A 226,806-nucleotide genomic window follows, 5' to 3' on the forward strand; every position below is an offset into this window, starting at 1 on the left:
GACCAGCCCGACCTTCTCCAGCCGGTCGACGACCCCGGTGACCGCGCCGGTCGACAGGCCCGTCAGCTCGGCGATCCGGCCGGCGGTGAGCGGGCCGCCGGCCTGGATGACCAGGTCGAACGTCTTGTGGTCGGTGCCCGACAGGCCCATCCGCTCGGCGATCCTGGCGTGCCGCAGGACGGTGAACGTGCTGCCCGCGCGACCCAGTTCCGCGAACCGGAAGAGCTCCTCTTCCGTGACCGGGTAAGTCTTTTCCGTCACAAGCCCTCGTTAGTTCGGCCGCTGAACCACTCACTGCGCAAAGTATCCTAGAGAAGAGGCCGGTTCGCCCCTTCCGGAGCTACCCTGTGCGTAATGACGGCAGTGGATCTCGGGTTTCCTCGCGTCCCCGGCACACGAGGGTCATCTCGCGTGCCCAGGCCCGCGAACCCGCACCTCATCGACACCTTCGGCCGGGTGGCCACCGATCTGCGGGTTTCCCTGACGGACCGGTGCAACCTGCGCTGCACCTACTGCATGCCCGCCGAGGGCCTCGACTGGATGCCCGGCGAGCAAGTGCTGACCGACGACGAGCTGGTCCGGCTGATGCGGATCGCCGTCGAGCAGCTCGGGATCACCGACATCCGGCTCACCGGCGGGGAACCGCTGCTGCGGCCGGGCCTCGAGGACCTCGTCGGGCGGATCACGGCGTTGTCGCCGCGGCCGCGGTTGTCCATGACCACCAACGGGATCGGGCTCGCCAAGCGCGCCGCGGGTCTCGCGGCGGCGGGGCTGGACCGGATCAACGTGTCGCTCGACACGATCGACCCCGAGCTGTTCAAGACGATCACCCGGCGCGACCGGCTGTCCCACGTGCTCGCGGGCCTCGCGGCGGCGCGGGACGCCGGGATGGCGCCGGTGAAGGTCAACGCCGTGCTGATCCGCGGGCTCAACGAGACCGAAGCCGTGCCGCTGCTGAAGTTCTGCCTCGCCGAGGGCTACCACCTGCGGTTCATCGAGCAGATGCCGCTGGACGCCCAGCACGGCTGGAACCGCGGCGAGATGATCACCGCGGCGGAGATCCTCTCGATGTTGCAGGGTTCGTTCGAGCTGACGCCGTTCCCGGTGGCGCGAGGCGGCGCGCCGGCCGAGCGCTGGCTGGTCGACGGCGGCCCCGGCGACGTCGGCGTGATCGCGTCCGTGACGAGGCCGTTCTGCGCGGCCTGCGAGCGCACGCGCCTGACGGCCGACGGCGCGGTGCGCTCCTGCCTGTTCAGCAACGACGAGACGGATCTGCGATCCCTCGTGCGCGCGGGCGCGCGCGATGAGGAGGTGGCGGACGCCTGGCGGGCGACGATGTGGGGCAAGCTCGCCGGCCACGAGATCAACGACGCCGGGTTCGCACAGCCGATCCGGCCGATGAGCGCGATCGGCGGTTGAGATGGGTCCCGTGACCATCGTGGTGCGGTACTTCGCGGCGGCTCGTGCCGCCGCGGGGTTGGAAGAGGAGAAGGTGCACCTGCCCGACGGGGCGACGGTGGCCGACGCGGTGGCCGAGCTGCGCCGCCGCCACCCGGAGGGCCTGCCGCGGATCCTGGACGCGGTCAGCTACCTGCTGGACGGCATCGCGGTCCGCGACCAGGGCAGGCTCCTGACGGACGGCGCGGAGCTGGACGTCCTCCCACCCTTCGCCGGCGGCTGACCCCTCCCGCCGCGGACGACTCGCGCACCCAGACGGCCAACACGCGTATCCGGATGGCCGACACACGTATCCAGATGGCCGACACACGTACCTGAGCGGACGACACGCTGCCGAGGTCGAGCCTTGCCGTGTCGTCCGCCCGAGTACGCGTGTCGTCCTCCTGGGTACGCGTGCCGTCCAAGCTGGGGCGGGTGCCGCTTGGCGCGAGGGGTGGGGGTTCGTTCTTGCTGTATCTCCGCGACCGCTCGGGTACGGGGGCCGACCGCTCGGCGACGCGGGTTTCGGGCCCTCGGCGTGGCGCGTCACCAGTTCCGGGTGTTCGCGAGAAGCTGATCCCGGGCGGCCACCACCCGTCCGGTGACCCGTTTCACCTGGTCCGGCGCTCTGCACCGGTGCCGGCGAGCGAGGTCGTCGGTCGGCGCGGCTCCGAGCGTGGCCGCAAACCCCTCGAACAGGTGGGACTGCTGTTACTCCCGGGGCATCTGAGGCAGGATTGTCAAGTCTGGCGCCGCCCCCGCGGTGGTCATAAGATGCGCGGTCCAATCGCGATCCGGACGTCACGAATGGTCCATTCGCTACGCGAAACACGTGATGCAAGCCTCACGATCCGTGTTTTATCTCGGCCAGGAAACGGGCAGATAACGGCCGTCTGACCTGCGCAAATACGTCTATCGGTCGGGGTTGCGTGTCGTTACTGTGACGTAGGTCACGCCCCGAATAATTTCCGATCACGGCCATCGTTACGTACCGTCGCTTTTCGGTTGGCCCCGACCGACCGCGCAAGACCGGGAATCCGTAGCGCCTAGCCCTGTCCGACGGATCCCCGGACCCATACCCCGAGCGAAAGCATTTCCGGACAGGGACGAGGGGACGACGATGACGCGGCGTGCGTCGGACTCGTCTGCCGGCCTGAGACGGCCGGCGCAGGACCCCGATCCTGACCCTCACCACCGAGTCGTAGGCGCTGGGAAACCGAGATGCATTCAAATGTCTTACCGAGGCAAGCACCGCAAGATGTCCGCTGCCACCCGCACCGTCGCTCGCGTCGCCATCGCGGGCATCGCGGTCGGCGCGCCCCTCGCCATCGCCGCGACCCCCGCGTCGGCGACCAACTGGGACGCCATCGCGCAGTGTGAGAGCAGCGGCAACTGGAACACCAACACCGGCAACGGCTACTACGGCGGCCTGCAGTTCACGCAGAGCACGTGGAAGGCCTACGGCGGTTCCGGCAGCGCGGCGAACGCTTCCCGCGAGGAGCAGATCGCCGTGGCCGAGCGCGTCCTGCAGGGTCAGGGCATCGGCGCGTGGCCGGTCTGTGGCAAGAAGGGCGGCAGTGGTTCGTCGGCCCCGAAGGCCACCCACAAGACCACCACGAAGCAGTCGACCCCGAAGAAGACCACCACCGCCCCGAAGAAGGCGGCGGCTCCGGTGGCCCCGGCGGCGACCGGCGTGAGCAGCTCCAACCCGGCCGGTGACTACACCGTCGTGGCGGGCGACACGCTGTCCAAGATCGCCAAGCAGTTCAACGTCCAGGGCGGCTACCAGAAGCTGCAGGAGCTGAACGCGAAGTACATCCCGAACGCGGACCTGATCCTCGTCGGCCAGAAGATCGCCACCAAGTGACGATCACGCAGTGATGCGCGAGTCCGGCCTCGAGCCGTGACCTGAAAGGGCTCCCACCGCCGATCCCCCGGGCGGTGGGAGCCCTTCACGCGTTCCACGGCGAGGTGCGGCAGGTCGCGGCGCCGGGCACCCGCGGGCCGAGCTGGTGGCGCTGCGGGCCCGCTGGGCCGCGTCCAGCGCCGCCGAGCCGCACCGCGCCCCGCCAGCTGCGCCTCAGAGCCGCGGGGCACCCTGCCCGATCTCCGTCAGGGCGAGTTGACCCACTCGTCCGTGCCGTCGGTGAAGTGCTGGTGCTTCCACACCGGCAGGCGCGCCTTGACCTCGTCCACCAGCTCCGAGCACGCCGAGAACGCCTGGCCGCGGTGCTCCGCCGCCACCGCGCACGCCAGGGCCACGTCGCCGATCGTCAGCGCGCCCAAGCGGTGGCTCACCGCCACCGCCCGGACGCCCGTCCAGCGGGCCGACAGGTCCGCCACCACCTCCGCGATCACCTGGCCCGCGCTCGGGTGGCCCTCGTAGGTCAGGTCACGGACGCCCTTGCCGCCGTCGTGGTCGCGGACCACGCCCGAGAACGTCACCACCGCGCCCGCCGCGTCGTCCTCGACCAGGCGGGCGTGCTCCTCCACCGACAGCGGCTCCTCGGTCACCGCCGCCCGCGCGACCCGGACCGCCGGGGCCGGGCTGGCCGCACGCGGGTGGTCGCCGCCCGCCAGCTGGTCCACCGCGTGCTCCAGGATGCCCTCCAGGACGCCCAGACCGTCCCTGACGCCGCCGCTGGAGCCCGGGAGGTTCACCACCAGGGTCCGCCCCGCCACGCCCGCCACACCGCGCGACAGCACCGCCGTCGGCACCTTCGGCAGCCCCGCCGCGCGGATCGCGTCCGCCACGCCCGGCAGCTCGTGGTCGAGCACCGCGCGGGTCACGTCCGGGGTGCGGTCGGTCGGCGAGATGCCGGTGCCGCCCGTCGTCAGCACCACCGCGACGCCGTCGGCCAGCGCGGCACGCAGCGCCACGCCCACCGGGTCGCCGTCCTCGACGACGACCGGGGACGGCACGTCGTAGCCGCGGTCCGCCAGCCAGGCCGTGATCACCGGGCCGGTCTTGTCCTCGTAAACGCCCTTCGCGGCGCGGTTGGACGCCACGATCACACGCGCGGTGCGCTTCACGGCCGCTCCCACGTTCCGGTCTTGCCGCCGTCCTTGCGGAGCAGGCGGACCTCGTCCAGGGTCGCCGCCGGGTCGACGGCCTTGATCATGTCGTGCAGCGTCAGCCCGGCGACCGCCACCGCGGTCAGCGCCTCCATCTCGACGCCGGTGACGTCGGTCGTCTTCGCCGTCGCGCGGATGCCGACCTCGGCCTCGCCGAGGGTGAACTCGACCTTGACGCCGGACAGCGCGATCTGGTGACACAGCGGGATCAGCTCGGGCACCCGCTTGGCGCCCATGATCCCGGCGATCCGCGCGGTGGCGAGGGCATCGCCCTTCGGGAGGCCGTCGGTGGCCAGCAGCCGCAGCACCTCGGCGGTGGTCCGCACGGTGCCGGCGGCGAGCGCGGTGCGCGCGGAGGCGGTCTTCCCGGAGACGTCGACCATCCGGGCGGCGCCGGTTTCGTCGACGTGGCTGAGTTCACTCACCAGCCGAGGCTACTTCCGGCGCCCGGCCGGGCCGAGGCGGGCCGGGCGCCGAACCGCGACGGCAGCCCCGCCGAGGGCTCTCCCAGCGCGCCACCGGCAGCAGGCGCCCCTGCGTTCGAGGTACATCTGCCGCGCGGCCTCCGCGAGAAGCTCCTGGCGTCGTTCAGGACGGGCCGCCGGCTCAGCGCTCGGCGAGCACGGCCTTCCGGACCGCCTCCGCGACCGCCGGTGCCACCGCGCTGTCGAACACGCTCGGCACGATGAACGACGCGTTCAGCTTCCCGTTGTCCACCACGTCCGCGATCGCGTCGGCCGCCGCCAGGAGCATCGAGTCGTCGATGTTGTGGGCGTGGGCGTCCAGCAGCCCGCGGAACACGCCCGGGAACGCCAGGACGTTGTTGATCTGGTTCGGGAAGTCGCTGCGGCCCGTCGCCACCACCGCGGCGTGCTTCTGGGCCTCCAGCGGGTCGATCTCCGGGTCCGGGTTCGCCAGCGCGAACACCACCGCGTCGGACTTCATCGTCGCCACCTGCTCCGCGCCGAACAGGTTGGGGGCCGACACGCCGATGAACACGTCCGCGCCCGCCAGCGCCTCGTGCAGGGTGCCGCTGACCTGCTCCTTGTTCGTGTGCGACGCGATCCACGTCAGGTTGTCGTCGAGGTTGCCTCGTGCCGAGTGGACGATGCCGTCGATGTCGGCCGCCACGATGTCGCCCGGGTTCTTCTGCAGCAGCAGGCGGATGATCGCCGACCCCGCCGCGCCGACGCCGCTGACCACGATCTTGCAGTCCTCGATGTTCTTGCCCACCACGCGCAGGGCGTTGCGCAGCGCCGCGACCACCACGATCGCCGTGCCGTGCTGGTCGTCGTGGAACACCGGGATGTCCAGCTGCTCGCGCAGGCGCTTCTCGATCTCGAAGCAGCGCGGGGCGGCGATGTCCTCGAGGTTGATGCCCGCGTACACCGGGGCCAGCGCCTTCGCGATCATGATGATCTCTTCGGTGTCCTGGGTGTCCAGGCAGACCGGCCACGCGTCGACGTCGGCGAACTTCTTGAACAGCGCCGCCTTGCCCTCCATCACCGGCAGCGCCGCGGCCGGGCCGATGTTGCCGAGGCCGAGCACCGCGGAACCGTCCGTCAGCACCGCGACGGTGTTGCGCTTGATGGTCAGCCGGCGCGCGTCCTCGGGGTTGGCGGCGATCGCCTGGCAGACCCGGGCGACGCCCGGGGTGTACGCGCGGGAGAGGTCGTCACGGTTGCGGAGCGCGACCTTCGGGGTGACCTCGATCTTGCCGCCGAGGTGGATCAGGAACGTCCGGTCGGACACCTTGCGGACCCGGACGCCGGGCAGCGAGTCGAGCGTCTGCGTGATGTCGTTCGCGTGGTTCTCCGACAGCGCGTTGGCGCTGATGTCGACCACGATCGAGTCGGAGTGGGACTCGACGACGTCGAACGCGGTCAGCACGCCGCCGACCCGCCCGACGGCGGTGGTCAGGTCACCGGCCGCGCTGGACGAGGCCGGGGCCTCGACCCGGACGGTGATCGAATATCCGGGACCGGGAACCGGCATGGCACTTACCCCCGCATGGGAAAGGTGGGCTGGGACGGGAGGGAACCTACTCCCGTGACCGCCCTCACGAGGGCCCGATACCGGTACTGACCAGTAACAACCTCAGCGGTTGATCTCGGTCTCCGGGTGCACGTAGGGCACCGTGTCGAGGGGGAAGGTGATGTCGCCGAACGGCGACAGCGCGCCCTGGCGGTCGGACGCGAGCTCGGTCACCGGGTGCTCGCCGTCCTCGCCCGGCCAGGTCGGGTCGACGCCCTTGTGCTTCTTTTCGCCCTTGGCCACAACGTCCTCCACAGCCGCGCTCGGTCGTACGCGAACAGTCTGCCTCAGCCCGCGCAGCCCGGCGCAACCGCCCGGTATCCTGGTCGTCTATGCCCGCGACCTCCTTGGCGGACTGGCTGCGTGCGGAGTCCGACGGCGCACTCGCAGAACTGCTCCGCACGCGGCGCGACCTGTCCACGCCCCCGCCGTCCGACAGCACGGTGCTGGCCACCCGGGCCGGCACGCCGGGCTCGGTCGCGCGCGCCTGCGAGGACCTCGACACCGTCACCCTCGCCGTGCTCGAAGCCTGTTTGCTCGCCGGCGCCGACCGCGACCCGGTGCCGGTCGAAGACGTCGCGAAGCTCGTCGGGGCCGACATCGCCGGGCAGCTGGCCCGGCTGCGCGCGCGGGCGCTGGCCTGGGGCCCGGACGACGCCCTGCGCGTGCCGCCCGCCGCCCGGGAGGCGCTCGGGCCGTTCCCGGCCGGGCTGGGCGCGCCCGCGCCGTCGCTGGACGGCGAGGACCTCGAAGCCCGGCTCGCCGAGCTGCCCGACGACGAGCGCGGCGTGCTGAACGCCCTCGCCGCCGGGCCGCCGATCGGGCGCACCCGCGACGCCGGACGGGACTTCTCCCTCGAGAAGGCCGAGACGCCGGTGCAGAAGCTGCTCGCCCGCGGCCTGCTGCTGCGGCGCGACGACCAGACCGTCGAACTCCCCCGCGAGCTCGGCGTCGCGCTGCGCGGCGGGGTCTTCGCACCCGGCACGCTCACCGAGCCCGAGCTGCCGGTCCACCCGCACCAGCCGTCCACTTTGGACGAAGCGGCGGCCGGCGAGGCGATGGAGTTCCTGCGCCACACCGAAGCCCTGCTGCGCGCGTGGTCGGCCGCTCCGCCGCCGGTGCTCAAGTCGGGCGGGCTCGGCGTGCGTGAGCTCAAGAAGCTCGCCAAGGACCTGGAGATCGACGAAACCCAGGCGGTTCTGCTGGCCGAGCTGGCCGTGGGCGCCGGGCTGGTCGCGGACAGCGAGGCGACCGTGCCCGAGTGGGTGCCGACGACGCTGACCGACTCCTGGCTCGCCTCGCCGACCGCGCAGCGGTGGATGACGCTCGCCCAGGCGTGGCTGGAACTGCCGCGGCTGCCGGGGCTGGCCGGCGGCCGCGACGCCAAGGACAAGCCGATCGCGCCGCTGTCGGAGGAACTGCGCCGCCCGCTGGCGCCGGTTTCGCGGCGGCGGGTCCTCGCGGCGCTGGCCGACCTGCCCGCGGGCGCCGGGGTGAAGAGCGTCGACGAGCTGGTCGCAGTGCTCGCCTGGCGCGCCCCGCGCCGGGGCGGGCGGCTGCGGGACGAGACCGTCCGCTGGACGATGGCCGAGGCGAGCGCGCTCGGCATCGTCGGCCTCGGCGGCGTCACGACGGCGACCCGGGCGCTGCTCGCCGACGACCGGCCCGCCGCCGTCGAGGCGATCCTCGACGCCTTGCCCGCGCCGGTCGGCCACGTGCTGCTGCAGGCCGACCTGACCGTCGTCGCGCCGGGGCCGCTGGAGCCGGAGCTGGCGGCGGAAATCTCGGCCACCGCCGACGTCGAATCGTCGGGGCACGCGACGGTCTACCGGATCACCGAAGCGTCGGTGCGGCGCGCGCTCGACACCGGCCGGACGGCCGACGAGCTGCACGCGCTGTTCAAGGCGAAGTCGGCGACCCCGGTGCCGCAGGGCCTGAGCTACCTGGTCGACGACGTCGCCCGGCGGCACGGGCGGCTGCGCGGCGGCACCGCGGCGTCCTTCCTGCGGTGCGACGACGAGGCGCTGCTGGCCGAGGTGCTGGCCCACCCGGTCGCGGCCGAGCACGCACTGCGGCTGATCGCGCCGACGGTCGTGATCAGCCCGGACCCGCTGCACGAGGTGCTGGCGGGGCTGCGCGGCGCCGGTTTCGCGCCGGCCGCGGAGGGCCCGGACGGCCGGGTGGTCGACATCCGGCCCGGCGGCCGCCGGCTGCCGGCGAAGGCGCGGGCGGCCCGCCGCAGCCCGGGCGAGCAGGCGGTGCTGACCGAAGACCAGGCGGCCCGGATCGTCTCCAACCTGCGGGCGGGCGACGCGGCCACGGCCCGCCGCCGCGGTTCGGCGGTCCGCGCGCCGGTCGGCGGCGGCGCGGACACGTCGGCGACGCTGGAGCTGCTGTCCCGGGCGACGCTGGAACGCCGTGAGGTGTGGATCGGGTTCGTGGATTCGAAGGGGACGGCGAGCCAGCGTGTGGTCCGGCCGGTGCGCGTCGGCGGCGGGGTCCTCGAAGGCGAGAACAACGAGCGCTACTCCCTCCACCGCATTACCTCCGCCGCGCTGGTCGAGGACTGACCGCCGCCGGATCCGGTGAAACCCCGCCGAACCGGGCGGACAGGTGGTAAGCCTGATCCATGAAGTGGGGAACGCGGGTGACCGCACTCGCCGCGGCGATGGTGCTGGCCGGCGCCGGGACGGCGGAGGCGGCCGGGCCGCCGGTCTACTCCAAGTACACCGCCACCGGGTCCACGCACATCGCGAAACCGGGCGCCGACCTGCGCCTCGGACCCGGGCAGTTCGACATGTACACGCTGATCGGGCCCTACACCTTCACCGGGACGTTCACCCTGCCGCCGGCGCAGATCACGCGGTCGGTGCCAGGGGTCGGCCGGGTCAGCGGCACCGTCACGTTCGGCCCCGGCCGCGCCAAGGGCTCGGTCTTCGGCGGCTTCTCCGGCTCGGCGACCTGGCCGGTGGCGATCTCCGGCGTCCGCGTCAACGGCGTCCCGTACGACGTCGGCGACGGGTGCGGCACGGCCGAACCGGTGACGACCGAACTCACGTCGGACGACTTCGCCGAGGGCACCGGCGGCCGCCTCGAATCGACCTACGCGATCGGCGCCTTCGAGAACTGCGGTGCGGCGACGCCGCTGATCAACGCCTTCGTCACGGGCCCCGGCAACACCCTGGCCCTCGACCTCGCGGCGGCTTAGAGGGCGCGCAGGCCGGCCAGGACGCGTTCCATGAACTCGCGCGACGACCGGTCGCCGAGGATCAGCTCGGTCTGGTGGATCAGCACCAGACCGATGTCGGCCATGTCGCCGACCAGCACCTTCACCACGCCCAGCGGCAGCCGCAGGTGCGCGGCGATCTCCGCCACCGACCGGGTGTCCAGGCACAGGTCGCAGATCCGGCGGTGCTCGACCGAGCGGACCCCGCGGTAGCGGCGCCCGTCGTCGGACGTCGAAACCAGCGCCTCCAGCGCCAGGTTGTGGTCGGACCGGGTGCGGCCGCCCGTGCGGGTGTACGGGCGGACCCGCGAGTTCACGACGGGCACCGGGCTCGCGACCCGGGCGCGCTCGTTCCAGGGCGGCTCTTCCCACGGCTCCGGCTGCGGGACCCAGCGGGTCTCCGGGTCCGGCGGGGGCGTCCAGTCGGACGGCGGCGGGGCCCACGCGGGCGGCGGCGCGGCCTGCGACCGCGGGGCGGGCGGCCGGGGCGCCGGGGGCCGGGGTGCCAGTGGCCGGGGTGCGGGGGGCCGAGGCGGGGCGGGCGGGCGCGCACCCCGCGGCGGGGTCCACGCGGGCTCCAGCGGCGGGGGTTCCGGCCGGTAGGTCTCCTCGTCCTGCCACTCCGGCTCGACGGGGTCGTAGCCGTCGTCGGCGTACTCGCGCGAGGACGTGCCCGGGTAACCCGCGGGGCCGGGACCGTTGTCGGCGTACGCACCCGGGTAGCCCCCGGGCTCCGGGGCGTAACCGTTGTCGGCGTACCCCGCCGAACGCCGGCCCGGGTGAGCCGCGGGCTCCGGGCGGGCGTAGTCGTCGCCGGCGAACCCCGGCGAGTGCGGGTGCGGGTGGCCCGGGTCTTCGGGAGCGGCGTGGTCCTCGCCCTCGTCGGCGGACGAGCCCCACTCGCGGGTGTCCTCGTCGGTGTACCCCTGCGCGTCCGGCTTCGGCCGCGACGGCTTGCGCTTGGGCATGATCATCGACAGCGTCGACATGTCGAACTTGCTGGGCGAATCGAAACCCTCGCGCTCGGTGCCGCGGTGCAGTGCGTCCCAGCCGCTGGAGTCAGGATCGTCGAATCCCGAAATCCTCATCTCGTCCTACCCACGCACGCCGCCCTGGAGCTGCGCGCGCAACTCGGGGGTGATCTGCTGGCCGACCCGCTCGACGAGCAGGGTCATCTCGTAGGCGACCGTGCCGATGTCGCACGTTGGCGCGGCCAGCACCGCCAGCGACGAACCGTCCGAAACCGACATCAGGAACAGGTAGCCGCGCTCCATTTCGACCACCGTCTGGTTGACACCGCCCGCTTCGAAGCAGCGCGCGGCCCCCGCCGTCAGGCTGATCAGCCCGGAGGCGACCGCCGACAGCTGCTCGGCACGTTCCTGGGGCAGCCCTTCCGACGGCGCCAGGAGCAGCCCGTCCGCGGACACCAGAACGGCGTGCGCGGCACCGGGCACCCGGCGCACGAAGTCCGTGATGAGCCAGCCGAATGTGCCCTGGCCGGAAGCCGTCACTACTGCTCCTCCTTGCTCGTGCGGCGCCGCGCGCCGCACCCCGGAGCGCCCGGCACGGCCGGTCGGCGACGCCACGGTAAAGCGTATTCGCACCACCGGCGGTGTCGAGCCCGCCACCGGCAGGCCGCTGCGCACCCTACGTGTGCGGGCGGCCGGGTTCCGCGCCGACCCGGCCCGCGGCACGCGTCCGCACGTCACTCCACGGCGTCGCCCGTCATCCGGCCCGGCACACTGTCGGTGCAGGTCAGCACCTGTGAACCGGGCCCGGATGGGTGACACCGACCCGAACGGCAGCAGGCGATTCCGCCCGGATCTTCCATCGGACGGGGGTAGCACTCCCCGAAGTGGGTGAAGCACGCGGAGTTCACTCCAACGGCCGCATCCGGATCGGGGCGTCATGGGCTAACCCGCGCGCAACGCCGTATCGTGCGCGATCGCGTGCTGGACGACCGAGATCAGCACCTGCTTCGCCGACTCGCGCTCGCGCGCGTCGCACGCCATGATCGGGACCGACGGCGCGATGGTGAGCGCGTGCCGGACGTCCTCGATCTGGTGGTGCAGGAGCCGGTCGAAGCAGTTGATGGCCACGACGTAGGGCAGCTTCCGGTTCTCGAAGAAGTCGATCGAGGGGAACGCGTCGGCGAGCCGCCGCGTGTCCACCAGCACGACCGCCCCGATGGCGCCGACCGCGAGGTCGTCCCACATGAACCAGAACCGGTGCTGACCCGGCGTGCCGAAGACGTACAGCACCAGGTCCGAGTCCAGCGAGATGCGCCCGAAGTCCATCGCCACGGTCGTGGTGGTCTTGTTGGGCGTGGCCGAGGTGTCGTCGTGCCCGACGCTCGCCTCGGTCATCATGGCCTCGGTGGTCAGCGGGTCGATCTCGGAGATCGCCCCGACCAGCGTTGTCTTCCCCGAACCGAACCCGCCGGCGACCACGATCTTGGCCGACGAGGTCGGACCCGTCACCTGCGGCGCGTTCGCGTCGGAGTCAAATTCTCCGAAGCCCACTGAGCACCCTTTCCATGAACTCGATACTCGGGCGGTCGCCCACGGTCGGGCTGCTGGAGTGCACCAGCACCAGCCCGAGGCCCGCCACGTCACCAATCAACACCCGCACCACGCCGAGCGGCAGGCGCAGCAGCGCCGCCACCTCGGCTACCGACCTGGTGTCGAGGCACAGGTCGCAGATCGACCGGTGCTCGGGCACCCGGACCCGGTCGAGCATCCGGCCCTGTTCGCTCGTCGAAATCAGCGCCTCGATCGCCAGGTCGAGGGTCGCCTTCGTCCGGCCACGGGTCCGGAAGTACGGCCGGACCAGGCCGGACGTCTCCATCTCCGTCGGCGGCGGCTCGTCGACGTACTCCTGGCTGGCCTGCCGCGGCAGCGCCGCGGCGAACTCACCGGAGTCCGGGCCGGCGCCGAAGTCGCGCTCGGTCGTGTACGCCGCGAAGTCGCGTGCGTCGTACAGCGGCCCGCTCGACCCGCCGAACAGCTCCGCGCCCGGACCGCCGAGCAGGCGGTCGCGGTACTCGGTGCCGCCGGCGATCGGCCGCAGCGGCTCCTGCCCGGCATTGCTGTCGGTCAGCCAGTTCGGCGGCTCCCGCACCGGGTCGCTGTCGGAGGCCTGCACCCGCCGCGCCCGCCACTCCCGGTCGACGCGGTCCCGGAACGACTGCCAGTCCTCGCGGCCGTCGTCCGACTGCTCGGACCACCCACCGGAGAAGTCGTCACCGAGCCGGCCATCACCCCTCAAGCGCCCGTCGTCCACGGCTCTCTCCTCGGTTCCCAGGTCCTCAGCGGCGGACGGCCGCACCCTGCAGCTGCGCCCGCATCTCCGGAGTCAGCTGCTGGCCGACCCGCTCCACCAGCAGGGTCATCTCGTAGACGACCAGGCCGATGTCACTCTCCGGCGACCCCAGGACCGCCAGGCACGAACCGTCGGAAACCGACATGAGGAAGAGGAAACCGTTGGCCATCTCGACCACGGTCTGCGCCACCGTGCCGCCTTCGAACACCTTGGCCGCACCGCGCGCGAGGCTGGTCAGCCCCGACGCCACCGCCGCCAGCTGGTCGGCCCGGTCCTTCGGCAGGCCACGCGAAGCCGCCAGGAGCAGGCCGTCGGCCGACACCACGACCGCGTGGGCCGCGCCGGGCACCCGGTGCACGAAATCCGTGATCAGCCAAGCGAAGCTGCCGGCATTGTTCGCCTTGGCATGCGCCTGGCCGTTCGGCTGCGCGGAGCCACCCGGCTGCATTGCACCCGCCCGTGTCACTTTCACTCCTCACTGCTGTCTGTGGTGTTGCCACGCCCCGGAACCCTGCTGCTTTCCAGCTGTTCTTCGCCCGGGAGTTCCTTCAACGCATGCCGTCCCGAGGTGTAGCCCCGCTGGAAGCTTGCCATCCGGCTCCGCGCCGCGGACGCCGAGCGGGTGATCGCACCCGTTCCGGGCATGCCCGCGGTGTTGTCCGCGAAGCTGTTCTGCGGCGGAGCGTCGACCGAGGGACTGCTGATCGAGCCCGGCACCAGGTAGGCGTTCGGGACGCGCTTGGGCAACCCGGCCGGGGTGATCTCCTCGTTCTTGGACTCCAGCAGCGACTGCGCCGCCTGCCAGCCGTCGTCGGAGGCGCTGTGCCAGCCGTCGTCCGGCGGGAGGAGCGGGTGCCGGGTCGCGGCGGTCGGCTGGAGCTCGTCCCGGGGTGCGTCGGCGACCGGTGCGACCGACGCGGCCGGTACTCGCGGCTCGTCGGAGCCGGTGAGCGGCGGCAGGTTCGGGTCGTCGCCCTCGCCCTGCGGTGCCGCCGGGTCGGCCGCCGAGTCGTCGCCTTCACTGAACCAGCGTGACAGCACCGACTGGTAGATCGGCAACCGCCGGGTGGGTACGTCGTCTTCGAGGGCCGACGAACCGACCTCGGTGACGGGCGCCGGCGGTGGCGGTGGCGGCTCCTCCGGCGGGACGAACTTCGGCTCCCGCTTGGGCAGCACCAGCGGCGCGAACTGCGTGTCACCGGCCCGCGAGCTGGCCCCGTCGCCGTTCGACGACGGCGTCAGCGGCGCCAGGTCCTCGGCGGTCGGCCAGGCCGGCGTCTCCGGCTTCGGCAGCTCCGGCGACAGGAACGGGCCTGCCGCGCGGCCGCCGCTGACCAGGTCGTCCAGGCTGATCGGCTGGTCGAGCGGCACCAGGCCGCCCTGGTTCGGCACCGGCTCGTGCACCGGCGGGGCCGGCGGTGGCGGTGCCGAAGGCGGCGGCGGTGTCTGCGCGAACGTCTGCGTCTGGTCGAAGTCGGAGCGGGCGGCCGGGATCGGGATGCTCGGCAGCGACATCGACGTCTCGGAGCGGTTCGCCGGCGGTGGCGTCTGCCGCTGCATGCCCGGGCGGAGCTGGGTCAGCAGCTCGGCCGGGACGACGACCCTGGCGATCACGCCGCCTTCGATGTCCTCGTTCTCGCGCAGCCGGACCTCGATGCCGTGGCGCTTGGCCAGCCGCGAGACCACGTACAGACCCATTCGCCGGGTCACCGACACGTCCAGGTCCGGCGGGTCGGCCAGGCGGGCGTTGACCTCGGCCAGGCGTTCCTCGCTCATCCCGACACCGTGGTCGGTGACCTGGATGGCGAGCGCCTTGCGGCGGGTCACCACGGCACGGACGATGACCTTCGTCTCCGGCTCGGAGAAGTAGGTCGCGTTGTCGAGCAGCTCGGCGAGGACGTGCACGAGGTCGTGGATCGCCAGGCCCTGGACCGCGACGTCGGGCACGATGCCGACCTCGATCCGGGCGTACTGCTCGATCTCCGACACCGCGGCGCCGATGACGTCGGCGGCGGGCACCGGCTTGGGCACCGACTTGGCCAGGCCGGCGCCGGAGAGCACCAGCAGGGACTCACCGTTGCGCCGCAGCCGGGTCGCGAGGTGGTCCAGCTCGAACAGGCTGGCCAAGTGGTCCGGGTCCTGCTCGTCGGCTTCCAGGCGGTCGATGACGCCGAGCTGGCGTTCCACCAGCCGCTGCGACCGGCGGGACAGGTTCACGAAGATGCCGTTGACGTTCTCGCGCAGGAGGGCCTGCTCGGCGGCCATCTTGACGGCCTGTTCGTGGACGATGTCGAACGACCGCGCGACCTCGCCGATCTCGTCGCGGGAGGTGACGGGCACCGGCTGGACGGCCTTCTTGGAGGCGCCGACCGGGTCCGGGTCGTCGAGGATCGCCTGCACGGTTTCCGGCAGCCGGGTGTAGGCGACGTCCAGCGCGCTCTTCCGCAGCACCCGCAGCGGGCGCAGCATCAGGCGGGCGACCACGAGCATCAGCGCGATCGCGGCGGCCAGCGCGGCGAGCACGCCGGCACCGCCGAGCCAGGCCGAGTTGACCGCCGCCGTGGCGAGGTCGTCGGCGCGGGTCTTCAGCTGGGCCAGCAGGTTCGACTCGACCGCGTGCAGCTTGTCGGCCGACACGGTGCTGTCCTTGCCGAGCGCGGTGGTGTCGATGCTCGGCGGGTCGTTCTGCTGGGCCAGCGAGAACGCGTTGGTCTGGATCCGGCGGCGGTCGTCGACCTCCGGGCCGGAGTAGGTGTCGTTGTAGAGCTGCCGCTGGTCGTCGTCGGCGTTCGCGAGGAACGCGGCGACGGAGGCGTCCGCGCTGGACGCCGACGCGTGCGTCTGGTCCAGGAGGTCGCCGGGGAAGCTGCCGCGGAACGCCGCGATCTGCAGCTGGGCGTCGGCGCGGGTGGTGAACTCCTTGGCCTCGCTGATCGCCTGCGTGCTGGTGCCGAGGCGGAGCACGTCCCGGTCGGTGACCGCGGTGGTCACCTCGCGGCCGAGCTCGATGAGCGAGTCGAGGATGCCCGAGTAGGCCGTCAGCACCGTGATGTCGGGGAGGCCGTTCTGGGCGTTGAACGCGGCCCGCAGCGGGCGCAGGGCGTCGAGGCGCTGGAGACCGCGCGTGTAGCGGTCCTTGGTCGCCTGGTCGTCGTACTTGAGGCTGCCCGCCGCGTTGCGCAGGTCCGATACCTCGCGGTCGACCTTGGCGATCTGCGCGTCGAGGCCGGTCTGCAGCAGCTGGTTGCTCGACGCGATCCGGGCGACCGCGAGGGACCGCTCGTTCTGCAGCTCGTGCACCACCGTGGTGACCTTGACGGCGAACGCGACCTGGTCGGCGGTGCGCTGGAACTCGGCCGCCTGCCGGGCGTCGTCGACCACGCGCAGCGCCCCCAGCGCCAGCGCGGTCAGGGTCGGGATGATCAGGACGGCGGCCAGCTTGGAGCGCAGCCGCCAGTCGCGCATGCCGGAGAAGAACCCGGCCTTCTTGCCCGGACTCTCACCGGTTGACTGCGCAGGGGCCCCTCCCACCCCCGCGGTGTCTTCGTTCGGCACCGCCGCACCACCATCATCGTTCGTGCTCGTGAAGCCCTGGTCGGTCCAGCGCCCGCCAGGGCGCATCGCGTTCTCCTCAGTCACTCGTCTGCACGCTCCCGGCGCTCCGGGGCTGCGGCCGATCGGAAGGAGCCCAGCGCGAGACGCTACCCGTACGGGTGAAAAGATCGTCTTCGACGGGGGTTCCTGAACCCCGTCCGGCCGGACGGAATCGGTTCAGCTCGAGCATCACGGTCGGGTCCCTGGGCTGGTCTTGCATCGTCTGTTGGTCCGGCCTAGCCCACCGGCGCGGCGGCTGTGGCCGGCCGGGCAGTGGCCAGTGCGGGAAGGTTTCTCTCAGGAAAAGCACAGCCTGTGCTGGTACACCGAAGGTGGGTTGGCTCGGCCATCCAGGCACTCTCTCTCACTACATCGGAGGTTGTTACCTCCCCGCAGGTGCAGAGGGTAGCGAACGCCCGGGCAAGATGTAACCCTCCCGACTCGACCCGCTGGATGTTGCACAGCGTTCGCTCAGTCGACACACAGCTGGTCATCGCACATTCAGAACCTGCCCCCTACGCTGGGTGAACCGCTACGGCGAGTGGAGCAGTGGGTCTAGACCAGAGGCCACGAGAGTGACGTGCGCCACTCTATCCGGTAGTGATTCCACCCATTGTGAGCAAGCTGTCACGTTCTCTACAGTGGCCCGCGTGGTTCCGAGAATGAGTCACGCACTCCCACCGGAATCGGTTCCCCAACCGTCACTTTCTTCAAGGAGCAGGCCTTGCTTGGAAACGCCATGAGCAGTGGCCGGGTTCGCACTCGCCGCGCCGCGCTCGGGCTCGCCCTCACCGTCGCAGCCGCCACGGCCCTCACCGGCTGCAGTGCGCTCGGCTCGGACAGCTCGAACGCCTCGTCGAACGGGGGCGGCCTGGAGAAGTCGAAGATCAAGGTCTCCATCATGCCGACCACGGACCTGGCCCCCTTCTGGCTGGCCCAGGACGGCGGCTACTTCAAGGCCGAGGGCCTCGAGGTCGAGCAGATCGTCGCCAAGAGCGGCCAGGAGTCGATGCAGAAGGCGATGAACGGCGAGGCGGACATCGCCCTCTCGACGTACACGCCGTTCTTCGTCGCCAAGAGCAAGGACGCCGCCGACATCCAGCTCGTCGCCGACGGCACGTCGGTGAACGCGAAGAGCAACGCCATCGTCACGGTGCCGACCTCGAACGTGAAGACGGTCAACGACCTGGCCGGCAAGCGGATCGCGATCACCGCCAAGAACACCGCGTCCGACATCCTGACCAAGTCGGTCATGAAGGACCACGGCGTCGACTTCAGCACGGTCCAGTGGACGCTGGTCCCGCTGCCGAACATGGCGGCGGCGCTGAAGGACAACCAGGTCGACGCGGCCTACATGCCGGAGCCGATGCTCTCGCAGGCGGCGAAGACCGTCGGCGCGACGCCGGTCGTCGACATCAACACCGGTGCCAGCCAGGACTTCCCCCTGACCGGCTACGGCTCGACGACCAAGTGGGTGCAGGCGAACCCGAAGACCCTCGCGGCCTTCCAGCGCGCGATGAAGAAGGCGACCGCCGACGCGATCAACGACCGGTCGAAGGTCGAGCCGCTGCTGGTCAAGTACGCGAAGATCGACGAGGACACGGCGAAGCTGCTCACCCTGCCCGGGTACGGCTCCACCCTGGACGCCCGGCGTCTCCAGCGCGTGCCCGACCTGCTGCTGCAGATGGGCGTCATCACCAGCAAGGTCGACGCGGCGCCGATGATCGCCCCGCAGGCGACCAGCTGACGTGAAGAAACTGCTCCGCGGCCTGGCCGGTCTGGTCGGCTTCCTCCTGCTCTGGGAGGTCGTCGTCCAGATCGGCCTGGTCAGTAAGACGTTCACCCCGCCGCCGAGCGTGGTCCTGGTCACCGTCTGGGACCTGCTGGGCGACCCCGAGTTCCTCCGCGACGTCGTCGCCACCATGCTGGCCTGGCTGATCGCCATCGCGATCGCGATCGCCGTCGGTGTCCCCGCCGGGCTGCTGCTGGGCAGCGTCCCGGCGCTGCGCTCGGCCACCTCCGCGATCGTGGAGTTCCTCCGGCCGATCCCGGTCACCGCGTTGATCCCCCTCGTGCTGCTGGTGATCGGCTCCGGACCCGAGGCGAAGATCACTCTCGCCGTGTACGCCTCGCTGTGGCCGATCATGTTCAACACGATCTACGGCATGGGCGAGATCGACCCGGTGCTGATGGAGACCGCCCGCGCGTGCGGGACCAGCCGGTTCCGCATCCTGTCGTCGGTCGCGCTGCCGCAGACCGCGCCGTTCGTCTTCACCGGCGTTCGGCTGTCGGCGACCATCTCCCTGATCGCCGTCGTCAGCGTCGAGTTCCTGGCCGGTTCCGAGGTCGGGCTGGGCAACTTCGTCCTGGTCGCCAGCACCGGTTCGGTCCGGTTCGACCTGGTGCTCGCCGGTACGGTGGTCGCGGGCCTGCTGGGCTACCTGATCAACGAGGGACTCGACCAGCTCGGCAGGCGGTTGTTCCGCTGGAGCACGGTGGACCGGGAGGCGATCGGATGACCGCGGCGACCCTCACGGGCCGGGTCGGCAGGCGGGCCGCGCGCGGCGCCGCCACCGTCGTCCGCAACTGGCTGCTGTTCGCGATCCTGGTGGTCGGCTGGGAGTTCGCCGCCCGGGCCGGCGGCAGCAAGTACTTCCCGCCACCGACCGAGATCGCGCCGGCCGCGGCGAAGCTGTGGTTCAGCGGGCCCGCGTCGCACCTGTTCCTCACCGACGCGGTGTTCGACAACGTGTTCCCCAGCCTCGGCCGGACGCTCGGCGGGTGGGCGCTGGCCGCCGTCGTCGGCATCCTCCTCGGCGTGCTGCTCGGCCGGTCGGACACGGCGATGGACTACGTCGGCCCGCTGTTCGCGTTCTTCCGCTCGATCCCGCCGCCGACGCTGATCCCGGTGTTCGTGGTGCTGTTCGGGCTGAGCGCGGGGATGCAGACCGGGTCGATCATCTTCGGCGCGGTGTGGCCGGTGCTGCTCAACGCCGTCGACGGCGTCCGCTCGGTCGACCAGGTGAAGGTGGAGACGGCCCGCTCGTTCCGCACGCCCAAGCGGTACTGGGTCGGCATGGTGGTGCTGCCGGCGGCGGCGCCGAAGATCTTCGCCGGGATGCGGGTGAGCCTGTCGATCGCGCTGCTGCTGATGGTCGTGTCCGAACTGGTCGGCGCCAACTTCGGCATCGGCCGGTCGCTGCTGAACGCCCAGCAGGACTTCGACTTCCCGGTCATGTGGTCGTGGCTGGTGCTGCTCGGGATCCTCGGCTACGTCTTCAACACGATCTTCCTGGCGGCGGAACGGCGGGTACTGGCCTGGCAGCCCACCCGTCTCGGCCGTGACTGACGCTCCGAAAGGCCTCTCCCCCATGTCAACCATGCTCGAAGTCTCCGGCCTCAGCCACACGTACGGCCGCGGCGCGAAGGCGCACACCGCGGTGCAGGACCTGACGTTCACCGTCGAGGCCGGGCAGCTGGCCAGCATCGTCGGGCCGTCCGGGTGCGGGAAGTCGACGCTGCTGCGCTGCATCGCCGGGCTGACCCCGTCGACCGAGGGCACGGTGAGCCTGCACGGCGACCGCGTCAACGGCGTGCCGGACGACCTCGCCGTCGTGTTCCAGGACTACAGCCGTTCGCTGTTCCCGTGGCTTTCGGTGCAGAAGAACGTCGAGTTCCCGTTGCGGTGGCGGCCGGTTTCGCGTGCGGAACGGCGGTCGCGGGCCGCGGAAGCCCTCGAACAGGTCGGCCTGTCCGGCGTCGGCGGCAAGTACCCGTGGCAGCTGTCCGGCGGCATGCAGCAGCGGGTGTCGATCGCCCGCGCGCTGGCCAGCCGCCCGGCGCTGCTGCTGATGGACGAGCCGTTCGCCTCGGTCGACGCCCAGACGCGGTTCGAGCTGGAGGACCTCACCCGGCGCGTGCAGCGCGAGCAGGGCAGCACGATCCTGGTGGTCACGCACGACATCGACGAGAGCGTCTACCTGTCCGACCGGGTGCTGGTGCTGTCGAAGTCGCCGGCGTCGATCGTGGCGGACCTGCCGGTCGGGCTGCCCGCCGAGCGGGACCAGATCACCACGCGCGAGTCGGCGGAGTTCGTGACGCTGCGCGGCGAAGTGGCCCGGCTGCTGCACGGTGACAGCCCGGAGGAGGCCGCCACGGCCGCGTCCGACGCCGCCGAGTGGGACCTCGCCGAGCGGGCCTCGGACATCACCCCGGACACCGCCGAAACCCGCAGCTAGCCCCCTGCCGCAGCTTGTCGTGAGTGGTAAGGCGAGTTAGAACTCGCCTTACCACTCACGAGCCGTCAGTAGAGGGGACGTGTTGAGGCCACGACGCGGACGTGGACGAGCGTCGGCCGGGGGTCGGCCAGGGCCTTGGTGAGGCCGGGGGCCAGGTCGGCGGGCTCGGTGATCGTCACGCCGTGGCAGCCCATGCTCTCCGCCAGTGCGGCGAAGCCGATGCCGCCCAGTTCCGTGCCCGGCAGCTTTTCGCCGCCGATCGCGTCGCCGAGGATGCGGACCGCCGCGTACTCGGAGTTGTCCAGGATGACGAACGTGACCGGCAGCTCCTGGCGCGCCGCCGTCCAGAGCGCCTGAATGCCGTACATGCTCGAGCCGTCGCCGATGACGCCGACGACCTTGCGGTCCGGCCGGGCGAGCGCGGCGCCGACCACGCCGGGGATGCCGTAGCCGAGCGTGCCGCTGGCCATCGTCAGGAACCCGGTGTCGGTGGCGGTGATCGGCAGGTGGTCGTGCAGGACCCCGCGGTGGCTGGGCGCCTCCTCGACGACGACGGCGTTGTCCGGCAACAGGTCTGCGAGCGTCGAGTAGACGAGCTCGCCGGTCAGCTTGTCGACGCTGGGCTTCGCGGGACGCTTCCGCGGTTCCGGCGCGGGCCGGGTGCTGCGCTCGACGACGTTGAGCAGCGCGCGGACGCCCAGCTTCGGCGTGGCGCGGATGCCGGTGCCTTCGAAGGCGCGGGCGAGGACCTGCTCGTCGTCGCTGACGATGAACAGCGGCGGCAGCGGGGTTTCCCCGCGTCCGCGGTCGACGTGGTAGGTGAAGGCGGGCGCACCGAGCACGAGGACGAGGTCGTGCCGCGCGAGCGCGTCGGCGACGGCACCGCGTTCGGGGTCCAGGAACCCTTGGAACAGCGGGTGGTCTTCGGGGAACGAGCACCGGTAGGACATCGGCGCGACCCAGACGGCGGCGTTGAGCCGTTCGGCGAGCGCAACGGTTTCCACGACGGCCCCGTCCTGGTCGACGGCACCCCCGACGACGATCGCCGGCCGCTCGGCGGCTTCCAGGGCGGCGTTGAGCTCGTCGACGGCCTCGGGATCGGGCGCGAAGCCGCGGATCCGCGGCCGCGAGACGATGGGCCGTTCGGTGGTGGCGGACCAGTCATCGGCCGGCACGGAAACGAAAACCGGCCCGGGCGGCCCCTGCGTCGCCACGTGGTAAGCGCGGGCGAGCGCGGCCGGGACGTCCTCGGCGGACGCGGGCTCGACGGACCACTTCACGTACGGCTTGGGGAATTCGGGCGCCTCCATGGCCCCGAGGAAGGGCTCGTGCGGGATGAGCGACCGGATCTGCTGCCCGGCGACGACGATCATCGGCGTCCGGTTCCGGTAGGCGGTGAAGAGGCTCCCAAGCCCGTGTCCGACGCCGCCGGCGGAGTGCAGGTTGACCAGCACGGCCCGCCGCGTGGCCTGGGCGTAGGCGTCGGCCATCGCGACGACGGCGGATTCCTGCAGGCCCAGTACGTAGTCGAAGTCGTCGGGCCAGTCGGTGAGGAACGGCACCTCGGTGGTGCCGGGGTTGCCGAACACCGTGGTGAGGCCGAGTTCGCGGAGGAGTTCGCGGGTGGCGTCCAGCACCGTGCGTTTGATCATGCCGACAGGCTAACGCTTAGCCTCGCGAAGGAAAGCCCCCCAAGCGGCCGAACCGGACCGGGGCCGTCGCGAACTCGCGACGGCCCCGGTCCGCAGCACTCAGCCGATCAGGCCGGACAGCCCGCTTCCCTTGAACGAACCCCAGCCCGTGACCTGGTCATAGCCCGTCCCGGCGCTGAACCCGGTCGTCCCGTGCAGGGTGTTGTTGCCCGTCGTCACGTCGTGGAAGCCCGTTCCGTACGACGACCCGTTCCCGATCGAGTAGAACTTCGGGTTCAGGTTGCCCAGCGCGCCGCCGTGCACCTGGTTCTGCAGCGTCGCGAAGGCTGCCCACAGCGGGGCCGCGCCCGAGGTGCCGCCGACCGTTCCCCAGCTGCCCGCGCTGTAGATGTAGTAGCCCGACGTCGGCGACGCGTCCGCCGAGACGTCCGGCACCTTGCGGTACGTCGTGCTCTGCGACGACTGCCACGAAGGCGCCGTGAAGACCGTCGAGATCCCGCCGCCCGTCGAGCCGCCGCTGCTGCCGTCGTTCCACGTCGTCTCGCTGCTGTAGCCGTTGGCCGACGTCACCGTCAGCTTCGTGCCGCCCACGCCCGTCACGTTCGGGCTCGACGCCGGGAAGTCCACCCCGCGCGCCGCCGAACCCGTCTGGCGGTAGCAGTCGGTCGTGCCGTCGTCGCCCGCCGCCGCGAAGTAGGAAATGCCCTCCGCCGTGCCGGTCGCGATCGCGCTGCTGACGCTCTTCGCCGCGCTCGAACCTTCGGCCGCTTCGCAAGCGCCCCAAGAGATCGAGACGACGTCGACCGTCGCGTCCGACGCGATCTTCTGGTACATCGCCAGCTCGCCCGCGCTCGAGTTCGGGGCCTCGTAGACGTAGTCGTTGGCCGCCGCCGCCAAGGCGTGGACCACCTCGATGTCGAGCTCGACCTCGATCTGGCCGTCGCCCGGCGAGGAGTCGTAGTTCGCGCCGCTGACGCCGACCGTCGTCACCGAACCCGCCGACAGGCTGTACGTGCTGTCGTACTTGGTGATGTTGGACTTCTGGTAGCCGTCGAACTCCACGAAGCCGACGTTCACGCCGCGGCCGGTCGCCGACAGGCCGCTGGTGCCGTAGGCGGTCTTGAGCACCGGCGGCGTCACGGACTTGACGACGTTCGGCTGGGCGAGCGGCTTCGACGCGTGCGTGCGGACCGCGTGGTCGTCGAGGCCGACGACGTTGCCCACCACGTCCGACACGCTCGCGGGCACGGCCGGCGCGGCGTCGTTGGCGAAGAAGTCCCGGCCGGAGACCTTGTCGTGGTAGGTCCCGATCCGGGTGCGGAACGCCGATTCGAGCCGCGCCGCCGAGCCGGTGAACGTGACCGACTGGCGGTTTCCGGAAACCTCGATCCCGGTGGCGCCCGCTTTCCCGAGGAATGAGACGGCCTTGTCGACATCGGCCTGCGTCGGGCCGAACTCGGCATTGAACTGCGCCGGGGTCAGGAAGTGGTGGTATTGCGGCGAAGCGGGGTTCTGCACGTCGGCGAGGAACTTTTCCAGCGCCTGCTGGTTGTGCAGTTTCAGCGACAGCGCCGCGGTGATCGGCCGGTCGGCCGCGACGTCGCCGGTGCGGTCGCTGTTGACCAGCGGCGCGACGTTGTCGGCCAGCGTGACCAGCGGTTCCGGCGCGGCGGCGGCCGGGACGGCCACGGCGAGGCCGAGCAACGCAGGCAGCGGCACGGCGGCCGCGACGAGCTTGCGCAAGCGCATGGGGGATTTCCTCTCGGCGGTGGGGACCGGCCCTGCGCGGAATGTTCGCCGCAGGGTGCCGAGAAGCATAAGAAGACGTGATCACGCCGAGGAACCTACTTTTGTCTGAGCTTCAGCGGATCCCATTTTCATTTTTCGAACCTTTTACCTTTGCATGATCATTCGATTATCCTCGGCGAATGCCGGAGATCGTCGATGCGGTCCACGATCTCCTGTGCGTCCGCATTGCCGGAAAACCGGCCGGCGGCCGCCGAAAGCGGGTGCAGCCGCTGCCGCACCCGCGGCGACCGCAGCGCGGCGGCCAGCTCGACCGCCTCCTCGCCGACGGTGGCGGCGACGTCGAGGTCACCGTCCAGCGCGTGCACGGTGGCCAGCCAGATCAGCGTCAGCGAGCGGCTGCGCGTCATGCCGCGCGGGTACCCCTCGATCGCCGCCATGAGGGCGGGGATGCCGTCACGGCCGTGGCGGATGTCGACCATCTGGGCCAGTTCCCCGTGCACCGTCCCGATCATCGCCGCCATGTCCGTCGGCCCGAAGAACGCGGCCCACGGCGACGGCTCGCGCCCCGCCGCCTCGGCGAACTCCTCGCGGGCGCGGCGCAGGTAGGTCAGCGCCCCGGTGACGTCGGCCTTCTTGGCGTGCGCCCACGCCTGGTTGGCCGACAGGATCGCCTGGGCGAGCTTGGAGTGCGCCAGCAACGCCGCCTCCCGGCCCCGCGCGAACTCCACCAGCGCCGCGTCGACGGCGCCGTAGTGCAGGTGCAGCCGTCCGACGCGGTACCGGATGTTGGCCTGCAGGTCGTCGTTCCCGGCCTCGACGGCCAGCTCGAGCGCCCGCGCGAACGCCTCCAGCGCGGCGGCCGGGCGGTCCTGGTCGAAGTTCGTCCAGCCGGCCAGGTTGTACAGGTCGGCGACGGCCGTGTAGAGCCGCGCCTGGACCACGGCCTTCGTCACGCCGTCCAGCAGGGCCACGGCGGCGGCCAGCCTCGACTCCACGGCCACCCGGCACGAGCCACCGCCGTAGCGGTAGTCCAGCGCCCGCAGCTCGGCGACGACGTCTTCGAGCCGGCGCACGTCGGCCAGGCCCACCCGCGTGCCCTGCCGTTCGTCCCGTCCTCCACTGCCCGTCATGGCAGCCCTCCGTCCGTAGAGAGCTGCCGATCGGGCAGCCCCGCTCATTCCCCGCCGGGCCAGGCCGGAGCCCGCTCCTTCGAGGGACTGGCACCGGGCAGTACCCCGGTGGCGGTCAGCACCACGCCCGTGGCGGTTTCCGCGATCTTGACGACGGCCAGCAGCCCGGTGAGGGCCAAGGAGCCGCCGAGCCCCAGTTTCGCGAATTCGTCTTCGGAGGTTTCGGTTCCGCGTTGACGCGGTATCGTGCCGGTCACGATTCCACCTTCCGGCTTGCCGCGGAGACGCTCGGACGGCACCCGCGAGGAATCAGCCGCTCCCAGGCGAGAGAAATCCGCCGGATGGCCGAGCTCCTGGCTTCCTGTTGTCCTCGCAACGAGTTCTCGAACTGAATACGCGCGCACACGGCGACACTCCTGCACTGCAGATCGATTGCTGTGGATCGCCCGGATCACGAAATGCGGGACCACCGTAGCCAGCCGGTCACCCCGAAATCAGCCACCAACCAGGTCATTCCCACGAACCGCCTGTGCAGCCGCACGCGCAGTTCCGGCCGTGACTCTGCACCGGACGGATGCAATTTCACCGCGCCGGATGCGCCGTGCCGCGAACGTGGAAAACATCGGCGGAAATCGTTTTACGCCGCCGATGCCACGTCAGATTTGCGAAGTTGTTCAGGATTTGACGAGCTCGACCCAGGTGCGCACGGTGGCGGCGTCGACCGGCGCCTGCCAGCCACCCGGCCGCACCGCGCTCCCCACATGGAACCCGCGCACCCCGCCCGCGCGCAAGAGGTGGACCTGCTGGGCCCGCAAGCCGCCGCCCACCAGCAGTTCCGGCCCGCTCTCGCGCTGCGCGAGCCGCTGCAGCACGGAAAGCCCGCTGGCCACGCCGTTGGGGTGGCCGGCGGCGAGCACGGTGTCGCACCCCAGCGACGCCAGCTGGTCGTACGCGCGGACCGGGTCGCGCGTGCGGTCGATGGCGCGGTGGAACGTCCAGGGCAGGTCGCCGACCTCCTTGATCAGCGCCTCGCAGGCGTCGAGGTCGATCTCGCTGTCGACGTTGAGGAAGCCGAAGACGAACTCCCGCGCACCGGCGTCGATCAGCCGGGCGGTGTCCGCGCGCAGCCCTTCGAGGTCGCCGACGGCGAAGGAACCGTTGTCCCGCAGCATGACCCGCACCGGGAGGTCGGTCGCCGACAGCACGTCACGCAGGGTCTCCACCGACGGCGTCAGTCCGTCCTGCGCCATGTCCGCAACCAGTTCGAGGCGGTCGGCCCCGCCCGCCTGCGCGCCTTCGGCGTCCGCCGCGTCCAGCGCGATCACTTCCAGCAGGGGCGTCTTCGAGCTCATGCCTCAATCCGTTTCACTGGTTCCGGGTGTCGTCTCCCCTCGCATGCCGCCCTCGCCGGAAGCCGCCTTGAAGGCTCGTCATCCGCTCGCGCACCGCTTCCGGGGAAAGAGAGAGTATCGGCCGCTGCGCCGGCACCGCTCCCGGGCTCGCCGCGGAATCCAGCGGCTGCAGGAACGGCCAGGTGTCCTCCGCGCCGTCCTCCTGCTCCAGCTCGGCCGGGGTGGGCCATTCGTACGAAGGCTCGACCGCGGGCGGCGGAGCGACCGGCGTCAGCCGCGGTTCGGTGTCTTCGTCGTCGAAATCGGGCGCGACAGGCGGCGCAGGCGGTGGGGGCGGCGGCCCGGGAGCCGGAACCGGCGGCAGCGGGGCGAGCGCGTGCCGCGGCTGGGGCTCCTCCGGGCGCGGCTGCTCGGCGACCGGGCGCGGCTCCGCCGGTTTCCGCGGTTGCTCGGGCGCGGCGGCGGCGTCGAACCAGCGGGACAGGACGTCGCGGTAGGCGGGCATCCGCTCGGTCGGGGCGTCGAGGTCCAGGTGGGCCTCGGCGTCGACGGTCGGCCACTCCGGCGCGTGGTCGCGAGCGACCACCGGCGCGCGGCGGAGCGGGCCGGCTTCGATCGACGGCGGCGTCAGCTCCTCCGGCTCCGGCTCGGGTTCGGGCTCCGGCGGCGTCAAGGGCGCGAGCGGCGCCAGCAGCTCGGGTTCCGGGGTCACGGGCGGCTCGGCGGGCGGGGGCGGCGCGGGCACCGGCGGCAGCTCGACGATCAGCCGGGCGGGCACCAGCACGGTCGCGACGAGCCCGGATTCCGCGCCCGCGCTGAGGCTGACGTCGATGCGGTGGCGCGTGGCCAGCGTCGCGACGACGAACAGGCCCATCCGGCGCGAGACCTCGACGTCGACATCCGGCGGGTGCGCCAGCCGCTCGTTGGTGCGGTCGATCTCGGCCTGGGGCATGCCGGCGCCGTGGTCGATGATCTCGATCTGCCAGTCGCCGTCGTGGGTTTCGGCGCTGGCCACGGTGACCGTCTCGTCGCCGGAGTAGCGCGTCGCGTTCTCCAGCAGCTCCGATACGACGTGCACGAGGTCGTTGACGGCCTCGCCGCGGACCGCGACCTGCGGCGCCGGGCCGAGTTCGATGCGCTGGTAGTGCTCGACCTCCGACAGCGCCGCGCCGATGATCTCGTCGGCGGCGACCGAGCCGGCGTCCTCTCGCGCCGAATCGTGGCCGGACAGGACCAGCAGGTTTTCGCTGTTGCGCCGCATCCGCGTCGCGAGGTGGTCGAGTTCGAACAACCCGGCGAGGGTGTCCGGGTCCTGCTCGTCGGCCTCCATCCGGTCGAGCACCGAAAGCTGGCGTTCGACCAGGTCCTGGCTGCGCTGCGAGAGGTTGACGAACATCGCGTTGACGTTCTCGCGCAGCATCGCCTGTTCGCCGGCGAGCCGGACGGCCTCGCCGTGCACGGCGTCGAACGCGCGCGCCACCTGGCCGACCTCTTCGCGGGTGAACACCGGCACGGGCGCGACGGCCAGCCGTTTCCGCAGGTTCTCCGGCGCGGGTTCGGGGTCGGTGAGCAGGTTCTGCACGGCCGCCGGCAGCCGGTGCTCGGCGACCTCCAGCGCCGTCCGGCGCAGGATCCGCAAGGGCCGCAACAGGGAGCGCGCGATCACCACCGACAGCACGCCCGCGACGAGCAGGACGCCGAGCACCACACCGCCGTCCCACAGCGCCGCCGTGCGAGCCTGCGCCGCCAGTGCGTCCGTGCGTTCCTGCAACTGGACCAGCAGCGCCTGCTGCACCTGGTGGGCGAGGTTCACCGTGTGGGTCGCCGAGGTGTCCCACTGGTTCGGGTCGAGGCCCGCGAGGTTCTGGCCGTTTTCGGTGCGGGTGAGCGCGGATTCGACCATGTCGTTGCCGATGTCGACGACCAGGCCGATCACCGTGTCGTCGAACATCCGCTGCTGGTCGGGCGTGGCGAAGGTGCGGTAGTCGCTGCGCGCGGCGGCCAGCTCGGCTTCGGCGCCGAGCAGCGCGCGCGTGCGGTCGCGGTTGAGCGTGCCCTCGGCGAGCGCTTCGGCCATCACCGCGCGCTTGACCGACATCTGGTCCTTGATCCGGGCCAGCGCGTTGCCCGCCAGCCGCATCCGCGCCAGCTCCGGGTCGGAGACGTCGGCGGCGGCGGAGTCGCTGATGTCGAGCAGGCCGGAGATCAGCTCGCTGTAGGAGCGCAGCACGGCGTCGGCCGGGAACGCCGAATGCTCCGCGGAAAACCGCAGGCCACCGAGCACGCGCAGCCGGTCGTCGGTCTGCTGCAGGCTTTCCGCGGCTTTCGCGTCGAGCCGCGGCCTGCTCTCGGCCAGCGTCCGCTCGAAGGCGCCGATGGCCTGGTCGACGCGGGTGCGCTGGGCGGTGAGGTCCGCGGTGTCGCCCTGCCGGTTCTGCGCGACGAACCGGACGGTGAGGTCGCGCTCGCGCTGCAGCTCGTGCAACGCTTCGGCAACCGTGCTGTCGACGCGGCCCCGCGTGGCGAACTCGGCGAGCTGCCGGGCGTCTCTCAGATCGGAACTGATCCGCAGGCCGACGAGCGCGATCACGGCCAGTGCCGGGATGAGGAGGACGGCGAAGAGCTTCGTGCCGAGACGCCAGTTCCGCAGCCGCCAGCGGCCACCCGCCGGACGCGGATCCGCCGCGTCGCCGCCCTTGCGGGGACGCTGGTCGCGACGGGTCACCTGGTTTCCTTTTCCGCCGCGAGCGGGAACCCGCGGATCGAACGACACTCGAACCTACTGAACGGTAGCCCGCCCCATGGAGATCCGAAAGCCGCGCTGGCACGATACGGCCCTGCCCGCGATCGTATGGGGCGCGGACCATACGATCCAGCACGAGAACCAGATTCTCGCGGTAGGTGAAGGGTCATGAACAGACGCGGACGGACGATTCCGCTGGTAGCGGCGCTGCTGGCGACCGCGGGCTGCAGCGTGTTCTCTTCCGGCGCCGCCACCGCCCCGGCACCGCCGGAACGGACCACCCTGCGCGTCGGTGTGGGCAACGCCATCGACACGGCCCCGCTGCGGATCGCCGTCGCGGCCGGGAAGTTCGGGTCCGCGGGGCTGACCGTGCGGCTCGTCGAGCTCGGCGCCGACGACGGCCTCGCGAAGCTGACCGCCGGCGACCTCGACGTCACCTTCGCCTCCGACATCGCGATGTTCCGCGCCGCGGCCGGCGGGGCGGCGTTGCAGCTGCAGGGCGAGGCCTACACCTCCGGCCCGAACACGATGGCCCTGGTCACGCTGCCCGACTCGGACTACACCGTGCCGACGGCGAAGCGGGCGCCCAAGATCGCGGTGAACATGCTCGACGACGTCGGCTCGCTCGTCGCGCGGTCGGTGCTGGGCACCGCGGGCGTCGACGAGAACAAGATCAAGTTCCAGGCGGTGCCGTTCGACCGGATGCCGCAGGCGCTGCAGGCCGGCGACGCCGACGCCGCGCTGATGATCGAGCCGTACATCACCCGCGCCGAGAAGGACCTCGGCGCGCACATCCTCGCCGACGGCGCCCGCGGCTCGACGCTCGACTTCCCGCTGTCCGGCTACGCGGCGGCCAAGCCGTTCGCGCAAGCCAACCCCCGGACGCTCGCGGCGTTCCGCACCGCACTCGGCGCGGCCCAGGAGAACGCGACGGACCCGGCGGTCGTGCGCGACGCACTGCCGAAGTTCTCCGACATCGACACGACGACGGCCGCGCTGATCTCGCTCGGCTCGTACCCGGCGTCGCTCAACGGCATCCGGCTGCAGCGCGTCGCCGACCTGATGCACAACTCCGGCCTGCTGGCCAACCGGCTCGACGTCCAGGGCCTGCTCCCCGGCAAAACGGGATATTAGCTACCGCCAAATCTACACCTGGTCTACTTTTGCACTCAGTCTACTTGAGGAGTGCACGATGACCGATGTTCTGATCGCCGGAGCCGGCCCCACGGGGCTGATGCTGGCCGCCGAACTCGCGCTGGCCGGGGTTTCCGTGACCGTGCTCGACCGCCGGACCGGGCCGGGGCTGCCGCGGCCGGTCGGGCTGCAGCCCCGGACCGCCGAACTGCTGGACCTGCGCGGCCTGGGCCCGGCCGAGCAGGTGATCGACGGGCCGAGCGGGCACTTCGCCGGGTTGCCCGTGCCGCTCGACCACGGCGTCTGGCGGACGCGCCACCCGCGCGTGCTCAACCGGACCCAGGACGACGTCGAGGCGGTGCTGGCCGCGCACGCGGTGGAGCAGGGGGCCGTGCTGCGGCGGGGGCACGAGGTGACGTCGGTCGACGTCGACGCGGACAGCGTCACGGTCGACGGGCTCCGGGCGCGCTGGCTGGTGGCCTGCGACGGCGCGCACAGCACCGTGCGGCGGCGGCTCGGCGTGCCGTTCCCCGGCCGCACCGAAACCTACGTCGCCACGCTCGCGCACATCCGGCTCGCCGCCGCGTCCGAGCTGGTCCCGGCCCGCGCCACGCACTTCAGCCAGGTCACCCGGCAGGTCGAGGGCTACTGGTCGATGCTCACGCCGCTCGACGACGGCGGCCACCGGTTCGTCTTCGGGACCACGGCGGACCAGCCGGGGCGCGACGCACCCGTGTCGGACACCGAAGTGACCGAAGCGCTGACGGCGCTGTACGGCGCCGAGACGCGCCTGGGCGAGGTGTACGGCGCTTCGCGGTTCAACGACGCAACGCGGCAGCTGGCGCAGTACCGGCACGGCCGGGTCCTGTTCGCCGGCGACGCCGCGCACATCCACCCGCCGCTCGGCGGGCAGGGGCTCAACCTCGGCGTCCAGGACGCGATGAACCTCGGCTGGAAGCTGGCCGCGACGGTCCGCGGCACCGCGCCGGCCGGGCTGCTGGACACCTACCACGCCGAACGCCACCCGGCTGCCGAACGCGTGCTGCGGCACACGGCGGCGCAGCGCGTGTTCACCGCGCCCGGGCGCAGCGAGAACGTCGAGGCGCTGCGCGAGATCGTCGTCGACCTCATGCGGCTGCCCGACGCGAACCGCTACTTCAGCGGCCTGCTGTCCGGCCTCGGCCTGGCCTACCCCGGCGCGCACCGCGTCCCCGACCTGGACCTGACGACGGCGGCCGGGCCCACGCGGCTCTCGGCGTTGCTGCACGGCGGCCGCGGGCTGCTGCTCGACCTCGGCGACCACGCTACGCCGCCCGGGTTCACCGGCCAGGTCGACGTCGTGCGCGCGGCCACCGCCGACGCCGAGTACCGCGGACGGCTCCTGCTCGTCCGGCCGGACGGGTACGCCGTCGACCCGGCCGAGCTGACCAGGTGGTTCGGCTAGATGTTCTCGCCCGCCTTGATCAGGCAGACCGTGCGCGACGGCGGCCCGGCGTAGCTGAACACCTTGTCGGCGCCCTCGCACTTGTCGTCGCGGCCGAAGCCGGAGAGGACTTCGACGCGCTCCTGCGCCGCCGGGTCGGCGCAGGAGACCTTGCCGATCGCGCTCTCGTCGTCGACGTCGCGCAGGCAGTCGCCGGCCTTGACGTTGAGGGCCAGGCAGAGCGTGTCGCGGGTGCCGGAACCGAGCCGGAACCGCACGTAGTCGCCGGAGGCGCAGGAGATGGCCCCGCGGTACTGGTTCTCGACCTTGTACGTCGCGTTGTTCGCGGTGCAGCCGACGCGGTGGTAGGCGAGCTTGCCGCCGCCTTCGCGGGTCAGGTACAGGCAGTCGCCGTCGGAGGGCGGCCCGCTGCGGACGGCCGTGTAGACACCCAGCGCGCCGAGCGACCCCAGGCCCAGCGCCGCGACGACGCACGCGACCAGCGTGATCCGCACCTTCACCGTGAACCAGTGCGGGATCGGCCGCTGCCCCGGCACCGGCGGCGGCGCCATCGCGTGGTCCGGCGACCGGAACGGGTTGTCGTCGAACGGTGGTGTGGTCAACGTGCCTCCCAGTGATCCCCTCGGCACCTCGGCCACCGGCGGACCCGCGACGGGAGCGGGCCGGAGCGAGGCACGTATAACAGTAGTTGTGACTGATGGCCCGCTGATCGTCCAGTCCGACAAGACCGTGCTCCTGGAGGTCGACCACCCCCAGGCCGATGACGCGCGCATCGCGATCGCGCCGTTCGCCGAGCTGGAACGGGCGCCGGAGCACGTGCACACCTACCGGATCACGCCCCTGGCCTTGTGGAACGCGCGCGCCGCGGGCCACGACGCCGAGCAGGTCGTCGACGCGCTGACGACGTACTCGCGCTTCCCGGTGCCGCAGCCGCTGCTGATCGACGTCGTCGACGTGATGGGCCGGTTCGGGCGGCTGCAGATCGCCAACCACCCGGCGCACGGGCTGGTGATGTCGACCACCGACCGCGCCGTGCTGACCGAGGTCGTCCGCAACAAGAAGATCAGCCCGATGCTCGGCGCCCGGATCGACGAGGACACGGTCATCGTGCACCCGTCGGAGCGCGGGCGGCTGAAGCAGGCGCTGCTGAAGGTCGGCTGGCCGGCCGAGGACCTCGCCGGGTACGTCGACGGCGAGGCGCACCCGATCGCGCTGGACGAGACGGACTGGCAGCTGCGCGACTACCAGCGCCAGGCCGCGGAGGCGTTCTGGGCGGGCGGCTCGGGCGTCGTCGTGCTGCCCTGCGGGGCGGGCAAGACGATGGTCGGCGCGGCGGCGATGGCCAAGGCGGAGGCCACGACGCTGATCCTGGTGACGAACACGGTCGCCGGGCGGCAGTGGAAGCGCGAGCTGATCGCGCGCACGTCGCTGACCGAGGAGGAGATCGGCGAGTACTCCGGGGAGAAGAAGGAGATCCGGCCGGTCACCATCGCCACCTACCAGGTGATCACGCGCAAGACCAAGGGCGAGTACAAGCACCTGGAGCTGTTCGACTCCCGCGACTGGGGCCTGGTCGTGTACGACGAGGTCCACCTGCTGCCGGCACCGGTGTTCCGGATGACGGCGGACCTGCAGTCCCGGCGGCGGCTCGGCCTGACCGCGACGCTGGTCCGCGAGGACGGCCGCGAAGGTGACGTCTTCTCGCTGATCGGGCCGAAGCGCTACGACGTCCCGTGGCGCGACATCGAGGCGCAGGGCTGGATCGCGCCGGCGGAGTGCACCGAGGTCCGCGTCACGCTGACCGACGCGGAGCGGCTCGAGTACGCGACGGCCGAGGCCGACGAGCGGTACAAGCTGGCCGCGACGGCGATGACGAAGACACCGGTGATCAAGTCGATCGTGGAGCGCCACGCGGGCGAGCCGACCCTGGTGATCGGCGCGTACCTCGACCAGCTGGAGATGCTGGGCGACGAGCTCGACGCCCCGGTGATCCAGGGCGCGACCCGCAACAAGGAGCGCGAGGAGCTGTTCGACAAGTTCCGCCGCGGCGAGATCCGGACGCTCGTGGTGTCGAAGGTGGCGAACTTCTCGATCGACCTGCCGGAGGCGTCGGTGGCGATCCAGATCTCGGGCACGTTCGGGTCGCGGCAGGAGGAGGCCCAGCGGCTGGGCAGGTTGCTGCGCCCGAAGGGCGACGGCCGGCAGGCGCACTTCTACTCGATCGTCTCGCGCGACACGGTCGACACGGAGTACGCGGCGCACCGGCAGCGGTTCCTCGCGGAGCAGGGGTACGCGTACCACATCGTCGACGCGGACGACCTGCTCCGCCCGCTCTGAGCCGCTTTCCGGGGGGCTATTCGCTTTCGATGCGGTCCAGCGCGGACTCCGCCCAGTCGTTCAGCGCCTGCATCGAGACGACACCGAACTCGGCGACCAGCCGGCCGAAGGACAGCGGTCCGGCGTCGTCGGCGCCCTCGGCGTCCAAAGTGGACAAGAGGAACAGGCGCAGCACCATCTCGTTCCGGACCACCACCACGTCGGGCGGGTGGAACAGCCAGTGCCGCAGCTCGGCACGGCCGCTGCCGATGATCAGGTAGGTGCGCTTGCCGCGGGCGCCCTCCCCGCTCGGTCAGGCCGTCGGCAGCCAGCCGGTTCAGCTCGGGGGCTGGCGACCCCCGGACCGCGTTGACGGGACCACCCCTTCGGCCCAGCGGATCGTCACAGGAGCAACTTCCGCCACTTTTCTTTCACGCAGCGCTCTGACCTGCGGTTTTATGGATTCACTCGAACGGATGAGCGGCTGGAACGCTGGAAATTGTCAGACCCTCGAACTACTGTTCGACATGCACCAGCCGAACACAAGTTCGAGGGGACGTCCATGACGATCGCACCGCTCCGCCCGGGCACGCCAGCACCGCCGGTCCAGACCCTGCCACCGGGCTCGTGGCACGGCCGGCTGTGGGTGTCCGACCTGCCGCTGACCAGGCCTGAGCGCTACCTGGGCTGCGTGGCCGAGTTCGAGCGATCGGGCCTGTGGCCGGTGCTGATCCCCCACGACCAGCGTTTCGCGGCGAACGGCGAGGACTGGATCGACGACCGGGGCCGCCTGGCCCCGGCGGGCCACCGAGTGCCGACGGCGGACCCGGCGGGAGCCCTGTCCCGCTGGTGGGACGGTTCCTGCTGCGACGGCGCCTGCCTGAGGCCGTTCGGCGCCAGGTTCCCGGGGCTGGCAAAGCGCAGCCCGCGCCGCTCGGACCCACTGGCGGAGGCGGGCAACACGGGTTCGATCCTGGCCAACCGCGCACCCCACCGCCTGGGCCTGGTCCAGACCGAGCGCCCGGCGGACATCCCGGCCCTGCTGGGCTGGACGGGGATGATCAAGTGCACGGACCAGGTGGCGGAGCTGTCAGCGGTGCTGAGGAGCTGGGAGGACCGTTTCGGGGCAACGCTGGTGGTGCTGGGGTTCGACGCGATCGAGCTGTCGGTGGCAGCACCACCGCGGAATCAGGCCCGGGCATTGACGGTGGCGGCGGAGCACCGGGCATTTTGCTTGCCGACGTTCGCGGGGCAGCCGGGGAACCTGCGGGAGTACGCATCGGGTCTGGTCCAGTCACGGCATTGGCGGTTTTCCTGGGCGTGAGGAGGGTGGGGCGCGGGCCGGGCAGGGCGGCCGGGCCCGGTCGCGCGGGTCGCGCCCGGGAGGCGAGGGCGACCGGACCGGCAGCCGCCTACCCACCCAGCACCAAGCGCCAGCCGGGCGAAACCCCAAAGAGCTGGGTGGTCATCCCGTCGCCTGAGGCCGTCAAATCACTTTGAGCCGGGCCCGCAACACACAGCCCAACGCAAGACAGCAACGCAACCTTGCGGGCCCGGCTCAAAGTGATAGGCCTCGATCAGGCGACGGGATGACCACCCAGCGACCCACAACGCAAGCCGAGCAGACACCAAAACCAAGGTCATCCCAGAGCCTGCCCGTCCGGCGAGGACAGCCTTGAAGCCACGGCAGAACCACGGACGACAAGATGAGCAAGCACCACAAAGGCCCCATGAGACGAGCGTCCACCAACCTGGGACCACCGTCCCAACACCCAGTCCACCAGACCCGCGTTTGCCACCGCCCCCGAACGGGAATCACCCCCCGCGGAAAGGCGGTGAGGGCGATCGCCGAGATCCGAATCGGAACTTCCGGATGGCGCTACGCACCCTGGCGCGGTGTCTTCTATCCCCCCAAGCTCGCCCAGCGACGCGAGCTCGAATACCTGTCACACCGGATGAACGCGGTGGAGATCAACGGCTCCTTCTACTCCCTCCAACGCCCCGAGCGGTTCCGCGCCTGGTTCGACGAAACCCCCGCCGACTTCCTCTTCGCCGTCAAAGGCGGCCGCTTCATCACGCACATGAAGCAGCTCCGAGACGTCGAGACCGCGCTCGCCAACTTCTACGCCTCCGGCGTCCTCGCACTCGGCGCAAAGCTCGGCCCCTTCCTCTGGCAACTCCCCCCGCGCCTCGCCTTCGACCCCGATCGGCTCGAGAACTTCTTCGCCCTCCTCCCGCGCACCACCGGCGATGCCGCGCAGCTGGCCACAAAGCACGACGACAAGCTGAAAGGCCCGGCGTACCTCGAAGCCGGCGCGAAACGGCCGCTGCGGCACGCCCTCGAAGTCCGGCACCCCAGCTTCGACCAGCCGGCCGCGAAGCAACTGCTCCGGGAACACGGCATCGCCCTCGTCGTCGCCGATACCGCCGGGAAGTGGCCGTTCGTCGAAGACCAGACAGCCGGCTTCACCTACGTCCGGCTGCACGGCGACGAAGAGCTCTACGTCAGCGGCTACTCCGACCAGGCCCTGCGGACCTGGGCCAGCAAGATCCGGGCGTGGCACGACGGCGGGCGGCGGGATGTGCACGTCTACTTCGACAACGACGTCAAGGTCGAGGCGCCGCGGAACGCCGAATGCCTCGCCGATCTGCTCGGGGTGGCGCCGCCAACCGGACAGTGAGTGGACAGTGAGCGCCGTCGGCTTGGATGAGACTCACGGGCCGGACCGGCTTGCGTGCTGTCGCTGGGGGTCGGCACGTAAGCCGTCCGGGACCCTCACGTGCCCAGGATGACCAGGGCCGCCAGCTTGGCCCGGACGTCGTCCGCGTCCGGGTGGCCCAGCTCCGTCAGCAGGCGCACCGAGCGCAGCCAGCACTCGCGGGCCAGCGCCGCGTCGCCGTGGCGGAGGTGGATCGTGCCCAGCTGGGCCAGCACGTCCGCCGCCTCGTACTGCTCGTCCATCGCGAAGAACATCTCCACCGACTCGCGGATGCACGCGATGCCCTCGTCGAGCCGGCCGAGGCCGACCAGGGCCAGGCCGCGCGTGTGCAGGGTGAACCGCGTGTCCGCCGGCCGCCCGTCCGCGTCCAGGATCGCCAGTGCCTCGTCGGCCAGGCGCAGCGCCTGCTCGTGGTCGCCCATCGACGTGCAGATGTCGCCCAGCGCCCGCAGCACGCTCGCCTCGAAGTGGCCCAGCCCGAGCTCGCGGACGATCGCCAGCGCCTGCATGCCGTGTTCGTACGCCCAGGCGCAGTCCTCGAGGTTGTGCGCCGCCATCGCCAGGTTGTACTGCGCCCGCGCCTCGCCTTCGCGCGCCCCGAGCTCGCGCTGGATCGCCAGCACCTGCTCCAGGTACCGCCGCGACTCGGCGTACTGCCGCGCGACGCCGTTGACGACGCCGAGCCCGCTCAGGATCCCCGCCTCCCCGGGCCGGTGGCCGCTCGCCCGCGCGGCTTCGAGCGCCACCGCGAACACCGACCGCCAGTCGTCGAGCCGCGAGCGCGTCACGAAGTAGCTCTGCAGCAGCCAGGCCAGCTTCCAGCACACGTCGTCGCGACCCCGGCGCCGCGCCAGGTGCACCGCCGCGATGAGGTTGCCGTACTCCTCGCCGAACCAGTCCAGCCCGTCGTGGTACGAATCGAACCCCAGGCCGCCGTCGAGGTCGTCGAGCTCCAGCAGCCGGTAGTAGCGCTCCGGCCGCATCCGCCGTGACGCGTTCAGCGCCGACGCGAGGTACCAGCCGAGCAACCGGTCCAAAGCGGACTCGCGCTCGGCCTCCGGGTCCAGCTGCGAAGCGGCTTCGCCGGCGTACGCGCGGATGAGGTCGTGGAACTGGTAGCGGCCCGGCCGCGGCTGGGCGAGCAGGTGCGCCGCCGCCAGGGTTTCGAGCATCGGGCGGGCCGCCGCGACGTCCAGCCCGGCGACCGCGGCCGCCGCCGGCGCGGTGAAATCGACGCCGGTGGGCAGCCCGAGCAGCCGCAGCAGCCGGGCCGTCGACGGCTGCAGCGCCTGGTAGGAGTAGGAAAACACCGACCGGATGTTGGTGCCCTCGCCGTCGGCGAGGTCGAACGAGCCGAGCAGGTCGACGGCGAGGGAGCCGGCGAACTCGTCGAGCGGCAGGTCGGGGAACTGCGCCGCGCGCACGGCGAGGATCCGGATCGCCAGCGGCAGCCCGCCGCAGTGGCGCACGAACCGCCCGGCCGCCGCGGGGTCGCGCGCGACCCGGTCGAAGCCGATCGTGGACGCCAGCAGCGCAACGGCGTCCTCGTCGCCGAACTCCTCCAGCGCGATCCGGCGCGCGCCGTGCGTCGCGACCAGCGCGCGCAGCTGCCAGCGGCTGGTGACCAGGACCAGGCAGCCCGGCCCGGGCAGCAGCGGGCTCACCTGCTCGGTGCGGTTGGCGTTGTCGAGCAGGACCAGCAGCCGGCGTCCCGCCGTGTGCGTCCGCCAGCTCGCCGCGCGGCCGTCGAGGTCGGCCGGGATCGCCTCGCACGGCACGCCGAGCGCGGTGAGCATGGCCTCCAGCGCCGCCGACGGCTCGACCGGCTCACCGGGCCCGTAGCCGCGCAGGTTGAGGTAGACCTGCCCGCCGGGGAACCGGTCGGCGACCTCGTGCGCGAAGTGCACGGCCAGCGTCGTCTTCCCGATGCCGCCCATGCCTTCCACGGACGCGATCGGCGTCGACGCGTCGGCGTCGACCGCCTCCGGCAGCAGCGCGTGCAACGCCTTGAGATCGCACTCGCGCCCGGAGAAGGCCCGCAGGTCGGCGGGCAGCTGGTGCGGCACCTGCGGGTCGACGCCGAGCCGGTAGCGCCCGGCCGGATCGCCGGCGCCGGTGAGGATCGCCTGGCGGGTGCGCTGCAGCGACGGCCCGGGATCGAGCCCGAGCTCGTCGGCCAGGACGCGCCTGATCCGGCGGTGCACGTCGAGCGCCTCGGCCTGGCGGCCCGACCGGTACAGCGCGATCATCAGCTGCTCGTGCAGCCGCTCCCGCAGCGGGTTCTCCCTGGCCAGCCGGGTGAGCTCGGGGACGACGGTGCCGTACTCGCCGGCTTCGAGCAGCGCGTCCGCCCATTGCTCGCGCACGCGCAGCCGCTCCTCGGTCAGCTGCCCGGCTTCGTCGCGGTGCAGCGCGTCGGACTCGACGTTCAGCAGCGCCGGCCCGCGCCACTGCGCGAGGGCCTCGGCGAAGAGCGCGGCCGCCCGGCGGCTCTCGCCGCGGTCCATCGCCGCCTTGCCGCGGACGGCGAGCGCGCGGAACCGGGTCAGGTCGAGCAGGTCGTCGTCGAGTTCGATCAGGTAGCCGCCGCTCTCGGTGCGGATCGCGACCTGGTCGCCCAGCGCCCGGCGCAGGCGCAGCACGTACGTCTGGAGTGCGCCCTTGGAGCGGCGGCGGTCGTCGTTCCACAGCCAGCGGCCCAGTTCGTCGACCGGCACGACCCGGTTCGCGCGCAGCAGGAGGCCGGCCAGGACGATCAGCGGCCGGCTGCCCCCGAGCGGTACCGGGCGGCCGTCGGCCGTGACCTCGGCCGGACCCAGCACGCGGAAATCGAGGACCACGGAGTCATTCTGGCCGGAAACACGCAGTTCGGCACCCGGTTGCGAAACCCGGGACGGTGGCATGATCGGCCTTGATGAAGGTCTACGCGATCCCCCTGCGCACCCGGTTCCGCGGCATCACCGTCCGTGAGGGCGTGCTGCTGCACGGCCCGGCGGGCTGGGGCGAGTTCTGCCCGTTCGCCGACTACTCCGACGCCGAGAGCGTGCCCTGGCTGCGGGCGGCGGTGGAGGCCACCGAAGCCGGCTGGCCCGCACCGGTTCGCGACCGGGTCGAGGTCAACACGACGGTCCCGGTGGTCGGGGCGGAGCAGGCGTACGAGCTGATCCGCGCGTCCGGCTGCCGGACGGCCAAGGTGAAGGTCGCCGACCCGCGCGTCTCACTGGCCGACGACTGCGCGCGGGTGGAGGCGGTCCGCGCCGCGCTCGGCCCGGACGGCGCCGTCCGCGTCGACGCCAACATGGCCTGGGACGTCGACACGGCGGTGCGGGCGATCACCGACCTCGACAAGGCGGCGGGCGGCTTGGAGTACGCGGAACAGCCGTGCCCGTCGATCGACGAGCTGGCCGCGGTGCGGCGCCGGGTGGGCGTCCGGATCGCCGCCGACGAGTCGATCCGCCGGGCGGAGGACCCGCTGAAGGTGGCGGTCGCCGGCGCGGCGGACATCGCGGTCCTGAAGGTCGCCCCCCTCGGCGGCGTGCGGCGCGCGCTGGAGGTCGCCGAGGCGTGCGGGCTGCCGTGCGTGGTGTCGTCGGCGGTGGAGACGAGCGTGGGCCTGGCGGCCGGGCTGGCGTTGGCCGGGGCGCTGCCGTCGCTGGAATTCGCTTGTGGACTAGGCACGATTTCGTTGCTGCAGGGCGATGTCGCCGCGAACCCGCTGTCCCCTGTGGACGGATACCTGCCGGTGCCGAGGGAGGCCCCGGAACCCACGGACGCGTATCCGGCACCGCCCGAGGTCGCGGCAGCCTGGGAAGCGCGGCTGGCGAGGGTGCGCGGGTTGTCGTGAGTGGTAAGGAGGGTTCTAACCCGCCTAAACACTCACGACCCCGAGGGCGGAATTCAGGGTCGGGGTCGGGGCCGTTCCGGATGTGGTCAGGGTGCCGCCGGCGCCAGTATTGAGCCATGACGAACAGCGTGTACACCCCGGAAACCACCACCAAGAAGCTCCGCCGCAGCAAGACCGACAAGATGCTCACCGGCGTCTGCGGCGGCTGGGCCACCTACCTCGGCATCGACGCCAACGTCCTGCGCATCGGCCTGGTCGCCGCCGTGTTCCTGTCGGTCGGCATCGCCATCCCGATCTACGTCGCCGCCGCCATCCTGACGCCGGAAGAGGACTCCTGAACCGGGGCGGGCGCCGGTTCGCAGGGGGAACCGGGGCCCGCCCGCTGACCGCAGGGCCCGGCAACGGCCGGCTGGCGCGGGTGCCGACGCTCTCGAAGGTCGCGAATGACTCATTCGCGACCTCGGGCGTCCCGAATGAGTCATTCGCGGCACCGGCCCGCGGGCTCCGCGCACGACGGGGGTGCACGAAGAGGGGAACGGCCCGGGCGCCAGGGGACGCCCGGGCCGTTCGGCCGATGCGGCTGGGCCGAACGGCAGAAATGCGCGGCGCGGATCCCGTTCGAGGGGTTAGGGTTCGCGCTCGTGGATCAAGGGAGCAGAACGGCCGCGAAGGTCGTCGTCGGGATCCTCGGCGGGCTGTACCTGATCGCCGGCCTGGGGTTGACCGCCTTCGCCGCGTTCCTCGCGCTCGACGACCCCGGCAGCCGGTCCGCGACCAAGGTCGTGCTCTACGCCGCCGCCGCGTTCGCGATCTGGGTGATGCTGACCGGGATCGGCGCGATCGTCCTGGCGATGGAGGCGGAAGAAGCGAGCACGGCCTGGCTCGGGGGCCTCTTCGTGCTCGCACTCGGCGTTGTCACCGTCGGCGCCTTCGCTGTCTGGTTCTTTACCAAGCCATAGAAAAAGCCCGGCCCGCCGAAGCGGACCGGGCTTCCCCGAAAAGCGCGTGGATCAGAAGTCCATGCCACCCATGCCACCGGACGGGTCGGCGGGAGCGGCCGAAGCCTTCTCCGGCTTGTCCGCCACGACGGCCTCGGTGGTCAGGAACAGCGCCGCGATGGACGCGGCGTTCTGCAGCGCGGAGCGGGTGACCTTCGTCGGGTCCGGCACGCCGGCGGCGAGCAGGTCCTCGTAGACACCCGTGGCGGCGTTGAGGCCGTGACCCTGCGGCAGGCCCTTGACCTTCTCCACCACGACGCCGCCCTCGAGGCCGGCGTTGATCGCGATCTGCTTGAGCGGGGCCTCGACGGCCACCTTGACGATGTTGGCGCCAGTGGCCTCGTCGCCCTCGAGCTTCAGGCCCGCGAACGCGGCCTCGGCGGCCTGGATCAGGGCCACGCCACCACCGGCGACGATGCCCTCTTCCACGGCGGCCTTCGCGTTGCGCACCGCGTCCTCGATGCGGTGCTTGCGCTCCTTGAGCTCGACCTCGGTCGCGGCGCCGGCCTTGATGACGGCCACGCCGCCGGCCAGCTTCGCGAGCCGCTCCTGCAGCTTCTCGCGGTCGTAGTCCGAGTCCGAGTTGTCGATCTCGGCGCGGATCTGGTTGACGCGACCCTGGATCTGGTCGGCGTCGCCCGCACCCTCGACGATGGTCGTCTCGTCCTTGGTGATGACGGCCTTGCGGGCCTTGCCCAGCAGGGACAGGTCCGCGTTCTCCAGCTTGAGGCCGACGTCCTCGGAGATGACCTGGCCACCGGTCAGGATCGCGATGTCCTGCAGGATCGCCTTGCGGCGGTCACCGAAGCCCGGGGCCTTGACGGCGACGGACTTGAAGGTGCCGCGCATCTTGTTGACGATGAGGGTGGCCAGGGCCTCGCCCTCGACGTCCTCGGCGATGATCAGCAGCGGCTTGCCGGACTGGATGACCTTCTCCAGCAGCGGCAGGACGTCCTTGACGGTGGAGATCTTGGAGCCGAAGAGGAGGATGTACGGGTCCTCGAGCTCGGCTTCCTGACGCTCCGGGTCGGTCACGAAGTAACCGGAGATGTAGCCCTTGTCGAAGCGCATGCCCTCGGTGAGCTCGAGCTCGAGACCGAAGGTGTTGCTCTCCTCGACGGTGACGACGCCTTCCTTGCCGACCTTGTCCAGCGCCTCGGCGATCAGTTCGCCGATGGTGCGGTCGGCGGCCGAGATCGAGGCGGTAGCAGCGATCTGCTCCTTGGTCTCGATCTGGACGGCGGCCTTGTGCAGCTGCTCGGTGACGGCCTCGACGGCCGCCTCGATGCCACGCTTGAGGGAGATGGGGTCGGCGCCGGCGGCGACGTTGCGCAGCCCCTCGCGGACGAGGGCCTGGGCGAGCACGGTGGCGGTGGTGGTGCCGTCACCCGCGACGTCGTCGGTCTTCTTGGCGACCTCCTTGACGAGCTCGGCCCCGATCTTCTCCCACGGGTCCTCGAGCTCGATCTCCTTGGCGATGGAGACACCGTCGTTGGTGATGGTCGGCGCGCCCCACTTCTTTTCGAGCACGACGTTCCGGCCCCGCGGGCCGAGGGTCACCTTGACGGCTTCGGCGAGGGTGTTCAAGCCGCGCTCGAGACCGCGGCGGGCGTCCTCGTCGAACGCGATCAGTTTGGCCATTGCGGTGTGGTCCTCCGGTATTGGGCGCCACCGCCGCGCTGCGCTGTTCGATGTCACAGCCTTGCAGCGGCGGCAGCAGGACTCTTCCTCGGCCAGGCTCGGTGCCCGCGACGGACGACTGGACCCGGGTGGGGGTTCAGCCTCACCGTCCCGACCTTTGGCACTCGACGGCGTCGAGTGCCAAGTTCGTGTTTAGCACTCTCGGCGGGAGAGTGCAAGAAGACCTGCTCAGGGCCGCCCGGATTCAGTTACCCGGCTTGATGCTGATCGACGTCGGCGGGGCGTTCAGCGACGACGAAGGCGCGTTGGTCCCCGAGCCGCCCGGGCCGACCGGGATCTCCGGAGCCGTCGACTGCGTTCCGCCGCCACCACCGCTGCCGCCGTCACCGAAGAGGAAGATCGCGCCGACGACCAGGCCGGCCACGACCATCAGGCCGAGCACGATGAAGAGCCACTTCTTGCCACCGCCGCTCTTCGGCTGGTGGAACGCACCGGCACCGCCCGCGGGCATCGGCGGGCGCAGGCGCATCGGGTCCTGGCCGTAGCCCGGCGGGGGCATGCCCGGCTGCTGCGGGTAGCCGTACCCGGGTGGCGGGCCCTGCGGTGGCATTCCCTGCGGCATCCCGGGCGGCGGCCCCTGCTGGGGGTAGCCGTAACCCGGAGGCGGGCCCTGCGGCGGCGGGCCTTGCGGGCCGGGGCCTCCGGGGCCCGGGCCGTAGCCGGGCTGCTGCTGTCCTCCGTACGGGTGCACGGGGGCCCCCTCTCCCTGCGGTGCGCTGTTCTGGTGCGGTCCCTGTTGTACCTGACCAGGACGCTGCGGCGCGGGGATTCCGCCCGAATGGGACCCGGGCGGGCCCGGCGGGGTGTCGGACGTGGCGAGGGGGCCGAGCGCGCGGCGGGCGGCCGCGACCATCTCGACGCAGCTGGGGTAGCGGTCGGCCGGGTTCTTGGCCATGCCGCGGCGGATCACCTCGTCGATCGACGGCGGCAGCGCGACGGCGCGCGAGATCGACGGCGGCTCGCCGTTGAGGTGCCCCTTGATCACCGTCGGGACGTCGCCCTTGAACGGCGGGCTGCCGGTGAGGCAGGCGTAGAGGACGCACGTCAGCGCGTACTGGTCGGTGCGCCCGTCCAGCGGCTCCCCGCGCAGGTGCTCGGGGGCCGCGTACGTGGGCGAGCCGAGGAAGTCGCCGCCGCGCGTCCGGTGCCCGGTCGCGCCGCGGCGCGTCAGGCCGAAGTCGGCGACGTACACGTGTTCGCGCGAAGTCTCCTTCTTCGTCACGAGCACGTTCGCCGGCTTGACGTCCAGGTGGACCAGACCACGGTTGTGCAGCGTGTCGAGCGCGTCCGCGACCTGGTCCAGCATCGTCAACGCGCGCGCGGGCGCGATCGGGCCCGCCGAGATCAGCCCGGCGAGATCGCCGCCGTCGACCATCCGCATGGCGATGTAGAGCATGCCGTCGAGCTCGCCGAAGTCGTACAGCGGCACGACGTTGGCGTGGTCGATCGCGGAGGTGTTGCGCGCCTCGTCGACGAACCGTTCGCGGAACTCGGCGTCGGCCCCGAGGTGGTCACCGATGACCTTCAGGGCCACCTTGCGGCCGAGCCGCACGTCGGTGGCCTTGTAGGTCACGCTCATGCCGCCCTTGCCGAGCACCCCGTCGATGCGGTAGTTGCCCAGCCGGCGACCGGTGAGGTCCCCCGACACGTCGCCTGTCACGCCCGCAGCCTAACGCCCCTGGTTCGGCGCCTGCCGGGGGTTCACCGATCAGCAGCGGAGCTGGTTACGAAACCTTGCGCACATCGGCTGCCTGGCTACGACCATCGCGGCCGGACTGGACTTCGAACTCGACGCGGTCGCCTTCGTCCAGAGTGCGGAATCCTTCGGACTGGATGGCCGAATAGTGGACGAACACGTCCGGGCCCTCCGTGGATTCGATGAACCCGTAGCCCTTTTCCGAGTTGAACCATTTGACGGTGCCGACAGCCACGGCGCCCTCCCTCAGCACAAAGGATCCGCTGGCCCGAGCGGATGCCAGCGGCGGAGTGCCAATCACGCTACCGGAATTATTTCCCGCGGCAATGGGCAATTCGTCCGAAGATCACGAACCCGAAAGGCGTCGGTTCCGCGCGTGCACGAGCACCGTCCCGGGACCCGCGAAGTCGACCGCGAGCCCTTCGCCGGTGCGCAGTGACTGCGGCCCGCCGGGGTCGAGGGCCCGCAGCCGGCACTGCACGGTGTCCGGGTAGGCCAGCAGGTAGTCCGGCCGGACGGTGACCAGCTCGCCCTTGCCGAGCTCGAACGCGTCCACCGGGCCGGGCGCGGCCAGCACGAGCGGCCCGGTTCCGCTGTAGTGCTCCAGGAACCCCGAATCGGCGCCGAAGAGCTGTTGCAGCGGCACCCACCCGGTGTCGTGCCGGACCGACGAAGGCCGCACCAGCACGGCGTCCCGGTGCACCGACCAGCCCGTGGCGCCGCCGAGTTCCAGCGGGTAGACGTCGCCGGGGCGCAACGGCGCGAAGTCGATCCAGCCGCCGTCGGACGGCGCGGTGTAGACGGCCGTCGTGCTCTTGCCCGCGCGGACCCCACCGCGGCCCGCCGGCGTCTCGGTGACGCCGAACCGGCTGGCGAGCAGGGTTTCCGGCGCGGCCCGCACGGACTCGCCCGGGTCCAGCAGGACGCGGGCGACGCCGAAGACCGGGGTGTGCCGGGTCTGGACGCGCATCAGCGTGACGGGACGTGGGAGACGATCCAGTTCACCAGCGCGGACGGGTTGCGCGTCTGCGTCATGATCTGGCCGGGGCCGACGAAGTCGAACACGAGACCTTCGCCGCTCTTCATGGACTGGATGATGCCCTGCGCGACCTTCCGGATCTGGTACTGCACGGTGTCGGCGTATGCGACGACGTGCCCGGTGTCGATGGTCACCATTTCGCCCTGCTGCAGCGTGATGGTCTCGACCGCGCCGTAGCAGGAGACGAGCAGCTGGCCCTGCCCGGTGGCATGCGTCAGGAACCCGCCCTCGCCGCCCATCAGGTTCTTCATGCCACCCCACTTGGTCTCGGTCTGCACGCCGTGCGACGACGCGAGCCAGCAGCCGCGGGTGACGGCCCAGCCGGTGCGGCCGTCGAGGGTGATCACCTGGATGTCGCCGGGCAGGTTGGCGGCGACGTCGACCCAGCCGCCGTTCTGCGGCGCGGTGAAGGTGGAGATGAAGAAGGACTCGCCGGAGAGGAACGCGCGGCCGAGGCCCTTCATGATCCCGCCCTGCGCCTGCGACTGCACCTGCACGCCGTAGCTGGTGGCCATCATGGCGCCGGACTCGACCTGGCACGGCTCGCCGGGCGCCAGCATCAGCCGGGCGACGGCGAACGAGGGCTGTTGACGGATTCCGACCTGCATGCGTGCTCCCCTGTGGCGTGCGCTTGTCGGGGCAGAGTCTTGCACGCCGGGAAAAGCCGGGGAGGATGGTCCGGTGATCTCCGTCGACGACTACCGCGACCGCGTTGCCGCGCTCCTCGGCACCGCCCCCGCGACCGCCATGCCCCTCGCCGCCGCGGCCGGTCTCGTCCTGGCCGAGGACGTGACGGCGACCGTGTCCCTGCCGCCCTTCGACAACTCCGCGATGGACGGTTACGCGGTCCGCGCGACGGACGTCTCGGGGCCCGTGACGCTGCCGGTCGCCGACGACATCCCGGCCGGCCGGGTCGACGTCCGGCCGCTGGAGCCGGGCACCGCGCACCGGATCATGACCGGCGCGCCGCTGCCGCCGGGCGCGGACGCCGTCGTGATGGTCGAGGACACCGACGGCGGCACGTCGCAGGTGACCATCTCGGTGCCCGCCCGCGAAGGCGCGCACATCCGCCGGACCGGCGAGGACGTCGTCGAAGGCAGCGTCGCGCTGCACGCCGGAACCGTGCTGGGCCATTCCCAGCTGGGCCTGGCGGCCGCGGTCGGGCTCGCGGAGGTGCGGGTGCACCGGCCGCTGCGGGTGCTGGTGGCCTCGACCGGCACCGAGCTGATCGACGCACCGGCCCCGCTGCGCCACGGCCAGATCTACGAGTCCAACAGCGTGATGCTGGCGGCGGCGATCCGCGGCCTCGGCTGCGAGGTCGACGTGGTTCGCAGCGTCGTCGACGACGTCGAGGAGTTCCGCAAGGTCATCGAGCCCAAGCTGGCCGGGGCCGACCTGCTGGTGACGTCCGGCGGCGTCAGCGCGGGCGCGTACGAAGTGGTGAAGGACGCGCTGACCGGCCAGGGGGTCGAGTTCGCGAAGATCGCGATGCAGCCGGGCGGCCCGCAGGGCTGCGGGCGCTGGCAGGGCGTGCCGGTGGTGACGCTGCCCGGCAACCCGGTCAGCGTGCTGGTGTCGTTCGAGGCGTTCCTGCGCCCGGCGATCCTGACGGCGCTGGGCCACACCGACGTCTCCCGCAGGCGGGTGCGGGCCCGGCTGAACGAGGAGATGTCCTCGCCGGCCGGGCGCCGCCAGTACCGCCGCGGGGTGTTCACCCCGTCCGACCGCGAGGTGACCGGGCTCGTCGGGCCGCGCGGCGGACCGGGCTCGCACCTGCTCGGCGCGTTCACCCAGGCGAACTGCCTGATCGTGCTGCCGGAGGACGTCACGTCGGTTGCGGTTGGCGACGAGGTGGAAGTCCTGCTGCTCTGACCGGGAAGTCCCGCAGCTTCCGCAGCGGGGCGAGCATCGCCAGCGCGGCGATCAGCACGCCGGCCATCACCCAGAGCGTCTCGCGGACGCCGATCGCCTCGCCCAGCGCGCCACCGAGGACACCGGCCAGCGGGATCGTGCCGTAGTTGACGATCGCCGCGCTGGAGTTGATCCGGCTGAACAGCTCGGGCGGGCAGTACTGCTGCCGGAACGTCGTGGTCAGGATGTTCGAGGCGATCAGCCCGGCGCAGACGCCGAACAGCGCGAGCACGTAGAGCACCAGGCCCCAGCCCGGCCCGCTCAGCGGCCCGAGCAGCCCCATCGGCGCGGCGAACGCCTCGCACACCAGGAACGCGCGAGCGGTGCCGAGGCGGCTGCCGAGCCGTCCGACCAGGGCCGCGCCGAGCACGCCGCCGGTGGCGGCCACCGCCAGGACCAGGCCCACCAGGCCCGGCGGGGCGCCGAGGGTGCGGGAGAGGAAGACGATCTGGATGGCGCCGTACCCGGTCAGCGCGATGTTCGAGACGGCGCCGAACACCATCAGCGTCCGCAGGTAGCGGTCGTGCACCACGAACCGCAGGCCTTCGGCGATCTGGCTGCGCAAGGGCGTGCGCTCGGCCGGGACCACGGTCTCGCGCCGCCGGATCGCCCGCACGCAGCCGACGGAGACGCCGAAGCTGACCGCGTCGGCCAGGATGCCGCTGACCGGCCCGAACGCCTGGGCCAGCAGGCCGGCCAGGCCCGGTCCGGCGACTTCCGCCACGGACTCGCTGCCCTGCAGCTTGGCGTTGGCTTCGAGGAGTTCACCGGCCCCGACCAGGGCCGGCAGGTACGCGCGGTAGGCGAGGGTGAAGAACACCTTCGCGATGCCGCCGAGCAGCGCGGCCGCCAGCAGCAACGGCATGGACAGCGCGCCGAAGGCCGCCGCGAGCGGGACGCCGCCGAACACCAGCATCGACACCGTGTTGCAGGTCAGCATGACCGGCCGCTTCGCGAGCCGGTCCACCCAGGCGCCGGCGGGCAACCCGATCACCAGCCACGGCAGCCAGGCCGCGGCCGTCAGCAGCGCGACTTCGAAGGTGCTCGCCTGCAGCGTGACCACCGCGACCAGCGGCAACGCCGTGCTCGCGACCATGCTGCCGAGCATGCTGGTGGTCTCGCCGGTCCAAAGCAGCCGGAAGTCCCTGTTCCCCCAGAGCCCCTTCACGGCTGGCCCAGCGAAGCCCGCGCGGCGACGAAGACCGGACGGCGCTCGGCGCCGTCGTCGGGCTGGGACCGGTCGCGGTACTCGGCGAGCATCGCGACGATCCGGTCGTTCAGCTCGTCCAGCTCGGCGATGGACAGCCGCGCCCACCCGTCGATGCTGAACAGCGCGCCCCGCCACTCCGGTGGGTAGGTGTCGCGGCTGGCCAGCCACTTGCGCGCCACGGCGTGCTGGTGGTCGAGGGTCAGCACCTCGGCCGCCTCGGCGATCGGGTCGTCGGGGAAGTCCTGCGCGCCCCACTTGATCGCGCTGGACGTGCGCCGCCACCACCGTTCACGGCGGTCGCGCGCGAGTTCGGGCGCCTCTTCGATGAGCTCGCTGGCTGCCAGCACCTTGAGGTGGTGGCTGATGTTGCCGACCGCCTGCCCCGTCTTCTCGGCCAGCAGTGATGCCGTCGCCGGGCCGTCGAGGTGCAGCAGGTCCAGCAGCCGGTGGCGCAGCGGGTGCGCGATGGCCGCGAGGGCCTTCGAGTCGCGGATCTCCCGGACGTTCTTCTCTTCCATGACGCACAAGAGTAGTTGTACAAGAACTCTTGTGCAATAGCTCTTGTACGTCCGCTCGCGTAAGCTTCGGCCATGGGTTTCGTCGCATGGGTGATCTTCGGCGCGATCGTCGGCTGGGCCGCGAACCTGGTCGTCGGCGGGCGGGCGCGGCAGCGGCAGGGTTGCCTGGTCAGCGTGCTCGTCGGCGTCGTCGGCGCGGCCTTGGGCGGCCTGATCTACCGGCTCGCGACCGGCCAGGCGAAGACGTTCGACTTCGACTTCCCCAGCTTCGGCGTGGCCATCCTCGGTGCCGTCGTGCTGCTGGCGATCCTGCGGCTGATCAGCGGGCGCACCCGGCGTCCGAGTGACCGTTGGTAACTTTTGCCGAGGCGAACAGTGATCAAGCGGCCGCCGGCCGCTAGACTGCTCCCTCACGCGCATCTCCCGGTGGCCGGGTGCGTGCGCCGTCGGGGGGCGGATGCACCCGGCCCCGTTTTCCGGCTTCGATGACGACGTCGACCGCGCGCACCGGGTCGACGAGCGGCGGCGCGGGTACCTCGTCGATCTCCTGACGCCATGCGCCCAAGAGCTCGCGAAGCCGGGCTTCGGCAAGATCGTGGCGATGGGTCATCGATCCTCACAAGGTCAGGCGGGCAGCGTCCCGAACGGCGGCAACTACTCAGTGTTATCGCCGAAATCGACTTTGTGTTACGACCGGGCGATCATTCCCACCCGCCGCGGTGACCCCCGCCCGGAGGAGTCCGGCAGGGGCGCTCGGACACGCTCACCTGGGGCAGCGGTAGCGTGGGGGCGCCCGTACGCGGCCGCCGGACCCCGGCGCCCATCCACTCTTCCGACACGAAACCAGGGGACCCGACCATGAGCGGCACCCGGCCGGAGCCCGCCGGCAACCCAGTCGCGCACGCCCTCCAGCTCGCTCGCGAGACGCTGCCGCCGATGCACCCCGCGGGTCGTCCGTTCGTGGCGGGCGGCGTCGCCGCGACGCTGCTGGCCCGCCGGTTCTCCAAGCGCCTCGGCCTCGTCGGGGCACTGGCGACCGTGGCGACGGCCGCGTTCTTCCGCGAGCCGAAGCGCGTCCCGCCGGCGCGTGACGGCGTCGCGCTCGCCTCGGCCGACGGTCTCGTCTCCCTGATCGAGGAAGCCGTGCCGCCCGCCGAGCTCGGCCTGCCGGCCGAGCCGCGGATGCGCGTTTCGGTGTTCCTCTCGGTGTTCGACGTGCACGTCCAGCGCGTGCCGGCGAACGGCGTGATCGAGCGCGTCGCCTACCGGCCGGGCAAGTTCCTCTCCGCCGACCTGGACAAGGCCAGCGACGACAACGAACGCAACTCCGTGCTGATGCGCACCGAAGACGGCCACGAGCTCGTCGTCGTGCAGATCGCCGGGCTGGTCGCGCGCCGCATCCTCTGCGAGATCCGCGAGGGCGACAAGGTCGGCGCCGCCGCGACCTACGGCATCATCCGCTTCGGCTCGCGGGTCGACCTCTACCTCCCGCCGGGCTCGACGGTGCTGGTCAGCAAGGGCCAGCGCACGATCGGCGGCGAGACCGTGATCGCCGAACTCCCTGCCGCGCCTGCGAAAGGCTGATCGATGGTCCGCGTGACCACCCCGGGCGTCCGGCTGCTCCCGAACGCCATCACCGTGCTGGCGCTGTGCGCGGGCCTGTCAGCCGTGCAGTTCGCGCTGACCAGGAACTACGGGATGGCGATCGCCTCGATCGGCATCGCGGCGGTGCTCGACAGCCTGGACGGCCGGATCGCGCGTCTCCTGGACGCGACGTCGAAGATGGGCGCCGAGCTGGACTCGCTGTCCGACGGCATTTCGTTCGGCGTCGCGCCGGCGCTGGTGATCTACGTGTGGCAGACCGGCGCGGACCGGATCGGCTGGGTGGCGTCGCTGATCTTCGCCGTCTGCATGATCCTGCGGCTGGCCCGGTTCAACACGCTGCTCGACGACACCGAACAGCCGCCGTACGCGAGCGAGTTCTTCGTCGGCGTCCCGGCGCCGGCGGGCGGCCTGCTGGCGATGCTGCCGCTGGTGGCCTACCTGCAGTGGGGCGAGGGGTGGTGGTCGTCGCAGTACGTCGTGTGGGCGTGGACGGTCGCCATCGCCGCGCTGCTGATCAGCCGCATCCCGACGCTGTCGCTGAAGACGGTCAAGGCACCGGCCAGGGCGATCGCGCCGCTGCTGATCGGCGTCGCCCTGCTGGCCGCGGCGATCATCCAGTTCCCGCTGGTCGCGCTGGTCGTGGCGATGATCCTGTACCTGGCGCACATCCCGTACTCGATCCACCGGCACCGCTGGCTGGCGGCGCACCCGGAAGCCTGGACGGTCCCGCCGCGCGAGCGGCGAGCGATCCGCCGGGCCCGTTCCCCGCGCCGCCTCGGCCTGCGTCCCCCGCTGCGCCGCCGGGTCGCGGGCGCGGCGATGCGCGCGGTCCGCCTCCCCCGCGAGACGGCCCGCACCCCCCGCGTCACCTCGGAAAACGGCCAGCGCCGCCGCTCCTGGCGCCAGATCGGCCTCCGCCGCAAGTAGTGATGCCCCTCCAATCACGCGAGATGCCCCTCCAATCACGCGAGTTACGCCTCCAGTCACGCGAGTTACGCCTCCAGTCACGCGAGTTACGCCTCTGATCACGCGGTACGGCGATCGCCCGTGACCAGAGGGGCAACACGCGTGATCGGGGAGGCAACACGCGTGATTGGCGGGGCATCAGCCGGGGTCGGCGGGCGGGCCGAGGACGAACTTCGCCTCGCGGAGGCGGGATCGCAGCTCGGTGACGTCGATGTCCTTGCTCTTGCCGCGCATGGCGTCGCCGATGTGGGCGGCGAAGCGGTCTTCCAGGTCCTGGACGAGCTGTCCCGCCTCCAGCGCGCCCATGAGCTCGCCGACGCGGCCGAGCCTGGCCGTCGTGATCATCGCCGCGCGGGCCGCCTTGTTGCGTGACCGCTCGACCCGGATGCGGAACGCGCAGATGCCCTCCAGGTACAGCAGCGCGAGGTCCTTCTCCGGCTCGGTCAGGAAGGGGGCGCGGCGGATCAGGAAGAAGTTGAGCGCCTGGAGGTGCCCGTAGAACTCCTCGGGCCCCAGCTCGGCGATCCGGGCCGCGGTCGCGTGCTCGTTCAGCACCGACCACAGCTCCTTCAACGCCTCGGCACGCTCGAGGCGGTACTGCTCGGCCGCCGTCGCGGCCCGCTGCCGCCGCCACTGCCAGTGCCCCAGCGCCGCCACGAGCAGGGCGACGACCGCCGCGACGATCGCTGACACGACACTGGCCATCGCGCACCCCCACACCCCCGGCGGAACGACCAGTCTATCCGCGCCGCGACCCGGCTAGGGTGAACGTCGTGAGCCACCCGCAGATCACGCTGACCGTCCGGCACACGCCGTCCGCGCTGGACACGCGCCGGGGCGTCGTCCGGCTGCATCCCGAAGTCCTCGACGCGCTCGGCCTGCGGGCCTGGGACGCCGTGCACCTCACCGGGGCCCGGGTCAGCGCCGCGCTCGCCGCGCCCGCCGACGACACCGGGGTGCCCGGGGTGCTGCTCACCGACGACGTCACGATGTCGAACCTGGGCGTCACCGAGGGCTCGGAGGTCGTGGTCGCGCCGGCCGCGGTCGCGGCCGCGAAGACGGTGACCGTCGCCGGGTCGCGGCTGGCCAGCGTCTCGGTCAGCCCGCACATGCTGCGGCTCGCGCTGATCGGCAAGGTGCTCACCGTCGGGGACGCCGTTTCGCTGCTGCCGCAGGACCTCGCGCCGTCGCCGGGATCGGACCCGGCCGGCCTGCGCGGCCAGCTGTCCCGCGCGATCGGCGCCACCTGGACGAACGAGCTGCTGACCGTCACCGCCACCGAGCCCGCCGGCACCGTCGCGGTTGGACCGTCCACAGTGGTCACCTGGCGGGACGGCGCCCGGCCGGGCCCCGCCGAACCCGCCGCGCCCCGGACGGCGACCGCGCTGGTCCGCACCTCCGCCGTCACCGCGGCCGAGGAGTGGATCGACGCCGAGATCGTCGAAGACGAGGTCATCGCCGAAGAGGAACCGGCCGTCCCCCTGGCCGACCTGATCGGCGCCGAGGCCGCCGCGCGCAAGCTCGGCGAGTGGTTCGACCTCGCCTTCCACCGGCCCGAGCTGCTGGCGCGGCTGGGCGCGCCCGCCCACCTCGGCGTCCTGCTGTCCGGCCCCGAGGGCGTCGGCAAGGCGACGCTCGTGCGGTCGGTGGCCCACGACGCCGGCATCAGGGTCGTCCCGCTGGCCGCGCCGAACCTCGCGGTGCTGGACCCGAACGTCGCGGTCGCGCGCCTGCGCGAGGCCATCCGCGCCGCCGAAGGGCCCACGGTCCTGCTCCTCACCGACGTCGACGCGCTGCTGCCCGCGACGAGCCCGCCGCCGGTCGCCACGGTCGTGCTGGAGGAACTGAGGACGGCCCTCAAGCGCGAGCGCTTCGCCGTCGTCGCGACGACGGCCCGCGCGGAGTCCGCCGACCCGCGGCTGCGCGCCGCCGACCTGCTGGACCGCGAGCTCGGCCTGGCCCTCCCGGACGCGAAAACCCGCCGTGAGCTGCTGAACGTCCTGCTCCGCGACGTCCCGCTCGACGCCGGCATCGACTGCGGCGTGCTCGCCGAGCGGACGCCGGGCTTCGTCGCCGCGGACCTGATCGCGCTGCGCCGGGACGCCGCGCTGCGGGCGGCGCTGCGCCAGCGCGACACCGACGAGCCGCGCATCTCGCAGCAGGACCTGCTGGACGCGCTGGCCACCGTCCGGCCGGTCTCTATGTCCACTTCGGACAACCTGGCCACCGGCGGGCTGACCCTGGACGATGTCGGGAACATGGTCGACGTCAAGCAGTCCCTGACCGAAGCCGTGCTGTGGCCGCTGCGGTACCCGGACTCGTTCGCCCGGCTCGGCGTCGAGCCGCCGCGCGGGGTGCTGCTGTACGGGCCGCCCGGCGGCGGCAAGACGTTCCTGGTGCGGGCGCTGGCCGGCACCGGCGCGCTGAACGTCTTCGCGGTCAAGGGTGCCGAGCTGATGGACAAGTGGGTCGGCGAGTCCGAACGCGCGGTGCGCGAGCTGTTCCGCCGGGCCGCGGAGGCCGCGCCCGCGCTGATCTTCCTGGACGAGATCGACGCGCTGGCCCCGCGCCGCGGCCAGTCGTCCGACTCGGGGGTGGCCGATCGGGTGGTCGCGGCGCTGCTCACCGAGCTGGACGGCGTCGAGCCGATGCGCGAGGTCGTCGTGCTGGGTGCGACGAACCGGCCGGAACTGGTCGACCCGGCGCTGCTGCGGCCCGGACGGCTCGAGCGGCGCGTCTACGTGCCGCCGCCGGACGCCGAGGCCCGCGCGGCGATCCTCGCGGCGAGCTCGAAGAACACGCCGCTGGCGTCCGATGTGGATATCGCCGCGGTGGCGTCCACTCTGGACGGTTACTCGGCGGCCGACTGCGCGGCCCTGATCCGCGAAGCGGCGTTGACGGCGATGCGCGAGTCCCTCGAAGCCCGCGAGGTCACCGCGGCGCACCTGGAGACGGCCCGGAAGACGGTCCGGCCGAGCCTCGACCCGGCCCAGCTGGCCGCGCTGGAGGCGTACGCGAAGACCCAGACCGGTGAATGAAAGAGGCGGCCGTCACCCGACGGCCGCCTCTTCCGACGTTCAGCTGCCCTTGTGGCCGCTCTGGTATTCCTTCGTCACGATCACTATCACGCCGGGGCTCGCGCTCTGGATGCCTTCGAAGCGGGGCTCGGCCTTGATGCCGAACTCCTGCGCGAGCTGCTTGGCCGCGGCTTCCTCGTCGGTGCCCGGGCGGTAGAACGCGGTCGTCGTCGGGATGATGCCCTGGGAGTAGTTGCTGACCTCGTTGACGTTCCAGCCGCCACCGCGGAAGTCCTCCGCCGCCCGGTCCGCGAGGCCCTTGATCGTCGAGTTGTTGAACACCCGGACGGTCACCCACTTGTTGGACGCCTGCTGGTCGCCACCCGGCTGACCGGGCTGACCGGGGCCGGCCGACGTCGGCTGTCCCGCCCCCGGTGAGGTCGGCGACGGCGGTGCCGGGCTGGTCGAAGCCGGAGACGACGTCGACGGCGGTGTCGCCGAAGAAGACGTCGACGACGGCGGCGCCGAGGACGAGCCCGGCGGCGTCGTGGTCCCGCTCGGCCCGGCTTCGTTGGAGCCGTCACCCCCGCCCAGCGCGGTGATGCCGCCGATCACGGCGGCGATGACGGCCACCCCGACCAACGCGACGCCCGCGGCCTTCATCGGCCGCGACATGCCCGAAAACACACTCATTTCAGTTCGATCCCCAGTCGCCGGGCGCCTCGCTTGCGCTGGCGGGCGGCACGCGTCTTGCGCAGCCGCTTCACCAGCATCGGGTCGGCTTCGATCGCCTCCGGCTTCTCCAGCAGCTTGTTGAGCAGCTGGTAGTAGCGCGTGGCAGACAGGTCGAAGCGTTCGCGGATGGCGTTCTCCTTCGCCCCGGCGTGCCGCCACCACTGACGCTCGAAGGCGAGGATCTCGACCTCGCGTTCGGTCAGGCCGGGCACGGGCTTCGGCGGCGACGGCTGCGGCTCAGCCATCGACTCCGCGGCGTCCATCCGAGTCCCTCTCAATCGAGCGTCCTGGCGATTCAGACCTAGCTCTTCCGCGGGCGCCATTCAACCACGGAAGCACGCACCGACGTGGGCATCGACGTCGGCGCGTCACGGTCTGATGCAGGTCTACCAGAGGGGTCCGACTAAACTGGCTCGCCGTGACCATCCACCCCATCGTGATCGCCGGCGAACCCGTGCTGCACCAGCCGACTCGGGAGATCACCGAGTTCGACGAGAAGCTGCGCACGCTCGTGGACGACATGTTCGAGACGATGTACGCCGCCGAGGGCGTCGGCCTCGCGGCCAACCAGATCGGCCTCGACCTGCGGGTGTTCGTCTACGACTGCCCGGACGACGAGGGCGTGCGCCACAAGGGCGTCGTCGTCAACCCGAAGCTCGAGACGTCGGAGATCCCGGAGACCATGCCGGACCCGGACGACGACTGGGAGGGCTGCCTCTCGGCGCCCGGTGAGTCGTACCCGACGGGCCGCGCGAAGTGGGCGAAGGTGACCGGCGCCGACCTCGACGGCAACCCGATCGAGGTCGAGGGCACCGGCTACTTCGCGCGCTGCCTGCAGCACGAGACCGACCACCTGGACGGGTACATCTACCTGGACCGCCTGGTCGGCCGCCACGCGCGCGCGGCCAAGAAGATGCTGAAGCACAACAAATGGGGCGTCCCGGGCAACTCGTGGCTCCCGCCACGCACCCCCGAGGACGACGGCGCCGTCATCTGACCCGCGCCCCCGGTCGTGAGTGAGAAACAGTGTTAGAACACTGTTTCTCACTCACGAGGGGTTTAGCAGCCGAGGAAGTGGCAGCGGACGACGCGAGGCGTCTCCAGCACCGAGCCCGCGTTGACGTCCCAGGCGAGCCGGACGTACTGCGCGTGCGTCCAGGCCAGCGGCGTCGCCGACGTGTTCGGCGTGCCGGTCGGGAAGCCGGTCTGACCCGACGGCGGGTTCTCGTCCCACACCTGCTCCGGCATGGTCTCCGCCGAGCTGCTCACCCGGCCGAGGTCACGCAGCCGCCGCGCGGCCGACGCCGGATCGCCGAGCGTCAGCTCGTACTCGCCGCGCTCGCCGGCGAGCAGCGGCCACAACCGGCCGAACGTCGTACGGCTTTCCGCCGGGAACGTGTAGTCCCACGGCGAGCCGTCGGCCTGCTCGCCGTAGCCGTCCTTCGTGTAGCGGTGCCAGAACTGGCCGGTCGGCGTGGTGAACGCGATGTCGGAGTCCGTCACCCGGATGCTGTTGCGGATCACCGGGTCGTCGGCGCGGTAGACGCCGAGCCGGACCAGGTCGAGGAAGCCCGCGTCGGTGACCGCGCGCTGGTCCATCGTCACGCTCGAGTTGCCGAGGTTGTACGTCGTCCCGTTGTTCGCGTTGGCGTCCTTGGTGAGCCGGACGAAGTACGGGTCCTTCGACAGCGGCCCGTTCGTGGTGACCGTCTGCTTCGGCAGGTCGGCCTTCATCTTGTCGGCCGCGGCGAGGTAGCGGGCGGCGTCGGCCGCGGCACCGTTGTGCGAAGCCAGGTCGGCGGCGCAGACGAGCCCGGCGATCACCGAGGCGATGGTCGACGGGGACCAGCCGTCCTGCTCCTCCCAGCGTTCCTGCTGGGTGTACGGCGACGCCTGCCCGTTGGGACCGCGGTAACCCAGGATGAAGTCGGCGGCCTTGCGGACGCCGGGCCACAGGTCGTTCCGGCCGAGCTGCTGGGCGAGCACGATCGGGAACGCGGTCTCGTCGAGCTGGACCGACGTCCAGTACGGCACGCCGTCGACCCGGCTGTTCTGCGGCAGGTGCCCGTCGGGCTGCTGCTGCGTGCCGAACATGTAGCTCACGGCCCGGTTGGCGGCCGCCCGGTCGCCGCCGGCGGCCAGCCCGGTCGCGATCTGGTAGAGGTCACGCGGCCAGACGAGGTGGTAGGTGCCCGACGGCGACCACTCGGGGTCGTTGTTCCCGAACCGCCACGGCATGCTCGGCGACGCGATGAAGGCGCCCGGGTGGTGCTTGTCCTCGCTGGCGGCGAGGGTCAGCATCGACGCCTTGTAGAGGTCACGCTCGGCGTCGGTCTTCAGCGACGACGGCGGCTTGCTGATCCCGCGCAGGTACTGCTGCCAGCCGCGGTTGTACGCGCGCGTGACGTCACGGACACCGCGCCGCTGCGACGCCTGCGCGCTGCCGAGCGCGTCGGCCGCCTTCGCGCCCATGCCGAGGGCGATGGTGACGTGCCGGTTCCGGACGCCGTCGGCGTTCGTCTGCCCGGTCAGCACGACGTTGCCCTTCTCGGCGGTGTCGTACTGCGCCAGCTTGAAGGTCTTCGCGAGCTGCGTGTTGCCGTCGGACGCGCCCGCGTAGCCGACGCTCGTCTTCGTGAACGCGGGGTTCGCGGTGAGGGCGGCGGCGTTGGCCGCGTCCTGCGCGGTGACGGCGTCACCGCGGCGCGCGGCCGAGTCGTCGGAGCCGTCGTTGGTCAGGTCCGGGTCGGCGACCGCGTAGAGCTGGTAGGGCCGCCCGGTCAGGGACTGGAAGTCGACGTCCACCAGCACCGTCGTGGCGGCCGGGTCGGTGACGTAGGTCTTGCGCAGCCGCCAGCGGTGCTGGTCGTCGGTGATCGTCTGTTCGTAGGTCAGGCTGTCGTCGTCGGTGCGCCGCACCTGCTGCGACTTCGCCGAGTAGTCGGTGACGGCGAAGCTGCGGCCGTCCGTGACGACGAAGTCCATCGATCGGACACTGGGCGTGGACAGGTCCGGGTAGTAGACCTCGGACAGCTGCCCGCCCTGGAGGGTGAACCAGACGTTGCTCGACCGGTCGTGGGCCGTGCCGAACCCGGTCTTGTTCGCGGGCAGCCAGCTCGGGTGGGCTCCCGGCGCGCCGGGAGCCTGCCCCGCGGCCAGTGCGGTCGCCGGGATCAGGCCGGTGACCAGCAGTCCGGCGAAGGCGCCGGAAATGAGTTTGCGCATATCAACCCCACAGAAGATCGCTTCTGCACCGTTACAGAAGCGACTTGGGAGTCTGCCGCCGATCCTTCACCGGCGCATGGTCCGATCCGGTGAACCACTGACCGTCACTGGTCCGGTGAACCGGTTCACGGACAGCGAACGTCCCGGGCCGACTTTCCGGCGCAAAATTGTAGTACCTGCAACGCTGTAATCGAGGTACGAATGGACGAGGCGATGGACGCCTACTCGCGCGCGGTCAGCACCGTCGCGAAGACCGTCACCCCGCACGTCGCCGGGGTTCAGCTCGCGCGTGGCAGCGGCTCGGCGGTCGTCTTCGCCGACGACGGGCTCCTGCTCACCAACGCCCACGTCGTCGCCGACCACCGGCGCGGCGTCGCCACCTTCGCCGACGGCAGCGAGGTGTCCTTCGACGTCGTCGGGGCCGACCCGCTGTCCGATCTCGCCGTGCTGCGGGCGCGCGGCGAGACGCCGTCGGCCGCCACGCTCGGGGACGCCGACCGGCTCGTCGTCGGGCAGCTCGTCGTGGCCATCGGGAGCCCGCTCGGCTTCTCCGGCACCGTCACCGCCGGGGTCGTCAGCGCGCTCGGCCGGGCGCTACCGGTGCGCCACGGCCGTGCCGGGCGAGTCATCGAGGACGTCATCCAGACCGACGCCGCGCTCAACCCCGGCAACTCCGGCGGCGCGCTCGCCGACTCCGCCGGGCGGGTCGTCGGCGTCAACACCGCCGTCGCCGGGGTCGGGCTCGGCCTCGCCGTGCCGATCAACGCGACCACGCGGCGGATCATCGACACGCTCGTCGTCGAGGGCCGGGTGCGGCGCGCGTACCTCGGCGTCGTCGGCGTGCCCGCGCCGCTGCCGGACGACGTCGCCGAGCGCACCGGGCAGGCCGCCGGGCTGCGGGTGCACGAAGTCGTGTCCGGCGGCCCGGCCGACCGGGCGGGCCTGCGCGCCGGCGACCTCGTGCTGACCGTCGGGCGCACCCGCGTCTCGGACGCACAGGGCATCCAGCGGCAGCTGTTCGCGGAAGTGATCGGCACCGCACTGCCGATCACCGTGCTGCGCAACGGGGCCATGGTCGACGTCTACGCCACTCCGGCGGAGTTGGTCGGGTGACTTGAGTATCGCGCGCCGGCGTGGCATGGTCGGTGGCACAACACCAACGCGGGAGCTCGCGCCATGGCGGGCTGAGAGGGTGACTTGCGTTTCGCAGGCGTCACCGACCGCATGAACCTGACCGGGTAATGCCGGCGTAGGGAGTGAAAGTCGTTGACGGCTTTGGAAGAGAATGCTGCCCTGAACGTCACGACCGGGCCGATCACCGGCTCGCGCAAGGTGTACCACCAGACCGAATCCGGGCTGCGGGTGCCCGCCCGCCGGATCGATCTGTCCAACGGTGAACACTTCGACGTCTACGACACTTCCGGTCCGTACACGGATCCCGAAGCGACCATCGACGTCCACAATGGACTGCACCGGCTGCGTGCGGGCTGGGCCGACGGGCGCGCGCACAACACGCAGCTCGGCTGGGCCAAGCAGGGCGTCATCACCCGCGAAATGGAGTACATCGCGGCCCGCGAACGGGTCACGTCGGAGTTCGTGCGCGACGAGGTCGCCCGCGGCCGCGCGGTGATCCCGGTCAACCGCAAGCACCCCGAGTCCGAGCCGATGATCATCGGCAAGAACTTCCTGGTGAAGATCAACGCCAACATGGGCAACTCCGCCGTCTGGTCGTCGGTCGAGGAAGAGGTCGACAAGATGGTGTGGGCGACCCGCTGGGGCGCCGACACGATCATGGACCTGTCCACCGGCAAGCGGATCCACGAAACGCGGGAGTGGATCATCCGCAACTCGCCGGTCCCGGTCGGCACCGTGCCGATCTACCAGGCGCTGGAGAAGGTCGACGGGGAGCCGGAAAAGCTGTCGTGGGAGGTGTACCGCGACACGATCGTCGAGCAGTGCGAGCAGGGTGTCGACTACGTCACCGTGCACGCCGGTGTGCTGCTGCGCTACATCCCGCTGACCGCGCGGCGCGTCACCGGCATCGTCAGCCGCGGCGGCTCGATCATGGCCGCGTGGTGCCTGGCGCACCACCAAGAGTCCTTTTTGTACACGCACTTCGAGGAGCTCTGCGAGCTGCTCCGGCAGTACGACGTCACGTTCTCCCTCGGCGACGGCCTGCGCCCCGGGTCCATCGCCGACGCCAACGACCGGGCCCAGTTCGCCGAGCTGGAAACCCTCGGCGAGCTGACGCACATCGCGCGTTCGCACGACGTCCAGGTGATGATCGAGGGCCCCGGGCACGTGCCGATGCACAAGATCAAGGAAAACGTGGAGCTCGAGGAAAAGCTCTGCGGCGAAGCGCCGTTCTACACCCTCGGTCCACTCGCGACGGACATCGCGCCGGCGTACGACCACATCACGTCGGCGATCGGCGCGGCCCAGATCGGCTGGTACGGCACGGCGATGCTGTGTTACGTCACGCCGAAGGAGCACCTCGGCCTGCCCAACCGCGACGACGTCAAGACGGGTGTGATCACGTACAAGATCGCGGCGCACGCGGCGGACCTGGCCAAGGGGCACAAGTACGCGCAGGAATGGGACGACGAGCTGTCCAAGGCGCGCTTCGAGTTCCGCTGGAACGACCAGTTCAACCTCTCGCTGGACCCCGACACCGCGCGGTCGTTCCACGACGAGACGCTGCCCGCCGAGCCGGCCAAGACCGCGCACTTCTGCTCGATGTGCGGCCCGAAGTTCTGCTCGATGCGGATCACGCAGGACGTCCGCAAGTACGCGGAGGAGCACGGGCTGTCCACTGTGGAGGCCATCGAGGCCGGCATGGCGGAGAAGTCGGCCGAGTTCTCCGAGTCCGGCAGCAAGGTCTACCTGCCGGTGGTCCAGCCGTGACACCGAGGACCGCCCTCACCATCGCCGGATCGGACTCCGGCGGTGGTGCGGGCATCCAGGCGGACCTCCGGACGTTCTTCGCGCACGGCGTGCACGGCCTGGTCGCGTTGACGGCGGTCACCGTACAGAACTCCCTCGGTGTGCAGGGCTTCACGGAGATCCCGGCCGACGTCGTCACCGCGCAGATCAAGGCGGTGGCGTCGGACATGGGCGTCGACGCGGCGAAGACCGGGATGCTGGCGACGGCGGAGATCATCCGGGCGGTGGCGAAGACCCTGGACGAGCTCGGGTTCGGGTTCCCGCTGGTGGTCGACCCGGTGGCGGCGTCGATGACGGGACACGCGCTGCTGCGCGAGGACGCCCTGGAGGCGATCCGGACAGAGCTGTTCCCCCGGGCGACGCTGATCACGCCGAACCTGGACGAAGTCCGCCTGCTGACGGGTGTTTCCGTCGTCGACGCGGCTTCCCAACGGGCCGCCGCCGACGCACTCCTGGAGTTCGGCTCGCGCTGGGTGCTCGTCAAGGGCGGACACATGCAGGCCACGGAAGACTGCGTGGACCTGCTGTCGGACGGCCGCGAGTACATCTCCCTCACCGGCCCCCGGTACCTCACGGAGAACACCCACGGCGGCGGCGACACCTTGGCGTCGGCGATCACGGCATCGCTGGCGAAGGGCGCATCGGTACCGGACGCCGTGGCGGCCGGGAAGAAGTTCATCGAGCGCTGCGTGGCCGAGGCTTACCCGCTGGGCGCGGGAGTGGGCCCGGTCTCACCGTTCTGGGTGCTCGGGTCCTCGTGAGTGGTAAGGAGGGTTAGAACCCGCCTTACCACTCACGACCAGCCGCGGCAGACCGGCTAGCGGACTGGTTGGAGTTCGCGGCCGTCGTACTCCTCGCGGGCCGTGCGGATGCGGCCGAAGTTCGCCTGGCTCCACGCGCTCAGCGCGATCAGGTGCGCGCCCACCTCCGCGCCCATCTCCGTCAGCGCGTACTCCACCGTCGGCGGCGTTGTCGGGTACACCGTGCGCGTCACGAAACCGTCGCGCTCCAGCTGGCGGAGGTTCTGGGTCAGCATCTTCTGGCTGATCCCGTCGACCGCGCGGCGCAGCTCGCCGAAGCGGTGCGGGCCGCGGGCCAGCGCGCCCAGCACCAGGGCCGTCCACTTGTTGGCCAGCAGGTCGAGCACGTCCCGGCACGGGCAGCTGCGCAGGTACACGTCCCAGGGTCCGCCCTGGTCACAGGTGGTATCCATCAGGTACCTACTTTACCAACTAGTGCCTTCTGGCGAAAAGTGACGAAGGACCCGAGGATGGAGGCCGCCCCGAACAGAAGGAGAGAAACCGATGCGCATCGTGACCCAGCAGGACCTCGGCGGGCCGGAGGTGCTCCGCGTCACCGAGGCCCCTCGTCCCGAACCCGGGCCGACGGAGGTCCTGGTGCGGGTGAAGGCCGCCGGGATCAACCCGGTCGACTGGAAGGTGCGGCGCGGCGGCGGGTTCCTCGGGAAGCCGCCGTTCACCGTCGGCTGGGACGTCGCCGGCGTCGTCGAACAGGCCGGGTTCGGCGCGACCGGCGTCGAGGAGGGCGACGAAGTCCTCGGCATGCCGTGGTTCCCGCGGCCGGCCAACGCCTACGCCGAGTACGTCACCGCGCCCTCGCGCCACTTCGTGCGCAAGCCCGCCGGACTGTCGTTCGCCGAGGCCGCCGCGCTTCCGCTCGCCGGGCTCACCGCGTGGCAGGGCCTGGTCGACGTCGCGAACGTCCGAAGTGGCCAGCGGGTGTTCGTCGACGCCGCCGCGGGCGGGGTCGGCCACCTCGCCGTGCAGATCGCCAAGGCGCGTGGCGCGCACGTGATCGGCACGGCCAGCGCCGGGAAGCACGAGTTCCTGCGCGAGCTCGGCGTCGACGAGCCGATCGACTACCACGACGAGACCGCCACGGCGTCCGATGTGGACGTCTACTTCGGACTCGTCGGCGAGGACAGCGACCTGCGCTGGCTGCCCGCGATCAAGGAGGGCGGCCTGCTGATCGGCGTGCCCAGCGGCGTCGGCGACCGCGTCGAAAAGGCCGCCGCCGAACGGGAAGTGCGGACCCGGCGGATCCTCGTGGAGCCCGACCACGGTGGGCTGACCGGCCTCGTCGAACTGATCGAAGCCGGTCAGCTGAAGGTCCGCGTCGAGCAGACCTTCCCGCTCGAAGACGTCGCCAAGGCGCACGAGCTCGGCGAATCGGGCCGCGTCTCCGGCAAGCTCGTGCTGACCGTCTAACCGCGGGCGAGCACCTGAGGCAGCACCGTCGTGAGCCCGGTCCAGTCCGAAGTGACCACCGACGCGTGCTGCTTCGCCAGGTCGGCGACGCGCTGGTTGGCCTGGTCGACCGTCGGGTTGTGGGCGTCGATGGCCGGTGCGACGTTCTGCCCGTCGGTCATCACGACGTAGTAGTGGTTGGCGTCGTACCACCACGGCCCGGTCTGGGTCACCCACGCGTTCGCGTCGCCGTCGAAGACGACGAACCACGGCTTGAGGTCGGCGGTGTACTTGTCCCGCGGGTCACCGCCGGCCGCGCCGTGCACGGTCGGGAAGATGTTCGCGTCGCCCAGCTTGCCCGCGTTCTTGAGACCGACCAGGTAGCGCGCGTACTCAACGTCGGTGTGCAGCGTGTCGGTCGGGTTCTGCTCCTCGACCGTGCCCGGGATGATCTCGGTGATCACCCGGCCCCGCAGCGCGTCCACGGACGGCCAGTTGTCCGCCTTGGCCGCGTCGTCGAGCGTGCCGTAGCTCCCCAGCAGCTCGGCCGGGCGGAAGGCGACACTGCCGAGGTGCGAGCGGAACGTCGCGTCCAGCTCGTCCGGGCCCATCCCGGTGTTGTCCGAGAAGCCGGTCTTCATCTCGATCTTGAGCGTGAGCGGCGTGTGCCCCGGGTGGGCGGCCAGCCAGATCCGGATGTCGTCGAGGCAGTACTCCAGGTTCTTGTTCTTGCCGCCGGAATACAGCTGCGACGCCGAAGTCGCGGCCACGCAGTTGTTGTTGTTCCCCAGCGGGTTCGAGTGGCTGACCTTCCACTCGTGGGTGAAGAAGTCCGGCCAGACGTCCAGCTCGATCAGCGACGACCCGGCGTCGAGCGCCTGGGCCAGATAGCCGTAGGCCGCCGGGTCGTAGGTGTTGTGCACGCCGACGGTCGTGACGTGGGACAGCTTGGGACTGTCGGCGTTGGCGGCGGTCGCCCCGGAGAGCGTGAGCGCGGCCGTGAGGAGTGCCACCGAGAAGAGCTTCATCCAGGCTCCTTCGAACGTGAGTAACGTTCACAATGTCTCACCGTGGTTGACTGTTGATGAAGCAAAAGAGGCTGATTGGCCTAGACCAGAAGTCGGGAAACCACCATGACGACGAGCCTTCCGACCGCGTTGACCATCGCCGGGTCGGACTCCGGCGGCGCCGCCGGGCTCCAGGCGGACCTGCGCACGTTCCTGACCTGCGGCGTGCACGGCCTGGTCGCGGTCACCGCCGTCACCGTCCAGAACACCCTCGGCGTGCACGACCGCGCCGACATGCCGCCGCACATCGTGGCCGGGCAGATCGAAGCCGTGGCGGCGGACATGGGCGTCGGCGCGGCGAAGACCGGCATGCTGGCGTCGGCGGAGATCATCCACGCCGTCGCGGCCGCGTGCGACAAGGCGGGAATCGGGCGCGACGAGCAGATCCCCTTCGTCGTCGACCCGGTCGCGGCGTCGATGCACGGCCACCCGCTGTTCGACGAGGCCGGCCTGCACGCCCTGCGCGACGAGCTGCTCCCGCGCGCGACGGTGCTGACGCCGAACCTCGACGAGGTCCGGCTGCTCACCGGGATGACCGTGACCGACCGCGAAGGCATGCACACCGCGGCCGTGGTGCTGCACCGGATGGGCCCGCGGTACGTCCTGGTCAAGAGCGGCCACCTGCAGGCCGACCCGGAGTGCGTGGACCTGCTCTTCGACGGCTCGACGTTCGTGGAGCTCCCCGGCAAGCGCTACTCGACCCCGCACACGCACGGCGCGGGCGACACGATGGCGTCGGCGCTCACCGCGGGCCTGGCCAAGGGCATGTCCGTGGTCGAGGCGGCCCGCTACGGCAAGTGGTTCGTCTCCCACGCGGTCGAGCACGCGTACCCGATGGGCGCGAAGGTCGGCCCGGTGTCGGCGTTCTGGCGGCTGGCTCCCGAGGAGCGCTGAGCACGCGTCCGGCTACCATCCCTGCGTTTACTGATCCTTGACCAACGCAGGGGGCGGCCTTGACCGGACGCGAGCGCGTGGCGAAGGTCCTCGAAGACCGCCGCTTCCAGAACTTCATCATCGCCGTGATCGTCTTCAACGCCGTCACCCTCGGCATGGAGACGTCCACGTCCCTCATGGACGGCTACGGCGGCCTGCTGCACGCGCTGGACCACATCGCGCTGGGCATCTTCGTCGCCGAGCTGCTGGCGAAGTTCTACGCCTACCGCGGCAGCTTCTTCCGCGACCACTGGAACATCTTCGACCTGCTGGTCGTCGGCATCGCGGTGATCCCGGCGACCGGGCCGTTCGCGGTGCTGCGGTCGCTGCGCGTGCTGCGGGTCCTGCGGCTGATCTCGGTTGTGCCGTCGATGCGGAAGGTCGTCTCCGGGCTGCTCGCCGCGATCCCCGGCATGGCGTCGATCGCCGCGCTGCTCGGGCTGATCATCTTCGTGGCCGGCGTGATGGCGACGAAGCTCTTCGGCACCATCGACCCCGGCGACTTCGGCGACCTCGGCACGTCGCTGTTCACGCTGTTCCAGGTGATGACCGGCGAGGCGTGGCCGGACATCGCGAAGACGATCATGGAACAGGCGCCGATGGCCTGGATCTTCTTCGTCGTCTACATCCTGGTGTCGAGCTTCGCGGTGCTGAACCTGTTCATCGCCGTCGTGGTCAGCGGCATGGAGGACGAGCTGCGCCAGGACATCCGCGAGGAGGAGGCGAAGCAGGCCGAAGCGCAGGCCGCGGCCAACCAGGAGATCCTCGACGAGCTCCGCGCGCTGCGAGCGGAGCTGGCCGAACTACGGCAGCGGGCGGCTTAATCGTCCGCGATCAGGGCTTCGAGGGCCGGGATCGCGGCTGTCAGAGCTTCGCGGTGCTCGGGCGAAAGCCGGTCGAGGCGGCGGTTCAGCTCCTGGACCCGCGTCGAGCGGACGCCGGAGACCAGCCGCTCGCCCTCTTCGGTCGCCTTCGCCAGCCACGCCCGGCGGTCGACCGGGTCGGACTCGCGGCTCACGTACCCGGCCTCGACCAGGGAAGCGATGATCCGCGACATGGTCGCCGCGGCCACGCCCTCCTTGGCCGCGAGGTCACCGAGCCGGAGCTGGCCCGCGTGCACCAGCGTCGCCAGCGCCGAGATGGCGCCGTGGCCCGGCCCCGGCACGCCGGCCTGCCGCAGTGACCGGGACAGCCTGCCCACGGCGAGGTACAACCTGCCCGAGACGTCCTGGACCGATGTGCTCGTCACGGCTGGCTCCTTCTGCCCTGTGCCCCGGAAATGCCGTCCACCTTACGGGCTCCCGGTGCACACTCGGCGTTAAGGCGCCCTGGTTCACCGGGGTGGACTCGACGCCTGAGCCCAGAAGCGCTGCGGCACCCGCCCGGCCTCCCGGGCCAGCCGTCCCGCGACGACTCCGGCCCGCATCGCCGCGGCCATCCGCTCCGGATCGGCCGCCCGCGTGACGGCCGTGGAGAGCAGGACGGCGGCGCAGCCGAGCTCCATCGCCAGTGTCGCGTCCGACGCCGTGCCGATTCCGGCGTCCAGGATCACCGGGACACCCGCCCGCGACACGATCAGCTCGATGTTGTGCGGATTCCGGATGCCGAGGCCGGTGCCAATCGGCGCGCCCAGCGGCATCACCGCGGCGCAGCCGGCCTCCTCCAGGCGCAGCGCGAGCACCGGGTCGTCGTTCGTGTAGGCGAACACGGTGAACCCGTCGGCGGCCAGCCGTTCGGCGGCGTCGAGGGTCTCGAACGGGTCCGGCAGCAGCGTCCGGTCGTCGGCGTGCACCTCGAGCTTGACCAGGTCGGTTTCGAGGGCCTCGCGGGCGAGCTGCGCGGTCAGCACGGCTTCGGCGGCCGTGCGGCAGCCCGCGGTGTTCGGCAGCAGCTCGATGCCGAGCCGTTTGAGCAGTTCGAGGACGCCGGAGCCGCCTTCGGCGTCGGCGCGGCGCATGGCGACGGTGGTCAGCTCGGTGCCGGAGGCCACCAGGGCGCGTTCCAGCACGGCGAGGTTGGCCGCGCCGCCGGTGCCGATGATCAGCCGGGACGTCAGCTTGGTCGTGCCGATGACCAGTGGTTCTGCGTCCATTTCAGCCTCCCTGGACCGCGGTGAGCACGTCGAGGACCGCCCCCTTGGGCACGGCGGTGGCCGCCCAGTCGGCGCGGCGGACGACGACGCCGTCGACCGCGACCGCGATCCCGGGTCGCTGCCCGCCGGTGGCGTCGAGGACGTCGGCGACGGTCGCGCCGTCCGGGAACGCCGTCCACTCGCCGTTGAGCTTGATCTCCATCACACGTGCTCCTTCTGGTGCAGGCGGGCGGGGGACGCGGCCGCGGTGCCCTCCGGCGGCTCGTCGCCGTCGAGCCAGGCGACCACGGCGTCCGCGGTCACCGGGGCCAGCAGCAGGCCGTTGCGGTGGTGCCCGGTCGCGGCGAAGACACCGCCGTCCAGGACGCCGAGGTACGGCAGCGCGTCCCGGCTGCCGGCCCGCAGACCCGCGGCGGTCTCGGTGAGCTCGTACTCGGTGATCGCCGGGAAGACGCGCTCGGCGCCTTCGAGCAGCTCGCGCACGCCTCGGGCGGTGACCGCCCGGTCGAACCCGGCCTCGTACTGGGTGGCGCCGAGAACGAGTTCGGAGTCGCCACGCGGCACGAGGTAGATCGGGCGGCCTTCGACGACGGCCCGCACGGTGTGCGCGGGCGGCGGCAGGCAGCCGCGGCGGGGCTTGAGCCGGAGGATCTCGCCCTTGAGCGGGCGGACGGCGTCGGCGAGCAGCGGGTGCAGCCGCCCGGTCCAGGCGCCCGCGGCGAGCACGACGGCTTCGGCGTCCGGCAGTTCTTCGACGTGCTCGCGGACGAACCGGACTCGGTGGCCGACGCAGGCGGCGTACAGCGCGTCGAGCAGTTTCCGGTTGTCCACGGCCAGGTCACCGGGCACGTGAAGTCCACTTCGGACAGAGCCGAGGCCGGGCTCGAGCCGCTTGGCCTCCCGGCCGGTGAGCCGCTCGGCCGCGCGGCCGAGGCCGTGCAGGTGCCCGACCAGGATGTCCAGGTGGCCGGCGTCGGCGCTGTCGAAGGCGACGACGAGCGTGCCGTGCGTGGCCAAGCCGGGGTCGAAGCCCGCTTCCGCGAGGTCACGGGCGAAGCCGGGCCAGCGCTTCAGCGACTCTTCACCGAGGCGGAGGACGTCCTCCTCGCCCGGCCACGCCTCCGTGACGGGCGCGAGCATGCCGCCGGCCAGCCAAGACGCCCCGCCGCGGGCGGGTTCGGGGTCGAAGAGGGTGACCGCGTGCCCTTTCGCGGCGGCACGCCACGCGGTGGACAGGCCGATCACGCCGCCGCCCACCACTGCCAGGTTCGTCATGGAATCACGCTCCCTGCGCCGGCATGACCCGGATCAGGTTCCACGGTCGGAGCGGCAGCTCCCTCTCAGCCCGTGCCTCGGGCTCCCGTGCGGACACAACCACCCTAACGCGTGAGCTACGGTCGCCGCTATGCCCGCCCTCTCCGGTGACAAGATCCGCGCCCGCCTCGACGCGGCGCGCCTGTACCTGTGCACGGACGCCCGCACGACCCGCGGCGACCTGGCCGCCTTCGCCGACGCGGCCCTCGCGGGCGGCGTCGACATCATCCAGCTGCGCGACAAGACCGGCGCCCTGGAGGCGGCCGGCGAGATCGCGGCGCTGGAGGTGCTGGCGGAGGCGTGCGCCCGCCACGGGGCGCTGCTGTCGGTGAACGACCGCGCCGACGTGGCGCTGGCGGTCGGGGCCGACGTGCTCCACCTGGGCCAGGACGACATCCCGGTGCCGCTGGCCCGCCGCATCCTGGGCGACGACGTGGTGATCGGCCGCTCGACGCACTCGCTGGACCAGGCGCTCGCCGCGGCCGCGGAGCCCGGCGTGGACTACTTCTGCACCGGCCCGTGCTGGCCGACGCCGACCAAGCCGGGCCGTCCCGCGCCGGGCCTGGACCTGGTGCGCGCGACGGCCGCCTGGGCGCCGGACAGGCCTTGGTTCGCGATCGGCGGCATCGACGGCGAGCGGCTGCCCTCGGTGCTGGAGGCGGGGGCGTCGCGGATCGTGGTGGTCCGGGCGATCACCGAGGCCGAGGACCCCGAGGCGGCCGCCCGCGAACTGCGGTCGCACCTGGCCTGAGTCACGGGCTCGCCGATGCCGCGAATGACTCATTCGGGACCTCGGACGTCCCGAATGAGTCATTCGCGACGTTGCTAGGGGGTCGGCGTCGGCGCGGCGCCCTTGCTGGTCGGCGGGGTCGCCGTCGTCGCCGGAGCCGAGGTCGACGGCTGCTCGGTGGTCGTGCTCGGGGTGGTCGTCGGGGTCTCGGACGACGTTGTCGGCGCGGTCGAGGTCGGCGTCGCGGTTGTCGGCGTCGGGGACACCTGCGTGTCGTTCGTGCTGGTCGGCGGGGTCGTCGACGGGGTCCTGTCCTCGTGGCCGGAGCCGCCGCCGAAGATCTTGCCCACGCTCGCGCCGGTGCCGCCCGCCACCTTGCCGCCGGTGGCCGCGTCCACCCCCACCATCGACAGGATCGCCACCGCGAACGCCACCACGCTCGTGCCGATGATCAACGGCCAGCGCAGCTTGCGCAGCCGGGATTCCGTCGCGGGTTTCGCCAGCTGGACCGTCGGCTGGTCCGTGATCGGCACCTCGGCCGGCACCGGCGACGGCTCCGCGTGCCCGCGCCGCCGGATGCCCGACGTCGCCAGCTGCCGCGCGCGTAGCGCCGCCGCGCGGGTGCGCTCCAGCGAGCGCAGGTACAGCTCGCTGCCGACCGTCGACACCACGCTCGCCACGCCGGCCCCGATCACCGTGCCCGCCACGCCCAGCGTCGAGCCGAGCAGCGCCGCGGTCACCGCCGCCAGCGCCGCCGCCAAGACCTGCGCGATCCGCAGGCCCGCCTTCTCTTCCTTCTTCTCGGAAGCCGCTGCGTTCTCCTTGCTCATGATCCCGATCTAGGTAGTCCGTGTTCTCCCCTGTCCAACGCGTAAGGCGCGTGAGGAACTCCCCACGTTGCCACGGCGTGAGGAGGACCACTTTGTCTGTCCATAATAGACACTCCGGACCGAACGTTTTCTTGACATACTCGGCACATGGAACTGGTGACGATCTCTGACATCGAGGCCGCCGCGAAGCGCGTCGCCGATGTCGCCGTGCGCACACCCCTGCTGCTCCAGACCTGGGATCCCCGCGGAACCCTGTGGCTCAAACCCGAAAACCTGCAACCGGTCGGGGCGTTCAAGGTGCGTGGCGCGTTCAACGCCATCGCCGCCCTCGACGACGCGGCTCGCGACCGCGGCGTCATCGCGTACTCCAGCGGCAACCACGCGCAGGCAGTCGCGTACGCCGCGCAGCGGTACGGCGTGCCCGCGGTGATCGTCGTGCCGGACGTGGCACCGCGGATCAAGGTCGAGGCCACCCGCTCCTACGGTGCGGAGGTCGTCGAGGTGCCGATCGGCGAGCACGAGGCCAAAGCGCACGAACTGGCCGCCGAACGCGGGCTGACCCTCGTCCCGCCGTTCGACCACGCGGCCATCATCGCCGGGCAGGGCACGGCGGGCTTGGAGATCGCCGAGGACCTGCCGGACGTCGACGTCGTGCTGGTCCCGATCAGCGGCGGCGGGCTGGCGGCCGGCGTCGGCACCGCGATCCGGGCCCGCTGCCCGCGGGCGCGGGTGATCGGCGTCGAACCCGCGGTCGCCGCGGACGTCGCCGACAGCCTCCGGCGCGGCGAGCTGGTCCGGTGGCCGCAGGCCGATCGGGCCCGCACGATCGCCGACGGCCTGCGCTCCCAGCCGTCCGAGCTGACCTTCGCCCACCTGCAAGAAGTCGTGGACCAGATGGTCACGGTCGCCGAGGACGAAATCCGCGAGGCGATGCGGGTGCTCGCCCGCAAGGCCCGGCTGGTCGCCGAGCCCAGCGGCGCGGTGACGACGGCGGCGTACCTCTTCCACGCCGAGGAGCTGCCGGCCGGGAAGACCGTCGCGCTCGTCTCGGGCGGCAACGCCGACCCGGCGCTGTTCGCCGAGATCCTCGCGGGCTGAGCAACCGCGGCCCGCGGTGTCGCGAATGACTCATTGGGGACCTCTGGCGTCCCGAATGAGTCATTCGCGGCATCGGTGCCGGGCCGGAGCGGAGGCGCTGGGGCTAGGAGCCGGCGACGGAGGAGCCTCGGCGGATGTGCGTCGGCGGGCCCTCGACGCCGCAGTGGTAGCACTCGCCCAGGTGGGGGCACTCGTCGTCGGGCTTGGCCTCGGCCGGCGGCGCCAGGACGCCGTTGTGGATGCCCAGCGCGATCAGCCCGCCCGCGATGGCCAGTGCCGCGCAGATGACCAGCGCCGTCCGCCAGCCCGCCGTCAGCGCCACCGGGTCGGCGTACGCCTCGCCGGTCAGCCCGGCCGCGGCGGGCAGCACCGCCACCGCCAGCAGGCCGCCCGATCGGGCGATGGCGTTGTTGACGCCGGACGCGACACCGGCGTAGCGGTCCGGGGCGGCGGCGAGCACCGTCGCGGTCACCGGCGCGACGACGGTCGCCAGGCCGAGCCCGAACACGACCACCGCGGGCAGCACCGTGCCGAGGTAGGACGCGCCGGGCGCGATGCGCAGCATCAGCAGCATCCCGACACCGACCACGATCGGCCCGGCCACCAGCTGCGTGCGCGGGCCGATGCGCTGCGCGAGCGCGCCGGAGCGGCCCGAGAGCAGCAGCATGATCACCGTCAGCGGCAGCCCGGCCAGCCCGGACGCGGTCGGCGAGTAGCCGAGCGACACCTGCAGCTGCATGACCAGCAGCATCATCACACCGCCGAGGGCCGCGTAGACCACGAACGTCAGCGCGTTCGAGAGGGTGAACGTGCGGTCGCGGAACAGCGACGGCGGCACGAGCGGCTCGCGCGAGCGGTGCTGGACGACGACGAACGCGGCCAGCCCCGCGATCCCCAGCAGGCCCGCGACCAGCACGATCGGGTCACCGGCGCCGCGGGCGGGCGCCTCCACCAGCGCGCCGGTGATCCCGGCGAGGCCCAGTGCGCCGAGGGCGGCGGCCCCGAAGTCCGGGTGCCCGGTGGCGTCCGGGTCGCGGGATTCGGGGACGAACTTCCGCGCCATCAGCACCACGGCCACCGCGATCGGCACGTTGATCAGGAACGCCAGCCGCCACGACCACACCTGCACGAGGAAGCCGCCGAGCAGCGGCCCGGCGGCGGCCGCGATGCCACCGAGGCCCGACCAGGCGCCGATCGCGCGGGCGCGCGCGTCGTGCGCGAAGGACGCCTGGAGGATCGCGAGCGACCCGGGCGTCAGGAGCGCGCCGCCGATGCCCTGCAGGATCCGCGTCGCGACGAGCATCTCGGTGGACTGCGCCGCGGCGCACAGCCCGGACGCGACGCCGAACCAGACGACGCCGATCAGGTACATCCGGCGACGGCCGTACCGGTCGCCGAGCGAGCCCGCGACCAGGATCAGCGCGGCGAGGGCCAGCAGGTAGCCGTCCAGGATCCACTGGAGCCCCGCGACGGAGGCGTTGAGCTCGGCGCCGATGCGGGGCAGGGCGACGTTGACGATGGTGCCGTCGAGCATCGCCATGCCGGACCCGAGGATCGTGGTGGCGAGCACGCCGCGGGCGGCGCCGGTGCCCCAGCGGATCCCGGTGTCTTCGGTGGCAGTCACCCGGCCACTTCACCTTGACCGCAGCACCCCGTCAACCCCGGCCGGTCGTGAGTGAGAAACAGTGTTCTAACACTGTTTCTCACTCACGAGGGCTTACGGGAGGAGCGTCGTCACGAACTTGTAGCGGTCGCCGCGGTAGACCGAGCGGGCGAACTCGACCGGCTTGCCGTCGGTGGCGAACGAGTGCCGGGTCAGCATCAGCACCGGCATGCCGACGTCCGCGCCGAGCATCTCCGCTTCCTGCGGCCCCGCCAGCGACGTCTCGATCGTCTCCTCCGCGCGCTCGAGTTCGACGCCGTAGTGCTCGCGTAGAACGGCGTACAACGAACCGCCGGCCGAGACGTGCTTGCGCAGCCCGCGGAACCGGCCGAGCGGGAGGTGCGTCGTCTCGAGCGCCATCGGCTGCGAGTCCGCCAGTCGAAGGCGTCGAAGGCGAAGGATTTTCGCGCCGGTCCGGATTCCGAGCAGCTTCGCGAGGTCGCCCTCGACCGGCATTTCCTCGACTTCCAACAGTTTCGACGACGGCTTCAGGCCCTGCTTGCGCATGTCCTCGGTGTAGGAGGACAGCTGGAGCCGCTGCGCGAGCTTCGGCTCGGCCGCGAAGGTGCCTTTGCCCTGCACGCGGTGCAGGCGGCCCTCGGCGGTCAGGTCGGCCAGCGCCTGGCGCACGGTGGTGCGGGAGACCGTGAACTCCCCGGCGAGCGCGCGTTCGGTCGGGATCGGCGACCCCGGCGGCAGCACGTCCAGGAGATCGAGGAGGTGCTGTTTCAACGCCCAGTACTTGGGCTCGCGCTGCCCGCGCATCCCGGCGACGGCGGCTGCCTCGCCCGTGGTGGTGGTCTCCAACATGCCCGGCTCCCTATGCCTTCCCTCATCGCACGCCACGTCCCCGTAAGAAACGTACCCTTTTCCCCAAACGCGCCGCCCCTATAACATTGGTCTAGACCTGACCGACGCCGCCTGAGTCCGGTACATAATGCCGGAGGTGGAGAGGAAAATGATGACCGAACAACGGCCCGGCGAGCACATGGCCGCGGAGATCGCCCAGCAGCCGGACGTCCTGGCCGGACTGGTGGCGCGTCAGGCGGAAATCGCCGAAGTGGCGGAAAAGATCTCACAACGCCCGCCGCGGTTCGCGTTGCTCGCGGCGCGTGGATCGAGCGACCACGCAGCGTTGTACGCGAAGTACCTGATCGAGGTACTCCTCGGCCTTCCGGCCGGTTTGGTATCCCCGTCCACGGCCACGCTGTACGGCGCTCGGCCGGATCTGCGGGACGTGCTGTTCGTCACGGTGAGCCAGAGCGGCGGCTCCCCTGACCTGATCGAGGTCACCGAGACGGCGCGCCGCCAGGGCGCGCTGACGGTGTCGGTCACCAACACGCCGGACTCGCCGCTGCGGGCGGCGTCCGAGCTGGGTGTGGACATCGGCGCGGGTGTCGAGAAGGCCGTCGCGGCCACCAAGACGTACTCCGCGACGCTGATGGCGCTGTACCTGCTGATCGACGCGGTGCGCGGCGGCAAGGCGGCCGACGCCGAGAAGATCGGCGAGCTGGCGCAGCAGACCCTGGACGGCGCCGCCGAGGGCGTGCAGCGCGCGGTCGACCGGTACCGGTTCGTGAACCGGGTGCTCACCGCCGCCCGGGGCTACTCGTACGCGACCGCGCTGGAGGCGTCGCTCAAGCTCGCCGAGACGAGCTACCTCGCGGCCCGCGCGTACAGCGGCGCCGACCTCCTCCACGGCCCGGTCGCGGCGGTCGACGACCAGACCGCGGTCCTCGCGGTGACCAGTGCCGGGCACGGCGCCGAGGCGATGCGCGAGGTGATCGACGCCGTCGGCAAGCGCGGCGCGGACGTCGTCGCGGTCGGTTCGGCGTCGGCGGAGACCCCGGCGGCGCTGCGCATCGACGTGCCGCAGACCGTCGAGGAGCTGGCGCCGATCCTGGAGATCCTGCCGATCCAGCGGATCGCGCTCGGCCTGTCGCTGGCCCGCGGCGGCGACCCGGACAGCCCGCGCGGCCTGCTGAAGGTGACCAAGACCCGGTGAGCTTCGCGGTGGGCGTCGACGCCGGCGGCACGTCGACCAGGGCCGCCCTGGTCGACGCCGCCGGCGCGGTGCTGGGCGTCGGGCGCGGCGAAGGCGCCAACCCGAACGCGCACGCACCGGAGGTCGCCGCGGGCCGGATCGCCGGCGCGATCTCCGCGGCGCTCGGCGCCTGCGACCCGGGTGCCGTGCGGGCGTGCGTCGTCGGCATGGCCGGGGTCAGCAAGCTGAGCGATCCGGACGTGGCCGCGGTCTTCGACGCGGCGTGGACGCGAATCGGTCTCACGTGTGCCGTCCGGACGGTCGCCGACGCCGAAGTGGCGTACGCGTCGGCGACCTCGGCGCCGGACGGGACGGTCCTCGTCGCCGGCACCGGTTCGATCGCGGGCCGGATCCGGAAACGGCGGCTCGCGGGAACCACCGGCGGCTACGGCTGGCTGCTCGGCGACGAGGGATCCGCGTTCTGGCTCGGCCGCGAGGCCGTTCGTTCCACTTTGGAGGCACTCGGCCGCGGGCGGCCGCTCGACGGACTCCCGTCGGCGGTGCTCGCCGCCGCGCTCGGACCGTCCGGTTTGGACGTCCGGACCGACACCGGCAGGCTCGCCGCATCGCGGGCGTTGATCACGGCCGCCAACGCCGAGGCGCCGGTGCGGCTCGCCCGGTTCGCCCCGTTGGTGAGCGCGGCGCACGACGCGGGGGAGCCCGCGGCCCGGGAGATCGTCACCCGTGCGGCCGATCTCCTGGTGGCGAACGCGCTCGCGGCGCGCGAGCCCGGCGAGTCGACCCCGGTCGTGCTCGTCGGCTCGGTGCTCACCGGAGCGAGCCCGGTCGGCGCACTCGTCCGCCGCCGTCTGGCCGAGCTCGAGGTGCTGACCAGCTCCGATGGTGTGCTCGGGGCGGCCTGGCTGGCCGCCGTCGACGCCTTCGGCGAGGGGACTCCGCGCCCACCGGCGTAAGGATCTCGAGCAAAAAGCGGCGCAAAGCCGCGAAAACGTCGACTGAACCCGGGTAGTCCGGGTACCGTAGGCAGTGGCCCCCGGACCCTCCCCCCTCGCCGGGGGCCGCCTTATGCCCCGGGTACGTCGTCCGAGCGGGTTTCGGGGGCCAGGCGCAGCCCGGGGTGCTCCGGCGGCAACGCCCGGTAGAGCACCCAGCCACTCACCGCGACGGTCAGCGCGACCAGCGGCCACGAGAGCACCGTGCGGGCGACGCCGAGCGCGATCACCTGGCCGGACCACCACAGCAGGCCGTAGACGACCACGCGCAGCGTGTACTGGCCGAAGACCCAGACCCAGCTGGCCCGCGAGTACGCCTTCAGCAGCGCGGGGTCGCGGCGCCAGCGCGTCTTCTGGCCCAGCACGAGCCCGACGACGACGCCGAGCAGCGGCCAGCGCACGACGATGCTGGCCGCCCACAGCAGCGCGCTGGCCACATTGGACATCAGCTGCAGCAGGAAGAAGTCCTGCGCGCGCCCGGTGTGCAGCGCGATCAGCGCGGCCGCGACGACGGCGGCCAGGCTGACGACCAGCGCGCGCACCTTGCCGCCCCGGACGATCCGGTAGATCCCGAGCGCGACGGCGACCGCGATGGCGGCACCGGCACCCCAGGCGACGGACTGCCCGGCCGCGAGCCAGCCGGCGACGAAGCCGACGGGCGGGATGCTGGCGTCGAGGGCGCCCCGGCGGCCACCGAGGATCTGCGCGAGCGACTCACGGGGTTCTCCGGACACGTGTCCAGCCTGCCGGATGCCGTGCGGGACGCCCCGGCCAGGGAGATTTTCGCCACATCGGGGCCCCTGTTTGTGTCCGAGTGTGCTGTTTCACGGCATGCCGAAGGTGAAGACTACGTAATAGAGAGGCGGAGAAGGCCGACAAGATAAGACACTGTTACCGCTGGCTGAACACCCGCGGTGGCGGCGGGGGTGGCACCCCGATGCTTAGTTGAGGTGTACAACTACATGTCGGGGTGTGTCGGTCGCAGGATCTCGCAGGATGGGAAGGGGACCCAACGTGTACGGATTCGACAGCTATGTAGCCCTCGGTGACAGCTTCACCGAGGGGCTCAACGACGCCCTGCCGGACGGGTCCTTCCGCGGCTGGGCCGACCGGCTCGCGGAGCTGCTGGCGGGCGGCGAGCCGGACTTCCGGTACGCGAACCTGTCCCTGCGCGGCAAGATGCTCGACGAGATCATGGACGAGCAGCTCCCGATCGCGTTGGAGCTGAAGCCGGACCTGGTGACGCTGTGCGCGGGCGGCAACGACATCATCGTCCCGGGCGCGGACGTCGACGCGGTCGCGCAGCGCCTGGAGGAGGGCGTGGCGAAGCTGCGCGAGGCGGGCATCCCGGTCCTGATGTTCAACGGCCCGGACACGAAGGCGCTTTCGGTGATGTCGGTGCTGCGCGGCAAGGTGGCGATCTACAACACGCACCTGTGGGCGATCGCGGAGCGCTACGGAGCGCGGATGGTCGATCTGTGGACGATGGGTCCGCTGCACGACCGCCGGGCGTGGAGCGACGACCGGCTGCACTTCTCACCGGATGCTCACCGACGGATCGCGTTGAAGTCGGCGGAGGTGCTGGGGATCCCGGTGGAGGGGGATTGGCGCGAGCCGTGGCCGTCGGAGGCGGTGCCTTCGCGGTGGCTCGAGTCGCGGCGGTCCGATCTGACGTGGACGAAAGTGCACCTGTTGCCTTGGATCCGGCGGCAGATTCGCGGGGAGTCCATGGGGGACGGGTTGTCGCCGAAGCGGCCGAAGCTGGCGCCGTTGGTGCCGTTGGATGTGCTTGAGGTTCCGGATAAGGCTCAGCAGCAGGCCAGCTGAGGGGTTTGGTCGCGGTTTCGGCTTGGGGCTTTGGGTCGGGGCTTTGGCTCGGCGGGATCGCGGCTTTGCGGGCCCCTTCGCTTGGCGCGGTCCTTGCTTGGGTGGGCTTGGACCCGGGAGCTTCCGCGCAGCGGCATCCGCGCAGCGGCATCCGCGCAGCGGCATCCGCGCAGCGGCATCCGCGCAGCGGCATCCGCGCAGCGGGCTCGCCCGATGGAGGCAGTCGACCTGAGAACACCTGCGCGCCACCACCCGGCCGCGCCGACCACCTCGCCCAAGCGGTGGAGCTTCAGAGCCGCTCAGGTGAAGCCGGGATCCGCCCCGGCCGCCGACCACCCCGATCCCCAGCGAGCTGAGCGCAGCTTCGAAGCAGCCAGACAAACCCGCAACCGGCCAAGGCCCGCCACCCGCGAACCCCGCAACCCCCGCCCCACCGCCCGATGCCGCGCGAAGGCTCGGGCTGCGCCCCCGGTATCCACCCTACCCACCACCCCCGACACAAAGTGCCCACCCGATCACAACCCCACGAGTTGTCCACATGTCGACTTACCTGGGGACAACTTGTGGATCGCCACCCGGATTCAGGTCGCCAACCCGTCCGGCCCGGCTTACAGTCCCCTTATGTCCGGTGGTCGGCGGTGGATCCTCGGGGTCCTCATCGCGGTGCTGGTCACCGCGCTGCTCGGGGGCGTCGCCACCTGGACTCAGGCCGGGAGCATGGAACGCGATCTCACCGCGCGGGCGCAGACCGCGCTCTTCGAAGCCGGGTTGCCCACCGGGGATGTGCGGTTCGACGGGCGTGATGCCACCCTCAGCGGGTTTCCGCCCGACCAAGCCCTGCGCGCGCTCGAAGTCGTGCAGGGTGTCGATGGGGTGCGGGCCGCCAAGGTCAACGGGGATGTGACCCCTCTTGCGCCGAGCACCAGTGCGAGCCCGCCGCCACCGCCCAGCACCACGACCAGCTCGCCGCCTCCGACCACCACCACTACCGCGCCGCCGCCCACCGACAAGGCCGGGGTTCAAGCCGAAATCGATCGGATGCTCACCGAGGCTCCCATCAGCTTCGAACCGGACTCCGCCCAGCTCACCGCCGATGGGAGCCAGGCCGCGCGCAGCATCGCGATCGCCCTCGCGAAGGCGCCCGCCGGGTTCCGGTACCGCGTCACCGGGCACGTTGCGCGGGGGCCCGGTGGGGAAAGCGCCGCCCTCAAGCTCTCGCGGGACCGCGCCCGGGCCGTTGCGCGGATCCTCACCGGCAACGGGCTGGCCGTCAGCCGGGTCACCTACCGGGGGCTGGGCGACACCCGGCCGGCCACCGGCGGGGAAGAAGACCGGCGCGTCGAAATCACAGTCGTCTAAGGGGTGATGGCAGATGGTGTGGCTGTTCGGGCAGATCTGGCTGTGGCTGGTCGTCGCCTTCGCCCTCGGTGCGCTCACCTCGTGGCTGCTCCAGCGCGCCGCCCAGCGGCCGCGGCCGGTACCCCGGGTCGAACCCGAACCCGAACCCGAGCCGCCGTACGAACCGCCGCCGCCCCTGTCGGCCGAGCAAACCCAGTTCATCCCCGCCGCCTGGGCGCAGCACCCGCCGGAGCAGCGGCCGCCCGCCGCCGACGAGCCCGAGCCCGTCGGGCACCGCGAGGGGCACCTTCCGCTGCCTCCGCAGCGCGGGGCCGACGCCGAAGACTGGCCCACCGAGGACGAACCGGCCTGGCCCGAGTCCGAAGAGGCCACCCCGCGGTGGCCGCACCAGCCTGGGCGCGGTGGCTGACACCCATCCTGGTAAGTTCGGCTACGCACTGTGAGCGCGAAGGCTGAGAAGGGGGTGGCGTGGCGCTCCCCCATTGGACGGCGCAGCAGGTCCTGCCGCCGGGCCGGCACGCGTGCGACCTCGCCGACGTCTACGAACGCCTGGTCTTCGACGCCCCGCACCAGAACGAGCGCGAGATCCTGTTCAGCGCGCTCAACAGCTACCTCGGCGTCGCCCGGCGGATCATCCCGTCCGGCCGCGCCTGGATCGGCGGCGAGCTCGTCACGCGCACCGCGCACCCGCCGCAAGGTCTCGACGTCGTCCTCATCCCGGACGAGTGGGGCGCGCTCAAGCGGCTCGACGACGCCGGCCGGTCCGCGCTCTACGGCCTGCTCACCCTCCGCGGCGTGATCGTCGGGCAGCCGGCGATGTACCTCGACCAGGTGCAGCCGGTCGGGGGCATGCTGGACGGCTTCCTGTGCCGCCCCGGCGACGAGGACGTGTGGGCCGAGGTCTGGGCCGAAGGCGGCAGGGGCTACCCGGAGATGATCTGGTGAGGAACGAGTTCCGGCGCATCGCCGACGAGATCCCGGGCGGCACGTGGCTCGACGACCTGGCCCGCGCCTCGGCGATGGCGGCCAACGCGAAGTTCGAGCGGACGTCCCGGTCGCCGCTGCTGCACGTCTCGGTGATCGGCGAGCAGACCATCGACGCCTACACCTTCTCCGACATCAGCCGCGCGCTGCAGGACGCGACCGCGAAGATCGGTCATATCATCCGGAACCCCTCCGGCGAGGTCACCCAGGTCCAGCAGACCGACCGGGACAAGGCGCCGCTGATCCAGCGCGGCCAGGCCGGCAACGCCATCTTCTTCGGCTTCCCCGAGCCGGTGGCCGACGACGCCCTGATCGTCGACGGCATCGAGACGCTGTCCGAGCGCGCGGTCAAGGAGCTGTGCGACTTCCTGCCGGCGAACGGCTCGGACGACGGCGCACTCGACGCCGTGCTGCTGCAGCGCGACACCGTCCGCAACGCGGTGAGCGACATCGTCAACGCCGTCGCCAAGAACGCGGGCATCGGGATGGCGCTGACCCCGACCGCCGGCGAGCAGGTCACCCGCAGCATGACCACCGAGCAGGCCCGGATCCTGCAGGGCAGCCTCCGCGAGTCCCGCGAAGAGGTCGGCTACGAGACCGTCCGCGGGCGGCTCGACGGCGTCCGCACCCGGCGGCGGATCTTCTACCTCGACCGCGAGTCGGGCGGCACGATCCAGGGCGCGGTGGCCCCGGACCTGCTCGACCAGATCAAGGAGAACCTCGACCGCCCGGTGACCGCCCGGTTGCGCGTCGTGCGCACGACGACGATCGACGGCCGCCGCGGCCGGCCCGTCTTCGAGCTGCTCGAAATCACCCCGGAAGTCAGCCTTTTCGACTGAGAAGTCCGGTCTGCGACTTTCGTCTTGAACGCTGTGACCTACGGACGTCGTAGGCCTCACAGTGGTGCCGGGAGGTCTGTCCGGTATTTACGATACCCGCTGCGAGGTCGCAAAAGGCCGTGCCGAACAGTGGGACCTCCGATATTCGTCCCATTGATCATCGGGTCACACCCTGCCCACGATGTCAGGAAATATCGATACCTGGCCCGAAATGGTGGGACAATGACTTTTTCCAGAATGTAACAATTTCGTTCGGGGCCACACTTATGGGTTAACGTCGTCGCACTCCCACCCGAAGGGGTCCGCATGATGACCGACCCGCAGTACCCCCAGGCCGCCGCGCGCCACGGAAGACCCGCGCCGCCGGTGACGGCCACGGAGCGTCGTCGCGCCAATGCGAAGCCCGGGCGGAACATCCTGGCGATCGTCGGCCTGCTGCTCGCCGTGGCTGCGCTGGTCGTCACGTTCGTCCCGGATGTCGAGTTCGTGGCGTGGCCGCTGGGCGGGCTCGGGCTGGTGCTCGCGGTCGCCGGGCTGGTCCAGGCCAAGAAGGGCGCCATGGGCGACCGCGGGCTGGCGCTCACCGCCACCGCCGTCTCGGTCGCGGCCCTGCTCACGACGGCCGGGATGCTGCTGTACTCGACCTTCTTCAGCGGCGGCGAGTCCGGGCTGCACCTGCCCGCGGTGGCCGGCGACAAGCACGCCGTCACCTTCCAGGTCACCTCGGCCGGTGGCGCGACGGTCCGCTACGGCAGCCTCAACGACCAGCGCACCGAAAACGCGCCGGCGAGCACCGACGCCTGGCAGGGCCAGGCTTCGTACAACAATGGCTCGTACCTGTTGACGCTGACCGCGGACACGCGAAATGCGGATGTCACGAACGAAATCAAGTGCGCCATTCTGGTCGACGGCAAGAAGGTCGCGGAAAACACCGGGACGACGATCGCGCTCTGCACGGCGAACGTGGGCTGAGCGCCTGGCGACCGGCCGGCCTACCCCCATCTCGGCCGGCCGGGCCGCCACGAGCCGCTCCTGGCGGCTCCCGGCCCCGCCGCGGTTTCCCGCGCGGGGCCCGGCACCGGCGTCTCAGCCTGCCCCTCCCCTAGGGCTCAGCCGGCACCGCCGAACCTACGCGGACGCCGCCCGCGCCCACTAAGAATCCACTAAGGATTCAGCGCGCGGACAGCTGCCGTGACCCATTCGCAACCGAGCCGGAAAAACCTCACTGGAGGTCGGCGAGTTCGGCACGGACTTCACCGACGAGCTTCGGGTGCACCCGCTCGTAAATGCGCACGCACAACGCCAGTTGTTCCCGCGCGCCGTCGATGTCGCCGCGGGCGCGCAGCACCCGGCCCAGCGTCAGCCGCAGCCCGCCCTCGCGCGCGACGAACCCGCGGCTGATCGCGAGGTCGATCGCCTCCCAGACGTCCCGCTCGGCCGTCTCCAGGTCACCGGCGCGGAGGCTGAGCTCGGCCAGCCGGTCCAGCGCGACGACGACCCGGTCGTCGTCGCCGAGTTCGCGGTCGATCCGCAGGCCGGCGCGCTGGTGGGCGATCGCGTCGGTGAGCCGGCCCGCCCGCTTCTCCGCCTGCGCGCAGCTGCTGAGCGCCTGGCCCCGCAGGGTGACGTCGGGGGCCTCCGCCACGGCCTTCGTGAGCCGCTCGACGGCCTTTCCGTGCTCGCCGAGCCGGCTCAGCGCCCGCCCGAGGTGCAGGTCCACCGCCGTGTCCAGCCGCCGGTCGGCCAGCGGCCCGGCGAGCTCCGCGGCCCGTTCGGCGTCCGCGAGCCCGTACCCCGGCAGCTCGAAGGTCAGCGCGATCTCGCACCGGGCGAGCCGCAGCCAGCACTGCCCGGCGACGTCGCCCGCGGCTTCGGCGGCGGCGACCCCGAGGTCGGCCGTGCGCGTCCACTCGTCGAGCAGCGGGCAGGCGACCCGGTAGGTGTGCCCGAGCCGGGCCAGCCGCCAGACGTCGTCGTGGCGGCCCGCGGCGTACGCGGCGTCGAGCACCGCGAGCAGGTTCGGCCACTCGGCCGCGAACCAGTCGTGCGCCTCGTCGAAGCCGCGCAGCGGCGGCATCGCGTCCTCGGCGAGCACGTTCGAGAAGTCGAGCGGGTCGGCGACCCGGCCCAGCAGGCGCCGCGCCCGGTCGGCCGCCGCCTGGTAGTAGCGGATCGTCCAGCCCAGCGCCTCGTCGCGGTCCTTCTCCCCGAGCTCCTGCTCCACGAGCTCGCGCAGGTACAGGCAGACGAGGTCGTGCGGCACGAAGACGTCCCGCTCGGTCTCGGTGATGAGGTTGTGCGCGGCCAGCGCGCGCAGCCGCCGCCGGGCCTCGGCCACCGGGAGCTGCGCGACCGCGGCCATCAGGTGCGGCCCGACCAGCACCCCGGGGATCGCGCCCAGCTGCAGGAACGTCTCGGCGATCTCGCCGGGCAGCCCGCGGAAGGAGACGTCGAAGGCCGCGCGCACGCTGTCGTCGGCGCCGTCGACCTGCAGTCCCGCCAGCCGGGTGCGTTCGTTGCCGAGCTCGTCGACGAGCTCCTCGGCGGTCCGCTGCGTGCTCGCCGAGAGCCGGGCGCCCGCGATCCGCAGCGCCAGCGGGAGGTAGCCGCACAGCCGCGCGAGGGCGTGGTTGAGGCTGGCCGGGCCGGCGAGCTCCTCGATGAGCTGCACGGCGTCGTCGGGTGCGAGGGTGCCGAGGACGCGCTGCTTGGCCGCGTTCGACACGGCGAGCCCGTCGAGGCGCGAGCGGCTGGTCACCACGGTCATCGTCCGCGCGCTCGGCGGCAGCAGCGGGCGCACCTGCTCGGCGGTGCGGGCGTCGTCGAGCAGCACCAGCATCCGCCGTCCGGCGATCAGCGACCGGTACAGCGCGACGCGTTCGTGCAGCAGCTCCGGGATCTTCGCGGTGTCGACGCCGAGGCCGAGCAGGAACTGCGTGAGCAGCTCGGCCGGCTCCAGCGGCGGGTGGTGCGGGTCGAAGCCGCGCAGGCACGCGAACAGCACGCCGTCCGGGAACCGGGCCGCGATCCGGTGCGCCCACCACACGACCAGCGTGCTCTTGCCGACCCCGGCGGTGCCGGTGACCACCGCGATCGTCGTCTCCCCGGCTTCGACCCGGGTGACCAGGCCGTCGAGCCAGGCCAGCTCCTCGGTGCGCCCGGCCAGGCTGGGCACCGCGGCGGGCAGCTGCGAAATCGCTCTCGCCGGCTCGCCGCCGGTGGCCGGGGCGACGACGTCGCGGGCCGGGAGGTCGTCGTTGAGCACCCGTTCGTGCAGCCAGCGCAGCTCGGCGCCGGGTTCGACGCCGAGGGTGCGCAGCGTCGCGCGGGAGACGGTCCGGTACAGCTCGAGCGCGTCCCCGCGGCGGCCGGCGTGGTACAGCGCCCGCATCAGCTGGCCCGCCGTCCGCTCGGACAGCGGGTCGGCCCGGACGATCGGGCTGAGCTCGACGATCAGCTCCGCGTGCCGGCCGAGTTCGAGGTCGGCGTCGACGCGGGCGCCGTGCACGGCGAGGCGGAGGTCCTCCAGCTCGGGCGCCCGCAGGGAGTCCGGCACCCCGCCCAGCGCGGGGCCCTGCCACAGCGCGAGCGCTTCGGCGAGCAGCGCGGCCGCCACCTCCGGGGTGGCCAGCGACGCGCGGTCCAGCAGCGTGCGCGCCCGGTGGACGTCGATCCGGTCGGGTTCGACGTCCAGCCGGTAGCCCGGCGGGGTGGTGAGGATGCTCGGCCCGTCGAGCTCGCGCAGGATCCGGCGCAGGTGCGAGACGTTGCCGTGGACGATGGTCCGGGCGGTCGCGGGCGGGTCGTGGCCCCACAGCGCGTCGATGATCTCGTCGAGCCCGACGACCTTGCCGGGCTTGAGCGCCAGCAGCGCGAGCAGGCCGCGGACGCCGGGGCCGCCGATCGGGACGGGGTCGTCGCCGTGGAACAGCTGGACGGGCCCGAGCAGCTGGAGTCGGGTCCGGGCCATGCGCGCGCCCACCTCCCCGGTTCCACGGTGTGCCGGCGTCGCCCCCGCCGGAAAAGTCAACCTACCGTGCCCGGGGGACGGCGAATACCACCCGGCCGGGCCGGGACCAGGACGTTTCGTAGCGCTGCGGATTCCGCGGCCCCGGCGTCCGGGCCGTGCGGCTTCCTCCGCATTACCCGACCGGACGACACGCGTACCCCGGCGGACGACACGGTGCACCCGGCCGGGCCCCGCGTGTCGTCCATCCGGGTACGCGTGTCGGCCACGTGGGTACGCGTGCCGTCCGCCGGGGTACCGACATGACAAGACCCCGTACCACCGGTCCCGATCCGGTGGTACGGGGTCGTGCTGAAACTTCCGGCCGGGCCGCCAGGGGGCCGGTCCGCCCGTCCGTCGCCGTGGACAGCCGGGCGGGTGTGCTCACCCCGAGCGAAGCACCCGCCGCCGGTCGTCCGCGAAGACGTGTTGCGCGGACCACACGCCCGCACGGTGGTCGACACGGTAACAAAGCGCACCGGGTCAGTCACCGGGGGGTCAGTGAATCTTTCAGCGCGTGATCGGCGCCGGGTTGCGGCCCGCGATGAACGCCGGCCGCCGGGAACTCGCCGCGAACGGCTCCTGCAGGGCGTTCTCCACGCTGTTGAACACCAGGAAGATGTTCGAGCGCGGGTACGGGGTGATGTTGTTGCCGGAGCCGTGCATGATGTTCGAGTCGAACCACAGCGCCGAGCCCGCCTGGCCGGTGAACTGGTCGATGCCGTGCTCGGCCGCCATCTTCGTGATGTCGTCCTCGCTCGGCACGCCCACCCGCTGGTCCTTGAGCGAGCTCTTGTAGTTGTCGTCCGGCGTCTCACCGGCGCACTGGACGAACGTCCGGTGCGAACCCGGCATGATCATCAGGCCGCCGTTGAACGGGTAGTTGTCGGTCAGCGCGATGGAGCAGCTGACCGCCCGCGGCGACGGCATGCCGTCCTCCGCGTGCCAGGTTTCGAAGTCCGAGTGCCAGTAGAACCCGGTGCCCTTGAAGCCGGGCATGTAGTTGACGCGGCTCTGGTGGATGTACACCTCGGAGCCGAGCAGCTGCCGGGCCCGGTCCAGCACGCGCGGGTCGCGCACCAGCTCGGCGATCAGGTCCGAAATCTCGTGGACGTCGAAGATCGACCGGACCTCACCGGTCTTCGCCTCGGTGATCACCCGCTCGTCCTCGGCGAGCTCCCGGTCGGAGGACAGCCGCACCAGCTCCTGCCAGTACGCCTGGACTTCGCCGACCGAGAGCATGTCCTCGACCACGGTGTACCCGTTGGTCTCGTGGTTCGCCAGCGTGGCGGCGTCGATCGGGCCGTCGGCTTCGGTACCCCACACGGTGGGGTGCACGCGCGGCAGGTGGACCGGCGTACCGGTGATCCGGGTCGGGTAACCGTCGTCGACCCGGGTGTCCGTCAGCGTCACGGGCTTCGCCTCCTGTTCCTCTCCGGTTTTACGCGTCCTCGGTGATCAGCGGGTACACGCCGTTTTCGTCGTGCACCTCGCGGCCGGTCACCGGCGGGTTGAACACGCACACGCACTTGATCTCGGTCTTCGGCCGGACCTGGTGCTTGTCGTGGTCGTTGAGCAGGTAGAGCGTGCCGGGCTTGAGCTCGTACACCTTGCCGGTGGCGAGGTCCTCGATCTCGCCCTCGCCGGAGGTGATGAACACCGCCTCGATGTGGTTGGCGTACCAGAAGTCGTTGACCGTCCCCGCGTAGAGCGTGGTCTCGTGCACCGAGAAGCCGACGCCCTCCTTGGCGAGGATGATCCGCTTGCTGCGCCAGTTCTCGGTCTTGATGTCGGCGTCGGTGTCGGTGATCTCGTCGAGTGTGCGGACGAGCACAGGCAAACTCCCTTACTTCTTGAGGACGGCCTTCACGGACTCGTCGATGATCGACAGGCCCTGCGTCAGCTCGTCGTCGGTCAACGTCAACGGCGGCAGCAGCTTCATGACTTCGCCGTCCGGGCCGGAGGTTTCCATCAGCAGGCCGCGCGCAAACGCTTCCGCGCAGACCCGGCCGGCGAGGTCGCCGCTCCGGAACTCGATCCCGCGGGCGAGACCGCGGCCCTTGGCGAGCAGTTCCGCCTCGGGGTATGCCTCGACGATGCCGGAGAACGCGGCGGCGATGCGCTCGCCCTTCGCCTTGGTCGACTTCTCGAGCGCGTCGTCGCTCCAGTAGACGTCGATCGCTTCCTTGGCGGTGACGAACGCCGGGCTGATCCCGCGGAAGGTACCGTTGTGCTCGCCCGGCTCCCAGACGTCGAGCTCCGGCTTGATCAGCGTCAGCGCCATCGGGATGCCGTAGCCGCTGATGGACTTCGACAGGCAGACGATGTCCGGCGTGATCCCGGCGTCCTCGAAGGAGAAGAACGGCCCGGTGCGGCCGCAGCCCATCTGGACGTCGTCGAGGATCAGCAGGATGTTGTGGCGCTTGCAGAGATCGTCGAGGCCCTTCAGCCATTCCAGGCGCGCGGCGTTGATGCCGCCTTCGCCCTGCACGCCTTCGACGATCACCGCGGCCGGCTCGTTGAGCCCGCTGCCGGAGTCCTCGAGGAGCTTTTCGAAGTACAGGAAGTCCGGCATCGCGCCGTCGAAGTACTTGTCGTACGGCATCGGGGTCGCGTGCACCAGCGGAACGCCGGCGCCGCCACGCTTCATCGAGTTGCCGGTGACCGACAACGCGCCCAGCGTCATGCCGTGGAAGGCGTTGGTGAAGTTGATGACCGACTCGCGGCCGGTCACCTTGCGCGCCAGCTTCAGCGCGGCCTCGACGGCGTTCGCGCCGCCCGGCCCGGGGAACACGACCTTGTAGCCGAGCCCGCGCGGGTCGAGGATCTTGTCGCGGAAGGTCTGCAGGAAGTCGCGCTTGGCCACGGTGAACATGTCCAGGGCGTGGGTGACGCCGTCGCGCTGGATGTAGTCGACCAGCGCCTGCTTCAGCTGCGGGTTGTTGTGCCCGTAGTTGAGCGCGCCGGCCCCGGCGAAGAAGTCCAGATAGGGCTTCCCGCTCTCGTCGTAGAGGTGGCTGCCCTGCGCGCGGTCGAACACGACCGGCCAGCCGCGGCTGTAGCTGCGTACTTCGGATTCGAGCTCTTCGAAGATGCTCATGTGTTTCTTTCTCTCCTAATCGCCCGGATTCGTCGGCGCCGTCAGCGGACCGATGCGGTAAAGCTCTTCCGGCAGGTGCCCGGCTTCGGGGAAATCCGCTCCCTCGAACAGCACACTGGTTTCCACGGCGGCGTTCCACCGCTTCGCGAACGACGTGAACAGCCGGATGGACGCCTCGTTGTCCGGGGTGATCGTGGTCTCGAGGTAACGCACGCCCTCGCTGACCAGGCGCGTGTACAGCGCGTCCAGCAGGGCCCCGGCCAGGCCCTTTCCCCGCTGGGAGCTGTCGACCGCGACCTGCCAGACGAGCGCGGCCGCCGGCTCGTCCGGTCTGCGGTAGGCGATGACGAAACCGACCGCCCTGCCATCCTCACGCGCGACCACCGAAGACCCGGCGAAATCGCGGCACCACAGCATGTATGCGTACGGCGAGTTGAGATCGAGCTTGGCGGAATCACGCGCGATTCGCCACAGCTCCGCGCCGTCCGCCTTGGTCGGGGATTCGATCAAGTGCGTTACGGACATACTCAGGAAACGTAACAGAGAATTTTCCGCCTGCCAGCGACGCAGCTCACGACCCCCGCGGTGACCTGCAACGACGCGTTGTACCCGGTGAGCAGTCACACAAACATGTTTGAAGTGGACGGTGCATGGGCACACGCGCGCCTGGGGCGCGGGCAGGTCGCCCGTGACCTCTTCGCACCATGACCCCAAACCGGGGTGATCGCAAGGCGACGGGCCGAAAACGACGCCGGCGAGTCGCTCAGCGTGAGCGTTCGGCGACGGGGGCGGGCAGCTCCGGCGGCTTCGTCGCACCCCGGCGAGGCGAACTCCCGCTGCCGGTGCCGGCGACGTTGAGCGCGACGGCCTTCGCCTTCCGTGACTGCAGGCGGCGGTGGCCGAGCCGGCGCGCGATCGCGCTCACCGGCATCACGACCGCGGGCAGGATCAGCAGCCCGGACACGACCAGCCACCACACCGCGCCGTCGCCCCGGCGCCAGCCGGCCACGACCTCACCCAGCCAGCCGAAGAACGGGCGGGCGAGCGGTGGCAGGAACGCGGCCAGCAGCAGCGCCGCCACGACCAGTGCACCCAGCGCCGCGAACAGCCACCGCACCTTGTGGCCCGTCGTGAGCAGCGCCGTCGCCAGGTAGACGGCCGCGCCCGCGAGGACCGGGAGGCCGATCCACTGCAGGACCGCGCCGCCGTTGCTGCCGATCACCAGCCCGGCCAGCAGTGTCAGCACGCCCGCCGCGAGCGAGCCGCCGGTGCCGAGCCGCGACGCGCCCTGCGAGACCCTCGCCGTGCTCCTGGCGACCGTCCGCAGGATGCCGGCGACGGTCCGCGGCCAGCCGCCGGGCAGCCGGAACGCGACCGTCCCGGCGTTGACCGTGGCGGCGCCGAGCGCGACCAGGGTCCTGGTGAGCCGCGCGGTGCCCTGCTCCCCGGCGAGCTTCTCGGCGGAGACGCGGCAGGCCTGGAACTGGGCCTGCGCGGCGGCCGCGTCGACCCGGGGCTGCTCCTCGGCCAGCGCCTTCTCGATGCCCGGGCGATCATCGGCGTCGAAGCGCGCCGCGAGCGTGACGACCGGGAGTTCCTCCGCGGCGATCGCCTCCTGCCGCCCACGGGCCAGCACCATCGCCGTCACCGGCATGCTGAGCGGGCGTTCCGCGTCCGGCTTGTCCACCGGGTCGAGATTGGCGTCGAGGCCGAGGAAGGCGAGTTCGGCCGTGAGCTGGTCGCCCAGCTGCGCCGCCTCGGCCGGCGTGCAGCGGTCGCGTTCGCCGGGCTTGCGCCAGCCCGGCTTCAGCACCGCGAGGAGCTCTTCGCGGAACTGGTCCCGGCCGACGACGTCACGCAGGGTTTCGAGGCGGACCGGGTCGAGCAGGCACTGGACCAGCCAGCCCGCGCCGTCGATGCGGCCCCACATCCAGTCGCTGGCCCGCCACGACGCCTTGTAGAAGGCGCCGAAGTAGCTCGCCTGCATGCCGGTCAGCTTGTCCCACGACCGGCGCCGCGTCATGTCCAGCAGCGTCCGCGAATCGGCGCTGACCTGCACGAGGTCGACCCGCTGGTCGACCGACGGCGCCTGCGCGAGCAGCCCGCGCGTCGCCACGTGCAGGGTGAGCAGCCGGGACTGGACGACGTCGTCCGGGACGTCGGGGGTGAGCGCGAGCCAGTCCAGCAGGGTGGTGACCGCCCCGGCGTCGTCCCCGGCGGCCAGCGCGCGCAACGTCGGCGCCGTGGCCCGCAGGCCCGCGACCACCTTCGGCCACGCCTCGGCGACGGCGGCCGAGCGGCCGAGCCCGGCCCACTCCCCGGCGAGCTCGCCGATCCAGTCCTCCAGGGTGCTGTTCGCGCCGGGCGCGGGGTGCGCGGCGACCCACTGCGCGAGCCGCACCCCGCGGCCGGCGGTCCGGCGCGCCTCGTGCAGCTCGGCGCGCGCCTCGTTGAGCGCCTGCGCCTGCGTGCCGTCCGGGCGGAGCTGGAAGCCGGCGTTGACCAGCTGCAGGCCGGTCGCCACGGCGTCGTCGAGCGCGGTCGTCCGGTAGCCGACCAGGTCGGACACCGGCAGGCTGGCGGCGGGCGGCCCGGTGGGGACACCGGTGCTCAGCCCGGTCACCGCGATCGCGCGCAGCTGCTGCGACATCCCGGACGCCCACTCGCGTTCCGGGGTGTCCGCATCGGACAGCGCGTACCGGCGGGCGGCGGCCCGCACGAGCTCGGCGGCGTCCTCCGCGGTCCGCCGCTCGAGGTGGGCGGCGGCGATCCGCGCGTCGACCAGGCACTCCGGCCCGCCGCGCAGGCCCAGCGCGGCCAGCGAAACCCGGGTGTCGCGCGCGCGGAGCACGGCGTCGTTGTGCCGGGTCAGGTCGTCGAGCTCGGCGCTGATCGACTGGCTCATCACGGTGTTGACGACCTTGGCCATCGCCCCCGACAGCAGCGGCGGGTTCACCGGATCGCACTCGACGGCGTCGGTTTCGCCCTCGCCGGTCGGGACGACGTAGAGCAGCAGCCGCCGGACGTCCACGTTCGACGTGCGTTCGAAGATCTCGCGCAGCGCCGGGCGCAGCGGCTTGTTGAGCAGCACCCCGCCGTCGGTGAGCCAGTGCGACCGGGTCAGTTCCGTGTACGGCGTCATGTCGGGGTGCAGGCGGTCGGTGCTCCCGGTGCCGATCGGCATCCGGGACAGCTCGAACGCGCCGGGGAAGGACGCGGTGGAGCGGGCCGCCAGCGCGAGCGGCCCCTCCACCCCGATCGTCCACAGTGGACCACAGAACCGGAAGAGCATCCGGTGTTCGGTGTCCCGCACCAGGTTCCCCAGCGCGTCGTCGAACCGGGTGGTCTCGCCGTCGATCATCGTGCCGGTGAGCAGCACGGTGATGTCGGGTTCATCGGAGGGCGGCGTGCCCTCCGCGGTGATCTGCCGCAGCGCCCGTTCGACGTCGCCGAGCAGCACGCGGTCGCCGTCGAGCACCGACCGCGGCTGCGGCTCCCGCGCGTCCCGGACCAGGTTCTCCAGCGAGCCGGTGGTGATCCAGGTGTCGCGCAGGACCTGCGGCGTGGAGCCGAAGGCTTCGGCGAGCCCCAGGCAGGCGGCGTTGATCCCGCCGGCGCTGGTGCCGGTCAGGACGTCGATGGAGACGCTCGCCCGCAGCACGTCGAGCAGACCCCGGTAGAGACCGGGCTCGGTACGGGGATCGCGCCGCGACTCCCGCAGCAGCTGCGACGTCTCGGTGGCGACCCCGCCCATCCAGATGGCCAGGCTGGCCCCGCCCACCATGGTCATCGCGAGGCGGATCTCCTGCTGCCACGGTTCCGCGGTCCCGGCCATGGGCGTCTCCCGTCTTCCTGACGCAGAGTAGAGGCACCGGGTGCCGGCGGGGATACCTGCGGACGGGCGGCCGTTCGGGTGGACTTGTTCACCCGCTCAGCCCGCCCACGGTGACGACCACCTTGCCGAACTGGCCGTTCGCCTCGAGGTAGCGGTGCGCCCCGGCGAGGTCGGCGAGGTCGAACGTGCGGTCCACGCGCGGCCGGAACGTCCCCGCCCGGACCCCGGCCCGGACGAAGTGCCCGGCGCGGGCCCGGAGGTTCCACCGCGGGTGGAGTCCACGATGACGGCACACGCGGCGGAGCTGGACGAGCCGCTGCACGCATGGTCGGCGTGGGCGGCGAAGCACCGGTCGAAGGTCGCCGAGGCGCGGCGGGCGTACGACTTCGCCTAAGCCGCCAGGTGTTCGAGGATCAGCACCTGCGCTTCACCGACCGCGAAGCCCAGCACCGCGCCCGTCGCGATCAGAATCCATTCGTCCTGCTCGAAAGCCGGCCGCAGCAACCGCTCGAACTCCCGCGGTGACAGCTCCTTCATCTTCGACACCAGCACGTTGCGGATGTCCATCGCGTCCGTCGCGTAGTCCTCGATGTACCGCATCGTCTCCGGCAGCCGGGACATGATCTGCGAAGCGATCGACAGCTTCATGTCCTGGTACTTGCGGCTGCCCACCGCGAACACCAGCAGCGGCTTCGCCACACTCCCCAGCTCGCGGTCGAGCTGACGCTGGATCAGCGCCAGCACCCGGTCCGACAGCGGCCCGTGCAGGATCGCCTCGATCACGTTGTGCGGGGTGATGATCTCCTTCGCGATCAACGACCCGTACGCCTCCGCGACCTCCGCGCGGCGCTTCAGGAACAGCCCCTGCCACTGGACGCCGAAGTACCGGCGCGGCTCGATCGGGTAGAAGATCATCCGCAGCGCCAGCCAGTCCGTGAACCAGCCGGTGAACAGGCCGAAGACCGGCATGATCGGCGGGAACTTGAACAGCACCCAGGCCACCATCTGGACCACGCCGATCGCGCCGCCGAACACCAGGCCGGAGCGGGCGATGAACTTGAACTCCCGGTCGCCCGCCTCCTGGAAGATCCGGTTGAGCAGGCGCTTGTCCTTGACCAGACTGGTGACCACCATGCCCTTGAGGTCGAACACGCTGTCCACATCGGACTTGATCAGGTCGAGCACGGCGGCGACCATCCGCGGCGCCTCGTGCTGGACGCGCTGGATCACCAGCCGCTGCACGCGCTCCGGCAGCGATTCCCACAGGCCCGGCTGGTAGTGGGCCGCCACCTCGCGGATGATGTCCTCGACCCCGGCGAGCAGCGGTTTTTCGATCTCCTTGGCGATCCGGGACGCGTCGAGCCGCTCGACCACCTCGGCCGGCTTGATCAGCTGCTCGGTCATCGTGTCGCAGGCGATGCTCGCCATCCGCGCCGCGCGCTTCGGCACGATGCCCTGCCAGCCGAGGAACGGCTTGACGCCGATGAACTCCACCGGCTGGAACATCATCCGGATCGCCACCAGCTTGGTGCCGTAGCCGATCAGCGCCGCGACGACCGGGATCGAGACGTAGAGGGGCCAGTGCTGCGCGAAGTCGGCGAGGACGCCGCCGAAGAAGGCCCCCATCCCGCTAGCCGAGGCTCGGGTCGCAGGCCTGCCAGAACTGCGCGCCGAGGCGCGAGACGTGGATCGTCCGGCGGACGAACTTCGCGCGCCGGACGTGCTTCTCCGCCTCGCGCACGGTTTCGTCGGTCAGCAGGATCTCGTACTGCGTCTCCAGGGACGGCACCTCTTCGTCGAGGTCGACCAGGCCGAGCCCGATCAGCCGGGTGACGTAGCCGGGCACCTGGTCCGGCAGCGACACCCCGGCCGCCTTGCCGACCGTCGAGGCGTTGCGCAGCACGACCCGGCCGTTGCCGCCGAGGCCGGTCCGCTCGACGACGTCGACGGCGGGGAACGGCGAGCCGTCGGACAGCGCGGACAGGATGCGGGCTTCGTCCGGCGTCAGCTGGCGCAGGATGATCGCGTAGAAGTATTCGCGGGCGCGCTCGCGGCCGAAGCCGATGGAGTGGTTGAGCAGCTCGGCCATCGCCGCCCGCAGCGGCTCGGCGTGGTTGTCGCGCACCGGCACCAGCGTCACCGTGGCTTCGACGGCCGCGGAGCGGTTCATCGCCGACGCCGCGGTCAGCGCCGCGTGGTACGGGTCGTCGACCTCGTCGAGGCGGCGGCGCAGCTCGGTCAGCAGCTGCCGCTCGACCTGCCGCACGCTGCGTTCGGCGGTCTCGACGCCGGGGAGCTTGCGGCCGAGCGCGAAGCCGGTCCGCGCGGCCCAGCCCGCCAGCTGACCGGCGCGGCGGGCCAGGTCGGCCACCTCGTCGGTGGTGCCCCGGCCGTTCGGTCGCTCTGCGTTCACCCGTGGACTCCCCTCTGCTGACGGGGCTGATGCTACCTGTGAGTAGGCCGTTTGCACCCATCCCTCGGGGGTCCGGGTGGCGGAGCCCCCGGCCCGGGGCGAAGCCCCGGAGCAATACGGGTGTTTGGATGGCCACATGAGTCCGACGCGCTGGGGCCCGCCGATCGACGTCCTCCCGTACTTCTCGAAAGAGGAACAGGCGCTGATGACGCTGCTCGGCGCGCTGACCGCGGAGGACTGGACGCGGCCGACCATGTGCGCCGGCTGGACGGTCAAGGACGTCGCCGCCCACCTGCTGGGGGACAAGGTCGGCCGGCTGTCCCGCGGCCGCGACGGGCACGCGGCGGATTCCCCCCGGCCGGGTGAGGCGTTCCCGCGGTTCATCGACCGGATCAACGAGGAATGGGTGCTCGCCTGCCGCCGACTCTCGACGGATGTCCTGCTGACGATGCTGTACGAGTTCATGGGCCAGACGACCGAGTACTGGGCGCAGCTGGACCTCGACGTCCCCGGCATCCCGGTGAGCTGGGCTGGCGACGAGCCCGCGCCGCGCTGGCTGGACGCGGCCCGTGACTACTCCGAGTTCTGGGTGCACCACGTGCAGATCCGCGAGGCGCTGGAGCACACGCCGCTGGAGGCGGAATACGCCGAGCCGATCGCCGACACGTTCGTCCGCGCGCTGCCGTACACCCTGCGTGACGTCGACGCGCGCGTCGGCAAGCAGGTCGGCTACACCGTGACCGGCCAGGGCAAGTGGTACGCGCGCCGCGAGCGCGACGGCTGGACGCTGGACCGCGGCGCGCCGCCGTCGCGCACCCCGCTGGCCACCGTGACGACGGACCTGGACACGTTCTGGCGGCTCTGCACCCGCAACGCCGCCGACGTCGGCCGCGTCCGCACGACCGGGGACGAAAAAGTTTGCGCGCAGGTGCTGACGATGACGTCGATCATCGTCTGACGCTCAGCGCCGCCGGGCCTGCTTCCGCAGCTGCAGGATCCGGGCGCCGCCGATGAGGGCGACCAGCGCCGCCCCGCCGATGGCCGAGAACAGCATGGCGATGGCCAGCGGCAGGCTGCCCTCGCCGCCGAAGAAGTGCACCGTCACCGAGTCCAGGTTCTGCAGGATGAAGATCAGCAGCAGGACCAGCACGACCAAGCCGGCGATCACCGCGACCCAGGTGCCGCTGATCCGGGTCCGCTTGATCTTCGCGGACGCGGGCCGGGACGGCGTGGGCCGCGACGGCGCCGGCCGCACCGGTGTCACCTCCTCGGCGCCCGGCCGGACGTCGCCAGCCCGCAGCTCGGCAGGTTCCAGCGCGCCTTCCGGCACGTCGGTGCCGGGCAGATCGTGGTTGGTCGGACCGGTGGGGCGGTCGGCCGCGCCCCCGCGCGCGTGCGTCATGTGCCCAGTGTCCGTCCGGCGTGCGGGGAGCGCTGCCTCAAACCCCCTAACGGGCGAAGCCGTCGACCTCCCGCAGGACGCGGAGGGTGTTCTTCCCGGCCAGCTTCGCGCAGTCGTCCTCACTCCACCCGCGCTCGAGCAGCGCCGCGAACAACACCGGGTACTTGGACGTGTCCTCCAGCCCCTCCGGCAGCGACGCGACGCCGTCGTAGTCGCCGCCGAGGCCGATGTGGTCGACGCCGGCCACCTCGCGGGCGTGTTCGACGTGCGCGACGACGTCCTCCACGGTCGCCGCCGGCTTCGCCGGGCCGTCCCACTCCTTCACGAACGCCCCGCGCTGGGCCAGGTTCCGGTACTCCTGCCCGGCCTCGGCCATCGCGGCCTCCAGGCGGTCGTTCCAAGCGGCGACCTTCGGCGAGACGAACGCGGGCACGAAGGTGATCATCGCGACGCCGCCGTTGCCGGGCAGCTTCGCCAGCACGTCGTCGGGGACGTTGCGGGGGTGGTCGTTGACGGCGGTGCAGGACGAGTGGCTGAAGATCACCGGCACCGAGCTGATCTCGATCGCCGCCCGCATCGTGGACGGTGCGACGTGCGACAGGTCGACCATCATCCCGATCTTGTTCATCTCGCGGACGACGTCGCGGCCGAACTCGGTGAGCCCGCCGTGCGCGGGTTCGTCGGTGCCGGAGTCGGCCCACGTGGTGTTGAAGTTGTGCGTCAGCGTCATGTAGCGGACGCCGAGGCGGCGCAGGATCCGCAGCACCCCGAGCGACTCGGCGATGCTGTGCCCGCCCTCGGCCCCGAGCAGCGACGCGATCCGGCCGTCGGCGAAGGCCGCCTCGGCCTCGTCGGCGGTGGTGACCAGGCGCAACCGGTCGGGGTAGCGCTCGGCGAGCTGGTGGACGACCTCGATCTGCTCCAGGACGGCGGTCACGGCGCTGTGGCCCTCGAACTCGCAGGGCACGTACACCGACCAGAACTGCATGCCGAGCTTCCCGTCGGCGAGCTTCGGGAAGTCGGTGTGCAGGGCGGGCTGCCGGACGGTCAGGTCCAGCGACGCGGCCGCCTCGACCGGGTTCGGGCCACCGTGCTGCCGCAGCTCCCACGGCAGGTCGTTGTGCCCGTCGGCGAGGATGACCCCGTCCAGCAGTTTGGTAGCACGCTGTAGTGCCTCGTTAGTCATCGCCCGATCGTAGGGACGGGCGGTATACGGTTCGTACAAACAGCCTGACATCTTCCCTGGAAGAAATAATCCGGCGAACAGTTGCGGTAAAGTACGGTCCGTGGACACCGACGACGACGAGATCGTCACCTGGTGGGGGCTGGTCATCGAGGGCTACCTGGCCACCCAGGACAAGCTGATGGGCGAGATCGCCGACCGCTTCGGACTGGCGCCGGCGTCGTTCGACATCCTGCTGCGGCTGGTCCGCTCGCCCGAGCACCGGATGCCGATGACCCGCCTGGCCACCGAGGCCGCGCTGTCCAGCGGCGGCTTCACGAAGGTGGCGGACCGCCTGGTGGCCGCCGACCTGATCTGCCGGATCCCCAGCCCCGACGACCGCCGCGTCACGTTCGCGTCGCTGACCGAGCACGGCCTCGACGTGGCGAACCAGGCCCGCGCGGCCGCCGCGGACATCCTGCGCCGCATCGTGCTGACCCCGCTGGGTGACGACGCGCCCGCACTCGCCGAAGCCATGCGGACACTCCGGGCGTTCAACGCGGTCCGTTGAAAAAGTCGAGGTCACGGCGGTGCGCGTGACGGCGCACCATGAGAACCATGCTGACCGAATCCACCATCACGACCATGCTTCCGGTGACCGACAGTGAACGCGCCGGCCACTTCTACGCGGACTCTCTCGGCCTGAAGCAGGTCGGGCAGGGCGAAGACGGCACGCTCTACTTCGCGGCGGGCGCGGGCGCGATCGGCCTCCGCCCGATGCCGGACGGCGCGCAGAGCGAGAACACGGCGTTGAGCTTCGAGGTCAGCGACCTCGAAGCCGAGGTCACGACCCTGGAGAACCGCGGCGTGCGGTTCCAGGACTTCGAAATGGAGGGCCTGAAGACGGTCGCCCACATCGCCGAGCTGGGCAACGAGCGGGCGGCGTGGTTCAACGACTCAGAGGGCAACGTCCTCTGCCTGCACCAACTGCTGACCTGACCCGCCAGTAAGGGGTCTGCCGCGGCTTGTCGTGAGTGGTAAGGCGGGTTAGAACCCTCCTTACCACTCACGACCCTAGGCGAGGGACGGCATCAGCTTGATCGCATTTCCCGACAGGACGCCGCTCAGGACGTCCGCCGGGAGCCCGAGTCCGGTGAGCGTGCGGACGTTCGCGGCCACCGAGGGCACGCCGGGCCAGTCGGTGCCGAACACGAACTTCCCGGCCAGCCGGGTCAGGTCGAACCGCCGGTAGTACTCCGGCAGCTTCTTCGGCGGCAGCCCGGCGAGGTCGAGCCAGACGTTGTCGCGGGCCAGCGCGAGGAACGCCGCCACGTCGTACCACCACCCGCGGCCGCCGTGGGCGAACACGAACTGCAGCGCCGGGAAGTCCTCGACCACGTCGGACAGCAGCTCCGGGTTGCCGAAACTGGTGCGGGAGCCGGGAAAGCTCGACGTTCCCGAGTGGAGGATCACCGGCACCCCGCGCTCGAGGCACAGCTGGTAGACCGGGTACAGCTCCTTGTCCGCCGGCGAGAACGCGCCGTGCACCGGGTGGATCTTCAGCGCCACCGCGCCCAGGTCCAGCTGCCGCGCAACCTCCGCCGCCGCCGGGTGGTGCAGGTACGGGTTGACGTTCGCCACCAGCCGGAACCGCTCCGGGTTGTGCGCCACCAGCGGCAGGTTGTCCTCGATCGGCTGGATCCCGGTCGCCCGCGGGCTGTACTCGCAGAACAACAGGACCCGGTCGACGCCTTCGGACGCCATCAGCTCGTCCATCGCCGCCGGGACCACCTCCCCCGAAGCGGAGTACACCGAACGCCACGGGTACGAGCCCGCGAAGTCGTGGGCCCACTGCAGCCACGCGGGTTTGAGCGTCGGCAGCCGCGGCGCGTGGACGTGCGCGTCGACCACGAAGTGCCCGTCGATCATGAGTGCGGCGCCACCGCCCGCAACACGTCGCGGACCTGCTCGCGGATCACGTTGCGGCGGATCTTGCCGGTCGCCGTCTTCGGCAGCTCGGCCAGCTCGACCACCCCGCGCGGACGCTTGAACGCCGCCAGTCCTTCGCGGCAGAACTCGATCAGCTCGTCCGGGTCGACGGCGAACCCGGGGGCCGGCACCACGCACGCGACCGGCTTGTCGAGCCCGTCGGCGTCCGGCGCGGCGACGACCGCGACCTCCGCCACCGCCGGGTGCTGCCGCAGCCGTTCCTCCACTTCGGACGGTGACACCCAGATCCCGCCCGCCTTCAGCATGTCCCCGAACCGGCCGAGGCAGCTGTACGTCCCGTCCTCGTTCCGCACGTAACTGTCGCCGGTCCGCAGCCATTCGCCCTGGAACACGAGCTTCGTCGCGTCGTAGCGGGCCCAGTACCCGGTCGCCGTCGACGGCCCGGACACGAACAGCTCGCCCGGCCGGCCGGGCGTGTCGATCACCGCGCCGGCTTCGTCGCGGATCTGCAGGGCGTACCCGGGGACGGCGACACCGGTGGTGCCCGGCCGCACCGTGCCGGGCTGGTTGGACAGGAAGATGTGCAGCGCCTCGGTCGACCCGATGCCGTCGAGGATCTCCAGCCCGAAGCGCGCGCGGAACCGTTCGAACAGCGACGCGGGCAGCGGCTCCCCGGCCGAAACCGCGTACCGCACCGAAGCGAACGAGTCGTCCGGGACGTCGCTGGCGAGCAGCGCCGCGTAGAACGTGGGGACCGCGAAGAACAGGGACGGCTGCTCCTCGCGAGCGCGTCTGGCGAACAACGCGGGCGTCGGCCGCGAAGGTTCGAGCAGCGTCGTGCCGCCCGCGCCGAGCGGGAAGAAGCACGAATTCCCCAGCCCGTAGGCGAAGAACAGCTTGGGCACCGACAGGAACCGGTCCGCCGCGGACGTCGCCAGCACGCCGCGGGCGTAGGTCTCGCAGACCGCGCGGACGCTCGCGTGCCGGTGCATCGCGCCCTTCGGCTGCCCGGTCGTGCCCGAGGTGTACAGCCACAGCGCGGGCGAGTCCTCCCACGTCCCGCCGTCGCGGAACTCGCCGTCCAGTTCGGACCACCGGTGCGTCCGGACGCCGTCCGGGACGCCCGCCGCGTCGGACCGGTCGAGCAGCACGTCGGTGACCTCGGGGGCGAGGCCGAGCGCGGTCACCGCCTGCTCGGCGAACTCGCCGGACACGCACAGCACCCGCGCCCGCGAGTCGGCCAGCACCTTGCCCAGCTCCAGCCCGGTGACCATGGTCGACACCGGCACGGCGACCGCGCCGGCCAGCATCGCGCCGAGGATGCCGGTGAGCAGCTCGACGTCGTCGACCATGCAGAACATGACCCGTTCTTCGGGCCGCACCCCGAGTGCGACGAGGCCGCCCGCAACGCGCCGGGATTCCGCGGCGAGCTCGGCGTAGGTGAGGGTGCGGCGGGGCGACACGACCGCGGTCGCGTCCGGGTGCCCGGCCTGCAGCAGGTACTCCGCGGCATTGAACCCTGTCGCCACCAGGCCTCCTACGTGAGGTACACGTACTCGTAGTCGATGGGCTTGCCGTTGATGCCCTGCCGCGGCGGCGCCACCCAGCTCGCGATCTTCCCCCGCTCGTACACCGGGTGCATCAGCGAGCGGACGAACGTGAGGTCCTCGGTCGTGGGCAGCCACTTGCGTTTGCCCGCCTCCCAGGTCGCCTCGTCGACGATGGTGCCGTCGGGAGTGACGTGGTGGCCGGAGTTTATGCCCACTTCGCGGTTGAAGCCAGGGTGCGGCAGGCGGAACGCGAAGTCGATGCCGGCGTCCGCGAGGATCTTGTTCCAGCGCTTCACGCCGGTCTGGCAGTCGGCCACGTACTCGTTGCGCAGGTCGAGGTTGAGCAGCAGGATCGCCTGCTGCTCCTCGGTGGTCCAGGTGCCGTCGCCGTTCGGCCGGTCCAGCGTGCGGGCGTCCCCGGTGAGCTTGTGGTCGTCCTTGCGGCGGGTTTCCTGCCAGCGGCCCTTGAGCCCGGCGGTGTAGTAGTTCGCCGCGTTCGTGGACGTCTCGCTGCCGAACAGGTCCAGGGAAACGGTGTAGTGGAAGTTGATGTACCGCTGGACGACGTCCAGCGGGATGCCGCCGTGCGGGCCGATGTCGAGCGTGTCGTGCTCGCGGATCAGCTCGGCGCTGCGGATCACCACGCGGTCGACGCCGGTGGTGCCGACCATCATGTGGTGCGCTTCCTCCTTGAGCATGAACTCGCAGGTGCGCGAGAGCGGGTCGAAGGAGGATTCCTTGAGCGTGCCGAGCTGGTACTTCCCGTCGCGGTCGGTGAAGTAGGTGAACATGTAGAACGCCAGCCAGTCGGCGGTTTCCTCGTTGAACGCGCCCAGGATCCGCGGTGCGTCGGGACTACCCGAGTTGCGCAGCAGCAGCCCTTCGGCCTCGTCACGCCCTTCGCGGCCGAAGTAGGCGTGCAGCAGGTACACCATCGCCCACAGGTGACGGCCTTCTTCGACGTTGACCTGGAACAGGTTCCGCAGGTCGTACAGGCTCGGCGCGGTGAGGCCGAGGAGTTTCTGCTGCTCGACCGACGCCGGCTCGGTGTCGCCCTGGACGACGATCAGCCGCTGCAGGTCGGCGCGGTATTCGCCGGGCACCTGCTGCCACACCGGCTCGCCCTGGTGCTCGCCGAAGGCGATCCGGCGGTCGGGGTCGCGCTCGGCGAGGAAGATGCCCCAGCGGTAGTCCGGGACGTTGACGTGGTCGAAGTGCGCCCAGCCTTCGCGGCCCACGCTGACGGCGGTGCGCAGGTAGACCCCGTGCGTCTCCAGCGTCGGGCCCATTTCGCCCCACCAGTGCAGGAACTTCGGCTGCCAGCCTTCGAGCGCGCGCTGCAGCCTGCGGTCTTCGGAAAGGTTGACGTTGTTGGGGATCTTGGCGTCGTAGTCGATCTTCTCGGGCATCTGCGCTAGACCCGCTTCCTGTCGAAGACGGCCTTCTGCCCCGTACCGTATCGGCGCAGTGCGCCTTCCGGCCCGGACGCGTTCGGGCGGGTGAAAATCCAGTTCTGCCAAGCCGCCAGCCGGCCGAAGATCTTGGTCTCGATGGTCTCGGGACCCACGAACCGGTGGTTGGCCTCCATCCCGGTGAGCGCGTCCGGGGACAGCGACGCGCGGCCTTCGAGGGCGAGCCGGATCTCGTCCTCCCAGTCGAGGTCGTCCGGGGCGTCGGTGACCAGGCCGAGCTCGACGGCCTCGGCGGCGCTCAGCTCGCGGTTCTTCTCGCGCGCCAGCCAGGTGAGGTGGTCGTCGTCGCCGTAGAACCGCGTCTGCAGGCGGGTCAGGCCGTTGCCCATCGGGAACGCGCCGAAGTTCGCGTCGGTGAGCCGGATGGACGCGCGTAGCTGACTGAGCTCATTGTCGACCGGCGGGCCGTCCAGGATGTACTGGCGGTCCGCGGCCAGCGCGATCTCCAGCAGCGCGCCGGCGAAGCAGCTGCCGGGTTCGATGAGCGCGATCAGGCTGCGGCTGGTGACGTCGAGGCGCTTGAGCGTGCGCTTGAAGTAGTGCGTGATTTCGTTGGCCAGCCAGTCCTTCCGGCCGAGCACGGCCTGCTCGTGCGCGATGACCTTTTCCGGGTCGCCCTGGGTCCTGAGGATCCACGTCCCGGCTTCCACCTCGTTGGTGCGCAGCCGCAGGATCGCGTCGTCCAGCTCGCGGGTCATGGCGAGGAACCAGCCGCCCGCGCCTTCCTCGTGCAGGTCGCCCGGGTCGTTCTCGGGGCCCTTGACGGTGATGGTGGCCTGGTCCTTGCCGACCTGGATGTCGACAAAGCGATGTTCGAGCGGCGTCAGCTCGATGCCGTGCTCCGCCTGCTTGTCCGACCGGCGGGCGATTTCCCGGGCCTTCTCCAGGACCTTCGCGCGGAAGTCCTGACGCGGCACCAGTTCGTCGACCAGCCGCCAGTCGACCGCCGTCTTGCCCTTGACGCCGTCCGGACGGGTGGCGAAGACGTCGGCCAGGTCCCGGCGCACCCGCCGCTTGTCGACGACCCGGGTGAGGCCGCCGGTGCCGGGCAGCACGCCGAGCAGGGGAACCTCCGGCAGCGCGACCGTCGAGGAGTTGTCGTCGATCAGGAAGATCTTTTCGCAGGCCAGCGCGATCTCGTAGCCACCACCGGCGCACGTGCCGTTGACCGCGGCCACGTAGGTCTGGCCGGAGTGCTCGGTGGCGTCCTCCATGCCGTTGCGGGTCTCGTTGGTGAACTTGCAGAAGTTGACCTTCCAGTGGTGCTCCGACGCGGCGAGCATCCGGATGTTCGCGCCGGCGCAGAACACCTTGTCCTTCGCGCTGGTCACGATGACCACGCGCACCTCGGGGTGCTCGAACCGCAGCCGCTGGGTGGCGTCGTAGAGCTCGATGTCGACACCGAGGTCGTAGGAGTTGAGCTTGAGCTCGTACCCCGGGACCAGACCACCCTGCTCGTCGACGTCCAGCTCCAGCCAGGCCACCTCCCCGTCGAGCCGGAGGTGCCAGTGGCGGTACTCGTCGGGACAGCGGTCGAAGGCAACCGGTGTGGTGGTGGTCACTCACTCGATTGTCTACACGAGTCAGACGGAGGTCAATGTTGTGTAGAAACTTGATCTCGCGCGGTCACCCGGTTGAGCGTGGCCCAGGCCCAGGTGAGGAACGCCCACAGGGCCAGCCCGGCGGCGGCGTCGGTGAAGATCGTCGCGAACCAGAACGCCGGGATCTGCGGGACGCCGGTCAGGAAATGCCCCAGCGTGACGATTCCGGTCAGGGAGTAGACCAGCAGGAAGGCGAGCGCCCTGGGATACCGGCCTTGCGTGTACGCGCGGTAGCCGAGCCAGCCGAACGCCGTGAGCAGCACCCACGCGACAGCGACCGCGATGCCCGCCGCGGCCGCCGGAACGCCCGGCAGTTGGGGGTAGTCCGCGACGCGGATGGCGTTGTGGGCGTAGTGCAGCGTCGTGCTGAGCAGCGAGAAGCCGAGGATCACCCGCAGTACCGGCAGTCCCTTGTCCATCATCGCCCCCGATTTGATAGATCGCTCTAGCGACGGTATCGCCCCGGGTCGTGAGTGGCAAGGCGCGTTAGAACTCGCCTTGCCACTCACGAGGAGGGTCAGACGAAATCGATGCGGTGCTGTGTCACCGGGTAGCCCGCCTTGGCGAACGCCTTGGCCATCGGGATGTTGCCGACGTCGGTGCCCGCGACGATCCGGTCCGCGCCCTGGGCGACGAGGTCGTGCGTGGCCTCGACCAGCAGGTCGTAGGCGTAGCCGTGGCCCCGGTGCTCCGGCACCACGGCGACGTACCCGATCACCGGGTCGTAGACGTTGCGGCTCGGCAGGGTCAGGCCGACCAGTTCGCCTTCGCGCGTGTACGCCAGCCGCCACCACTCCCGCGGCCCCGGCATCCACTTCATGATGTCGAGGTCCTCCTGCGCGGCCGCGTCGATGCCGTGCTCCTCGACGGTCTTGCGGACGTGCGCGTCGAGGCTGCCGACGTGCACACGCTTGAAGACGTCGAGGATGACGTCGTCGTCCGGCTCCGGCCGGAACTCGAGCCGGCCGGGCTTCGCCGGCAGGCCGTTTTCCGGCGTCCAGCGGAAGCGGTAGCGCTCGACGAGCTTGCGGTAGCCCGCCTTTTCGGCCGCCTCGACCCGGCCGTTGACTTCGGCCGCGACCTGCGGATCGGCCGCCCACGCCGGTGGCGTGTGCAGGGCGTATTCCCCGTGCAGCGGCGCCGTCTTCAACAGGGCGACCGCGGCGTCGAAGTCGGTGAAGTCGAACCAGTCCAGCGCGATCGGTGCTTCGTCGCCGGGCTTGGCCCACCAGGCCGCGCGGGCCACGACGACGTCGTCGCGCAGGGCGACCCACGTCCACTCGGGCCGGTATTCGCCCTTCGCCGCCATCTCGGCGAAGTCGTCGCCGAGCAGCGTGCGGCCGACGAGGCCGCGGTCGGGCAGGGAGGTGAACAGTGCTTCTTCGCCCGCTTCGAGCGAGCGGATAACCAGTTCGGTCACGGGAATCCTTCCGGGAGCGCGCTCCCGGGGTCAGATACCCGGCACCCTCTTACCGGGGTGGGAGCGCATGATCGGTTGCGTGATCATCGGTCCCACCTCCTTTCGCCTGGTCGAGGGTGCGGGGACGACCTTAGGGGCCCGGTCCGCGGCGATCAACGGATTTTCTGCAGCACCACCCGCGTGCTCAGCCGCGGTTCGGCGTAGGAGTGCGACGCCTCCAGGACGTACTCGCCGGCGATGTGCCGCCAGCCGTCGCGCCAGACCTCGGCCGACCTCGGCGTGATGGCGATGTCGGTCTCGACGGCCTGGCCGGGCCCGGCTTCGACGCTCGCGAAGCCGGCCAGCCACCGGTGCGGCCGGTCGCCGCGTTCGGTCGGGGCCAGGTAGAGCTGGACGACTTCGCGGCCCTTGCGCGTTCCGGTGTTGCGTACGCGGACCCGCACGCGCGCGCCGCCTTCGTCGTCCGGGTAGGCGTCGAGTTCTTCGTACACCCAGGTCGTGTAGCCCTGGCCGTGGCCGAACCAGTAGGCGGGTTGCTGCTCACCACGGGCCCAGGCGCTGTAGCCGATGTACACGCCTTCGCCGTACTCGAGCACGCCGTCCTGAGGGGTCACGTCGGTGACCGGAGCGTCTTCGAGCTTCGCCGGCCAGGTCGTCGGGAGGCGGCCGCCGGGTTCTTCGCGGCCGAAGAGGACGTCGGCGAGTGCGTCACCGCCTGCCTGGCCGGGGAACCACGTGAGCAGCACCGCGGCGACCTCGGCACGCCACGGCAGCTCCACCGGGGAACCGGCGTTGACGACCACGACGGTGTTCGGGTTGGCCCGCGCGACCCGCGTGACGAGCTCGTCCTGGCGTCCGGGCAGCGCGAGCGACGTCCGGTCGAAGCCTTCGCTCTCGACCTCGGCGGTGGTGCCGACCACGACCACGGCGACCTCGGATTTCGCCGCCAGGGCCACGGCTTCCTCGAGGGCGGCGTCCGGGTCGAGCACCGGGCCGCGGTGGCCGAGGGCGAAGGTGACCCAGGCGAAGGTGCCGCGGGCGAACTCGGCCATCTCGGACGGGATCCAGTACGTCAGGCTGACGTCGACCGGCTCGCCCGCGGTCAGTTCGATCTCCCGCCGCTGCTCGTGGACCTGCATGATCGACGTGAAGATGTCCCCGCCCTCCGGCAGGTTCACGCCGTCGAAGAGGGTCTGGCCGTCGACGGTCAGGCGGAGGTCGCCGGGCCCGGTGACGCCGAAGGTGTGCGTCCCGCCGCGGTCCGGGAGGAACGTGCCGGCGATCTCGACCGAGGCGAGGGTGGCGATGTCGAGCCCGGCTGGCAGTTCGCCGATCCAGTCGATCCTGGCCTGGCGCAGGGGAAACTCGGCGAGTTCGGTGCCGTCGGCGGCCCGGGCCGTCGCGCGGAGCCGGAAACTGTCGGTGGCGGCCGGTAACGTCGTTCGCGGATCGGCACCGGGCGCGTAACCGAGCTCGGTGCCCGGGGGAACGGCCGCTTTCAGGCCGTCGAGAGGGGAGACGACGTGGTCGGGGAACACGGTGGCACTGCCACCGCCGAGGATCTTCGGGTCGGCGGCGAGCGCGCCGATGAGCGCGATGCTTTCCGGCTCTCGCAGCGGAAGCACGCCGGTTTCGTTGCTGAGCAGCACGAACGACCGGTGCGCGACCTCGCGCGCGACCGCGTCACCGTCCACATCGGACTGCTCGGGCGCGGGGGTGTCGCCGAGCGCGCCGGCCCGGTGGGCCAGCAGGAGCACGCGGCGGACCATGGTGTCGACGACGGCTTCGTCGACTTCGCCGCCGCGAACGGCTTCGGCGAGCTGTTCCCCGAACACCGTGCGGGGGCCGGGCATGGCGACGTCGAGGCCGCCGTTGGCGGAGGCGACGGTGTCGCGCGCGGCCAGCCAGTCGGAGACGACGAACCCGTCGAAGCCCCATTCGTCGCGCAGCACGCCGTTGAGCAGCTCGGCGTGCTGGGTCATCGTGACGCCGTTGACGCTGTTGTAGGCGGCCATGATCCCCCACGGCTTCGCCCGCCGGACGATGAGTTCGAAGGGCGCGAGGTAGAGCTCGCGCAGCGCGCGCTCGCCGACGTGCACGTCGGCGGTGAAGCGTTCGGTCTCGAAGTCGTTGGCGACGAAGTGCTTGACCGTGACGGCGACCCCGCCGTCCTGCACGCCGGTGACGTAGCCGGCGCCGATCATCCCGGTGAGGAGCGGATCTTCGGAGTAGCACTCGAAGTGCCGGCCGCCCAGCGGCGACCGGTGGAGGTTGACGGTGGGCGCGAGCAGCACGTGCACGCCCTTGCGCCGGGCCTCCTGCGCGAGCAGGCGGCCGGCCTCGACCGCCAGCCGCGGGTCCCAGCTCGCGGCGAGCGCGGTCGGGCTGGGCAGGGTCACCGAGGGGTCGTCCGGGCTCCACCGCGTCCCGCGGACGCCGACCGGGCCATCGGAGAGGACCAGGGACGCGAGCCCGATCCGGGGCAGCGCGGGCAGGGACCAGACGTCCTGGCCGGCGAGCAGGCTCGCCTTCGTGTCCAGGTCGAGCTCGGCCAGCAGCGCGTCGACGTCGAAGCTCATGCGCACCCTCCGCGGTCCGTCCTGTCGCCACCCTACCTGGCGGTGGGTAGTGAACGTTATGGTTCCGTGACGGCTTGTCCCGTAGGCTCGGGATCATGACCCGGGCCAGGGGCGCCGACCGCCGAGCGAGCATCGTCCGAGCGGCGTTCGAGGTGATCGCCGAGCGCGGCTATCGCGGCACTTCGCTGGCCGCGGTCGCCGAGCGCGTGGGGCTGACCCAGCAGGGGCTGATGCACTACTTCCCCACCAAGGAGGACCTGCTGACGGCGGTGCTGGAGACCCGGGACGAGTGGGACCTGCTGCACTTCGGCCACGCGCCGCCGGGCGACCCGTCGGCGATGACGGTGAACCAGCTGGCGGACCTGGTCGACTACAACGCGACGCGGCCGGGCATCGTCCAGACGTACACGGTGCTGTCGGCGGACAGCGTCACGGAGGACCACCCGGCACGGGAGTACTTCCGCGACCGCTACGCCCGGGTCCGCACGGGCATGGCCCAGATGCTGGAGCGCCACCGCGACGAGCTGCCGCCGGGCACGACCCCGGAACAGCTGGCCCCCATCGCGGTCGCCGTCCTGGACGGCCTGCAGCTGCAGTGGCTCCTCGACCCGGCGGCGGTCGACATGCCCGCCGGGTTCCGCACGTTCCTGACGCTGCTCGGGATCAAGCCGGACTGACGTCAGCCCATCCCCACGCTCTGGCGCTCGACCTCGATCAGGGCGACCACCCGCTGCTGCTCCCGCGGGTACGGGCCCCCGACGTACTTCGTCGAGATCCGGTCGACGATCGCCCAGGCGGCGTCCCCCTCGAGCCACTCGGCCACCCGGCCGCGGATGATCACCGGCTCGAACGGGTTGTCCAACGGGGTCAGGGAAAGCGCGACGCGCGGGTCGCGCCGCAGGTTGCGGGCCTTGCGGGAGTCCGGGCCGGTCATGACGGCGATCCGGTCGCCCTCCGGGTCGACCCAGACCGGGACCGCGTGGGGCCCGCCGTCGGGCAGGACGGTGGCCAGGTGGCCGAGCGCGGCGGTGGCGAGGACGCGGCGGACGTCGGCTTCGAGCATGGTGGTCTTCTCCTTCGACGAGGTGTGTTCAGGCGACTGCGTAGTGGAGGTGGGTGACGCCGGGCGCGGGCACGGCCTCGACGAGCCGGAGCCGCACGTGCGACGGTAGCTCCCGGAAGAACGGCCGGCCGCCGCCGAGCAGCACGGGCACCTGATGGAGCACGATTTCGTCGATGAGCCCCGCCTCGAGGGCCGAGGTCAGGACGCCGCCGCCCATGAGCCCGACGTCCTTGCCGCCGGCCGCCTCGCGGGCCGCCGCGATCGCGTCCTCGATGGTGCCCACGAGGGTCTGCCGCTCGGTCAGCTCGGGCGCCGGCCGGGTGCTGAGCAGGAACAGCGGGGCGTCCGGGTGCGGGCTGCCGCCGCCGAAGCGCTCCGAATCTTCGTAGGTGTTGCGGCCGGCCACTATCGCGCCGACCCGGCCGGCGAAGGCGTCGAAGACGCGGGCGCTCGGCTCGCTGAGCTCGAAGAAGTCGAAGACCCGGCTCCGGGTGTCCCCGCCGGTGTACCAGTCGAAGAGCGTCCCGCCGTCGCCGAGCCCGCGCCCCGGACCGGCGTCGCGGCCGGTGATGTACCCGTCGACCGACACGGCGTGGGCGCTGAAGACCTTGCTCATCGCGACCTTCCCTTCTGGGTTCCTTCAGGAGACTCCAGAACCGTAGCAGCTCAAGTTCCTTAAGGGAACCCTGAGTGCTAACCTGGCCGTCATGCAGCGCACGAACTTCAGCGAACTGGCCCCGTGCTCGATCGCGCGCACGCTCGACGTCATCGGCGAACCGTGGTCGCCGCTGATCCTCCGTGACGTGTGGGCCGGGTTCAGCCGGTTCGAGCAGCTCCAGGCCGACCTCGGCATCTCGCGCAAGGTGCTCACCGAGCGGCTCAACCACCTGGTCGACGAAGGCGTTTTGGAACGCCGCCCGTACGACCGGCGGCCGCGCCACGAGTACGTCCTGACGGAAAAGGGCACCGAACTGGTCGACATGCTGATGGTGATGACCCGCTGGGGCGACAAGTGGCTGGCGGGCGAGGCGGGGCCGCCGGTGCTCTACCGCCACCACGCGTGCGGCGAAATCAGCAGCGCCGACCTCCGCTGCGCCCATTGTGGCGAAACAATGCACGCCAACGACGTCGACCTGCTCCCCGGTCCCGGTTCGGCCCGCTGACCGCCGAATCGGCCGATTGTCCTCCGGTGTCCCAGCGGGAACGATGGCGCGGTGGAACTCACCATCGAAACCACCGAATCCGAGCTTCGCTCGCTGCGTGATTGGCTGGCGGCGGAAGACGAACTGCGGTCGACGCGGGTGAATTGGAAACCGGCCGAGCAGCGGCCGGGTGAAATGGGCGCGGTGGCCGACGTGCTCGTGGTGGCACTGGGCGCGGGCGGGGCGGGCACCGTCGTGGCGAATTCGATCGCCACGTGGATCAAGCACCGCTCGCGCGATCTCAAGCTGAAGATCACCACGAAGGATCGGATTGTCGAAATCGAGGCCGGAAACGTGCAAGATCCCGCGGAGATAGTCACGGCGATCACCCGGCTGCTGCCACCGGAATGAGCGACTCACTGCCCGACCCGAAGCGGTCGCGGGCGATTCTGATCGGCGTCGACAGCACCCCGAGGCACCCGGGGCTCACGCCGCTCCCCACCGTCCGCAACAACGTCGCCGACCTGGCCGCCGTCCTCACCGATCCGGACGTCTGGGGCCTCGACGCCGCCAACTGCGTGGTGCCGTCGAACGTGGCGGACGCCCGCAAGCTCGCTTCGACGCTCGAACGGGTCGCCGGGGAGGCGACGGACACCCTGGTCGTCTACTTCGCCGGGCACGGCTTGCCGGACACCGACGACGGGGAACTGATCCTCGCCGTCGGAGACATGACCGACGAATCACCGAAGTTCACCGGCCTGCGGTACGCGTGGGTGCGCGAGGCCGTCCGCCGCGCCCCCGCCCGGCGGCTGATCGTCGTGCTCGACTGCTGTTTCAGCGGCCGGGCCCTGCACACGATGTCCGATCCGGCCTCGGTGGTCGCCGGCCAGCTGGAGATCGACGGCACCTACGTCCTGACGTCTTCGCCGCGGAACAGCCCGTCGATGGCCCCGCCGGGAGCGCGCCACACGGCGTTCACCGGCTCGCTCGTCGAAGTGCTCGGCCAGGGGATCGCGGACGGCCCGGAACGGCTGCGGATGACCGACATCTACGACCGGGTCCTCCGCGACATGGTGATCGGCGGTTTTCCCCGGCCGCAGCAGCTGGGGACCAACCGGGTCGGGCACCTCGAGCTGGTCCGGAACCGCGCGTGGCAGTCGCCGCCGCCACCCCCGCCTCCGGTCCGCCGGCCGGCACCGTCGAAGCCCGCCCGGCCCGCGGTCTTCGACGAGATCGCGGAAACGACGGCGGCGATCCGCCGGAGCATCGGCACCGCGCACGGCGACGACGTCCTGCGGATCACCGGCGGCGGGCCGCTCCAGGACCTGGCCGAGGCCATGCGGCGGCAGTTCGGCGACGGCGCGAAGACGGCCGCGCTGCTGACCGGCGAAATCCTCTCGGAAGCGGTGCGTGAGGTCGAGTCCGGCGCCGAGCCCGCGGCGTTGCTGCGTGACCTCGAACGGTGCGTGGCCGGCCTGCGCCGTCCCCTGTCGGCCATGGCCACGCCGGTGCACACGGCAGCCGGCCTCGAAACCGTGCTCCGCACCGCGCTCGGGCACGACGAGGTCGCCGCGACGACGGCGGCCGCGATCCACCGGGCGGGTCCCGGCAACGTCGAGGTCGGCCTCGCCACCGGCGGCACGCCGAGGATGGAACTGACGAGCAGGCTCACCTTCACGTCCAAGCTGATCGCCCCCAACGCCGCCGCCACCCCGGTGATCCTGGACGATCCCGTGGTTCTCCTGTCAGAGACCAAGGACGTCGACACGCGGTCGATCGGCCGCGCCGCGACCCCGCGGGAACGCCGTCCACTGCTGGTCGTCGCGCCGTGGATCGCCCCCTACCTGGTGAAACGGCTGATGTTCCTGGCGGCCCAGGTCGTGGTGATCTTCCCGGCGCAGGCGCCCGTCGCGGCGGCGACCCTGGCCGGGCTGGCGAAGCTGACCGGGACCGGCGTCGGCGACGCCCGTCCCGGGCGCGCGCACCGCGTGCTGGTGACGGCGTCGACGACGACCGTGATGGCGGGGAACGCGCCCGAACTCGCCGACACCGGACGAGCCGTCGTGCGGGTGGAACCGGCGGTGGTACCGATCGCCGTGCGAGCGCTGGCGATCGCGAGCGCCGTCTCGAACGGCGGTGTCGTGCCGGGCGCGGGCACCGCACTGTCGGCCGTGCGCACCCATCTGGCCGGCGACGGACCGGCGGGACGGATCCTGCACCGGTCCCTCGGCAGCCCCTGCCTCGAGATCATGCGGAACACGCACACCCGCGCGGACGCGGTGCCGCCGGCGATCGGCGACCCGCTGGCGACCGTCGAAGGCGGGCTCAGGCACGCGATCGCCACCGTGGCGCGGTTCTTGACGCGCCACGGGTGAGCCGTCACTCCCGTTTGGTGCCGCACGACGGGCAGAACCGGGCCTCCGCGCTGACCTGCGCCCCGCAGTGGGAACAGTAGATCTTGACCACGGGCGGGCCGGCCGGGACCGGCTGCGGCGGCCCGGCGGGCACGCCCGCCGCGAACGGCGGGGCGAAGACCGGCTGGCCGTACGGTGGCTGCCCGGGCGGCAGCAGCTGCGGCGGGGCCGGCGCGGGCCCACCGCGTTCCGCGAGCTGGTGCGCGGCCTCGGTGAGGAACTCCTCGGACTGGAGCAGCGCGTCGTCGTGCAGCCCGGTCTGCCGGATGTCCCGCCACAGCTGGCCGAGTTTGACCTTCCAGGTCAGCTGCTCGGTGCCGACCGGGATGCCGAAGACGCCCGCCGACAGCCGGACCATCGTGGTGCCCGCCTGCGGCACCAGCTCGATCTTCAGCGCGCCCCGGTGCTGCCCGATCGGCCGGAACGACCGCTCGTGGATGCTGATTTCCCAGCTGGGCGGCAGGTAGTAGCCGTAGTTCATCATCATGCGCGGCTGCCCGGCGACTTCGCGTTCGGGGCCGGCGAAGTGGTTCATGATCCGGTGCGCGACCGGGGTGAGATCGGGGAGCGCCACCGACACGATGCGCTCGGTCTTGAGCAGGTTCATTCGGCTCGGCCTTCCAGCGCGGCAGGGGTGGACCGCGCTTCCAGCACGGGTGTGACGGGGGTGCCGCAGGCCTGGCAGAACCGCCAGTCCGGCCGGATCTGCACGTGGCAGTGCGCGCACCTCGCGCCGGCCAGCTGCCGCCGTTCGTCCATCGCGCCGGTGAGAATGCGGAACGAGTCCGACTTCGTCCAGTCCTGCAGGTATTTGACCCTGGCGATCGGCACCGGGTGGGTGCTCATCGACCGGGTCTCGTAGTTGATGAGTTTGTTCCACACCGAGTTGGATTTGAAGGCGTCGAACTCGTGCGTCTGCGCCTCGAACTCCTCGATGTCGACGTCACCCGGCAGCCATTTCGGGATCCCGACCATGTGAAAGATCGCGCGCCGCATCGCGTCCGGTCCGCCGGTGCACATCGCGGCGGCGCGATCCGCGGACAACTCGCTCTTCCGCTGCCAATTCAGCAGGGTTTCCTGCAATGCGAGCATGGCCACGCCGCTCACCTGCTTGACCCCCGGGATCATCGACACGAGCGTCACGCCGCCCAGTCCCGCGAGCTGGGCCATCTGCCGGTAGAGCACGTGGTCGAACGCGATGTGGCCGCACTCGTGCGCGATCACCGCCCGGACCTCCTGCTCGTCGAGGCACTCGAGGAGTTCGCTGTACAGCACGATCATCGGCTGTTCCCGGCCGATCGTCATGGCGTTCGGCTGGCCGGCCATCAGGTACATCTCGGGCACGGCGATGCCCAGCGCGTCGCAGATCGGCGGCAGCATCCGGTAGTACTCGGGCAGCTGCCGCGGGCCGAGCCGGACGGCGTTCGACAACAGGAAATGCCGCCACACCTTGTCCGAATACACCTTGCTGTAGGCGGCAACGGCGGTCTGGAGCAGCGGCACGGCTTCCAGTGCGGAACGGGCCGTGCGGTCCATCGGGTGCATGAGATCGCGGAGCTGGAAGTTGACCGCCATGCGCTCTCCATATCCGACCGACGTGCGCCGGACGCTGCCACCGACACTTACGCAGAACACGCAAGACGGTACCGCAGCTTCGCCGGATCGGAACAGGGAACCGACATCCGAAAAACGACAGCTGCGCGACAAAGAAATGTCGAACGTTCTCTGGTCGTGAGTTTTTCCTGCCAGGAGATCCCGTTCAGGCGGGTATTGTCACGCCTGGGACAACCGCGACCGGTCCACCACCGCGCGCAATTGCTGCAGCGTGCGGAGTGTCGTCTCCAAATCCTCCTGGGACACCTCCGCCGCCACGTCCTCCGCCCACGCGACCTGCGTCTCCCCCAGGTCCCGCATCGCCGCGCGCGCCCGGCGCGTCAACGACAACACCGGCGCCCGCGCGTCGGCCGGGTTCGGCAGCCGGTCGAGCATTCCGTTGCGCAGCAGGCGGTTCACCGTCTCCTGGACGCTCTGCCGGCGCAGCCCGCGGCGGCGGGCCACCTCGGCCGCGGTCGCCGGGCCGTCCTCGAGGAAGCCGAGCACCTGCCACTGCGCCGCGGTGAGCCCGACCGGCGCGGTCAGGGCGTCGCCCGCCGCGAGGAACCCGCCGTTGCAGGCGAAGACCGCGTCGATCACGCGGGTGAACGTTTCGGCTCGGTGCGACCGCATGCGTGCTAGCCTCGCATATCGACAGGCACCTGTCGAAATGGAGACACCATGGACATGCCCCGCCTCGGTCCCGCGCACGAAGCGCTGAAGGCGTTCGTCGGCGACTGGACCGGCACCGAGGAGCTCGCCGCCTCGCCGTGGGCGCCGGCCTCGACCGCGCACGCGGACTGCGAGTACCGGCTGGCGCTCAACGGTTTCGCGGTGGTCCAGCACTACCGGCAACGCCGGGAAGACGGCTCGGAGTTCCTCGGCCACAACGTCTTCACCGCCGATCCGGACACCGGCGAGACGCTCTGGTACGGCTTCGACAGCTACGGTTTCCCACCCGAGTCACCCGCCCGCGGCGGCTGGACCGGTGGCACGCTGACCCTCGAAAAGAAGACCGCGCGCGGGATCGCCCGGCACCGGCTCACGCCGGACGGCGGGACGCTGACGCACGAAATCGCCATCCGGATGGGTGAAAACCCGACGTACAGCCCGTTTTTGCGCGCGCGGTACACCCGGAAGGAGCAGTAGCGGGCCCGGAACTGTCGGACCCCCGGAGTACAGATGGGGGCGTGACCGATACCACCACCACGGACCCGCCCCCGCTGATCGGGGTCGAGAACGTGAAGATGCCCGAGTGGGCGCGCGTCGACGAACGCGTGGCCGCCGCGGGCTTCGGCCAGGCCGTGCGGGCGCTGCCCACCGCGGTCTCGGTCGTGCTGCGCCTGGCGTGGCGGACATCGCCACGGCTGACGCTGCTGGCCGCCGTCGTGCACGTCGTTTCGGGCTGTGTCACGGCGTTCGGGCTGCTCGCCACCGCGAACGTCTTCACCGCGCTGCTCGAACAAGGCCCGACCCCGGAACGCGTGCTGCAGTCGCTGCCGGCGATCGCGGTCGTCACCGGGTCGTACGCGGCGCGCGCGCTGCTGGACGCGGCCGTCGCCGCCGTCGAGGGAGCGCTGCGGCCGCGGGTGACAGCGGCGGCGGACGACGCGGTGACGGCCGCGGTCGTGCGCGTCGGGCTGATCGCGTTCGAGGACGCGGACTTCCGGGAGCTGGCGCGGCAAGGCGCGCGGTACGGTGTCCACGCCATCGAGACGAGCCTGCGCCGGCTGGCCGACCTGACGTCGTCGACGATTTCGCTCGTGGCGGCGATGATCACGGCGGGGCTGCTCGACCCGTGGCTCGCGCCGGTGCTGCTGCTCGCCGCCGCGGCCGACGGCTGGGCCGCCGCGCGGGTGGCGAAGCTGAACTACCGGCACTACGTCGACACCGTCGGGCGCAACATCCGCAAGTCGGTCGTGGAAGAGGTCGCCACCTGGCGCTCGATGGCCCTCGAACGGCACGCACTGACGTTGCAGGAGCCGCTGCTCGGCGAGTACCGGCGCATCTCGCGCAGCCTCACGCGCGAGGAGATCCGGCTGGCGCACCGGAGCAACCTGGTGCGCACCACCGGGCGGGCGGCCGCCGGCCTGGGCACGGCCGTCGCGTACCTGGTGCTCGGCTGGCTGCTCTACACCGGCGGCATGGAGCTGGCGCTGGCCGGCACGGCGGTGCTGGCGATGCGCACGGCGTCGACGGCGCTGTCGAGCACCATGCGCGCGGTCAACTCGCTGTACGAGGACTCCTTCTACATCGGGTTCTACAACCAGCTGCTCGTGGAGTCGGAGAAACGGCAGCACCCGCCGACGTCGGTCACCGCGCCCGCCGACCCCGGCGAGATCCGGCTGGACGGCGTCACGTTCACCTACCCCGGCGGGAAGACCCCGGCCCTGCGGGACGTCTCGGTGACGATCCGGCGCGGCGAGGTCGTCGCGCTGGTCGGCGAGAACGGCTCGGGCAAGACCACCCTCGGCAAGCTCCTCACCGGGCTCTACCCGCCGGACGAGGGCACGGTCCGCTGGGACGACGTCGACCTGGCGCGCGCGGACCCGGCGTCGGTGCACGCGAACATCGCGGTGATCGCGCAGGAACCGGCGGAGTGGCCGATGACCGCGGCGAACAACATCACGGTCGGGCGGCTCGGCCGGGCCGACCCGGACGGGCTGGCGTGGCAGGAGGCCGTCGGCCACTCGGGCGCGGACGAGGTGATCTCGGGCCTGCCCGGCAAGGAGCACACGGTCCTGTCGAAGAAGTTCGACGAGGGCCACGACCTGTCCGGCGGCCAGTGGCAGCGCATGGGCATCGCCCGCGGCATCTACCGCGACGCCGCGGTCCTGGTGGCCGACGAGCCGACGGCGGCGCTCGACGCCCGCGCCGAAGCCCGGGTGTTCGCCGGGCTGCAGCACGCGAGCCGCTCGGGCCGCGGCCGCCGCACGACGGTGCTGGTGACGCACCGGCTGGCCAACATCCGGTCGGCCGACCGGATCCTGGTGCTGGAAAAAGGAAGGCTGATCGAAGAAGGTACCCACGACGAGCTGATCCGCGCCGGCGGGATCTACCACGAGCTGTACGAGATCCAGGCCCGCGCCTACCGGAACGAGCCACCATGACCGAGCACCTGACGCGCGTCAACGGCGTCGAGCTGTGCCACGAGGCGTTCGGCGCCCCCGGCGCGCGGCCGCTCCTGCTCATCATGGGCCTCGGCGCCCCGATGATCTGGTGGGACGAGGAGTTCTGCACGGACCTGGCCGAGCGCGGATTCCGGGTGATCCGGTTCGACAACCGGGACGCCGGGCGGTCGAGCCGGATGCGCGGACGGGCGAACCTCGCGCAGGCGTACGTGCTGCGCAGCGCGCCCTACTCCCTGGCGGACATGGCCGACGACGCCGCCGGGCTGCTGGACGCGCTGGGCGTCCCCGCCGCGCACGTGGCCGGAGCGTCGATGGGCGGGATGATCGCGCAGACCCTGGCCATCCGGCACCCGGCGCGGGTGCGGTCCCTGACGTCGATCATGTCGAGCACCGGCGGCCGCCTGGTCGGCCGCCCGAGCCCGCGGACGATGCCGATGCTGCTCACGGCGCCCCCGCGGACCCGCGCGGACTACGTCGAGCTGCTGGTGCGCACGTTCCGGCTGATCGGTTCGCCGGGCTACCCGTTCGACGAGGACCGGATGCGACGGCGGGCCGAGCGCACGTACGACCGAGGCGTACCCCCGGGCGGCTCGTTGCGCCAGCTCGCCGCGATCATGGCCGACCGCGACCGCACCCCGCTGCTGCGAAGGGTCCGCGTACCGGCTCTGGTGGTGCACGGCGCCCGCGACCCGTTGGTGCACCCCTCGGGCGGCCGCGCCACGGCCCGGGCAATCCCAGGGGCAGACCTCGACATCATCCCCGGCATGGGCCACGACCTGCCCCGCGCAGTCTGGCCGCGGGTGATAACGGGCATCAGCCGCATCGCCGACCGCGCCGACACCGCAGGCTGATGCACCCACACCCCAGTCCAGTACGCGTCACTCGCGTGATCAGACACGGATCTCGCGTGATTGGGCGCGGATCTCGCGTGATTGGCGGGGCATCTCGCGTGATTGGTGGGGCATCAGGCGTCAGGTGGTGAGGGTCAGGGAGCCCAGGTGGGAGAAGTGGGCCGCGATGCGGGAGGCGCGGTGGAGCGGGACCGCGTCCGTCATGCCGCCGGTCAGGACCAGCCAGCCCGGCTCCAAAGCCAAGCCGCGCGCTGCCAGGGTGTTCGCCGCCAGGGCCAGCGCTTCCGCCGGGTGGCCCTGGACCGCCGCTCCCGTTGCCGTGTCGACGATCTGGCCGTCGACCTCCAGCAGGGTCGCCTCGAGCGAAAGGTCCAGCGAAGCGGGCGGCAGGCCCACCGGGCCGACGCTGAAGTACGCCGACGAGCCGTTGTCCGCCACCGCGTCCGGGAGGGTGAAGCGGTAGTCCTCGTACCGGCTGTCGATCACCTCGATGCCGCCGTACACGCGGTCGACCGCGGCCAGGGCCGTCGCCGCCGTGACGCCGGGTCCGGCCAGGCGGCGGCCCAGCACGAACACCAGCTCCGGCTCCGCACGCGGATGAATGAGTGGCGGCACCGGCACGCCCGCCGGCAGCACCATCGCGTCCGTCAGCCAGGCCAGCAGCGGTGAATCGATCCCCATCCGCTGTTGCTTGGCCCGCGAGGTCAGCCCCAGCTTCACCCCGACGAGCGTCTCGCCGCGCGCCCGCCGCTGCCGCAGCGCCTCGTCCTGGATCGCGTACGCCGTGTCGACGTCCAGGTCCGGCCACTCGGCGGAGAGCGGCGCGCGCTCCGAAACCGTCCCCAACAGCGCAGCCGCCGCCTCGCGCACGTTCACGATTCCTCCGAAGCAGGAGCAGGAGCGAAGACCGCCGTGACGCTGCCGATCCCGGCGATCGTGGTGACGATCGTGTCGCCCGGGGACACCGGGATCGCCCGGGTCATCGAGCCCGGCAGCACGACGTGACCCGGCTCGAGGGTGACGCCCAACGGCCCCACCGTGTTCGCCAGCCACACCAGCGAGTTCACCGGCGACCCGAGCACCGCGCCGCCCGCGCCGGTCGCCGCCACCGTTCCGTTCTGGTACAGCACGCAGCCCGCCAGCCGCAGATCCACCGACCCCAACGAGGTCGGGCTGCTGCCCAGCACCACCCCGCCGGACGACGCGTTGTCGGAGATCGTGTCGAACAGCGAGATCTTCCAGTCCTGGATGCGGGAGTCGACGATCTCCAGCGACGGCAGCACGAAGTCGACCGCCCGCACCGCGTCGGCGACCGTCACGCCCGGGCCGCGCAGGGCCGAGCCGAGCACGAACGCGATCTCCGGCTCGATCCGCGGCTGCAGGAACGCCGACGTCGGGATCGGCTGGTGCTCCAGGTGGAACATGCTGCCGGTGAGGTGCCCGTAGTCGGGCTGGTCGACGCCCATCTGCCGCTGCATCGCCGCCGACGCGAGGCCGACCTTGTGCCCGCGGACGGCGTCGCCGCCCTCGCCCCAGCGGCGCACCTGCTCCTGCTGGATCCGGTAGGCGTCCTCGACGCCCGCGTCGGGGTACGTCTTGATCAGCGGCTCGATCGGCTCGCGCGTGGCATAGGCCCCCGCCAGCGCCGACGCGGCCTCCTGCACCTTGCTGACATCCACCACCGGGACTCTGCCGTGCGCGCCTCCCGCACACAAGCGGCGATGTTCCGTCCAGCGGAACTCTCGCCAGACAACCTCTTGCGCGCGAGATAAATCAGGCGTAGCGTCGGGGACACACCAGGAAGGGACGTGAGGGACATGGCACCGACCCCGGCCGAGGTCACCAAGCTCGCCGAAGCCCGCGACGCGCTGCGCGAGCGCCACCTGCGCCCGGCCGCCGAACGCCCGGCGACGAACGGGCGCGGCATCCACCACACCGCGCTGATCTCCAGCGACGTCGAGCGGACCATCGAGTTCTACCAGGACGTCCTCGGCTTCCCGCTCACCGAACTCATCGAGAACCGCGACTACCCCGGCTCCAGCCACTTCTTCTTCGACGTCGGCAACGGCAACGCGGTCGCCTTCTTCGACCTGCCCGGGCTGGACCTCGGCCCGTACGCGGAGGTCCTCGGTGGACTGCACCACCTGGCCCTGTCCGTCACGCCCGAACGGTGGAGCGCGATCAAGGACAAGCTCGACGAGGCCGGCGTGCAGTACCTGCTGGAGAGCAAGACCTCCATCTACCTGTCCGATCCGGACGGTGCCCGCGTCGAGCTGATCTCCGACCCGCTCGGCGAGATGTACGGCGAGAAGATCGGCTGAAAGCGTGGTCCCGGCGTCGCGCGCCAATTAGCCTGTGCGCGACGTCTGGAGGTTCGATGTCCGATTGGTCGCTCTCGCGCGCGAAGGCGCGGCTCGATCGCCGCGAGGTGCTCGACGAACTCACCGCACGTACCCGGTTCGAGGTGCGGCTGCACCTGAACGAACCGGCGACGAACGGCGCCTACGACGAGCTGACGAGCATCTTCGCGATCGGGCACGGCGAGTGCGCGGCCCTCCTCAAGCACCACCGGCTGCTGCCGTGGTGGGAGCGCGCGCTGCTGTTCCGCTACGCGCGGCGCATGCACGGCAAGGCGATCATGCGCAGTGTCGGCGTCGTCCCCGCCGAGGTGGCCCCGCAGGCGGCCCGCGCGTTCGGCGCCGAGATCGCGGAGCTGGCCCCCGGCTCCGGGGACACCGGCGCCAAGTACGACCTGCAGGGCCGTGGCCTGCTGACCGTGTTCCGGATCGCGGTCGGCGCCAAGGGCGAAATCTGGCCCGACCGCCACGAGGTGGCGACGACGTCCGCCCGCAACATCCTGACCTGCGCCGCGACCTTCGCCCACCGGAAGCCGTGGCACGTCGTGTGGCCGGTCTACCGCGTGCGCGGCCTGCGGCTCTGGAAGCTTTGACGCCGGCGAAGCGTTCCACCGGTATGAACGCAGAGGAGATCCTCGCCGGCGCGAAGACCATCGCCGTCGTCGGCCTGAGCCGCGATCCGGCCAAGGCCGCGCACGGCGTCCCGGCGGTCCTGCAGGCGCACGGCTTCCGGATCATCCCGGTGCACCCGACCGCGACCGAGCTGCTCGGCGAAAAGGCGTACCGGTCGCTGAAGGACATCCCCGAGCCGGTGGACCTCGTCGACGTCTTCCGGCCGTCGCCCGAAGCGCCGGGCATCGCCCGCGAAGCCGTCGAAATCGGCGCCAAAGCGCTGTGGCTGCAGCAGGGCATCGTCTCCGCCGAAGCGCGCCGCATCGCCGAAGAGGGCGGGCTCGCCTACGTCGAAAACCGGTGCACCGCCGTGGTCCGCGCGACCGCCTCGATCTCGAAGCGCTAGCCGGACGCTCCGAAGTGGACGATTCGGTGGTTGCCCGGCTCGGCGACCCAGACACCGCCCGCGCCGTCGTCGGCCATGTCCCGAGGTGAGCTGATCGGCTCGGTCGTGTCGGACAGCGCGGCGCCCGTGCGGGTGTCGAACCGGGCCACCCGCCCGGTGTCGTCGACCAGCAGCCGCCCGGCGCGGTCGAGCGCGACGCCGCGGGGCCGGACCAGGCCGACGAATTCGCGCGTGAAGCCGCCCCACCACGAGAACTGCACCACGCGGCGGTTTCCGGTGTCGGCGACGTAGACGTTGCCCGCCGCGTCGACGGCGACCGCTTCCGGCGCCTTGAGCCGCCCGGCCAGGACGCGCACGAGCGCGCCGTCGCGGGTGAATGCCTGCACGCGGTCGTTGCCCGTGTCGGCCACCCACACGCGGCCGCGCGCGTCGACGGCGATCCCGGACGGCGCGCGGAACTGCCCGGGCCCGGCGCCGGGCCCGCCGAAGGCCCGCGGGAGCGCCGCGACTTCACTGCTGGTCACGGCACCAGGATCACCGGCGGCGAGCCACCGCAGCCAGGGCCGTGACCAGTGTTCAGCGACTGTTCCGCCCCCGCTCACCAGCTCCAGCGGGAGCACGTCCGCCGGTCGAGGAAGCTGTACGCGGGCAGCGGCCCGAGCCAGTCCGCCTGGACGCCGTCGTCGCGAGCCAGCCCGGCGACCGCGTCGCGGACGACGAGCAGGTCACCCAGCCCGACCAGGAACGCCCACCGCTCGTCGGCGCTCTCGCCGGCGGGCAGCGCCACGGAGTCGCGGGCGCGTTCGGCGACCCGCGAGAGCAGGACGTCCGAGCGGGCCGCCCGCCACGCCGACCCGGGTTCGGTGAACCGCAGGCAGACGTGCACCTCGGCCAGCCCGTCGAGCCGGTCGAGGTCGGCGCGGTAGGCGCCGGCGGCCGGGGCGAGCACCTCGGTGCGGACGGTCTCCTCGTCTTCGGCCACGGTGCCGAACCGGACCGGCAGCACCGGGCCGCCCTCGACGAGCGCGGACACCACCGCCAGGTGCGCCGCCGGGTCGGGCTCGGGATCGCCGACGACCATCGCGAGGTCCTCCCAGCACACCGTCCGCGGCGCACGCGGGTGCCCGGCCCGCACGACGCCGTAGAGCTGCAGCGTCACGGCTGTTCGACGGGGATGGCGGGCTCGACCGGCACCGCGACGGCCGGTGTCGGTGGCGGCGGCGGGATCAGCCCGACGGTCTGCCCGAGCCCGATGGAGACCTGCCCGGGGTTGGGCTGCTGCCCCTGCGCGTTCACCCGCTGCATCGCCTCGAGGTAGCGGATGTAGGTGTCGACGCTGGCGATCACGACCCTGGCCTCGATCGACAGCAGCTCGATCCCGATCAGGGACACCTTCACCGTGGCGTCGATGACGAGTCCCTTGTCCAGCAGGACGTTGAGGGTGTCGGTGAGGGTGCCACCGGTCTGGCCCGGTCTGGTCACTTCGCTCCTTCGGTCGCAGGGATTTCGTCGAGGGCGGCGCGGATCTCGGCGAACCGGAGCTCCAGCGCGATCAGGGCCTGGCCGAGCGCTTCGACCTGGTCCGGGGTGAGGGTGCCGGCGTCGAGCCGGCGCAGCGCCTGCCGCTCCAGCACCTCCTTGAGGATGTCGAGCACGGTGACGACCAGGTGCCCGAGCCCACGGCCGGCGTCGGCGGCGATGCGCTGGGTCATCCGGGTGTCCCTTCGATGCCGAGCAGCAGCAACCGCAGGTCGAGCCGCACGAGATCGATGCCGGCCAGCGAGATGATCACGTCCCCGGTGACGACGGCCCCGCGGTGCACGACCCGGTCGAGCAGGTCGACGACGGCCTCGGCGGCGTTGGTGCCGCTCGGCGTGAAGACCTCGGCGAGCAGGTCGTCCCCCACCGCCGCGGGCAGCCCCGGCACCCCGGTGTCAGGCATCGGCGGCCACGCCGAGCTTGACGTCCGTGAACGAGTACGGCGGCCACGGGCCCGACGTCTCCACCGTGGCGCCCGCCGCGCGCAGCTCGCGGGCGAACCACTCCACCTCCGCGTGGAACTCCGCCTCGCGGCTCGTCTCCACCAGGTACGCCGTGTTCACCAGCACGCCGTGGGGCCGCGCGCGCCCCACGCTGTCCGCCGCCTGCCTGCGCAGGGCCTCCTCGAGCCGGTCCGCCGCGCCGACCACGTCTTCGCGGGCTCGCTGGATCGCCTTCAGCCGCTCGCGGCGCCTGACCAGGTACTGCGTGCCCGTCAGGCCCGCCGCGTCCGGGCGGGTGGTCGCGGCCGGTTCCGTGTGCCGGATCCGGATGCCCCACTCGCGGTGGCCGGCCACCTCGTCGAGGCAGTCGCGGGCCTGGTCGTACCCCGCCGCCAGCAGCCGGCGGGCCGCGTCCTCACCGTCGAGGACCGTGCCGAACCGCAGCGGCAGCACCGGCTCGCTGCGGAACACCGCGCGCACCACCGCGTCGTGCTCGCGGGCGAGCTCGGCGAGCGTGCCGTCGACCGGGTCGAGCGTGTCGATGCGGTCGAAGCGGGCCGGCGCCACCTCGGAGACCACCACGCCGAGGTCGCGGTAGCCGATGAGCCGCGGCGCCGGGTCCACGTCCCAGGTGGACGGCCGGTTGCGGGTGATCGCGTACGCGCAGAGCCAGTTTCCGGTGCTCACCGGGGTTCTTCCTTCCCGCCCGGCACGGGCAGCCGGGCCTCCAGATCGGCGACGCGGGCCGCCAGTTCACGGCGTTCGGCATTCGGCGCGAAGAACGGGTCGTTCGTCCACCAGTCCATGCCCATTTCACGGGCGGTCTGCGCGGACGCGATGAAGAGGCGGATCCGCAGGGTCAGCAATTCGACGTCGACCACGCTGACGCCGATGTCACCGGCTATCACGACACCCTTGTCGAGCACGCGTTCCAGAATGTCCGCCAACGAATCGGACGAAGCGGCCAATCTGTCGACCTTCCTTTCAGGAATCGGTGGTGCCCCGCGTGAACCGCCGCAGCCGCTCGCACGCGGCGAGTTCGCCGTCCGCGTCGACGTCCACCCGGTAGGTGGCCATCACGCTGGTGGAGTCCGGGATCCGGGCCAGCTCGACGACGTCGAGGAGCACGGACCAGGCCCCGTTGCCACGGCTGCGGATCCCGGTCACCGCGTGCGGGGTCTGGCCCGTCACCACGCCGAACTGGGCCGTCGCCGCCTGGATGGCGTCGGCGGCGCGGAGCCGGGAAACGGATTTCCCGGCGGGTTCCGGCGTATTGTTGTCGAGGGCAGGGAAAGGTGGTGGCGATTCCGTCATCGCTTTCCTCGTCGCGGGTGGGTGGCCCACGGTAGCAACCGGGAGGATCACGTGCACGGCGGTCGCGGCACGGTATTTTTCACCGGTTCGCGCGCACGATTGGGCAATACGCGGCAACCCGGGGAGACAAACGGCGCAACGCCGGAACCGCCACCGGAACCAATTTCCGGTAAACGGTCTTCACGTCACGATCGGGTAACGTCCACCAGCCGGTAGCCCACCCCGCGCACCGTCTCGATGGTGTGCGTGCCGAACGGCGCGTCGATCTTGCGCCGCAGGTACCCGATGTACACCTCGACGACGTTCTCGTCGCCGTCGTAGTGCGCGTCCCAGACGTGGCCGAGGATCTCGTTCTTCGACAACGCCGTTCCCGCGCGCCGCAGCAGGAACTCCAGCAACCCGAACTCCCGCGCGGTCAGCTCGATCCGCTTCTGTCCCCTGTGGACGGTCCGGGCGGAGGGGTCGAGCCGCAGGTCGCCCGCCTCCAGCACGGCCGGGCGGGCCGGCGCGCCGCGGCGCAGCAGCGCCCGCAGCCGCGCGATGAGCACGACGAACGAGAACGGCTTGGAGAGGTAGTCGTCGGCGCCGAGGTCGAAGGCGTCGGCTTCGTCGTACTCGCCGTCCTTCGCCGTCAGCATCAGCACCGGCGTCCAGTTCTCCGCCGCCCGCAGGCGTTTGAGCACCTCGTAACCGGACAGCTCGGGCAGCATGATGTCGAGCACCACGACGTCGTACTCGTGCTCGGTCGCCCGCCAGAGGCCCTCGCGACCGGTGTGCGCGACGTCGGCGGTGAAGCCCTCGGCGACCAGGCCCCGCCGCAGCGTCTCCGCGAACTCGCGCTCGTCCTCCACGATCAGCAGGCGCACTACTCCTCCTTCGGCAGTTCGATCACCGGCAGCTCGATCACGAACCGCGCACCGGGCTCCTCCGACGCGGCGTAGCACGCCCGGCCGCCGTGGCGCGCCGCGATGCCGGCCACGATCGGCAGGCCCAGCCCGGTGCCGCCGTGCCCGCGCTGCCGCGACGCGTCGAGCCGGACGAACCGCTCGAAGATCCGCTCCCGGTCGGCGGGCCCGACGCCGGGGCCGTCGTCGCTCACCTCGACGACGGCGAGGTCGCCGCGCACCGCGCTGCTGACGCGGATGCGCGTGCGCGCGTGCCCGCGGGCGTTGTCGACCAGGTTGCGCACCGCCCGCCGCAGCTGGGCCTCGCTGCCGTGCACCTTCGCCGGCCCAGCCCGGACCTCGACGTCCAGTGTGCTCTCGCCGCGCAGCCGCTCGGCCTCGGCGCGGACGATGTCGTCGAGGTCGACCTCGGTGCGCTGCGGCCGGTCGGTCGTGTCGTCGGTGCGGGCGAGCATGAGCAGGTCGTCGACGAGCTCGCGCAGCCGCGCGGTTTCGCGGCCGATCACCGGCACCAGGTCGCCGGTGCTTTCCGGGTGCCGCCCGGAGACGTCGAGCGCGGTGCTGATCGTCGACAGCGGCGAGCGCAGCTCGTGGCTGGCGTCGGCGACGAACCGGCGTTGCGCGGCCTGCGCCGACGCCAGCCGCCCGAGCATCTCGTTGAGCGTCACGGCCAGCCGGTGCACCTCGTCGCCGCCCGGCGGCAGCGGCACGCGCGCGGTGAGGTCGCGTGTGGAGATCTCCGCGACGGTCCGGCGCATCCGCTCGACCGGCCGCAGCGCCGAGCCGACCGCGCGGTACACCGCGAACCCGGCGATCGCCAGCAGCGGCACGGCGATCAGCCCGAGCAGCAGCGTCAGCCGCGTCGACGCCTCCGTCACCGGTTCCAGGGAGCGCGCGGAGATCACGGTGAACGGCCCGCCCGGCCCGTTCACCTCCTGCGACACCACGCGGTAGTCGTCGCTGTCGCCGTTCAGCCCCAGCGGGAGGGTCTCGATGACCTCGTGGCCGACGGCCGGGCGAGCCGTGGTCAGCGGCGGGTGCCCGACGATCGCCGGGTCGCTGGCGATCGGCTTGCCCCGCGCGTCCAGCACCTGCGTGACGGCCTCGGTGTCGCCGGTGCTGGCGACGTCGCTGGCGCTCAGGTCACGCGCGCCTTCGCGGACGAGCTGGATGGCGACCTGGCGCCCGGTGCTGCGGGCACTCTCGGTGACGCTGCGGTCGAGCGACTCCTCGAGCAGGATCACCACGACCACGCCCGCGGCGGCGACAGCCAGCGCGAGCGCGAACACCGCCACCGCGGTGGTGCGCATCCGGACGCCGGTCGCGGCGATGACCCTGCCGAGTTTCACCAACGCAGCGTAGCCACGAACGAGCGTCTCGCCCCGCCCGACCAGCCGCGGCACGCTCGTCGCCACCGGGTCACGCGCCTCGGCGGCGCCGGGCCACGGTCAGCCGTTCGCCGCGCAGGCGTTCGACCTCGGGCAGGCTCAACGGGCCGAGCGGGTGGCCGATCGTCCAGGCCAGCAGCAGGTCGGCCAGCGCGGGGTTGCGGGCGAGCGCCGGGCCGTGCAGGTAGGTGCCGACGACCCGGTCGGTCACCGCGCCCTCGGTGCCGTCGCCGTTTCCGGTGCCGCGCACCACCCGCCCGAGTGGTTCGCTGCCGGTGCCGAGCTTGCTGACGCCGAGGTGGTTCTCGAACCCGGTCAGCGCCTGCCCGTCCAGCAGCCGCGACGGCGTCGCGACCAGCTCGGCGACCGCGCGCTGCGGGCCGGGTTCGGTGGTGACGTCGAGCAGGCCGAGGCCGTCGTGGTCGACGCCGTCGAGGCCGCGGAAGCGGGTGCCGAGCACCTGCAGGCCGGCGCACACGCCGAAGACGACCGCGCCGCCCGCGACGGCCCGCCGCAGGCCGGGGTACTTGCGCAGGTGCGCGGCGGCCAGCGCCTGTGCGCCGTCCTCGCCGCCGCCGAGCAGGTACAGGTCCAAAGTGGACGGCACCGGGTCGCCGAGCCCGACCGGCACCACCTCGGCGTCGAGCCCGCGCCACTGCAGCCGCTTGCCGAGCACCTGCGCGTTGCCGGTGTCGCCGTAGGTGCCGAGCACCTCCGGCAACAGCAGTCCGATGTGGACGGTCGAGTCAGCCACCGGGCAGCCTGCCCACCAGGTCGCGGAACGCCGTGTAGTTGGCGACGAGCTCGACGGCGCCGGGCGGCAGCGTGTCGATCGCGGCGACCGCGTCCGGCTCGGCCCAGTGCGCGACCTCGGCGTAGCAGAGCCGGACGGACAGGTCGGCGCCGCGCTCGCCCGTCACGACCACCTGGCGCCCGCGGAGCCGTTCGAAGTGGACGTCCCACAGCCAGGACAGGTCGCGGCCGTCGGCCTCCTGCGCGTTGACCGCGACCACGACCGGGGTGTCCTCGTCCAGCACGCGCAGCGTCTCGACCCAGCCGGCCGGGTTCTTCGCCAGCATCAGCCGCACGGAGTGCCGCGACCGGCGGATCGTGCGGTAGCGCCCGCCGATGTCGGTGATGGTCCGCAGCCGCGCCGCGGCGGTGTGCGGCGGCACGCCGAGCCGGTGCGCGGCGGCGAGCGCGAGCGCGGCGTTCGCGCGGTTCACCTCGCCGGGCAGCCGCAGGTCGAGGTCGACGTGGCGGCCGCCGGGGGTGACGACGAGGTCGCCGTCGAGCGTCCAGCCGGGCTCCGGCCGGGCGAGCCCGCACGCGCAGCCCCAGTGCCGCTCGTGGGTCTCGACGCGGCCTTCGCAACGCGGGCACGCGGTCGAGTCGCCGGTCCAGCGGCGGCCCGTGCTGACCCACACGAGCTTCGCGGCGGCGCTCGCCGCGGACGTCACCAGGACGTCGTCGCAGTTCGCGACGACGACAGTGCCGGGCAAGCCCGCGATGGCGGCCCGCAGGTCGCGTTCCATGGCGCGGACCTCGCCGACCCGGTCCAGCTGGTCGCGGCTCAGGTTGAGCAGGACGAGGACCGCGGGCCGGACCTGGTCGGCCACCCAGGGCAGGTAGGTCTCGTCGACCTCGAGCACGGCGTACGGGGCGTCGGGCCGGGCGGTCAGCGCGGCGAGGATGCCGTCGGGCATGTTCGCGCCGTCGCTGTTGGCGGCCACTTCGGCCAGGGTTTCCAACGCGCGGGTGATCATCAGGGAGGTCGTGGTCTTGCCGTTGGTGCCGGTGACGAGCACGACGGTGCGTTCCCGGCCGAGGCGCCGCAGAGCCTGCGGATCGAGGGCCAGCGTGACGCGGCCGCCGATCATGCCACCGCGGCCGAGCCCCGAACTGCGCGACAGCCAGGCGGTCAGCCGCCCGGCGGCCACGGACGCGCGGGTGCGGAGGGGACTTCGGAGGGACATCGGCTGGATGGTGCCTGCCGGGCCCTGTGATTTCCCTGAGTCCGTGACCCCGCTCTCTAGAGCGTGACGACGACCTTGCCGTGCACGTGCCGCCCGGCCTGCAGGGCGACGGCGTCCCGGATCCGCTCGACCGGGAAGACGGCGGCGACGGGCACGGTGAGCGCACCGGCGGCGATCGCGTCGGCGATCTTCGCCAGTGCCCCCGGCTCGGCCTCGGCGCCCCCGGTGGCCCGCACCCCGCCGGGCGGAGTGGGCCCGGCGGCGATCGTGGCGATCCGCTCGGGTGCGACGCCGAGCTCCAGCGCGGCCTCCGCCGTCTCGGTGCCGAAGAGGTCGACGGCCGCGGTGACGCCCCGGTCCCGGACGCGGTCCGCCAGGCCGGGCCCGTAGGTGACGGGCTCGGCGCCGAGCTCGCGCAGGAACGGGAAGGTGCCTTCGCCCGCGGTGCCGATGACGGTGGCGCCGGCGAGCTTCGCGAGCTGGACGGCGAAGATGCCGACGCCGCCGGCCGCGCCCCCGACCAGGACGGTGTCACCGGCCCGCAGGCCGGCCACGGCCAGCGCGGCGGCCGCGGAGGAGCCGGCCACCGGCAGCGTGCTCGCGACTTCGTCACTGACACCGTCCGGCGTGCGGAACAGCGGTTCGCCCGCTTTGACGACCACGAAGTCGGCAACGGCCCGTCCGAGCGCGCCACCGTAGACGCGATCGCCCGCGCCCGGCCCTTCGTCGATCACGCCGGCGAAGTCGTACCCGAAGCCGGACGGAAGGGTGACGCCGAACCGCGCGGCGGCCTCGGGCACGGCGGCAAGGCCCCAGTCCATCGGGTTCAGCCCGGCGGCGGTCACGCGCACGCGCACCTCGCCGGGGCCGGCGTGCGGCTCCGGGACGTCTCGCAGTTCGAGCACCTCGGGACCACCGAACTTCTGGTAGACGACGGCTCGGCTCACGGGGACCTCCTCGGTCATGGGACTTGGTCCCATCACCGTACACGGTTTGACGGGACCAAGTACCGTAAGCTGGCGGCCATGGGCCGCTGGGAACCGAACGCACCGGAGAGGCTGACCAGGGCCGCCCTCGACCTGTTCGCCGAGCGCGGCTACGAGAACACGACGGTGATCGACATCGCCCGGCGCGCGGGGCTGACGAAGAGCACGTTCTTCCGGCATTTCCAGGACAAGCGCGAGGTCCTCTTCGGCGGCGGGACGATGGCGGAGCTGCTGAGCTCGGCGCTTGCGGCGGCGCCGGAGGCGGCCGGGCCGCTCGAGGCGCTGGGTTTCGCCATGGACGCGGTCGGGCGGGAGGCGTTCACGGCGGAGCGGAGGGAGTTCAGCGCGCTACGGCGGTCGGTGATCGCGGCGCACCCGGAGTTGCGGGAGCGGGAGGCGTTGAAGGGGCTGGCGCTGACGGGGGCGATGAGTGCGGCCTTGCGGGGGCGTGGGGTGCCGGAGCTGACTGCTTGCGTGGCCGCGGAGTTGGGGGCGTTGGCGATGGGGATTGCTTACGAGCGGTGGAGTTGCGGGAGTGCGGAGGAGTTCGGCGAGGCTGCGCGGCAGGCTCTCGACGAGGTTCGAGCGGCGGCGGCTGCGTTCTGAGTTGCCCCTTGGATTTGCCTGATCGGTGCCAAGGTGCCCGGCGCGCGAACACGGCCGCGTCGATCGGGTGCGTGCCGGATGTGATGGCCAGCGCGGGGATCGGATCGGGCCGCGCTAGCGGGCGAGCCGCGCCAGCGGGCGAGCCGCGCCAGCGGGCGAGCCGCGCCAGCGGGCGAGCCCGGCTTGCGACGTCAAGCCAGCGGGTCGCATAGGCGACTTGGGCGGGTCGCGGCAGTACCCCACCGGCCCGAAACCGCCCACCCGGTGCCCCCGTTGCTTTTGCAGTTCCCGCTCAAGGAGCTGTGGTCGCCAGGCCCGGCATGACTCGCGCCGCCGCGGGGGCGCCCCCCGGGTCCAGCGTATCGGCGCAAGCCGACAAGAACTCCGAAAAAAACGCGCCGCACAGCCGGTTTGTCCACATTGCCGACACCCTGTGCACAACCCTCCGCCCATTCACGCATATGAACAAACCCACCCTCGAACCCGTCGAACGCAGCCGTCCACAACTCCGCAACCGCCATAGGTAGGAAACTTAACCATCGGATGTTGAACCAATTAGCATCCACAACTACCCGCATTGTTGCGAAAAAATACAAGATCTTCCCCAGATACATCGGAGGTGTTACCGTCCAACCCCAGCCAGCGGAAAGGCGTACCGCTGAGCGGGAACTGTCCAACGGAGGGCAACGTGGGACCGGAGCGCGGGCTGGAACAAAGCGGGACGCTCGAACGCGGACTCGCCGTGCTGGAGCACGTCGGCAGGCACCAGGAGATTTCCACCAATGCGATCGCGCGGCAACTGGGGCTTTCCCGCAGTGCCGCCTACCGCATCGTCGGCACCCTGAAGAACCTCGAGTACCTCGAAGCCGACCAGGTCACCGGACGCGTGCGGCTCGGTACGCGGCTCGTCGAACTCGGGGCCCGCGCGATGGCCGCCACCGATCTGCACCGGTGTGCTCCGCGGTACCTCGCCTCGCTCGCCGAACGGTCCGGGGAGACCACCTACCTCGCCGTTCCCGACAACGACACCATGGTCTACGTCGCCACCGAACGCAGTGCCAGTGCCGTCACCCTCGCCTGCCGGCTCGGTACCCGGCGGCCGCAGCACGCCACGTCGCTCGGGAAGGCCTGGCTCGCCGCGCTGCCCGAGGCCGACCGGCTCGAACGGGTGCGGCGGATGAAGCTGGATCCGCTGACCCTCAAGACCATCAGCGATCCGCACCGGCTGCTCGACGAGCTCGCGAAGACCAGCCGCCGCGGGTGGGCGATCGACGAGGTCGAGAACGAGCCCGACGTCGGGTGCGTCGCCGCCGCCGTGCGGGACCACTCGGGGCGGCCGATCGCCGCCATCAGCATCGCCGGGCCCGCTCCGCGCGTGCTGCGGCGCCTCGACGAACTCGGCGCCTCCGTGGCCGGGACCGCCGCCGCCCTTTCCCTCCGGCTCGGGTACGTCCGGGGCCGGCCTGCCTGAGCACCCGGCAAAGGAGCCGATCGTGACGTGGATCCAGGACTACCAGCCGGCGGGCGGACTGTGGGTCTCCGCGCTGCTCGCCGCGCTGCCGATCATCGTGCTGCTGGTTTCGCTCGGCGTGATCCGCTTTTCCGCGCACCTCTCCGCGGCCCTCGCGCTGGTCACCGCGCTCGGTGTCGCCCTGCTGCTGTACCGGATGCCGGCCGCGCTGGCGTTCGACTCCGCGGCGATGGGGCTCGTGTTCGGCGTGTGGTCGGTGGCGTGGATCGCCTTCCACGCCGTGTACTTCCACAACGTCACCGTCGCCACCGGCCGGTTCGACGCGATCAAGCGCGTCCTCGCCGGGTTCAGCGAAGACCGGCGGCTGCAGGCGCTGCTCATCGCGTTCGGCTTCGGCGCGCTGCTGGAAGGCGTCGCGGGCGGCGGGTCGCCGATCGCGATCACCGCGGCGATGATGGCCGCGCTCGGGTTCCCGCCGGTCAAGGCCGTCGTGCTGGCGCTGCTGGCGAACACCGCGCCGGTCGCGTTCGGCGGCCTCGGCAACCCGCTGATCGTGCTCGGCAGGCTGACCGCGCCGATCATGCACCTCAAGCAGGACCAGGCGACCGAGCTGTTCTCGGCGGCCGTCGGGCGCCAGGTTCCGGTGCTGGCGCTGATCATCCCGGCGTTCCTGGTCGTGGTGCTGGCCGGCTGGAAGCGCATGCTCGAGGTGTGGCCCGCCGTGCTGACCGCCGGGCTCGCCTTCGCGGTCATGCAGTTCGTCGCGTCCAACTACATCAGCGCCAGCCTGGTCGACGTCCTCGCCGCGCTCACCGCGATGGCCGCGCTGTGGACACTGACCCGGTTCTGGCAGCCCGCCGCGGTGTGGCGCTTCGAGGGCGAAGAAGCGCCCGCGGTCAAGAGCCTCGGCGCCGCGCAGGCCGAGCGCGGGGCGCTCTACGCGTGGATGCCCTACATCATCCTGATCCTGGCGATCTTCCTGTCGCGGATCGGCACGATCTTCAAGAACCTGCCCGCCTGGCTCGACCTGACCAAGCTGCTGCACAAGGCCGACTGGGTCTTCGCGTGGCCGGGCCTGCACAACCACGTCGTGCAGCACCCGCCCATCACGGCGAAGAACACGCCGTACGCGGCGACGCTGACCGTCGACTTCCTGTTCTCGCCCGGCACGGTCGCGCTGGTCGCGGCGGTGATCGCCGGGTTCGCGATGGGCGCGCGGCCGGGCCTGCTGCTCAGGACGTACCGCAGCACGCTGTTCCAGATGCGCTGGGCGCTCGCGACGATCTTCATGATCCTGGCCATCGCGTTCGTGATGAACTACTCGGGCGCGACGCAGACGCTGGGCCTGGCCCTGGCGACGACCGGCGCGGTGTTCCCGCTGTTCTCGGCCTACATCGGCTGGCTCGGCGTGTTCCTGACCGGTTCGGACGCGTCGACGAACAGCCTCTTCGGCCCGATGCAGGTGATCTCGGCGCAGCAGCTGAACCTCAACCCGGTCCTCGCGGGCGCGACGAACACCTCGGGCGGCGTGATGGGCAAGATGATCTCGCCGCAGAACCTGTCGATCGGCGCGACGGCGATCGGGCAGAGCGGCAAGGAGGGCTCGCTGCTGCGGCAGACGTTCCTGTGGTCGCTGCTGCTCACCGCGGTGGTCGGGGTGATTTCGCTCCTCCAGGCGACGATCCTGACGGCGATGGTCCCGTCGCCATAGGCTGGGCGGCATGAGTGAGCCGCTGGCGTCCTTCGGTTACGAGCTCGGGCTCCTGAAACGCGTCAGGAGGTCCGGCTGGTGGCACGCGGGCGTCCGCGACCCGGAGTCGGTCGGCGAGCACAGCCTGCGTGCGGCCCAGCTGGCGGCGCTGATCGCGGTGGAGGAGGGCGCCGCCCCGGAGCGGGCAGCGTTCCTCGCGCTGTGGCACGACACGCAGGAGACGCGCACCGGCGACCTGCCGCTGACGGCCGGGGACTACCTGCGCAAGCCGGAGCCGCGCGAGATCACCGCCGACCAGACGGCCGCGCTGCCACCGCGGTCGCGTGACCTCGTGCGCGAGGCCGTCGACGAGTACGAGACGCGGGAGTCGGCGGAAGCGTGGTGCGCCAAGGACGCGGACAAGCTGGAGATGCTGCTGCAGGCCCTCGAATACCGGGACATCGGCGTGCGGCCGGTCGGCGAGTGGATCGAATCCGCGCAGAAGGGCCTGAAGACGGAGACCGCGCGGAAGATCGCCGAAGCGGCGTTGACGCTGTCGCCGCTCGCCTGGCGGGGCCGCTAGCGGCTCGCCGCCGTCGCGCGGTCCAGCAGCAGCGCGCGCTCGCGGGTGTTCTCCGTCAGCTCCGCCGCCCGCCGGAACTCCCGCTCGGCCTCCTCGAGCCTGCCCAGTTTCTGCAGGAGGTCGCCGCGGACGCTGGGCAGCAGGTGGTAGTCCTTCAGCGCGGGTTCGTCGGCGACCGCGTCGACCACCGCCAGGCCCGCCGACGGCCCGTACGCCATCGCCACCGCGACCCCCCGGTTCAGCTCGATCACCGGCGACGGCTGCAGCTTGCCGAGCCCTTCGTAGAGCGCCGCGATCCGCACCCAGTCCGTCTCCTCGGCCGTGCGGGCCCGCGCGTGGCAGGCCGCGATCGCCGCCTGGGCGGAGTACGGGCCGTACGCGCCCTCGGCGATTTCCTCCGACAGCGTCAGCGCCGCGAGGCCGTGCTGGATCAGGAACCGGTCCCAGCGGGAGCGGTCCTGGTCCAGCAGCAGCACCGGTTCGCCGTTCGGGGCGGTGCGGGCCTTCGCGCGGGACGCCTGCAGTTCCATCAGCGCGACCAGGCCGTGGACCTCCGACTCGCCCGGCATCAGCCCGGCGAGCACGCGGCCGAGCCGCATCGCCTCCTCGCACAGCGCCGGCCGCATCCAGTCGTCGCCGCGGGTGGCCGAATACCCCTCGTTGAACACCAGGTAGATGACCTCGAGCACGGACGACAGCCGGGCGACGCGCTCGTCGCCCTCCGGCACCTCGAACGGCACTTTCGCCGCCGAAAGCGCCTTCTTCGCCCGGACGATCCGCTGGGCGATCGTCGATTCGCGGACCAGGAACGCGCGCGCGATCTCGTCCGTGGTCAGGCCGCCGAGCATGCGCAGCGTCAGCGCCACCCGGGCCTGCGTGTTCAGCACCGGGTGGCAGGCGACGAACAGCAGGCGGAGGACGTCGTCCTCGATGTGGTCGTCGAGCGCGGCGTCGAAGTCGGGCAGGACGCCGTCGCCCAGCCGCTGGTCGCGCCCCACTTCCTCGAGCTTCTCCGCGTAGCGCTCGTTGCGGCGGAACTGGTCGACCGCGCGGCGCTTGGCGATGGTCATCAGCCACGCGCCGGGGTTGCGGGGCACGCCGGACTCCGGCCACTGCTCCAGCGCCGCGACCAGCGCGTCCTGGGCCAGTTCCTCGGCGAGGCCGACGTCACCGCGAGCCATCCGGGCCAGGCCCGCGATGAGCCGCGGCGACTCGATCCGCCAGACCGTTTCGACCGTTCTCCGGGTGTCCGCAACCGTCACCCGGCCATCAGACAGGCTGATTACGCGCGGTGCAACCCACTACTCGCTGATCGGGCGAATCTCCAGCACGCCGCTCTTCGCCCCGGGGTTGGGCGCCTGTTTCATCAGCGCGACGACGTCCTCCAGTGACTCGCCGTTCAGCACCCAGAAGCCGGCCACCAATTCCTTCGTCTCCGCGAAGGGGCCGTCGATGACCTTCGGCTCGACTTCGCCGTCGAAGACGACCCGCGCGCCTTCCGCGCTCGGCGTCAACCCGTCCACGAGCACGATCCGGCCTTCGCTGAACAGCCGGTCGTTGAACTTCGTCATCGCGGCCAGGTCCTCGGCGTCGGGCTTGAGGCCGGCCGCGTCGGCCTCGGCGTCGGCCTTCACCATCACCAGGAAGCGCATCACGCCTGCCCGGCGCTCTGCGCGCGGAGCCGGCCCTCCAGCGCTTCGAGCTCGGGCGTCATGTTCTCGTAGTCGGCCGCCTCGGCGACGCGCCGGATCTCGATCTCGCCGGGCCGGCCGCCGGGGTTGGGCATCCGCTTGATCCACTCGATGCACTCTTCGCGGTCGCGGCACTGGAGGATCCAGAAGCCGCCGACGAGTTCCTTCGTCTCGGCGAACGGGCCGTCGACGACCTTGGGCTCCTCGGTGCCGGAGAAGACGACCCGCGCGCCCTCCGAGCTCGGGGTGAGGCCTTCGCCGGCGAGCAGGATGCCGGCCTTGACCATCTCTTCGTTGAACTTCGCCATCTCCTCCAGCATCTCCGCGCTGGGGCCCTTGCCCGCCTCGGAGTCCTCGTTCGTCTTGACGATCACCATGAACCGCATGGCGGTCTCCCTTCGTTGCCGTTGCCTACGCGTCGAACGGCCGGCCGCTGGATCGACAGCCGGCGCCGAAAAACTTCCCGGGCGGAAAACTAGCAGCTCAGGCCCGTTCCGGGCGGACAATCCGGACAGGGGAGAATCGACACCCGTGGCCGTTCTCCCCGACGATCTTTCCGCCGCCCTCGACGACGAGCTGGGCCGGCACCCGGTGGCCCGGCTGACGCAGTCCGTCGACCGGCTCAGCGCGCGTTACCGCCAAGGCGACGCCGCGACTTCGCCGATCCTGAGCTCCGAAGCCGACGTCGCCGCGTACGCGGGCTACCGGATGCCGGCGACCTACGCCGCCGTACACGCTGTGCTCGCCGAAGCCGCTTCGCGCGCTCCGGGCTTCGAGCCGCGTACGCAGATCGACGTCGGCGGGGGCACCGGTGCGGCGGTGTGGGCGGCCGCGCAGGTGTGGCCGTCGCTGGCGAAGTGCACGGTGCTGGAGCAGGTCGCCGGCGCGATCGGCCTCGGCAAGCGGCTCGCCGCCGGGGCCGGGCTGCCGGCGGTCCGGAACGCGGAGTGGCGGCGCGGGTTCGCCGACCCGGCCACGCCGGCCCCGGAGGCCGACCTCGTCACGCTGTCGTACGTGCTCGGCGAGCTGCCGGAGGCGGGCCGCGCCGACGTCGTGCGCTGGCTGGCGGCGAAGGCCGGCGCGGTCGCGCTGATCGAGCCGGGCACCCCGGCGGGCTACGAGCGGATCCGGGCCGCGCGGGCCGGGCTGATCGACCTCGGCCTGCACGTGATCGCGCCCTGCCCGCACGACGCGGCGTGCCCGATCGTGCCGGGTGAGGACTGGTGCCACTTCGCCGCCCGGCTCCCCCGGTCGGGCCTGCACCGGAGGCTGAAGGCGGGCACGCTCGGGTTCGAGGACGAGAAGTTCGCGTACGTCGTCGCGGCGCGCGTCCCGCCGGAGCGGCCGGACGCGCGGATCATCCGGCACCCGAAGAAGCACAAGGGGTGGGTGGCGCTCGACTTGTGCACGGCTTCGGAAGGGCTGAAGCCGGGGATGGCAGTTTCGAAGAAGCAGGGCCCGCGGTACCGCGCCGCCCGGGACGCCGAGTGGGGCGACGGCTGGTCATCCGCCTGATCCGGTGGCAGGGTGGCGGCCCATGGGGAGAGTCATCGCGGAGATCAGCATGTCGGCCGACGGAATCGTGGCCGGGCCGGACACCAGCACCGAGCACCGCCTCGGCAAGGACGGCGACCTGCTGCACGAGTGGATGTTCGAAGGCACGGACACCGAGGCCGGGTTCGCGGCGCAACTGTTCGAGGGCACGGGCGCATTCGTGGTCGGCCGGTCGATGTTCGACATGGGCGTCGACCCGTGGGGCGACGACGGGACGTTCAAGAAGCCGGTGTTCGTGGTGACGAACCGGCCGCACGAACCGGTGGTGAAGGGCCCGACGACGTTCACGTTCGTCACCGACGGCGTGGCCGGCGCGCTGCGGCAGGCGAAAGCCGCGGCGGGCGACGAGAACGTGGTCCTGATGGGCGGCGGCACGACGCTGCGGCAGTACTTGCTGGCCGGCCTGGTCGACGAGCTGCGCCTGCACGTGGTGCCGTTGCTGTTCGGCGCCGGCGTCCGGCTGTTCGACGCGGAGGTGGGCGCGCACGTGAAGCTGGAGCGCACGGCCGTGCACGAGACGCCGAACGCGACCCACCTGACGTTCCGCGTGGTGAACTAGGGCATCCGGACGGTCCGCAGGAACTCGGGCAGCAGCCACGGCCGCGGCCCGCTGACCCACACCCCGCCGAGCAACGCCGCACGCAGCCGGGAGATCCGGCCGAACATCATCGGGACCAGCACCGCCGGATCGAACTTCAAGCGCAAGTCGGCCGTTCCGTCCGGCGCCTCCAGCCGCAGCCGGCCGTGCTGCAGCGCCAGCACGGCCGGTGCCGTGTACGACGACCGGAACTCCACCGCGATGCGGCGGGCGGCCGGCTTGGCGTCGTCCAGCAGGCGGCCCATGTCGTTGCGCACCATGCCGAACAGGAACAGCTCGAGGAACAGCGCCTCCAGCCGCGCCGGGATCCGCCACGGCCGCCCGGCCGCGCGGGCGATGTCGAGGCCGTGGATCAGCAGCTCGTTCACCAGGTGGGCCAGGACGCCCGCCACCGGGACCCGGGATCCGCCCAGCCACCACACCGGCTTCTCCGGGTCGAGGTCCGCGCTGACGAGCAGGAGCTGGGCGATGTCCGTGCGCAGCCGCTCGGCCAGGCGGAGCGGATCGCGTTCCGGGTACAGCCGCAGCGCCAGGGCGTTCATCTCGGCGATCGCGTCCACGCTGACCGAGTCGATCGGCGCCGCCAGGCCCGGCAGCGGGAGCGGGCCGCCGTCACCGCGGATCATCCCGGTGTACATCAGGGCGATCATGCCCACGTGCGCGGCCGTTTCCGCGATCGACCACTCGCCGAGCGATCTCGCGTCCGGATTCCGGATTCCGGTGAGCAGGTCCGCGAACCGGCCGCCGACCTCCGGCAGGGCTGCGCGCACTGCGTGCCACTGTTGGACCGTCACAGCCTTCGACGCTAACGCGCGGGCGCACCGGCCCGGATCTTCGAAGGTGCGGACATCTTCGGGCCGGGCCGCTCCACCGTGAGTAGTGGAGCTCGCAGCGGTAACCGGCCAGTCGGGGGGCGTGCCGGCCGGTTACCGCCGCACCGAGGAAGAGGGGGCCTCGCGCCAGGAATGACGCGCGGCTTCGTGCTTCACTCGATCGAGTGATGGGTTAGGCCGGATCGGCCAGGATGCCGTTCACGTACGAGCCCGGGTGGGTTGCCGCGTCCTGGCGGAGAACCGGCAGGTCAGCGGGCCATTCGACGGTCAGCGGCCGGGTCTGGCCCGGTGGGATCGTGACCAGCTTTGCCGGTGTCCAGGTCGCCCCGCCCTCCGCCGGGGTCAGGACCGTGATCGTCGCCGACGCCGTCGTCCCGGGGGTCACCTCGTTGTACTTCACGCCGTTGTCGACGCGCGGCAGGTGGTACACCGGGCCGAACGCCGGATCGTCCGGGCCCACCAGGTCGACGCCCGGCACACCGTGCAGGCCACACGTGTGGTCCGAGGTGTTCCGGTAGGTCAGCGGCACGTCGAACTGGCCGGGTGCGCCGGCCTTCTCGGCGGGCTTGCCCAGCGAGACCGCCAGGTCGGCCGTGGTGCACCGCGGGGTGGCGGCCGAAGCCGGAGCCACGCCACCCCCGGCGGGAGCGGCGGCGGCCGGAGCGGCGGCGGCGCCACCCGCAGCCGGCGTCGCCGCCGTGGACGTGCCGCACGCCGCCAGCGCGAACGCCCCCGCCACCGTGCCGAGCCCGATCAAGATGCGCTTCATGCGAGTTCCCCTCTGAAATTTCAGTTGCTGACCGGCGTGACGACGACCGTGTCGCCCTTCAGCGGCGCCCCGGCGGGCCACGCGACGCTCACCGGCTGGCCGTACGGGCCGGTCGGCAGGTCGAACGTGACGAAGTCCGGCGTCGCAGGCGCGGCGGCCGCGCGCTGCACGATCCGGGACACCGCGGGGTGGCCCGCACGCAGGTTCACCGGCAGCGCTTCGCTGCCGTCCGGCGTCGCGGTCACCGGCAGGCGCTGCCCGCCGGACAGGAAGGACACCGCCGTCGGCGCGCCCGCCAGCTTGCAGTTCGTGGTCGGCGAAGCCGCCGTGTAGGTGAGCACGTAAGCCTCGTGCCCGGCGGCGTTCGACGGGTCCGGCGCCACGGTCACCCGCACGTCCGAAGCCCCGCACGGGTGATCGCTGGGCATGGCGTTCGCCGTCCCGCCCGCCAGGACCAGCCCACCGGCCAGCAGACCCCCGGCGATCAGCGCGGTTCCAGCTCGCTTCATGGTCGTCCTCCCTGTTCCGTGATCGACTGGACTCACCGGGAAAGATGCCCACCTGCCCCGCGGGGATGCGCCGGGATGCGATCGATCACCGCAAAGCAACCCGCAAGATCGCCGGACGTCGGAAAGAGTGTCAGCTGCGGCCGAAGCACACGAACGGCATCAGCGGTTCCGCCTGCGCCGCGTCCGCCAGTGCCCGCGCCGGCGGCGTGCCCACCGACAGCGCCTTGTGGAACGCCAGCATCACGCCGCCCGCGGTGCGGTCGTCGACCCGGGCCACGCTCGACACCACCGTGCGGCTGCCGCCGTAGAGCAGCGCCGCCGTGAAGCCGAGGACCTCGTCGCCCGCGCGGACCACCGCCTGCCCGACGTCGCACGAGGACAGCACCACCTGCTCCGGCGCCGTCGCCAGCTGCTGGACGTCGTAGGCCATCAGCGGCCCGTCGGCCAGGTTGAGCCGCGAAAACAGCACGTTCTCCTGCTCGTGGTGGCCGTGCGCGGCGAAGTGGGCCAGCCGGCAGCCGTCGAACGCCTTGAGCGTGGCCGCGACCGTGGCGTCCGGGCCGGTCAGCACCTCCGCGTCCGGGTACAGCGACGCCAGCCGGGCCACCTCCGCCTCCGCGTGGGTCAGGTCGGAGCCCGCGACGAGCAGCGGCGCCCCGGTCGCCCGGCCGGCCCGGCGGCCCGCGTCGAGCCAGGCCGACGACGACGGCGTGACCGTCACCGGGCGGCCACGCAACGTCGGCAGCAGCCCCCACGGGATCGCCGAAAGCGCGCCGGTCGGCACCACGACGACGTCGAGGTCGCCGAGCCGGGACGCCAGCGGCGCCAGCAGGATCGCGTCCAGCGCCGTCACCTGCGTCCGCACCGACCGGCGGATCACCTGGTCCAGCTGCGGCGGCAGCTGGCGCCCGCACAACGCGTCGAGGTCGCTGTGCAGCCGCGCGACCGGTTCCGCGACCGCCGACGCCGGGCCGAGCTCGACCAGCGCCACCCGGTGGTTCGCGATCACCTGCGCGCACAGCGCGCCGTGGTCGGCGAGGAAGCACACCATCGCGCTGCCGGTCGCCGCGAGCTCGTCGCCGACCTCGCGCAGCTTCGCCTCCGAATGCTCGGCGTCCACGCCTTCGGCCTGCCAGCCCTTGGCGCGGATCTCCCGTTCCAGCGCGGCACACCGCTTCACGGCCTGGCTGTCCGGCTTCCCGGACAGCTCGCCCGCGCGGATCTGCATCGACAGGAACCGCAGCTCGGCGACGGCGTCCACGGTCTCCGGGTGCGCGGGCGGGCGCACCGGCCGGAACCGGAACGCCTGGGCGCGCGACCGGTCGAGCCAGCGGAACACCACACCGGGCGACCGCTGGGCGAGGGCGGCGGCGAGGCCCGCGTCGGCGAGTTCCTTACCCAGCGACGTCGTCCCGGTCTGCAGGTCGACGCTGCCGAACCGGCTTCGGTGCCGCTGCAGCTGCGTCAGCCCGGCCCGCGCGTTCGCGAACGTGACGCGCCGGTGGCCGCTCGCGGCGCCGAGTTCGGCCAGCGCGAGCCGCCGCACCAGACGGTTCTCCAGCGGCGCGGTCCGGCGGTCGCGCGGGGCGATGCCGGCGCGGGCGCCGTCCAGGTCACCGAGCGCGATCCGGGCCCGCGCGGCCAGCAGCGCCGCGATTTCGGCGTCGTTGCGCAGGCCGAGGCCGGTGAGGCGGTCCGCGAGCGCGGTCGCCTCCGCCGAGACGCGCGAAATCCGCCGCCCGGCCGCGAAGTCCGCGCGCAGCACGGTCAGCTGCGCCACCGCCGCCCAGGTTTCGTTGCCACGACGGCGAAAGCGTCGTTCCGCGCGGCCGGCCCAGCTGCGCGCGGCGGCCGGGTCGCCGCTCGCCAGCGCGGCCAGCGCCCGCGTCAGCTCGGCTTCGGCGTGTTCCTGGTTCATCCGCAGCCGCGGGAACTGCTCCAGCGCCGCGTCCAGTTCGGCGGCGGCTTCGTGCGGCAGCCCGGCGGCCAGCAGCGCCCGCGCCTTGTCGACGGCCAGCACCGGCAGCATCCCGACGCTCTGCTCGGCGTAGAACCCGCTCGCCGCGTCGAAGTCGCGCAGGGCGCCCGGGATGTCGCCGGTGAGCACGCGGGCCTGGCCGCGGCCGTGCGCGGCCTTGGCGAAGATCCGGGCCAGGCCCTCTTCTTCGGGGTGGCCGGCGCCGATCTGCTCGCACTGGTCGAGGTCGGCGAGCGCGAGCCGGACGCGCCCGGCGTACTGGTGCAGCATCGCGCGGTTGAGCAGCGTCCGGGCGAGCACGACGAACTCGCCGTGCTGCCGCAGCAGCGGGATCGCCTCGTCGAAGCACGTCAGGGCCGCGTCCATCCGGCCGATCAGGATGAGCACCAGACCACGTTGCTGCCGCAGGATCCCGCGCCCGGCGTCGGACACGAGCGCGTCGGCCTCGTCGAGCAGCGCGAGCCCGCGGGCGCTGTTGCCCAGCGCGGTTTCGACGGCCGCGTACGTGCCGAGGACGCGCGTCGCGAGGTCCGGCCAGGACGGCCAATCCGGCGGCGGTTCCGCGGCGGGCAGGCCGAGCAGCCGCGCGGCGGAGCGGATCAGCCGGCCGCCGACCACCGGCTGGCCGTCGTTGGTCGCCGCGACCGCACGCCGGTGCAGCTCGCGGACCCGGTCTTCGACCTTCGGGGACGCGACCACGTGCTGCCCTTTCGGCCGGGGAAGGACGCCCCGGATCGTACCTCCGGGTCAGAGGTACCAGGCAGCTCTCGCGAACCCCCGCGAGTTCCCCCGCCGGCGATGTCGCGAATGACTCATTCGGGACGTCCGAGGTCGCGAATGAGTCATTCGCGACCTTGCCCGGGCCCGGGAACCCGCGCGTCAGAGCTCGATCGCGGGTGTGCTCACCGTCCTCGACCGGCCGAGCGTCCGCACCAGGACCTGGACCATCCCGTGCGGCACGCCGCTCACCGCGAAGCGGCCCTCCGCGTCCGACGTCGTCGTCAGGGGGCCGGTCGCGGTGCGGACCTCGATCGGGTGCTCGGCGGGCGGGGTCAGCCAGCCGTCCAGGCGGATCGTCCCGCCGGGTTCCGGGCTCACGTTCACCATGATCGTCAGGCTTTCGCTGTCGAACGTGATGAGCCGTCCCTGTTCGGCGGCGCTGCGCGTGATCGCGAGCGCCTCCTGCTCGCGGATGCGCATCACCTCCAGGTCGACGTCCTCCAGCTGGATCGCGAACCGGATCTGGTCCACCAGCGTGGCGGGCATCGGGTCGGCGTCTTCCCACAGCTCGCGCACGCCGGCCAGCAGCCGGAAGTCGAGCTCGTCCAAGGGCTCGTCGGCGCCTGGTGGTTCGACGGTGGTCACAGCCAATCTCCTTCGCCGTTGGCGAGTAGCTGCTCGCGCAGGCGCGCGAGACAGCGTCCCCTGGTCGGGCCGATACTCCCCCTCGGCATACCCAGCCGGGCGCCCACTTCGGCGTAGTCCGGCCGGTGCACGAACGCCACGATCCGCAGCAGGCTGCGGCAGCGTTCGGGCAGGTTGTCCACCGCGCGCCACAACCGCGCGCGCTGGTCGTCGCGCAGCACCCCCTCCTCGGGTGCCGGTGCCACTTCGGTCAGCCGCTCCGGGAGCTCCGGCAGCGGCCGTTCGACCTGACGCCGTTCCCCCGTGCGCCAGGCCTCCCGTTTGGTGACGGTGATCAGCCAGCCGGTCAGCGCGACCGGCGAGCGGATCTCCGCGAACGAGCCGAGCAGCCGCAGCCACGCCGTCTGCACGACGTCACCCGCCTGGTCGGCGTCGAGCCCCTGGTCACGCGCGACCTGCCAGAGCAGCGGCGTGAGCAGGGAGACCAGCTCGTCCAGCGCCGCGCGGTCGCCCTCCCGCGCGGCGCCGAACAGGGCCGCGACGCGGCCGTGGTCGGTCTTGGCCACGTTCACAACGAGCCCAGCGCGGTCCAGGCGCGCTTGACGACGGTTTCGCGGTCGGCCGTGGCGAGGTCACCGGAGTGCAGCAGGGCCTTGCCGAGCTCGGCGGCGGCCAGCGGCGCGGCGAACGACGTCCCGTCCCAGACCGCGAAGCCGGCGCTGTAGTCGTCCGGGTCGAAGGAGGCGCGCCCGAAGCCGGGCACCTCGTGGTCGGCGGCCGCGGTGCCGCGGACGTCCGTCGGGAACGTGCTGACGACGCCGGCGCCGGTCGCCCAGCAGCGCACCCACGGGCCTTCGTTGGAGAACAACGCCTTGCTGGCGGCGACATCGGGGTTGAGCGCGCCGACGCTGATCACCTGCGGGCCGCAGCCGCTGCCGAGCGGCTGGTCGGCGAAGGCCGCCGGGTAGAACCGGCGCGTGGTGGCGTCGTTGCCCGCGGCGGCGACGACCAGCACGCCGAGCCCGAGCAGCTCCGCGATCGCCGAACCGAACCGGCCGGTGAAGGCGACGTCCGCCGGGTCCTCGACGTAGTAGCCCATCGAGATCGAGACGATGTCCACCAGGTCCTGCGGCCGGTTGCCCGCCTGCGCGTTCCGGACGCGGTCGGCGAGCAGGTGCAGCGCGAACAGCACGTCGGCTTCGTAGGCGACACCGTCGCTGTGCACCACGCGGATGGCCAGGGTGTCGGCCTCCGGGCAGGCCTGCCGGATGATGCCGGCGATGAACAGGCCGTGCCCGGTGTCGGTGTCGACGTCGCCGATCAGCGGCTGGCCGGTCGAGGGCGCGTCCCAGTAGTCGTGCAGCAGCTGGGTCGGCACGGTCGTGCCGGACGCGAGCTCGCCCTGCAGGATCGCGTTTTGGATGTCCGGCGCGACGGCGAGGCCCGAGCCGGCGGCCGGCGGGGCGGAGCGGTCGGCCAGCCCGAACCACGGGTGCGGGCCGATCCCGGTGTCGAGCACCGCGATCACCGGCCGCCGGTGGGCGGGCTTCGCGCTGCGGTACGGCGGGGCCGCGGACAGCGTCACCGGGATCCGGTTGGCGCCGCGGGTGCGCCCGTAGGAGCTGCCCGCGCCGAACCCGCTGGTCTCCCACGGCGTGCCGCCGAGGCCGCTGGTCTCCCACGGCACCCCGCCGAACACCGGCGTCGTGAACAGCAGGTGCTCGACGGACATCTCCCGGACGATGTCCGGGTCCAGTTCCGGCTGCTCGCCCGAGGTCGCGGCCCGCAGCAGCTGCAGCGCCCGCCAGCAGTCGACGACGACCGGGTCGGTGTCGTCGCGCACCTGCAGCAGGGCGCGGACGGGCAGGTCGTCGAGCTGCCGGGCGCGGGCCAGGTCCTTGCTGTCCCCGCCCTGGCCGGCCGGGGTGGCGTAGACGCCGATGCGGGCCAGGACGCGGTTGATCGCCGCCAGCGTCTCCGGGTCGCGCAGGTACCGCTGCGGCACGAGGAACACGCCCGGCCGGTACACGGTCGTGCGCGGGGCCGGCTGCCCGGCCGCGACGACGGCCGTCGCCGGGTCGAGCACGCGGGCGCCGTGCCGGTCGAGCAACTGCCTCGGCGGGGCGGGCAGCTCGTTGAGCGTGCTCGCGTCCTCCGCCGCTGCTTCCGCGGTTTCGTCCCGCACGAACCTGACGACCATCGGGTCCACCCTCCTGCACGCCATTGATCACCACCGGCACCCGGGAAAGACCCGTGGGCCGCCTCTGGGATACGACCCCGACATCACGAATGCATAACGCCGACGGCAAACGGGTGAACACGTATCTGGGGCCCCCGGCTCACCCACTTGGCCCTCCGGACGTCACGAATCCACGCGGGGAGATCACATGCTTGTGCTCCGGTCGAGCACGCAGGACGCCGCCTTCACGCCGGACCCGGCGACCGGCGGCGGCCGCTTCACGGTCCCACTCGACCTGCCGCCCGGGCCCGGCGGCAGCGCGCCGTCGCTCGCCCTGCGCTACACGACCGGCGCGCCGAACGGCCCGTTCGGCGGCGGGTTCGCCGTCCCGCTGCCCCACGTCGGGGTCGCGGGCGAGCAGGCGCGGTCCCGCACGGCGGGCCGGCTCGTCCGCCGGGGCGACGGGTTCGTGCTGACCACCCGGTCGGGGCTGCGGCACTTCCTCGGCGCCGCCGACGGCTCCGCCTGGTACCTCGACCGGACCGAGGACCCGTTCGGCACGGCCGCCACGTTCGGCTGGGCGCACCACAGCGGCCAGGCGTACCTGACCCGCGTCTCCTACGGCCCCTACGAAGTGGAGTTCACCTACGAGCCGCGGCCGGACGTGCTGCGCTGGGGCCGCGGCGGCACCCTCGTCACGACGGCGCTGCGGTGCGCGCGCATCGACCTGCGGGTGCCCGGCGGCACGCGGCCGCTCGTGCGGCGGTGGTCCCTCGGCTACGAGGCCGACGACGTCACCGGCGCGTCCCTGCTGACCTCGGTGGCGCTCAGCGGGTTCGACACCCAGGGCGCCGAAACCGCAGCGCCGGTGCTGCGCCTGGCCTACGCGACCGTCGAGCCGCCGCCGTCGCGGCGGGTCCAGCTGGCCGCGCGGGCGCGGTCCGGTGGCAGGGTGTCGGTGGTCGACGCCGTGCCGTACCACGCGTTCGAAGACACACCCCGCACCGGACGGCTGTGCGAGATCGACAACGGGATCGGGCTGCGCACGGCCATCGAGTACGCGGCCGTCGCCGCGGTGCCGGTGGTCCGGCGGATCTCCCGGCGCGAAACGGGCACCGGCCAGGAGGGCGTGACCGAGTTCGAGTACCACGACAGCCGGTTCCCCGTGTTCGGCCGGGTCGTGCAGGACGAGCTCGGCGACGAGTACGCGCCGACGCTGCGGACCGTGCGCTGGTTCGGCGACGACGGGCTGCCGGCCAGGGAGGAGACCTACGGCCTCGACGGCTCCCCCGCCGCGGGCCGTCCGTACCGGCGGGTGGAGCACCACCGGCGTCCACAGTGGACTCGATCGGTGACGACCGAGTTCGAACGCCGGACCTCGCCGGTCTCGGTCACCACCACGGAGACGGCCTTCGACACGACCGGGAACCCGACGCGCGAGGTGGAGACGACCGAGCGGCCCGGCCGCCCGCCGGTCGTGCGGGACACGCGCACGACGTACGCGAGCGACCCCGACCACCGGTTCGCCGCCCTGCCCGCCCGGGTCCGCGAACTCGACGGGAGCGGCAAAGTCCGGTCCGACACGCTGTTCCGGTACGACGAAGAGCCCGACGGCCTCGCCGGTTCGCACGGCTTCCTGACCGCACGGGAGGACCTGGTGCTCACCGACGCGCTGGTCACCGAGGTCTACGGCCGGGTCCCGCCGGACTTCCGGCGCCACGGCTACCACCGCCGTCCCGGCGAAGAGGGCTGGTGGGCGACGACGTTCCACGGGCGGTTCGCCACCGTCACCGGCCTGCGCACCACCACGACCGATCCGCTCGGCCACACCTCGGAGGTCCGCCACTCGGCCGACCAGTGCTTCCCGGAGGTGGCCACGGACCCGCTCGGCAACACGACGGTCACGCGCCACGACGTCCGCACGGCCCGGGTGTGCGAGGTGACCGATCCGGCGGGCGCGGTGACCACGATGACCCACGACCCGCTGGGCCGTCCCGAAACGGTCGTGCGGCCGGGCGACTCGGCGGACCTGCCGACCGTCCGGTACCGCTACGGGCCGGGCCGGGTCACCACCGAGCAGCGCGCGGTGTCCGGCGAGGCGGAGGTGCTGGTGCGCGCCGAGCTGCGCGACGGCGCCGGCCGGCTGCTGGAACGGCGGCACGCCGAACTCCTCGGCGACGTCGTCGACGAGCGCCACGAGTACTGCGCGCGGGGCCTGGTGTGCCGGACCAGCCGGGGGTTCCGCGACGGCTCGGCACCGGACGCCGCGGAGGAGTTCCGCTACGACGCGCTGGGCCGGCCGCTCACCGGGCCCGGCCACGAGGAGCGCGGTGCGGGCGTCCACGACCTGCTGGGGCGGGAGCTGCGCGGCGCGGACGGCGTCGTGCACGTGCGGGACGCCGCCGGCAACGAGGTCGAGACGCGGACCGCGGGCGGGCACAAGGTGTACCGCGTGCACGACGCCGCCGACCGGGTGGTCGCGGTGCTGGTCGACGACCCGGGCGGCACCCCGGTCACGACGTTCACCCACCACGACGGCGCGCTGCCGGTGCCGCTGGAAGCGGGCCCGCACAGCTGCGGGCGGCTGGTGCGCGTCGCCGACGAAGCCGGCGTCACGCTGTTCGGCTACGACGCGCTCGGCCAGGTGACCGAGAAGCGCTGGCGGCCGGCGCACGTGGCCGTCGAGTACCGGCTGGACGTCGTGCGCCGCGCGGACGGCCGGGTGTCCGAAGTGGTCTACCCCGACGCCGGCGACGGGCGGCCGGCCGTCCACCACCAGTACGACGAGGTCGGCAGGCTGGTGAGCGTGCCGGGCTTCGTCGACGCCGTCCAGTACGACCTGCACGGCAACCGGACCGCGGTGCACTACGCGAACGGCGTCACCGAGCACTTCACCCCGGACCACGTCGTCACCGGCCCGGGCGGCCTGCGGCACGACGTCACGCCCGCCGGCCCGGAGCAATCCGTTCCGGGCAGCGAGATCCGCGACGCGTTCGGCCGCCTGCGCGGGGTGCAGGGCGACGGCGTCAACGCGCTGTACGGCTACGACCACACCGGCCGCCGGGTCCGCACGCTCGTCACCAACGGCACGCAGGTCCACGAAGTCCTGACCCCGGACGACCGCTACGCGATCGAGGACGGCGAGCTGGTGATCGTGGTGGCGGACGCGGTGTGGCAGTACGCGGACGGCCGCCGCCGCTACCGGCACTTCGACGACACGGGCGAGATCGCACTGACGACCGACGAACACGGCGCGGTCGTGAGTGGTAAGGAGGGTTAGAACCCTCCTTACCACTCACGACGGGTCAGTCGAGGACGGCCAGGTCCAGGCGGCTGAGGCGGTCGGGGTCCGCCAGGATGTCGATCTCGACGATCCGGCCGCCCGCCACCGTGAAGCCCAGCACCGAGAACGGACGGCCCTCGCGCGTCGCGACCACGCCCGCCGCGCCGTTGACCAGGGCGCGGTGGACCACGCCGCCGCCCGCGCCGAGCCGGGAGAACGTCAGGGCCTGGTTCGCCACCGCCGCCGCGCCGCGGACCTCGTCCGAGCCGCCGAGTGCCGGGCCGCGGTCGGCGCGCAGCACGACCTCGGGGTCGAGGACCGAGACCAGCGCGTCGAAGTCGCCGCCGCGCGCCGCCGCCAGGAAAGCGTCGACGACTTCGCGCTGCCGGTGCAGGTCGGGGTCCGGGGCGACCGGCGCGCCCTGCACCCGCCGCCGGGCCCGGCTGGCCAGCTGCCGGGTCGCCGCCTCGGACCGGCCGACGATCGGCGCGATCTCCCCGAACGGCATCGCGAACATGTCCCGCAGCACGAACGCCAGCCGCTCGGCCGGGGTGAGCGTGTCGAGCACGACGAGCAGCGCGAGGCCGACCGAGTCCGCCAGCACCGCTTCGTGCTCGGGTCCGGCGTCGTCGCGGCTGATGATCGGGTCGGGCACCAGGGTGTCCCACGGCTCCTCGCGCCGGGCCTTGCGCGAACGCAGCAGGTCGAGGCAGACGCGGCCGACGACGGTGGTCAGCCAGCCGCCGAGGTTCTCCACGGCGGCGCTGTCACTCCGGCTCAGCCTGAGCCACGCCTCCTGGACGGCGTCCTCGGCCTCGGTCAGCGAGCCCAGCATCCGGTAGGCGACGGCCCGGAGGTGGTCGCGGTGGGTCTCGAAGCTGCGGGCCAGCAGGTCGTCGTGCACGGGTGCGTCCTTTCGCGGGCGATCACCACCTTGACGGGCGGGGCCGCAGGTTTGTGACAGATCGGACGACTGTGTGCCGGTGAGCGGCATCTGCCCTTGACGTACGATATACGACCATCTAATCATCGGATCTCTCCGGACGAGGAGGTCCTTTGAGAATCCGACTGCTTGCCTGCCTGGCCGCCGCCATCGCGCTGGTGGCGAGCCTGGTCACCCCCGCGAACGCCGAGCTCTACCACCCACGCCAGGACTGGCTGCGGGCCTCGACCGCCGGGCTGTTCCTGCACTGGGGCATGTTCACCGCGCCGCGGCACACCGACTGCGCCGCCTGGAAGCGCGACGTCACCGACGGTGGCTGGACGCCGGACTACTGGATCGACGAGGCGAAGAAGCTGGGCGCGTCCTACGTCGTCCTCACCACCTTCCACAGCCGGCTGGGCTACGCGCGGCCGTGGCCGTCGAAGATCCCGGGCAGCTGCTCGACCCAGCGCGACTTCCTCGGCGAGCTGATCGCCGCCGGCAAGGCCAAGGGCGTCCGCGTCATGCTCTACATGACCGACGATCCCCAGTGGCACAACGAAACCGGCCACGAGTCGCTCGACTCGGCCGCCTACTCCGCGTACAAGGGCAAGCCGGTCGACCTGACCACCCGGCCCGGCTTCGGCGAGTTCAGCTACGACCTGTTCGACGAGGTCATGGACCGCTACGCCGACCTCGCCGGGTTCTGGATCGACAACGACAACGAGTACTGGGAGCAGCACGGGCTCTACGAGCACATCCGCGAGAAGCGGCCGTCGATGTTGCTGAGCAACAACAACGAGGACACGCCGATCATGGACACGGTCAGCAACGAGCAGAAGACCGGCATGACCCCGTCCTACGACTACCCGCAGGCGGTCTGGACGCCGATGCCGCGGCTCACCGAAGCCGACTACAAGCTGCCGACCAACGGCGACTGGTGGTACAGCGGCGGCGACCAGGCCGTCGACGTCCGGCTGTCCACCGGCCGGTACATCACGAACGCGGGCTCGTCGATCAAGTCGCTGATGGCCGAAACCGCCATGCTGAACGGGAAGTTCCCGCCGCAGCAGGAGGCGTTCAACAACTTCATGGCGTCGTGGACCCAGCCGATCAAGGAGTCGCTGACGGGCACCGAAGGCGGCGGGTACATGTACGGCGGCATGCAGCCGGGCTTCTGGAACGACGGCGCGCACGGCGTGATCACCGTCAAGCCCGGCGCGCGGACGCAGTACGTACACGTCGTCACGCGGCCGTCGACGAACCTGGTTCGGTTGCGGGACAACGGCTACCGCGTCACCGGCGTGTCCGACCTGCGCACCGGGAAACCGATGCGGTTCGCGCAGTCCGGCGGCTATCTGTCCATTCTGGACATCACCGGCTGGGACACCTACGACACCGTGTTCAAAGTGGACACCGCCGGGCAGCAGTACTTCTACGACAAGAGCACGATCAAGGCGACGGCGTCTTCCAACGCGGCGACGGCGGCGAACCTCGTCGACGGCAGTTACCTCAACTACTGGGACGCCGGCGGCCAGCTTCCGGTGTCGGTGACGCTGGACCTGGGCCGGAAGCGGTCGACGGCCTACCTCGCGGTGCACGAGCGCGAGTCTTCGCCGACCTACGCCCGGGAGTCCTTCGGCCGTGCCGAGGATTCCGCGCGGATCAAGGACTACCGCGTCCACGCCAGCGACGACGGGAAGACCTGGCGCACGGTCCGCACCGGCGCCCTGCCGAGCAACCGCGGCGTCCAGTTCATCGACGTCGGCGAGGTGCACGCGCGGTACCTGCAGCTCGAGGTGCTGAACACGTGGGCCGGGCCGCAGGCCAAGCCGTACTACCGGCAGCTCGCGCTCGACGAGATCGACGTCGCCTACGGCTACCCCGACCCCCGCGGCGAGGTGCCGCTGGAGGCGGAGTCGTGGCGAAACGGCTTCGACGGCAAGGCGACGCCGGTGTGGTGCGAGGCGTGTTCGGGCACGAACGCGGTGACCGGCCTCGACCACGGCGCGGTGGTCTTCCGTGACGTCCAGGCCACGGGGCCGGCCCGGCTGCAGCTGGACACGCCGAAGCCGGGCACGCTTTCGGTAAGCGTGAACGGCGCCGCGCCGATCACCGTCGACGCCCCCGCGGCGATCGCGGTGCCGACGGTCGCCGGCACCAACACGATCAAGGTCTCCGGGACGACGGACCTCGACCGGATCGCCGTGGCGCCCCTGCCACCGGAGTCGTACGCGCCGAGGACGACGTTGACCGTGCAACCGGCGGGCGTGCAGTGGGTTTCGCCCGGTCAGCAGGCCCTGCGGATCACCGCGTCGCTGCGGCTGGACGTCGACGACCCGATCGACCAGGTGTCCCTCGCCCCGGTGGTCCCGGCGGGCTGGACGGTCACGGGCGGCCCGGCGACGACGTCGGTGCTGGGCCTCGGCCAGGTGCTGAGCGGGTCCTGGACGGTGACCGCACCGGCCGCCCAGGACGTGACCATCCCGGTGACGGCGTCCTTCCGGACGCTCGGACGCGCGAAGTCGGTCAGCAAGCCGGTGCAGGTGAAGCAGCGGCCAGCGAACCGGGTGTTCATGCGGGAGGCGGAGGACTCGGCGAACGACATCGGCGACGCCGGCGTCACGAGCTGCTCGCCGTGTTCGGGCGGGCAGAAGGTCCGCAACATCGGCGGGAGCGCGGGCGCGGCGGTGACGTTCCCGGACGTCACGGTGCCCGCGGCAGGCCAGTACACGCTGTACCTGGACTTCACCGTCAACGGCGACCGGTCGTACTTCGTGTCGGTCAACGGCGGAACCCCGGCGGAGGTCAAGGTCAGCGGCGTCGGGAACAACAACCCGTACACCACGTCGGTCCCGGTGACGCTGACCGCGGGCGCCAATACGATCCGGATCGGCAATGACCGGTCGGGCGCCCCGGACCTGGACCGGATTTCACTGGGTTAGCTCTCGCAGCACCCGGGCCGCGTCGATGTCGACGGCGCGGCCCGGGTCCCCGCCCGCCGCGCACCAGGCGACCGACACCCACAGCTCGGCGTAGTCGCCGCGGTCGACCCGGGGCAGCCGCCAGGTGAGCCGGCCGCCGGTCCGTTCGACGGCGTCCCCGCCGAGCAGCCGCGACCAGTACGGCGGCACGTGCCGCCCTTCCCGGGAGCACCGGCGCAGCTCTTCCGCACGGGGACCGCCGACGCTCACCACGGCGTCGGCGGTCTCGGCGGTGAAGGCGCTTTCCCAGGTGCGGTCCTCGTGCGGCGCACCGGCCAGCTCGGCCTGGACGACGAACTCGCCGACGTCTTCCCGGGCGAGCACCCGCAGGACGGTGGTCTCGCGGGTCACCCCGGGCAGCCCGGCCGCGGTGGCCCCGGACACGACGTCGAGCCGCACCGAGCTGTGCCGCCACCGGCACAGCCACGCCCCGGACGCGAGCCCCCAGGTCAGCTCGGGTCTCGGGGGCACGTCCCAGCCCCCGGCGCGGACGGCGAACCGCACGTCCCCGAGCGGCGTGACGACGTCGAGGGCCCGCGGAGCCGTCCGCGACAGGACTTCGGTGTCCAGCATGAGGACATGCTTACCCCGCGCCGGGACCAGCGAAAACGCACGTCACCCGACCGGGGACGATCGACGGCGTGGAAGGGGTACCGAGACGTCCGCGGCCGCCTCGGTACCCCGCCGTGGTCAGAACCCCGACGTGCCGTTCGGCGTGCCCAGCCCGGTCGGCCCGTCGTAGCCCGCGCCCGCGGTGCAGAGGTACGACCCGCCGCAGCTGCCGTTCGACCCCGACGTCACGTCGTACAGCCCGCTGGTGTGCGCGTACGGGTACGAGCCCGACGTCACCGAGTTGCCCGCCAGTGCGTACACGCTCGCGATCACCGGCGACGACAGGCTCGTGCCGCCGACCTGGACCCAGCCGTCCGCACCCTGGGCCAGGCCCAGCGACAGCAGGAAGTCGCACCACGACGACGTTCCGCAGCTGTTGTACGTGTCGTACACCCCGAGGCCGGTGGCCGGGTCCGCGACCGCCGAGACGTCCGCGACCGTCCGCTTCGCGCACCCGGTGTCGTGCTGCCAGGACGGCTTCGCCTCCAAAGTGGAGCATCCGCTGCCGCTGCCGTTCCACGTCGTTTCGGTCCAGCCGCGGGTGGTGGTCGTGGACTTCTTCAGCGTCGTGCCGCCGACTGCCGTCACGTACGGCGAAGACGCCGGCCAGCTGACGCCGTAGCCCGAGTCGCCCGAGGACGCCGTGACCGCGATGCCCGGGTGGTTCAGGTGCGCGTCCGCGGCGAGGATCGTCGAGTCCTCGGCGCCGCCGTAGCTGTTGGAGATCGCCACCACGCCCGGCGTCGCCGCGGCCGTGTCGACCGCCGTCATCAGCGGGTCGGTGTCCGGGGAGTTGGCTTCCACCAACAGGATGTGGCAGTCCGGGCAGGTCGCCGACACCGCGTCGAGGTCGAGGCTGATCTCCTCGGCCCAGCCGTAGTCGGGCGCCGGGAGCGGGCTCGCCGCGCCGTTCTGGTTGACCTTCTTGAAGCAGCCGTTGGCCGTCGTGCACGGCGAAAGCCCGCGCGCGGACCGGAACTTGGCCAGGTCGGCCTCCGCGGTCGGCGCGTCCTGAGCGTCCACAATGGCCACCGTGCGGCCGTTCGCGTGCAACCCCGCGAGCTGGTAGGCGGCTTGGATCTCGGCCGGCCCGTAGCCGACCGGGGTCGAGACGACCAGCGGGCCGTTGCCCTTCGGCGACCGGACCGCCTTGCCGAGGCAGTGGAACTTGCCGGAGGTCGCACAGCCGAAGTTGACGACCCCGCCGCTCTGCAGCGGCGTGGCTTCGGCCGTCGAGGTGGCCACCGTCAGCGGGGCCGCGATCAGGGAGAGGACGACGAGGGACCGGAACAACCGTGGAGACGCCATGGCCTACTCCTCGGTAGGGGACGAGGTGGCAGCGGATCGTCGCATGTCACACGATCGAGGTCACCCGTCAGAAGAAGGTTTCTCGGTTCAGTCATTCGCCCACCGTGGCCAGAACCCGACGAAGAGTGACGAACCGACTCACCCATTTGCGTATTGGTCCAGACAAGTGTTATCCAACCGTGATCGAAGCGCCGCTGACCGGGAGCTACTTTGTTGCGACTGGCAACAAATACCTCGTGGATCCCCAACGGCGGAGGTGTCACGGCGTGAACCGGACCTTGGACAAGCTACGACGACGCGGCCCGGGGCTCGCGCTCGTCGCCTCGGCACTACTGGTGGCGGCCGGGCTCACCGCCCCGGCGGCGCTCGCCGCGGACGACTACACCCAGAGCGTCTCGCAGGTCAGCTCGACGCAGGTGCAGATCAGTTTCACCCCGACCACCCCGGCGCTGTACGTGGACGTCCACTACACCGGCGTCCCCGGCCTCGGCCAGCAGAACGTCCGGATGACCAACGGCTCGGGCACCTGGCGCACCACGGTCGGCGGCCTGAGCACCGGGAACGTCCTCGACTACTGGTTCACCTACGAGAAGAGCGGCCCGCAGTACGACACCCCGCACTTCAGCTACACCGTGGGCGGCGGTTCGACGACGGTGGCCGCGCCGACGTTCAGCCCGCCCGGCGGCACCTACACGAGCGCCCAGACGGTGACCATCAGCAGCGCCACCGCGGGTGCGACCATCCGGTACACAGTGGACGGATCGACGCCGACGGCGTCCTCGACGCTCTACAGTGGACCGATCAGCGTGCCGAACTCCCGCACGGTCAACGCGATCGCGCTCAAGTCCGGCTCGACGACGTCGGCGGTGTCGAGCGCGACCTACACGATCGGCACCCAGGCGGGCTGCCCGACGCAGTCCGACACCCCGAACTTCGGTTCGAACGTGCGGATCTTCGACCCGAGCATGTCCGCGGCGACGATCCAGGCGCAGCTGGACACGGACTTCACCAACCAGAAGGACACGCTCACCGCGCAGTTCGCCGAGCGCCGCGTCGCCCACCTCTTCAAGCCGGGCACCTACGGCGTGCACGACAACGTCGGCTTCTACACCTCGGTGGCGGGCCTCGGCCAGAACCCCGGTGACGTCGTGATCAACGGCGACATCACGGTGGACGCCTTCAACGCCTCCGACAACGGCGTCGCGCTGCAGAACTTCTGGCGCTCGGCGGAGAACATGGCGGTCAACCCCGCCAGCGGCAACGACCGGTGGGCGGTCGCGCAGGCCGCGCCGTTCCGCCGGATGGACATCCGCGGCGGGCTGCAGCTGTACCCGGCGAGCTACGGCTACGCCAGCGGCGGCTACATCGCCGACACGAAGGTGTCCGGCCAGGCCGCGTCGGTGTCGCAGCAGCAGTGGTACACCCGCGACTCCGCGCTCGGCAGCTGGAACGGCGGCGTCTGGAACATGGTCTTCTCCGGCACCAGCGGCGCACCGGCGACCACGTTCCCGAACCCGCCGGAAACCACCCTGGCCACGACGCCGGTCTCGCGGGACGTCCCGTACCTCTACGTCGACGGCACCGGCAAGTACCGCGTGTTCCTGCCGTCCCTGCGCACGAACGCGTCCGGGCCGAGCTGGGCGAACGGCAGCACGCCGGGGTCCTCGGTGCCGATGAGCCAGTTCTACGTCGTCAAGTCCGGTGACACGGCCGCGTCCATCAACAACGCGCTCGCCGCCGGCTGCAACCTGTTCTTCACGCCGGGCATCTACCACCTGAACCAGACGCTCAACGTGACTCGCGCGAACACGACCATCCTCGGCATCGGCTACCCGACGCTGGTGCCCGACAACGGCGTCAACGCCATGCAGGTGTCCGATGTGGACGGTGTCCGGCTCAAGGGCCTGCTCTTCGACGCCGGCACGACGAACTCGCAGGCGCTGCTGACCGTCGGCCAGTCCGGCTCGTCGGCCTCGCACGCCTCGAACCCGACGACGGTCCAGGACGTCTTCTTCCGGATCGGCGGCCAGATCGCGGGCAAGGCGACCAACAGCCTGGTCGTCAACAGCTCGGACACGATCATCGACCACATCTGGGCGTGGCGGGCCGACCACGGCAACAGCGGCACGGTCGGCTGGAACACCAACACCGCCGACACCGGGCTCGTGGTCAACGGCGCGAACGTGCTGGCCACCGGCCTGTTCGTCGAGCACTACCAGAAGTACCAGGTGATCTGGAACGGCCAGGGCGGGAAGACGATCTTCTTCCAGAACGAGATGCCCTACGACGTGCCGAACCAGGCGTCGTGGAACGCGCCGTCCGGTGTGGCGGGCTACGCGGCCTACAAGGTCGGGTCGAACGTGACGTCCCACGAAGCCTGGGGTCTCGGGAGCTACTGCTTCTTCGACACGAACCCGGCGGTGTCCAGCTACCACGCGTTCGAGGTGCCGAACACCAGCGGTGTCCGGTTCCACAGCCTGCTCACGGTGTCGCTCAACTACCGCGGCACGATCACGCACGTCATCAACGACACCGGCGGCGTCACGCCGTCGGGCACGGTGCCGGTCAACGTGGTCAGCTACCCGTAAGCGGTGAAGGACGCCTTCGGCGCATTGCCGAAGGCGTCCTTCGCCGGGGTCAGTTCACGACGATGTAGTACTCGCGGCCGAGGCCGGAGTACGTGCCGTCGGCGGTCCGGCTGTAGACCTGCATCGGGTAGTAACCCGACGCGGTGGGCGTGTAGGTGAAGCTCGCCCGGCCGTCGGGGCCGGCCGGGACCACGGTCGGGTTGTCCCAGTCCTCGTAGAAGTAGTAGACGTAATCGACGACCCCCGGCGTGCGCGGGGTCAAGGTGAAGGTGCCGGTGACGCCGGGACCGCCGCTGCCGACGAAGTCCGGGTAGTCGGTGCTCGATACGAGCGGAGCGTCACTCGCCGAGTAGCCGTTGCTCCCGATCCCGGAGGTCAACCCGGTGCTGGTCGTGCTCCACACGTTGAGCTTGTGGAAACCCCGGGTCGCCGTGACGACGTCCGCGGTCGCGGTTCCGCCGGCCGCGGCCGCCACGGTGGTCTCGGGCCCGCTGTCGACCCGGTAGGTGTAGGAGACGACATCGGCCATGCCGGGCGAGAAGCGGAACTCGGCCGGGATCCCGACCCCGGTTTCGCGGGGCCCGTTGATCAGCGGCTCCGTCGACTGCACGTAGAAGTGGTGGACGTGCTGCGGCGACCGGTTGCCCGCGCTGTCGACGCTCGTCACGTAGAGGTCGTTGGGGCCCGACGTCTGCGGCGTGTAGGAAACCGTCGCCGACCCGCCGGGGTGGTCCGCGGCCACGAAGGTGCCGGCCGGATCGGTGTTGCCCCAGTAGAAGCCGACGACCGAGTCGTCGCCGCCGGCGCTGAAGGTGAACGAGCCCGGCAGACCGGCACCGGGGTGCCAGGCGTTGTCGTCGGGGTACTCGGCCGACGTCACGGCCGGCTCGGCGACCGCGGTGGCGGCACTCGCCTGGGCCGGGACGGCGCCGAACGCCACCACGGCCAGCAGCGCGGTGACCCCATGGCGAACTCTCATCGGAAACCCCCCATGTGAATCCTGTGTCAACTACAGCTAAGCACAATCCCGCCTGGGCCAGGGCCGGGTTTTCCCGCGCTGTCAGGCGATGTGCCACACAGCGGCGGCGCCGTCGAGCACGTCGGCGTCGAGGCCGAAGTAGCCGCGTTCGGGCTTGGTGTCGGCGCGCTTGCGGCCGTCCGGGACTTCGGCCAGCCGCCAGGTCTTCGTGTCCCGCTGCAGCACGCCTTCGTAGGTGTCCGGCGCCGGTTCGCCGAGGCCGATGGCGTCGCTGTGGCCGAGGCTGCCGGCGACGAAGGCGTACCGGTCGCCCAGCAGGGACCCGGCGATCGCGCCCGCGCCGGACCCCGAGCGTTGCAGGTGACCGTTGTGCGCGAACACCAGCGTCCGGCCGCGGGGTGCTTCGAGGGCGTGGATGTCCAGCAGGTTCTCGGCCATCAGCACCGCACGCATCCCCGCGAGCCGCGCGATCCGCGTCTCCCGGTCGCCGGGCCGGGCCGACGCCGCGTGGTAGCGCAGCAGGCCGCGTCCGGCGGTGGCGTGCACCTTGGCCCGCCACCAGCCCGCGTCCGGTCGCGAGGCCCGGGCGTGGAGGGCGACGAGCAGGTCGTCGGCGATCACCCGTAGCTCGCGGGCCTCGGACGAGGCGCCCGGCGACTGAGCCGGGTCGAGGATGGCCTCGGACCGGCTCCACCGCTCGTCGTCGCCGGTCAGGGCCGCGATGTCGACGTCGAGACCCAGGTAGTCGCGAACGTGTTCGAGGTAGGCGCGCGGGCTGGGGGCGCTGAACATTTCGGTCGGGGCGTCGAAGCCGTGGAACGCGAGTGGCTCGTCGGTGTTCTCGTTGTACTCGCGCAGCCAAGCGAGCAGCTGCCGGTTGGCGTCCACCTCGCCCAGGTTGTGCGAGAAGCCGCCGTCGAGCGCGGCGACGCGGTCGGTCTCCAGCGCGATCGACCGGAAGCCGTGCTCGGCGAGCTGCGCGAAGAGGTCGTTGCGCAGCCGCGCGAAGGCCGGTTCGAAGTGGGTCGGCTCGCCGAGGGCGAGCACGTCGGCGGTGAAGTCGGTGAGCTCCATGTGGTTGAATCGTATCCTTGAACACTCGGTTGAGACCTGCCGATCTCGCCCGCGAACACGGCCTCTCCACGCAGGCGGTCCGGAACTACGAGCGCGACGGCTTCCTCCCGCCGGCGGCGCGCACGCCGAGCGGCTACCGGGTCTACACCGAGGTGCACGCGGCGGCGCTGCGTGCGTTCCTCGCGCTGGTCGCGGCGTACGGGCACGCGACGGCGGGCGGGATCATGCACGCCGTGCACGCCGGAGACGCCGAGCGGGCGCTGACGCTCGTGGACCGCGGCCACGCCCAGCTGGCCCGCGACCGCGAAACCCTCAACACGGTCCGGAACGCGATCGGGCACCTGACGGCCGGGCCGGCCCCCGGGCCGGCCACGACGGCGTGGTCGGTCGGCGAGCTGGCGCACCACCTCGGCGTGACGGCGGCGACCGTGCGGGCGTGGGAACGCGCGGGCATCCTGGTGCCCGCGCGCGACCGGGCCACCGGGTACCGGATCTTCGACGCGGCCGACGTCCGCGACGCCGAGCTGACGCACCTGCTCCGCCGCGGCGGCCACCCGCTCGCCCGCATCGCCACCGTCGTGGACCAGGTCCGCACCGCGGGCGGCACCGAATCGCTCACCCAGGCCCTCGAAACCTGGCGGGGCAGGCTGACGGCCCGCGGGCTGGCCATGCTGGACGCCGCCGCGCTGCTCGGCACGTACCTGCGGTCACGGCCGTGACCCCGGGTGCAGCCGGTCGTACTCGTGCGCGGCCGCGCGCTGGGTCCGCACCCGAAGCACCTTCTCCTCGGCCTCGTCGTCGACCTCGTTGAGCCCGAGCTGCACGGCCAGCCGGATCTGCTCGCGGTTCTCCCGGACCACGGCGGAGAAGAAGTCGTCGATCCGCGGGTCGAGCAGGACCTCCAGGAGCACGCGGAACGACGTGTCGACGCAGGCGCGCACGATCTCGTCGTGGAACGGCAGCCGCTTGAGCTTCCCGAGCTGCGGGTCCGCGGCGATCTTCTCGGCGATGATCGTGCGCAGCTCTTCCCGGTGGGCACCGAGCGACTTGGCCAGGTTCTCCGGGTAGTTGCCCGTTTCCAGCACCTTGACGACCTCGTCGAGCACCGCGACGGTGATCGGCTTCTTGATCGCCTTCACGATCGGCTCGGAGAGCTTGTCGACGAGCCGGTAGGTGAACTGCTCGCCGACCGCCCGGTCCGCGGCCCGCCCGATCCGGACGAGCAGCAGCACGACGGTGACGAACCGGTGCGCGACCATCGCGGGGTGCGCGACCGGGATCATCGCGAACAGCTCGTACCAGTTGCGGACGAGGAACTTCTTCGCCCACCGCCGTTTCCGCCACCGCCACAGGAACTCGAGGAAGAAGACCGCGCAGATCCCCGCGTCGACGTAGAAGATCACCAGGCCCGTGTCGCGGGACGGCGGGCTGAGCACCATGAACCCCAGCAACCCGACCGACCCGGCGGCGAGCACCAGCATGATCCAGTCGTCGGCGCGCACGTTCCCGGGCAGGATCCCGCTGTTGAGCTCGGGTTCACTGGTGACCATGCCCGATGATGGCACGGACGGCCCTGATCAGCCGGACCGGCGGCGTGTCACGTTTCTGTCCGGTTTTCGTCGCGGTGCAAACCCGCCCGGATGCGGCATGGTGGAAGCAGGCGGGTCACGACGAGGAGGAGCATGGCGCGCACACCGCACGACCGGCGCGCGCCGGCCCTCGGCGAAGTGACGAGGGCTGGCAGCTCAGGGGGACGGCTGCCAGCCCACGCCGTACGACCGCGCCGGCCGCAGGTCGCGGAAGCCGGTGTGCACTTCGCCCGCGTTGTCGAGGAACAGCGGTTTGCGCGCCGGCATCGGGTCCTCGGCGTCCTTCGAGAAGTCGCCGTCGATGCGCCAGACGCGCTGCGGCGGGTCGCGCCGGTCGAACCGGACGTTGAGCTCGAAGCTCTCGCACGGGAATTCCGGCGTGCAGCAGTAGAACGGCGCCGGCAGCTCGGCCAGCCGGATGCGGAAGAAGAACGCGTGCTGGTCACCGGCGTCCAGCGGCTGCGGCGGCCGCAGGGTGAACGCGACGCGAGTGGAGCTGACCAGCCGCACGGAGTGCACCTCGCCGCCGGCGACGACGTCGATGCCGAGCCCGGAGAGGTCCGGCGGGCTCGTGGTGCTGGCCGGCCGGGCCAGGGAGATCGCGTGTTCGACGTCGGCGAGCCCGGCGACGTGGCTGACCACCGTGCGGGTCTCGAACACCTCGGCGGCGCCCCCGGTCAGGGTCAGGTTGACCGCGAGGTCCGAGGTGTGCCACGGGCCGTCCTGGCTGATCGCCGAGACCCCGCCGAACGGCGACGGCGCGCTGTACGCGGCTTCGGCGATCAGGTAGATCACGTCGTCGGCGCGACGCTGCATGGTGCGCACGTTGCGGTCGGCGCCCGACCCCAGCAGTTCCAGCCGCTGGGTGTAGCGCTCGTTCGCGCCGGTGCCGAATCCGAGCACGATCCGCGCCGTTTCCCGCTGCGCTCCCGGCAGTTTTTCGATCAACCGGCGAAGCGTGTCGACGACCTTGCCGCGAACCGTTCCGGCGTTGTCCTCGTCGTGAACGCCACACACTTCGCGCAGCCGTTCACCGGCGATTGCGGGCAGGTTCTTCGCTTGGATGCCCAGCCCCTTGCGAAGCAGTTTCAGCTCCGCTGAGAGAGCGTTGATCTTCGCGTCGGCCGCCTCCTGAGCCAAGCCGCCCACCTCCGTCTTGGTCGTTGCCAGGGGAGTCTACTCAGCTTCGCCCGCCGTCCACGACAGCTGTCGGCCGTTTCCGCCGGTTTCCAGTTCCGGGAAACAAGGCAGGACACGGCGGGCGTGCGCGTTTTCTATTGGGAGGCAACGGGAAACGTCTGTCATCGTGAAATTCGCCGGGTCACGCTTGCGTCGTCGGAATCCTCCGGCAACCAAGGAACCCGCCGCACGGAAACGGCGGCGGGGTGATCGGGAAAGGACGGAAGCGATGCACACGCACCTCGTCATCGTGCTCGGCCAGCTCGTGTCCCTGCTGGGCTGACCGGGAGCAGGCCGGCGGGCCCGGGCCGCCGGCCTTCCCACCGTCCACCGAATACAGGATGATCGGGCCATGCCGGACTTTGGAGCGGAATTGAAGCGTCGCCGAGCAGCGGCCGGCATGTCTCTGACGGGCCTCGCCGCGTCCGTCCATTTCACCAAGGGTTACCTGAGCAAGGTCGAGAACGGCAAGGTCCGGGTGAACCGGGAGCTCGCCAAGGCCTGCGACCAGGCGTTGAACGCGGGCGGAGAACTGCTCGCACTGGTGGCGGAATCCGCATTCCCCGCCCGCCGGAACGCCGGCGGCATCGCCGGCCTGCCGGACAGCGGCCGGTACTTCGTCGGCCGCGAAACCGAACTCGCCGCGCTTTCCGCGCTGCTCCTCGGCCCGGACGACGCCCGCGTCGGGGTGGTGCACGGGATGGCGGGGGCGGGCAAGACGGCGCTGGCCGTCGCCGCCGCCCGGCGGGTCGCGGACTCCTTCCCCGACGGCTGCCTGTTCTTCGACCTCCGCGGCCACACCCCCGGCGCCGCCGAGCTCTCGCCCTGCGAGGCCCTGCAGCGGCTGCTGCGGCTGCTGGACGTGCCCGCCGGGCAGCTCCCCACCGACGACGACAGCCTGGCCAACCTGGCCAGGGACCAGCTGCGCGGCCGCCGGATGATCCTCGTGCTCGACAACGTCCGGTCCGCCGAGCAGATCCGGGCCATCACCGGCGGCGAGACGCCGTCCCGGATCCTGGTGACCAGCCGGGGCCGGCTGCCCGCCCTCGACGACGCCTGGCACTTCCCGGTCGGGGTGCTGCCGCTCGACGACGCCGTGCACCTGCTCCGGTCCGTCGCCGGGAGCCACGCGCCGGCCGACGAAGCCGTGACGACCGAGATCGTCCGGTACTGCGGGCAGCTGCCCCTCGCCGTGCGCATCGTGGCCGCCCGGTTCGTCGCGGGCGGCTGGACCGCGGCGAGGCTGCGCGACCGGCTGGCCGACGAAACCACCCGCCTCGGTGCCCTGGAGGACGGCGAGCGGAGCGTGGAGACCGCGTTCGCCGTCTCGTACGAAGCGCTGCCGCCCGACCGGCAACGGCTGCTGGGCCTGCTCGCCCTCCACCCCGCGGCCGCCGCGGAAACCGGTGCGGTCGAGGCACTGGCCGGCCTCGCCCCCGGCGAAGCGGACCGGCTGGTGGACCGGCTGCACGACGCGCACCTGGTCGTCCGCGACCAACGCGGCTACGTCGAGCTCCACGACCTGATGCGCACCTTCGCGGCGAAGCACGCCCTCCCGCGGATCGAACCGGCCGACCAGGAAGCCGCCGTGCGCCGGCTCGTCGACCACTTCGTCGCGATGACGCTGGCGGCCGACGAACTCGCCGAACCCGGCCGGTTCCGCCCGCCCGCCGGCCTGCCGGTCCCGGCCCACCTGCCCTTCTTGGACGCGGCCGGCGCGCTCGCCTGGCTGGGCGCCCAGTGGCCGGCCCTCGCCGACGTCGTCGACACCGCGGCCGGGCACCGGCTGCACGACCGCTGCTGGCAGCTGGCGTTCGTGCTCCGCGCGTTCTTCTTCCGCGAGAAGCTGTTCGAGCCGTGGATCCGCACGCACGAGCGCGCGCTCGACGCGGCGCGCGCGGCCGGCGACCCGAGCGCGACCGGCATGATCCTCAACAACCTCGGCATGGCCTACCTGGAGTCGGGCCGCGTCGCCGAAGCCGTCGCCATGCACCAGCAGGCCCAGGAGCAGTTCGCGCTGGCCGGCGACGACCGCGGCGCCACCGACGCGCTGTCGAGCCTGGCGTGGGCACGCCTGTACCGCGACGAAGCCGAGGCGGCCCTGACCGACCTCACAACGGTGCTGGCCGTCTACCGCCGGACCGGGCGCACCCGGAACGCGATGATCGCGCTGCGCGGGATCGCCCTCGCGGCGGCGGCCCTCGGCCGGTTCCCCGAAGCCCGGTCCGCCGCCCTCGAGGCGGCCGGGCTCGCCCAGCTGCCGGTCGACCGGGCGATGTCGGCCAACTGCGAAGCCTGGGTGCACTTCCGCGCGGGCGAGCTGGCCGACGCCGAGCGCTGCTACCACGACGCGGCCGAGGTGGCCGACGACGCGGGCAGCGAGTACGAGCGGGCGCGGGCGCTGACGGGCCTGGGCAACACGGCGGCCGAGCGCGGCGACCGGGCGACGGCGGAGCGCTGGTGGGCGGAGGCGGCGGCCTACCGGGTCCCGCTCAACCCCGCCGTCCTCGGCGAGGCCGAGTACCGGAACCGGCCGGCGTTCACGGAGTGATCCGCGCCGGGAAACCGGCCAAAAACCGGACAGATCCCGGCCACGCCGCCCCGGGCGGTAGCGAAGGCCGCCGTCGCGGCGATCAACGGCGGAGAAAGCCGAATCCGTGGTGAGGTCGCCGTCATGACAACGCACTGAGTTCCGAGGACCAGGAATCCCGGCTGCCGCCGGTGTCCCGGGGTTTCCTGGTCGGAAGCCGTTTCCGGAAACGGGAAACGCCTTGTCGCCCGCTGTCTCCTGGCACATGATTGAACCAGTCCGCAATTCCGCGGAACACCGCGGAATCACTCTCCCGCAGCAACGGGAAAATCGCCAGGAGCCTGCCATGATGGTCGTCTGTTCCGTTTCCGCCCTCGTCCGCACGGCCCTGTTCATCGTCGCGCTCGCGCTGGTCGCCGGGCTGGCCATGGCCGGGCCGTCCGAGTCCGCCACCACGCCCGGCACCGGCGCCGGCCCGGCGGTGTCCACGTCCGAACCCGTCACGCACTGAGCGCGCACCCGGCCGTCAGTGCTCTTCCGGCCCCAGGTGCTCGACCAGCCTGGCCAGCTGGTCGGCGTACCGCCGGACGAACCCGGCCTACGCCTCGCCCCCGGCGCTCGCGCGGGTGTTCACCGCCGGCGTCGGCGGAGAGGGCTCGGTTCAGCCTTCGAGGACCTCCCGCAGCTTCCGGGCGAACGCTTCGGGCTGGCCGGCGTAGCCGAACTCGCCGCCGAGGAAGCCGCCGTGGTGGCTCGGGAAGACAGTCGCCTCCTGCCCGAGCAGCGCGGCTGTCCCGATCGCGGCCCGGCCGGTGAAGACGTCACGGGACTCCACGCCCACCGCGACGACGATGCGCGTCGGCGCCGCGGCCAGTGCCTCGACGTCGGGCTCGTACGCGGTGACGGCCACGGAGCGTTCGGACAACAGCGGGTCGTCGCGACGGCCGTCGTCCTCGGTGGGCAGGCCGGCCTGGGCCGGATCGGCCGGTGGGAGCGCGAAGAAGTCCTCGGTGAACTCGCCGCACCACGACCCCAGCGCCATGAACGCCGCCATCCCGGCGCCGAACCCCTTGGCCTGGTAGGCGTCCCGCATGGCCTGGGAGGCGCGCTCGGCCGCGGCGGCATCGGGCAGCGACCGGATGAGCGGCGGCTCGTGGGCGACGAGGGTCCGGACGTCCCCGGGGTGGGCCGCGACCAGGGCGAGCGCGGTGACCGCGCCGCCGCTGCTGCCGAACACGTCGACCGGGCCGGCGCCGAGCGCCTGGATCACGGCGTGCAGGTCGTCAGCCTGGAGGGCGGGCACGTGGTCTTCGCGCCCGTCCTTGCGGACGCTGCGCCCGAGCCCGCGCGGGTCGTAGGTGACCACCGTGCGGTCGGGGAAGTGCGACGCCAGGGTGCCGAAGCCCTCGGCGGTCATCGGCTGCCCCACCATGAGCAGTGGTGGCCGCGGGCTTTCGGCGGGCGACGGGCCGTGGACGTCGTAGACGATGCCGGCCTCGGGTCTTTCGAGCGTGTGCGTGGTGGTCATGGTTTCCTCCCCGGTTCGGACCTGGTGCAAGCAGGCTAAACCGGGGCACCGACAGTTTCCGCCGTTCGGAGACCCGCCCGGGAGTCGAACCCGGTACCGGCGGCTTTGCAGGCCGCCTCATGACCGTCATGACACGGGTCAGGTGGTGCCGTCGCGCGCCGTGGTGTCGATCCACGTCGGCGGGGCTTATGAGGCCCCGCTGGTTGCCGAACCGCGCGCGTGAGTGGCCGACCGGACTCGCACCGGCTTCGCCCGGGGCCACAGCCCGGGGCCTCGTCTCCTTCGGCATCGGCCACGGTGGAAGACGTGGGTGTCGAACCCACCGAGGCGATCGTGCAAGGATCGCCCGCGCTCCGGCGCGTCTCCCCGGTAGCGCGTCCGGGAGTCGAACCCGGGTCTCCCGGGTGAGAACCGGGGATCCGTACCGCTGGACCAACGCGCCGCCGGGCCGGCACGCCCCCTCGGCGCGCCGGCTGGTGCCCCCGGCCGGAGTCGAACCGGCGACCTGCGGCTTCGGAAGCCGCTGCTCTGTCCACTGAGCTACGGGGACGCACCCGCGTCGCCCGCACTGTTGCGGCCGAGACGAGCGCAGGGAAAAAGGCACCGGCGGAAGGAGTCGAACCCTCAGGCCGCGGTTTTGGAGACCACGCCGCTTCCGAAGCACGCCGATATAAGAATTGCGAGCACACAAAAGAGAAAGCCGCCCGGATCGGTTTCCCGAAGGGCGGCTCCCGTGCCATGACACGCACTCAGGTCATGGTGGAGAGCCGGGAAGGTGGTGCCACCGCAGGCAGCAGGCCATCGACGCACACACGACGGCTTCGGCGGTGTGCCGCGCCTCCGCGTTCGACGTGTGCATCATGATCACTCCCGTTGTTTTGTGTGCGACCATCATTGCGCAGCCGGCCGGGCCGGGTCAACGCATTTATCGAAACAATTCGGACTGGTAGAGTGGGCGCCATGACGGGCCCAGTCCGGCGGGATCGGCGCGCGCAACCGGTCCACGCACCGCGGGGCGACCGGGCGGGCAGGCATGAAGGCACCCCGGCCGTCCGGCGCATCCAGGCCCTGCAGCGGCACGCCGGCAACCAGGCGGTCGCCGGGCTGCTGGCGGTCCAGCGTGCGGGCAAGGAGGACGAGGCCCAGTTCAAGCAGTACGCGAAGGACGGCGACTGGGCGCGGGCGGCCTGGCAGCTGGCGAACTCCGACGCGAAGGACAACCTGGCGGCGCTGGTGCGGACGTTGGACCCGGCCCAGCTGGCGAACCTGACCGAGGGCGCCCGCCACCACGGCGCGACAGCGGTGGTCGACGCGGTGGTCGCCGTCAACCGGCGCGCGGCGATCATCGGCACGGTCCGGTTCCACGTGTGGCGGCACGACTGGGCGGAGGCCGCCCGCTACCTGAACGGCATGGAGCACACCGACGGCCGCAGGCTGGAGGACTCGCTGCTCGCCTCGGGGCTGCTCGACCACGCGGGCCTGATCGAGATCATCAAGCTGAACAAGAACCTCAAGCTCCGCGCGGGCGACGCGATCACCCTCGCGGGCAAGCAGTTCATCGTGTACGAGTCGACGGTGCGCTTCGACGGAACACTGGCCTGGCGCACGAACAACCCGGGCGCCCTGCGGCGCGACGAGCCGCTGTCGGGCTCGATCGGCCACGACGAGCGCCTGTTCCTGATCTTCCCGGACGCCGAAACGGGCCGGAAGGCGGCGCGCGAGAACCTGCGGTTCCAGCTGTTCCACAACCCGAACCTGGGCGAGGACCCGACGCTCCTCGAGGTGATGGAGGCATACGCCCCGGCAGCGGACGGCAACCAGCCGGACGTGTACGCGCAGAAGATCGCCGACGCGTTGCACGTGACACCGCAGGCGAAGGCCCGCAGGTTCAGCACGCCTCAAATGGAGACGATGCTGAACACGATCATCGGAACGGAGACAACGACCGAGGGCACCGAGCGCCCCCACGACTCCCCGGACCTGCCCCGGGACCTCCTCGGCCTCCTCGGCCACGGCGGTTGAACCGCGGAAAGTCCTCCGATCGAGATCGCGCACGGCGGCCCGGACGCTGGCCCGACCTCACCGCCACAGCCGTCCTGCTCGGCGGCCGTCCCGCGGTCGCGGTCACGCTGCTGGCTTTCCCGCCACGGCTCACCGAGTCCGTCTACCTGGGGAAGATCGGGGTGCCGCCCGCCGCCGTCAAAGCGGCCACCACGGCGTTGTGGCGGCAAGGCACGACGTGGGTGTTCTCCGTGTCGGCCTTCGCGTTGTGCGCGACATTCGTGCTCAACCGGGTGCAGAACGTGCTGCAGATCTCCACCAGCCCGCTCGACCCGGTCGACTACTTCGTCCTGACCTTCACGTACTTCGGGCTCCTCGCCGCCGCGTACGGAGTTCGTTCGCTGTCGATCCGATCTCGCCTGCTCGCGTCTTCCGTCCGCTGCGCCCGGCTGGTCCGCGCGATGTGTCCGGACCCGTCGCCGGACGCCACGCAACTTGCGATCGAGTCGTTCACCCACCTGGACCTGCGAGGCAGTCGCGGGCGTGATCCGCTTTTCCAGCTTCTGCTGCGCAACCCCCGCCATCGGCACCGGACGACGGCCGGGGTCGCCTGGGCGCTGACCCGGGACACCGCTCACCTGAGCGGTCGATCCGTCGGCACGGCGACGACCCTCGGCGAGGTGCTGCTCTGGTTCGCGCAGAGCCCCCGCGACCCGCGGCGCCGCCCGATCGTCGCCGCCTACCTGGCCGAGCTGATCACCGACGTCGCCAACCACGCCCCGATCCGCGACGCCGACTTCACCCCGGCGGCCAGGTACCGCACCCGATCTCCCCGGGAACGGGCCGTCCGGCGGCTGCGCTCCCTGGCCACCGGCGCGCTGACCACCGGCATCCTGGTGGCGCTCGTCGCCGCTGTGCTGCGGATCTGGGTCAAGTGACCGCCGCTGCCTCGAGAGATCGGATCGTTACACAACGCCGGGCTCCGTCGCACGTCTGATGGATCGTGAGAGTGATCCGCATCGCCGGGCTGGGCTTGGCCGCGTTGTTGCTGGCCGCCTGCAGTGGACAGACCGAAACCGTGGGGACCGCGCAGGCGGCCGGGATGGCCGGCCCGACCGGGACCGGGACCTCGTCCGTGCCCGGGGTGCCGGCCGCAACCGTCGCCTTCGAGGGCGGGGACCAGCTGAGTCCCAAGGACCCGATCGTCGTCAAGGCGGCGGGCGGGACCCTGCAGGCGGTCACCGTCACGAACCCGCAGACCGGCAACGCCGTCAAGGGCGAGCTCTCGCCGGACAAGACGACCTGGACCAGCCAGGACCGCCTCCGGTACGCGGCCACCTACCAGGTGGTCGCCACCGCCGTGAACCCGGCGGGCGCCGCGAGCGAGCAGCGCGGGGAGGTGCACACCATCAAGCCGTCCGCGGTCGCCACGCCCGCGCTCTTCCAGGGGGCCTCGGGCGACTTCGGCGTCGGCCTGGTCATCGGGCTGAAGTTCGACCACGACATCGCCGACAAGGCCACCGTCGAGAAGTCCTTCAAGGTGACGTCCTCGCCCGCACAGGACGGCGGCTGGTACTGGGTCGGCAAGCGCGAGGTGCACTACCGGCCCAAGGACTACTGGAAGGCCGGCTCGACCGTGAAGCTCGAGACCACGACCTTCGGCATGCCGATCGGGGGCGGCGCGTACGGCGGCCAGGACGTCTCGGCCACCTACAAGGTGCACGACTCCTGGGTCGCCAAGGCGGACGGCAAGACCCACCAGATCAAGGCGTTCCACAACGGCGAGCTGGTCAAGACCGCGCCGATCAGCATGGGCAAGACCGCCGACACCCCGCCGCGGGGTGCGACGCCGACCTTCAACGGCACGCACACCGTGCTGGGGAAGGAAGAGCACAAGATCATGGACTCCTGCACCTACGGCGTCTGCGAGGGCGACCCCGGCTACTACAGCGCGCCGGAAAACTGGAACGTCCGCATCTCCGGCGACGGCGAGTACCTGCACGAGAACCTGAAGACGGTCGGCGTGCAGGGCCGGGACAACGTCTCCAACGGCTGCCTCAACATGAACACCGAGAACGCCAAGTGGTTCTTCGACACCTTCAACGTCGGTGACGTCGTCGAGGTCACCAACTCGGGCGGCCCCCAGCTGGCCATCAACAACGGCCACGGCGACTGGGCCATCAGCTGGACCGCCTGGCAGGCCGGCAGCGCCCTGCACGGCTGAAGCGCGAGACGGACGACTGCGGCGGGTGTCCACTCCGGGCACCCGCCGCAGTCGCGATCAGCCGGTCAGAAGCACGTGTCGGTCGGCACCCACTTGTGGGAGCGGATCACCACGCCCGGGAAGCCCGGGGCCGACTGGCCCTGGTAGAGGAAGTAGCCGACGTTGCCCCCGTAGTTCGCCTGCGTGTACATGCAGACCCCGGCGTAGCTGCTGCTGGTCCCGTGGTTGTAGGAGGCGTTCACCGGACTGGCCGACCAGGAACAGGTCACCGATCCACTCCGCCAGTCGTTGTCCGCGTTGCTCCAGCTGCAGCGGTTGCGGCTGCCGTCGCTGACCGGCCACACGCAGAGGTTCCCGGACGAGCACGACAGGGCCAGGACCGAGTCGCCGGACGACACCCCCACCGGGGCGTAGACGGTGACGGGGTGGGCAGGCGCCGCGGACGCGACACCCACCGAGGCCAGCAAACCCGCGAAGACGACGAACAGGATCGACAGCGTTCGTTTCATGATCCCCCCATGGGGTCGGCGATCAGGACCCGCGGAGTATTTCGAGGTGATCATGTCTCCGGCGGACCGTTCGAACCTGGTCGAAACGCCCAGCTCACGCCGTCACGGCCGAGGGCCCCGCTCCGCCGCGATTGACACACAAGCCCCCTGATCGTGTCACGTGAACCATTCGAAGCTCAGGGGCATTGTAGCCATATCGGATGAATTGACGGCGCACGCTCAGCGTGCACCCATTCGACTTCAACCGAGTTCATTTCCACTGGTCGGCCCGGTGGGCATGAGTTTCGCAACGGTCGAAACCGGATCAATACGGTCCCGGAAACGGGGGTAAGCGGGACCGATGCACGACGTGTGATTATGGTGAACGGGCGAATCGGCGTGATGTGCGACGAACCGGGGAGGCGACGCGGTGAATGCCAGTCGGATCCTCGGGCGCGCGTTGGTCGTGATCGGTGGCGCCGCTGCGGTCTCCGCGATCGCATGGCTGACGGGCACAGCATCAGCCAGTACCGTGACCCGGGTCATGGACGAGCCGATCGGGTCGAGTGTCCCGGCGGTCGTGCCGACCATCGACCCCGCCCGTACGCAGGCGAACGGCTCGGTTCCCGTGGTAGGGCACGCCACCGACGCTGCGCCGGCCACCGTTGCCCGGGTGCGCGACCTGTCCGGATCAGCCGCCCCCACGGCCGCGCTGGCCGACGCGCTCGAAACAAGCGCGTCCCACACGGTGGCTTCCGTGCCGGGCACCGTCCCCGCGATCGGACGCATCGCCGTGACGGCGACCGACCTGACGCGACTGATCACGGCGACCGACGACCCACACCACGACATCGGCTCCACGCCCGAAGTCCCTGCTCCCGCGGGGTCGAACGACCTCGCGCACGCACCGGCGAACAGCGGCGGGCGGGAACGTCCGACTGACCGTGCCCTGGTGACGATCCCGGTTCGCCCGGCCACGACAGCGATCACCGAGCAGCCACTCACTGAGCCCCGGTCCGATCACGGCACAGGTGGACTCGCAGGACGACCGTGGCTGCCGTCCTGCGTGGTGCCTGCCAGTGCCGGTCACGCCACCGGCCACGACCGCAGTGGCGGCGACGCGGTGCAGCCGGCCGGCGCGCAACACCCGCAGCCGTCGCACCACCGGAATGGCGTGCCGGGCCAGGCCGTGACGTCGGCCGAAATCCAGCCGGGCGTCACGCCGGACTGATACCGCCACGGGTCGATATCTGCAGTGAAGCCTGCCTGCATATGCGGGCCGACCCCTTCACCGGCAGAAACCTGGTCAGTCAAGCATTTCTCACCTCCATTGTTGATCGAAGGAGTATTTGTCATGCGCGTGCACACGAAGCGAACCCTGCAGATCGCGTTGGTCAGCGGCGCCCTGCTGACGGTCGGCGCCGGTAGCGCCTCCGCGGCCGAGACCGACAACCCCGGCGCGCCCGCCTCACCTCTGGACCAGCTGGCCGCGACCAGCGTGGATCTGCAGCACCCGGTTCAAGCCCTCGACCCGGTGCTGCACACGGTGCCGTTGCACCTGTTCCCGCTCGATCCGGCGCCGCGCCCCGAAGCCGACGGCGACCAGCCGGAACAAGATCTCAACGCCCCGCTGGGCAGTGAGCTGGCCGCGACCGAACTGCCCACCCTGCCCCTAACGGCGACGGCCGACCGACCCACGGGCACGCCCGTCGACGGCCACCTGCCGGCACTGCCGGTCCGCGGTGACCTCTCCACCCAGCCCCTCGATCCCGCGGCCGGCACCCGAGTCACCGGCCTCAGCACCGCCATCCCGACCGAGGCCGGTCAGCCGACCGACGGCCGGCGCACGCACCTGCCCGCAGCCGGCCTTCCCCTGCTGGGCGGCCTGCTGCCGAGCACCAACGGAGCACTCCCGACCCTGAACGGGCTGTCCGACCTGACCAAGTCGGCCTCGCTCACGGGGCTGACCGCGCTCCTGGGCAAATAGCAGCACCGCTCACCCACTTTCAGGGCCGGACGCACACCCGCGTCCGGCCCTGAACTCTGCTCACACCCTCAACGCGAGAAACGCGCTGGAAAACGAGCCCCGAGGCGTACTTCGATTGCGCGGGCGTCGTGCTCAATCGAGCACAGTCAGGTCACTCCGAATCGCCGGCCGCCACGGCACAACCCCCTGATAGGGCAGAACTTCCTGGCCTGGAGGCACCACGTCTGCCCAGTCGAACCGGCCGCCGTCGTAGACGGACACCGAGATCCGGCGGCCGATCAGCGACCGATCGCTGCCTGCCGTCACCGTTGCGGTGGCGATCGCCACCGGGCCGCTCGCGTCGAGTTCCGTGACCGTCGCGTCGAACGTGGTTGCCGCGCCGTCGCTGATGGTGATCGTGCCGGTCGCCGCCGACGGTGGTGCGCCCGCGGGTGCGTCCGCGTTCACCTTGATCTTGCGGCCCCCCTGGTCGAGAGTGCCCTTGATGTGCCGTTCGGGCAGGCCGTTCCGGCTGCCGGGAACGCCGCCGCGTGGCCCCGGCACCGGCGTGTGAACGGTGAGCGTGCTCTGGTCGAGCGCGAGGAACGGTACGTGCGCCTGCCCCGGGGCGACCGGCTCGCCGGCGAAGCCCCAGGCAAAGCCGACACGGTCGCCGTCGGGGCGGTCGGCCACGCTCAGCGCGACCGGGGTGCCGATCATCGGCAGATCCGGGTTGCCCGGATTGTTCTTCCAGGTGACGACGCCGTTGAGCACCGCGAGTGAGCCGGCCGCCGTCAGCGTGTCGATGGTGCCGCCGAACGCCGCGTAGAGGCTGCCGTCCGGCTCGGTGTGCACCGCCTGCCACTGGCCCGTGGCGTGCCACGGGTTTCCGGGCTGCGGGGTCGCGTGGGCGTCCAGGCCGAAGGTGACCGGTTCGCCGGCCCACATCGGGAACCGGTCGCCGGGCAGCAGCCCGTGCCCGGAACCGCTGACGCTGACCGTCGTGGCCGGATCGGCCACGGCCGCGGTGGTGCCGCCCACCAGCGGCAGGGTCGTGGCGAGCCCGATGGCGAGCGCGCGCAGGCGTGATCGAGTGGTCATCGTGAATCTCTCCCCAGAGCAGTCGACGGATCAGTAACACCGTTATAGGACGCCTGGCCTGAGAGCGCGGACCGGTTTTCTCAGCCGGTCGGCGAGACGTCTTGGCTGTTCAGCTGACAGGGGCAGGAGTCACCGGCCACAGCGGCCGAATCCGCCACCAGCGCAGCCGCGCTCATGCCGACGAGGCGATGAGACGGGAACCCCGACACCTCCCGTCGAGACGTGGGTTCCCCGGGCCCGGCCCGGCTCGAACGGGCTGCCACCCTCAGCCGCGATGAGGCACTGGTCAAGCGGAGAACCAGGGCCTCACCTAACCCTGATTAGCGCGACTTGCTCAGGGGGTCTCGGCTCGCGCCGGGCCGGAGGTCGTCTCCGGTCCGGTCGAGCCGCCGTACGTGGCGATCTTGTATTCGGTCGCGGCGAGGGACAGCGTCAGCTCGCGGATGCGCCGCCGGATCGTGTCGCGGTGCTCGACGAGCATGTCGAGCCGCTCGGGCACGGTGTCCGCCCCGGCGTCGACGAGCTCGATGTAGTGCTGCAGGTCGCGCATCGGCATCCCGGACAGCCGCATCCGGGTCAGGAACACCAGGCGCCGCACCGCTTCTTCGTCGTAGACGCGGTATCCGCTGCTGTCGCGGCCGACCTCGACGAGCCCGGCGCGTTCGTAGTAGCGGAGGGTGTGCGGCGAGATGTCGAGCATGTCGGCGACCTCGGCGATCGTCATCGGCTCGGTCATCCCGCCCACGTCGGTCAGCCGGTGGATCGCCTCGACCGACACGTCGTCTTCGCCCAGCATCGCCAGCGCCCTGGTCAGCAGCTCGTCCGTGGCCATGCCGTCCAGCCTAGATCGGCCGCGAAGAGGGCGGGACGTCGGCGAAATCGGCGCTGCGGGCGGTTTCGGCCCACCGCTCGACGCCTTCGAGGTCGCGCCGGTAGGCCCGGGTGAGCCGCTCGACGGCCTCGCTGCCCAGCGGCAGCCGCAGCGGCACGTCGTCGCCGTGCACGACGGACACGATGATGTCCGCGGCCCGGACCGGGTCGCCTTCCTGACGGCCGTCGGCACCGGCCATGTCCGCGCGCACCCGGGCGAGCAGGTCGCGGTAGGTTTCGGACGGCTCGGCGAACTCCAGTACTTCGGCCTCGTTGAACCCGGTGCGGAACCGGCTCGGCTCCACGAGCATCACCCGGATCCCGAACCCGGCGACCTCGCCCGCCAGGGACTCCGACCAGCCTTCGAGGGCGAACTTCGACGCCGAATACGCCGACACCCCGGGGAAGGACTGCCGCCCGCCCTGGCTGCTCATCTGCACGATCGTCCCGCTCCCGCGCTCGCGCATGGCGGGCAGCGCCGCGCGGACCAGCGCGGCCGGGCCGAACAGGTGCAGATCCATCAGCTCACGCAACTGCGCGTCACCGACCTCTTCGACAGCGCCGACCACCGCGCGGCCGGCGTTGTTGACCAGGACGTCGAGCTGGCCGAAGCGGTCGATCGCCGCCTGCACCAGGGCAGCGGCCCCGCCGGTGTCGCGAGCGTCGAACCTCACGGCTTGAAAAGTGTTGGGGTACTTGGTTTCCAGGTCGGCCACACGCTCCGGCCGGCGCACCGCGGCCACCACGTTGTCGCCAGTAGCGAGGGCCGATTCCGCCAGTGCGCGCCCGAGACCGCGGGTCGCGCCGGTGATGATCCAAGTCTGTGTCGTCATGGCAGCGACGCTAAAGCTTCGAGCGCGCTCGAACGCAAGCTCGGAGCCGGCCATCCGGAACAGGGGCGAGACCACGGCCGGGCGAGCGGCGCGAGTCACCCAACCGGTCAGGCACACCCTGCCCGATTTCCAGGAAAAGCACAGGTCAAACGCGCGTTTTGCAGGAGCCGGCAAGGGGGCTCGAACCCCTGACCTTCTGTTTACAAGACAGATGCTCTACCAGCTGAGCTATACCGGCCTGGCGCCCAGGACGCCGGGCACAGTGTACCGAGCCGCCGTCCTTGATCCGTTCGGGAGGCATCGTCCGCAGGTCCAGGCCACTATGGAGGGACGTGGTGAAGGCCACTCCATGATCCGTGCAACGGTCGGCGGGTGGCCGTCGATGGTCATCGGGGAACGAGCGAGGAGGTGGATGGATCATGAAGATCAACGAGCGCACCAACGGGGGCCGGGCGACCAGATGGCCCCTCCTCGAACCTCCCGCGCAACGGCCCCGGGCCCACCGTCCCAACCTCCTCAAGCGCCGGCCGTGGCACGTCCTCGAGGCGCCCACCGGTGAGTTTCCCGCCGTCGATGCCGCCGAGGCCATGGGGCCGCAGCTGCCCGACGAGGCCACCGTCAACTTCGTGCTCGACCTCTCCCTGCGCATCGGCGAGGTCCAGATGGCCAGCGGTGCTGGCGCGTCCGACGTGACCGCGACCATCATCGCCATCGCCGGCGCGCTCGGGCTGCCGCACTGCGAGGTCGACGTCATCTTCACGTCGATCACCGTCACCTGCCACCGCGGCACCGACCTGACACCCATCACCGCGCTGCGGGTCGTGCGGAGCCGGAGCCTCGACTACACGCGGCTGACCGAGACCGAGAAGCTCGTCCGCCGGATCGTGCGCGGGCACATGGGGGCCGAGCAGGCGCAGACCGAGCTCGAGCGGATCACCTCCGCGCCGCACCCGTACCCGCGCTGGGTCGCGACGCTGTCCTGGGGCGGGGTCGCCGCGTTCGTCACCATCCTGCTCGGCGGCGGCTTCGACATCGCGCTCGTCGCCTTCGTCATCAGCGGCGTCATCGACCGGGTCGGCCGGGTCGTGAACCGGTACGGCCTGCCGTTCTTCTTCCAGCAGGTCGTCGGCGGCCTGGTCGCCACGCTGTCGGCCATGGTCATCGTCAGCAGCAACGTCCTGACCACCGACAAGCCGACGCTGGTCGTCGCGGCCGCGGTCACCGTGCTGCTGTCCGGGCTGTCCACCGTCTCGGCCGTGCAGGACGCCATCACCGGCTACAACGTCACCGCCGCCGGCCGCACCATGGAGACCGCGCTGATGTCGGCCGGCCTGATCGCCGGGGTCGTGCTCGCGCTGCGGATCGCCGTCATGCTCGGCCTGCCGCGCACGCCGCTGCCCGAGGTGCCCGGCTCGACGCCGCAGCAGCTGCCGCTCGTGGTGCTCGGCGGGGCCGGCGCCGCCGCCTGCTTCGCGCTCGCGAGCTACTCGAAGATGCGCGCCATGCTGGTCGCGGCGGCCGCCGGGGGCATCGGCGCCGCCGTCTACGGCTCCCTCATGCTGGCCAAGCTGGACGGCGTCAGCTCGTCCGCGGTGGCCGCGACGCTGGTCGGGTTCTGCGGTGGCGTGCTCGCGCGGCGGCTCGGCGTTACTCCACTGGTCGTAGCCGTGTCCGGGATCACTCCCCTGCTTCCCGGCCTGTCGACCTACCGTGGTCTGTACCAGATCGGGGTCGAGCCCAGTGGCAACATCTCCACCCTCATGACGGCCGTCGCAATCGGGCTTGCCCTGGCAGCGGGCGTGGTACTCGGGGAATGGCTGGCCCAGCCGGTGCGTACCGGACTCGGCCGGCTCGAGCGGCGGTTCGCCGGACCACGGATGGCTGGTCCGCTCGAACCGACCGAACGGAGCTTGGAGTAACACCGCGGTCACCGGTTGTTCATCGCTCACGCGATAGGGTTTCACCCTGGGGCCGCGACCCGGACGCGAGGAGCAGGCGACGTGAGTGACCAGAAGGAGAACTCGAACCAGGCCGATTTCGTCGTGGTGGCGAACCGGCTACCGGTGGACCTCGAACGCACGGCGGACGGCGAGCGCCGCTGGACGGCCAGCCCGGGCGGGCTCGTCTCCGCGCTGGAGCCGTTCCTGCGGTCGCGCAAGGGGGCCTGGGTGGGCTGGCCGGGCATCCCGGACGTCGACGTGGAGGAGTTCGACGACGACGGCCTCGTGCTGCACCCGGTGTCGTTGAGCGCCGACGAAGTCCGCGACTACTACGAAGGTTTCTCCAACGCGACGCTCTGGCCGCTCTACCACGACGTCGTCGAGCGCCCGGTGTTCGACCGCGCGTGGTGGAACAGCTACGTCAAGGTGAACCGCCGGTTCGCGCAGGCCAGCGCCGACGTCGCCGCACAGGGCGCGACGGTGTGGATCCAGGACTACCAGCTCCAGCTCGTCCCGGCGATGCTCCGCGAACTCCGGCCCGACCTGCGCATCGGCTTCTTCCTGCACATCCCGTTCCCGCCGGTCGAGCTGTTCATGCAGATGCCGTGGCGCGCCGCGATCATCCGCGGCCTCACCGGCGCGGACCTCGTCGGCTTCCACCGCCCCGGCGGGGCGCAGAACTTCCTGTGGCTGTGCCGCCAGCTGATCGGCCTCGAGTCGACGCGCGGCGCGGTCGGCGTCCGGTCGCGGCCGGGCACCATGCAGGTCGGCGACCGGACCGTCCGGGTCGGCGCCTTCCCCATTTCGATCGACGCCGCCGGGCTGGACAACCTGGCCCGCACGAAGGGCGTCCAGGAGCGGGCCGCGCAGCTGCGGCGCGACCTGGGCAACCCCAAGACGGTGCTGCTCGGCGTCGACCGGCTCGACTACACCAAGGGCATCGACCTGCGGCTGCAGGCGCTGCACGAGCTGCTGCACGAGGGCAGGCTGCAGCCGGACGACGTCACGTTCGTCCAGCTCGCCACCCCGAGCCGCGAGCGCGTCGAGCACTACCAGCGGATGCGCGGCGAGATCGAGCAGATGGTCGGCCGGATCAACGGCGAGTTCGCCCGCGTCGGCCACCCGGTCGTGCACTACCTCCACCAGTCCGTGGACCGGACGGAGCTGGCCGGGTTCTTCTCCGCTGCCGATGTCATGGTCGTGACCCCGCTGCGCGACGGCATGAACCTGGTCTGCAAGGAGTACGTCGCCGCCCGGCACGACCTGGGCGGTGCGCTGGTGCTTTCCGAGTTCGCGGGCGCGGCCGCGGAGCTCTCTAGCGCATTCCTGGTGAACCCCCACGACCTGGACGGGGTGAAGGACGCACTAGTGGCTGCCATTACCCTCGACCCGGCAGAGGGCCGTCGCCGGATGCGCGCCATGCGTCGCCAGGTCCTCACGCACGATGTCGATCGTTGGGCTCGCTCATTCCTACAGGCTCTGGGTGCCGAAGCGGTCGACTGACCCGAACGACCATGCACGAGCTCCTGAGGAGGAGTGTTGACTGCCGAGGCCCTGCCCGCCGAGTTGCGGCGCGCGATCGTCCAGATCGCCCGTACTCCGCGTCTGCTGGTCGCCTGCGATTACGACGGCACGCTGGCACCCATCACGCTCAACCCGGACGAGGCACGCCCGCTGCCGGAGTCCGTCGGGGCCCTCAGATCGCTCGCCGGTCTGCACGAGACCACCACGGCGGTCATCTCCGGCCGGGCGCTGCGGGACCTGGCCACCCTCTCGCGGCTGCCGTCCGAGGTGAACCTCGTCGGCAGCCACGGCTCGGAGTTCGACATCGGCTTCATCCACGCCCTCGACGAGCGGGCGCGGGAGCTGCACCGGCGGCTGGAGTCGGAGCTCGAACAACTCGTGCTGGACGTCCCGGGCGTGTCGCTCGAGGTCAAGCCGGCGAGCATCGCGGTGCACGTGCGCCGCGCCGAGCACGAGGCAGGCCGCCGCGTGCTCGCCGCCGTCCACGCCGGACCGTCCACTTGGGAAGGCGTGTCGACCACCGACGGCAAGGAGGTGGTCGAGCTGGCGGTCGTCCAAACGGACAAAGGCCGCGCACTGGACATCCTCCGCCACCAGGTCGGCGCCACGGCCGCGATCTTCCTCGGCGACGACGTCACCGACGAGAAGGCCTTCGCCCGGCTGTCCGGCCCGGACCTGGGCATCAAGGTCGGCGACGGCGAGACGCTCGCGGGGTTCCGCGTGCCCGACACCGTGGACGTCGCGCTGGTGCTCGGCTTCCTCCTCGAAGAGCGGCGCAACTGGCTCTACGGCGAGTCGGCCCCGCCGATCGAGCGGCTGTCGATGCTGGCCAACGAGCGGTCGGTCGCGCTGGTCACCCCGGACGCCAAGCTGACCTGGCTCTGCCACCCCGGCCCGGACGCGCCGGCGGTGTTCGCCGACCTGCTCGGCGGCGAGGGCGCGGGGCACTTCTCCATCAAGCCGCACCGCAACGGCCTCCCGCTCGGCCAGCGCTACCTGCCCAACACGATGACGGTCGAGACGCGCTGGTCGCGCCTGCTCGTCACCGACTACCTCGAGCCGGAGAGCGCTCCACACCGGACGGATCTGGTGCGCGTGATCTCCGGCGAGGCGGCGGCGGACGTCAAGTTCGCGCCGCGGCCCGAGTTCGGCGGCGTGCCGGTGAAGCTGGAGATCACCGAAGGCGGCGTCCGGGTGCTCGGCACGTCGGAGCCGTTCGTGCTGTACTCGCCCGGCGTCGAGTGGACCATCACCTCCGACGGCCTGCACGACACCGCGACCGCGCTCGTGCAGCCGACGCCGACCCGGCCGGTCGTGCTCGAACTGCGCTGCGGCACCACCGACCTCGGCGCCCACGAACTGTCCGAAGTGGAACGCCGGGACCGCGCGGGCCGCTACTGGAGCGAGTGGACGTCGAAGCTGCAGCTGCCGGCGGTGCAGACCGACCTGGTGCTGCGCTCGGCGCTGACGCTGCGCGGGCTGGTCAACACCGACACCGGCGGCGTGCTCGCCGCGGCGACGTCGTCGCTGCCGGAGGAGATCGGCGGCGTCCGCAACTGGGACTACCGCTACTGCTGGATCCGCGACGCCGCGATGACCGTGCGGGAGCTCGTGCACCTGGGCTCGATCGAGGAGGCCGAGGGCTACCTGCGCTGGCTGCACGGCGTGCTCGCCACGCTGGCCGGCCCCGAGCGCCTGCACCCGCTGTACACCCTCGCGGGCAGCGTGATCGGTGCCGAAGCGGTCATCGAGTCGCTGCCCGGCTATGCCGGTTCGCGCCCGGTCCGCGTCGGCAACCTGGCGAACCACCAGGTGCAGCTGGACGTCTTCGGCCCGGTCGTCGAGCTCGTCCGGACGCTCGCGGAGGCGCGGCACGAACTGCGCGACGAGGACTGGCAGCTGGTGCGCGCGATGGCGGAAGCCGTGACGCGGCGCTGGAACGAGCCGGACCACGGGATCTGGGAAGAGCGGCACGTGCCGCGCCACCGGGTCTACTCCCGGGTCATGTGCTGGGTGACGATCGACCGCGCGATCACGCTGGGCGAGCAGTACGGCCGGGAGATCCCGGGCAACTGGCACGGCCTGCGCGAAGAGATCAAGGCCGACGTCCTCACCCACGGCTGGAACGACGAGGTCCAGGCGTTCACCACGGCCTACGACGGCACGGACCTGGACGCGGCGTCGCTGTTCGTCGGGCTCACCGGCCTGATCGACCCGGCCGACGACCGGTTCCAGCAGACGGTGACGGCGATCGAGGCGGAGCTGCGCAGCGGGTCCACTGTGTACCGTTACCGCCGCGACGACGGCCTGCCCGGCGGCGAAGGCGGCTTCCACATCTGCGCGGCCTGGCTGATCGAGGCGTACCTGCTCACCGGACGCCGCACCGAGGCGCAGGAGCTGTTCGACCAGATCGTCGCGGCGGCCGGCCCGACCGGGCTGCTGCCGGAGCAGTACGACCCGATCGCGGAACGGTCGCTGGGCAACCACCCGCAGGCGTATTCGCACATCGGGCTGATCCGGTGCGCCAACTTGCTGGCGGCCAGTTAGCCCTTTCGGTCCGAAAGTCCGTGAAGGCCACGTTGAGGGAGTCGGAGTCCCTTAATGTGGCCTTCACGCACTTTCGGAGGTGAGACGGGTGCAGGGGACTTTCGGACAGGTCGAGTTCGTGCCGCTGCCCCCGCGGTTCGCCGACCGCGTGCGCTGGGGCTCGGTCGTCGTCGGCTGCTCCATGATCGCCGGGATGGTCCTGCTGTTCGGGCTCACGACGTTCCTGCAAGGCATCGTGCACGGCCACGCCTTCCCGGACGCGCTGCTGGGCAAGGCCGCGGCGGTGCTGCCGCCGCTGGGCGTGCTGGCGATCGCGGTCCTGGTCCTGACGTGCCGCCGCTGCCTCCGCGGCGACTACCTGGTGGTGGCCAGTGCGGCGTCGGCGCGCAGCGCCCTGCTGTTCGCGTACCTGCTGACCCTGCTGCTGATCCTCGGCTCGTTCGCGGTGCCGATCGTGTTCCGGGTGTGGCACGACACCCCGCGCGTGCGGGCACCGGACCTGCTCACGACGTTCTCGACGCTGGCCTTCGCCACCACCGGCTTCCTGGCCGGGATGGTGTACGTGCGGCCGTCCGTGCAGACGCTCAGGAAGTACAGCGACCACCCGATCTGGTGAGTCCACTTCGGACACTCCTGCCGCGGCCCTCGTGAGTGTTTAGGCGGGTTAGAACCCGCCTAAACACTCACGACCGGTACGGGCACCGGTCTGCTCGAAGTTGCACAGATTTCTTTGCACAATCTTCTTTGCATGGCTACAGTGAACCCATGACCAGCGCTCCACCACCGGAAGAGCTCGACCCGGACGCCCTCAAGGCCGTCACGCACCCGCTGCGCCGCCGGATCCTCGGCGTCCTGTCGGCCGGGCCCGCCACGGCCACGAAGCTCGCCAAGGCTTTGGGCGAGAACACCGGCGCGACCAGTTACCACCTGCGGGAACTGGCGCGGTTCGGGTTCGTCGAGGACGCCCCGGAGCTCGCGCGGGGCAAGGAACGGTGGTGGCGGACGCGGCCGCGGGACATCCGGTGGCCGCGCCGCAGCGAGCAGAGCGCCGAATCCCGGGTGCTGTTCGACGACATGCAGCGCCAGGGGTTCGAGGACGACCTCGAAAAGCTCAACCGGTTCGCGGAACAGCGCGACGGGCTGCCCGGCGACTGGCCGGACGCCCTGCTCCACGCGCGCGGCGGCACCTGGCTCACCGCCGAGGAGCTCAAGCAGTTCTGGGACGACTACATGGAGCTGTTCCGCCGGTACTGGCGGGCCGAGGACGACCGGTCACCGGAAGCGCGGCGCGTGCTCGTGCGCTGGCTCGCCTTCCCGGATCCAGGGGAATGACATGACACCAGGGGGTTTCCATGCGAAGAGGGGTTCTGCTGGCCGGGGTGATCCTGGCTAGCGCGGCGTTGGCGCCACCGGCGTCGGCGGCGGACGGCGAAGTGACGTTCACGAACGGCGGCGTGACCTTGCACGGCACGGTCGTCGCACCACCCGGCGGCACGAAACTGCCCGGCCTGGTGATGGTCCACGGCTCGGGGGCGCACAGCCGGGAGGACTACCGCGACCAAGCGGAAGCCTTTGCACGGCAGGGCATCGCGACGCTCATCTACGACAAGCGCACCGAAGGCTATTCGCAGTTCGAACGCTCGTATTCGACGCTCGCGGACGACGCGCTGGCCGCGGTCGAGGCGTTGCGGAAACGGCCGGACGTCGACCCGGCGCGGGTCGGCGTCTGGGGGCTGAGCGAAGGCGGCTGGGTGGCGCCGCTGGCGGCTTCCCGGTCCGCGGACGTCGCTTTCGTCGTGACGGTCGGGGCGAACGGCGTCAAACCGGCGCAGCAGCAGGCGTGGGCGGTCGAGAACCAGCTGCGGCGCCTCGGGATGGACGGCTCGGTCGTGCGGATGGCGTCGTCGACCATGATGCGCCAGCTGGTCGGCGGTGGCGTGTTCCCGGAGGCGTACTACGACCCCGTCCCGGTGCTGAAGAGCCTGCGCCGTCCGGTGCTCGGGCTGTGGGGCGCGAAGGACGTCCTGACACCGCCGGGCGAGGCGCTGCGGATCTTCGAGGAGTCCGTCGCGCAGCACACGCTGCGGGTCTTCCCCGACACCCAGCACCAGCTGCGGCGGACCACGGACGGCTTCGACAAGCTGCCCGGCTACGCACCCGGCTACCTCGAGCTGGTGGGCAGCTGGGTGCAGCACCCGCCGGCCGTGTCCAGCGCCGACGCGCCACCGGCCCAGGACCGGCCGAGCGTCGAGATCACGCCGTTGCGCTGGTACGAGACGACGTGGCTCCAGCTGGCCGTGGCAGCCCTGCTGCTGGTGGCGTTCGCCTGGTACCCGTTGTTCCGCCGGGGCCCGGCGGCCCGGCCGGCGCGCTGGCTCTCGGCGACCGGGCTGCTCGCCGTGCTCGGCTTCCTGGGTGTCGACGTGCTGATCCAGCTGACCATGGGCCGGTCGCTGGGCCCGGTGCTGCTGGGCCGACCGCTGCCGTGGCTGGTGCTGCAGCTGCTCTCGGTGGGTGTGGTGGCCGCGGCGATCGGCACGGCGGTGGCGTGGTGGCGCCGGCGTTCCCTCCGGCTCGGCGTGCTGCTCGCCGGCGGCGTCCTGTTCGTCCCGTGGGCGCTGTATTGGGGCCTGTTGAACGTCTGACGTAGGTTCGCCGTGAACGCTCGTGAAGGCTGCGGGCAACTGGGGGCATGCAGGTGATCCACGAAGGGTCGGAGCTCTGGGGCCACGACCGCCCGGACCTGGGCGGACCCGAGCCCGGGCCGGCGTTCGGCCGGCTCTTCGACGCCCACGCCGCCCAGTTGCGCCGTTACCTCGCCCGGCGGGTCGGCGTCGAACCGGCGAACGACCTCGTGGCCGAGACCTTCCTGGTCGCGTTGCGGCGCCGCGAGACCTACCGGCCGGAGCTGGGCACCGCGCGGTCGTGGCTCTACGGCATCGCCACCAACCTGCTGCGCCACCACGTGCGGTCGGAGTTGCGCGGGCTGCAGGCCACGGCCCGGCTCGCGCGAACCGGCGACACCAGCCACGCACCGCACGACGGCCGCGTCGCCGAGCAGGTCGACGCCCAGGTGCGCGCGGCCCGGCTGGCCGGCGCGCTGGCCCGGCTCAGCCCGGCCGACCGCGACACGCTGCTGCTCGTGTCGTGGGCCGGGCTGGAGCCGGCCGAGGTCGCCGAGGCACTCGGGATCCCGCCGGGTACGGTCCGGTCCCGGCTGCACCGGATCAGACGCTGGCTCAGGACGAACGCCCCGGCTCAAGAGGAGGTGCCGGACCTTGCGTGAAGACAACGTCCGGAAGATCTGGTCCGAAGCCGAACTCGACGCCGCCCTCCAGGACCTGCACGGCGACGTCGGCGACGACGAAGGCGGGCTCGCCTTCGCCCGCGCGTCCCTGCTTTCGGCCGCCGGCGTCGAGGAGGCCCCGCCCGCCGGGCCGCACCGGTCCGGGGCGTGGCGGTGGCTCGCCGTGGCCGCGGCCGTCGTGACGCTGGTCGGCGGGCTCGGCGTCGCCGCGGCCCTGTGGACGCCGGACGCGCCGGAGCCGGCCCGCCCCGCCGCCGTGCTCTCCGACCTCGACCGCCCGCTCGCGCCCGGCGAGTTCCACTACACGGAGATGCGCGACTGGTCGACGTACATGGTGCCGGGGTTCGCGGCCAAGGTGCAGCGGCGGATCGAACTCTGGATCCCGGCCGATCCCACCGGTGTGTGGCACCGGCGCACGACGCTGACCGGCGACGCGCACTGGTCCAGCGACCGGATCGGCGAACTCCCCAAGCCCGTCGACGAATACGGACCCGCGGGCGTGTTCCCCGTCCCCGAGATGAACTGGCTGACGCCCGACGCGGCCTTCATCGCCGCACTCGTCCCCGACCGGCAGAAGCTGGCCCAGCGGCTGGCCTCCGACCTGCTCGGCGCCGCCGTTCCGCAGAACGGCCGGCCGCATTCCGCCACGGAGATGCTCGGCATGGTCCGGAGCGTGCTGGAGACCGGCCTGCCGCGGCGTGACGTCCGGTTCGCCCTGCTCGACGCCCTGGCGAACGCCCCGGGCATCTACGTGGCACCCCACCAGACCACGCCGGACCAGCAGCCCGCCACCGTCTACGTGGCCAAGGACACCGGGCAGCGGCTGTTCCTCGACCCGGCGACGGCCCGGCTGCTGGCCGCGGACAGCGCACCGACCCCGGTCATCGTGCGCAACAAGGGGGTGCCGATGACCACGCCCATGCCGCCGCCGAGCTCGGTGGCCGTGCCGAACACCACGACGACGAGGTTCCCCGTCTCCCCGCAGCGGCCCGACGCCCCGGACACGCAGTACTCCTACGCCATCACGCGGACCTCGGGGTGATCAGCGGGCGTGACTGGCCGCGTTCAGCGCGTCCGCGACGTTCGCCACCTCCAGCACCCGGATCCCGGCGGGCGCCTTGCCCGAGTCCGGCGGGACCAGCGCGTGCGTGAAGCCGAGCCGGGCCGCCTCCGCGAGGCGGCGGCCCACGCTCGGCACGCGCCGGATCTCGCCCGCCAGCCCGACTTCGCCCACCGAAACCAGCCGCGGTGACAGGGCGACGTCTTCGAAGCTCGACGTCAGCGCCAGCACCAGGGCCAGGTCGATGCCCGGCTCGGTGATCTTCATGCCGCCGACCGTGGCCGCGTAGACGTCCTTGTCGCCGAGCTTCAGCCCGCCGCGCTTCTCCAGCACCGCCAGCACCATCGCCACCCGGGCGGAGTCGAGGCCGCTGACCGCCCGCCGCGGCTGGGGCGCCGACGTCGAGGACACCAGCGCCTGTACCTCGCCCAGCAGTGGCCGCTTGCCTTCGAGCGACACGGTGATCGCGGTGCCGGACACCGGCTCGGCCGTGCGGCTCATGAACAGCCCCGACGGGTCCGGCACCCCGACGATGCCTTCTTCCTGCAGCTCGAAGCAGCCGATCTCGTCGGCCGCGCCGAACCGGTTCTTGATGCCGCGGACCATCCGCAGCGTCGAGTGCTTGTCGCCCTCGAACTGCAGCACGACGTCCACGAGGTGCTCCAGCACCCGCGGGCCGGCCACCGAGCCGTCCTTCGTGACGTGCCCCACCAGCACCACCGGCAGCCCGCGTTCCTTGGCCAGCGCGACCAGCCCGGACGTCACCGCGCGGACCTGCGTCACACCGCCGGGCGAGCCGTCGACCTGCGGGGACGCCATGGTCTGCACCGAGTCGACGATCAGCACCCCCGGCTTGACGTCGTCGACGTGGCCGAGGATGGCGGAGAGGTCGCTTTCGGCGGCCAGGTACATCCGGTCGTGGACGTTGCCGGTCCGCTCGGCACGCAACCGGACCTGGCCCGCGGACTCCTCGCCGGTGACGTAGAGGGACCGGTCGACGGTCTTCGCCCACTGGTAGGCGACCTCGAGCAGCAGGGTCGACTTGCCGACACCCGGTTCACCGGCGAGCAGCACGACCGCGCCCGGGACCAGGCCGCCGCCCAGCACCCGGTCGAGCTCGGAGACGCCGGTGCGGCGGGCGCGCGCCGCCTCGACGTCGACCTCGCCGATCGGCCGCGCCGGCGCGCTCGGCGCCCCGGCCGCGACGCGCTGGATGGCCGGCTTGGCCGGCGCGCCGCGCTCCTCGAACGAGCCCCATTCCTGGCACTCCGGACACCGGCCGAGCCACTTGGCCGCTTCGTACCCGCAGCTGCCGCAGCGGTAGGTGGTCCCCTTCTTCACCCCGCGAGGCTATCGGCGACCACCGACAAAACCGGGCGTCGGGGTCGCCACCGGTGCCGCGAATGACTCATTCGGGACGTCCGAGGTCCCGAATGAGTCATTCGCGACGTTCGAACGGCGGCCACACTCGCAGGTGCCGACCGGGGACCTACTCCTTGACGTGCGCCGGCGCCGCCACCGGCAGGTCGACGGTCACCGGGCCGGCGTTCTGGAAGACGAACGTGACCTTGATGACCTGACCGGGCCAGAGCGGCTGCTTCAGCGCGGGCAGCGTGACGGTGGCCTGGCCGACCTTCTCGGGCGCGGTCGGCGTCGCGGCCGGGCCGGACGACGGGACCTCGGAGGTGGCCGTCGCGGTGAGGTTGTTGCCCGGGCTGTTCGTGGCCGAGCTGCTGCCGGTGGGGGTGCTCGAAGACGTCGGGGCGCTCGACGAAGAGGTGGGCGCGCCCGAGGACGTGGGCTGCACCTCGTTGGTGGACTCGACCGCGTCGTCCGGGCCGATGACCAGCGAGTGCGCGGCGACGATGGTCTTCGACCCGCTGATGGTGGCCTGGCCGCCGCCCTCGACCGTCACCGAAACGAGGGAGTCGTCCCGGGCGTCCCGGTTCACGATCGTCAGGGTCAGCGCGGGGGTCGCGCCGGCCGGGTAACCCGGGCCGGAGGTCGGGTACTGGACCGCGGCGTTGCGCAGGTCGATGTTCTTGACCTGGGCGTGCGTCCCGTTGACCGCGGCCTGCTGCGTCGAGGTCTGGGTGATCTGGCCTGCCCCGCACCCGGCGAGCGCGAGCGCGGCACCGAGCGCCAGCACGCCCGCACCGAGCACGCGACGATTCTGCAGCCTCACGTCGCAGTCCTTCCCTTTTCACGGCCTCGTCGCCCCGAAGACTAGCCGGGGTCGATCTCCGCCGCGGAACGGGTGTGCGTTGCCGGGGCCCGGCGACCAAGATCAACCGTCCACAAAGGAATTCCCGGCCTGTGACGAAACGCTTCCCCGCTACCTGCGTGAGCACGGGGGTCCGACGTTTGTCAACCCCCGGCCAGGCCGCTGACCTGCGAGGACGAGTCCGGCCCGCTAGGTGGGCACTGGCGGCCCGTGCTAGGATGGAGTCAGCGAAAGGGGCAGAGGACACATGGTTTTCAAGGTCGGAGAGACCGTCGTCTACCCGCACCACGGTGCCGCACTCATCGAAGCCATCGAGACCCGTGTGATCAAGGGCGAGGAAAAGAAGTACCTCGTCCTCAAGGTCGCGCAAGGGGATCTCACGGTTCGCGTGCCCGCAGACAACGCCGAGATCGTCGGCGTTCGCGATGTCGTCGGGCAAGAAGGACTGGACAAGGTCTTCGACGTTCTGCGTGCTCCGCACACCGAAGAGCCCACCAACTGGTCTCGTCGGTACAAGGCCAACCTCGAGAAGCTCGCCTCCGGCGATGTGAACAAGGTGGCCGAAGTGGTGCGCGACCTCTGGCGGCGAGAGAAGGACCGCGGACTTTCAGCCGGCGAGAAGCGCATGCTGGCGAAGGCGCGGCAAATTCTGGTCAGCGAGCTCGCGCTCGCGGAGGGCACCGACGAGGACAAGGCTGAGGTCCTCCTCGACGAAGTTCTGGAAACCGCGACGGTCTGAGCCCGGGCCATCCCACTCGACGGGCGGGTGGGTGCCTCTACGATCGCGTACCGATGAACGTCGTCGCGATCGTTACCGTCGCACATCATGCCTCCGACGGGGAGTCCGCTCTCACGCCGGTCCATGGTGAAGCGCTGCTCACGCACACCGTGCGGGGGCTGCTCGACGTACCGGAGATCGATCTGGTGCTCGTGGCGGCCCCCCAGCGGTGTGCGTCGTCGTTTTCCGAGGCGGTCGGTGACCTCGGCTGCCGGGTCGTCCCCGGCTCGCTCCGGCAGGCCTTCGCCGCCGTCGAGCCCGAACTTTCCCGTGACTCAGTTGTACTCCTCCACGACGCGCTGCGTGCCTTCATTCCTGCGCAAACGGTGCGTGACGTCATCAAAGCGGTCCGTGACGGCGCCCCGGTCGTCGTCCCGGTGCTGCCGATGGCCGACACGGTGAAGGTGACCGACGCGGCTTCGCTGATCGTCGGCACGGAGGACCGGTCCCGGTTGCGCACGCTCCAGACACCGGTGGGCTACGCGCTCGCGGCGTTCCGGCCGGACCTCGCGCCCGCCGGCGCGGCGACGGTCGACGGCCACCCGGACGCGATGCGCGTCACGAGCGATTTCGAACTGTCACTGGCCGAGGCGATCGCGGCGGCACCGAAGAACGAGGAGACGCTGTGAGGGTCGGCAACGGCGTGGACGTCCACCCGGTCGAAAAGGGCCGCGAGTGCTGGATGGCGGGCCTGCACTGGCCGGACGCGGACGGCTGCGCGGGCCATTCGGACGGCGACGTCGCAGCGCACGCCCTGTGCGACGCGCTGCTGTCGGCAGCGGGCCTCGGCGACCTGGGCGCGGTGTTCGGCACGGGCGACCCCCGGATGAACGGCGCCCACGGGACGGACATGCTGGCCGAGGTCCGCGGCCTGCTCGAAGCGGCCGGCTGGCGGGTGGGCAACGCCACGGTCCAGGTCGTGGGCAACGCACCACGCATCGGGAGCGGCCTGCTCGAAGCGGCCGGCTGGCGGGTGGGCAACGCCACGGTCCAGGTCGTGGGCAACGCACCACGCATCGGGACCCCCCGCTGGGGCGAGTTATCCACAGCCCGGCGGAGCTGTGGACGACCGGGCGCCGAATGTGAACTTTCCCGCTTTTCGTCGGACCGCCCCGATACGCTGGCAGCGGGGCCGACCCCCCGGAGAGGGTGGGGGCCGCGCTGCGGGCGCCCCGGCGGCCAATCGACCGACCGACCGACCGACCGCCTGCCCGCCCGCTGTCTGCGCTGCGACCACGCGCGAGCATTTCCATCGCCGATGCCCAAGTCCACGCCCGGCACACTCGGCTTCGCGGCTTGGCCACCGGCGCCACAGCCGACGAGACCCAGCCGCAAGCAGAACCCGCCGTCCGAGGGCGCCGACGTCCAGCGGGTGGTCGTCCGCCTGAAAACCGAGAAGATCGCCGGCAACGTGAAATAGGGTCCAGACCATGGGTGTGACTTTCAACGAGGCCACCAAGGCCCTCTTCGACGGCAAGAACTTCCCGGTGGTCGCCACCATCAACGCCGACGGCTCGGTCCAGACCTCCGTCGTCTGGGCCAAGCGGGACGGCGACGCCGTTCTCTTCGCCACCGTCCGCGGCCGGCTCAAGGAGCGGAACCTCGCGCGCGACCCGCGGGTCTCGCTGTCCGTCTTCGACCTCGAGGACCCGCTCAAGTACGTCGAGGTCCGCGGCCGCGCCGAGATCACCGAGGAAGGCGGCCGGGAGCTGATCAACGAGCTCTCGCACAAGTACGACGGCAAGGACTTCCGCACCGAGCCGCCGGAGGTCGTCCGGGTGGTCGTGCGCGTGGTCCCGGACAAGGTCACCGGCTACGCCGCGTGACGTGATGCGGGTCGCGGGCGCCGCTCCGGGGCCCGCGACCTCGCTAGGGTGGGTGCCATGACGATCAGGGCGGTGTTGTTCGACTTCTCCGGCACGCTCTTCCGGCTCGAGCAGGACGAGTCCTGGCTCACCGAACTGACCGACCACAACGGCGACCCGCTCGACATCGAGGCGCAGGCCGAGCTGATGCGCCGGATGACCGCCCCGGTCGGGCAGGTCGTCGAGCTCGACGCCGAGCACGTGCACGCCTGGCACCACCGGGACCGCGACCCGGAGCTGCACCGGAAGGTGTACCTGGAGGTGCTCAAGAAGTCCGGCGTCCCGCAGGCCGACCAGGCGAAGGCGCTCTACGACCGGCTCATCGATCCCAGCCAGTGGACGCCGTACCCGGACACCGAAGCCGCGCTCAAGGCCGCGGCCGAGCGCGGGCTGAAGGTCGGCGTGCTGAGCAACATCGCCTTCGACATCCGGCCCGCCTTCACCGCGCGCGGGTGGGACGCCTACGTCGACGAGTTCGTGCTGTCCTTCGAGGTCGGCGCGATCAAACCGGAGCTGGAGATCTTCCGGAAGGCCGTCCAGGCCCTCGGCGTCCCGGCGACCGAGACGCTGATGGTCGGCGACAGCGAAGAGGCCGACGGCGGCGCCCGCGCCCTGGGCTGCGAGTTCGCGCTGGTCGACCCGCTGCCGACGGCCGAACGGCCGGATGCCCTGCTCACGGCGTTGCGCACGCACGGCGTCGGCTGAGGGCCAGAGATATTCCGCTCGCCCGACCCCGTACCCTTTGAGGGTGGCCCTTCACCTTTTCGACACAGCGACCCGGAGCGTACGGGAGTTCCACCCCGTCCGTAGCGGAACGGCGTCGATCTACGTGTGTGGTGCCACCGTCCAGGGCGTGCCGCACATCGGGCACGTCCGCGGCGCGCTGAACTACGACGTCCTGCGCCGGTGGCTCGTCCACAATGGACTCGACGTGCTGCTGGTCCGCAACGTCACCGACATCGACGACAAGATCCTGACCAAGGCCGCCGCGGCCGACCGCCCCTGGTGGGAGTGGGCGGCGACGCACGAGCGCGCCTTCGAAGAGGCGTACGAGCAGCTCGGCTGCCTCCCGCCGTCGATCACCCCGCGCGCGACCGGCCACATCACCCAGATGGTCGAGCTGATGCAGCGGCTGATCGACCGGGGGCACGCGTACGCGGTGGACGGCGACGTCTACTTCTCGGTGAAGTCGTTCGACGAGTACGGCAAGCTCTCCGGCCAGGGCCTCGACGACGTCCAGCAGGGCGAGACGCCGACCCGTGGCAAGCAGGACCCGCGCGACTTCACCCTGTGGAAGAGCGCCAAGCCGGGCGAGCCGTCGTGGCCGACGCCGTGGGGCGACGGGCGGCCGGGCTGGCACCTGGAGTGCTCGGCGATGGCGACCACCTACCTCGGCCCCGAGTTCGACATCCACGGCGGCGGGATCGACCTGAGGTTCCCGCACCACGAGAACGAGCGCGCCCAGTCGAACGCTGCCGGCGACCCGTTCGCCCGGTACTGGCTGCACAACGCCTGGGTGACCATGTCCGGCGAGAAGATGTCGAAGTCGCTGGGCAACACCGTGACGATCCCCGCGATGCTCGAGCGCTACCGCGCGGCCGAGCTGCGGTACTACCTGGTCCAGCCGCACTACCGCTCCAACATCGAGTACTCCGACGCCGCGGTCTCCGAGGCCGCGCAGGGCTACCGGCGGATCGAGACGTTCCTGCGGCGCGCCGCGCAGTCCGGCGAGGTCACGCTGGGCACGATCCCGGCGGAGTTCGCCGCCGCGCTCGACGACGACCTGGCCACCCCGCAGGCGTTCGCCGTGGTGCACAACACCGTGCGCGACGGTAACGCCGCGTTCGACGCGGGCGACACCCCCAAGGCACTCGAACTCGCCGCGGCCGTCCGCGCGATGACCGACGTGCTCGGCCTCGACCCGCTGTCCGCGCGCTGGTCCGAGGCGGGCGGTTCCGACACGCCCACCCAGGAAGCGCTGGCCCGGATCGTCGAAGGACTGCTGGCCGAGCGTCAGCAAGCCAGGGCCGAGAAGGACTTCGCCCGCGCGGACGCCGCCCGTGACCGCCTCTCCCAGGCGGGCATCGTGGTGGAGGACACCCCCAACGGTCCTCAGTGGACTGTGAAGTCCGACTGAACCCGTACCGAAGCAAGGAACTTTCACCATGGCAGGCAATTCGCGGCGCCAGGGCGCGATCCGCAAGACGGGCACCAAGAAGGGTGCCGTCGTCGGCTCGGGCGGTCAGCGCCGCAAGGCCCTCGAAGGCAAGGGGCCGACCCCGAAGGCGGAGGACCGCCCCGGGCACAAGGCCTACCGGCAGGCGAACGCCCAGACCAAGCGCGACCAGGCGCGGCAGAAGAAGGCCGACAAGCCGGAGCTGATCGCCGGGCGCAACCCGGTGGTGGAGGCGCTGCGCGCGGGCGTCCCGGCGACCGCGCTGTACGTCGCGCTGAACATCGAGATCGACGACCGCGTGAACGACGCCGTCCGGCTGGCCGGCGACAAGGGCATCTCGATCCTGGAGATCCCGCGCGAGGAGCTGGACCGCAAGACGAACCGGGCCGTGCACCAGGGCCTGGGCCTGCAGGTCCCGCCGTTCGAGTACGCGCACCCGGACGACCTGATGGCCGCGGCCCGCAACTCGGGCGAGGTGCCGCTGTTCGTCGCGCTGGACGGCGTCACCGACCCGCGCAACCTGGGTGCGGTGATCCGTTCGGCGGCCGCGTTCGGTGCGCACGGCGTGCTGCTGCCGGAGCGGCGCAGCGCGGGCATGACGGCGGTGGCGTGGCGCACGAGCGCGGGCACCGCGGCGAAGCTGCCGATCGCGGTGGCGACGAACCTGACGCGCCAGCTCAAGGCGTGGGCGAACGACGGCCTGATGCTGGTCGGCCTGGACGCGGACGGCTCGGTCGACATCGACGAGCTGGAGCTGGCGGCGGACCCGCTGGTCATCGTGCTGGGCTCGGAGGGCCGCGGCCTGTCGCGCCTGGTCCGCGAGACGTGCGACGCGACGGTGTCGATCCCGATGGCGGCGGGCGTGGAGTCCCTGAACGCCTCGGTGGCGGCGGGCGTGCTGCTCGCGGAGGTGGCGCGGCGCCGCCGTGCTGCCGGGCGGGTCTGACACCGCCACCCAGTCGGGTTAAGGTCACCGTCGGATAAACCGAGGGGACCCGATGTCGTTCGTTTCGCCGCTCTTCCTGTGGTATTTCATGCCGGCGGTGCTCATCGCCGTGCTGGTGTGCCCGCGAACGTGGCGCAACGGCATCATCGCGGTGGGCAGCCTGCTGTTCTACACGATCGGCGCCGGCGGCTTCGTGTTCCTGCTGCTGGGCTGCATGGTGGTCAACTTCCTGGCCGGGCCGTTGCTGGCCCCGAGCCCCTGGGACGTCAACGGCGTCCGGCGGCGCCGGATCCTGATCGCGGTGGTGTCGCTGGACGTGGCGGTGCTGCTGATCTGGAAGTACGCGGGCTTCGCGACCCAGCAGATCGCGGCGGTGGCGCACTGGTTCGGCGGCAGCGTGCCGGTGGCGAGCCTGGTGGTCCCGATCGGCATCTCGTTCTACACGTTCCACCACATCTCGTACGTGGTGGACATCTACCGAGGCGAGCGCCAGGCACTGCGCAACCCGGTGTCGTTCGCGGCGTACATCGCGATGTTCCCCCAGCTGGTGGCGGGCCCGATCGTGCGGTACCGCGAGATCGCGGACCAGCTACCGCAGCTGCGTTCCCACCGCCTGGACGACATAGCGGCGGGCTTCCCGAGGTTCGCACTGGGCCTGTGCAAGAAAACGATCATCGCGGACTCCCTGAGCCCCCTGGTGGAGGCGTGTTTCAAGGTCCCCCCGGACCAGATGACGTTCGCGACGGCGTGGCTGGGAGCGGTGGGCTACACGCTCCAGCTGTTCTTCGACTTCTCGGGTTATTCGGACATGGCGATCGGCCTGGGCCGCATGCTGGGCTTCCGGCTCCCGGAGAACTTCGCCCGGCCGTATTCATCGGTGACGATCACGGAGTTCTGGCGCCGCTGGCACATGAGCTTGAGCCGCTGGTTCCGCGACTACGTGTACATCCCCCTGGGCGGCAACCGCCACGGAGCGGCGAAGACGTACCGAAACCTGTGCATAGTGTTCGTGTTGACGGGTTTCTGGCACGGAGCCCAGTGGACGTTCCTGGTGTGGGGCTGCTACCACGGAGCGCTCCTGGTGATCGAGCGCAGGTTCGCGCTGGACCTGAACCCGGCAATGCCCTGGAAGAGACACGCACGCAGGGCCTTGACGATGCTCCTGGTGGTGTTCGGCTGGGTGTTCTTCCGTTCCCAGGACCTGGGCCACGCACTGTCGATGATCGGCCACATGCTGATCCCGGACTTCGAGGGCCTGGGAGCAGGAGTGGACCAGGCACTGACGAACCAGAGGATGATCCTGCTGCTGGCGGCCCTGGCGGTGTTCCTGCTGCCGGCGCACCCGGTGACGGGCCCCCTGCTGGAGTCGTCACGAAGCCGCCCGGCAACAGCACTGCGCATCGGGGTGATGACGGTCGGCCTGCTGTACGCGGCAATCCTGATCGCAACGGGAACGTTCAGCCCATTCCTGTACTACCAATTCTGAACCCCCGCAGACCACTCTGTTCGCTCACCAGTTCAACGGACCACCCACTCGCCCCATCCACGCGCCGCCGCTTCTGGCTCACCCTGAACGTCGTCCACCGCCGCCCTGATCGGGCATCCGCGCTCCCGTACCCCCCTTTCACGTTCCGTAGCCGGAGAACGCGGAGCGTGTCCACCGCCGAAAACGACTCTGACCCGGATGGCCCAACCTGTCAGGATGCCCGGATGAGTCCCGTTCCCTCCCCCACCTCCGATCGGCCGAGCGACTACCTCGCCGCGGACGCTGTCGTCGATCACGACCACCCGGCGATCCACGCCCTCCTCGGCACCCTCCAACCGGCGAGCGACGACCCCGCCGCCCGCGCGGAGGCCGCATACCTCTTCGTCCGGGACGAAATCGAGCACGTGATCGACGCCGGTGACCCGCGGGTCACCTGGCGCGCGTCGGACGTCCTGCGCCAGCGCGTCGGGATCTGCCACGCGAAGGCGCACCTGCTCGCCGCTTTGCTGCGGGCGCAAGGGATTCCGGCCGGGTTCTGCTACCAGGAGCTGTCCGCGCTGCACGGGCTGAACGCCGTGCACCTGCACGGCAGGTGGTCCCGGCTCGACGCCCGTGGCAACCGGACGGGTGCTCGCGGGGAGTTTTCGCTCGACGAGGAAAAACTGGCCTGGCCGGTCGACAGCGCCCGCGGCGAGCGCGATCTCCCGGAGATCCACTTGGCGCCGTCCGCGGTCGTCGTGGATTTCCTGATGACCGCCGAACCCGGTCCCGGCTGGTACGAAAAGGGGCTGCCGCGCACTTTATGATCATGGTTTTCCGTGATTTTCGGAAAACTCGGCAACCCGGTGAATTATTGCCCAGAGTGACGTCTGTCCGTCATCCTTGTCCCCCGAACTTCTTATTTCGCCGACACCGTCAGGCGCGTAAAGTAACTCCCCGCACTCGAACAGACACTTTTTGCATTCGTCCGTTCGGGTGGTTCGAGGGAGGTGAAGCACGTGGCCGCGGCTGGCGGACGCCTCCGCCGTACCCCACTCCAGGAGATCTTCTGGACCAGGACGAGCCTGCTCCTCACGGTGCTCGTCGTGGTCGCCGGGCTGAGCCTGTGGATCGCCGGCCTGATGGACCCCGGCACCGGGAAGAACCTGGTGACTTCGCTGGGCACCGGCACCCTGATCTCCGCGATCGTCGGCTTCGGCCAGACGCTGATCACGGCCAGCGCCTCGCAGAAGGCGCTCGTGACGCCGGTGATCGAGGAGAGCAGGCGCGCGCTCGAGGACCTCAGCGCCGAATACCGGGCGCTGAACAAGGAGTTCTTCCCCACCGACGTGTTCGAGGCGACGACCGACCCCGATCCGGCGTTCAACCGCGCGCTGATGGCCGACCTCGACGCGACGCGGCAGTACTTCTTCCGCGGCTTCTCCGGGCGGCACGCGGCCGCCCGGCTCTTGCTTTCCCGCACCGAACGGGAACTGCGGGCCGTGATCGCCGATCCGCGCGACGCCAGCGCGATCAGCGGGCGCGCCCGTTACCTGCTCCGCCGCGAGGCGGGCGACGTCGATTCCGAACAGATCCAGAGCCGGCTCGACGAAGAGATCAAGATCGGGCTCGTCGGCCTCTTCCTGGCGCGCAGCCACTGCGCGCAGGTCGACATCACCGTGGTCGCCGACCCGCCGCTGGACCGGCTCGAAATGTTCGACGACAGCGTGTGGGTGTCGCTCTACAGCGACGTCCGCGGCGCCACCAAGCTGTACCCGCGGTCCCTGCGATTCACCGAAGGTTCCTTCCTCTACAACATGGAACGCGCCGAATTCGTGCGCGTCTCGCAGTCCCGGACCGGCCGCCACTTCCGCATCACGTCCGCGACGACGCGGACGGATTTCCTGGCGCTGTTCGAGAAGATCACCGGATCCCCGTTGTCCGAGGAGCAGTTCCGCGAGCTGGAGGGCAAGTTCCACGCCTTCCGCGCGGAGTTCTCCGCAGTCGCCGAGCTAGGGAGCTGACCTTGCTCACCCGCCTGTCCCCCCTTTCCGAACTGGCCACGCGCCTGCGCACGGCCGGGTTCCCGCTCGCCGCGGACTGGCGCGCGGTCGACGGCTGGTTCCGGCCGTGGGCCACCCAGACCGGGCTGCGCGAGGAGCTGCGCACGCAGCTGCGCGCGCTGTCCGCGGCGCAGGCCACCAAGGTCCTGCGCTCGTCACGGGAAACGACCACCCACTTCGCCTGGTGCCTGCTCGATTCGCCGTCCGACCCGTTTTCCTTTTGGCTGCACGAATACAAGGCGCAGCAGGACTGGCGGGAGGGGTACGCGGATTCCGTGCACAACCACAGATACCACTTCTGCACCACGATCCTCCGGGGCAACTACCTTCACGAACGGTACGAAACGACGGTCGACGCCGGCACCGGGCTGATCTCGTCCGCGCGGCTGCGGCGCCGGACGTCGTGCGAGGCCGGGGCCTGCGCCACGATGCTGGCCCACGAATTCCACCGCATCCCCGAAGCCGCCACCGGAACGATGACTTTTCTGGTGAAATCACGGCCGGTGAGCAGTTTCAGCCTCTCTTTCGACCCGGCCAGCGGAACAGGCCATCGTCACGTTCCGGTTGAGGTCCGATTGGGGGAATTGGCCGACCGCATCTAGCTACACACCGGCGTCAGCGGCGCTTACCATTACTCCACCCGTCTGAACACCACGGCCGGGATGGGAGAGGTGTATGCGCACGCAGGAAAGCACGATCGACCACGTGACCGTCGACGCCGTCGAAAACCGGGTCCACGGGCTCTGCCGGCAGTACGCCGAGCGGCTCCAGTTCCACGGCTGGCACCACGTCAGTTTCGTCCGCGCGAAGGCGGCCGGTTTCGCCCGGCACAACGGCGCGGACGCGGCGGTGGTGGAGGTCGCCGCGCTGGTGCACGACGTCAACTACCTGGTGCTCCGGAACTCGCCCGCCGCCGCGGGCCGGAGCCTGCGGCTGGAAATCCTCGCCGAATGCGGCGTCCCGCCGCGGATCGCGGGGTGGATCGACGAGATCGTCGACGAAGCGGAAATGGCCACCCGCGGCCGGGACATTTCGCTGGAGGCGCAGGCACTGAGCGACGCGGACACGTTGTTCAAGGCGCTGCCGGTGACGCCGGTGGTGCTGGCCCACCGGTACCTGCGCGAGAACGGGCTGAGCCTGCGCGAGCTGGCGCACAAGATCGTCGGCGAGCAGTGCGACGTCCACGACGAGGGGTTCTACTTCTACAACCCGGAGGCGGCCGCGACGTACTCGCGCTGGGCGACGGCGAACCTGCAGCTGTGGCAGTGCATCAAGGAGGCGGTCGACGACCCGACGGTGGCCGAGCTGCTGGACGCGGTGCACGCCGTCGACGCGCTGGCGTCCTGAGCGGTTCGCCGGACAGGGCGGGGCCGGGCTGGTATGCAGGGTGCAGTCCGCCGGTGAGGAGTCAGCATGACACCCCAGTCCCCGAACTTCGGCTACCCCGCGCCGTGGGACGCGCCCGCGGAACGCCCGAAGGGACCGTGGCTCGCCGTGGCCGCGGTGGTGCTGGGCGGCCTGGGGTGCGTGGTGCCGCTGCTCCCGATCGACCTGACCGGCGTGCGGGCGTTCGTCGCTTTCCCGTTCGCGCTGCCAGGGCTGGTTTCGGGGGTGCTCGGCTGCGTGGGACGCCGTCAGGCGAAGGCGCTGGCGGTGGTCGGCGTCGTGCTGTCGGGGCTGGCGCTGCTGCTGGGCGTGATCATGGTCGCCGGCTTCGTCCTGCGCTGATCAGCCCTGCCCGTACCCGCGCAGCCGTTCGACGACGTTGGCGACCTCGGGCGGCGGCAGCAGGCTGGGCTGCCCGGCGCCCTGCGCGAGCAGCCACACGCGGCACGCCCACTCGAGCTGCTGCGCCCGGTGGTAGGCGGCCTCGAGGCCGTCGCCGTAGGTGAGGGTGCCGTGGTTGGCCATCAGGCAGCCCCGGCGCCCTTCGAGCGCTTCGAGCACGGCGGCGGCGAGCTCGGGCGTGCCGTAGGTGGCGTAGCGCGCGACGCGCACGGAGGGCCCGATGGCGGCGATGATGTAGTGGATCGGCGGAACCTCACGCACGAGGGTGGAGACGGCGGTGGCGTGCGGCGAGTGCGTGTGCACGACGGCGGTGACGGGCTCACCGTCCGGGTCACGAACGTCCCAGTACACGGACAGGTGCGTGGGCAGTTCACTGGTCGGCTTGAGCGAGCCGTCGACAACCTGCCCCCCGAGATCGACGACGGCGATGTCGGCGGGGGTGAGGCTCGAGTAGGCAACTCCGGTGGGCGTGACGGCGACGAGGTCACCGGCCCGCACGGAGACGTTCCCGGAGGTCCCGACGACGAGGCCGTCCCCGACCATCCGCCGCGCGTAGGCGCACACGGCGGCCCGCTCGGTCTCGAGGATCATGCGCAGGTCCCGTCTCGTGGGTGATCAGGCAACTGCTGAGCAGATTGCCAGCCACCCACGAGCTTCGGCCACCTCCCCGGCCGGGGGACCCGGTCGAAGGTCATCCGAGGTCGCTGCCCGGGGGAAGCGTTGCCAGGGGGCGTGCGGGTGCATCTCGCTGCCTTGATCCCAGGCCGGCACCGCCCGGTCCGTCACTTCAGGTGGTCGGTCGCTGATCATCACCATCGGGGTGGACATCCGCGGCCGCCGCTGATCCGGGCGGATGTGCGGCCGGCGGGCAATGCGGCCGGTGCGCAGCCACCCGGCGACCTCGCGGCGCAGACCGCCGCGAGCCTGCCGATAGAGGGCTTGGTAGATGGTTTCACTCCAGCCGGTCAGGATGGTCACGGCGGAGCCGGCGAGTGAGCTGCTACGGACTCCACCGCGTATCGAGCCCATCCTGGACGATGGCCCGCAGCGCCGGGTCCGCAGCGAGCTTGCTGACCTTGGGCCGGGCTCGCCGGGCGGCAGCCTGCTCGTGCGCAGCGTGCGGCTGGTAGGCCCGTCGGGCTGCTGGTTGCGGCCGGCATGACGGGGTCGTCGCGGCCTGGGCCTGGGCCGCCTCAGCCCGCCACCACTTCGCGGTCCGGTAGTTGACCCCGACCCGCTTGCCTGCTGCCTGTCCGCTTCCACCAGGCCAAAGTAGGCTGCCCGCTCCACGGTCAGAGGTGTGCCAAGCCGACCAGGACCCGCGACAGGCAATCAGGGGCACGGTCACGATCCCGTCTGGACATGAAGCAACTCCTGAACACTCAGGTGTTGCAACAACCCCTAGAAACCGCCGTCCCGAGGGGGCTGCCCGATTCCAATCTACCGGCCCTGGCCTGCAAAAACGCCGCCTGCCGAAATCTGTGGACAACTCAACCCGATGTGGATAACTAGGCCTTCCCAGCCGGCGCGGCCGGGGCCTTCCCCGCCGGAGCCGGAGCCGAAGCCGGAACAGAAGCCGCGGCAACCGGGGCCGGGCTCGGAGCCGGCTTCCGCTCCCCAGCCGGCTCCTCCTCCGGCGCGAGCAGCTTCATGGCCTCCTTGACCGCCTCATCCGTCGCGGCGATCCGCTCCGCCACCTTCGCCCGCAGCTCGTACGCCAGCTTCCGCGCCTTGTCCGCGTCCGCCTGCTGCGACCTGGCCGACCCCAGCGCCGCCTCGGTCTCCGCCTGCTTCCGGGCGAACTCCGCCTCGAACTCCTTCTTCCGCCGGGCCAGCTCCTCCGCGGCCTTCCGGTCCGCTTCGTCCCGCAACGCAGCCGCCGCGGCCTCTGCCTTCTCGTCCGCTTCCTTGCGTGCTCGCTCAGCCGCCGCCGCCTGCTCGACCCGCTTTGCGCCCGCCGCCGCGTTCAGCTTCTCGATCTCGCCCTTCGCCTCCGACAGCAGCCGCGCGCGCTCCTCCTCCGCGTCCTTCGCCAGCTTGTCGGCCGTGCGGCGGGTCTCGTGCGCGTACTTGTCCGCCTGGTCGCGGGTCGAGGCCGCGTCGGCCTCCGCCGCCGACCTCAAATCCGCGATCTCCTCCTCGGCCAGCTGCATCATCATCCGGACGCGCTCGGCCATCGCGCCCGCGCCCGACGGGCTCGAGCTCATCCTCGCGAGGGCGGCCTTCGTCTCGGCCAGCTCCTTCTGCGCGTACGCGAGGGCCTTGGTGAGGTCCGCGGACGTCGCGACGGCTTCGTCGCGGCTGCGGGACGTCTCGCGCAGGTCCTTGTTCAGCTCGGCGAGGCGTTCGTCGACCTGACGCTGGTTGTAGCCGCGGACACCCACGGCGAACTGGGCGGTCTTCGGGGCGGACTGGGGCTTCTCAGGCGCGACCATCGGGCCACCTTAATGAGCAGGGGTCCGTGAAGACGTACCGCCAAACGGATGCATCACTATTTCGGTAACCCCCCGTGACGCATGGCATTCCGCGCTGGTCCGGCCCGAGCCGCTAACGTGCGCCGCGTGGACTTCGGCACGCACTGGCAGGTGTACGTCACCATGCCGTTCATCGCGGCCCTGATCGGCTACGTCACCAAGCGCGTCGCCATCGAGATGATGTTCCGGCCCCTGGAGTTCGTCGGCCGCAAACCGTTCGGCTGGCAGGGCGTGCTGCCGGCGAACGCCGAGCGGATGGCGGCCACCGCCACCGAAATGCTGACCACCAACCTCGTCGACCCGAAGGAGATCTTCGCCAGGCTCGACCCGGCGCAGGTGGCGAAGGAAATCGAAGAACCGCTGCTGCGGGTGGTCGAGGACGTCACCCGCGAGGTGATGGAGACCTACCAGCCGCGGCTGTGGGAGGTCTTGCCGAACAGCGCGCAGCAGCTGCTGCTCAAGCGCGTCCAGGCCGAGGCGCCGAAGGCGATCACCAAGATCATGCGGGAGATCGCCGACAACATCGAGGACGTCCTCGACCTCAAGCACATGGTCGTGACGAACCTGGTCCGCGACAAGGCGCTGCTCAACCGGCTGATCCGGGACATCTCGCGGCCCGAGATGCGGTTCATCGCCCGCTCGGGCATCGGCTTCGGGTTCGCGCTCGGCTGCGTGCAGCTCGTCGTCTGGGCGCTGACCAAGTCGCCCGTCGTGCTGCCGCTGTTCGGCCTCGGCATCGGCTGGCTCACCGACTGGCTGGCCCTCAAGATGATCTTCCTGCCGCGCGAGCCGCGCCGGTTCTTCGGCCTCTACACCTGGCAGGGCGTCTTCCAGAAGCGCCGCGACCAGGTCGCCGCCGACTACGGCGACATGATCGCGCGCGAGATCATCACCATCCCGAACCTCCTGGAAGCCGTGCTGCGCGGCCCGAAGTCCGACCGGCTGTTCGCGCTGATCACCCGCGAGGTGCAGAAGACGATCGACGCGCAGGCGAGCGTCGTCAAACCGTTCGTCGCGATGGCCGTCGGCACGAAGAAGTTCCAGGAGATGAAGCAAACGGCGGCCGCGAAGGCCGCGGAGCGCGTGCCGGAGACCATCCGGCACGCCGAGGACTACGCGGTCAACGCCCTCGACGTGCGCAACACCATCGTCGAGCGGATGCGGAAGCTGAGCGCGCTGGAGTTCGAGCAGCTGCTGCGGCCGGCCTTCCGGCAGGACGAGTGGAAGCTGATCGCCGTCGGCGCGGTGATCGGCGGTCTCGTCGGGGAACTGCAGGTGCTCGCCCTGCTCGGGTAGCCGGTACGGTTTCGATCTCGGCGTGAGGAGGGCGGATTGGACGCGGTCCTGCACGACCTCGCGCTGCACTGGCCGCTGTACGCGGCGATGCCGTTCATCGCGGCGCTGATCGGGTACGTCACCAAGCGCGTCGCCATCGAGATGATGTTCCGGCCGCTGGAGTTCGTCGGGATCCCGCCGCTGCTCGGCTGGCAGGGCGTCGTCCCGAAGCACGGCGGGCGGATGGCCGCGGTCGCCACCGAGCTGCTGACGGCCAACCTGCTCGACCTCCGCGAAGTCCTCGAGCGGATCGACCCCGTCATCATCACCAGCGAGCTGGAGCAGCCCCTGCTGCGCGCGGTCGACCACATCGCCCGCGAGGTCATCGCCGAGCACCACCCGCGGCTGTGGGAGGTCATGCCGACGCTGGCCCAGGAAATGCTGATCAAGCACGTCCAGGCGGGGGCGCCGCGGCTGGTCCGGGAGTTCGTCGACGACGTCCGGGCGAACCTCGACGAGGTCCTCGACGTCCAGCACATGACGGTCCAGCGGCTGACGCGGGACAAGAAGCTGCTGGTCCGGCTGATCCGCGAGACGTCCCGCCCCGAGATGGCGTTCATCGCCCGGATGGGCATCTACTTCGGCTTCGGCCTGGGGCTCGTCCAGACGATCGTCTGGGCGGTCACGCGCGAGCCGTGGGTGCTGCCGGTCTTCGGCGGCGTGATCGGGCTGTTCACCGACTGGCTGGCGATCAAGCTGATCTTCGTCCCGCGCGAGCCGGTCCGCGTCGGCCGGGTGATCTTCCAGGGCAAGTTCCAGCGGCGCCGGGCCGAGGTCGCCCGGCAGTACGGCGAGCTGATCGCGAACGAGGTCCTGACGGTCCAGAACCTGCTGGACGCCGTCCTGCGCGGCCCCCGCGCCGACCGGCTGGCGGCCCTGGTCGAGAGCGTCGTTTCGGAAGCGGTGGACGCGCAGATGCCGCTGGCGTGGACCGTCGGCGGCACCCGGCTGAAGGAGATGAAGCACGCGGCGGCCCGCAAGGCGCTGGAGCAGCTGCCGGACACCGCACGCCACGCCGAGGGCTACCTGACCGAGGCGATGGACGTGGCGAAGGTGATCGGGCAGCGGATGCTGGCCCTGACGCCGCTGGAGTTCGAGGGCCTGCTGCGGCCGGCGTTCCGCCAGGACGAGTGGAAGCTGATCGCCGTCGGCGCGGTGATCGGCGGATTCGTCGGCGAGCTTCAGGTCCTGCTGATGCTGGGTTAGGCCGCCGCGACGAGGGCCGGTTCCACCGCGCTCACCCGCGTCCGGCGGTCCCGCTGCCAGGCCAGCACCCGGCAGACCACGTAGATCAGGAACGAAATCGCCGTCACGAAGGCGCTCACCGGCAGCCCCGGCGCCAGCGACAGCAGGATGCCGCCGATCGCCGACACCTCGGCGAACACGATCGACAGCACCGTGGCCTTCCACGGCGACGCCGTCACGCGGGCCGCCGCGGCCGCCGGTGTCACCATCAGCGCCACCACCAGCAGCGAGCCGACCACCTTGACGCTCAGCGCCGTCGAGACGCCCACCAGCAGCGCGAACACCACCGTCAGCGTCTTCACCGGGACCCCGCGCGCCACGGCCACGTTCCGGTCCACCGACGCGAACAGCAGCGGCCGGTAGACCAGCGCCAGCACCGCCAGCACCACCGCCGACGACACCACGAACAACGTCAGGTTCGTCGAGTCGATCGTGATGATCTGGCCGGTCAGGATGCCGAACTTGTTCCCGGACCGTCCTTTGTAGAAGGACAGGAACAGCACGCCCATGCCGAGGCCGAACGACAGGATCACACCGATCACCGAGTCGCGGTCGGCGTCACGCGCGCCCAGGATGCCCAGCAGCAGCGCCGCCACGACCGCGCCGATCAGGGCGCCGTACTCGACGCCGATGCCGAGCAGCAGGGCCGCCGCGCCGCCGGTGAACGCCAGCTCGGACGTCCCGTGCACCGCGAACGACATCCGCCGCATCACGATCAGCGGGCCCATCACCCCGGCCACCAGGCCGAGGATCGCGGCCGCCAGCAACGCCGTCTGGACGCCTTCGAGCTGGGTGATCAGCTCCCACGTCTTGCCGAAGTCGAACAGATCCAAGACTCAGCCCACTTGCTCTTCGACGTCGTGTTCGTGGTGGTGCGGCTCCTCCTCGCACAACGCGCTCTGCGCGCCCGCGATGTGGATCTGGCCGCCGACCTTGAGCACCTCGACCCGGGTGCCGTACAGCTGCGACAGCGTCTCCGTCGTCATGACCTCGTCCGGCTTGCCGATCCGGAACTGGCCGTTGACCAGGTACAACACGCGGTCGACGAAGGGCAGCACGGGGTTGATCTCGTGCGTCACGAACAGCACGGCCGTCCCCGCCGACTGCCGTCGCGAATCGATCAGCTCGCTGATCGCGCGCTGGTGGGCGAGGTCGAGCGAGAGCAGCGGCTCGTCGCACAGCAGCACCTCGGGGTCGCCGACCAGGGCCTGCGCCACCCGCAGCCGCTGCTGCTCGCCGCCGGACAGCCGGCCGACGGGCTGCTTCGCGTACCGCGTGGCCCCGACGGCTTCGATCGCCGCGGCCACCTGACGACGACGGGCCGCCATGCCGAACAGGCCAGGGCCCCAGCGGTGGCCGTCGAGCCCCAGCCCGACCAGGTCGACCCCGCGCAGCGTCAGCGACTCGTCGATCGCGCGCTGCTGCGGGATGTAGCCGACCTTGCGGTTCGCGCCGCCCGGGCGGCCGCCGGCGATCTCCACCGAGCCCGCCGAGAGCTCCTGCATGCCGAGCAGGGCCTTCAGGAAACTGCTCTTGCCGGAGCCGTTCGGGCCGAGCACGGCGAGGAACTCCCCGGGCTCGACGACGAGGTCCAGCCCCGACCAGAGGGTCCGGGGGCCGAACGCCAGGCCCGCACCGCGGACCCGGACCGCGGGGCGTACGTCGTCGGATACGAGTGCCATGGCTACTTCAACGCCCCAGCCAGCTCGTCGACTTCCCCGGTCATCCAGCCAATGTAGTCCGTCACACCCGCGGGCAGCGTTTCGGTCACGTCCACGACCCCGATCCCGGCGGCCTTCGCCTGCGCGACGACGTCCTGGGTCAGCGGGGTCACCGTCTGGGCGTTGTTGATCAGCGCCTTGACCTGTTTCGTGGCGATGAGCTGCTTGTACTCGTTCACCGCGCCGGCCGGGACGTCGGTGTCGTTCTCGACGGCGTCGGAAAACGCCTTGGGCGTCGCGTCCGTCAGCTTCGCGCTCCGGAGCAGGTAGTGCGCGACCGGCTCGGTGACGACGACCTTCGCACCCGGATGGGTGGCGCCGAGCTCGCCGAGCCGCTTCTCGAGCGCGTCGACCTTGGCCTTGAACGCCTTCGCGTTGTCGGCGAAGAGCTGCTTCGACGCCGGCTGCAGCTCGCCGAGCTGCGTCGCGAGCTGGTCGGCGACCTTGTCGACGCCCGGCAGGTCGTACCAGACGTGCTCGTTCTCGTCGCCGGTCGCGGCGATGTCGTAGGCGACCAGCTTCTTCGCGTCCCCGGCCTGGTCGCTGAGCTTGCCGAAGAACTCGTCGTAGCCGCCGCCGTTGGACAGCAGCAGCTGCGCGCCCTTCGCGGCGAGCGCGTCGTCCGCCGTCGTCTCGTACGAGTGCGGGTCGGCCGACGGGTCGTGGATGACCGACTTGACCTCGACCTTGTCCCCGCCGACGGCGCCGGCCACGCTGCCCCAGACGTCGGTCGAGGCGACGACCTTGATCTTGCCGTCGCCGCCGGCCTGCGCGCCGCCGTCGGAGGTTCCACCGGAGCACGCGGCCAAGGCGAAGAGGGACAGGGCCGAAGCGGCGGCGAGCACGCTCGTGGTGCGGCGGGAACTCATCTGAGGGACTCCTGGAGACGCTAATGGAAACCGTTGTCAGATTCACCTTACCCCATCCGGATGACTTTCTGGCCATCCGATCGCGCTTTGGTGTATGCGTCTTCGTGCATGCGGATCGAGACATCGACCACGCGGGGTGTCTCTTCAAGAAAGTGATCTGAACCGTTACGGTTTGCTGATGGGACGTCCTATTCGCACCCGGAGGCAGGCGACACTGGCGTCGCTCGCGGCGGAGCTCGGTGTGTCCAGGACCACGGTGTCCAACGCCTACAACCGGCCGGACCAGCTGTCCCCGGAACTGCGCCGCCGGGTCCTCGAGACCGCGCGGCGCCTCGGCTACCCCGGTCCCGACCCGGTCGCCCGCTCCCTGCGCACCCGCAAGGCGGGCGCGGTCGGGCTGCTGCTCACCGAGAACCTCTCCTACGCCTTCCGCGACCCCGCGGCCGTCGGCGTCCTCGAAGGACTGGCGCTGGCCTGCGAAGACGCCGGCGTCGGCCTGCACCTGGTGCCGGCCAGCCCGGGCCGTGAAGACGTGGCCGCGGTGCACCGCGCGGGTGTCGACGGGTTCGTCGTCTACTCGGTGCCGGACGACGACCCGCACCTGGCCGCCGTGCTGGAGCGGCCGGTGCCGACGGTGATCATCGACCAGCCGAGCCTCGAAGGCATCGACCGCGTCGGCCCCGACGACGCCGCCGCGGTCGGCAAGATCGCCGAGCACCTGGTGTCACTCGGGCACCGGCAGGTCGGCGTGATCTGCATGCGGCTGGCCCGCGAGCGCAACGACGACTTCGTCTCGGCGACCCGCCAGAGCGGCGCGCACTTCCACGTCCAGCGCACCCGGCTGGAGGCCCTCGCGGTGGCGTTCTCGGCGGCGGGCGTCGACTGGGCGGGCGTCCCGGTGGTCGAGCGGTTCGACCACACGGTGGACGACGGCGCCTCCGCGGCCCGCCAGCTGCTGGACGCGTACCCGCAGATCACGGCGGTGATCTGCACCTCGGACATCCTCGCGCTCGGCGCCATGGCGGAGGCGGAGCGGCGCGGGCTGCGGGTGCCGCAGGACCTGACGGTGACCGGCTTCGACGGCATCGCCGAAGCCGAGCGGATCGGGCTCACCACGGTCCACCAGCCGGTGCTGGAGAAGGGCAAGACGGCCGGGCGGCTGCTGCTCAGCTCGGGCGAGCGGAGCGCGCCGAAGGTGATCACCCTGCCGACCGAGCTGCGTGTCGGGCGCACGTCGGCGCCGCCGCGGACCGTCGAAGAGCCTTGGTTCGGCGGCTGACCTCGTGACATTGCTCTTAACGCATTGCTCAGCGGGGTAGTCACCCGGTCAAATGGAGTGGTTAGCCCGCGCCGCGGGGCCACTGGCCGGAAGGTGACCGATGACCTCGATCGACGTACTGCTCAAGCGCAACCAGGAGCTCGGCGAGGTGACGCCGGGTGACCGGTCGTCGCCCAAGCCGTCGCTGCAGGTGGCCATCCTGACCTGCATGGACGCCCGGATCCGGGTGTTCGAGCTATTCGGCCTGCTGCAGGGCGAGTCGCACGTCCTCCGCAACGCGGGCGGTGTGGTGACCGACGACATGATCCGCTCGCTGGCGCTGTCGCAGCGCAAGCTCGGCACCCGCGAGGTGCTGATCGTGCAGCACACCGAGTGCGGCCTGTCGATGGTGACCGAGGACGACTTCAAGGACGAGCTGGAGAGCGACACGGGCCTGCGGCCGACGTGGTCGGTCGAGGCGTTCCGCAACGTCGAGAACAGCGTCCGGACGTCGGTCGAGCGGGTGCGGCGCAGCGCGTACCTGCCGCACACGGAGAACGTGCGCGGGTTCGTCTACGACGTGAAGACCGGGAAGCTCACCGAGGTCGAGTAGGCCTTGCGGGTCCTTTTCGCCGGGCTGGCCTCGGCCGGCCACACGTACCCGATGGTCCCGCTCGCGGTCGCGGCGCGGGACGTCGGGCACGAGGTGCACTTCGCCGCGGGTGAGCACGTGCACGCGGCGCTGCGAGGGCTGAACCCGTTCCGGCCGGCGGACTCGTTCTACGAGATCTACGCCGAAGACCTCGAACCGGACCTGAAGCGGCTGCGGCCGGACCTGGTCGTGCACGGGTGGGGCGTCCCCGAGGTGGCCGTGGCCGCCCGGCGCGCCGGGATCCCGGCCCTCTGGCACGGGTTCGGCCGGATGATCCCCGACGGCATCGGGTTCGACCGCCCCTCCGGCGGCGTGCACCTCGACATCTGCCCGCCGTCGCTGCAGGACGCGGACTTCCTCGCGACCGCCGAGCGGATCCCGTTGCGGCCCGTGCCGTTCGCCGAGCCGGGCGAGTTCCGGGGGCCGCTGATCTACCTGACGCTCGGCACCGCCTTCGGCACCCCGGAGGTGCTCAAGACGGCGATCGAGGGGCTGGCCACGCTCGGCACGCCCGTCGTGGTGGCTACCGGCGGCGTGCCCGTCGGGCCGCAGCCGGCCCACGTGACGGTCCAGGCCTGGGTACCGCAGGCGGCGGCGATCGCGCACGCCGACCTGGTCGTGCACCACGGCGGCAGCGGCACCACGCTGGCCGCGCTCGCCGCCGGCGTCCCGCAGCTGGTCCTGCCGCAGGGCGCCGACCAGTTCGCCAACGCCGAGGCGCTCCTCACCGCCGGCGCCGCGGTGCGGCTCCTGCCCGGCGAACTGAGCGCCGACGCCGTCGCTGAACAGGCGCGCAAGGCGTCCGCCTGCCGCGACGCGGCCCGCGCGATCGCCGGAGAGATCGCCGCCATGCCGTCGCCGGCAGAGGTCGCTCGCGAGCTGCCGAAGCACGCGAAGTAGCCTCCCGGCGTGGCTGTGGACGCTGACGTGCTGATCGACTGGTTCTCCGCGCACGGCCGGGAACTCCCGTGGCGCGAGCCCACCTGCTCGGCCTGGGGCGTCCTGGTCAGCGAAATCATGCTGCAGCAGACGCCGGTCGTCCGCGTGCAGCCGATCTGGCACGAGTGGATGGCGCGCTGGCCGGTGCCGTCGGCGCTGGCCGCGTCGTCGCAGGGCGAAGTCGTGCGGGCCTGGGGCAAGCTCGGCTACCCGCGCCGCGCGCTGCGGCTGCACGAGGCCGCCGGCGTCATCGCGAAGGAACACGGCGACGTAGTTCCGTCCGATGTGGACACCCTGCTCGCGCTGCCCGGGATCGGGGCCTACACCGCGCGGGCCGTCGCCGCGTTCGCCTACGGGCGGCGGGCGCCGGTGGTCGACACGAACGTGCGGCGGGTCGTCGCGCGGGCGGTGCACGGCGCCGGGGACGCCGGGCCCGCGTCGAACACCCGGGACATGAACGACGTCGAGGCGCTGCTGCCGGCCGAGGACGCGCCCGCGTCGAAGTTCTCCGCCGCGATCATGGAGCTGGGCGCGCTGGTCTGCACCGCGCGGACCCCGAAGTGCGCGGACTGCCCGATCTACGACGAATGCGCGTGGCAGCTGGCCGGGCGGCCGGAGTACACCGGCCCGGCCAAGCCGGTCCAGAAGTTCGCCGGCACCGACCGGCAGGTCCGCGGGCGGCTGCTGGACGTGCTGCGCGGCAGCGAAGGCCCGGTCGAGAAGGCTCGCCTCGACCTGGTGTGGCACGACGGCGGCCAGCGCGACCGCTGCCTGGACTCCCTGCTGGTCGACGGCCTGCTGGAGCAGACCAGCGACGGCCTGTTCGCACTGCCGGGCGAGCACTGACGCACTGCGACCAAAGTTGGTCAATAGTTGTCATCGGCGCGTTCCGGAGTTACCGTTTCACACATGGTCACTGTTGACCGCCGGACCCTGTTCAAGGCAGGGGTGACCGCGACCGCGGCCGGCGCACTGGGGATGACGACCACGGGGACGGCTTCGGCAGCCGTGCCGACACCGACGATCCACGGCTGCTCCGAGTGGGGCGCCCGGCCCGCCGCCGGGCCGATCGTGGTGGAGAACCACAAGCCGACGTACATCGTCGTGCACCACGCGGTCGACCCGCCGATGAACAACGACTTCTCGCTGGCCCGCGCGTTCTACGTCTCGCGGTTCATCCAGAACCTGCACATGGACAAGAACGGCTGGATCGACAGCGGCCAGCAGTTCACGAACAGCCGCGGCGGCTTCGTCACCGAGGGCAGGCACCGCAGCCTGGAGATCCTGCGCGGCGGCACGCAGCACGTCCAGGGCGCGAACGTCGGCAACCACAACAGCGAGGTCATCGGCATCGAGAACGAGGGCCTGTACAGCACGGTGGACGTGCCGGCGGCGCTGTGGAACTCGCTGGTCTCGCTGGTCGCCTACATCGCGCACCAGTACGGCATCGCGCCGGAGTTCATCAAGGGCCACCGCGACTTCAACTCGACCGAGTGCCCCGGCCAGGTGCTCTACAACCGGCTGCCGGAGCTGCGGACGGCCGTCGGCCGCATCCTGGGTGTCGCGGTGGCGCGGTCCGAGGCCGAGTGGCCGCTGCTCAAGCCGGGCGACACGGGCCGCAAGGTGCAGCTGGCGCAGGAGTTCCTGCGCAAGTCCGGCTTCGGCGTCCCCGCCGACGGCGTCTTCGGCCAGTCCACAAAGGACGCCGTGACCGCTTTGTCCGTTCAGGCCGGATTGCCGCGCGACACGTGCACCGCGGCGAAGGTGTCCGACGAGACGGGCTTTCTAGGAGCGGACATCTGGCCGCTGATCGTCCCGGCCGGCCGCTCGACGGCGGCCTGGCGAGCGGACCTGTCCCGCGCGTGACCAGGGGGTCGGTGCGCCGGGCTCAACGGCGCGCTCGGTGTGCCGTCCTTCTGGCCACGCGGGGTTTCAGCGACTGAGCACCTGGGAGAGGAAGGCTTCGACGGCGCCGCGGTAGATCTCCGGGGCCTCGTCGTGCGGCAGGTGAGCCGAGCCCGGCACCACCAGGTGCTTCGCGTCGGACACCCGCGAAGCGACTTCGGCCTGCTGGCCCGGCGGCATCGCCGTGTGCTCGCCCTCGACCAGCAGCAGCGGGCAGCGGATCGCCTCGACGACGTCCCAGTAGTCGCGGCGGCCCCATTCGGCGGCGATGACGTACAGGTCTTCGAGGTCCGCAGCCAGGTGGAAGCCGTCTTCGCGTTCTTCGACGCAGTCGGCGAAGTACTCGCCCACGTCGCCGAAGAACTCGCGGACGTGGCCGAGCGAGGAGAACGGCACCGGCCAGCTCTCGAAGTACCCGCGCCAGGTCTCGACGGTCCGGCCGCGCTGGTCCGGCGCGAAGTCCTCGGAGACGACCGCGCGCACCAGCTCCGGGTACCGCGCGGCGGTCGCCCACGCGTGCAGGCCGCCCATCGAGTGCCCGATGAGCACGGCCGGGCCCGCGTCGAGCGTCCGCAGGGCTCCGGCGACGTCGTCGGCGAACCGCTCGGTCGTCCACGGCCCGACCCGCGGCGCGCTGCCGTGGCCCCGCGCGTCCAAGCCGTACACCGCACCGTAGGGCCGGAGCCACTCCGCGACCCGCCACCACGTCCGCGCGCGGCCCATCAGGCCGTGGAGCAGAACGATCGGCACGCCGGTGCCGCCGAAACAGAGCACGCGGCCACCTAACCACAAAACCCCTGGTGCGGAACGTGACCAAGCGATCGCAATCCATCACCTATGGTGGTCGTATGCGCCGCCGACTCACCGCACTGGCTGTCTGCGCCGCCGTGGCCCTCGCCGCGGCGTGCGGCGGCGACGCCGTCACCGCGCCGGCCCCGCCGCCGCCCATGCACCCGGTTCCGGGCGCGTCCGGCGCGGGCGATCCCTACTACCCCGACGACGGCAACGGCGGCTACGACGCCCTCGGCTACCAGGTCGACGTGAAGTACGACCCGCCGAGCGGGCACCTCGACGGCGACACGACGGTGACCGCGAAGGCCACCGAAGACCTGAGCCGGTTCGACTTCGACCTGCGCGGCCTGGACGTGCACCGCGTCGAAGTCGACGGCAAGCCCGCGCGGTTCACCCGCGAGAAGGCGTTCGAGCTGGTCGTCACGCCGCCGGAACCGATCCGCGCCGGGACGACGTTCCGCACCCGGGTCACCTACGGCGGCGACCCGGCGAAGACCCCGCACGACGGCGGCAGCGAGAACGGCTGGCAGCACTCGGCCGACGGCGGCGCGTTCATGGTCGGCGAGCCGCACTCGGCGGCGTTCTGGTACCCGGTGAACGAAACCCCGCGCGACAAGGCCACCTTCACGCTCACCGCGCACGTCCCGCCGGGCTGGACGGTGATCTCGAACGGCCGCGAGGGCCCGCCGGGCACCTGGACCGAGCCGAACCCGGTGGCGAGTTACCTGACCACGATCGCGATCGGCAAGTTCGATGTCGACAGGTCGACTTTGCCGGACGGAACCCCGGTGGTCTCGGCGTACGCGCCGGGCGCGGACGCCCGCCGCGCGATCGGCGGCCGGCTGCCGGAGGTGCTCGGCTTCCTGAGCAGCAAGTTCGGCCCGTACCCGCAGTCGGCGGCCGGCGGGATCTACCTGAACGAGAACGTCCCCTTCTCGCTGGAGACGCAGACGCGGCCGACGTACGCGAAGTGGGCCGACCTGCCGACCCTCGTGCACGAGAACGCCCACCAGTGGTTCGGCGACTCGGTGTCCCTGCGGAACTGGTCCGACATCTGCCTGAACGAGTGCTTCGCGTCCTACTCGCAGTGGCTGTGGGCCGAGCGCGAGGGCCAGAACCTGGACGACCGCTACCGCGCGGCCATCGAGATCACCCGCGGCAGCACGGACTTCTGGGCGCAGAAACTGGTGGCGATGGGCCAGGGCCACGAGTTCGAAGGCGTCTACAACAAGGGCATCCTGGCGCTGCACGCACTGCGCCGCCAGATCGGCGACCCGGCGTTCGACCGCCTGCTGCACACGTGGCCGGCCCGCTTCCGCCACGGCAACGCGACCTGGGCCGACTTCGAGGCGACGGCGACCCAGGTCAGCGGCAAGAACCTGCGGGAGTTCTTCGACACGTGGTTCCGCGGCACGAAGCTCCCCGCGGACGCCGACCTCTACCCGGGCTCACTGCGCAGCTGACCCGAGCAGCGACCGCGTCAGCGCGCTGCGCGCGTCCTGCATCTCCCGCAGCGCCGTCGTCAGCTCCTCGTCGCCGACGACCACGTCCTCGTCCGGGCGTACGGCCAGCGCCCGCAGCGACGCGCGCCGCAGCAGTTCCTTCGCGAACGACGCCGTCACCCCCTCGGTCGCCTCGACGACCGGGCCGAGGTCCGCCGTCAGCTTCAGCCCGCGCGCGTACAGCCGCAGCAGCGCTTCGCGTCCCTCCGCGTCCGGGAGCGGGATCTCGACCGCGAGGTCGACGCGGCCCGGGCGGTCCGCGAGGGCCTTCTCCAGCTCGCTCGCCCGGTTGGTGGTGAGCAGGAACGTCACGTCGGCGTCGCCGCCCACGCCGTCCATCGCGTCGAGGAGGGTGAACAGCAGTGGCTGGACCATCGGGCCGTAGCTGCGGTCCTGGGCGATCAGGTCGACGTCCTCGAGCACGACCACGCTGGGCTGCAGCCGGCGCGCCAGCTCGGCCGCCTTGCCGACGAACTTCATCGCCGCGCCGGTCAGGATGAGCACCGTCGTCTCCGGCAGGCGCCCCATCAGGTAGCGGACCGTGTGCGTCTTGCCGGTGCCGGGCGCGCCGTGCAGCAGCAGCCCGCGCTTGAGGTGCTGGCCGGCCGCCAGCAGCCGCTCGCCGTGTTCGGCGATGCCGACCGTGTGCCGCTCGATCGCCTCGAGCACGCCGTCCGGCAGCACGACCTCGTCGTCGGTCAGCGCCGGCCGCGGGAGGAACGTGAGCAGCTCGTTGCCACGGTGCTCGCTGGTGCCGAAGGCCAGCACCTGGCCCCGCAGGAGGTCGTGCTCGGTCATCAGCCGCTCGACGCGGTCGCGCACGTGCGTGGCGGTCACCCGGGACGTCGCGAGGACCTCCAGCCGGCACTGCTCGAGCCCCCACTGCGGGTTCGGGCCGCGGATGGCGAGCACCACCGGCTCGCCGCCCGGAGCGTGCGTGCCGACGAGCCCGAGCTGGACCGCTTCGGTCGCGGTGTCCGGGCCGGTCGCCGTGGTCGTGTAGTCCACCGAGCCGAGCTCGTACATGCCCTGCCGCCGCGCGATCGCGAGCATCCCGACCAGGTCTTCGTGCGCGCGCTGGCCGCCCGCGACGCCGAACCAGTTCACCGCCGTGCCGTGCCGGGCCAGGTAGGCGTCGACCCCGCACTGGAGGGTGGCGTGCTCCCACATCGGCCAGTTGCGGGTCACCACCACCACTTCCGGCAGTGCCGCCCCCAGGTGACCGGTCACCCGCTCGATCAGTTCGCTGCTCTGGCCGCTCGCGACCTCGTCCGCGGTGGCGCGGACGATCCGGGCGAGGTCGGCGGCGAGCGCGCGCTCGGTACTCCCCATGCCCTCAACAGTGGCACGGGTCACACGCCTGAGCCAACTAGGCTGGGCGGCATGAGTGTCGTGAAGATCAACGCGATCGAGGTCCCCGAGGGCGCCGGCCCCGAGCTGGAGAAGCGGTTCGCCGCACGCATGCACTCGGTCGACGAGCAGCCGGGCTTCCTCGGCTTCGAACTGCTGCGGCCGGTTTCCGGCGAGACGCGCTACTTCGTGTACACGAAGTGGGAGACCGAAGAGCACTACCAGGCGTGGGCGAAGGGCGGCCCGGCCGCGGCGGCGCACTCGGGCGAGCGCGCCAAGCCCGTGTCCACCGGGGCGAACCTGCTCGAGTTCGAGGTCGTCCTCGGTTCCCAGCCGAGTGCTTGAGCACGCCGGGAAGCTCCTGGACGGCGCCGGCGCGCTCCTGATCTGCGCCGGCGCCGGCATGGGCGTCGATTCGGGCCTCCCCGACTTCCGCGGCGGCGAGGGGTTCTGGCGGGCGTACCCGCCGTACGCCCGGCTCGGCCTGCGGTTCGAGGAGCTCGCCGACCCGCGCCACTTCGCCGATGACCCCGAGCTGGCCTGGGGTTTCTACGGGCACCGGCTGGCGCTGTACCGCCAGACCGTGCCGCACGACGGCTTCCGGCTGCTGCGTGAGTTCGGCACCCGGCTGCCTCACGGTGTCCGAGTCTTCACGTCCAATGTAGACGGACAATTCCAGGCGGCGGGCTTCGAGCACGTCGCCGAGGCGCACGGCTCGATCCACCACTTGCAGTGCCTGGCCAGGTGCACCGACGACATCTGGCCCGCTTCCAGCGTGGACGTCCGGCTGGACGAGGACACCATGCGCGCGGTGCCGCCACTGCCGTCGTGCCCCCGCTGCGGCGGCCTCGCGCGGCCCAACATCCTGATGTTCGGCGACTTCTCGTGGGTCCCGGACCGCAGTGAGGCCCAGCTGGCCGAGCTGACGGCGTGGCGCCGGACAGCCGGTGACCTCGTGGTCGTGGAACTGGGCGCGGGCCAGGCGGTCCCGACGGTCCGCCGCTACGCCGAGCTGGCGAGCGCGGCAACGGGCGCCCTGATCCGCATCAACCCGCGCGAACCCGAGATCCGCCACAACCGCGGCGTCTCCATCGCCGCCGGCGCCCTGGAGACCATCCAGGCCCTCGTGAGTGAGAAACAGCGTTAGAACACTGTTTCTCACTCACGAGCGTCAGGGCAGGCGGACTTCGGCGAACACCGCCCGGTGGTCGCTGCCCGGCACGTCGAACACGCGGTAGTCCAGCACCGCCGCGCGGTTGTCCACCGCCACGTGGTCGATCGTCACCACCGGGAACGACGACGGCCACGTCGGCGTCAGGCCCTCGCCGCGCTCCTCCGCCGCGTCGCGGTAGCCGCGGGACAGGACCGTCCGGTACGCCACGTGGTCCAGCGTCGCGTTGAAGTCGCCCGCCAGGATCCGCAGGCCGTGCTCGCCCGCCGGCCGGGACAGGTCCTTGATCTCGCGCTCCCACTGCGGGGTGTCGACGTCCGGGGAGATCGGGTGGACCGCGACGATCTCCACCACCACGCCGTCGCCGAGGTCGGCCTCGGCGCCCGGCTGCTTGGCCGCCGAGTCGCCGGACAGGTTGACCTCCTTCAGCGGGAAGCGCGAGACGATCCCCGACCCGAACGCGCCCGGCGCCGGGTGCAGCACCCGGTACGGCAGCGTCTCGAACAGCCCGGCCGCGGTCAGCCCGTCGACCACGCGCGGGGTCATCTCGACCAGGTTCAGCACGTCGATCCGCTGCTCGCGCACCAGGTCGACGACGGCCTTCGGGTCCGCCTGGCCGTAGAGCAGGTTCGAGGAGAGGACGCGCAGGGTCTTTCCGTGCAGGTCACGCTGCTCGCTCGCCGACAGCCGCGGGAGCACCAGCACGGCCAGCGCGATCGCCAGCACCAGCGCGACCCCGCCGGTCCACCACCGCCGCAACGCCAGCGCGATGCCGCCGAGGAGCAGGCCGGCGGCCGCCGCGTACGGCGTCAACGACAGCGCGATCAGCGTGTACCAGTCGCCGTCGTAGCCGATCAGGCGCAGCGCCGCCAGCACGGCCAGCGGCACCACCGGTACCACCAGCAGGCCCGTGACCAGCGGATTCTTCCGCCGCGACCGCGTCTCTTCCGCAACCACCATGCTGCCGAGTATGCCGAGACCGGCGCGCCGCGGCCCGGACCCGGACAACACCTCCACAAGATCTCCACCAGCCACTGCCAGCGCCTGCCAGCGCGCTGTGCGCGAGCTACCAGCGCGGCCGTCCACAGTGAAGCCCGAACGCGACAGCGAAGGAGGACGCCCATGTCGCACGCAATCCAGGCCGAGGGCCTGGTCAAGACGTTCGGGGAGACGAAGGCGCTGGACGGGGTGGACCTCGAGGTCCCGTTCGGGCAGGTCGTGGGGGTGCTCGGCCCGAACGGCGCCGGCAAGACGACCGCCGTCCGGATCCTGGCGACCCTGATGAAACCGGACGCGGGCCGAGCGACGGTCGGGGGCTACGACGTGGTCACCGACCCGGTCCGGGTCCGCAGCCTGATCGGGCTGACCGGGCAGTACGCGTCGGTCGACGAGGACCTGAACGGGATCGAGAACCTCGTCCTCATCGGACGGCTGTACGGCTACTCCCGCGCCCAGGCGAAGACCCGGGCCACCGACCTGATCGAGCGGTTCGAGCTGACCGGCGCGGCCAAGCGGCCGATCCGGACGTACTCCGGCGGCATGCGGCGGCGGCTCGACCTGGCCGCCAGCCTCGTCGGCCGGCCCGAGGTGCTCTACCTCGACGAACCGACCACCGGGCTCGACCCGCACGCCCGCAACGAGGTGTGGGACGTCGTCCGCGGCCTCGTCGCCGAGGGCGCCACGGTGCTGCTGACCACGCAGTACCTGGAGGAGGCCGACCAGCTCGCCGACAAGATCACCGTGTTCGACCACGGCCGGGTCGTCGCCGACGGCCGGGCCGACGAGCTCAAGCGCCGCGTCGGCGGGCAGACGCTGCAGGTCCGGCCGACCCAGCTGTCCGACATGGACGCCGTCAACCGGATCCTCGGCGACCTCACCGGCGTCCGGCCGGTCCGCGACGACGCGACCGGGCTGCTCACCGCCCCGGTCAACGACCCGGTGCTGCTGTCCACTTTGGTCCGCAAGCTCGACGAAGCCGGGATCACCGCGGACGAACTGGCCCTGCGGCTGCCCAGCCTCGACGAGGTGTTCCTCGCCCTCACCGGGCACACCGCCGAACCGTCCATCGAGGACAAGACGCTCGAAGGGAGCCTGGCATGACGACGCTGGCCCTCGACCGCCCGGCCCCGCCTCGGCACATCAGCCCCGGAAAGGGCTTCCAGCACGCGCTTTCGCTGGCCTGGCGCGGCATCCTGAAGATCCGCAAAAACCCCGAACAGCTCGCCGACGTCACCCTGATGCCCATCATCTTCCTGGTGATGTTCGTCTACCTGTTCGGCGGCGCGCTGTCCGGCTCGACCGACGCCTACCTGCAGATGGTCGTGCCCGGCATCATCGTGATGAACATCCTGCAGGCGTGCCTGACCGTCGGGACGAACCTCAACACCGACGTCACCAAGGGCGTGTTCGACCGGTTCCGCAGCATGCCGATCGCCCGGTCGGCACCCCTGATCGGCGCGGTGCTCGCCGACGTCGTGCGGTACGTGGTGTGCCTGACGGTGCTGATGGTCGTCGCGACGATCATGGGCTACCGGATCGCGACCAGCCCCGGCGAGTTCGTGGTGGCGATCCTGCTCGCGCTGGCGTTCGGGCTCTGCTTCTGCTGGGGCTCGGTCTTCGTCGGCATGGTGATGAAGTCGCCGGGTGCGGCGCAGGCGCTGATGTTCGTCTTCATCATGCCGCTGACGTTCGGCAGCAACGTGTTCGTCCAGACGTCGACCATGCCGGGCTGGCTGCGGGCGTGGGCGGACATCAGCCCGGTCAGCCTGATGGCGAACGCGCTGCGCGGCCTGATGAACGGCGGACCGGTGGCCGGCCCGCTGGCCGGGGCGCTGGCCTGGATGGCCGGTGCGGTGATCGTGTTCTTCCCGTTGGCCACCTGGGCCTACCGCCGACGGGTCTGAGAAGGCGCACACACGGGGGTGAGTAGCGCCAGGGGAGGTCGTGAGTGGTAAGGCGAGTTAGAACTCGCCTTACCACTCACGACTTTCAGCCGAGCTCGGCCAGAAGCCAGGTGATTGTGTCCTTTTTGGACATCGCGCGGGCGGCTTCGTAGCGGGCCTCGTAGTCCGGGAGGGCCGCACGCAAATCCTCGATCAGCGCCCGGACCTCGGGGCTGCCGAGGTCGAGCCGGCCGCGGATGACGGCGGACGCGGCCAGCACCCGGGCCGCCGTCTCGGGACGGCCCTGACGGGCCCGGATCATTGCCAGCAGTTCCACCGAGCCCGCCATGTCCGGCATGTCGCCGCGCTGGTTGGTGGCCCGGATCGCGATCGCCGCGTGGGGTTCCGCCTCGTCGACGCGGCCGTTGGCCAGCATGAGACGCGCCTCGAACGCGTGGATCCACTCGTCGCCGATGCCGCCGGGGAACCACTCGTCACCGCCCATCGCGGCGACGCGGTCGAGCAGTTCGCGCGCCTCGGTCAGGCGGTTCGTGCGCAGCAGCAGCTCGAGCCGGCCGAACATCAGGATGGCGCGCTGCTGCGGGTTCGAGATCTCCCGGCCGTAGCGCTCCGCCGCCTCCTGGTCGCGCCAGGCCGCCTCGAAGTCGCCGGTTCGTGCGCGCTCGACGGCCAGCCGCCACCAGTGCTGCACGGCGTCCTCGTGCGACCGCAGCTCCATCGAAAGCGCCAGCCCGCGCTGGTAGGTCTCGATGGCCTTCGCGCTGTCGCCGTCCTGGGACAACGCGTACGCCTTGAAGCTCAACGTCATCGCGATGCCCCAGCGGTCGCCGACCGCCTCGAACCCGGCGTGGGCCAGGTCGCGCGCCCGGTCCGCGCCCTCGACGTCACCGGCGTCGTCGAGCAGGAAGCTGTGCACCCAGTACGCGCCGGACCTGGTCCACGGGTCCGGGTGCTCCTCGGCGCGGTGCACCTCGCGGACCGCGACCTCACGATCGCCGCCGAGGAACGCCAGCATCGGCAGCGCCACCGCGAGCCCGGGGTAGCGGTCCACCGCGCCGGTGCGCACGCAGTCGTCGACCAGCTGCAGGATTTCGGCCTGGTCCGACCGGACCGGGATCGAGTCCATCAGGTAGACCAGGGCCCGGTAGGCGGCGTTGACCTGGGCGGGCAGCCGGTCGCCGAACGCCAGCGTGTCGCGGATCAGGCTGCCCACCCGGCCGCCCTGGCCGAGGATCGTGAGGTACCAGAACATCCCGTCCAGCAACGCCACCGCATTGTCCACATCGGACATCTCGATGGCGCCGCGCAGGGCCGCGATCATGTTCGCGCTCTCGGCTTCGAACATGTCGATCGCCGCCAGCTGCGCGGCGGTGCGCAGCGTCGGCTCCAGCAGCTGGGCGAACTCGGCGTAGTAGGCCGCCATCACCCGGCGCGTCCGGTCGTGCTCGCCCGACTCCACCAGCCGCTCGGTGGCGTACGCGCGCAGCGTCTCGAGCATCCGGTACCGCGGCTCGCCGGTCCCGCCGTCGATCGTGTCCACTATGGACTTCTCGACCAGGCTGCCGAGCACGTAGGGCACGTCGGCAGCGGGCAGCAGCTCGTCCGCGCAGACGGCCTCGATCGCGGCCGCCTCGGCGCCGCCGGTGAACACCGCGAGCCGCCGGGCCAGCACCAGCTCGGCCTCGGCCAGCAGGTCCCAGCTCCACTCGACGACCGCGCGCAGCGTCCGCTGCCGCGGCAGGGCCGTGCGGCTGCCCGAGGTGAGCAGCCGGAAGCGGTCGCCGAGCCGTCCGGCGATCTGGGCCACCGTCATCGAGCGCAGCCGCGCCGCGGCCAGCTCGAGCGCCAGCGGCATCCCGTCGAGCCGGCGGCAGATCTCCCCGACGCTGTCCACAGTGGACTCGTCGAGCACGAAGTCGGGCCGGACGGCGGCCGCCCGGTCGAGGAACAGCCGGGTCGAGTCGAGCTCGGCGGCCTCCGCGGGCGCGGCGCGTTCCGCGGGCACCGGCAGCGGGCCGAGCGGGCACAACGCCTCCCCCGTGATGGCGAGCGGTTCCCGGCTGGTCGCCAGGATCCGCAGCTTCGGCGCCCGCTGCAGCAGTTCGTCTGCCAGCCGGGCGGCGGCGTCGACGACGTGCTCGCAGTTGTCCAGCACCAGCAGCGCTTCCGCGCCGCCGAGCACCTCGACGGCCTGTTCCACCGGCTCGGGCTGACGGCGGTTGATCTCGGTCTCGGCGCGGATCTCCCGGACTTCGAGCGCGCCCAGCAGTGCGGCGGGGACGTCGTCGGGGTCCCGGACACCGGCCAGCGCGGCGAACCAGACGCGGCCCTGCTGGTGCGCCGGGTGCCGCGACGCCGCTTCGGTGGCCAGGCGCGTCTTGCCCGCCCCGCCGGGGCCGGCCAGGGTGACCAGCCGGGCGGAACCGAGCAGCTCGGCCAGCAGCTTGAGCTCGTCGTCGCGGCCGACGAACGTGGTCAGCCGGGTCGGCAGCCGGTCGGCCACCGGCGACGGCGGCGCGAACTCGCCGCGCAGCGCGGCGACGTGGATCTCCTGCAGCTCGGCGGAAGGGTCGACGCCGAGCTGGTCGGCCAAGGTGCGGCGGATCGCGGCGTAGACGCCCAGGGCTTCCGACTGCCGTCCGGCGGCGCACAGCGCGCGGATCCGCAGGCCGGCGAGCCGTTCGCGCAACGGGTCGGCGTCGGCCGCGGCGGCCAGGTCGGCCAGGACGGCGGCGTGGTCGCCCAGCCGGATCAGGGCTTCGAACCGGTCCTCCGCCGCTTCGGCCCGCAATTCGGTGAGCCGCCGGGCCGGCGCCGGCGCGAAGGGCGCGTCGAGGACGTCGGCGAGCGCAGCCCCCTGCCACAGCGAAAGGGCTTCGGTGAGCAGGTCGGCCGCGTGCGCGTCGCGGCCCGCGGCCAGTTCGCGGCGGCCGTCGGCGGCCAGGCGTTCGAACCGCTCGGCGTCGACGTCGGCGGGCGCCACCGCGAGCCGGTAGCCGCCCGGCCCGGATTCGACCGCCACCGGCAGGGCTTTCCGCAGCCGGGAGACCAGTGACTGGAGGGCGTTGGCGGCGTCGGACGGTGGTTCGGCACCCCAGAGCCCGTCGACCAGCGCGTCGGACGGCACCGCACGCCCGGCGTCGAGGGCGAGCCTGGCCAGGAGCATGCGGAGGCGGGCGCCGCCGATGTCGATCGGCGTGCCGTCGTCTTCCGCCGCCCGCAGCGGGCCCAGCAGCGCAACGCGCATGTGTCCAGCTTTCCAGACGCGCGCCCGGCGCCGGGGCGGGCCGACGGAAGTGCTGATTATCCGGACAAATCCGACGCGATCGGCCGCTTCACCCGTTCGTGGCGATACGTTGCCGACGAAGTCCACTGACACGGACAGGAGCGTTCATGAGGGGACAGAAACCGGTCGTGGTGGCGGCCGCCGTGGTCGCCAGCCTCTGCCTCGGCACCGGCGTCGCCGCCGCGGCGGGCGACGGCTGGGGCGCGGCCAAGCCCGGCAGCGACGGCGCGGGCGACAGCTACTACCCGCAGGACGGCAACGGCGGCTACGACGTCGCCGACTACAACCTCAAGGTCGGTTACGACCCGGCGTCGCACCAGCTCACCGGCGTCCAGGACATCACCGCGCGGGCCACCCAGTCGCTCAGCGCGTTCGACCTGGACCTGCACGGCCTGACCGTCGACTCGGTGAAGGTCGACGGCCGGGACGCGAAGTTCGCCCGCACCGGCGACCACGAACTCGTCATCACGCCGTCGCGGCCGCTGTGGCGGGGCCAGGACTTCCGGGTCAAGATCGCCTACCACGGCGTGCCCGCGCCGATCAGCGACCCGTCGCTCGGCGACAACGGCTGGCAGTTCGCCAAGGCGGGCGGCGCGTTCGTCGCCGGCGAGCCGAGGTCGGCCACCACCTGGTACCCGGTCAACGACACCCCGCTCGACAAGGCCACCTTCCACCTGGCGATCACCGTGCCCGACGAGTGGGGCGTGATCGCCAACGGCCGCGAGCGCGGCTCGGTCAAGGCGCCCGGCGGCACCACGCACGTGTGGGCCGAGGAAACGCCGATCGTGCCGTACATGACGACGGTCGCGATCGACAAGTGGACCTTCGACCGGAAGCAGCGCAAGGACGGCACCCCGGTCGTCAGCGCGTTCGCCCCCGGCACCCCGGATTCGACCAAGCAGGCCGAGGGGCGGCTGCCGGAGATCCTCGACTTCCTCGAGTCGAAGTTCGGCCCGTACCCGATCGACGCGGCGGGCGGCATCTTCCTCAACGAGGAGATCGGCTTCTCGCTGGAGACGATGAGCCGGCCGATCTACTCCGCGGGCTGGGCCGGCACGGTCCCGACGATCGTCCACGAGAACGCCCACCAGTGGTACGGCGACTCGGTGGCGGTCTCGCACTGGCGTGACGTCTGCCTCAACGAGTGCTTCGCCTCCTACGCCGAGTGGCTGTGGGACGAGGCGAAGGAGGGCGTCGACCTGAACAAGCAGTACGCCGACGACGTCAAGAAGGCGTCCACGCGGTTCTGGGACGGCAAGCTCTACGACATGGGGCAGGGCAACGAGTTCACCTACGTGTACTCGAAGGGCCCGCTGATGCTGCACGCGCTGCGCAACTACCTCGGTGAGCAGGCGTTCTCCTGGGTCCTCAAGACCTGGCCGTCGCTGCACCGCGGCGGGAACGCGAGCATGCAGGACTTCCAGCGGTACACCGAGTTCGTCGCGCACCGGAGCCTCAAGGGCTTCTTCGACGCGTGGGTGTACGGCACCGGCAAGCCCGCCGATCAGTACCTGTTCCCGGGTGGGCTCAAGCCCGCCGCCTGATCGCGTTCGCCGTCGAGGCCACCCCGCGGACGTAGGGTGGCCTCGACGCTTTCGCATCGGGAGGGTGCATGACCAGGGTGCTGATGACGGGCTTCGCGCCGTTCGGCGGGGAGGCGGTGAACCCGTCGTGGCAGGCGGTTTCGCTGGTGGCCGCGCGCCGGGACGACGTCGCGGCGGTGGAGCTGCCCTGCGAGTTCGTGGCGTCGCTGCCGGCGCTGCGGCGGGCGGTCGAGGCGTACCGGCCGTCGCTGGTGGTGTGCGCCGGCCAGGCGGGCGGCCGGTCCGAGGTGACGCCGGAGCGGGTCGCGATCAACCTGGTCGACGCCCGCATCCCGGACAACGCGGGCGCGCAGCCGCTCGACGCCCCGGTGGTCCCGGACGGCCCGGCGGCCTACTTCACGACGTTGCCGGTGAAGGCGTGCGTGGCGGCGATCCGCGCCGCGGGCGTGCCGGCGTCGGTGTCCCACACCGCCGGGACGTACGTCTGCAACCAGGTGTTCTACGGCCTGATGCACCTGCTGGCCACGGAGTTCCCGGGCGTGCGCGGCGGGTTCGTGCACGTCCCGTTCAGCCCGGAGCAGGTCGCGGCTTCGGGCAAGCCGGCGCCGTCACTGGGCGTGGACCGGATCGCCGACGCGCTGGAAGTCCTGGCGGACACGGCGTCGCGGGTGACCGAAGACCTGGCGGTCAGCGCGGGCGCGGAGCATTGACCACCCCGGCGACGTAATGCCCTCCCAATCACGCGAGATGCCCCTCCAATCACGCGAGTTGCCCCTCCAATCACGCGAGTTCCGCCCCTGATCACGCGAGACACGCCGCCCGCCACGTCGCAACGCCGTGAACGAGGCGCACTAACCGCCGCGGCCGGAGAGCTCGACGAACGCCGCCGGGCCCGGGACGTTGTGGTGGACCGTCAGGTCCGCGACGCGGTCGCCGCTCCCGGCCGGGGTGAAGGTGACCACCAGCGTGCACCGGCGGCCCGGCTCGACGTCGTGGCCGACGCAGCCGCTCGCGTCCACCGCGAAGTCCGGGCTGTCCACCTCGATGCCGCTCACCCGCAGCGCGCTCGCGCCGACGCTGCGGACCGCCACCACACAGGTTGCCGTCGTGTGCACCGGTGTCGTGCCGCAGGTGACCGACTCCGGGACGAGGACGCGGGCTTCCGCGGG

The 226,806-nt window shown here is 71.5% G+C and carries 215 protein-coding genes, 4 tRNA genes, 3 pseudogenes and 2 riboswitches (2 of these 224 only partly in view); of the genes and pseudogenes, 104 read left to right on the plus strand and 118 right to left on the minus strand.

Annotation, left to right across the window (positions count from 1 at the left end; translation table 11 throughout):
- Positions 1-261: the 5' portion of a MarR family winged helix-turn-helix transcriptional regulator gene (locus OO60_RS15820; protein WP_004561885.1), read on the minus strand. The gene continues 219 nt to the left of window position 1, outside the view; 261 of the gene's 480 nt are visible here — the first part of the coding sequence; the start codon lies at positions 259-261; its stop codon lies beyond the left edge, outside the window.
- A gap of 150 nt (positions 262-411) precedes the next feature.
- Here OO60_RS15820 and moaA point away from each other — a divergent pair, with 150 nt between their 5' ends.
- From moaA to OO60_RS48185, 3 genes are all read left to right on the plus strand, one after another.
- Positions 412-1,419 (plus strand): GTP 3',8-cyclase MoaA, encoded by a 1,008-nt coding sequence (gene moaA / locus OO60_RS15825; RefSeq protein ID WP_004561886.1) that lies wholly within the window; start codon positions 412-414, stop codon positions 1,417-1,419.
- A gap of 1 nt (position 1,420) precedes the next feature.
- Entirely contained in the window at positions 1,421-1,681 is a 261-nt protein-coding gene (locus OO60_RS15830; RefSeq protein ID WP_063749396.1) for a MoaD/ThiS family protein, read from the plus strand.
- A 987-nt stretch (positions 1,682-2,668) separates the two neighbouring features.
- Positions 2,669-3,304 (plus strand): transglycosylase family protein, encoded by a 636-nt coding sequence (locus OO60_RS48185; RefSeq protein ID WP_004561888.1) that lies wholly within the window; start codon positions 2,669-2,671, stop codon positions 3,302-3,304.
- 245 nt (positions 3,305-3,549) lie between these two features.
- Here the strand turns inward: OO60_RS48185 and OO60_RS15840 are convergent, their stop codons facing one another.
- The 4 genes from OO60_RS15840 to OO60_RS15855 form a co-directional block, all read right to left on the minus strand.
- Complete coding sequence (locus OO60_RS15840) at positions 3,550-4,470, minus strand: molybdenum cofactor biosynthesis protein MoaE (RefSeq protein ID WP_033261722.1); 921 nt, start codon at positions 4,468-4,470, stop codon at positions 3,550-3,552.
- The gene (gene moaC, locus OO60_RS15845; RefSeq protein ID WP_063749397.1) at positions 4,467-4,937 is read right to left on the minus strand and encodes a cyclic pyranopterin monophosphate synthase MoaC; all 471 of its coding nucleotides are present in this window, start codon (positions 4,935-4,937) and stop codon (positions 4,467-4,469) included. Before moaC ends, OO60_RS15840 begins: the two co-directional genes overlap by 4 nt.
- 181 nt (positions 4,938-5,118) lie before the next feature.
- Complete coding sequence (locus OO60_RS15850; RefSeq protein WP_033261579.1) at positions 5,119-6,507, minus strand: NAD-dependent malic enzyme; 1,389 nt, start codon at positions 6,505-6,507, stop codon at positions 5,119-5,121.
- A gap of 102 nt (positions 6,508-6,609) precedes the next feature.
- A complete protein-coding gene (locus OO60_RS15855) occupies positions 6,610-6,789 on the minus strand; it encodes a hypothetical protein (RefSeq protein ID WP_033261580.1) in 180 nt (59 codons plus the stop codon).
- An 89-nt stretch (positions 6,790-6,878) separates the two neighbouring features.
- On the opposite strand from OO60_RS15855, the gene OO60_RS15860 reads away from it, so the two are divergent.
- Both OO60_RS15860 and OO60_RS15865 read left to right on the plus strand, forming a co-directional pair.
- Entirely contained in the window at positions 6,879-9,116 is a 2,238-nt protein-coding gene (locus tag OO60_RS15860) for a helicase-associated domain-containing protein (RefSeq protein ID WP_033261581.1), read from the plus strand.
- A gap of 77 nt (positions 9,117-9,193) precedes the next feature.
- On the plus strand, positions 9,194-9,754 hold the full coding sequence (locus OO60_RS15865; protein ID WP_033261582.1) for a hypothetical protein: 561 nt from the start codon (positions 9,194-9,196) through the stop codon (positions 9,752-9,754).
- On the opposite strand, the gene OO60_RS48340 is transcribed toward OO60_RS15865, so the two are convergent.
- The 6 genes from OO60_RS48340 to OO60_RS15895 form a co-directional block, all read right to left on the minus strand.
- On the minus strand, positions 9,751-10,860 hold the full coding sequence (locus OO60_RS48340) for a DUF742 domain-containing protein (RefSeq protein WP_033261583.1): 1,110 nt from the start codon (positions 10,858-10,860) through the stop codon (positions 9,751-9,753). The genes OO60_RS15865 and OO60_RS48340 overlap by 4 nt on opposite strands.
- A gap of 6 nt (positions 10,861-10,866) precedes the next feature.
- The gene (locus tag OO60_RS15875; protein ID WP_003085368.1) at positions 10,867-11,283 is read right to left on the minus strand and encodes a roadblock/LC7 domain-containing protein; all 417 of its coding nucleotides are present in this window, start codon (positions 11,281-11,283) and stop codon (positions 10,867-10,869) included.
- A gap of 402 nt (positions 11,284-11,685) precedes the next feature.
- Positions 11,686-12,294: a GTP-binding protein gene (locus OO60_RS15880; RefSeq protein WP_003085371.1), complete on the minus strand. Its 609-nt coding sequence runs from the start codon at positions 12,292-12,294 to the stop codon at positions 11,686-11,688.
- The gene (locus tag OO60_RS15885; protein ID WP_003085374.1) at positions 12,275-13,054 is read right to left on the minus strand and encodes a DUF742 domain-containing protein; all 780 of its coding nucleotides are present in this window, start codon (positions 13,052-13,054) and stop codon (positions 12,275-12,277) included. The genes OO60_RS15880 and OO60_RS15885 overlap by 20 nt, the downstream gene beginning before the upstream one ends.
- 25 nt (positions 13,055-13,079) lie before the next feature.
- Positions 13,080-13,541 carry a roadblock/LC7 domain-containing protein gene (locus OO60_RS15890; RefSeq protein WP_003085376.1) on the minus strand — a complete coding sequence of 154 codons (462 nt, stop codon included), beginning with the start codon at positions 13,539-13,541 and terminating at the stop codon, positions 13,080-13,082.
- Positions 13,542-13,561: 20 nt separating this feature from the next.
- Positions 13,562-16,714 carry a sensor histidine kinase gene (locus OO60_RS15895; RefSeq protein WP_003085380.1) on the minus strand — a complete coding sequence of 1,051 codons (3,153 nt, stop codon included), beginning with the start codon at positions 16,712-16,714 and terminating at the stop codon, positions 13,562-13,564.
- 712 nt (positions 16,715-17,426) lie between these two features.
- Here OO60_RS15895 and OO60_RS15900 point away from each other — a divergent pair.
- Genes OO60_RS15900 through OO60_RS15915 form a run of 4 tightly spaced genes read left to right on the plus strand, consistent with a single transcriptional unit; the run spans position 17,427 to position 20,925 of the window.
- Entirely contained in the window at positions 17,427-18,434 is a 1,008-nt protein-coding gene (locus tag OO60_RS15900; protein ID WP_003085383.1) for an ABC transporter substrate-binding protein, read from the plus strand.
- Position 18,435: 1 nt separating this feature from the next.
- On the plus strand, positions 18,436-19,206 hold the full coding sequence (locus tag OO60_RS15905; RefSeq protein ID WP_003085386.1) for an ABC transporter permease: 771 nt from the start codon (positions 18,436-18,438) through the stop codon (positions 19,204-19,206).
- Positions 19,203-20,036: an ABC transporter permease gene (locus tag OO60_RS15910; protein ID WP_003085390.1), complete on the plus strand. Its 834-nt coding sequence runs from the start codon at positions 19,203-19,205 to the stop codon at positions 20,034-20,036. Before OO60_RS15905 ends, OO60_RS15910 begins: the two co-directional genes overlap by 4 nt.
- Before the next feature lie 22 nt (positions 20,037-20,058).
- Entirely contained in the window at positions 20,059-20,925 is an 867-nt protein-coding gene (locus OO60_RS15915; RefSeq protein WP_033261585.1) for an ABC transporter ATP-binding protein, read from the plus strand.
- A 65-nt stretch (positions 20,926-20,990) separates the two neighbouring features.
- Here the strand turns inward: OO60_RS15915 and mdlC are convergent, their stop codons facing one another.
- The 5 genes and pseudogenes from mdlC to OO60_RS15945 all read right to left on the minus strand — a co-directional run bounded on the left by mdlC (position 20,991) and on the right by OO60_RS15945 (position 29,533).
- Positions 20,991-22,577 (minus strand): benzoylformate decarboxylase, encoded by a 1,587-nt coding sequence (mdlC, locus tag OO60_RS15920; RefSeq protein ID WP_003085398.1) that lies wholly within the window; start codon positions 22,575-22,577, stop codon positions 20,991-20,993.
- 99 nt (positions 22,578-22,676) lie between these two features.
- The gene (locus OO60_RS15925; protein ID WP_003085400.1) at positions 22,677-24,326 is read right to left on the minus strand and encodes a S53 family peptidase; all 1,650 of its coding nucleotides are present in this window, start codon (positions 24,324-24,326) and stop codon (positions 22,677-22,679) included.
- Positions 24,327-24,484: 158 nt separating this feature from the next.
- Positions 24,485-25,693, minus strand: a pseudogene (locus tag OO60_RS15930) (NsdA family TPR-like regulatory protein); the annotation flags it as partial.
- 437 nt (positions 25,694-26,130) lie between these two features.
- On the minus strand, positions 26,131-26,808 hold the full coding sequence (locus OO60_RS15940; protein ID WP_003085409.1) for a copper homeostasis protein CutC: 678 nt from the start codon (positions 26,806-26,808) through the stop codon (positions 26,131-26,133).
- Between the two features lie 13 nt (positions 26,809-26,821).
- On the minus strand, positions 26,822-29,533 hold the full coding sequence (locus OO60_RS15945; RefSeq protein ID WP_003085411.1) for a sensor histidine kinase: 2,712 nt from the start codon (positions 29,531-29,533) through the stop codon (positions 26,822-26,824).
- A gap of 186 nt (positions 29,534-29,719) precedes the next feature.
- Here OO60_RS15945 and OO60_RS15950 point away from each other — a divergent pair, with 186 nt between their 5' ends.
- The gene (locus OO60_RS15950) at positions 29,720-30,685 is read left to right on the plus strand and encodes an ABC transporter substrate-binding protein (protein ID WP_003085414.1); all 966 of its coding nucleotides are present in this window, start codon (positions 29,720-29,722) and stop codon (positions 30,683-30,685) included.
- A gap of 58 nt (positions 30,686-30,743) precedes the next feature.
- Positions 30,744-32,129, plus strand: coding sequence for an FAD-dependent oxidoreductase (locus tag OO60_RS15955; protein WP_003085417.1), 1,386 nt, complete (start codon positions 30,744-30,746; stop codon positions 32,127-32,129).
- Here OO60_RS15955 and OO60_RS15960 read toward each other — a convergent pair.
- Entirely contained in the window at positions 32,126-32,731 is a 606-nt protein-coding gene (locus OO60_RS15960; protein WP_003085420.1) for an LppU/SCO3897 family protein, read from the minus strand. The two genes, OO60_RS15955 and OO60_RS15960, sit on opposite strands and share 4 nt — an antisense overlap.
- 88 nt (positions 32,732-32,819) lie before the next feature.
- On the opposite strand from OO60_RS15960, the gene OO60_RS15965 reads away from it, so the two are divergent.
- Positions 32,820-34,466, plus strand: coding sequence for a DNA repair helicase XPB (locus OO60_RS15965; RefSeq protein WP_003085422.1), 1,647 nt, complete (start codon positions 32,820-32,822; stop codon positions 34,464-34,466).
- Positions 34,467-34,482: 16 nt separating this feature from the next.
- On the opposite strand, the gene OO60_RS15970 is transcribed toward OO60_RS15965, so the two are convergent.
- Positions 34,483-34,665, minus strand: a complete 183-nt coding sequence (locus tag OO60_RS15970) for a hypothetical protein (RefSeq protein ID WP_033261587.1) — start codon at positions 34,663-34,665, stop codon at positions 34,483-34,485.
- A gap of 342 nt (positions 34,666-35,007) precedes the next feature.
- Between OO60_RS15970 and OO60_RS15975 the strand changes: the two genes are divergently transcribed.
- Positions 35,008-35,769 carry a DUF4253 domain-containing protein gene (locus OO60_RS15975; RefSeq protein WP_003085426.1) on the plus strand — a complete coding sequence of 254 codons (762 nt, stop codon included), beginning with the start codon at positions 35,008-35,010 and terminating at the stop codon, positions 35,767-35,769.
- A 511-nt stretch (positions 35,770-36,280) separates the two neighbouring features.
- On the plus strand, positions 36,281-37,126 hold the full coding sequence (locus OO60_RS15980) for a DUF72 domain-containing protein (RefSeq protein WP_033261588.1): 846 nt from the start codon (positions 36,281-36,283) through the stop codon (positions 37,124-37,126).
- Positions 37,127-37,221: 95 nt separating this feature from the next.
- Here the strand turns inward: OO60_RS15980 and OO60_RS15985 are convergent, their stop codons facing one another.
- On the minus strand, positions 37,222-40,005 hold the full coding sequence (locus tag OO60_RS15985; RefSeq protein ID WP_003085432.1) for an AfsR/SARP family transcriptional regulator: 2,784 nt from the start codon (positions 40,003-40,005) through the stop codon (positions 37,222-37,224).
- 74 nt (positions 40,006-40,079) lie between these two features.
- Between OO60_RS15985 and OO60_RS15990 the strand changes: the two genes are divergently transcribed.
- The 3 genes from OO60_RS15990 (at position 40,080) to OO60_RS16000 (ending at position 41,968) form a co-directional block, all read left to right on the plus strand.
- Positions 40,080-41,009: an o-succinylbenzoate synthase gene (locus OO60_RS15990; protein WP_003085434.1), complete on the plus strand. Its 930-nt coding sequence runs from the start codon at positions 40,080-40,082 to the stop codon at positions 41,007-41,009.
- 116 nt (positions 41,010-41,125) lie between these two features.
- Positions 41,126-41,347, plus strand: a complete 222-nt coding sequence (locus OO60_RS15995) for a PspC domain-containing protein (protein WP_003085437.1) — start codon at positions 41,126-41,128, stop codon at positions 41,345-41,347.
- A 303-nt stretch (positions 41,348-41,650) separates the two neighbouring features.
- Positions 41,651-41,968 carry a hypothetical protein gene (locus OO60_RS16000; RefSeq protein ID WP_003085440.1) on the plus strand — a complete coding sequence of 106 codons (318 nt, stop codon included), beginning with the start codon at positions 41,651-41,653 and terminating at the stop codon, positions 41,966-41,968.
- Between the two features lie 51 nt (positions 41,969-42,019).
- On the opposite strand, the gene groL is transcribed toward OO60_RS16000, so the two are convergent.
- The 5 genes from groL to OO60_RS16025 all read right to left on the minus strand — a co-directional run bounded on the left by groL (position 42,020) and on the right by OO60_RS16025 (position 47,051).
- Complete coding sequence (groL, locus tag OO60_RS16005) at positions 42,020-43,648, minus strand: chaperonin GroEL (protein WP_003085442.1); 1,629 nt, start codon at positions 43,646-43,648, stop codon at positions 42,020-42,022.
- A gap of 244 nt (positions 43,649-43,892) precedes the next feature.
- The gene (locus OO60_RS16010) at positions 43,893-45,368 is read right to left on the minus strand and encodes a serine/threonine-protein kinase (RefSeq protein WP_003085444.1); all 1,476 of its coding nucleotides are present in this window, start codon (positions 45,366-45,368) and stop codon (positions 43,893-43,895) included.
- A 64-nt stretch (positions 45,369-45,432) separates the two neighbouring features.
- Positions 45,433-45,639, minus strand: a complete 207-nt coding sequence (locus OO60_RS16015) for a cold-shock protein (RefSeq protein WP_003085446.1) — start codon at positions 45,637-45,639, stop codon at positions 45,433-45,435.
- Between the two features lie 111 nt (positions 45,640-45,750).
- Positions 45,751-46,374 (minus strand): AIM24 family protein, encoded by a 624-nt coding sequence (locus OO60_RS16020; RefSeq protein WP_003085449.1) that lies wholly within the window; start codon positions 46,372-46,374, stop codon positions 45,751-45,753.
- On the minus strand, positions 46,374-47,051 hold the full coding sequence (locus OO60_RS16025) for a TIGR00266 family protein (protein WP_003085451.1): 678 nt from the start codon (positions 47,049-47,051) through the stop codon (positions 46,374-46,376). Before OO60_RS16025 ends, OO60_RS16020 begins: the two co-directional genes overlap by 1 nt.
- 73 nt (positions 47,052-47,124) lie before the next feature.
- On the opposite strand from OO60_RS16025, the gene moeA reads away from it, so the two are divergent.
- Positions 47,125-48,315 carry a molybdopterin molybdotransferase MoeA gene (moeA, locus tag OO60_RS16030; protein ID WP_003085457.1) on the plus strand — a complete coding sequence of 397 codons (1,191 nt, stop codon included), beginning with the start codon at positions 47,125-47,127 and terminating at the stop codon, positions 48,313-48,315.
- On the opposite strand, the gene OO60_RS16035 is transcribed toward moeA, so the two are convergent.
- Together OO60_RS16035 and OO60_RS16040 are read right to left on the minus strand one after the other, a co-directional pair.
- On the minus strand, positions 48,269-49,522 hold the full coding sequence (locus tag OO60_RS16035) for an MFS transporter (RefSeq protein WP_003085459.1): 1,254 nt from the start codon (positions 49,520-49,522) through the stop codon (positions 48,269-48,271). The genes moeA and OO60_RS16035 overlap by 47 nt on opposite strands.
- A complete protein-coding gene (locus OO60_RS16040; protein WP_003085461.1) occupies positions 49,519-50,082 on the minus strand; it encodes a helix-turn-helix domain-containing protein in 564 nt (187 codons plus the stop codon). The genes OO60_RS16035 and OO60_RS16040 overlap by 4 nt, the downstream gene beginning before the upstream one ends.
- Before the next feature lie 72 nt (positions 50,083-50,154).
- Between OO60_RS16040 and OO60_RS16045 the strand changes: the two genes are divergently transcribed.
- Positions 50,155-50,439 carry a GlsB/YeaQ/YmgE family stress response membrane protein gene (locus OO60_RS16045; protein ID WP_003085463.1) on the plus strand — a complete coding sequence of 95 codons (285 nt, stop codon included), beginning with the start codon at positions 50,155-50,157 and terminating at the stop codon, positions 50,437-50,439.
- Positions 50,440-50,479: 40 nt separating this feature from the next.
- Here the strand turns inward: OO60_RS16045 and OO60_RS46455 are convergent, their stop codons facing one another.
- Complete coding sequence (locus OO60_RS46455; protein ID WP_155848906.1) at positions 50,480-50,692, minus strand: hypothetical protein; 213 nt, start codon at positions 50,690-50,692, stop codon at positions 50,480-50,482.
- Between the two features lie 248 nt (positions 50,693-50,940).
- Between OO60_RS46455 and OO60_RS16050 the strand changes: the two genes are divergently transcribed.
- Both OO60_RS16050 and pssA read left to right on the plus strand, forming a co-directional pair.
- Positions 50,941-51,666, plus strand: a complete 726-nt coding sequence (locus tag OO60_RS16050; protein WP_003085465.1) for a phosphatidylserine decarboxylase — start codon at positions 50,941-50,943, stop codon at positions 51,664-51,666.
- A gap of 3 nt (positions 51,667-51,669) precedes the next feature.
- Positions 51,670-52,614, plus strand: a complete 945-nt coding sequence (gene pssA, locus OO60_RS16055; protein WP_033261590.1) for a CDP-diacylglycerol--serine O-phosphatidyltransferase — start codon at positions 51,670-51,672, stop codon at positions 52,612-52,614.
- Positions 52,615-52,791: 177 nt separating this feature from the next.
- Here the strand turns inward: pssA and OO60_RS16060 are convergent, their stop codons facing one another.
- Positions 52,792-53,358, minus strand: a complete 567-nt coding sequence (locus tag OO60_RS16060; protein WP_003101695.1) for a hypothetical protein — start codon at positions 53,356-53,358, stop codon at positions 52,792-52,794.
- Between the two features lie 68 nt (positions 53,359-53,426).
- On the opposite strand from OO60_RS16060, the gene OO60_RS16065 reads away from it, so the two are divergent.
- Positions 53,427-55,691 carry an AAA family ATPase gene (locus tag OO60_RS16065; RefSeq protein WP_033261725.1) on the plus strand — a complete coding sequence of 755 codons (2,265 nt, stop codon included), beginning with the start codon at positions 53,427-53,429 and terminating at the stop codon, positions 55,689-55,691.
- 39 nt (positions 55,692-55,730) lie between these two features.
- Here OO60_RS16065 and OO60_RS16070 read toward each other — a convergent pair whose 3' ends face one another.
- The gene (locus OO60_RS16070; protein WP_240490785.1) at positions 55,731-56,363 is read right to left on the minus strand and encodes a LytR C-terminal domain-containing protein; all 633 of its coding nucleotides are present in this window, start codon (positions 56,361-56,363) and stop codon (positions 55,731-55,733) included.
- Positions 56,360-56,668 (minus strand): DUF3263 domain-containing protein, encoded by a 309-nt coding sequence (locus OO60_RS16075; protein ID WP_003101701.1) that lies wholly within the window; start codon positions 56,666-56,668, stop codon positions 56,360-56,362. The genes OO60_RS16070 and OO60_RS16075 overlap by 4 nt, the downstream gene beginning before the upstream one ends.
- A gap of 155 nt (positions 56,669-56,823) precedes the next feature.
- On the opposite strand from OO60_RS16075, the gene OO60_RS16080 reads away from it, so the two are divergent.
- Complete coding sequence (locus OO60_RS16080; protein WP_003101703.1) at positions 56,824-57,402, plus strand: peptide deformylase; 579 nt, start codon at positions 56,824-56,826, stop codon at positions 57,400-57,402.
- A gap of 62 nt (positions 57,403-57,464) precedes the next feature.
- Here OO60_RS16080 and OO60_RS16085 read toward each other — a convergent pair whose 3' ends face one another.
- Positions 57,465-59,630, minus strand: a complete 2,166-nt coding sequence (locus OO60_RS16085; protein ID WP_003101705.1) for a glycoside hydrolase family 15 protein — start codon at positions 59,628-59,630, stop codon at positions 57,465-57,467.
- A 201-nt stretch (positions 59,631-59,831) separates the two neighbouring features.
- Between OO60_RS16085 and OO60_RS16090 the strand changes: the two genes are divergently transcribed.
- The 3 genes from OO60_RS16090 (at position 59,832) to thiD (OO60_RS16100) (ending at position 63,334) form a co-directional block, all read left to right on the plus strand.
- The gene (locus OO60_RS16090) at positions 59,832-60,743 is read left to right on the plus strand and encodes a S1C family serine protease (protein WP_003101707.1); all 912 of its coding nucleotides are present in this window, start codon (positions 59,832-59,834) and stop codon (positions 60,741-60,743) included.
- A gap of 38 nt (positions 60,744-60,781) precedes the next feature.
- A riboswitch (TPP riboswitch) is annotated at positions 60,782-60,903 on the plus strand.
- Positions 60,897-62,534, plus strand: a complete 1,638-nt coding sequence (gene thiC / locus OO60_RS16095) for a phosphomethylpyrimidine synthase ThiC (protein ID WP_033261591.1) — start codon at positions 60,897-60,899, stop codon at positions 62,532-62,534. It overlaps the preceding riboswitch by 7 nt.
- Entirely contained in the window at positions 62,531-63,334 is an 804-nt protein-coding gene (gene thiD, locus OO60_RS16100; RefSeq protein WP_003101711.1) for a bifunctional hydroxymethylpyrimidine kinase/phosphomethylpyrimidine kinase, read from the plus strand. Before thiC ends, thiD (OO60_RS16100) begins: the two co-directional genes overlap by 4 nt.
- A 56-nt stretch (positions 63,335-63,390) precedes the next feature.
- Here the strand turns inward: thiD (OO60_RS16100) and OO60_RS16105 are convergent, their stop codons facing one another.
- Entirely contained in the window at positions 63,391-63,786 is a 396-nt protein-coding gene (locus tag OO60_RS16105; protein WP_033261592.1) for a winged helix-turn-helix transcriptional regulator, read from the minus strand.
- Positions 63,787-63,877: 91 nt separating this feature from the next.
- Between OO60_RS16105 and OO60_RS16110 the strand changes: the two genes are divergently transcribed.
- A complete protein-coding gene (locus OO60_RS16110; RefSeq protein WP_003101716.1) occupies positions 63,878-64,801 on the plus strand; it encodes an NADP-dependent oxidoreductase in 924 nt (307 codons plus the stop codon).
- Here the strand turns inward: OO60_RS16110 and OO60_RS16115 are convergent.
- Positions 64,798-65,808, minus strand: a complete 1,011-nt coding sequence (locus tag OO60_RS16115) for a phosphatidylinositol-specific phospholipase C domain-containing protein (protein WP_003101718.1) — start codon at positions 65,806-65,808, stop codon at positions 64,798-64,800. The two genes, OO60_RS16110 and OO60_RS16115, sit on opposite strands and share 4 nt — an antisense overlap.
- A 105-nt stretch (positions 65,809-65,913) precedes the next feature.
- On the opposite strand from OO60_RS16115, the gene thiD (OO60_RS16120) reads away from it, so the two are divergent.
- Together thiD (OO60_RS16120) and OO60_RS16125 are read left to right on the plus strand one after the other, a co-directional pair.
- Positions 65,914-66,741, plus strand: a complete 828-nt coding sequence (gene thiD, locus OO60_RS16120; RefSeq protein ID WP_003101720.1) for a bifunctional hydroxymethylpyrimidine kinase/phosphomethylpyrimidine kinase — start codon at positions 65,914-65,916, stop codon at positions 66,739-66,741.
- Between the two features lie 59 nt (positions 66,742-66,800).
- Complete coding sequence (locus OO60_RS16125) at positions 66,801-67,604, plus strand: ion transporter (RefSeq protein WP_003101722.1); 804 nt, start codon at positions 66,801-66,803, stop codon at positions 67,602-67,604.
- Here the strand turns inward: OO60_RS16125 and OO60_RS16130 are convergent.
- The 4 genes from OO60_RS16130 to thiO all read right to left on the minus strand — a co-directional run bounded on the left by OO60_RS16130 (position 67,601) and on the right by thiO (position 70,147).
- Entirely contained in the window at positions 67,601-68,029 is a 429-nt protein-coding gene (locus OO60_RS16130) for a MarR family winged helix-turn-helix transcriptional regulator (RefSeq protein ID WP_003101725.1), read from the minus strand. The two genes, OO60_RS16125 and OO60_RS16130, sit on opposite strands and share 4 nt — an antisense overlap.
- A gap of 84 nt (positions 68,030-68,113) precedes the next feature.
- On the minus strand, positions 68,114-68,872 hold the full coding sequence (gene thiG / locus OO60_RS16135; protein WP_003101729.1) for a thiazole synthase: 759 nt from the start codon (positions 68,870-68,872) through the stop codon (positions 68,114-68,116).
- Position 68,873: 1 nt separating this feature from the next.
- Positions 68,874-69,074 carry a sulfur carrier protein ThiS gene (gene thiS, locus OO60_RS16140; RefSeq protein ID WP_003101731.1) on the minus strand — a complete coding sequence of 67 codons (201 nt, stop codon included), beginning with the start codon at positions 69,072-69,074 and terminating at the stop codon, positions 68,874-68,876.
- On the minus strand, positions 69,074-70,147 hold the full coding sequence (thiO, locus tag OO60_RS16145) for a glycine oxidase ThiO (RefSeq protein WP_033261593.1): 1,074 nt from the start codon (positions 70,145-70,147) through the stop codon (positions 69,074-69,076). Before thiO ends, thiS begins: the two co-directional genes overlap by 1 nt.
- Positions 70,141-70,246, minus strand: a riboswitch (TPP riboswitch). It overlaps the preceding gene by 7 nt.
- A gap of 31 nt (positions 70,247-70,277) precedes the next feature.
- Here thiO and thiE point away from each other — a divergent pair.
- The gene (gene thiE / locus OO60_RS16150; protein WP_003101734.1) at positions 70,278-70,937 is read left to right on the plus strand and encodes a thiamine phosphate synthase; all 660 of its coding nucleotides are present in this window, start codon (positions 70,278-70,280) and stop codon (positions 70,935-70,937) included.
- A 74-nt stretch (positions 70,938-71,011) separates the two neighbouring features.
- Here the strand turns inward: thiE and OO60_RS16155 are convergent, their stop codons facing one another.
- Positions 71,012-71,746, minus strand: coding sequence for a hypothetical protein (locus OO60_RS16155; RefSeq protein ID WP_033261594.1), 735 nt, complete (start codon positions 71,744-71,746; stop codon positions 71,012-71,014).
- A gap of 147 nt (positions 71,747-71,893) precedes the next feature.
- Here OO60_RS16155 and OO60_RS16160 point away from each other — a divergent pair, with 147 nt between their 5' ends.
- A complete protein-coding gene (locus tag OO60_RS16160; RefSeq protein WP_033261595.1) occupies positions 71,894-72,844 on the plus strand; it encodes a threonine ammonia-lyase in 951 nt (316 codons plus the stop codon).
- 103 nt (positions 72,845-72,947) lie between these two features.
- Here OO60_RS16160 and OO60_RS16165 read toward each other — a convergent pair whose 3' ends face one another.
- The gene (locus OO60_RS16165; RefSeq protein WP_003071593.1) at positions 72,948-74,468 is read right to left on the minus strand and encodes an MFS transporter; all 1,521 of its coding nucleotides are present in this window, start codon (positions 74,466-74,468) and stop codon (positions 72,948-72,950) included.
- Between the two features lie 93 nt (positions 74,469-74,561).
- Complete coding sequence (locus tag OO60_RS16170) at positions 74,562-75,317, minus strand: GntR family transcriptional regulator (RefSeq protein WP_003071595.1); 756 nt, start codon at positions 75,315-75,317, stop codon at positions 74,562-74,564.
- Between the two features lie 148 nt (positions 75,318-75,465).
- Here OO60_RS16170 and OO60_RS16175 point away from each other — a divergent pair, with 148 nt between their 5' ends.
- Together OO60_RS16175 and OO60_RS16180 are read left to right on the plus strand one after the other, a co-directional pair.
- Complete coding sequence (locus OO60_RS16175; RefSeq protein ID WP_003071597.1) at positions 75,466-76,512, plus strand: SIS domain-containing protein; 1,047 nt, start codon at positions 75,466-75,468, stop codon at positions 76,510-76,512.
- A complete protein-coding gene (locus OO60_RS16180; protein WP_003071600.1) occupies positions 76,509-77,465 on the plus strand; it encodes an N-acetylglucosamine kinase in 957 nt (318 codons plus the stop codon). The genes OO60_RS16175 and OO60_RS16180 overlap by 4 nt, the downstream gene beginning before the upstream one ends.
- A 110-nt stretch (positions 77,466-77,575) precedes the next feature.
- On the opposite strand, the gene OO60_RS16185 is transcribed toward OO60_RS16180, so the two are convergent.
- Positions 77,576-78,238, minus strand: a complete 663-nt coding sequence (locus OO60_RS16185) for a DUF3159 domain-containing protein (protein WP_003071602.1) — start codon at positions 78,236-78,238, stop codon at positions 77,576-77,578.
- A gap of 280 nt (positions 78,239-78,518) precedes the next feature.
- On the opposite strand from OO60_RS16185, the gene OO60_RS16190 reads away from it, so the two are divergent.
- From OO60_RS16190 to OO60_RS16215, 6 genes are all read left to right on the plus strand, one after another.
- Positions 78,519-79,331, plus strand: coding sequence for an SGNH/GDSL hydrolase family protein (locus OO60_RS16190; protein WP_003071604.1), 813 nt, complete (start codon positions 78,519-78,521; stop codon positions 79,329-79,331).
- A gap of 621 nt (positions 79,332-79,952) precedes the next feature.
- Positions 79,953-80,690 carry an OmpA family protein gene (locus tag OO60_RS16195; protein ID WP_033261596.1) on the plus strand — a complete coding sequence of 246 codons (738 nt, stop codon included), beginning with the start codon at positions 79,953-79,955 and terminating at the stop codon, positions 80,688-80,690.
- Between the two features lie 13 nt (positions 80,691-80,703).
- Positions 80,704-81,099 (plus strand): hypothetical protein, encoded by a 396-nt coding sequence (locus tag OO60_RS16200; protein ID WP_003071611.1) that lies wholly within the window; start codon positions 80,704-80,706, stop codon positions 81,097-81,099.
- A 59-nt stretch (positions 81,100-81,158) separates the two neighbouring features.
- Complete coding sequence (locus OO60_RS16205) at positions 81,159-81,635, plus strand: DUF6932 family protein (protein ID WP_003071614.1); 477 nt, start codon at positions 81,159-81,161, stop codon at positions 81,633-81,635.
- Complete coding sequence (locus tag OO60_RS16210; RefSeq protein WP_003071616.1) at positions 81,632-82,513, plus strand: hypothetical protein; 882 nt, start codon at positions 81,632-81,634, stop codon at positions 82,511-82,513. Before OO60_RS16205 ends, OO60_RS16210 begins: the two co-directional genes overlap by 4 nt.
- Before the next feature lie 306 nt (positions 82,514-82,819).
- Positions 82,820-83,485, plus strand: a complete 666-nt coding sequence (locus OO60_RS16215; protein WP_003071618.1) for a hypothetical protein — start codon at positions 82,820-82,822, stop codon at positions 83,483-83,485.
- A gap of 250 nt (positions 83,486-83,735) precedes the next feature.
- On the opposite strand, the gene OO60_RS16220 is transcribed toward OO60_RS16215, so the two are convergent.
- The 9 genes from OO60_RS16220 to OO60_RS16265 form a co-directional block, all read right to left on the minus strand.
- Positions 83,736-86,483, minus strand: a complete 2,748-nt coding sequence (locus tag OO60_RS16220; RefSeq protein WP_003071621.1) for an AfsR/SARP family transcriptional regulator — start codon at positions 86,481-86,483, stop codon at positions 83,736-83,738.
- Between the two features lie 546 nt (positions 86,484-87,029).
- Positions 87,030-87,932 (minus strand): ectoine hydroxylase, encoded by a 903-nt coding sequence (gene thpD / locus OO60_RS16225; RefSeq protein WP_033261597.1) that lies wholly within the window; start codon positions 87,930-87,932, stop codon positions 87,030-87,032.
- Positions 87,933-87,960: 28 nt separating this feature from the next.
- Complete coding sequence (locus OO60_RS16230; protein ID WP_003071625.1) at positions 87,961-88,353, minus strand: ectoine synthase; 393 nt, start codon at positions 88,351-88,353, stop codon at positions 87,961-87,963.
- A gap of 12 nt (positions 88,354-88,365) precedes the next feature.
- On the minus strand, positions 88,366-89,619 hold the full coding sequence (ectB, locus tag OO60_RS16235) for a diaminobutyrate--2-oxoglutarate transaminase (protein ID WP_003071629.1): 1,254 nt from the start codon (positions 89,617-89,619) through the stop codon (positions 88,366-88,368).
- A gap of 15 nt (positions 89,620-89,634) precedes the next feature.
- Positions 89,635-90,189, minus strand: a complete 555-nt coding sequence (gene ectA / locus OO60_RS16240; RefSeq protein WP_338059643.1) for a diaminobutyrate acetyltransferase — start codon at positions 90,187-90,189, stop codon at positions 89,635-89,637.
- A 193-nt stretch (positions 90,190-90,382) separates the two neighbouring features.
- Entirely contained in the window at positions 90,383-93,454 is a 3,072-nt protein-coding gene (locus tag OO60_RS16245; RefSeq protein ID WP_051767702.1) for a patatin-like protein, read from the minus strand.
- Between the two features lie 88 nt (positions 93,455-93,542).
- Positions 93,543-93,650: a zinc-binding dehydrogenase gene (locus OO60_RS48505; RefSeq protein WP_004559341.1), complete on the minus strand. Its 108-nt coding sequence runs from the start codon at positions 93,648-93,650 to the stop codon at positions 93,543-93,545.
- A 194-nt stretch (positions 93,651-93,844) separates the two neighbouring features.
- Positions 93,845-95,080: a DUF445 domain-containing protein gene (locus OO60_RS16260; protein WP_004559343.1), complete on the minus strand. Its 1,236-nt coding sequence runs from the start codon at positions 95,078-95,080 to the stop codon at positions 93,845-93,847.
- A 4-nt stretch (positions 95,081-95,084) separates the two neighbouring features.
- Positions 95,085-95,867, minus strand: coding sequence for an Abi-alpha family protein (locus OO60_RS16265; protein WP_004559344.1), 783 nt, complete (start codon positions 95,865-95,867; stop codon positions 95,085-95,087).
- Positions 95,868-96,003: 136 nt separating this feature from the next.
- On the opposite strand from OO60_RS16265, the gene OO60_RS16270 reads away from it, so the two are divergent.
- Positions 96,004-96,825 carry a maleylpyruvate isomerase family mycothiol-dependent enzyme gene (locus tag OO60_RS16270; RefSeq protein WP_004559345.1) on the plus strand — a complete coding sequence of 274 codons (822 nt, stop codon included), beginning with the start codon at positions 96,004-96,006 and terminating at the stop codon, positions 96,823-96,825.
- Between the two features lie 3 nt (positions 96,826-96,828).
- Here OO60_RS16270 and OO60_RS16275 read toward each other — a convergent pair whose 3' ends face one another.
- A complete protein-coding gene (locus tag OO60_RS16275; RefSeq protein WP_004559346.1) occupies positions 96,829-97,269 on the minus strand; it encodes a LapA family protein in 441 nt (146 codons plus the stop codon).
- A gap of 46 nt (positions 97,270-97,315) precedes the next feature.
- Positions 97,316-98,455 (minus strand): dipeptidase, encoded by a 1,140-nt coding sequence (locus OO60_RS16280; RefSeq protein WP_004559347.1) that lies wholly within the window; start codon positions 98,453-98,455, stop codon positions 97,316-97,318.
- 100 nt (positions 98,456-98,555) lie between these two features.
- Between OO60_RS16280 and OO60_RS16285 the strand changes: the two genes are divergently transcribed.
- Positions 98,556-99,002, plus strand: coding sequence for a MarR family winged helix-turn-helix transcriptional regulator (locus OO60_RS16285; protein WP_004559348.1), 447 nt, complete (start codon positions 98,556-98,558; stop codon positions 99,000-99,002).
- Between the two features lie 47 nt (positions 99,003-99,049).
- The gene (locus OO60_RS16290) at positions 99,050-99,430 is read left to right on the plus strand and encodes a VOC family protein (RefSeq protein ID WP_004559349.1); all 381 of its coding nucleotides are present in this window, start codon (positions 99,050-99,052) and stop codon (positions 99,428-99,430) included.
- A gap of 75 nt (positions 99,431-99,505) precedes the next feature.
- Here OO60_RS16290 and OO60_RS16295 read toward each other — a convergent pair whose 3' ends face one another.
- From OO60_RS16295 to OO60_RS16325, 7 genes are all read right to left on the minus strand, one after another.
- On the minus strand, positions 99,506-100,360 hold the full coding sequence (locus OO60_RS16295) for an amidohydrolase family protein (protein ID WP_004559350.1): 855 nt from the start codon (positions 100,358-100,360) through the stop codon (positions 99,506-99,508).
- On the minus strand, positions 100,357-101,910 hold the full coding sequence (locus OO60_RS16300) for a benzoate-CoA ligase family protein (RefSeq protein WP_004559351.1): 1,554 nt from the start codon (positions 101,908-101,910) through the stop codon (positions 100,357-100,359). Before OO60_RS16300 ends, OO60_RS16295 begins: the two co-directional genes overlap by 4 nt.
- Before the next feature lie 8 nt (positions 101,911-101,918).
- The gene (boxB, locus tag OO60_RS16305) at positions 101,919-103,340 is read right to left on the minus strand and encodes a benzoyl-CoA 2,3-epoxidase subunit BoxB (RefSeq protein ID WP_004559352.1); all 1,422 of its coding nucleotides are present in this window, start codon (positions 103,338-103,340) and stop codon (positions 101,919-101,921) included.
- 5 nt (positions 103,341-103,345) lie between these two features.
- Entirely contained in the window at positions 103,346-104,965 is a 1,620-nt protein-coding gene (gene boxC, locus OO60_RS16310; protein ID WP_004559353.1) for a 2,3-epoxybenzoyl-CoA dihydrolase, read from the minus strand.
- Between the two features lie 32 nt (positions 104,966-104,997).
- Complete coding sequence (locus OO60_RS16315) at positions 104,998-105,423, minus strand: hypothetical protein (protein WP_004559354.1); 426 nt, start codon at positions 105,421-105,423, stop codon at positions 104,998-105,000.
- Positions 105,424-105,521: 98 nt separating this feature from the next.
- On the minus strand, positions 105,522-106,424 hold the full coding sequence (locus OO60_RS16320) for a GNAT family N-acetyltransferase (protein WP_004559355.1): 903 nt from the start codon (positions 106,422-106,424) through the stop codon (positions 105,522-105,524).
- Between the two features lie 152 nt (positions 106,425-106,576).
- A complete protein-coding gene (locus OO60_RS16325) occupies positions 106,577-109,003 on the minus strand; it encodes a beta-glucosidase H (protein WP_033261599.1) in 2,427 nt (808 codons plus the stop codon).
- A 95-nt stretch (positions 109,004-109,098) separates the two neighbouring features.
- Between OO60_RS16325 and OO60_RS16330 the strand changes: the two genes are divergently transcribed.
- Complete coding sequence (locus OO60_RS16330) at positions 109,099-109,680, plus strand: TetR/AcrR family transcriptional regulator (protein ID WP_004559357.1); 582 nt, start codon at positions 109,099-109,101, stop codon at positions 109,678-109,680.
- 2 nt (positions 109,681-109,682) lie between these two features.
- Here OO60_RS16330 and OO60_RS16335 read toward each other — a convergent pair whose 3' ends face one another.
- Positions 109,683-110,066, minus strand: a complete 384-nt coding sequence (locus tag OO60_RS16335; protein ID WP_004559358.1) for a PPOX class F420-dependent oxidoreductase — start codon at positions 110,064-110,066, stop codon at positions 109,683-109,685.
- Between the two features lie 28 nt (positions 110,067-110,094).
- Positions 110,095-110,682: a dihydrofolate reductase family protein gene (locus tag OO60_RS16340; protein WP_004559359.1), complete on the minus strand. Its 588-nt coding sequence runs from the start codon at positions 110,680-110,682 to the stop codon at positions 110,095-110,097.
- Between the two features lie 91 nt (positions 110,683-110,773).
- On the opposite strand from OO60_RS16340, the gene OO60_RS16345 reads away from it, so the two are divergent.
- Genes OO60_RS16345 through OO60_RS45000 form a run of 3 tightly spaced genes read left to right on the plus strand, consistent with a single transcriptional unit; the run spans position 110,774 to position 113,583 of the window.
- The gene (locus OO60_RS16345) at positions 110,774-111,229 is read left to right on the plus strand and encodes a winged helix-turn-helix transcriptional regulator (RefSeq protein ID WP_004559360.1); all 456 of its coding nucleotides are present in this window, start codon (positions 110,774-110,776) and stop codon (positions 111,227-111,229) included.
- 51 nt (positions 111,230-111,280) lie between these two features.
- A complete protein-coding gene (locus OO60_RS16350; protein WP_004559361.1) occupies positions 111,281-111,619 on the plus strand; it encodes an effector-associated constant component EACC1 in 339 nt (112 codons plus the stop codon).
- Complete coding sequence (locus OO60_RS45000; RefSeq protein WP_004559362.1) at positions 111,616-113,583, plus strand: caspase, EACC1-associated type; 1,968 nt, start codon at positions 111,616-111,618, stop codon at positions 113,581-113,583. The genes OO60_RS16350 and OO60_RS45000 overlap by 4 nt, the downstream gene beginning before the upstream one ends.
- 4 nt (positions 113,584-113,587) lie before the next feature.
- On the opposite strand, the gene OO60_RS16360 is transcribed toward OO60_RS45000, so the two are convergent.
- The 3 genes from OO60_RS16360 to OO60_RS16370 all read right to left on the minus strand — a co-directional run bounded on the left by OO60_RS16360 (position 113,588) and on the right by OO60_RS16370 (position 115,848).
- Positions 113,588-114,229, minus strand: a complete 642-nt coding sequence (locus tag OO60_RS16360; RefSeq protein WP_033261600.1) for a zinc ribbon domain-containing protein — start codon at positions 114,227-114,229, stop codon at positions 113,588-113,590.
- Positions 114,226-115,197 (minus strand): M48 family metallopeptidase, encoded by a 972-nt coding sequence (locus OO60_RS16365; protein WP_033261601.1) that lies wholly within the window; start codon positions 115,195-115,197, stop codon positions 114,226-114,228. The genes OO60_RS16360 and OO60_RS16365 overlap by 4 nt, the downstream gene beginning before the upstream one ends.
- A gap of 198 nt (positions 115,198-115,395) precedes the next feature.
- The gene (locus OO60_RS16370; protein WP_003067813.1) at positions 115,396-115,848 is read right to left on the minus strand and encodes a MarR family winged helix-turn-helix transcriptional regulator; all 453 of its coding nucleotides are present in this window, start codon (positions 115,846-115,848) and stop codon (positions 115,396-115,398) included.
- Between the two features lie 48 nt (positions 115,849-115,896).
- On the opposite strand from OO60_RS16370, the gene OO60_RS16375 reads away from it, so the two are divergent.
- The 3 genes from OO60_RS16375 (at position 115,897) to OO60_RS16385 (ending at position 119,197) form a co-directional block, all read left to right on the plus strand.
- Positions 115,897-116,364 (plus strand): DUF1579 family protein, encoded by a 468-nt coding sequence (locus OO60_RS16375; RefSeq protein WP_003067816.1) that lies wholly within the window; start codon positions 115,897-115,899, stop codon positions 116,362-116,364.
- A gap of 98 nt (positions 116,365-116,462) precedes the next feature.
- Positions 116,463-118,325 (plus strand): ATP-binding cassette domain-containing protein, encoded by a 1,863-nt coding sequence (locus OO60_RS16380; RefSeq protein WP_051767714.1) that lies wholly within the window; start codon positions 116,463-116,465, stop codon positions 118,323-118,325.
- Positions 118,322-119,197, plus strand: coding sequence for an alpha/beta fold hydrolase (locus OO60_RS16385; protein ID WP_004558536.1), 876 nt, complete (start codon positions 118,322-118,324; stop codon positions 119,195-119,197). The genes OO60_RS16380 and OO60_RS16385 overlap by 4 nt, the downstream gene beginning before the upstream one ends.
- 120 nt (positions 119,198-119,317) lie before the next feature.
- Here the strand turns inward: OO60_RS16385 and OO60_RS16390 are convergent, their stop codons facing one another.
- Together OO60_RS16390 and OO60_RS16395 are read right to left on the minus strand one after the other, a co-directional pair.
- Positions 119,318-120,073, minus strand: coding sequence for a 2-keto-4-pentenoate hydratase (locus tag OO60_RS16390; RefSeq protein WP_425304649.1), 756 nt, complete (start codon positions 120,071-120,073; stop codon positions 119,318-119,320).
- A complete protein-coding gene (locus OO60_RS16395) occupies positions 120,070-120,876 on the minus strand; it encodes a 2-keto-4-pentenoate hydratase (protein ID WP_033261733.1) in 807 nt (268 codons plus the stop codon). The genes OO60_RS16390 and OO60_RS16395 overlap by 4 nt, the downstream gene beginning before the upstream one ends.
- Positions 120,877-121,014: 138 nt before the next feature.
- Here OO60_RS16395 and OO60_RS16400 point away from each other — a divergent pair, with 138 nt between their 5' ends.
- From OO60_RS16400 to OO60_RS16410, 3 genes are read left to right on the plus strand one after another with little or no spacing between them, the layout of a single operon-like run.
- Complete coding sequence (locus OO60_RS16400) at positions 121,015-121,518, plus strand: VOC family protein (protein WP_004558533.1); 504 nt, start codon at positions 121,015-121,017, stop codon at positions 121,516-121,518.
- A 56-nt stretch (positions 121,519-121,574) separates the two neighbouring features.
- A complete protein-coding gene (locus OO60_RS16405) occupies positions 121,575-122,147 on the plus strand; it encodes a hypothetical protein (protein ID WP_004558532.1) in 573 nt (190 codons plus the stop codon).
- A 23-nt stretch (positions 122,148-122,170) separates the two neighbouring features.
- Positions 122,171-122,572, plus strand: a complete 402-nt coding sequence (locus OO60_RS16410) for a CoA-binding protein (RefSeq protein ID WP_004558531.1) — start codon at positions 122,171-122,173, stop codon at positions 122,570-122,572.
- On the opposite strand, the gene OO60_RS16415 is transcribed toward OO60_RS16410, so the two are convergent.
- From OO60_RS16415 to OO60_RS16475, 13 genes are all read right to left on the minus strand, one after another.
- Positions 122,569-123,096, minus strand: coding sequence for an NHL repeat-containing protein (locus OO60_RS16415; RefSeq protein WP_004558530.1), 528 nt, complete (start codon positions 123,094-123,096; stop codon positions 122,569-122,571). The two genes, OO60_RS16410 and OO60_RS16415, sit on opposite strands and share 4 nt — an antisense overlap.
- A 74-nt stretch (positions 123,097-123,170) precedes the next feature.
- On the minus strand, positions 123,171-123,731 hold the full coding sequence (locus tag OO60_RS16420) for a GvpL/GvpF family gas vesicle protein (protein WP_004558529.1): 561 nt from the start codon (positions 123,729-123,731) through the stop codon (positions 123,171-123,173).
- The gene (gene gvpJ / locus OO60_RS16425) at positions 123,728-124,054 is read right to left on the minus strand and encodes a gas vesicle protein GvpJ (protein WP_004558528.1); all 327 of its coding nucleotides are present in this window, start codon (positions 124,052-124,054) and stop codon (positions 123,728-123,730) included. The genes OO60_RS16420 and gvpJ (OO60_RS16425) overlap by 4 nt, the downstream gene beginning before the upstream one ends.
- Entirely contained in the window at positions 124,051-124,284 is a 234-nt protein-coding gene (locus OO60_RS16430) for a gas vesicle protein K (RefSeq protein WP_004558527.1), read from the minus strand. The genes gvpJ (OO60_RS16425) and OO60_RS16430 overlap by 4 nt, the downstream gene beginning before the upstream one ends.
- Positions 124,281-124,514, minus strand: coding sequence for a gas vesicle protein GvpJ (gene gvpJ / locus OO60_RS16435; protein ID WP_004558526.1), 234 nt, complete (start codon positions 124,512-124,514; stop codon positions 124,281-124,283). Before gvpJ (OO60_RS16435) ends, OO60_RS16430 begins: the two co-directional genes overlap by 4 nt.
- The gene (locus tag OO60_RS16440; protein ID WP_004558525.1) at positions 124,507-125,241 is read right to left on the minus strand and encodes a GvpL/GvpF family gas vesicle protein; all 735 of its coding nucleotides are present in this window, start codon (positions 125,239-125,241) and stop codon (positions 124,507-124,509) included. Before OO60_RS16440 ends, gvpJ (OO60_RS16435) begins: the two co-directional genes overlap by 8 nt.
- A complete protein-coding gene (locus OO60_RS16445) occupies positions 125,238-125,522 on the minus strand; it encodes a gas vesicle protein (protein ID WP_004558524.1) in 285 nt (94 codons plus the stop codon). The genes OO60_RS16440 and OO60_RS16445 overlap by 4 nt, the downstream gene beginning before the upstream one ends.
- Before the next feature lie 16 nt (positions 125,523-125,538).
- Complete coding sequence (gvpO, locus tag OO60_RS45865; protein WP_004558523.1) at positions 125,539-125,868, minus strand: gas vesicle protein GvpO; 330 nt, start codon at positions 125,866-125,868, stop codon at positions 125,539-125,541.
- 185 nt (positions 125,869-126,053) lie between these two features.
- Entirely contained in the window at positions 126,054-126,734 is a 681-nt protein-coding gene (locus tag OO60_RS16455) for a response regulator transcription factor (RefSeq protein ID WP_004558522.1), read from the minus strand.
- The gene (locus OO60_RS16460) at positions 126,734-128,122 is read right to left on the minus strand and encodes a sensor histidine kinase (RefSeq protein ID WP_244885525.1); all 1,389 of its coding nucleotides are present in this window, start codon (positions 128,120-128,122) and stop codon (positions 126,734-126,736) included. The genes OO60_RS16455 and OO60_RS16460 overlap by 1 nt, the downstream gene beginning before the upstream one ends.
- Positions 128,123-128,192: 70 nt before the next feature.
- Positions 128,193-128,915 carry a type 1 glutamine amidotransferase gene (locus tag OO60_RS16465; protein ID WP_033261603.1) on the minus strand — a complete coding sequence of 241 codons (723 nt, stop codon included), beginning with the start codon at positions 128,913-128,915 and terminating at the stop codon, positions 128,193-128,195.
- Positions 128,908-130,137, minus strand: a complete 1,230-nt coding sequence (locus tag OO60_RS16470; protein ID WP_209441386.1) for a MurT ligase domain-containing protein — start codon at positions 130,135-130,137, stop codon at positions 128,908-128,910. The genes OO60_RS16465 and OO60_RS16470 overlap by 8 nt, the downstream gene beginning before the upstream one ends.
- Before the next feature lie 56 nt (positions 130,138-130,193).
- Positions 130,194-131,084, minus strand: a complete 891-nt coding sequence (locus OO60_RS16475) for an NADP-dependent oxidoreductase (RefSeq protein ID WP_081656098.1) — start codon at positions 131,082-131,084, stop codon at positions 130,194-130,196.
- A gap of 78 nt (positions 131,085-131,162) precedes the next feature.
- Here OO60_RS16475 and OO60_RS16480 point away from each other — a divergent pair, with 78 nt between their 5' ends.
- The 4 genes from OO60_RS16480 to OO60_RS16495 all read left to right on the plus strand — a co-directional run bounded on the left by OO60_RS16480 (position 131,163) and on the right by OO60_RS16495 (position 135,473).
- Positions 131,163-131,729: a TetR/AcrR family transcriptional regulator gene (locus OO60_RS16480; protein ID WP_004562350.1), complete on the plus strand. Its 567-nt coding sequence runs from the start codon at positions 131,163-131,165 to the stop codon at positions 131,727-131,729.
- A gap of 688 nt (positions 131,730-132,417) precedes the next feature.
- A complete protein-coding gene (locus OO60_RS16485; protein ID WP_004562351.1) occupies positions 132,418-133,200 on the plus strand; it encodes an IclR family transcriptional regulator in 783 nt (260 codons plus the stop codon).
- A gap of 22 nt (positions 133,201-133,222) precedes the next feature.
- Positions 133,223-134,911, plus strand: coding sequence for an L-lactate permease (locus OO60_RS16490; protein ID WP_004562352.1), 1,689 nt, complete (start codon positions 133,223-133,225; stop codon positions 134,909-134,911).
- Positions 134,912-134,921: 10 nt separating this feature from the next.
- Positions 134,922-135,473, plus strand: a complete 552-nt coding sequence (locus OO60_RS16495) for an HD domain-containing protein (protein ID WP_004562353.1) — start codon at positions 134,922-134,924, stop codon at positions 135,471-135,473.
- On the opposite strand, the gene OO60_RS16500 is transcribed toward OO60_RS16495, so the two are convergent.
- The 3 genes from OO60_RS16500 to OO60_RS16510 are packed head-to-tail and all read right to left on the minus strand — an operon-like array spanning position 135,470 to position 137,550.
- Positions 135,470-136,735, minus strand: a complete 1,266-nt coding sequence (locus OO60_RS16500; RefSeq protein ID WP_004562354.1) for an RNA polymerase sigma factor — start codon at positions 136,733-136,735, stop codon at positions 135,470-135,472. The genes OO60_RS16495 and OO60_RS16500 overlap by 4 nt on opposite strands.
- A 39-nt stretch (positions 136,736-136,774) precedes the next feature.
- Positions 136,775-137,125 (minus strand): YciI family protein, encoded by a 351-nt coding sequence (locus tag OO60_RS16505; RefSeq protein WP_004562355.1) that lies wholly within the window; start codon positions 137,123-137,125, stop codon positions 136,775-136,777.
- Complete coding sequence (locus OO60_RS16510) at positions 137,125-137,550, minus strand: YciI family protein (protein ID WP_004562356.1); 426 nt, start codon at positions 137,548-137,550, stop codon at positions 137,125-137,127. The genes OO60_RS16505 and OO60_RS16510 overlap by 1 nt, the downstream gene beginning before the upstream one ends.
- A 145-nt stretch (positions 137,551-137,695) precedes the next feature.
- On the opposite strand from OO60_RS16510, the gene OO60_RS16515 reads away from it, so the two are divergent.
- Positions 137,696-138,679: a small ribosomal subunit Rsm22 family protein gene (locus tag OO60_RS16515; protein ID WP_033261605.1), complete on the plus strand. Its 984-nt coding sequence runs from the start codon at positions 137,696-137,698 to the stop codon at positions 138,677-138,679.
- Between the two features lie 22 nt (positions 138,680-138,701).
- Positions 138,702-139,277, plus strand: coding sequence for a dihydrofolate reductase family protein (locus OO60_RS16520; RefSeq protein WP_033261606.1), 576 nt, complete (start codon positions 138,702-138,704; stop codon positions 139,275-139,277).
- Here OO60_RS16520 and OO60_RS16525 read toward each other — a convergent pair.
- The 7 genes from OO60_RS16525 to OO60_RS16555 form a co-directional block, all read right to left on the minus strand.
- On the minus strand, positions 139,274-140,086 hold the full coding sequence (locus tag OO60_RS16525; protein ID WP_244885526.1) for a maleylpyruvate isomerase N-terminal domain-containing protein: 813 nt from the start codon (positions 140,084-140,086) through the stop codon (positions 139,274-139,276). The two genes, OO60_RS16520 and OO60_RS16525, sit on opposite strands and share 4 nt — an antisense overlap.
- 235 nt (positions 140,087-140,321) lie before the next feature.
- Positions 140,322-140,918 (minus strand): DUF4232 domain-containing protein, encoded by a 597-nt coding sequence (locus OO60_RS16530; protein WP_033261608.1) that lies wholly within the window; start codon positions 140,916-140,918, stop codon positions 140,322-140,324.
- A 20-nt stretch (positions 140,919-140,938) separates the two neighbouring features.
- The gene (locus OO60_RS16535; protein WP_004559968.1) at positions 140,939-141,427 is read right to left on the minus strand and encodes a DUF4232 domain-containing protein; all 489 of its coding nucleotides are present in this window, start codon (positions 141,425-141,427) and stop codon (positions 140,939-140,941) included.
- Between the two features lie 130 nt (positions 141,428-141,557).
- Positions 141,558-144,104, minus strand: coding sequence for a CHAT domain-containing protein (locus OO60_RS16540; protein WP_033261609.1), 2,547 nt, complete (start codon positions 144,102-144,104; stop codon positions 141,558-141,560).
- A gap of 180 nt (positions 144,105-144,284) precedes the next feature.
- On the minus strand, positions 144,285-144,770 hold the full coding sequence (locus tag OO60_RS16545; RefSeq protein ID WP_033261610.1) for a hypothetical protein: 486 nt from the start codon (positions 144,768-144,770) through the stop codon (positions 144,285-144,287).
- The gene (locus tag OO60_RS16550; protein WP_033261611.1) at positions 144,767-145,342 is read right to left on the minus strand and encodes an RNA polymerase sigma factor; all 576 of its coding nucleotides are present in this window, start codon (positions 145,340-145,342) and stop codon (positions 144,767-144,769) included. The genes OO60_RS16545 and OO60_RS16550 overlap by 4 nt, the downstream gene beginning before the upstream one ends.
- A complete protein-coding gene (locus OO60_RS16555; protein WP_033261612.1) occupies positions 145,339-146,970 on the minus strand; it encodes a S8 family serine peptidase in 1,632 nt (543 codons plus the stop codon). Before OO60_RS16555 ends, OO60_RS16550 begins: the two co-directional genes overlap by 4 nt.
- Positions 146,971-147,157: 187 nt before the next feature.
- Between OO60_RS16555 and OO60_RS16560 the strand changes: the two genes are divergently transcribed.
- A complete protein-coding gene (locus OO60_RS16560) occupies positions 147,158-150,229 on the plus strand; it encodes a SpvB/TcaC N-terminal domain-containing protein (protein WP_033261613.1) in 3,072 nt (1,023 codons plus the stop codon).
- Between the two features lie 25 nt (positions 150,230-150,254).
- Here the strand turns inward: OO60_RS16560 and OO60_RS16565 are convergent, their stop codons facing one another.
- On the minus strand, positions 150,255-151,136 hold the full coding sequence (locus OO60_RS16565; RefSeq protein WP_003060708.1) for a sigma-70 family RNA polymerase sigma factor: 882 nt from the start codon (positions 151,134-151,136) through the stop codon (positions 150,255-150,257).
- Positions 151,137-151,288: 152 nt separating this feature from the next.
- Here OO60_RS16565 and OO60_RS16570 point away from each other — a divergent pair, with 152 nt between their 5' ends.
- The gene (locus OO60_RS16570; RefSeq protein WP_033261614.1) at positions 151,289-154,099 is read left to right on the plus strand and encodes an alpha-L-fucosidase; all 2,811 of its coding nucleotides are present in this window, start codon (positions 151,289-151,291) and stop codon (positions 154,097-154,099) included.
- Here OO60_RS16570 and OO60_RS16575 read toward each other — a convergent pair.
- Both OO60_RS16575 and OO60_RS16580 read right to left on the minus strand, forming a co-directional pair.
- On the minus strand, positions 154,088-154,711 hold the full coding sequence (locus OO60_RS16575; protein WP_003060716.1) for a hypothetical protein: 624 nt from the start codon (positions 154,709-154,711) through the stop codon (positions 154,088-154,090). The two genes, OO60_RS16570 and OO60_RS16575, sit on opposite strands and share 12 nt — an antisense overlap.
- Positions 154,712-154,828: 117 nt before the next feature.
- Positions 154,829-156,058: a S53 family peptidase gene (locus OO60_RS16580; RefSeq protein WP_033261615.1), complete on the minus strand. Its 1,230-nt coding sequence runs from the start codon at positions 156,056-156,058 to the stop codon at positions 154,829-154,831.
- 266 nt (positions 156,059-156,324) lie between these two features.
- On the opposite strand from OO60_RS16580, the gene OO60_RS16585 reads away from it, so the two are divergent.
- A complete protein-coding gene (locus OO60_RS16585) occupies positions 156,325-158,646 on the plus strand; it encodes a chitobiase/beta-hexosaminidase C-terminal domain-containing protein (RefSeq protein WP_051767703.1) in 2,322 nt (773 codons plus the stop codon).
- A gap of 49 nt (positions 158,647-158,695) precedes the next feature.
- Here the strand turns inward: OO60_RS16585 and OO60_RS16590 are convergent, their stop codons facing one another.
- Together OO60_RS16590 and OO60_RS16595 are read right to left on the minus strand one after the other, a co-directional pair.
- Positions 158,696-159,625 (minus strand): hypothetical protein, encoded by a 930-nt coding sequence (locus tag OO60_RS16590; RefSeq protein WP_051767704.1) that lies wholly within the window; start codon positions 159,623-159,625, stop codon positions 158,696-158,698.
- 81 nt (positions 159,626-159,706) lie between these two features.
- Entirely contained in the window at positions 159,707-160,699 is a 993-nt protein-coding gene (locus OO60_RS16595; protein WP_003060728.1) for an erythromycin esterase family protein, read from the minus strand.
- A gap of 17 nt (positions 160,700-160,716) precedes the next feature.
- On the opposite strand from OO60_RS16595, the gene OO60_RS16600 reads away from it, so the two are divergent.
- Positions 160,717-161,418 carry a MerR family DNA-binding transcriptional regulator gene (locus OO60_RS16600; protein ID WP_033261617.1) on the plus strand — a complete coding sequence of 234 codons (702 nt, stop codon included), beginning with the start codon at positions 160,717-160,719 and terminating at the stop codon, positions 161,416-161,418.
- Here the strand turns inward: OO60_RS16600 and OO60_RS16605 are convergent.
- Both OO60_RS16605 and OO60_RS16610 read right to left on the minus strand, forming a co-directional pair.
- Positions 161,407-162,249: an ion transporter gene (locus OO60_RS16605; RefSeq protein WP_003060736.1), complete on the minus strand. Its 843-nt coding sequence runs from the start codon at positions 162,247-162,249 to the stop codon at positions 161,407-161,409. The genes OO60_RS16600 and OO60_RS16605 overlap by 12 nt on opposite strands.
- A 195-nt stretch (positions 162,250-162,444) precedes the next feature.
- On the minus strand, positions 162,445-163,428 hold the full coding sequence (locus OO60_RS16610) for a hypothetical protein (RefSeq protein ID WP_155848831.1): 984 nt from the start codon (positions 163,426-163,428) through the stop codon (positions 162,445-162,447).
- A gap of 391 nt (positions 163,429-163,819) precedes the next feature.
- Here OO60_RS16610 and OO60_RS16615 point away from each other — a divergent pair, with 391 nt between their 5' ends.
- The gene (locus tag OO60_RS16615; protein ID WP_063749398.1) at positions 163,820-166,018 is read left to right on the plus strand and encodes a helix-turn-helix domain-containing protein; all 2,199 of its coding nucleotides are present in this window, start codon (positions 163,820-163,822) and stop codon (positions 166,016-166,018) included.
- 325 nt (positions 166,019-166,343) lie between these two features.
- Positions 166,344-166,508 carry a hypothetical protein gene (locus tag OO60_RS46460; RefSeq protein WP_155848832.1) on the plus strand — a complete coding sequence of 55 codons (165 nt, stop codon included), beginning with the start codon at positions 166,344-166,346 and terminating at the stop codon, positions 166,506-166,508.
- 150 nt (positions 166,509-166,658) lie between these two features.
- Here OO60_RS46460 and OO60_RS16620 read toward each other — a convergent pair whose 3' ends face one another.
- From OO60_RS16620 to OO60_RS46465, 4 genes are all read right to left on the minus strand, one after another.
- On the minus strand, positions 166,659-167,525 hold the full coding sequence (locus OO60_RS16620) for an alpha/beta fold hydrolase (protein WP_003060743.1): 867 nt from the start codon (positions 167,523-167,525) through the stop codon (positions 166,659-166,661).
- 370 nt (positions 167,526-167,895) lie between these two features.
- Positions 167,896-167,967, minus strand: a tRNA-Glu gene (locus OO60_RS16625).
- Between the two features lie 32 nt (positions 167,968-167,999).
- Positions 168,000-168,075: transfer RNA gene (locus OO60_RS16630), tRNA-Arg, on the minus strand.
- A gap of 51 nt (positions 168,076-168,126) precedes the next feature.
- Positions 168,127-168,195: transfer RNA gene (locus OO60_RS46465), tRNA-Trp, on the minus strand.
- A gap of 290 nt (positions 168,196-168,485) precedes the next feature.
- Between OO60_RS46465 and OO60_RS16635 the strand changes: the two genes are divergently transcribed.
- The 3 genes from OO60_RS16635 to OO60_RS16645 all read left to right on the plus strand — a co-directional run bounded on the left by OO60_RS16635 (position 168,486) and on the right by OO60_RS16645 (position 171,750).
- The gene (locus OO60_RS16635) at positions 168,486-169,547 is read left to right on the plus strand and encodes a hypothetical protein (protein ID WP_003060746.1); all 1,062 of its coding nucleotides are present in this window, start codon (positions 168,486-168,488) and stop codon (positions 169,545-169,547) included.
- The gene (locus OO60_RS16640; protein WP_003060748.1) at positions 169,544-170,464 is read left to right on the plus strand and encodes a hypothetical protein; all 921 of its coding nucleotides are present in this window, start codon (positions 169,544-169,546) and stop codon (positions 170,462-170,464) included. The genes OO60_RS16635 and OO60_RS16640 overlap by 4 nt, the downstream gene beginning before the upstream one ends.
- Before the next feature lie 71 nt (positions 170,465-170,535).
- Entirely contained in the window at positions 170,536-171,750 is a 1,215-nt protein-coding gene (locus tag OO60_RS16645) for a L,D-transpeptidase (protein ID WP_003060750.1), read from the plus strand.
- 65 nt (positions 171,751-171,815) lie between these two features.
- Here OO60_RS16645 and OO60_RS16650 read toward each other — a convergent pair whose 3' ends face one another.
- Positions 171,816-172,259: a hypothetical protein gene (locus OO60_RS16650; RefSeq protein WP_003060754.1), complete on the minus strand. Its 444-nt coding sequence runs from the start codon at positions 172,257-172,259 to the stop codon at positions 171,816-171,818.
- Between the two features lie 523 nt (positions 172,260-172,782).
- Between OO60_RS16650 and OO60_RS16655 the strand changes: the two genes are divergently transcribed.
- Both OO60_RS16655 and OO60_RS16660 read left to right on the plus strand, forming a co-directional pair.
- On the plus strand, positions 172,783-173,469 hold the full coding sequence (locus OO60_RS16655) for a hypothetical protein (RefSeq protein ID WP_003060757.1): 687 nt from the start codon (positions 172,783-172,785) through the stop codon (positions 173,467-173,469).
- 123 nt (positions 173,470-173,592) lie between these two features.
- Positions 173,593-174,225 carry a hypothetical protein gene (locus tag OO60_RS16660; RefSeq protein ID WP_003060759.1) on the plus strand — a complete coding sequence of 211 codons (633 nt, stop codon included), beginning with the start codon at positions 173,593-173,595 and terminating at the stop codon, positions 174,223-174,225.
- Between the two features lie 132 nt (positions 174,226-174,357).
- Here the strand turns inward: OO60_RS16660 and OO60_RS16665 are convergent, their stop codons facing one another.
- The 4 genes from OO60_RS16665 to OO60_RS16680 all read right to left on the minus strand — a co-directional run bounded on the left by OO60_RS16665 (position 174,358) and on the right by OO60_RS16680 (position 177,246).
- Positions 174,358-175,305, minus strand: coding sequence for a hypothetical protein (locus OO60_RS16665; RefSeq protein ID WP_003060762.1), 948 nt, complete (start codon positions 175,303-175,305; stop codon positions 174,358-174,360).
- A gap of 334 nt (positions 175,306-175,639) precedes the next feature.
- Positions 175,640-176,137, minus strand: a complete 498-nt coding sequence (locus OO60_RS16670; protein WP_003060764.1) for a MerR family transcriptional regulator — start codon at positions 176,135-176,137, stop codon at positions 175,640-175,642.
- 10 nt (positions 176,138-176,147) lie between these two features.
- Entirely contained in the window at positions 176,148-177,008 is an 861-nt protein-coding gene (locus OO60_RS16675) for an SDR family NAD(P)-dependent oxidoreductase (RefSeq protein ID WP_033261619.1), read from the minus strand.
- 165 nt (positions 177,009-177,173) lie between these two features.
- Positions 177,174-177,246 (minus strand) — tRNA-Thr (locus OO60_RS16680).
- Between the two features lie 181 nt (positions 177,247-177,427).
- On the opposite strand from OO60_RS16680, the gene OO60_RS16685 reads away from it, so the two are divergent.
- From OO60_RS16685 to OO60_RS16720, 8 genes are all read left to right on the plus strand, one after another.
- Positions 177,428-178,927, plus strand: a complete 1,500-nt coding sequence (locus tag OO60_RS16685; RefSeq protein ID WP_003060770.1) for a threonine/serine exporter family protein — start codon at positions 177,428-177,430, stop codon at positions 178,925-178,927.
- Positions 178,928-179,008: 81 nt separating this feature from the next.
- Positions 179,009-180,451, plus strand: coding sequence for an alpha,alpha-trehalose-phosphate synthase (UDP-forming) (locus OO60_RS16690; RefSeq protein ID WP_003060772.1), 1,443 nt, complete (start codon positions 179,009-179,011; stop codon positions 180,449-180,451).
- Positions 180,452-180,487: 36 nt separating this feature from the next.
- Positions 180,488-183,019, plus strand: coding sequence for a trehalose-phosphatase (gene otsB, locus OO60_RS16695; RefSeq protein WP_003060778.1), 2,532 nt, complete (start codon positions 180,488-180,490; stop codon positions 183,017-183,019).
- A gap of 88 nt (positions 183,020-183,107) precedes the next feature.
- The gene (locus OO60_RS16700; protein ID WP_003060780.1) at positions 183,108-183,635 is read left to right on the plus strand and encodes a hypothetical protein; all 528 of its coding nucleotides are present in this window, start codon (positions 183,108-183,110) and stop codon (positions 183,633-183,635) included.
- A 149-nt stretch (positions 183,636-183,784) separates the two neighbouring features.
- Positions 183,785-184,351 carry an ArsR/SmtB family transcription factor gene (locus OO60_RS16705; RefSeq protein ID WP_003060783.1) on the plus strand — a complete coding sequence of 189 codons (567 nt, stop codon included), beginning with the start codon at positions 183,785-183,787 and terminating at the stop codon, positions 184,349-184,351.
- Positions 184,352-184,398: 47 nt separating this feature from the next.
- Positions 184,399-185,664 (plus strand): alpha/beta hydrolase family protein, encoded by a 1,266-nt coding sequence (locus tag OO60_RS16710; RefSeq protein ID WP_003060786.1) that lies wholly within the window; start codon positions 184,399-184,401, stop codon positions 185,662-185,664.
- A 47-nt stretch (positions 185,665-185,711) separates the two neighbouring features.
- Entirely contained in the window at positions 185,712-186,305 is a 594-nt protein-coding gene (locus tag OO60_RS16715; RefSeq protein ID WP_033261620.1) for an RNA polymerase sigma factor, read from the plus strand.
- A complete protein-coding gene (locus tag OO60_RS16720) occupies positions 186,298-187,368 on the plus strand; it encodes a CU044_5270 family protein (RefSeq protein ID WP_003075463.1) in 1,071 nt (356 codons plus the stop codon). The genes OO60_RS16715 and OO60_RS16720 overlap by 8 nt, the downstream gene beginning before the upstream one ends.
- Here the strand turns inward: OO60_RS16720 and radA are convergent, their stop codons facing one another.
- Entirely contained in the window at positions 187,369-188,727 is a 1,359-nt protein-coding gene (gene radA, locus OO60_RS16725) for a DNA repair protein RadA (RefSeq protein ID WP_033261621.1), read from the minus strand.
- A 148-nt stretch (positions 188,728-188,875) separates the two neighbouring features.
- Positions 188,876-189,571 (minus strand): copper chaperone PCu(A)C domain-containing protein, encoded by a 696-nt coding sequence (locus OO60_RS16730; protein ID WP_033261622.1) that lies wholly within the window; start codon positions 189,569-189,571, stop codon positions 188,876-188,878.
- A 286-nt stretch (positions 189,572-189,857) separates the two neighbouring features.
- Here OO60_RS16730 and OO60_RS16735 point away from each other — a divergent pair, with 286 nt between their 5' ends.
- The 13 genes and pseudogenes from OO60_RS16735 (at position 189,858) to OO60_RS16795 (ending at position 200,631) form a co-directional block, all read left to right on the plus strand.
- Positions 189,858-190,349 carry a CarD family transcriptional regulator gene (locus tag OO60_RS16735; protein WP_004559016.1) on the plus strand — a complete coding sequence of 164 codons (492 nt, stop codon included), beginning with the start codon at positions 189,858-189,860 and terminating at the stop codon, positions 190,347-190,349.
- 53 nt (positions 190,350-190,402) lie between these two features.
- Positions 190,403-191,017 (plus strand): IspD/TarI family cytidylyltransferase, encoded by a 615-nt coding sequence (locus OO60_RS16740; RefSeq protein ID WP_004559017.1) that lies wholly within the window; start codon positions 190,403-190,405, stop codon positions 191,015-191,017.
- Positions 191,014-191,349, plus strand: a pseudogene (locus OO60_RS16745) (2-C-methyl-D-erythritol 2,4-cyclodiphosphate synthase); the annotation flags it as partial. The gene OO60_RS16740 and the pseudogene OO60_RS16745, both read left to right, overlap by 4 nt.
- A gap of 469 nt (positions 191,350-191,818) precedes the next feature.
- Positions 191,819-192,214 (plus strand): PPOX class F420-dependent oxidoreductase, encoded by a 396-nt coding sequence (locus tag OO60_RS16750; protein ID WP_004560746.1) that lies wholly within the window; start codon positions 191,819-191,821, stop codon positions 192,212-192,214.
- 57 nt (positions 192,215-192,271) lie between these two features.
- Positions 192,272-192,958, plus strand: a complete 687-nt coding sequence (locus tag OO60_RS16755; protein ID WP_033261623.1) for an HAD family hydrolase — start codon at positions 192,272-192,274, stop codon at positions 192,956-192,958.
- Positions 192,959-193,001: 43 nt separating this feature from the next.
- Complete coding sequence (gene cysS / locus OO60_RS16760) at positions 193,002-194,390, plus strand: cysteine--tRNA ligase (protein ID WP_033261624.1); 1,389 nt, start codon at positions 193,002-193,004, stop codon at positions 194,388-194,390.
- A gap of 28 nt (positions 194,391-194,418) precedes the next feature.
- On the plus strand, positions 194,419-195,375 hold the full coding sequence (gene rlmB / locus OO60_RS16765) for a 23S rRNA (guanosine(2251)-2'-O)-methyltransferase RlmB (RefSeq protein WP_004560743.1): 957 nt from the start codon (positions 194,419-194,421) through the stop codon (positions 195,373-195,375).
- Positions 195,376-195,427: 52 nt separating this feature from the next.
- The gene (locus OO60_RS16770) at positions 195,428-196,861 is read left to right on the plus strand and encodes an MBOAT family O-acyltransferase (protein WP_004560742.1); all 1,434 of its coding nucleotides are present in this window, start codon (positions 195,428-195,430) and stop codon (positions 196,859-196,861) included.
- A gap of 224 nt (positions 196,862-197,085) precedes the next feature.
- Positions 197,086-197,667: a transglutaminase-like domain-containing protein gene (locus tag OO60_RS16775; protein ID WP_004560741.1), complete on the plus strand. Its 582-nt coding sequence runs from the start codon at positions 197,086-197,088 to the stop codon at positions 197,665-197,667.
- 183 nt (positions 197,668-197,850) lie between these two features.
- Positions 197,851-198,864 (plus strand): hypothetical protein, encoded by a 1,014-nt coding sequence (locus tag OO60_RS16780; RefSeq protein WP_004560740.1) that lies wholly within the window; start codon positions 197,851-197,853, stop codon positions 198,862-198,864.
- A gap of 2 nt (positions 198,865-198,866) precedes the next feature.
- Positions 198,867-199,505, plus strand: coding sequence for a hypothetical protein (locus OO60_RS16785; RefSeq protein WP_004560739.1), 639 nt, complete (start codon positions 198,867-198,869; stop codon positions 199,503-199,505).
- A 73-nt stretch (positions 199,506-199,578) separates the two neighbouring features.
- Entirely contained in the window at positions 199,579-200,250 is a 672-nt protein-coding gene (locus tag OO60_RS16790) for a hypothetical protein (protein WP_004560738.1), read from the plus strand.
- Positions 200,251-200,316: 66 nt separating this feature from the next.
- Positions 200,317-200,631 carry a hypothetical protein gene (locus OO60_RS16795; protein WP_004560737.1) on the plus strand — a complete coding sequence of 105 codons (315 nt, stop codon included), beginning with the start codon at positions 200,317-200,319 and terminating at the stop codon, positions 200,629-200,631.
- On the opposite strand, the gene OO60_RS16800 is transcribed toward OO60_RS16795, so the two are convergent.
- The 3 genes and pseudogenes from OO60_RS16800 to OO60_RS16805 form a co-directional block, all read right to left on the minus strand.
- On the minus strand, positions 200,632-201,282 hold the full coding sequence (locus tag OO60_RS16800; RefSeq protein ID WP_004560736.1) for a class II aldolase/adducin family protein: 651 nt from the start codon (positions 201,280-201,282) through the stop codon (positions 200,632-200,634).
- Between the two features lie 159 nt (positions 201,283-201,441).
- A pseudogene (locus OO60_RS47805) lies at positions 201,442-201,820 on the minus strand (transposase); the annotation flags it as partial.
- A gap of 379 nt (positions 201,821-202,199) precedes the next feature.
- Complete coding sequence (locus OO60_RS16805) at positions 202,200-203,126, minus strand: coiled-coil domain-containing protein (protein WP_004560734.1); 927 nt, start codon at positions 203,124-203,126, stop codon at positions 202,200-202,202.
- A gap of 81 nt (positions 203,127-203,207) precedes the next feature.
- Between OO60_RS16805 and OO60_RS16810 the strand changes: the two genes are divergently transcribed.
- Both OO60_RS16810 and OO60_RS16815 read left to right on the plus strand, forming a co-directional pair.
- Positions 203,208-204,461, plus strand: coding sequence for a DUF445 family protein (locus tag OO60_RS16810; RefSeq protein ID WP_051767705.1), 1,254 nt, complete (start codon positions 203,208-203,210; stop codon positions 204,459-204,461).
- A gap of 36 nt (positions 204,462-204,497) precedes the next feature.
- Positions 204,498-205,706, plus strand: a complete 1,209-nt coding sequence (locus tag OO60_RS16815; RefSeq protein WP_004560732.1) for a DUF445 domain-containing protein — start codon at positions 204,498-204,500, stop codon at positions 205,704-205,706.
- Here OO60_RS16815 and OO60_RS16820 read toward each other — a convergent pair.
- The 3 genes from OO60_RS16820 to OO60_RS16830 are packed head-to-tail and all read right to left on the minus strand — an operon-like array spanning position 205,703 to position 208,335.
- The gene (locus tag OO60_RS16820; RefSeq protein WP_004560731.1) at positions 205,703-206,578 is read right to left on the minus strand and encodes a metal ABC transporter permease; all 876 of its coding nucleotides are present in this window, start codon (positions 206,576-206,578) and stop codon (positions 205,703-205,705) included. The genes OO60_RS16815 and OO60_RS16820 overlap by 4 nt on opposite strands.
- 3 nt (positions 206,579-206,581) lie before the next feature.
- A complete protein-coding gene (locus OO60_RS16825) occupies positions 206,582-207,427 on the minus strand; it encodes a metal ABC transporter ATP-binding protein (RefSeq protein WP_004560730.1) in 846 nt (281 codons plus the stop codon).
- A 2-nt stretch (positions 207,428-207,429) separates the two neighbouring features.
- On the minus strand, positions 207,430-208,335 hold the full coding sequence (locus OO60_RS16830) for a metal ABC transporter solute-binding protein, Zn/Mn family (RefSeq protein WP_004560729.1): 906 nt from the start codon (positions 208,333-208,335) through the stop codon (positions 207,430-207,432).
- Between the two features lie 178 nt (positions 208,336-208,513).
- Here OO60_RS16830 and OO60_RS16835 point away from each other — a divergent pair, with 178 nt between their 5' ends.
- From OO60_RS16835 to OO60_RS16855, 5 genes are all read left to right on the plus strand, one after another.
- A complete protein-coding gene (locus OO60_RS16835; RefSeq protein ID WP_033261626.1) occupies positions 208,514-209,614 on the plus strand; it encodes a LacI family DNA-binding transcriptional regulator in 1,101 nt (366 codons plus the stop codon).
- Positions 209,615-209,714: 100 nt separating this feature from the next.
- Complete coding sequence (locus tag OO60_RS16840) at positions 209,715-210,206, plus strand: beta-class carbonic anhydrase (protein ID WP_004560727.1); 492 nt, start codon at positions 209,715-209,717, stop codon at positions 210,204-210,206.
- A 3-nt stretch (positions 210,207-210,209) separates the two neighbouring features.
- A complete protein-coding gene (locus OO60_RS16845) occupies positions 210,210-211,145 on the plus strand; it encodes a glycosyltransferase (RefSeq protein WP_004560726.1) in 936 nt (311 codons plus the stop codon).
- A 9-nt stretch (positions 211,146-211,154) separates the two neighbouring features.
- Complete coding sequence (locus OO60_RS16850; RefSeq protein WP_033261627.1) at positions 211,155-212,030, plus strand: HhH-GPD family protein; 876 nt, start codon at positions 211,155-211,157, stop codon at positions 212,028-212,030.
- 63 nt (positions 212,031-212,093) lie between these two features.
- On the plus strand, positions 212,094-213,050 hold the full coding sequence (locus OO60_RS16855) for a peptidoglycan recognition protein family protein (RefSeq protein ID WP_033261628.1): 957 nt from the start codon (positions 212,094-212,096) through the stop codon (positions 213,048-213,050).
- 66 nt (positions 213,051-213,116) lie between these two features.
- Here OO60_RS16855 and OO60_RS16860 read toward each other — a convergent pair whose 3' ends face one another.
- A complete protein-coding gene (locus OO60_RS16860) occupies positions 213,117-213,863 on the minus strand; it encodes an alpha/beta fold hydrolase (RefSeq protein WP_003096143.1) in 747 nt (248 codons plus the stop codon).
- Between the two features lie 74 nt (positions 213,864-213,937).
- Here OO60_RS16860 and OO60_RS16865 point away from each other — a divergent pair, with 74 nt between their 5' ends.
- Positions 213,938-215,344 (plus strand): M1 family metallopeptidase, encoded by a 1,407-nt coding sequence (locus tag OO60_RS16865; RefSeq protein WP_003096145.1) that lies wholly within the window; start codon positions 213,938-213,940, stop codon positions 215,342-215,344.
- Here the strand turns inward: OO60_RS16865 and OO60_RS16870 are convergent.
- The gene (locus OO60_RS16870; protein WP_003096147.1) at positions 215,330-216,715 is read right to left on the minus strand and encodes an AAA family ATPase; all 1,386 of its coding nucleotides are present in this window, start codon (positions 216,713-216,715) and stop codon (positions 215,330-215,332) included. The two genes, OO60_RS16865 and OO60_RS16870, sit on opposite strands and share 15 nt — an antisense overlap.
- Before the next feature lie 51 nt (positions 216,716-216,766).
- On the opposite strand from OO60_RS16870, the gene OO60_RS16875 reads away from it, so the two are divergent.
- Together OO60_RS16875 and OO60_RS16880 are read left to right on the plus strand one after the other, a co-directional pair.
- Complete coding sequence (locus OO60_RS16875) at positions 216,767-217,078, plus strand: antibiotic biosynthesis monooxygenase family protein (RefSeq protein WP_003096149.1); 312 nt, start codon at positions 216,767-216,769, stop codon at positions 217,076-217,078.
- A complete protein-coding gene (locus OO60_RS16880) occupies positions 217,071-217,880 on the plus strand; it encodes an SIR2 family NAD-dependent protein deacylase (RefSeq protein ID WP_003096152.1) in 810 nt (269 codons plus the stop codon). The genes OO60_RS16875 and OO60_RS16880 overlap by 8 nt, the downstream gene beginning before the upstream one ends.
- 24 nt (positions 217,881-217,904) lie before the next feature.
- Here OO60_RS16880 and OO60_RS16885 read toward each other — a convergent pair whose 3' ends face one another.
- Positions 217,905-218,921, minus strand: coding sequence for an endonuclease/exonuclease/phosphatase family protein (locus OO60_RS16885; RefSeq protein ID WP_003096155.1), 1,017 nt, complete (start codon positions 218,919-218,921; stop codon positions 217,905-217,907).
- Between the two features lie 105 nt (positions 218,922-219,026).
- On the opposite strand from OO60_RS16885, the gene OO60_RS16890 reads away from it, so the two are divergent.
- Both OO60_RS16890 and OO60_RS16895 read left to right on the plus strand, forming a co-directional pair.
- Positions 219,027-220,004 carry a daunorubicin resistance protein DrrA family ABC transporter ATP-binding protein gene (locus OO60_RS16890; protein WP_003096157.1) on the plus strand — a complete coding sequence of 326 codons (978 nt, stop codon included), beginning with the start codon at positions 219,027-219,029 and terminating at the stop codon, positions 220,002-220,004.
- Positions 220,001-220,807 (plus strand): ABC transporter permease, encoded by an 807-nt coding sequence (locus OO60_RS16895; protein WP_003096159.1) that lies wholly within the window; start codon positions 220,001-220,003, stop codon positions 220,805-220,807. Before OO60_RS16890 ends, OO60_RS16895 begins: the two co-directional genes overlap by 4 nt.
- A gap of 85 nt (positions 220,808-220,892) precedes the next feature.
- Here OO60_RS16895 and OO60_RS16900 read toward each other — a convergent pair whose 3' ends face one another.
- Positions 220,893-224,054: an AfsR/SARP family transcriptional regulator gene (locus OO60_RS16900; RefSeq protein ID WP_033261629.1), complete on the minus strand. Its 3,162-nt coding sequence runs from the start codon at positions 224,052-224,054 to the stop codon at positions 220,893-220,895.
- A gap of 146 nt (positions 224,055-224,200) precedes the next feature.
- Between OO60_RS16900 and OO60_RS16905 the strand changes: the two genes are divergently transcribed.
- The gene (locus tag OO60_RS16905; protein WP_033261630.1) at positions 224,201-225,637 is read left to right on the plus strand and encodes a M1 family metallopeptidase; all 1,437 of its coding nucleotides are present in this window, start codon (positions 224,201-224,203) and stop codon (positions 225,635-225,637) included.
- Between the two features lie 68 nt (positions 225,638-225,705).
- On the plus strand, positions 225,706-226,347 hold the full coding sequence (pcp, locus tag OO60_RS16910) for a pyroglutamyl-peptidase I (protein WP_033261631.1): 642 nt from the start codon (positions 225,706-225,708) through the stop codon (positions 226,345-226,347).
- A gap of 141 nt (positions 226,348-226,488) precedes the next feature.
- Here the strand turns inward: pcp and OO60_RS16915 are convergent, their stop codons facing one another.
- Positions 226,489-226,806, minus strand: partial view of an Ig-like domain-containing protein gene (locus tag OO60_RS16915; RefSeq protein WP_033261632.1) — the end only. It continues 345 nt past the right edge of the window; the window shows 318 of its 663 coding nt (coding positions 346-663); its start codon lies off the right edge, out of view — the gene reads right to left on this strand; its stop codon occupies positions 226,489-226,491.

This window comes from Amycolatopsis vancoresmycina (assembly GCF_000716785.1).
GTDB classification, from domain to species: domain Bacteria; phylum Actinomycetota; class Actinomycetes; order Mycobacteriales; family Pseudonocardiaceae; genus Amycolatopsis; species Amycolatopsis vancoresmycina.

What these genes read in the sequence shown, in the direction of transcription:
- OO60_RS16365 (WP_033261601.1), bottom strand. Translation starts at nt 115,197, where the DNA reads ATGGCGGTCAACTTCCAGCTCCGCGATCTCATGCACCCGATGGACCGC.
- OO60_RS16855 (WP_033261628.1), top strand. Translation starts at nt 212,094, where the DNA reads ATGGTCACTGTTGACCGCCGGACCCTGTTCAAGGCAGGGGTGACCGCG.
- OO60_RS16360 (WP_033261600.1), bottom strand. Translation starts at nt 114,229, where the DNA reads ATGAACCTGCTCAAGACCGAGCGCATCGTGTCGGTGGCGCTCCCCGAT.
- OO60_RS16895 (WP_003096159.1), top strand. Translation starts at nt 220,001, where the DNA reads ATGACGACGCTGGCCCTCGACCGCCCGGCCCCGCCTCGGCACATCAGC.
- OO60_RS16220 (WP_003071621.1), bottom strand. Translation starts at nt 86,483, where the DNA reads ATGGCCCGGACCCGACTCCAGCTGCTCGGGCCCGTCCAGCTGTTCCAC.
- OO60_RS16825 (WP_004560730.1), bottom strand. Translation starts at nt 207,427, where the DNA reads ATGGCACTCGTATCCGACGACGTACGCCCCGCGGTCCGGGTCCGCGGT.
- pcp (WP_033261631.1), top strand. Translation starts at nt 225,706, where the DNA reads ATGACCAGGGTGCTGATGACGGGCTTCGCGCCGTTCGGCGGGGAGGCG.
- OO60_RS16735 (WP_004559016.1), top strand. Translation starts at nt 189,858, where the DNA reads ATGGTTTTCAAGGTCGGAGAGACCGTCGTCTACCCGCACCACGGTGCC.
- OO60_RS16410 (WP_004558531.1), top strand. Translation starts at nt 122,171, where the DNA reads ATGAACGCAGAGGAGATCCTCGCCGGCGCGAAGACCATCGCCGTCGTC.
- OO60_RS45000 (WP_004559362.1), top strand. Translation starts at nt 111,616, where the DNA reads ATGAGCGACTCACTGCCCGACCCGAAGCGGTCGCGGGCGATTCTGATC.
- OO60_RS16325 (WP_033261599.1), bottom strand. Translation starts at nt 109,003, where the DNA reads ATGAGCTTCGACGTCGACGCGCTGCTGGCCGAGCTCGACCTGGACACG.
- OO60_RS16655 (WP_003060757.1), top strand. Translation starts at nt 172,783, where the DNA reads ATGGACGAGCCGATCGGGTCGAGTGTCCCGGCGGTCGTGCCGACCATC.
- OO60_RS16590 (WP_051767704.1), bottom strand. Translation starts at nt 159,625, where the DNA reads ATGAGAGTTCGCCATGGGGTCACCGCGCTGCTGGCCGTGGTGGCGTTC.
- OO60_RS16040 (WP_003085461.1), bottom strand. Translation starts at nt 50,082, where the DNA reads ATGGAAGAGAAGAACGTCCGGGAGATCCGCGACTCGAAGGCCCTCGCG.
- OO60_RS16840 (WP_004560727.1), top strand. Translation starts at nt 209,715, where the DNA reads ATGACCTCGATCGACGTACTGCTCAAGCGCAACCAGGAGCTCGGCGAG.
- OO60_RS16290 (WP_004559349.1), top strand. Translation starts at nt 99,050, where the DNA reads ATGCTGACCGAATCCACCATCACGACCATGCTTCCGGTGACCGACAGT.
- OO60_RS16045 (WP_003085463.1), top strand. Translation starts at nt 50,155, where the DNA reads ATGGGTTTCGTCGCATGGGTGATCTTCGGCGCGATCGTCGGCTGGGCC.
- OO60_RS48340 (WP_033261583.1), bottom strand. Translation starts at nt 10,860, where the DNA reads ATGAGGATTTCGGGATTCGACGATCCTGACTCCAGCGGCTGGGACGCA.
- OO60_RS16535 (WP_004559968.1), bottom strand. Translation starts at nt 141,427, where the DNA reads ATGAAGCGAGCTGGAACCGCGCTGATCGCCGGGGGTCTGCTGGCCGGT.
- OO60_RS15830 (WP_063749396.1), top strand. Translation starts at nt 1,421, where the DNA reads ATGGGTCCCGTGACCATCGTGGTGCGGTACTTCGCGGCGGCTCGTGCC.
- OO60_RS15975 (WP_003085426.1), top strand. Translation starts at nt 35,008, where the DNA reads ATGACGATCGCACCGCTCCGCCCGGGCACGCCAGCACCGCCGGTCCAG.
- OO60_RS46460 (WP_155848832.1), top strand. Translation starts at nt 166,344, where the DNA reads ATGATGGTCGTCTGTTCCGTTTCCGCCCTCGTCCGCACGGCCCTGTTC.
- OO60_RS16900 (WP_033261629.1), bottom strand. Translation starts at nt 224,054, where the DNA reads ATGCGCGTTGCGCTGCTGGGCCCGCTGCGGGCGGCGGAAGACGACGGC.
- OO60_RS16110 (WP_003101716.1), top strand. Translation starts at nt 63,878, where the DNA reads ATGCGCATCGTGACCCAGCAGGACCTCGGCGGGCCGGAGGTGCTCCGC.
- OO60_RS16755 (WP_033261623.1), top strand. Translation starts at nt 192,272, where the DNA reads ATGACGATCAGGGCGGTGTTGTTCGACTTCTCCGGCACGCTCTTCCGG.
- OO60_RS16620 (WP_003060743.1), bottom strand. Translation starts at nt 167,525, where the DNA reads ATGACCACCACGCACACGCTCGAAAGACCCGAGGCCGGCATCGTCTAC.
- OO60_RS16580 (WP_033261615.1), bottom strand. Translation starts at nt 156,058, where the DNA reads ATGGCGTCTCCACGGTTGTTCCGGTCCCTCGTCGTCCTCTCCCTGATC.
- OO60_RS16020 (WP_003085449.1), bottom strand. Translation starts at nt 46,374, where the DNA reads ATGCGCGTCCAGACCCGGCACACCCCGGTCTTCGGCGTCGCCCGCGTC.
- OO60_RS16375 (WP_003067816.1), top strand. Translation starts at nt 115,897, where the DNA reads ATGGACATGCCCCGCCTCGGTCCCGCGCACGAAGCGCTGAAGGCGTTC.
- OO60_RS16200 (WP_003071611.1), top strand. Translation starts at nt 80,704, where the DNA reads ATGGTGTGGCTGTTCGGGCAGATCTGGCTGTGGCTGGTCGTCGCCTTC.
- OO60_RS16370 (WP_003067813.1), bottom strand. Translation starts at nt 115,848, where the DNA reads ATGCGGTCGCACCGAGCCGAAACGTTCACCCGCGTGATCGACGCGGTC.
- gvpO (WP_004558523.1), bottom strand. Translation starts at nt 125,868, where the DNA reads ATGACGGAATCGCCACCACCTTTCCCTGCCCTCGACAACAATACGCCG.
- OO60_RS16075 (WP_003101701.1), bottom strand. Translation starts at nt 56,668, where the DNA reads ATGGACGCCGCGGAGTCGATGGCTGAGCCGCAGCCGTCGCCGCCGAAG.
- OO60_RS16615 (WP_063749398.1), top strand. Translation starts at nt 163,820, where the DNA reads ATGCCGGACTTTGGAGCGGAATTGAAGCGTCGCCGAGCAGCGGCCGGC.
- OO60_RS16195 (WP_033261596.1), top strand. Translation starts at nt 79,953, where the DNA reads ATGTCCGGTGGTCGGCGGTGGATCCTCGGGGTCCTCATCGCGGTGCTG.
- OO60_RS16560 (WP_033261613.1), top strand. Translation starts at nt 147,158, where the DNA reads ATGCTTGTGCTCCGGTCGAGCACGCAGGACGCCGCCTTCACGCCGGAC.
- OO60_RS16750 (WP_004560746.1), top strand. Translation starts at nt 191,819, where the DNA reads ATGGGTGTGACTTTCAACGAGGCCACCAAGGCCCTCTTCGACGGCAAG.
- thiE (WP_003101734.1), top strand. Translation starts at nt 70,278, where the DNA reads ATGCCCGCCCTCTCCGGTGACAAGATCCGCGCCCGCCTCGACGCGGCG.
- OO60_RS15925 (WP_003085400.1), bottom strand. Translation starts at nt 24,326, where the DNA reads ATGCGCTTGCGCAAGCTCGTCGCGGCCGCCGTGCCGCTGCCTGCGTTG.
- OO60_RS16405 (WP_004558532.1), top strand. Translation starts at nt 121,575, where the DNA reads ATGTCCGATTGGTCGCTCTCGCGCGCGAAGGCGCGGCTCGATCGCCGC.
- OO60_RS16330 (WP_004559357.1), top strand. Translation starts at nt 109,099, where the DNA reads ATGACCCGGGCCAGGGGCGCCGACCGCCGAGCGAGCATCGTCCGAGCG.
- OO60_RS16675 (WP_033261619.1), bottom strand. Translation starts at nt 177,008, where the DNA reads ATGACGACACAGACTTGGATCATCACCGGCGCGACCCGCGGTCTCGGG.
- OO60_RS16810 (WP_051767705.1), top strand. Translation starts at nt 203,208, where the DNA reads ATGGCATTCCGCGCTGGTCCGGCCCGAGCCGCTAACGTGCGCCGCGTG.
- OO60_RS16890 (WP_003096157.1), top strand. Translation starts at nt 219,027, where the DNA reads ATGTCGCACGCAATCCAGGCCGAGGGCCTGGTCAAGACGTTCGGGGAG.
- OO60_RS16740 (WP_004559017.1), top strand. Translation starts at nt 190,403, where the DNA reads ATGAACGTCGTCGCGATCGTTACCGTCGCACATCATGCCTCCGACGGG.
- rlmB (WP_004560743.1), top strand. Translation starts at nt 194,419, where the DNA reads ATGGCAGGCAATTCGCGGCGCCAGGGCGCGATCCGCAAGACGGGCACC.
- OO60_RS16705 (WP_003060783.1), top strand. Translation starts at nt 183,785, where the DNA reads ATGACCAGCGCTCCACCACCGGAAGAGCTCGACCCGGACGCCCTCAAG.
- OO60_RS16295 (WP_004559350.1), bottom strand. Translation starts at nt 100,360, where the DNA reads ATGATCGACGGGCACTTCGTGGTCGACGCGCACGTCCACGCGCCGCGG.
- OO60_RS15850 (WP_033261579.1), bottom strand. Translation starts at nt 6,507, where the DNA reads ATGCCGGTTCCCGGTCCCGGATATTCGATCACCGTCCGGGTCGAGGCC.
- OO60_RS15950 (WP_003085414.1), top strand. Translation starts at nt 29,720, where the DNA reads ATGAACAGACGCGGACGGACGATTCCGCTGGTAGCGGCGCTGCTGGCG.
- OO60_RS15890 (WP_003085376.1), bottom strand. Translation starts at nt 13,541, where the DNA reads ATGCAGCCGGGTGGCTCCGCGCAGCCGAACGGCCAGGCGCATGCCAAG.
- OO60_RS16050 (WP_003085465.1), top strand. Translation starts at nt 50,941, where the DNA reads ATGAGCGGCACCCGGCCGGAGCCCGCCGGCAACCCAGTCGCGCACGCC.
- OO60_RS15895 (WP_003085380.1), bottom strand. Translation starts at nt 16,714, where the DNA reads ATGCGCCCTGGCGGGCGCTGGACCGACCAGGGCTTCACGAGCACGAAC.
- OO60_RS16340 (WP_004559359.1), bottom strand. Translation starts at nt 110,682, where the DNA reads ATGAGCAAGGTCTTCAGCGCCCACGCCGTGTCGGTCGACGGGTACATC.
- OO60_RS16380 (WP_051767714.1), top strand. Translation starts at nt 116,463, where the DNA reads ATGCCCGAGTGGGCGCGCGTCGACGAACGCGTGGCCGCCGCGGGCTTC.
- OO60_RS16605 (WP_003060736.1), bottom strand. Translation starts at nt 162,249, where the DNA reads ATGGTCACCAGTGAACCCGAGCTCAACAGCGGGATCCTGCCCGGGAAC.
- OO60_RS46455 (WP_155848906.1), bottom strand. Translation starts at nt 50,692, where the DNA reads ATGACCCATCGCCACGATCTTGCCGAAGCCCGGCTTCGCGAGCTCTTG.
- OO60_RS16345 (WP_004559360.1), top strand. Translation starts at nt 110,774, where the DNA reads ATGCAGCGCACGAACTTCAGCGAACTGGCCCCGTGCTCGATCGCGCGC.
- OO60_RS16835 (WP_033261626.1), top strand. Translation starts at nt 208,514, where the DNA reads ATGGGACGTCCTATTCGCACCCGGAGGCAGGCGACACTGGCGTCGCTC.
- OO60_RS16090 (WP_003101707.1), top strand. Translation starts at nt 59,832, where the DNA reads ATGGACGAGGCGATGGACGCCTACTCGCGCGCGGTCAGCACCGTCGCG.
- OO60_RS16715 (WP_033261620.1), top strand. Translation starts at nt 185,712, where the DNA reads ATGCAGGTGATCCACGAAGGGTCGGAGCTCTGGGGCCACGACCGCCCG.
- OO60_RS16270 (WP_004559345.1), top strand. Translation starts at nt 96,004, where the DNA reads ATGAGTCCGACGCGCTGGGGCCCGCCGATCGACGTCCTCCCGTACTTC.
- thiG (WP_003101729.1), bottom strand. Translation starts at nt 68,872, where the DNA reads ATGGACGCAGAACCACTGGTCATCGGCACGACCAAGCTGACGTCCCGG.
- OO60_RS16800 (WP_004560736.1), bottom strand. Translation starts at nt 201,282, where the DNA reads ATGATCCTCGAGACCGAGCGGGCCGCCGTGTGCGCCTACGCGCGGCGG.
- OO60_RS16830 (WP_004560729.1), bottom strand. Translation starts at nt 208,335, where the DNA reads ATGAGTTCCCGCCGCACCACGAGCGTGCTCGCCGCCGCTTCGGCCCTG.
- OO60_RS16670 (WP_003060764.1), bottom strand. Translation starts at nt 176,137, where the DNA reads ATGGCCACGGACGAGCTGCTGACCAGGGCGCTGGCGATGCTGGGCGAA.
- pssA (WP_033261590.1), top strand. Translation starts at nt 51,670, where the DNA reads ATGGTCCGCGTGACCACCCCGGGCGTCCGGCTGCTCCCGAACGCCATC.
- OO60_RS15910 (WP_003085390.1), top strand. Translation starts at nt 19,203, where the DNA reads ATGACCGCGGCGACCCTCACGGGCCGGGTCGGCAGGCGGGCCGCGCGC.
- OO60_RS16685 (WP_003060770.1), top strand. Translation starts at nt 177,428, where the DNA reads ATGAAGATCAACGAGCGCACCAACGGGGGCCGGGCGACCAGATGGCCC.
- OO60_RS16170 (WP_003071595.1), bottom strand. Translation starts at nt 75,317, where the DNA reads ATGTTGGAGACCACCACCACGGGCGAGGCAGCCGCCGTCGCCGGGATG.
- OO60_RS16280 (WP_004559347.1), bottom strand. Translation starts at nt 98,455, where the DNA reads ATGACTAACGAGGCACTACAGCGTGCTACCAAACTGCTGGACGGGGTC.
- OO60_RS16430 (WP_004558527.1), bottom strand. Translation starts at nt 124,284, where the DNA reads ATGACCCAGCGCATCGCCGCCGACGCCGGCCGTGGGCTCGGGCACCTG.
- OO60_RS16805 (WP_004560734.1), bottom strand. Translation starts at nt 203,126, where the DNA reads ATGGTCGCGCCTGAGAAGCCCCAGTCCGCCCCGAAGACCGCCCAGTTC.
- OO60_RS16385 (WP_004558536.1), top strand. Translation starts at nt 118,322, where the DNA reads ATGACCGAGCACCTGACGCGCGTCAACGGCGTCGAGCTGTGCCACGAG.
- OO60_RS16530 (WP_033261608.1), bottom strand. Translation starts at nt 140,918, where the DNA reads ATGAAGCGCATCTTGATCGGGCTCGGCACGGTGGCGGGGGCGTTCGCG.
- OO60_RS16505 (WP_004562355.1), bottom strand. Translation starts at nt 137,125, where the DNA reads ATGCGCTTCCTGGTGATGGTGAAGGCCGACGCCGAGGCCGACGCGGCC.
- OO60_RS48185 (WP_004561888.1), top strand. Translation starts at nt 2,669, where the DNA reads ATGTCTTACCGAGGCAAGCACCGCAAGATGTCCGCTGCCACCCGCACC.
- OO60_RS16480 (WP_004562350.1), top strand. Translation starts at nt 131,163, where the DNA reads ATGGGCCGCTGGGAACCGAACGCACCGGAGAGGCTGACCAGGGCCGCC.
- boxB (WP_004559352.1), bottom strand. Translation starts at nt 103,340, where the DNA reads ATGCCCGAGAAGATCGACTACGACGCCAAGATCCCCAACAACGTCAAC.
- OO60_RS15900 (WP_003085383.1), top strand. Translation starts at nt 17,427, where the DNA reads ATGAGCAGTGGCCGGGTTCGCACTCGCCGCGCCGCGCTCGGGCTCGCC.
- gvpJ (WP_004558526.1), bottom strand. Translation starts at nt 124,514, where the DNA reads ATGCCTGACACCGGGGTGCCGGGGCTGCCCGCGGCGGTGGGGGACGAC.
- thiS (WP_003101731.1), bottom strand. Translation starts at nt 69,074, where the DNA reads ATGGAGATCAAGCTCAACGGCGAGTGGACGGCGTTCCCGGACGGCGCG.
- OO60_RS16245 (WP_051767702.1), bottom strand. Translation starts at nt 93,454, where the DNA reads ATGGCCGGGACCGCGGAACCGTGGCAGCAGGAGATCCGCCTCGCGATG.
- OO60_RS16775 (WP_004560741.1), top strand. Translation starts at nt 197,086, where the DNA reads ATGAGTCCCGTTCCCTCCCCCACCTCCGATCGGCCGAGCGACTACCTC.
- OO60_RS16875 (WP_003096149.1), top strand. Translation starts at nt 216,767, where the DNA reads ATGAGTGTCGTGAAGATCAACGCGATCGAGGTCCCCGAGGGCGCCGGC.
- OO60_RS15915 (WP_033261585.1), top strand. Translation starts at nt 20,059, where the DNA reads ATGTCAACCATGCTCGAAGTCTCCGGCCTCAGCCACACGTACGGCCGC.
- OO60_RS16660 (WP_003060759.1), top strand. Translation starts at nt 173,593, where the DNA reads ATGCGCGTGCACACGAAGCGAACCCTGCAGATCGCGTTGGTCAGCGGC.
- OO60_RS16595 (WP_003060728.1), bottom strand. Translation starts at nt 160,699, where the DNA reads ATGGAGCTCACCGACTTCACCGCCGACGTGCTCGCCCTCGGCGAGCCG.
- OO60_RS16260 (WP_004559343.1), bottom strand. Translation starts at nt 95,080, where the DNA reads ATGGGGGCCTTCTTCGGCGGCGTCCTCGCCGACTTCGCGCAGCACTGG.
- OO60_RS16575 (WP_003060716.1), bottom strand. Translation starts at nt 154,711, where the DNA reads ATGCTGGACACCGAAGTCCTGTCGCGGACGGCTCCGCGGGCCCTCGAC.
- OO60_RS16795 (WP_004560737.1), top strand. Translation starts at nt 200,317, where the DNA reads ATGACACCCCAGTCCCCGAACTTCGGCTACCCCGCGCCGTGGGACGCG.
- groL (WP_003085442.1), bottom strand. Translation starts at nt 43,648, where the DNA reads ATGGCCAAACTGATCGCGTTCGACGAGGACGCCCGCCGCGGTCTCGAG.
- OO60_RS16070 (WP_240490785.1), bottom strand. Translation starts at nt 56,363, where the DNA reads ATGAGTGTGTTTTCGGGCATGTCGCGGCCGATGAAGGCCGCGGGCGTC.
- thiD (WP_003101720.1), top strand. Translation starts at nt 65,914, where the DNA reads ATGACGACGAGCCTTCCGACCGCGTTGACCATCGCCGGGTCGGACTCC.
- OO60_RS16865 (WP_003096145.1), top strand. Translation starts at nt 213,938, where the DNA reads ATGCGCCGCCGACTCACCGCACTGGCTGTCTGCGCCGCCGTGGCCCTC.
- OO60_RS16275 (WP_004559346.1), bottom strand. Translation starts at nt 97,269, where the DNA reads ATGACGCACGCGCGCGGGGGCGCGGCCGACCGCCCCACCGGTCCGACC.
- OO60_RS16215 (WP_003071618.1), top strand. Translation starts at nt 82,820, where the DNA reads ATGATGACCGACCCGCAGTACCCCCAGGCCGCCGCGCGCCACGGAAGA.
- thiO (WP_033261593.1), bottom strand. Translation starts at nt 70,147, where the DNA reads ATGACGAACCTGGCAGTGGTGGGCGGCGGCGTGATCGGCCTGTCCACC.
- OO60_RS16085 (WP_003101705.1), bottom strand. Translation starts at nt 59,630, where the DNA reads ATGCGCAAACTCATTTCCGGCGCCTTCGCCGGACTGCTGGTCACCGGC.
- OO60_RS16315 (WP_004559354.1), bottom strand. Translation starts at nt 105,423, where the DNA reads ATGGACAAGGGACTGCCGGTACTGCGGGTGATCCTCGGCTTCTCGCTG.
- OO60_RS16025 (WP_003085451.1), bottom strand. Translation starts at nt 47,051, where the DNA reads ATGCAGGTCGGAATCCGTCAACAGCCCTCGTTCGCCGTCGCCCGGCTG.
- OO60_RS15995 (WP_003085437.1), top strand. Translation starts at nt 41,126, where the DNA reads ATGACGAACAGCGTGTACACCCCGGAAACCACCACCAAGAAGCTCCGC.
- OO60_RS16555 (WP_033261612.1), bottom strand. Translation starts at nt 146,970, where the DNA reads ATGGTCGTCAGGTTCGTGCGGGACGAAACCGCGGAAGCAGCGGCGGAG.
- OO60_RS16770 (WP_004560742.1), top strand. Translation starts at nt 195,428, where the DNA reads ATGTCGTTCGTTTCGCCGCTCTTCCTGTGGTATTTCATGCCGGCGGTG.
- OO60_RS16335 (WP_004559358.1), bottom strand. Translation starts at nt 110,066, where the DNA reads ATGCTCGAAGCCGACGTCCGCCGCGTCCTCGCCACCGCCGCGCTCGGC.
- OO60_RS15940 (WP_003085409.1), bottom strand. Translation starts at nt 26,808, where the DNA reads ATGAGCTCGAAGACGCCCCTGCTGGAAGTGATCGCGCTGGACGCGGCG.
- OO60_RS16905 (WP_033261630.1), top strand. Translation starts at nt 224,201, where the DNA reads ATGAGGGGACAGAAACCGGTCGTGGTGGCGGCCGCCGTGGTCGCCAGC.
- OO60_RS16495 (WP_004562353.1), top strand. Translation starts at nt 134,922, where the DNA reads ATGAGTGAGCCGCTGGCGTCCTTCGGTTACGAGCTCGGGCTCCTGAAA.
- OO60_RS16790 (WP_004560738.1), top strand. Translation starts at nt 199,579, where the DNA reads ATGCGCACGCAGGAAAGCACGATCGACCACGTGACCGTCGACGCCGTC.
- OO60_RS16665 (WP_003060762.1), bottom strand. Translation starts at nt 175,305, where the DNA reads ATGACCACTCGATCACGCCTGCGCGCGCTCGCCATCGGGCTCGCCACG.
- ectB (WP_003071629.1), bottom strand. Translation starts at nt 89,619, where the DNA reads ATGAGCATCTTCGAAGAGCTCGAATCCGAAGTACGCAGCTACAGCCGC.
- OO60_RS15860 (WP_033261581.1), top strand. Translation starts at nt 6,879, where the DNA reads ATGCCCGCGACCTCCTTGGCGGACTGGCTGCGTGCGGAGTCCGACGGC.
- OO60_RS16155 (WP_033261594.1), bottom strand. Translation starts at nt 71,746, where the DNA reads ATGAGCAAGGAGAACGCAGCGGCTTCCGAGAAGAAGGAAGAGAAGGCG.
- OO60_RS16520 (WP_033261606.1), top strand. Translation starts at nt 138,702, where the DNA reads ATGGGGAGAGTCATCGCGGAGATCAGCATGTCGGCCGACGGAATCGTG.
- OO60_RS15955 (WP_003085417.1), top strand. Translation starts at nt 30,744, where the DNA reads ATGACCGATGTTCTGATCGCCGGAGCCGGCCCCACGGGGCTGATGCTG.
- OO60_RS16115 (WP_003101718.1), bottom strand. Translation starts at nt 65,808, where the DNA reads ATGAAGCTCTTCTCGGTGGCACTCCTCACGGCCGCGCTCACGCTCTCC.
- OO60_RS16160 (WP_033261595.1), top strand. Translation starts at nt 71,894, where the DNA reads ATGGAACTGGTGACGATCTCTGACATCGAGGCCGCCGCGAAGCGCGTC.
- OO60_RS16470 (WP_209441386.1), bottom strand. Translation starts at nt 130,137, where the DNA reads ATGTCCCTCCGAAGTCCCCTCCGCACCCGCGCGTCCGTGGCCGCCGGG.
- OO60_RS16175 (WP_003071597.1), top strand. Translation starts at nt 75,466, where the DNA reads ATGATGACCGAACAACGGCCCGGCGAGCACATGGCCGCGGAGATCGCC.
- OO60_RS16870 (WP_003096147.1), bottom strand. Translation starts at nt 216,715, where the DNA reads ATGGGGAGTACCGAGCGCGCGCTCGCCGCCGACCTCGCCCGGATCGTC.
- OO60_RS16635 (WP_003060746.1), top strand. Translation starts at nt 168,486, where the DNA reads ATGACGGGCCCAGTCCGGCGGGATCGGCGCGCGCAACCGGTCCACGCA.
- OO60_RS16650 (WP_003060754.1), bottom strand. Translation starts at nt 172,259, where the DNA reads ATGAAACGAACGCTGTCGATCCTGTTCGTCGTCTTCGCGGGTTTGCTG.
- OO60_RS15990 (WP_003085434.1), top strand. Translation starts at nt 40,080, where the DNA reads ATGAAGGTCTACGCGATCCCCCTGCGCACCCGGTTCCGCGGCATCACC.
- OO60_RS16060 (WP_003101695.1), bottom strand. Translation starts at nt 53,358, where the DNA reads ATGGCCAGTGTCGTGTCAGCGATCGTCGCGGCGGTCGTCGCCCTGCTC.
- OO60_RS16510 (WP_004562356.1), bottom strand. Translation starts at nt 137,550, where the DNA reads ATGCGGTTCATGGTGATCGTCAAGACGAACGAGGACTCCGAGGCGGGC.
- OO60_RS16400 (WP_004558533.1), top strand. Translation starts at nt 121,015, where the DNA reads ATGGCACCGACCCCGGCCGAGGTCACCAAGCTCGCCGAAGCCCGCGAC.
- OO60_RS16105 (WP_033261592.1), bottom strand. Translation starts at nt 63,786, where the DNA reads ATGGATACCACCTGTGACCAGGGCGGACCCTGGGACGTGTACCTGCGC.
- mdlC (WP_003085398.1), bottom strand. Translation starts at nt 22,577, where the DNA reads ATGATCAAACGCACGGTGCTGGACGCCACCCGCGAACTCCTCCGCGAA.